The sequence below is a fragment of the Streptacidiphilus alkalitolerans genome (genome assembly GCF_042511045.1).
Lineage (GTDB): Bacteria > Actinomycetota > Actinomycetes > Streptomycetales > Streptomycetaceae > Streptacidiphilus > Streptacidiphilus alkalitolerans.
This window is the reverse complement of record NZ_JBHEZX010000008.1, coordinates 225,825-388,068: the sequence shown is the minus strand read 5'-3', so window position 1 is coordinate 388,068 and position 162,244 is coordinate 225,825. Positions and strand designations below refer to the sequence as shown.

The window sequence follows — 162,244 nt, the reverse complement described above, 5'->3', positions numbered from 1 at the left end:
CACGTGTTACTCACCCGTTCGCCACTGATCCACCCCGAAGGGCTTCACCGTTCGACTTGCATGTGTTAAGCACGCCGCCAGCGTTCGTCCTGAGCCAGGATCAAACTCTCCGTGAATGTCATCCGGATATCCGGAATACACCCGCGCAGAGCGGCACGACGACCGGCGGAATAGCCAGCCCCGTGCACTGCGTCCTCGCTAGTGTTTACTACTCTATTTTTTCCCAAAGGAACCACGACCACCCACATGATGCGGGCGGACGGGGTATCAACATTTGGCGTTGACTTTTGGCACGCTGTTGAGTTCTCAAGGAACGGACACTTCCTTCAGGCGGCTTTCACACCGACCCTCCGGGCGCTTCGTTCTGTTCCAAACCTTAGCGGATTCTTGCTGCACAAGCCAATTCCGCTAATTCCCTGAAAAGCGGCAAAGCAAAACAGAGCCATGTTGTCTCATCAGGGGGTTTGCCGCCTCCGCAGGTCTGCAGGGCAACTCGAAGGACACTACGGCAGTGGATCTGCTCCGTGCAAATCGTCCCGCCGCAACCCGCGCCCGCTGTCTCCTCAGCCCTCCCCCACCCTCAGCGGCCGGCCAGGGCGTCGAGCTGGCGGCGGTCGAGGCTGGTGGCCTTCTCGATCTCCTCGGGGTCGACGGCGCCGCAGTCGAGGCCGCGGAGGAGGTAGCTGCTGAGGGCCTTGGCGGTGGCGGGCTCGTCCATGACGTCGCCGGCGGAGCGGGAGACGTAGGCCGTGAGCCGCGCGGCGGCCTGGGCCAGGCCCTCGCGGTAGAAGGAGTAGACGGCGGCGTAGCGGGTGGGCAAGTGGCCCGGGTGCATGTCCCAGCCCTGGTAGTAGGCGCGTTCGAGGGAGCGGCGGACCAGGCGGTGGTGCAGCTGCCACGCACCGCGGACCTGCGCCGCGTCCCCGGTGGGGATGACGTTGGTCGAGCCGTCGGAGAGTCGGACGCCGGTTCCCGCGGCGGCGACCTGCATGACGGCCTTCGCGTGGTCCGCGGCCGGGTGCTCCATGCTCTGGTAGGCCGCGCCCACGCCGCAGGAGGCGCTGTAGTCGAAGGTGCCGTAGTGGAGTGCGGTCGCTCGGCCCTCGGCGGCGTCGATCATGCGGGCCACTGTGGCGCGCCCGTCGGCGCCGAGGATGGACTGGGTGGTCTCGATCTGGATCTCGAAGCCGATCCGGCCCTCGGGCAGGCCCGCCGCGCGTTCGAAGTCCTCGACCAGCCGCACCATCGCGCCGACCTGCGCGGTGTAGGTGACCTTGGGCAGGGTCAGCACCAGCCCGTCCGGGAGCCGTCCCTGACCTGCCGACAGGAGTTCGGTGAGGAAGAGGTCCAGGGTGCGGATGCCGCGATCGCGGACGGCGGCCTCCATGCACTTCATCCGGATGCCGATGTACGGGGGCGCCGTGCCGTCGGCCACCGCCTCCGCCACCAGCCGCGCGGCGCGTACGGCGGCGGCGTCCTCCTCAGCGTCGGGACGGGGGCCGTAGCCGTCCTCGAAGTCGATCCGGAGGTCCTCGACGGGTTCCCGGAGCAGCTTGGCGCGCACCCGGTCGTACACCTCCTCCGCGAGCTGGTCCGCGGGGCGGCCGACGATGTCCGCGAGCGTGGCGGCGTCCGGGGCGTGCTGGTCGAGCAGCGCGGTGGCCCGGGCGCCCCAGTCGCGGACCAGTTCGCCCACCGAGACCGAGGCGAGGGCGTCGGCGGGCACGTAGACGGTGTGGACGGGCTGGCGGGTGCTGGGCTCTCCGGGGTAGCGCGCGGCGAGCTCCGCGTCGACAGCGGCGAGGGCGTCGTCGACTCCGGCCCGTACCGTGCTGGACAGGGTGGTGCCGTAGCCCGCACTGTCCACCGAGCCCGAGCCCGAGTACGTGTCGGAGCCCGAGTGCGTGTCCGAGTCCGAGTCGCCGTGACGCGCCATCGCGTAGCCCTCCAAGTTTTCAACAGATTGTTGACGTGACCGTATCCGCGGTGACCGGAAGCGTCAATGGCCACCCGGACCTGGGCTACCCACAGCAGGTGCCAGGCCCGAAACCTCGTTGACTCCTGTCGCGGGCTCGCGCGAGAGTGCCCGGATGCCTCCTGCCGACCATCGCTCCGCCCTCGCTCCCCTGCGCCATCCGGCCTTCCGCTTCCTGGCCGCCGGGCGCGGGGTGAGCACGCTCGGCAACGGGGTGGCCCCGATCGCACTGGCCTTCGCCGTGCTGGACCTGACCGGGTCCTTGAACGACCTCGGCCTTGTCGTCGGCGCGCGGACGCTGTTCAACGTGATCTTCCTGCTCTTCGGCGGGGTGATCGCCGACCGGCTGCCGCGACACCTGGTGATGGTCGGCTCGGGGGTGCTGAGCGGCTGCAGCCAGGCGGTAGTCGCGACGCTGGTGCTCAGCCATTCCGCGAGCATCCCGGCGCTGATGGTGCTGTCCGCCGCGAACGGGACGTTCGCAGCCTTCGCGCTCCCCGCGTCCTCGGCGCTGATGCCGCAGACCGTGCCGGAGGAGCTGCGGCAGTCCGCGAACGCGCTCAACCGCATGATCGGCAACACCACGCAGATCCTCGGGGCGTCGCTCGGCGGCGTGCTGGTGGCCACGGTCGGCTCCGGCTGGGGACTCGCCGCGGACTCGGCCAGCTTCCTGCTGTCCGCGCTGCTGTTCCTCCGCGTCCGGGTTCCCATCGCACCCGCCCCAGCACCCGCCTCGACCGACGCTGACGTCCAGGACGCCGACGCCAGCACCGACACCGAGGACACAGCCACACCCTCGCCCACCCCCCAGGCCGCTGCCGGCAAGCGCGCCGGGCTGATCAGCGAACTGCGCGAGGGCTGGCAGGAGTTCGCCTCCCGCACCTGGGTGTGGGTGGTCGTGGTCGCTTTCGGCTTCATCAACGCCGCGCTGGCCGGCTGCGCCTCGGTGCTCGGCCCGGCCGTCGCCGACGCGACCTTCGGGCGCTCGTGGTGGGGCGGCGTCCTGGCCGCGGAGACCGCAGGGGCGGTGCTCGGCGGGCTGGTGGCCCTGCGCTGGCGTCCGCAGCGGCTGCTGCTGGTCGGAGTGGCCTGCGTCGGCGCCGGGGTGGCGCTGCCGCTGGGACTGGCGCTGCACATCCAGGTGTACGTACTGGCCGCGGCCGGCTTCCTCTGCGGGATGTGCCTGGAGCAGTTCGGCGTGGCCTGGGAGACCTCGCTGCAGCAGGAGGTGCCTGGGGACCGGCTGGCCCGGGTCTACTCCTACGACATGGTCGGCTCCTTCGTCGCCATCCCCGTCGCCCAGGTCGCGATCGGGCCGTTGGCCTCGGCATTCGGGGTCCGCGACACGCTGCTGGGCGCGGCGGTCGTGATCCTGCTCGGCACACTCGCCATGCTTGCGGTACGGGACGTCCGCACCCTGCGGGTCCGGCGCGCGGACGGAGCACCGGACCGAGCACCGGACGGGGCCCCGGGCGGGCCGCTGCCAGACACCGCGGCCGGCGGGGAACTGCCGGACCCGGTGACGGGGTAGTCCTCCGAGCGGGACCCGCACGAGCCGGTCGGCGCGGGCGGGTGGTTTTGCCGCGCGGTTCGCGATACATGAAGGATTCTTCATGTATTCCCGGTAGGGTGGCGACCGACGATGTGCTGAACGATGTCCCGAACGAGGAGGATCTGGTGGGCTCGACCCGCGAGCATGCGCACGCAGGACCGGAACACGGCGGTCCGACGCATGCCGACAGCGAGCACAGCAGCCCCGACGACCACACCAGCCACTCCACCCACGATGACCACACCGACCACGCCAGTCACGGCAATCACGGGCATGCCGGCCACAGCCACGGCGTCTCCGCCGACGCCGACCGGCGCTATCTGCGGGCCGCGCTCGCGCTGATCGCGGTGTTCATGGTCGGCGAGGTGAGCGTCGGCATCGCCGCCCGCTCGCTGGCCCTGATCTCCGACGCCGGTCACATGCTGACCGACGCGGCCTCGCTGGCCCTGGCCCTGCTGGCGATGCGGCTGGCGGCCCGTCCGGCGAAGGGGGCGCTGACCTTCGGGCTGAAGCGGGCCGAGATCCTCTCCGCCCAGGCGAACGGGATCACTCTGCTCGGACTGGGCGGCATCTTCACCTACGAGGCGATCCGGCGGCTGGTCTCCCCGCCCGACGTCGAGGGCGGCATCGTCCTGGCGACGGCGCTGGTCGGGATCGTGGCCAATGTCTGCGCGGCCTGGCTGATCTCCCGGGCGAACCGCAGCAGCCTCAACGTCGAGGGCGCCTACCAGCACATCCTCAATGACGCCTGGGCCTTCATCGCCACCGCCGTCTCCGGCCTGGTCGTGCTGCTGACCGGGTTCAACCGGGCGGACGCGATCGCGACGCTGGTGGTGGCCGCGCTGATGTTCCATGCCGGTTACGGGCTGGTCCGCGAGTCGGGGCGGATCTTCCTGGAGGCGGCTCCGGCCGGTCTGGACCCCGATGCCATCGGCGCCGAGCTGGCGGCGGAGCGCGGCGTGGTCGAGGTGCACGACCTGCATGTGTGGACCATCACCTCGGGCTATCCGGCCCTCTCGGCGCACATCCTGGTGCGCGAGGGGATGGACTGCCACGCGGTGCGCGGCCGGCTGGAGGACTCGCTGCGCTCACGGCAGGGGATCGAGCACACCACCTTGCAGGTGGACCATGCCACGCCCGAGTTGTACCAGCTGGGGAGCGGTGACGGCGGCCGAAGCGACGATCAGCACTGCACCGATCCGCACGGCAGCTCGCACCGCGGCGCGGCGTCCCAGGACTGCTGAGGGACCACGACTCAAGAGTCTTCCCGCCCCCCTTCCCGCGCATCCCGCCCCCCTTCCCGCGCATCCCTCCCCGCCCCTCCCGCCCCTTCCCGCGTCCCGCGGACGGCGGTTGGAACACACAGGAAGCCCTCAGACTTGGGGCGTTATCAACCTGTTACCTCTTTATATCGGTCATATCATCACAAAATAAGATCATCGACCCTGCTTCTCCCTGCACACTTACGAGACGCTAAGCAGTGCAGCTACTAACGTGACCGCCGCGGGGACGTACACCCGTTCCAGTGGTCGGACCAGGCCCGGCCGGAAGCAACTGAGGACCGATGACACAGAACAAGCCGTCGAACGCCGACCGGCGCCGCATAGCCCAGCAGCGCATCGCCGAGCAGCGGCAGGCCGAGGCGCGACGACAGCGCAAGGTCATGATCGCCTGGGTTGTGGCGGGTGTGGTCGTCATCGGTGGAGCGGGCACGGCCGCCGCCTTCGGGATCAGCAGCATGAACCACTCCAACGCCGAGGCCAAGGTCTCCAAGCAGGCGTCGGACCCGTCGATCGACAAGAGCGCCACCCTCCTCGCCACCACTGCCAAGCAGTCGACCGGCGGGCCGGTGGACGGTGTGGTCAAGAGCGACTCGATGGAGAAGACGGTCTACCACATCCACGCCCACCTGCAGATCTTCGTCGACGGCAAGCAGAAGAACATCCCCTACGGCGTCGGCATCGTCCCGCCGTACAGCCTGGACACTTCCGGCGGCAGCCCGTTCGTGAGCGGCGGCTCCAAGTTCTACTACCTGCACACCCACGACGAGACCGGCGTCATCCACGTCGAGTCGCCCAGCAAGCTGCAGTACACGCTGGGCAACTTCTTCGACGTGTGGAAGCAGCCGCTGAGCAGCACCCAGGTCGGCCCCAACAAGGGCACGGTCATCGTCTACGTGGACGGCAAGAAGTTCACCGGTGACCCCCGGTCGATCGAGCTGACCGAGTTCAAGAAGATCCAGCTCGACGTGGGCACGGACACCGCCTACAAGGACTTCACCTGGCCGTCGGGGTACTAGGCCGCATGAACCCGGAACCGGACGCAGCGCCGCAGACCGCGCAGCCGCAGACCGCGGAGGAGCGGGAGCTGGCCGCGCTGGAGCAGGAGGCCGACCTCCTGGAGGCGCGGGCGCAGCGCCGCGGCGGGCTGCCGCGGCTGCGGCGGGCGCTGCAGGTGCAGGCGCCGGTCCTGGTCGCGCTGGCCGTGGTGATGCTGCTGTGGGGCCGTAGCACCCCGCAGCAGGCCACGGCGGCGACGCCCTCGCCGCCGCTGATCGGGATGACGGACGCCCATCTGGACCCGCCGTCGAGCAGCGGCGGTCCGGTCTACGCCTATGTGACGGTGCGCAACAACGGCGGGACGGCCGACAAGCTGGTCGGCGCGTCCAGCCCGTGGGCCGGGAAGATCACCGTGGTGAACGGCGCCTCCGCCGCGGCGGTGCCGTGGATCACCGTGCCCGCGCACGGTTCGGTGACGCTGAAGGCCGATGCGCAGCGACTGGCGCTGTCGGACCTGAAGCGGGTCCCCAAGCTCGGCGACACCATCCAGCTCGACCTGAACTTCGCGACCTCGGGGACGGTGTACGTGTTCGCGCCGGTCGGCCCGGTGGGCAGCCTGACCGTCCTGGACGTGGTGAACGCCATGAAGCACATGGACCAGCTGCCACCGGAGTAGCCCAAGGTCCGCAGGGGCGTGCCGTGGCGACGGAGCCACCCGGAAATTCAGGGGCGACGAGGCCCGCTCCGCGGTTACGCTGCGGCCAGTTGTCCGCTTTCCGCTGCCCGCCCCGGGGGTTTTCATGGTGTCCGCCGATCGTCTGGCCGCGTTCGCGGGGATGTCGCTGCTGCTGATCGTCATCCCCGGTCCGAGCGTGCTGTTCGTGGTCGGCCGGGCGCTGGCGCACGGTCGCCGGACCGCGCTGCTGTCGGTGTTCGGCAATACCGTCGGCGCGTATGCGCTGGTTCTCGCGGTGTCGTTCGGGATCGGCCCGGTGGTGCAGCGGTCGGTGCTGGTGTTCACCGCGCTGAAGCTGGCCGGCGCCGCCTATCTGGTGCTGCTCGGAGTGAAGGCACTGCGGCACCGGGGCGCGCTGCAGGAGTCGTTCGCCGGGGAGGCGCCGGTGCGCGGCGTCCCGCGGACGATGTGGGAGGGGTTCGTGGTCGGTGTCGCCAACCCCAAGACGATGGTCTTCTTCGCGGCGGTGCTGCCGCAGTTCGTCGACCGCGCGGCCGGGGACGTGACGGGGCAGCTGATGCTGCTCGGCGTGGTGTTCACGGTCATCGCGCTGGTCTCGGACAGTGTCTGGGGCCTGGCCGCCTCGCAGGCGAGGTCCTGGTTCGCACGGTCGCCGAAGCGGCTCTCCATGGTCGGCGGGGCCGGCGGCCTGGCGATGATCGGCCTCGGTGTGACGGTCGCAGTGACGGGACGTCGGGACTGACCGCCCAGGACTGGCCCCCGGGCCTGACCGCCCAAGCCTGACCTTCCGTCAAACCGTGCTTGCCCGGGGCGGATTGTTCGGGCACCGTTCTTCACAATCACGCAACCATCCGGGTCCTTCGGGAAGTCTGCGCTGTCGGGAGCCGCACCGGCTCCAGACTGAACGTCAGTTCCCATCAGAGAGGACCACAGATGGCTCCACCTCGCAGGCCCCGCTCTCGACGGCTGGTCTCCGGCCTGCTCGGCAGTGTTGCCCTGGCGGCACTGCTGCCGCTGGGGACGGCCGTCCCCGCGCACGCGGCGGCGGCACCGCTCTGCGCGTCGAAGTCGCATCCGGCACTCGCCGCCAAGACGGCCCGCGACCTCAAGAAGGCCCTGTCCGGACGGTCGTCCACGGTGGGCGTCTACGTCTGGGACCAGAAGAACTCGGTCTACTGCTCCAGCAACATATACCGCCACTTCGACTCGGCGAGTGCGGTGAAGGCGACCATCATGGCCGCCGTGCTGCGGCGGGCCCAGGAGAAGCACCGCGGTCTCACCAGCTGGGAGTCGTCCAACCTTCGGCTGATGATCACCCACTCCGACAACAACGCGGCGACCAGGCTCTGGAACAGTCTCGGGCGCACCCGCTTCAAGGCGTACCTCAAGCTGGCCGGGATGACCGGCACGGTGCCGGGCTCGGGCGGCTACTGGGGGCTCACCCAGATCGACGCGCACGACGAGGTGAAGCTGCTCAGCACGTTCACCAGCAACCACACCGTGCTCAACGCCACCTGGCGGGCCGACGCGCTGAAGCTGATGTCGCAGGTCACGCCGTCGCAGCGGTGGGGCGTGCCGTACGGGGCGCCGAAGGGCTCGCTGGTGTCCAACAAGAACGGCTGGCTGCCGCGGGCGACCCGGGGTTGGCGGGTGCACAGCATCGGCGCCATCACCGGCGGCGGCCGGAGCTATGTGATGGCGGTCCTGACCGACAACAACAGGACCATGCAGTACGGCGTCGACACCATCCAGCGGATCACCCTCGCCCTGAACCGGGACCTGGGCGGCGCCGCGGTGACCGCGAAGCGGTCCGGGGTCGTGGCACCACTGGCCACGCCGCAGGCGCTCGGCACATCCGTGTCGGGGATCTCCGACGGCTCGGCCCCGTTCCGCACCGTGAAGTAGTCCGCACCGTGAAGTAGCAGGTCGCGGCAGCGCCCCGTCCGGGCAGTCCGGATGGGGCGTGCTGCTGTGCGACGCGCCCGGCGCGGTCGCGACACCCCGTCGCGCATCCCCCGTTCGGGCCGCCGACTGCCGCAGGCTTGGCGGGTGACGCCGCTGCCCCCGCCCCGCAAGCACCGACCGGCCCGCCAGGCGCTCAAGGAGCTCCCCGCCACCGCGCAGCGCCTGCGCGTCACCGCCGAGCAGCGGCTCCCGGTGATCACCCGGCTCACCGCCCAGCTGCTGGTGATCAACATCCTGGACGTGGCGACCAGGCTCGCCGCCCAGCTGTTCCTGACCTCGGTGCCGCTGCTCTTCGCCATCGCCGCGTTCGCTCCGCAGTTCGTGCGGGACCAGCTGGTGGAGTCGGTGCGCACCGTCTTCGGGCTGACCGGCCAGCCGCTGGACCAGCTCACCGACCTCTACCGGAACACCGACGACGCGTTCGTCAATACGACCGGGGTGATCGGGGCGCTGATGGCGCTGATGTCGGCGACCGCCTGCTCCCGGGTGGTGCAGCGGCTCTGCGAGAAGTCCTGGGGGCTGCCCAAGGCGGGGGCGCGGATCGCGGTCTGGCGCTGGTTCGCCTGGATCTGCTCCTGGCTGGTGATCCTGATCGCCCAGCAGCCGCTGCGCACCGGGTTCGGGGCCGGCCTGTGGCTCGGGATCCCGCTGTCCTTCCTGGCCAGCGCGCTGGTCTGGTGGTGGACCCAGCACCTGCTGCTCGGCCCGCGCTCGCGCTGGCGGCCACTGCTCCCCGGCGCGGTGCTCACCGCCGTGGCGATGACCGCGCTGAGCATGACCGCGCTGATCTACATGCCGCTCGCGATCAACAACAGCCAGCAGAAGTTCGGCAGCCTCGGCCCGGTCTTCACCATGCTGTCCTGGCTGATCGTGCTCTGCGTGGGGATCGTCGGCGGGATCGCGCTGGGCCAGGTGCTGGCCACCGAACCGCCGCTGTCGCACTGGGCCGGCCCGGTCCTGCACCAGCCCGAGCCCGGACCCGAGGCCGAGCCCGCAGCCACGGCCGGACCCGAGGCCGAGCCCGGGACCGAGTCCGGCTGACCCCGCCGCCGGACCCGGCCTCAGACGGGGAGCGGTGCGGCCCCGGCCTGCTGCGGCTCGGCCTTCGGGCCGGCCGGCAGGGCACGGAGCGCACGGTGGTAAAGCACCATGCGGAAGGCCCCGTTCACGGTCGTCAGCAGGACCGTCACCAGGACGCCCCAGCCGACCGCCAGGCCGAGGGAGAGCAGCAGCACCGCGGTGCTGCCGGACTCCGCGCCGTAGATGAGGGCGACGATCCCGGGCAGCACCACCAGGACCAGGGTGAGCAGCTGGAGCAGGAAGGCCCCCGCCACCCGCTCCCCCAGCGCGGGCAGGCTCAGCCGGATCGAGCGGCGGCCGGCGGCGACCGGGCCGAGGCCCTCGACGACCAGGACCGGCAGCATGAAGTAGCTGATGGTCCACCAGCTGAAGTCGAGCAGGGCCTCCAGCACCAGTCCCACCCCCTGGGCGCCGAGCAGGCCCTCCAGCAGGTCGACGGCCGGTGCCACCAGGCCCCACAGCGCGTACACCGGCAGCCGCCGCGCGGTCGCCGCGAACACGGCCCGGAGCGGGAGCGGCTCGCGGCGCAGGACGCCGTCGACGGCCTTGAGCAGCGCGGCGCGGAAGCAGACGGAAACCGTGGTGAACAGCGGGTAGAAGGCCGCGGCCGGCCAGAGCTGACGGACCGACAGGCCGTGCCCGTCCGCCACGGTGCGGCAGATCCCCTGCGCCGCGAGCAGCAGGACGCCGACCGCGGCCAGCAGGCACAGCAGTCCGACCGCCGGGACCACCGCCAGTGACGGCCGCAGCCGGTACACCTTCCAGGCCACCCGTATCGCGCCCTTGCGCCGCGCCATCTCCCCCACCCGAACCCGTTGCCGAACCCGCGCAGGGTAGCCGGTGGCGGCGGGCGGCGGGCGAAGTTCCGGATACCCTCCGCGCCCGATCGGTCACCTGGGGTACTCATGGGGCGGGAGGGAACCTACTTGCTATTTCAACGGACCGCTATCGCCCGCCGCCGGCCGCCCGCGCTGGTCGACAAGCTGTCGGCGGCAGAATCGTTCATCCGCCAGTTCGCCGCGGAGAACCCGGAGTCGGCCGGGAATCCGGAGCAGCGCTGGCGGCAGGTGCGCCGGGCCGTGGAGTCGTCCGGGACCTACGAGCACACGCCGGAGGAGCTGACCTTCGGGGCCAGGGTCGCCTGGCGGAACGCCGCGCGCTGCATCGGCCGGCTGTACTGGCGCAGCCTGGTGGTGCGGGACCTGCGGCAGCTTCGGCATCCGGACGAGATCGCCGAGCAGTGCTTCGAGCATCTGCGGCAGGCCACCAACGGCGGCCGGATCCGTCCGGTGGTCAGCGTGTTCGCCCCGGACCGGCCGGGCCGGCCGGCCGCGCGACTGCTGGGCGAGCAGCTGGTGCGCTACGCGGACGACCCGCTGAGCCGGCGGCGGCTGGCGCTGGCCCGGGAGCTGGGCTGGAAGGGCGGCAAGGAGGAGTTCGACGTGCTGCCGCTGCTGGTGCAGTCCGCGCCGGAACGCGCCCCGAGCTGGTACGAACTGCCCGAGGACACCGTGCTCGAGGTGCCGCTGCGGCACCCGGAGCACGCGGGCTTCGCCGGCCTCGGCCTGCGCTGGTACGCGGTGCCCGCCGTCTCCGACATGACCCTGGAGATCGGCGGTGTCAGCTATCCGGCCGCGCCCTTCAACGGCTGGTACATGGGGACGGAGATAGGGTCGCGCAACCTCGGCGACGCCGACCGCTACGACCTGCTGCCCTCGGTCGCGGCGCTGTTCGAGCTGGACACCGCCAGCGACCGCAGCCTGTGGCGGGACCGGGCGCTGGTGGAGCTGAACCGCGCGGTGCTGCACTCCTTCCAGGAGGCGGGGGTGACCATGGCCGACCACCACACCGAGTCGACCCGCTTCCTGTCGCACATCGAGCGCGAGCGGCGCAGCGGCCGTCCGGTCCCCGCGGACTGGAGCTGGATCGTGCCGCCGCTGTCGGGGTCGGCGACCGCGGTGTTCCACCGCTCCTACGATCCGCCGGACGAGAAGCTGCGCCCGGCGTTCCTGCGGCGGCCATCCGAGGACCCCTGGGCAACGGGCTCCTGAACAGGGCGCGGCGCTGGTGGGGCGCTGGTTGGGCGCTGTGCATCCTTCCTGGTGCTTCTTGAGGCAACGCGTTCGATCTTGTTGAGGATTCGGCGAAACGGACACGGACGGCCACAGACCGGAACGGTGGGCAGATCACGGTCTCGCAACGCATCCGGATCAGGTCGTTGACGCCCCCTTTCTTCCGGCGTAGAACTACCCGTGCGATCGAGACCACGTTTCATCCTGGTGAGTTCTGTTGGAAACAGATGGATGCTTCCGGGGCTGCCAGGCAACTCCACACCCACCCGCGCACGGAGGAACCAACATGTCGGACGCCGGAATGTCACCGAGCCGCCGGACTCTGCTCAGAGGTATCGCCGGTGGGGCCGGGCTGGTCGCGGCCGGCGGCCTGCTGACCGCCTGCGGCAGTTCAAGCAGCAGCAAGCCGAGTACGGGCGGCTCCTCGGGTTCCTCCGGGGGCGGCACGGTGACCTTCGGATCGAACTACTCGGACCCCGGCGTGAAGGCCGCCTTCGCGGCGCTCACCGCCGGTGCCACCGCGGCGACCAAGAGCCAGATCAAGATCAACACGGTCGACCACAACACCTTCCAGAACAACATCACCAGCTACCTCCAGGGCACCCCGGACGACCTGTTCACCTGGTTCGCCGGCTACCGGATGCAGTACTTCGCCGCGCAGGGCCTGGCGCTGCCGATCGACGACGTGTGGGAGAAGATCGGCGGCAACTTCGGCCCCGCGGCCAAGCAGTTGTCGACCGGCCTGGACGGCCACCAGTACCTGGTGCCGCTGTACAACTACCCCTGGGTGGTCTTCTACAACAAGAGCGTCTTCGCGGCCAAGGGCTACACCGTCCCCACCGACTGGGACTCCTACGTCGCGCTGGCCAAGAAGATGAAGGCCGACGGGATCATCCCGATCGCCTTCGCCGACAAGGACGGCTGGCCGGCGCTGGGGACCTTCGACATCCTCAACATGCGCATCAACGGCTACGACTACCACATCAAGCTGATGAAGCATGAGATCCCGTGGACCGACCAGGGCGTGACCCAGGTCTTCCAGCACTGGGCCGAGATCATGCCCTACATGCAGACCGGCGCCAACGGCCGGATCTGGCAGGACGCGGCGAAGGACCTGGAGTCCAAGAAGGCCGGAATGATGTTCCAGGGCACCAACCAGGTCGCCGCCCAGTACGTCAGCGACAAGGCGGACCTGGCCGACCTGGACTTCTTCGTCTTCCCGGCGATCAACCCCACGTACGGCCAGGACTACATGGACGCCCCGACCGACGGCTTCATGCTCAGCAAGAAGGCCAAGAACGTCGACGCCGCCAAGGCCATCCTGGAGTACATCGGCACCGGCGCGGCCGAGGCCGCGTACCTGAAGACCGACCAGTGGGACGTCGGCCTGGCCACCGGCCTGTCCGTGCCCAGCTACAACGCCATCCAGACCAAGTCGGTCACCGAGATCGGCAAGTGCAAGGCGGTGGCCCAGTTCATGGACCGCGACGCCGACCCGGCGATGGCCACCGCGATGATCGCCATCATCCAGAAGTTCATCGACAACCCCTCGACCAGCAACATCGCTGCGCTGCAGAAGAGCGCCGAGGACCAGGCGAAGGCGATCTACACTTCATGAGCTCCACCACCACCGAAGCAGGCACCCCGGCGACGGCGGAGGCGGCCCCGGCCCGCCGCCGTCGCCGGGGCCTGCGCAGGCTCTCCGGCCGGGACCGGGTGGTCGTCGCCCTGCTGCTCGGCATCCCGCTGCTGCTGGACCTGGCCTTCGTCTGGGTCCCGGCGCTGGCGACAGTGCTGCTGTCGTTCACCAAGTGGAACGGCGTCGGCGGCCTGCACAGCAAGGCGTGCCTGCCCAACGTCCCCTCCATCGTCAACAACGGCTGCCTGTACGGGGTGCAGAACTACCACCAGGCCGCCACGATCTACCCGGAGTTCTGGCCCGCCGTCAGGCACAACCTGATCTGGCTGGCCGTCTTCATCTTCATCGCCACCCCGCTGGGAATGCTGTTCGCGGTGCTGATCGACCGCGGCATCAAGGGCAGCCGGATGTACCAGAGCATCCTGTTCCTGCCGGTGATGCTGTCGCTCGCGCTGATCGGGATCATCTGGGAGTTCATGTACTCGCAGAACCTGGGCCTGATCAACACCGTGATCGGGCGCAACGGCAATACCAACGCCATCGACTGGCTCGGCAATCCGCACCTCAACCTCTGGGCGGTGCTGGTCGAGGCCACCTGGCGGCAGGCCGGCTACGTGATGGTGCTCTACCTGGCCGGGCTGAAGGCGGTCGACCCCACCCTGCGCGAGGCCGCCCTGGTCGACGGGGCCAACGCCTGGCAGACCTTCTGGCGGGTGATCTTCCCGGTGATGAAGCCGATCAACATCGTCATCATGGTGGTCACCGTCATCGAGTCGCTGCGCGCCTTCGACCTGGTCTACATCACCAACAAGGGGGTCAACGGGCTGGAACTGCTGTCGGTGCTGGTGACCTCCAACATCGTCGGCGAGACCCAGCGGGTCGGCTTCGGCTCCGCGCTCGGCGTGGTGCTGCTGGTGATCTCCCTGGTGCCGATCAGCATCTTCCTGTTCCAGACGTTCCGCCGTGAGGCCGCCAAATGACCGCTCCCGCGATGACCACCGAGACCGCGCCGCGCAGCCCGCGGCCCAAGCCGCGGCCCTGGGGCCAGATCGCCTCCCAGCTGTTCCTGGTCAGCGCCTCGGTGCTGTGGCTGCTGCCGATCGCCTTCGCCCTCTACGTGGCGCTGCGGCCGTACTCGGAGACCAGCAAGTACGGCTATGTCTCGCTCCCGCACAGCCTGACCCTGAAGAACTTCAGCGACGCCTGGACCCAGTCCGGCATGCTGCACTTCCTCTGGAACTCGGTGCTGATCACCGTTCCCGCGGTGATCATCGTGCTGGTGCTGGCCTCCGGCGTGGCCTTCGTACTGACCCGGGTGGACGTGAAGGTCAACATCGCCCTGCTGATCGTCTTCACGGCCGGCAACCTGCTGCCGCAGCAGGTCATCATCACCCCGCTGTACCGGATCTTCCTGCTGATCCCGCTGCCGGACTGGCTCAGCGGCGGCAGCGGGCTGATGTACAACTCGGCCTTCGGCCTGATCACCATCAACGTCGCCTTCCAACTCGGCTTCTGCGTCTTTGTGCTGAGCAACTACATGAAGTCCATCCCCGACGACATGTACGAGGCGGCGCTGGTCGACGGGGCCGGCCTGTGGACCCGGTTCTGGCGGCTCACCCTGCCGCTCTGCCGCCCCGCGCTGGCGGCCCTGGCCACCCTGCTGACGACCTGGATCTACAACGACTTCTTCTGGGCGATCACGCTGATGTCCTCGGGCGACAAACGACCGGTGACCTCGGCCCTGGCCAATCTGCAGGGCCAGTTCGTCAGCAACCAGAACCTGATCGCGGCGGGTGCGCTGATCGCCGCCGTGCCCACCCTGGTCGTCTATGTGCTGCTGCAGAAGCAGTTCATCGCCGGCCTGTCGCTCGGTTCGAGCAAGGGCTGACGTGTCAGCAGCGGACACCCCATCCCAGCGACCGCCCGTGCCCGCCCCGGTGCCCGCGCACCCGTCCGAACAGGAGGCCATTGCCGCAGCCGCCGCCCGTACCGCGCAGGGGCAGCGGATCATCGGCCTGTCCGGCGGTCCGACCATCCACAAGCTCGCGGTGCACCTGCGGGAGCTGCCGGGGCTGACCGTGGTCACCAACTCGCTGCTCACCGCCTCGGTGCTGGGCCGCTCCAGCCGGTCCAGGGAGCGGCCCACGGTGATCCTCACCGGCGGCTACCACAGCGTCAGGGACGACATGCTGCACGGCCCGATCAGTGCCATGGTGATCCGCAGCATGCGCCTGGAGCTGGCCTTCTTCGACTGCTCCGGGCTGCAGGGGCCGCACGGCGCCTCCACCGACTCGCTCGCCGACGGCGAGACCAGACGGGCCCTGGTCCAGTCGGCCGCCCGCACCTGCGTACTGGCCACGGCCGCGCAGTGCGGCCGTACCTCGCTCAGCGCGTTCGCCGCGCCGGACGAGATCGACTGCGTGGTCACCGCCGCCGTCGGCGCGCCCACCGAGGCGCAGCGGACGGTGCTGCGCTGGGCCCGGGAGTCCGTCTGCGTGGATCTGACCGCGGACTGACGTGACGTCAGGCTCCCGCCCTGGCCGAACGGGCCCGCTGGTACTGCAGCGCCAGCCCCTCGACCAGGGCGGTCAGCCCGGTGTCGAACGCGCCCTGGTCCACGCTGCGGCTGTGTTCCGCCAGCAGGTGCGCCTGGCCCAGGTGCGGGTACTCGGCGGCGTAGATCTCCTGGTCGTCGACGAAGCCGCCGGCGAAGGAGCCCAGCGCGGAGCCGTAGACGAAGTAGCGCATCAGCGCGCCGATCCGGGTGGCGTCCCCCCGGGGCCAGCCGGCGTCGACCAGGCCGCCGAACACGGCGTCCGCCAGCCGCAGTGAGTTCGCCCTGCGGCCGGGCCCCTGGGCCAGCACCGGCACGAGATTGGGGTGCGCCACCAGGGCGGCCCGGTAGGAGCGGGCCCAGGCCGTGACCGGCCCGGCCCAGGCTCCCAGGTCGACTGATTCCCACATCGACAGGTCGACTTCGCCGACCACCTCGTCCACCACCGCGTCCAGCAGCTGGTCCTTGGTGGCGAAGTGGTTGTAGAGCGAGGGCCCGCTGACGCCGAGCACGGCCGCGAGCCGCCGCGTCGACAGCGCGGCCAGGCCCTCGGTGTCCACCAGCTCCAGGGCCGCCGCGACGATGCGCTCGCGGCTCAGCAGTGGGTTGCGCGGTCGGGCCACGGCACACCTCCGTTCGAGATCCGGTTTTCGAGATCTGCGGCACAGCGTGACGCAGTGCACTTCACATCACACCTGGAACCGGGTTAGAGTCCAAAAACTTGCAGCGCTAGTTTATTGGCTGCACCGACACCGCACCACCCGCCTCACGCCTCCCGAGGACCACCGTGAACCTGGAGCTCAGCGAAGAGCAGGCAGCCGTCCGCGAACTGGCGGCCGACTTCGTCAACCGTGAGATCATCCCCCATTCCACCGCATGGGACCGGGCGGAGCAGGTCGATCGCGGGATTGTGAAGAAGCTCGGCGCGCTGGGCTTCCTCGGGCTGACCATTCCGGAGGAGTACGGCGGCTCCGGCGGCGACCACCTCGCTTACGTCCTGGTCACCGAGGAGCTGGGCCGCGGCGACTCCTCGGTGCGCGGGCTGGTCTCGGTCTCGCTTGGCCTGGTCGCCAAGACCATCAACCACTTCGGCACCGAGCAGCAGAAGCAGCAGTGGCTGCCCCGGCTCACCGCCGGCGACGCCCTGGGCTGCTTCGCACTGACCGAGCCCGGCACCGGCTCCGACGCCGGCAACCTCACCACCCGGGCGGTTCGGGACGGCGACGAGTGGGTGGTCAACGGCGCCAAGATGTTCATCACCAACGGCACCTGGGCCGAGGTCGCCCTGGTCTTCGTCCGCACCGGCGGCGACGACCCGGCGCAGGCCGGGCACCGCGGCGTCAGCGCCTTCCTGGTCCCCACCGACACCCCCGGGCTGACCCGGACCACCGTCCACGGCAAGCTCGGCCTGCGCGGCCAGCCCACCGCCGAGCTGGTCTTCGAGGACGTCCGGATCCCGCACAGCGCCATGCTCGGCGAGGAGGGCAGGGGCTTCGGCGTCGCCATGGCCGCGCTGGCCAAGGGCCGGATGTCGGTCGGCGCGGGCTGCGTCGGCCTGATCCAGGCCTCGCTGGACGCGGCCGTCGCCTACTCCACCCAGCGCGAGCAGTTCGGCAAGCCGATCGCCTCGCACCAGCTGGTGCAGGAGATGCTCGCCGACATCAAGGTCGAGCTGGACGCCGCCCGGATGCTGGTCTGGCGGGTCGCCGACCTGATCGACCGCGGGCAGCCGTTCGCCACCGAGGCGTCGGTGGCCAAGCTGTTCGCCTCCGAGGCGGCGGTGAAGGCCTCCAACACCGCGCTGCAGGTGTTCGGCGGCTACGGCTTCATCGACGAGTACCCGGTCGGCAAGTACGTCCGCGACGCGCGGGTGCTGACCCTCTACGAAGGCACCAGCCAGATCCAGAAGCTGCTCATCGGCCGGGCGCTGACCGGCATCAACGCCTTCTGAACCACCCGCCAACGATCCGTCACAAGGAGCCCGACGATGCGCCCCGTGTACTTCGCAGCGGCCCGCCGCACCCCCATCGGCCGACTGCGCGGCGCGCTGTCCACGGTCAGGCCCGACGACCTCGCCGCGGCGGCGGTCCGGGCCGTACTGGACAGCGTGCCGAGCCTGGACCCGGCCAGGATCGACGACGTCTACTGGGGCGCCGCCAACCAGTCCGGCGAGGACAACCGCAATGTCGCGCGGATGGCGCTGCTGCTCGCCGGCATCCCGGACACGGTGCCCGGCGCCACCCTCAACCGGCTCTGCGCCTCCGGGCTCGAGGCGGTCACCACCGCCGCCCGCGCCATCGGCTCCGGCGAGGCCGACATCGTGCTGGCGGGCGGGTCCGAGTCGATGAGCCGCGCCCCGTTCGTGCTGCCGCGGGCCGAGGTCGCCCTGCCGCACGGCGCCGAGATCTTCGACACCAAGCTCGGCTGGCGGATGACCAACCCGAAGATGCGCGAACTGCACGGCGTGCTCTCCATGGGCGAGACCGCCGAGGAGGTCGCCGAGCGGTACGGGGTCGGCCGGGAGCAGCAGGACGCCTTCGCCCTGCGCAGCCACCAGCGGGCCGCGGCGGCCCGCAAGGACGGGCTCTTCGACGCCGAGATCGTGCCGGTGGTGCTGGCCGACGGCAGCACCGTCACCGAGGACGAGTCGATCCGGCCCGACACCACGCTGGAGAAGCTGGCCGCGCTCAAGCCGGTGTTCCGCGAGGGCGGGACGGTCACGGCCGGGAACGCCTCGCCGATGAACGACGGCGCGGCGGGCCTGCTGCTGGTCAGCGAGGACGCCCTGGCCGAGCTGGGTCTTGAGCCGCTGGGACGGTACGTGGCGGGCGCGAGCGCCGGGGTGAATCCGGACGTGATGGGAATCGGGCCGGTGCCGGCGGTACGGCGGGTCCTGGCGCGGACCGGCCGCGGGATCGACGACATCGACACCGCGGAGTTCAACGAGGCGTTCGCGGCGCAGGCACTGGCGTGCGTGCGGGAGTTGGGCGTGGACCCGGAGCGGGTGAACCCGCAGGGCGGGGCGATCGCGCTGGGGCATCCGCTGGGCGGGTCGGGGGCACGGATCCTCACCACGCTGCTGCATCGGATGTCCCGGACGGGGGCAGGACGGGGGCTGGCGACGATGTGCGTGGGGGTGGGGCAGGGCACGGCCGTGCTTGTTGACCGTGGGTAGGTGCGGGTTTGTGGGTGGTTGTTCGCGCAGTTCCCCGCGCCCCTGAGGGAGCTGCAACTTGAGGTCGTCGCTTGTCTGATCCGGGAGAAGAAGTTATGACGCGTTTTACTGGGAAGGTCGCTGTCGTCACTGGGGCGGCGCAGGGGATCGGGGCGGCTACCGCCCTGCGGTTGGCCGAGGAGGGCGCCGCCGTGGCCGTCGTGGATCTGACGGCGGAGCGCGCGCAGGGGACGGTGGACGCGATCACCGCGAAGGGCGGGACCGCGCGTGCCTACGGCTGCGACGTGGCCGACTACGACGCGGTGGCGTCGGCGTTCGCGCAGGTCGTGGCGGATCTCGGCGGGATCCACATCCTGGTCAACAACGCCGGGATCACCCGTGACAACCTCTTCTTCCGGATGGCGAAGCCGGACTGGGACGCCGTCATCACGGTCAACCTGACCAGCGCCTACAACTGCTCCCACGTCGCGCAGACGTACATGTGCAAGCAGAAGTACGGCAAGATCGTCTCGCTGAGCTCGCGTTCCGCGCTGGGCAACCGGGGCCAGGCCAACTACGCCGCCGCCAAGGCCGGGATCCAGGGGCTGACCGCCACCCTGGCGATCGAGCTCGGCCCGTTCAACATCAACGTCAACGCCGTGGCGCCCGGCTACATCGCCACCGGGATGACCGCCGCCACCGCCGAGCGGGTCGGGGCGACCGCCGAGGAGCACCAGGAGCAGGCCGCCGAGCGTACGCCGCTGCGGCGGGTGGGACAGCCGGAGGAGGTCGCCGCCGTGGTCGCGTTCCTGGCCTCCGAGGACTCGTCCTACGTCAGCGGCCAGACCCTGTACGTCAACGGCGGAGCCCGCTGACTCCCCGTCACTTCCGGCACACAACCAGCGGAACCGGAGCCATCACAGTTATGACGCTTTCCCTTGCCTCCATCCTGGCCGAGAACGCCCGCCGCCGTCCGCACGCCCTGGCCCTGGTCGAGGGCGACCGGCGCTACACCTTCGGCGAGCTCTGGCAGCAGTCGCTGGCCCAGGCCGCCGCGCTGGTCGAGCTGGGCGTGCGGCCCGGCGACCGGGTCGCGCTGATGGCGCCCAACGTGGCCGAGTTCCCCCGGGCGTACTACGCGATCCTGGCCGCGGGCGGGGTGGTGGTGCCGGTGCACCTGCTGCTCACCGCGGAGGAGGTGTCCTACGTGCTGCGGGACAGCGGTGCGTCGGTGCTGGTCAGCCATGCCGCGACGGCGGCTGTCGCGGCGGGCGCGGCCGAACTGGCGAACGTGCCGCTGGTGACGGTGGGTCCGGCGGTGCCGGTGCCCGGGGCGCTGGGGCGGCTGGAGGAACTGGCCGAGCGGGTGCCGCCGCTGACCCACTTCACCGCGCGGCAGCCGGAGGACCCGGCCGTGGTCTTCTACACCAGCGGCACCACCGGCCAGCCCAAGGGCGCGATCCTGAGCCATCTGAACCTGATCATGAACGCCACCGTCAACGCCTTCGACGCCAACCATGTGCAGCAGACGGACGTGGCGCTGGGCGCGCTGCCGCTGTTCCACACCTTCGGACAGACCGTCAGCATGAACTCCACCTGGCGCGCCGGCGCGGCGCTGGTGCTGCTGCCGCGCTTCGACGCCGCCGCCGCGCTGGAACTGATGGTCCGTGAGGGCGTCAACACCTTCCACGGGGTGCCGACCATGTACATCGCGCTGCTGGAGGCGTCGCGGACCGCCGCCGCGCTGCCCAGCCTCAGGCTGTGCATCTCCGGCGGCGCCTCGCTGCCCGTCCCGGTGCTGGAGAAGTTCGACGCCGTGTTCGGCACCAATATCTGGGAGGGCTACGGCCTGTCCGAGACCTCCCCCACCGCCTCGGTGAACCAGCCCGACTTCGGCACCAGGGCCGGCACGGTCGGCCACCCGGTGTGGGGCGTGGACGTGGAGATCGCCCGTGCCGAGGTCGAGGACCGGATCGAGCTGCTGCCGGCCGGCGAGCTGGGCGAGATCGTGGTGCGCGGCCACAATGTCTTCCTCGGCTACCTGGGCCGCCCGGAGGCGACCGCCGAGGCCCTGGTCGACAACTGGTTCCGCACCGGCGACCTGGGCACCAAGGACGAGGCCGGCTTCATCACCATCGTCGACCGCAAGAAGGACATCGTGATCCGCGGCGGCTACAACGTCTACCCGCGCGAGGTCGAGGAGGCGCTGCTGCGGCACCCGGCCGTGGCCGAGGCCGCGGTGATCGGCCTGCCCGACCCGCTGCACGGCGAGGAGGTCTGCGCCGTCCTCGTGCTGGCCAAGGACGCGGCCGAGCCGCCGACCGCGCAGCAGCTCATCGACTGGTCCAAGCAGCACCTCGCCAAGCACAAGTACCCGCGCCGGGTGGAGTTCGTCGACTCCTACCCGCTGGGCCCCAGCCACAAGGTCCTCAAACGCGAACTCCGCACCCGCTACAGCGCCTGACCTCCCCGCCCGGCCCCCGCCGGTTGCGGCGGTTCGTCAGCCCCGGGCGTCGAGGGCGGCGAGGATGGCGGTCTCCTTTTCCGGGGTGAGGCCGCGGGGGCCGGTGCCGCGGTGGTCGCCGAAGGCGATGTCCATACCGCCGGGGGCGAACAGCCAGGCGGCGGTGTCGCGGACGGACTCGGCGATCGGGCGGCAGCGCAGCCCCGCCGCGATCGCCTTGGCCGAGGAGGGCTTCCAGACCGCGGCGAAGTCCTCCTGCAGCGGCGACCAGAGCGGAAGCTCGGTCCAGGGCTCGACCCCGTGCTCGAACAGCAGCTGGTCGTCGACCCAGACCAGCTCGGCCTTGTTCCCGGTGGCCTCGACGCAGGTGCCCAGGTACTCGCCCCAGCTGGTGTTGGCCGGGGTGCCGCTGGTCAGGTAGCGCCCGCTGTCGCCGGCGGCGATCCGGTCCAGGCCGAAGATAGCGATGTCGCGGGCGTCGATCATCTGCATCTCCCGGTCCGGCGCCCCGGGGGCGACCATCCGGCCGCCCTCCGCGGCGCGGCGCAGCCACCAGGCGGTGCGCCGGGCCCGGTCGCCGGGGCCCAGGATCAGCCCGGGCTGGATGATCAGCGCCCGGCCCGGGAACCCCTCCTCGACCGCGCGCTGGCAGCCGACCTTGAGGGTGCCGTAGTCGCCGTCCTCGGGCCCGGCGTCCGGGGCGCACTCGTGCTGCGGGGAGTCCTCGTCCACCGGGACCTCGGGGAAGCCCGGGTAGGCGTTGATGCTGGACACATAGAGGTAGGTCGCGGCGGACTTCGCCAGGGCCGCGACCGAGGCGCCGATCACCCGCGGGACGTAGCCGGTGTCGACCACCGCGTCCCAGGGGCCGGAGCCGACCAGCCGGGCCAGGTCCTCGGGCCGCTCGCGGTCGCCGTGGACGGCCTCGACGCCGGGTTCGTCCCGGTCGGACTGGCCGCGGTTGAAGGTGGTCACCTCCCACCCGCGCGCGAGCGCCTCACGGACGAAGGCCTGACCGAGGAACACCGAACCACCCAGCACGAGAAGTCTCATGTGAGTGAGTGTCAGCGCTCCGGGCGGACCGGCGAAAGGCCGTTCCGCCGTCGGCGGAAGAACTCCGCCAACGGCGAAACCGGCCGTTCCGGGGAACTCCCCCGGGCCGCCGCAGGCTACTGGGCCTGGGAGCGCCAGGCGTCCGCGCCTGCCTGGGAGGCGGCCTGGGAGGCCGCCCTCGCCTGGCGCAGGGCCCGGGTCGCCAGCTCGGAGGGAGGGGTCTCCAGGTTCTGCACCCAGCCGCGCCCGGCCGTGGCCAGCGCGGTGCCCGCGATCGCGGTGCCGACCAGGGCCAGCAGCGCCCCCGAACCGGTGAGTACCGCTCCGGCGGCCAGCAGCCGCTTGTTGACCTGGAATGTCGCCGTGTTGTTAGTCGCCATGCCATCACTCTCCGTGATTCGCGACCGGGACGCCCGGCGGGTGGGCCATCGGGGGCACGGCGGCTGTTTTGGATTGTCCCGCGCGGTTGCGTAAGGTGTCTCAGTTGGCGTATCCCAACACCCCTCCCGGAACCCCCTGATCTGATCGACGGAACGGCAGCGGCATGAGCGCAGGACCCGACGGCGGCACGACCCTCACCGAGGTCCCGGCCGAGGACTACGCGGACGTCCCCGGTATCGACCCGGAGCGGCTGAAGCTGGCGCTCGCGGTCCTCGCCGAGCTGGACACCATCCCGATCGACCACCCCGACGCCATCGCCGTCCGGCTCGCCACCGCGGGCCTCTACCGGACCGTGAAGCAGCGCCGCCGGCAGGAGCGCCGGGCCGCGAAGACCGCCAACGACAAGGCCGTCACCGAGGCCACCGCCACCGGCGCGGCGGACCGGATCGACGACGAGACCCAGGGCCTGCAGCTCACCGCGGTCACCACCGGGCCGATCGCGGGCGTGCTGGAGCGGCCCCGCTCCTGCTACATCTGCAAGACCCGCTACACCGAGGTCGACGCCTTCTACCACCAGCTCTGCCAGCCCTGCGCGCACGAGAACCGGGCCCGCCGCGACGCCCGTACCGACCTGAGCGGACGCCGCGCGCTGCTCACCGGCGGCCGGGCCAAGATCGGGATGTACATCGCGCTGCGACTGCTGCGCGACGGCGCCCACACCACGATCACCACCCGCTTCCCCAACGACGCGATCCGCCGCTTCACCGCGATGCCGGACAGCGCCGAGTGGCTGCACCGGCTGCACATCGTCGGCATCGACCTGCGGGACCCCTCGCAGGTCATCGCGCTGGCCGAGTCGGTGGCCGCGGCCGGACCGCTGGACATCCTGATCAACAACGCCGCGCAGACGGTCCGCCGCAGCGCCGGGGCCTACGCCGAGCTGATCACCGCCGAGGACGCGCCGCTGCCGGCCGGGGAGCTGCCGGAGGCGACCGTGCTGGGCCGCTTCGACCTCAGCCGCCAGCCGGCCCTGCCGAGCCAGTCCCGCGGCGAGCGCGGGGCGCTCAGCGCGCAGACCCTGACCGCGCTCGCGCTGACCAGCGGCTCGGCCTCGGCCGCGCTGGTCGAGGCCGGAACCGCGATCGACGCGGGCGGACTGGTCCCGGACCTGGACCCGGTGAACAGCTGGAGCCAGAAGATCGACGAGGTCGACCCGATCGAGCTGCTCGAAGTGCAGCTGTGCAATGTCACCGCGCCGTTCATCCTGGTCAGCAAGCTGCGCCCGGCGATGGCGGCCTCGCCGGCCCGGCGCAAGTACGTGGTCAACGTCTCCGCGATGGAGGGCCAGTTCAGTCGCGGCTACAAGGGCCCTGGCCACCCGCACACCAATATGGCCAAGGCCGCGCTGAACATGCTGACCCGCACCAGCGCGCAGGAGATGCTGGACAACGACGGCATCCTGATGACCGCGGTCGACACCGGCTGGATCACCGACGAGCGCCCGCACCCGGACAAGATGCGGCTCGCCGACGAGGGCTTCCACGCCCCGCTGGACCTGGTCGACGGCGCGGCCCGGGTCTACGACCCGATCGTCCGCGGTGAGCAGGGCGAGGACCTGCTCGGGGTGTTCCTCAAGGACTACGCCCCCTCCCCGTGGTGACCGAAGGCGGCGGACCCGACACCCTGATGTGGGAGGTCCGCTCCGCGCCGGGGCGGCTCGCCGAGCTGCTCGCCTGGGTGCAGCTCCTCCCGCCGCCGCCCGGCGGCAGCGCCGACGTCTACACCGCGGCCGACGACCGCGTCGTCGTCATCCTGCACACCCCCGGCCACCGCCCGCCCCCACTCCCCGCTCCCCCGCCGGACCTCCTCTCCCGCCCACCCCACCAGTGGCCCTTCACCCACCGCAGCACGCTCTGACCTACCCGGGCACCGACGACGGGCGCGGGTCAGCGGGCCGGGGTGGTGGAGTCGTCGAGGCGGGCGAGGTGTTTTTCTACGGCGCGGAGGCGGCGGGGGTCGGGGACGTCGCGGCGTAGGGCGAGGAGGTCGCGGCCGAGGCGGTGGGCTTCGGCGTCGTCCTCGATGGCGCGCCAGCAGGCTTCGGCGTTGGCGGTGGCCTGGCGGGTCTCCTGGTCGTCGGCGCCGCGGGTGCGGAGCAGGCTGAGGGCGACCTCGCGGTAGAGCTGGGCGGCCTCGGCCTGCTCACCGGCCAGTCGGGACACATGGGCGCGGACCTGACGCACCCTCAGCGACGGTTCGGCGTCCGGGCCGTGGGCGGCGAACGCCTCGCGTTCCAGCTCGCGGGCGAAGGAGGCGGCGCGGGCGTGCTCCCCCGCGTCGGCAGCGGCGACGATCACGCCGATGGCCTGCTGGTAGTCGTCGTCGGCAGCGGCCTCGGCAGCCGCGTCGGCGGTGTCGTCCACCGGGGCGACCTCGGCGCCCTCGGCGACCGCGAGGTGGACCGTGGGCGGGTCCGCGGGCAGCGGCGGGGTGTCGAACGGAGGGATGTCGGGGCCGGAGCCGGAGCCGACACCCGGGGCCGGGTCGAGGCGGCGGGCGGTGTTGCGGAAGATCTGCTGTCCCGCGCTGTGCGAGGCGACCAGCAGCACCTCGGGCCGCAGCACCGAGTGCACCTGCTGGTGCAGCTGTTCCGGCGTCAGCGCGCCGTCCGCGCCCGGGCGTCCGCCGTGCAGGGTCTCCACCAGGGCCCGGGTGAAGGTGCCGACCTGCTGCGGGTCCGGGCTGACCGCCGCCCACAGCGGCAGCCCGTTGCCCAGCGGCGAGGGGACCACCCGCAGCGGCGGCAGCACGTCCTCGTCGGCGCTGAGGTCCGCGATGACCAGTGAGGCGGTCTCGACGGGACGCAGCCGCAGTTCGTCGACCAGGGTCTGCCAGGGCAGCCGGGTGCTGCCGAGGTCGAGTTCGGCGCTGCCGGTGCGGCGGTTCCTGACCAGGTGTCCGCCGAGGTGCACCAGCACCGGGCCGGGGTGCCGCACCGTGGCGCGCAGGTGCGCCAGCACCCCGGCGGCGTCGGTGGCAGCGGGGAGGTGGACCGTGTCCACCGCTTCCGCGGCCAGCAGCACCTGCGGCGAGATGGCGGCCAGGATCACCGAGAGGGCGGGCGCGGGGCGTCCGCTGCGGGGCGGAAAGCGCCGGGGGCTGCGCCCGGCACCGCCCTCGACCACCAGTATCCGTCCGCGCGGGCCGGCCCCCAGGGCCGCCGTCTCGCTCGTCACCACTAGCGTGTCACCTCGTCATAACCGTATGGCCATTGCCTGGCCTGTCACCCTACCGTCGCGGTCAGGCCGCGCCACCCGTCCCCCGGAGTTCGGCGATCAAGGCGTCGGTTTCCGGCTCCAGCGGACGGCCCTTGCGGGCGGAGAGGCGTTCGAGCCGGGTCACCGCCTTGTGGAGCTGGTCGATGGCCCCGGCGTCGGCGTAGACGCAGAGCAGGTCGCGGTGCAGCAGTTCGGTCTCGGGGGCGGGGGTGAGCCCCGCGAACGCCGCCGCCTCGGCGCCCTGGTGGTCGCCGGCCCGGAGCCGACGCAGGGTCAGCTCATGGGCGGCCTCGACGGACTCGTACGCGTCCTGGACCTCGGCGGAGGGCGGGTCGGGCCAGGGGCTGCGGACGGCCCAGGGGTCCAGCGCGGGCGCGAGGTCGAGCCGGGGCTCCTCCCTCGGCTCGACGCGGGGCTCCGGACGCGGCTCGAAGCCCGAGCCCGGCTCGGGCCGCGGCTCCGGCCAGGGCTGCGGCCGGGTCCCGTGGCGGGGGGCCGCGTGCGGGTCGTCCTGCTCGCCGGCCAGCTCGGCCAGGTCCGCGAGATCGTGCAGGTCGGGCATCTCCGGCAGGTCCGGCTCGCTCGCCGGGGTGCCCAGCAGGCCGAGCCACTGCAGGTACTGATGGTCGCTCAGATGCTGCAGCTCCACGCTCATCCCGAGCCCGGGCAGCGCCGCCGAACCGGTCACCGGCAGGGTCCACCTGGCCATCGGGCCCGCGCCGGGCGGCGGCGCGGAGGCGACCACGGCGACGCTGCCGCGCGGGCTGGCGTCCAGCATCCTGCCCAGCTCCTCGGGCATCGTCCCGTCCGGGACGGTCGCGCAGAGCACGATCTCCGGGGCCCAGGCACCACCCGCCGCACCGCGGCTCCTGGCCTCGCGCGGGGTGGACGCACCGGCGTCCGCCAGTGCCCGGCGCACCTCCTGGTCGCGGGAGGAGACGGCCGCCACCGCGTCCTCCAGGCTCTCGTGCACCCGCAGCCGCCCCTCGGCGACCGGCTCCAACTCCTCGGCCACGCCCACGGTGTGGATGGTGACCTGGTCGGCGAGCGGGGTGAAGGCGAGCTCCAGGGCGAGAGTGCGCAGCACCTCGGTGACCGCCCGGGGGGCGCCGGACAGGTGCACCAGGCGCACCGCCTCCAGGTCGACCAGGATGATGCTGCCCTCGGCCGCCGTGCCCAGGCTGACCAGCGCGGGATAGGGCGCGGGGACGGTCGCGGCCTCCTCCGCCGAGAGCAGGTCCTCGGCGTCCGGGGTGCACCACCACACGGTGGAGGCGTGCGCGGCGCGGAACGGCGGGATCGGCGGGGCCGGGGTGGAGAGGTGCAGCTCCAGGGTGTGGGCCGGGGTGATCCGGACCACGGTCAGCGCGGGCAGGCGGCGGCCCTCGGCGGTCGCGGTGCGGGCGAGGCTGCGCAGCGCGCGGTCGAGCAGGTCGAGGCCGGTGGCGTCCTGCCGGGCGGACATGGCGGCGAGGAAGGCGAGACCGCTCTCGCCGGTCCTGAAGCCGTTCTCGGCGGGTGCCTCCGGGGCCGGGAGGGCCGACGGGTGCACTCCGGCGAACGGCGGCGGCACCGGCTCCAGCAGCGAGGCGGGGAGCACCGGCGCGGCCGGGTCGGTCCGCGGCGGCCGGTTGCGGGTGTGCTGGCCGGTGGTGGGGCCGCCGGGGCGGCGACGGCGCAGGGCGACCGCGCCGAGGACGACGGCGGCGAGCAGCGCGGTGCCGCCGATCAGGCCGCCCTCGGCCAGCGAGGACGAGGAGGACGCGGAGCTGGGGTGGGTCGGCGCGGCGGCCTGGGTGGGCGGCGGCGAGGGGGCCGGCACCGAGGGGGCGACCGAGGCGTGCTGGGTGGGCGCGGCCTGGGTCGGCCGCGCCGAGCGGGTGGGCGCGGGAGCGGCCGTCGCGGGCGGGTTGTGGGTCGCGGGCGGGGTGTGCGTCGGCGCTGCGGTGACGGGCGGGGTGGTCACCGGCGGGGTGGTCGCCGGAGGCGGCGTGACCGGCGGGGTCGCGACGGGCGGGGTGGCGCCGCCGGCCTGAGGGACCGTCAGCACCATGCCGGGCTCGATCAGGTCGGGGTCCTCGAGCCGCACCCCGTCCGGGGCCCGTACGCCCTTGTTGGCCGCGAACAGCTCCGGCCACTTCGCCCCGTTGCCGAGTTCCTCCTGCGCCAGCGCGGAGAGGGTGTCCCCCGGACGCACCACGACCTCCGTCCGGTCCTTCGCGCCCTGAGCGCCCTGGGCAGGCGCCGCCGCGCTGTGCCCGGCAGCAGCGGAGGACGCCGCGTCGGCGGGCATCAGCAGCACCCAGCCCGGGTGGATCGGACGGTCCGCGTCGAAGCGGCGCCCGCCCCCGTCCATGGTGCGGCCCTGGTTCAGCCGGGCGATCTCCTTCCAGCGCTCGCCCGAGCCGAGTTCCTTCTCGGCGATGCTCCACAGGCTCTCCGCCGGTCGCTCCTCCCGCACCCGGTAGGTGGGTTGGGCCGGGTGCTGCACCGCGCTGTGCTCCGTCCCGGCCGCGGCGGGCACCCCGGCGGGCGCGCTCGTGACCGGGGCCAGCACCGGTGCGTGCGCGCCCACCGTCGTGGTCGCGGCGGCCGGCGTCGCGGCGAGCGAGGCGCCCGCGGTCGGCAGCAGCGCGAGCACCGCGCCGACCAGGCCGCCCGCCATCCGCTGGCTCCAGCCGAGGGCGAACACCCGGCGGGCGCGGCGACCGCGCAGCTGGGCCGGGATCTCGACGAGCACGGACGCGGCGAAGCAGAGCCAGCCGATCCAGCCGACGACCACCAGCGCCCAGAGGAACAGGTTGCCGTTGTCGGGCCGGGTCAGCAGGTGGACCAGGTCGGACTGCTGCGGGTCCGCCTGCTTGGTGACCGCGAGCGTGCCCACGGCCAACAGCGCGGGCAGGCCGACCAGCAGCAGCGCCAGGGCGACCAGGGCCGCGAGTCCGCGGCAGAGGTTACGGAGCATCAGGACCATTCCAGGGAAAAGGGGTCGGGGGAGAGGTGCTGTGCGGGGTCGGGGTGCTGTTGCGGGGTCGGGGTGCTGAGCGGTCGTCAGGGGCCGCCGGTCGGTGCGGGGTCGGCCGTGGAGACGCCGGGGACCAGGCGGGACTGGCCCGAGCCCTGCACCGAGATCTCGTCCAGGCCGACCAGGCCGAGCAGTGCGGTGTGGTACTTGGTGGTGAAGGTGATCTTGACGATGGTGTTGTCGACCAGCTGGAAGGTGCTGCCGGTGATGCCGTTGGCGGCCAGGTAGCTGCTGGCCGCCGCCTCCGCGGGTCCGACGTCCAGCCGCAGGCCCTGGCCCTGGAGCAGCGCGGCCTGGTCGATCTGCTGGCCCGCGGCCCGGGCCGCCTCCTGGGCCAGGGCGTCGGCGCGCTCGATCGCCCGCAGCCGTCCGCCGCCGTCCAGGACCAGGCCGGTGAGCATCAGCAGCATGGTGGCGGTGATCGCCACGAAGATGGACAGGGTGCCCGCCTCGGCGTCCCCGCGGCCCCATAGCCCCCGGCGGCTGCTCATCGGGCCCGGTAGGCGTCGACGACCGAGGTGAAGGTGCTGGTCATGGTGATGCTGCCGGGCAGCCCCGGAACAGCGAGGTCGGCCAGCGAGACGGTGCAGCGCACGGTCACGGTGACCCGCCCGGTCTGGCCGACCGGCGGTGCGAAGTCCCTGGTGTCGACCTCGGCGAGCTGCTGGTTCCGACACGAGACCCCCTCCTGGTTCAGCGTGGTCGCGGCCGAGTCCTGGGCGGCCTGGATCGCGGCGTCGGTGGTGCGGGTGAGCGAGGCGCTGCGGGCCCCCTCGCGGGCGGCGGCGTCCACCACTCCCCCGGCGGTCTCGACCCGTCCTGCGGCGATCACCATCAGCAGGAACAGCAGCAGCGCGGGCACCAGGATCGCGGCCTCGATCGCGAAGCTGCCCTGCTCCGCGGACGTGTCCACGGTCCCCGCGGACGGCTCCTCGGCCCGGTTCACGGCGTCGCCGGGACGAAGCGCTCGACCGGGGCCTCGATCGTCTGGGTGATCAGGATCCCGGGCAGGAACGGCAGCAGCGACTGGGTCCGGACGGTCACCGTGGTGGTGACCGTCCGGACCCCCGCCGTCACCGGCGACACCGTGACATGACGTTCGGTCAGGCCGTCGCCGACCTGGTCGAGGAAGGTGTTCGCCGCGGTCTCCCCGGCGTCCGGGTCGGCCTGGAAGCTGCGCGCCGCCTCGCTGCCCTGGCGGGCAGCGCTGAGCGCGATCTGGCGGTCGTACCACCAGAGCGCGCCCTGCACGGTGAGCAGGATCAAGGTGAGGACGAGCGGGAAGACCATCGCCAGACTGATCGACATGACCCCGCTGTCCTCCGCTCGGGGAGCCTTGGGGTTCACTGGCCGCTGGTGTCCGTGGTGCCGATCTTGGTGGCCTTCGTTTGGACCAGCGCCCAGATCGCCCCGACCACCAGCACCGCGCCGGCGATCAGGACGATGACCAGCATCGCCATCTCGATGCTGAGCGCCCCCTTGTCGCGGTCGGCGCGGGCCGCGCTGACCCGCATCGCCCGGTAGCGGACGTGGTGCACGGCCATCACCGCGGGCAGGGCGATGTCGGGGAGCAGGGCGGTGACCGCCCTGCTGTCGAACGTGGCGGGGATGTGCTTCATATCAGCCTCCTTGGAAGATCTGGTACACGGCCGGAAAGCCGATGAGTACCGTCATCAGGGTCACCAGGGCGGTTCCCGGGGCGACCATGCGCTCACTGTCGACGTTGGCTTTGGCGAGCTCCTCGGCGAGGAGTTCGGAACGTAGGTTGCGGGCGCGGGCCCGCAGGGTCCGGTAGACGGCGGCGCCGTCGGTCCCGGAGATCCGCATGATGTCGGCGACGTCCTGGAGCGGCGTCAGCGCGAGCTCATCGGCGAGGGAGTCGAGCCCGTCCCAGGGCGGCCGCCGGTCCAGCGTCGCGCGGTCCAGGGCGTCGGCGATCCGGCGGAACACGGTGCCGCGGCCGACCGTCGCGGCCCGGCTCAGCGCCTCGGCGGGCCCGCAGTCGGCGGCCCGCTCCAGGGCCACCAGCTCCAGGTAGGCGGCGATGCCGTGCAGGTACTCGACCCGCGCCTCCTTGGCCTCGCCGCGGACGATGCCGTCCGGGACGAACCACAGCGCGCCAGCCAGCAGCACCGATCCGACCACCGGCAGGGTCACCGGCAGCGACTCCCCCATCAGGGAGCAGGCCGCCGTCAGCGCCGGCGGGATCACCAGGCCGACCAGGGCGAACATCAGCTTGTGCGCCATGAACCTGGTCGGAGTGCGTCCGATCAGGGCCAGTTCGGGCAGCGGGATCCACTTGCCCTGCACCCCGACCAGCCGGGCGCCGAACCGGTCCAGCGGCCCGGGCGGTTCGAGCGGGCGGCCGTGGTGCGGGCGCACCGGCTCGCGGTGCAGCCGCTCCAGCACGGTGTCCAGGTCGGGCGGTGCGGGCCGCAGCTCGGCGGCGAGCAGGGCGATGCCGAGGCCGACCACGACCCCCGCGACGATCAGCCAGGTCATCGGCGCGGCCCGCCCTTCATGGTGTCGAACTCCAGGGCCGGGTCGGCCAGGTCGGGCTCGTGGACCGGTTCGGGGGAGCGCCCGGTGCGGCTGCGCCGGTCCCGTTCCAAGAAGCGCGGGGTCGGGGTGTGGCTGGCCAGACTGCGCATCCAGGCCACCACGCCGACGAAGGCCATCCCCACCGCGAGCAGCACGATCAGCCCCAGCAGGCTGTTGTAGGGGGCGACATAGGAGGTGTCGAAGGAGCCGACCACCACCACGGCGAGGATGATCACGACCAGCCAGCGCACGGTCGCCCGGTGCTTGGCCCGGTCGGCCTCGATCGCCCGGCGCTGCCGCACCTCCTCGCGGACCGCCTCGGCCAGGTCGGCCAGCGCGCCCGCCAGGCCAGGACCGCGGTCGGCGGCCCTGAGCAGCAGCGCGGCCAGCACCTTGTCCGCGGTGGAGTCGTTGAGCTGGTCGGCGAAGGCGCGCAGGGCGTCGCCGGGGGCCCAGCGCGACTGCAGTCGGCCGACCAGGTCGTCGATCGGCCGCTCCAGCGCGGCGGGCGCGGTCCGGCGGCTGCTGATGATCGCCTGTTCCAGTCCGACGCCGAGCAGCAGCACGTCGGCGAGCCGCTGGGTCCACTCGGCGAGGGCCTCCATCCGCTCGACCCGGCCGGTGTGCGAGCTGGTGGAGTCCAGCAGCCAGGGCACCAGGAACACCACCGCGACCACCAGCAGCGGGGTCAGCAGGATGCCGGTGAACAGCCAGGCGGCGGCGCCGCCGACGACGGCGATGCCGAGCTGGAGCCGGCGCCGGGCCAGGTCGAGGACGAACTGCTCGACCCGCCCCGGCTGATGGAACGTCAGCTCCGGGTCGGGAACGGCGTAGCTGCCGCGCAGGAACAGCACCACCGCGACGAAGCCGCCGACGAACACGGCCCCGGTCAGCATGAAGAGCAGGGTCACCAGGCACCTCCCGCCTGGATCCGCAGGTCCAGCGGCTTGCTCCAGGAGCCGGTCGGCGAGCCCAGCGCCCGGGCGTCGAAGCCGACCCGGCGCAGGTCGTCCAGGCAGGCGGGCGGGGTCTGCGGGACGGCCCGCAGCTCGGGGCCGACCGGGCCGAAGACGGTGTTGAGGGCCGGGCGCCCGCTCTCGCCCATGCCGACCACCTCCAGCACGTGCGAGACGAAGCGGTGCCGCCGACCGCCGATCGGGGTCTCGTCCAGCATGGTGACGTGGACCACGAAGTCCAGGGCGTTGGCGGTGAGCCGGTAGGCGAGGGTGTCGGTCATCTGCGAGCCGTACTCCAGGCAGAGTTCGGCGATCCGGTCGATCACCATGTGCGGGGTGCGGGCGTGCAGGGTGCACATGGAGCCGCCCTCGCCGTTGGTCATCACCCGCAGCATCGGCACCACCTCGGCCGAGCGGACCTCGCCGACGATGATCCGGGTGAGCGTCATCCGCAGCGCGGCCGGGATCAGCTCACCGATCGTCAGCTCGCCCGCGGAGCGGCCGTCGACCCGTTCGCCGTTGCCCTCGCGGGCCTCCATCGGGACCACCTGGCGCAGGTGGCCCAGGGTGTGCAGCCAGAGCTCGTACTCGGACTCCAGGGTGCCGACCCGCTCGTCCCTGGGGATCTCGCCGGCCATGGCGCGCAGCAGGCTGGTCTTGCCGACCCCCTGGGTGCCGGTGATCATCACATTCTTCCTGGCCCGGATCGCGGCGGCGAGGAAGGCGGCGAGGGTGCTGTCGATGGTGCCCAGGGCGACCATGTCGCCGAGGGTGGCGCTGGCCACCCGGTGCCGCCGGATCGCCACGTAGGGGCGGGGGGTGACCCCGGTCATCGCCTGCAGCCGCATCCCGTCCTCGAGCCGCAGCGCCAGGGTGGGGCTGGAGGTGGACAGGCTGCGCTCGCCGCCGCCGTGCCGCCGGGCCAGGTCCTGCAGCAGCTCGATCAGTTCCTCGTCGCTGTCGGCCACCGGCGGGACCTGGCGCATCGGCTGGTGCACCCGGGAGATCCAGACGTCGTCGCAGCCGTTGATCAGGATGTTCTCGATGTCGGGGTCGTCCAGGTAGGGCTGCAGCCGTCCGGCCCGGAACAGCAGGTTGTAGACGGCCTCGGCCAGGGCCCGGTCCTGGGCCCGGGTCGGCGCCATGCCGTGGGTCAGCGCATAGGCGTCGGACCAGCGGGCGACGGCGTCCTCGATCAGCGCCCGGCCGCGCTGGCGCCGGGTGGCCGGGTCGGCGGCGGTGCCGCGCTGGTCGTCGAGCAGCGCCAGCTGCTCGTGCAGTTCGGCGGCGACCTGGCGCTTGAGCACCCGGGCCACCTCGGGGTCGGCGACCGGGGTCACCCCGTTCGCCGGAGCGCCGCCGTTGGTTCCGCGGGGCGGTGCCCCGTTCGGGCCGTGGCCGTCGCGGCCGGGGGCGTTGGCGGGTGCGGCGGTCGGCTGCAGCAGCGGGTGCCGCAGCGCGGTCGGGGACCAGTCGGGGCGCGCGTCGGCGGCCCCCAGCACCACCCTGGCCTCGCCGTTCACCGGCTCGCCGGTGGAGTTCGGTGCCGCATGCCTAGAAGACACGGGCCACCTCCTGCCCGGGTCCGGTCGGACCGTTCGGGCCGTGCGGCCCGTCCGGGGACGGCGGCGCGAACGCCTGCGGCACCGGCGGACGCGGCGCGTAGCCGGCCAGCGGCGCGGGCTGCGGGCCGTGCTGCGGGCCCTGCTGCGGCGCCGGGGGCGGCGGCGGTACGAACTGCGGCTGCTGGTGCGGCTGCTGGTGCGGTCCCGGTTGCTGCGGGGCCTGCGGGTGCTGCGGTTGCTGGGGCTGCTGCGGGTACATGGCCGGCTGGGGCTGCGCCGGGGCCTGCGGCACCGGGCTGAGCCGGAGCCGCCGACGATCCGTCAGCAGCCGGATCTCGTCCGCCGTCGACCGCACCGAGCGCATCAGCCCGGAGCGCAGGAACCGCCGGTCGGCGCTGTTGCCGCCGTCGGAGAGCACCGTGGCGCTGCGCGGCTCGTACGGCAGCAGGCCGAGCACCGGCGCGCCCAGCGCCCGTCCCACCTCGGCCGGGGCGTAGGGGCCCTCCTGGACCAGGACCAGCGCGAGCGCGTCCGCGCCGGTGCCCTCGGTGTCCAGGTCGGCCGCCAGCGCGGCGACCCGGGGCTTGGCCGAGCTGAGCCCGCGCAGCGTGGAGCGGACGGTGACCAGCACCGCGTCGGCGCGCCTGGCCAGCACGCCCGAGGGGCCGTGGGCGCCGGAGCGGCCGAGGTCGATCAGCACGTCGCAGCCGCCCCGGTCCAGGTCCTGGCAGGCCGTCACCATCGGCTCCCAGGTGTAGGCGAGACCGGCCGCCTGGGCCGGATCGGTGAGCCCCGGCAGCAGCAGCCGTCGGCCGCCGCCGTCCGGGGAGATGTCCACGAGCTGCTCCCAGAGCGTCTCGGCCAGCCGTCCGCGCCGGTCGGCCACCGCCAGGTGGCGCAGCCCGTAGCCGGACTCGACCCGCCCCTGGAGCGCGCCCGCCAGGATCGCGCCGCCGTCCGGGTCGCATTCGAGCAGCGCCACCCGCCGGCCCTCGGCGAGCGGCCAGGCGAGCAGCAGGGCCAGGGCGGTGGTGGTCGCGCCGGGGGCGCCCGGGCCGCCGCTGATGGTGACGACCGGCATCAGCCACTCCCCTGCGCGGCGATCAGCAGGGCGAACTTGCCGCTCGCCGCCAGGTCGGCGACCGCCGCGCCCTGGGCCGAGGGGACGGCGAGGTCGACCACGACGGTGCCGTCGGAGTCGGCCGGGCCCACGTCCACCACCCGGACGGTGATCGCGGTCAGCGCGGCCCCGGAGGAGCCGGCCGAACCCGAGCCGCTGCTCGACCCGCTGACGCCGGGCCCGGACGGGGTGGCCACCAGCACCACCCTGGTCCCCGGCTGCAGCCGGACCGCGGGCAGCTGGGTGTGCTTGGCGGGGATGCCGACGACCTGCTGGCCGGCCAGCACCAGCGGGTCGTTGGTGAGGTCGGCGCCGGTGAGCAGGCTGCCCGCCTTGAGGTCGGCGGTGGCCCGCATCCCCACCACCTTGCTGTGCACCGAGAGCGGGTGCAGCGCCGGGTCGAGCGAGATCCTCGCCTCGGAGAGGTCGTCGCTGGTGAGGGTGTGCCCGGCCGGGACGTTGCGGGCCAGGGCGATCACCGCGACCCGCTTGCCGGTCGCGGTGTAGAGGGCGGCGCCGCCGAGGCCGCCGGCCGCGACCAGGGCGACGGCCAGCGCGAGCACGGCCGGCCGCCTTCGCCTGGCGTTGCCGAGCCGGTACGGGGTGCTGGGCGGGGCGATCGGCCGGCGTGTGTCCGTCAGCGGCCCGTTGGGGGTGTCCACCGTTCGGTCGCCTCTCAGTCGAGTGGTCAACAATGTTTCCGGACAATGCAGTTGATGGTGAATCAGTTCAGGACTTGCAGCTCCGATACCCGGAGCGTGGTGGCAGGGGTGGCGATCGGGTCCAGCGCGAAGGTGTCGCCGGCCCCGTTGGTCGCCACCCAGGTGACGGACCAGTGCACGGTGGCGGTGATGGCGTAGCGCTCGTCGGGCTGGCCGATCGAGGGCTGGGTGTAGGAGTAGCCGCAGTCCGGTGAGGGCTTGGCGCCGTCCGAGTCCCGGTAGGGCGTGCCGGCCCCGCACTTCGGCGCGGCGCCCTGGTCGCCCATGTCCCAGTCGACCTCGGTGACATAGACGTTCGCGGTCACCGACAGCCCGGGGACGGCCGCGGTCGCGCTCAGCGGATCGGCCTTGGTGGCGTAGTCGGTGCCGTCCTTGTTGATCCAGAGCCAGATCGGCGAACCGACCAGCGCGGTCCGCTTGCCGTCGTTGCTGGGCGCGGTGCCGACGCCGGCGGCGGTGCGGTGGATCATGGCCAGGGCCCGCTGGGCGAGCTCGGCCGGGGTCACCACCGGCGGGACGGCAGGGGCCGCCGCCATCCAGACGTTGGCCGATCCGCCGCCGGGAGTGTAGGGGCAGGTCTTCAGGTAGACCCCGCCGTCGCCGGGCGCGTGCCCGTGCCAGTCCGGGTCGCCGGCCGGGGGCTGCGGCTCGACCTGCTCGTAGTAGCAGCCGTCGTCGGGGTCGAAGGTGCCGAAGTCGGTGCTGCACGGGTACGTGGTGCCCTGGTACTCGCACACCCGCACCCCGCCGCCGCCCCCACCGCCCCCGCCACTGCCGCCCGAGCCGTCGGTGGGCGGGGTGCTCGCCCCCACGCACACATTGGTGTTCTCGCACGGGCCCACCGGGCCGTCCGCCCGGGCGCTGGCGCCGCTCAGCCAGAGCGCCGATCCCAGCGCCGCCAACAGCGCTAAGACCGTCAGCACCGGCAGCAGCCGGCCGGCCCTCAGCACGACTGCCCCGTCTTGTTCTGCACTGCGGAGATCATCCAGACCCCTCCCACCGTTCGCGCCGAGACGACCGTCCGGTAGCGGGTCAACCGCTGGGCCGGGTCCCGGAGCTGACCTGTCGTCGCATCGATCTGGTGCCAGGCGGTCACGTCCAGGCAGTCCGTGATGGTGGCGGTCTGCACACCGGAGCCCGGCGCCACCGGACCGAGCGCGGTGACGGACGGGTTGCGGCTCGGCTGCCCGGACATCCGCAGTCCGGCCTGGGTCAGCCGGAAGGCGTTGGCGTTGACGGCGCTCAGCGCCGCGCCGGTGGTGTAGGTCTGCAGACCGCTGCCGGAGACCTTGCCGCTGTCCAACGCCTTGACCTGGGCGGTCCAGTAGCCCTGGTAGGCGCGCAGCACCAGCACCTTGGTGGTCCCCGACGGCAGTGCGGCCGACGCGGGGCCGGTGGAGATCCCGGCCGAGGGGGCGTCGGGGGCCCGGGTGCCGGGGGCTCCGTCGAGAGTCTCCACGCCGCCCCCGTTGGAACAGCCGGCCACACCGGCCAGACCGAGCCCACTAAGCGCGAACACGACAACAGCGATCACGCACCTCCGCGCTGTGCTCTTGCGTCGCATTGATGCCTCCTCGCCGCGTTCTCCCCAACTGGCGGTGAATATGCACACTATTCCTCGTACGGCGTAGTGTCCCGGATGTGGCCGATTTTGTGGTTACGAAATGTCCACAACAACCTCGGGGTCATCACCGTTCACCAGAAACATCCCCAGTCGTCCTTCCCAGTGCCCCGCGCAGCACCGCGCGGTTGCGCAACAGCAGTCTTGAAGCCGCGGGCGGCCCCAGCCAGCGCGAACCCGGGGTGTCCCGGGCCTCCAGGGTGGGATGCAGCGCCGCCGGGTCGAGCACGGCCGGCAGCCCCGGCAGCCCCTCCCGCAACGCCTGTGCCAGCAGCGCCGCGAATCCACCGGCGGTCGCGGTGACCGCGCCGACCCCGACCACCTGGCCAGGACCGGAACCTGACGAACCGGAACCGGAACTGCCGCGTCCCCAACGCGACGGGGCATAGGGCTGGAGCCGCCCCCAGAGCCGCACCCCGACCGCGTCGAAGGTGGCGCTGGCCCAGGCCTCCGCCCCCACCACCGCGTCCACCACCAGCAGCGACTCCCCCCGGGCGGCGCCCGCGCCATGGGCCAGCGCGCTGACCACCCAGTCCCAGGCCAGGCCGCGCCCGTGCGCGTTGTCCCGCCCGCTGCCCGCGGTGACCAGCACCGGACGCCGCCGGCGCACGTCCCAGGTGAACTGCCCCGCGAGGTAGACCACCAGCAGTCTGCTGTCCCGCTCCACCGCCTCCTTGACGACGGTGAGCAGCGTGTTCGCGTCCGCGTCCGGCGGGACCGCGGTGACCCTGCACCGTCCGGCCCCGGCGTCGAACAGCGCGCCGCTCACTACCCGCGCGAACAGCTCCCCGCCGGCCGCCGCCCCCAGCGAACCCGTGAAGGCCCGCTCCTGGGGGCACTCGGCCCCCAGCAGCACCAGCTCCACCACCATGCCCGTCTCCCCCTCCTCGACTCGTGCCCCTTTCCCCACTTGAGACAGGACTATGTGCCCTGGTCCCAAGAACTATTCGCGGACAGACTCGAACACATGGACCCGAACCATCTGACCGCTGACACCCTGACCCCGGACGCCTGTCTACGACTACTCGGACGTACCACCATCGGACGGGTCGTCTACACCCGGCATGCGCTGCCGGTGGTACTGCCCGTGCGCTTCCGGCTGGACTACTCCGGCGCGGTGGTGCTCGCCGCGCCGCCCGGCACCCAGCTGGCCGAACGGGTCGACGGCAGCATCGTCGCCTTCCAGGCCGAGGAGCTGGACCCGGCCACCCTGCGCGGCCACTCGGTCATGCTGCACGGACGGGCCGAGGCCCTCGACGACGGCGAGGAGCTGCGGCTGGTGCCGCAGATGCTCTGCGGCACGGTGCTGGTCGGCGCATAGCCGGTAGCCTCCTGGGCACAGCACCGCACGTGAACAGGAGCGTCCGTATGGCGACCTTCGCCTCCCTCGCCGACTTCACCGCCGCCGTCGGCACCGAACTGGGCACCAGCGAGTGGCACACGATCGACCAGCAGCAGGTGAACCTCTTCGCCGAGGCCACCGGCGACCACCAGTGGATCCATGTGGACCCCGAGCGCGCCAAGGACGGCCCGTTCGGCACCACCATCGCGCACGGCTATCTGACGCTGTCGCTGATCCCGGTGCTCGCCAAGGAGTGCTACAGCGTCGGCGGCGACATCCGGATGGCCGTCAACTACGGCTCGGACAAGGTCCGCTTCCCCTCCCCGGTGCCGGTCGGCTCGGCCGTCCGGGCGACGGCCGAACTGGTGTTGGTGAGCGAGGTCCCCGGCGGCGTCCAGGCCGTGGTCCGGTTCACCATCAGCGGCAAGGACGGCGGCAAGCCGCACTGCGTCGCCGACACCATCACCCGCCTCTACACCTGACGCTGACGCGCCGTCGTCCGCCGGCCGCGGGTACGCTGCCCAGGAACCCGAGGATTCCCGTCTGAGGAGGCGCCGTGCCCGGCCCCCGCCCGTGGTACTCCCGCATCACCGACCTGCGACCGGCCGATCTGCGGCCGACCGCCTTCGGCGCCGAACCCACCGGCGAACGGCTGGCCCGGATCGAACGCTCTCCGCACTTCGTCGACGGCGCCTTCCGCAACCCGGTGCGCACCCGCCGACTGGTCCCCGGATCGGTCCCCGGGGCACTGCGGGCGGGACTCACCAAGAAGCGCAGCCGACCGGTCGCGGCCGTCCCGGTGCACCGGGTCACCGCCGAGGAACTGGCCGTCGCCCCGGCCGACGGACTGCGGCTGACCTGGATGGGCCACGCCACCGTGCTGGCCGAGATCCAGGGCCGCCGGGTGCTGTTCGACCCGGTCTGGGGCGAGCGCTGCTCCCCGTTCCCCGCCTTCGGGCCGCGCCGGCTGCACCCCAATCCGATCCCGCTGGCCGAACTCGGACCGGTGGACCTGGTCGTGGTGTCCCACGACCACTACGACCACCTGGACATGAACGCCGTGATCGAGCTGATCAGGTCCGGCGCGGACTTCGCCGTGCCGCTGGGCGTGGGCGCGCACCTGGAGCACTGGGGCGTGCCGGCCGACCGGATCGTCGAACTGGACTGGAACGAGTCCGCCCGGGTCGCCGGGCTCACCCTGACCGCGACCCCGGCCCGGCACTACTGCGCCCGGGGCCTGCGCACCGGCACCCACCAGCTCTGGGCGTCCTGGGTGGTGGCCGGGAACGAGCACCGGCTGTTCCACAGCGGGGACACCGGCTACTTCCCCGGCTTCGCCGAGATCGGCGCCCAGCACGGCCCGTTCGACGCCACCATGATGCAGATCGGCGCCTACAGCGAGTTCTGGCCCGAGGTGCACATGACCCCCGAGGAGGGCGTCCGCGCCCACGGCGACCTGGGCGGCGGCGCGGTCCTGCTGCCGATCCACTGGGCCACCTTCGACCTGGCCCCGCACCCGTGGGACGAGCCGATCGAACGCACCCTGGCCGCCGCGGCGGCGGAGGGCGTTAGGGTCGCCACCCCGCGGCCCGGCGAGCCCTTCGAACCGTCCGCGCTGCCCGAGTTCCGCCCCTGGTGGCGCGCGGTCGCCGCCCCTGCGGCCGACACGGAGCCGCCGACCACCGAGGAGACCACCGGGACGCCCACCACCGAGCCGGAGGGCGCCGCGGTCTGACGTCAGATCTTCCAGGCCCGGATGCGTTCGGCGACCTGGAAGACCCCGGCGAGCTTGTCGTCGATCTCCTTCGCCAGCTCGACGATGGCCCCGTAGGGCGGGTTGATGCCCTCGCCGGACTGGTGCATGTACTGCCCGACGACCATGCAGGCGAACACCGGGTTCATGGTGGGCAGGGGTTCAAGACGGAGGATGGTGTGCATCAGGGCCGCCGCCCGCCATGCGGCGTCGGGTTCGTGGCCGAGGGTCACCGGCGCGAAGCGATGGCGTTCCACCGCCGCGCCGAGGGCCGAGAAGTCGCTGACGGTGATGTGGTCGGGGAGGAAGCGCTCCTGGACGTCGAGCAGCCAGGGCAGATCGATGTGCAGGATCATCAGGCGGCGGCCTGCTCACCTTCGGGCTTCCGCAACTCGGGTGGCAGACTCTCGGGCCACAGGTCCTGGAACTCCGGCAGCAGCCGTTCGTACCACTCCCCTGCCCCGGCGACGAACGCGCGGCGCTGCTGCTCCCGCACCGAGAGGTCATGGACGTAGGACTTGACGGACTTGCCGGCAGCGGCGGCCTCCTCGCGGACGGCGGCGAGCTCCTCGGCGGTGAATTCGATATTGAGCGCTGGCATGCCCTCACGGTACCAGACCGGTACCCGACAGCAGGCCGGTCACCAGATCGCGGGGCAGGCCGTGGGTGTCGTGCAGATAGCGGTACTCCTGCTCGGTGAGGTCGCCGCCGAGGCCGAGCCGGCCCAGCACCACCCGGCCGCGTTCGAGCAGCGAGGAGAACCGCCGCTCCTCGTCCAGCAGCACCCGGCGGATCCGGTCGACCTGGTCCGACGGCTGCCGGAACCGGTCCAGCGTGTGCTCCAGCAGCTCCGGCGGCAGGTCGGACAGGGTGCGGGACGGGTCCTCGCGCCACAGCGTGGTCAGCACCCGCCGGATCAGCCGCCGCAGCACATAGCCGCGCCCGGTGTTGGACGGCAGCACGCCGTCGCCGACGACCACGACGCCGGAGCGCAGATGATCGCAGACCAGGCGCAGCGAGGGCTCGTCCGCCAGGCCCCAGAGCCCGGGAAGAATGCGCATCCAGGGTTCGAACAGGTCGGTCCCGAACACCGAGCGCTGCCCCTGAAGCACCGTCACCAGCCGCTCCAGGCCCATGCCGGTGTCGACATTGACCTGGCCCAGCGGCTCCAGACTGCCGTCCTGGTGGCGGCGGTAGCGCATCATCACGTGGTTCCACACCTCCACCCAGCGCGGGTCGCTGCCCGGGGTGCCCTGCGGCGGGGTGCCGTCCCCGCCGGTCCAGACGAAGATCTCCGAGTCAGGTCCGCAGGGGCCGGTGGGACCGTTGGACCACCAGTTGTCCTCGCGGGTCAGCTCGACCGGCACCCCCAGTTCCTCCCAGGTCCGCAGCGACCCGGTGTCGGGGCCCACCTGCCCGTCCCCGCCGAAGACGGTGACGTACAGCCGGTCGTGCGGGATGCCGAAGCCGTCGCGCAGCAGCTCGTACCCCCAGCGCAGGCTCTGCGGGCCGCCGTAGTCGCCGAGCGACCAGGAGCCCAGCATCTCGAACACGGTCAGATGGGTCCGGTCGCCGACCTCGTCCAGGTCGGTGGTGCGCAGACAGCGCTGGACGTTGAGCAGCCGCCGCCCGAGCGGGTGCGGGCGGCCCTCCAGATAGGGGGTGAGCGGGTGCATCCCCGAGGTGGTGAACAGCACCGGGTCGCCGGGCGGCGGGAGCAGGGTGCTGCCGGTGACGGGCCGGTGCCCGCGCTCACGGAAGAAGTCGAGAAAGGTGCTGACGGTCTGTTCGGTGTTCACAGCGGAGGCCCTTCGGGTCATGGACGACCGGAAGGGCCTGCGGCTGGCGTCGTGTTTCCTCACACCGGCGGACCGTTTCCGGTCACCGGGAGACTGAACGTACGGAGTCAGGCGGCGGCAACCGACGAGCGGATAGCTCGTGCGGCTGCGGCGAAGCTGCGCGTACTGACGTCCATACCCCCGAGGCTAACAGCCCGCCGACCCGATCTCCCTCGAGTTTCTACCGGATCGGCAGACCGGAGAGGGTGCGGGCGATGACGAGGCGCTGGATCTCGCTGGTGCCCTCGAAGATCGTGTAGATCGCGGCGTCGCGGTGCATCCGCTCCACCGGGTACTCGCGGGTGTAGCCGTTGCCGCCGAGGATCTGGATGGCCTGGGCGGTGACCCACTTGGCGGTCTCGCCGGCGTAGAGCTTGGACATGGAGCCCTCGGCCGCGGTGAAGGGCTTGTTGTTGTTCGCCATCCAGGAGGCCCGCCAGACCAGCAGCCGGGCCGCGTCGATCCGGGTGCGCATGTCGGCGAGGGTGAAGGCGATGCCCTGGTTGTCGATGATCGGGCGGCCGAACTGCTCCCGGGTCTTGGCGTAGTCGAGCGCCACCTCGTACGCGGCCCTGGCCACGCCCACCGCCTGGGCGCCGACGGCCGGGCGGGAGGCCTCGAAGGTCGCCATCGCCGCGTTCTTGACCTGCTCGGCGCGCTCGCCGCGGGCCGCCGCCGCTGCCCGCTCGCGGGCCCGGGCCAGCCGCTCGTCCAGCTTGTCCTTGCCGCCGAGCAGGCAGTCCCCCGGCACCCGGACGTTGTCGAGCACGACCTCGGCGGTGTGCGAGGCGCGGATGCCGTGCTTCTTGAACTTCTGACCCTGGCTCAGCCCCGGCGTCGCGGGCGGGACGATGAAGGAGGCCTGGCCGCGCGCCCCCAGCGCCGGGTCCACCGAGGCGACCACCACATGGACGTGGGCGATGCCGCCGTTGGTGGCCCAGGTCTTGGTGCCGTTGAGCACCCACTCGTCGGTGGCCTCGTCGTAGACGGCGCGGGTGCGCATCGCGGCGACGTCCGACCCCGCGTCCGGCTCGGAGGAGCAGAAGGCGGCGACCTTGACGTCGTCCGGGGTGCCGAACATCTGCGGGGCCCACAGGCCGACCTGCTCGGGCGTCCCGTTGGCGACCACGCCGACCGCGGCGAGCGCGCTGCCGACGATCGCCAGGCCGATGCCGGCGTCGCCCCAGAACAACTCCTCCATGGCGATCGGGATGCCGAGGCCGGTGGGGTCGAACTGCTGGGCGGCGAAGAAGTCCAGGGAGTAGATGCCGACCTTGGCGGCCTCCTGGATCACCGGCCAGGGCGTCTCCTCGCGCTCGTCCCACTCCGCCGCGGCCGGGCGGATCACGTCGGCCGCGAAGCCGTGCAGCCAGTCGCGAACGGCGATCTGGTCCTCGCTGAGGTCGAGGCTGAAGGCAGTCATGGTCGGTATGTCTCCCGGGCTGGTCGCACGTGGTGTGGGGCTGGCTTGCTGTTACCTTGGGTAACTGAGTACTCATCTTGTTACCCAGGAGTAAGGAATGTCAATGCCCGACCGCCGCAGCGAGCTGCTGGACGCCGCCGACCGCGTCGTGCGCCGCGACGGGCCCCGGGCCAGCATGAACACCATCGCGGCGGAGGCGGGCATCACCAAGCCGATCCTCTACCGCCACTTCGGCGACAAGCACGGCCTCTACCGCGCCCTCGCCGAGCGCCACACCGCCGTACTGCTGGACGCGGTGCGCGCCGCGCTGGCGCTGCCGCTGGAGCGCCGGGACCGGGTGGAGGCGGTGCTCGACACCTATCTCGCGGCGATCGAGGCCCGGCCGCAGGTCTACCGCTTCCTGGCGCACCCCGACCCGGCCGCGGACGGCCTCTCCCCGGCCGGCCCGCTGGCGCCGGCGCTGCGGCTGATCGCGGACGAGCTGAGCGGCGCGATGAACGCGCAGGTGGACCTGGGCCCGGACAGCGCCGTGGTGGCCGAGGCCTGGGGCCAGGCGATCACCGGGATGGTGCTCGCGGCCGGCGACTGGTGGCTGGAGCAGCGGCCCTTCCCGCGCGAGCGGATGGTGCAGACGCTGGCCGAACTGCTCTGGGGCCGGCTCGCCGCGGCGGCCGAGCGGCCTCCGGCGGCAGCGCCGGGACCTGCGCCGGAACCAGAACCTCAGCCCGAGATCAACCCCGACTCTCACCCTAAACCTGAGGTTCAGGCCTGAGGCCGGTACCAGCTCGCGCGGCGCACCTCGCGCTCGGCCCGGAGCCGCCGCAGGCCGCCCAGGTGGTCCAGGAACACCCCGCCGTCCAGGTGCCCGGTCTCGTGCTGCAGGCAGCGGGCGAAGAAGCCGGTCCCCTCCACCTCGACCTCCGCGCCGTCCAGGTCCTGACCCCGCACCAGGGCCCGGTCCCAGCGCGGGGTCTGCGCCCGCAGCCCCGGCAGTGAGAGGCAGCCCTCCTCGCCGCGCACCCGCACCCCGTCGGCCTCGACCAGCACCGGATTGACCAGGTGTCCCAGATGGCGGACATCCTCGTCGTCGGGGCAGTCGTAGACGAACACCCGCAGCCCGACCCCGATCTGATTGGCCGCCAGTCCGACCCCGTCCTCCGCGTACATGGTCGCGAAGAGGTCCTCGACCAGGCGTCCGAGCTGGTCGTCGAAGCTGGTGACGGTCCCGCAAGCCGTACGGAGTACCGGCTCCGCCCAGGGTGTGACCGGGTGGACGGTGCCGCTGCTGCCTGGGATCCGGGGACGGTTGCGTGCCATGCCGCAGAGCCTATTCGCGGTGCTGCCGCTTGGCGGAATCGCCGGTGCCGGTAGGCTGACCCCGTCTGATCCGAGGAGGAGAGCCACCACGATGCCAGCGAACCCCGAGCCGGGCTTCCGCACCGCCGCCCCTTCGGCCACGCTGCCCCCGCGCGCCAAACTCGCCGTCACGGCGGGCAAGGTCGCGGCCGCGGTCTCGCGGACCGCCGGACGCGGCAGCGGCTCCGTGATCGGCGGCAAGGTCGCGCTGCGGCTCGACCCGGACCTGCTGCGCAGCCTGGCCGAGAACCTGGACGTGGTGCTGGTCTCGGCGACCAACGGCAAGACCACCACCACCCGGCTGATCGCCGAGGCGCTGAAGGCGGCGGGCCCGGTGGTCTCCAACGCGCTGGGCGCCAACATGCCCGCCGGGATCACCTCCGCCCTGGCCGACGGCTCCGAGGCCCGCTTCGGCGTGATCGAGGTGGACGAGAAGTACCTGGTCGGCGTCGCCAGGGACACCGCCCCCAAGGCGATCGCGCTGCTCAACCTCTCCCGGGACCAGCTGGACCGCTCCTCGGAGACCCGGATGCTGGCCGAGCACTGGCGCGAGGGCCTGCAGGGCAGCGACGCCGTGATCATCGCCAACGCCGACGACCCGCTGGTCACCTGGGCTGCCTCCTCCAGCCGCAAGGTGGTCTGGGTGGCGGCCGGGCAGGCCTACCGCGAGGACGCCTGGTCCTGCCCCAGCTGCGGCGGGGTGATGCAGCGTCCGGGCGAGGACTGGTTCTGCGCCTCCTGCGGCTTCCGCCGCCCGCAGCCGCACTGGGCGCTGCAGAACGACCAGGTGCTGGACCCGCAGGGCTCGTCCTGGCCGATCCGGCTGCAGCTCCCCGGCCGGGCCAACCTCTCCAACGCCACCAGCTCGGCCGCCGTGGCCGCCGTCTTCGGGGTGCACCCGCAGGTGGCGCTGCAGCGGATGGAGTCGGTCCAGGCCGTCGCCGGGCGCTACGAGTCGGTGAACGTCGGCGGTCGCGAGGTGCGGCTGCTGCTGGCGAAGAACCCGGCCGGCTGGCTGGAGACCTTCACCCTGATCGACCCGGCCCCGGCCCCGGTGATCCTGTCGGTGAACGCGCTGTCCGCCGACGGCACCGACACCTCCTGGCTGTGGGACGTCGACTACGAGCGCCTGGTCGGCCACCCCGTCTTCGTGATGGGCCAGCGCAAGCTGGACCTGGCCGTACGGCTGGAGGTGGCCGGGGTCCACTTCCAGGTGGTGGACTCGCTGGCGCAGGCGGTGGCCTCGGCCCCGCCCGGGCGGATCGAGGCCATCGCCAACTACACGGCGTTCCAGCAGCTGCGCCGCGACGTGCGCGGCTGACGAAGAGGACTCACTGACATGAGCGAGAGCGCACTGCGACTGGTCTGGGTGTACCCGGACCTGCTGAGCACCTACGGCGACCGGGGCAACGTCCTGGTCGTGGAGCGCCGGGCGCGCCAGCGCGGGCTGGACGTGGCCAGGATCGACGTCCGGTCCGACCAGCCGGTGCCGACCAGCGGCGACATCTACCTGATCGGCGGCGGCGAGGACCGGCCGCAGCGGCTGGCCGGCGAGCGGCTGCGGGCCGACCCGGGCCTGCACCGCGCGGTCGAGAACGGCGCGATCGTGCTCGGCGTCTGCGCCGGCTACCAGATCATGGGCCACGAGTTCATCGACGACCGGGGCCAGCGCACACCGGGCCTCGGCCTGCTGGACGTCTGGAGCACCCGCGGCGAGGGCGTCCGCAATGTCGGCGACATCCTGGCCGAGCCCGACCCGCGACTCGGTCTGCCCACCCTGACCGGGTTCGAGAACCACCAGGGCATCACCCACCTGGGCCAGGGGGTGTCCCCGCTGGCGCGGGTCACCGTCGGCGGCGGCAACGGTACCGGGGACGGTACCGAGGGCGCCTGGCGGGACACCGTCTTCGGCACCTATCTGCACGGTCCGATCCTCGCCCGCAACCCGGCCGTGGCGGATCTGCTGATCAAGCTCGCACTGGACGTCAGCGCACTGCCCCCGGCCGACAACACCTGGTACGACGCGCTGCGCGCCGAGCGCATCGCCGCGGTGCAGCTGCCGGTCCAGTAGTCCCACCCAGTAGGTCAGTGCTCCGGCGAGTAGTCCGGCACAATGGCTGTGCACCGCCCGTCAGGGAGCAGGGCCGCTCCCGTCAGGGGCGTGCGGACGCGCAGAGCAGGGAAGAACCCCCGCGTGGATGGCGAAGGAGCCGTTCCACGTGCGCCCGAGCCCGACCGGAGGCCGCGGCGTTATCATCACGATGGGGCAAATGTCCGGTTTTCCGGTTCTGCTCGGGAGTTGTAAAGCGATGCGTATTGGTGTGCTGACCAGCGGCGGGGACTGCCCGGGTCTGAACGCCGTGATCCGTTCCGTGGTCCACCGCGGCGTGGTCGACCACGGCGACGAGATCATCGGGTTCGAGGACGGGTGGAAGGGCCTGCTCGAAGGCCAGTACCGCGAGCTCACCCTGGACTCGGTGAGCGGCATCCTGGCCCAGGGCGGGACCATCCTCGGCTCGACCCGGGTCCAGCCGAGCCACCTCAGGGACGGGGTGGCCCGGGCCAGGGACTACTGCAAGGAGCTCGGCCTCGACGGGATCATCCCGATCGGCGGCGAGGGCACCCTCAAGGCCGCCCGACTGCTGTCGGACGGCGGGCTGCCCATCGTGGGCGTACCCAAGACCATCGACAACGACATCGCCTGCACCGATGTCACCTTCGGCTTCGACACCGCGGTCTCGGTGGCCACCGAGGCCCTGGACCGGCTGAAGACCACCGCCGAGTCGCACCAGCGGGTCATGGTGGTCGAGCTGATGGGCCGCCACACCGGCTGGATCGCGCTGCACGCCGGCATGGCCGCCGGGGCGCACGCGATCATCGTGCCGGAGCGTCCCTTCAACATCGACCGGGTCACCGAGGTGGTCCGGGAGCGGTTCGAGCGCGGCAAGAAGTTCGCCATCGTGGTCTGCGCCGAGGGCGCCAAGCCCGAGCCCGGCACCATGCACTGGGAGGAGGGCACCGTGGACATCTACGGCCACGAGCGCTTCACCGGTGTCGCCACCCAGCTGTCCATGGAGCTGGAGCACCGGCTGGGCAAGGAGGCCAAGCCGGTCATCCTCGGCCACGTCCAGCGCGGCGGCACCCCCACCGCGTACGACAGGGTGCTCGCCACCCGCTTCGGCTGGCACGCCGTCGAGGCGGTGCACAAGGGCGCCTTCGGGCACATCACCGCGCTGCAGGGCACCCAGATCAACCTGGTGCCGCTGGCCGAGGCGGTGGCCGACCTGAAGACCGTCCCGGCCGAGCGCTACGCCGAGGCCGAGACCGTCATCTGACGCACCGCCGACTGCGCGGAGGCCCCCCGTCCGGAATGCCGGACGGGGGGCCTCCGCTTAGCGTGGCCCCATGGAGATCCTCGCCTACGGCGTACAGGCCGATGAGAAGCCCCTGATCGAGAAGGCCTTCGCGGGGCGGCACGACGTGCACTGCCTGGAGGTGTTCCTCAATACCGACACCGCGCCGCTGGCGGCCGGACACGAGGTGATCAGCACCAGCGTCAACGCCAGCCTGGACGCCTCCGCGCTGCGGATCCTGGCCGCGGGCGGGACCAGGATGATCGCCCAGCGCTCCACCGGCTTCAACAACATCGACCTCGCGGTGGCCGAGGAGCTGGGCCTGACCGTCGCCCGGGTCTCCTACTACTCCCCCTACGCCGTCGCCGAGTTCGCCTGGACCCTGGCGCTGGCGGTGAACCGGCGGATCACCCGGGCGGCCCTGCGTACCCGGGAGTTCGACTTCCGCCTGGACGGGCTGATGGGCCGGGACATCCACGGGATGACGGTCGGGGTGATCGGCACCGGCAAGATCGGCGAGTGCTTCACCCGGATCGCCCACGGCTTCGGCACCAGACTGCTGGGCTGGGACGTGGCGCAGAACCCGGCCTGCCTGGAGCTGGGTATGGAGTACACCCCGCTGGAGCAGCTGCTGGCCGAGTCCGACCTGGTCAGCCTGCACGTCCCGCTGCTGCCCGACACCCACCACCTGGTGGACGGCAGCGCGCTGGGACGGATGAAGCGGGACGCGATCCTGGTCAACTCCAGCCGCGGCGGCCTGGTCGACACCGCCGCCCTGGTCGAGGCGCTGCGCTCGGGCCACCTGGGCGGGGTCGGCCTGGACGTCTACGAGGAGGAGACCGGGCTGTTCTTCTTCGACCGCTCGCTGGAGGTGGTCACCGACGACACCCTGGCCCGGCTGATGACCTTCCCCCAGGTCCTGGTGACCTCGCACCAGGCGTACTTCACCAGCACCGCGGTGGGCCAGATCATCGACACCACCCTGGCCAACGTCGACGACTTCCTGGCCGGACGGACGAGCGAGAACACGCTGATCCCACGCAAGTAGAGGGGTGCGTACAGGGAGCAAAGCGGACAGTCCTACCCTGGTTCAGGACAGTGGCACGACCAGGGAAGCAGGGACAGCTGATGGGTGACATGCCGGGCATGGGACACGACCTCCCCCCGCTGACCCTCGGCCGGGCGCTGGCCCTGGACCCGTCGGCGGACTGGCCGTTCCTGGTCGGCTGCGTGCTGATGCTGGTGCTGTACCTCGGCGGGGTGCTGCGGCTGCGGCGGCGCGGCGACTCCTGGCCGGCCGGCCGCACCGTGGCCTGGGTCCTCGGCACGGTCACCGTCGCCCTGGTCACCTGCACCCGGCTGGACGAGTACGGGATGCAGCTGCTCAGCGCGCACATGATGCAGCACATGGTGCTGTCGATGCTGTCGCCGATCATCCTGCTGCTGGGCGCGCCGATCACCCTGGCACTGCGGGCGCTGCCGGCCGCGAAGGGCCGGTTCAGCCCGCGCGACCTGCTGGTGAAGCTGCTGCACTCGCGCTACGTGAAGGTGGTCTCGCACCCGGCCTTCACCATCCCGCTGTTCATCGCCAGCCTCTACGGCCTCTACTTCACCCCGCTGTTCGACTTCCTGATGCGCTCGACCGCAGGGCACACCCTGATGATGGCCCACTTCCTGGGCGTGGGACTGCTGTTCTTCTGGCCGATCATGGGCGTGGACCCGGGCCCGCACCGTCCCGGGCACCTGATGCGGATGCTGGAGCTGTTCATCGGGATGCCGTTCCACGCCTTCTTCGGCATCGCGGTGATGATGGCCTCCGGGCTGATGGTGACCTCGTTCGCGCACCCGATGGCCTCGCTGCACGTGGACCCGATCACCGACCAGCACCTGGCCGGCGGCCTGGCCTGGGCCTTCAGCGAGATCCCGACCTTCATCGTGCTGATCTCGCTGACCTTCCAGTGGGCCAGGTCGGAGGAGCGGGTCTCCCGGCGCAAGGACCGCACCGCGGACCGGGACGGCGACAGCGAGCTGAACGCCTACAACGCCTACCTGGCCTCGCTGGAGCGGCGCTCGGCCTGAGCGGCACCTCCGGACCGGGCGGCCTGCTCGAGTCCGGCGAGGATGACGTCGACGCCGAACTCCCAGCGCTCGTCGCCCACGTTGCGGGTCAGCGGCCCGATCATCGACAGCAGCGCGGGGTAGCGCTCCGGCGGGAGTGAGCCGAAGTAGGAGCGGACGCCGTCCAGATAGGCCTCGGTCTGCTCCTGATCCGCCGGGGCGTTGTCGTGGCCGCGCCGCTGGCTCACCTCATGGGCCGAGGCGACGAGGTAGAGGGCGAGCAGGTCGACCCCGTAGGCGACCACCTGTTCCGGCAGCCCGCCGGTCCTGAGCAGCACGATCAGCGTCTCGGCCGCGTCCAGCTGGTGCGGCAGGGTCGGGATGTTGGAGACCAGGGCCGCCCTGGCCAGGTCGTTGTGGGAGATCAGGTTGTCCCGGGCCTGGCTCAGGAACTCCTTCACCTGCTCGCGCCACTGCCCGGGGTCGGCCACGGGGTGCACCAGGTCGGCGTGGGCCAGGTCGAGCACCAGCTCGACCAGTTGGTCCTTGCTGCCGACATGCGCGTACAGGGACGCGGGGCCGGTGTTCAGCTCCTGCGAGACCCGGCGCATGCTCAGCGCGTCCAGGCCCTCGGCGTCGACGATGGCCAGCGCCGTCTCCACGATCAGCTCACGGCTGAGGGTGCGGCGCTTGGGGTTCCGGGGTTCCGGCGCGGCCCACGGGCTGGGCCAGGTGGGCCTGGCGGTTGCGTTCACACGGGCTCCTCGCGCTGCGCGGATCTGGTTGATCGGCTCCCACCCTAGTTGACACGAACGGCGTTCGCCAGTAGAACGGTGTTCGTAAGTGAACACCGTTCGTTACTACGAACAGCGTTCGCCCTCTCACTGTCCGTCCACCGGGGGTACCCATGTCCACCAACCAGACCGAAACGGCCGCACCTGCCACCGCACCGATAGCCGGCTCCGCTCCGGAGCCCGATCCGCCGGGCCCCAGCTACCGCTGGCGGTGGTGGATCCTCGGAACCATCCTGGTCGCCGAGGTCATGGACCTGCTCGACACCACCATCGTCAGCATCGCCTCCCCCGCCATCCACGAGGACTTCGGCGGCGGCACCTCGCAACTCCAGTGGATCGGCGCCGCCTACACGCTGACCTTCGCCGTGCTGCTGATCACCGGGGCCAGGCTCGGCGACCTGGTCGGCCGCCGCCGGATGTTCCTGATCGGCACCTTCGGCTTCACCCTCTTCTCCGCGCTCTGCGCGGTCTCGGTGGACTCCGGGATGCTGATCGGCTCCCGCGCCGTCCAGGGCGCCTTCGCCGCGCTGATGATCCCGCAGGGCCTCGGCATCATGCGCGAGGTCTTCCCGCCCAAGGAGGTCGGCGGGGCGTTCGCCGCCTTCGGCCCGGTGATGGGCCTGTCCTCGGTGCTCGGCCCGGTCCTCGGCGGCTTCCTGGTCACCGCGGACATCCTCGGGACCGGCTGGCGCATGGTCTTCCTGATCAACATCCCGCTGGGCCTCGCCGGAGTCGTGCTGGCCTGGAAGCTGTTCCCGAAGAACACCCGCACCCCCGGTGCGACCAGGCTCGACCTGGTCGGCATGGTGCTGCTCAGCGCGGCCGTGCTGCTGCTGATCTACCCGCTGGTGCAGGGCCGCGACCTCGGCTGGCCGATCTGGACCTACCTGTCCATGGCCGGCTCCGTGCCGCTGTTCGGAGTCTTCGGGTGGTACCAGCGCCGGCTGCGGACCTCGGGCGGCTCGCCGCTGGTCGAGCCCAGCCTGTTCCGCAACCGCGCCTTCACCTCGGCGCTCGGCGTCGGCATCTTCTTCTTCGCCGCGATGTCCGGCCTGATGTTCGGCCTCACCCTGATGATGCAGCTCGGCTCCGGCTGGACCGCGATGCACGCCGGATCGACCATGATCCCGATGTCGCTCGGCATCGCGGTCGGCGCGGGCCTGTCCGGCGCCGTGCTCGGCCCGAAGTACGGACGCAAGGTGCTGCACGTCGGCATGCTGGTGATGACCGCAGGGGTGCTCGGGCTCTGGGCCTCCTACTCCCACTGGGGCCTGCACATCACCAGTTGGGACCTGATCGCCGGGCTCGCCGTCACCGGCCTCGGCATGGGCCTGCTGATCGCCCCGTTCTTCGACATCGCCCTGGCCGGGGTCACCGACCAGGAGTCCGGCTCGGCGGCCGGCGTGCTCAACGCCGTGCAGCAGCTCGGCGGTTCCATCGGCATCGCGGCGCTCGGCACCGGCTTCTTCAGCTGGGCCTCCAGCCGCGGCTTCGTCCAGGCCACCGGCTGGACCATGGGCTGCACCGCCGCCGCCCTGCTGGTCGCGGCAGCGGTCGGCTTCGGCCTCCCCCGGATGGCCCGGCCGGAACCCGCGCCCGTCGAGGAGTAGCCGCAGGCACAGCAACGGCCCCTGCCGGATGGCGGGGGCCGTGTGCGCTGACGCGGGAACGCTACGGCAGGAAGTACATCGGGTTGGGGATCTTGTACGTCTGGTCGGCGTAGCCGCCGGACAGGTCGCTGTACTGGTCGCCGAAGTTGCCGACGATGTCGTAGCCCTGGCTCTCGATGTACGCGCGGGTCTGCGACTTGTACTGGATCGTGGTGCAGGTGTACGTCGGGGTCGCGCAGGTCAGGTACGACGGCGGGGCCGCGCTGTTCTTCAGGAACAGGTGCGACACGTCGGCGGTCGGGAAGCCCACGGCGGCCAGGTTGGCGGCGGTGTAGGAGCGCTGCGACTCCGGGCGGCCGGTGATGTAGAAGACCGTGTAGCCCTGCTTCTGCGCCCAGCTGGCCAGGGTGTTCATGCCGAACACGGCCGGCATGGTCTTGGTCGCGATGTAGTTGGCGTTGCTGGTCGGGTTGTAGACGAAGGTCGTCTCGATCTCGTAGTTGTAGGTCGACAGCGAGGTGTCGTCGACATCGAGGACGATGGCCTTCTTGCCGGTCCTGTCGTGCTTGATCTTGCTGGCCAGGTACTTCTCGGCCTTGGCCTCGATCCCGTTGACCTGGATCGCGTAGTTGCTGTCCGCGGAGGCGAAGTGCTCGCCGCCGGCGTCCACGGTGTCGCCGTAGTACGCCTTGATCTGCGAGACCTCGTCGGTCATGTTGGTGATCTGCTTGTCGGACCGGGGCGCTGAGGTGTCGGCCATGGCGAAGCTGCCACCTGCGACCACAGCGCCGGCGACGACGCCGATCGCAAGGATGCCGAACTTCTGCGAGTGCTTGCCGAGGGTGCGTGTGCTCATGCTCATGGAGTGCTGGCTCCTTCGGAGGGTCGAGATCTGACAGACCGTAGGGGTCCAGGTGAGAGCCGGTCAAGAGCTGTCTATGCGCGTTGTCTACGCGCGAAGCAGGAAGGCAGTGTCCGCACACCGGCTGAGCTGGGCGGAAATCTCCCGGCAACGCCATTGAACACGCTTGGCCAACGATTGCGACCCGGTGGACACCACCGCGCCCGCGCAAACGATGATGGTGCGATGACGACGCAGTCCGACGACACCCAGCCAAGCGCACCGCGCACCAGCCCGCCCGGCCCCGGCTCGGCCGCCCTCGGACGGCCGACCCTGCAGCAGGTCGCGGCGCTCGCCGGGGTGTCCAGGGCGACCGCCTCACGGGTGGTCAACGGTGGGGCCGGGGTGCGGCTGCACGTCCAGGCGAAGGTCCGCAAAGCGGTGGAGGAACTGGGGTACGTCCCCAACCCGGCGGCCCGGACGCTGATGACCCGTCGGCACGACGCGGTGGCCGTGGTGGTGGCCGAACCGGAGAGCCGGGTCTTCTCCGACCCGTTCTTCGCCCAGCAGCTGCGCGGCATCGGCCGTGAGCTGTCCGCCGCAGCGGTCCAGCTGGTGCTGCTGCTGGTGACCGACGCCGGGGACTACGCGCAGGTCGGACGCTATCTGGCGGCCGGGCACGTGGACGGCGCGCTGATCTTCTCGCTGCACCGGGACAACCCGCTGCCGGTCATGGTGGACCGGCTCGGCCTGCCCGTGGTCTACGGCGGTCGGCCCGAGTGGGGCGAGCCCGGGTCGATTCCGCTCTATGTCGACACCGACAACCGGGGCGGGGCCAGGGCCGCCGCCGAGCACCTGGTCGCCCGGGGCCGCCGCCGGATCGCGGTGATCACCGGACCGCTGGACCAGACCTCGTCGGTGGACCGGCTCGACGGCTTCCGCGACGTCTTCCCGAACTTCCCGGACAGCGACCCCGACCTGCTGGTGGAGGGCGACTTCACCGCACCCGGCGGGCGCCGGGCCATGGAGCGGCTGCTCGACCGCAGCCCGGACCTGGACGCGGTCTTCGCCTGCTCGGACCTGATGGCCGCGGGCGCGCTCGCGGTGCTGGCCGAGCGCGGCCTGCGGGTGCCGGAGGACGTCGCCGTGGTCGGCTACGACGACAGCGACACCGCCGCCCAGTGGGCCAGCCCCCCGTTGACGACGGTGCGTCAGGACATCGAGGAGATGGGCCGGTTGATGGCCCGGCTGCTGCTGAACCGGCTCCAGCTGGAGTTCGACGGCCGCCCGGACGAGGCCGCGGCGCTGACCTCCGTGGTCACCCCGGCCGAGCTGATCGTCCGCCGCTCCAGCTGACGCCCGGCGGGAGTCCCGCTACTCGGCCGGGCGGCGGAACATTCCATTCAGACCCGACGCGTCCAGCACCTTCTGCAGCACCGCCCGTACCTGCACCAGGTACAACGGGACCTGCCGCTGCTCGGCCCGGTGCCGCGCGCCGAGCAGCGCGCTGAGGCCGCCCGCGTCGCAGAACAGCACCAGGGCGACGTCGACCTCGATCTGGCGGACCCGGGGGCTCTCCAGGATGGTCGCCACGCTCTGCTCCAGCAGTCCGGCGGCGTCCAGGTCGAGTTCGCCCGCGAGCAGGATCTGCGCCCTCCGCCGCTCGTCCAGGACGAGGACCGCGAGGCGGCCGTTGTCGGCCATGCTGCCCACCTCCCCCTACGGAGCAAGTTCTCAATGTAGATGCCGATCCCACCGGATGAATATGCCGTGGTCATTTCCTGGACCGACCCTTTGCCATGACGTGCCGTTGCCCGCCATTGCGCGGACCGACCTGAAAGGGCGTCACCAGCCCTACACTGGTGGGACAGGACCGCTTGACAGGGGCCGTCGGCCGTGAACAGCGGGGGATTCCATGGCCGTCCGTCAACTTCCACCCATTCCGCCGACCGTCGTCGCACCGGCCGTCGGGCAGCGCGATCGCAGCGCGCTCGTCCTGCTGCAGCTGTCCCGGTACGGTCCGCTCGCGGCGGCGTACACGGTCTTCCAGTCGCTGGTCGGTGTGCTGCCCGACTCGCTGTCCGGCGACGCGGCCCGCTACGGGCTGGCCGGCACCGCCGGACTCTCGGCCGGCGCCCTGGTACTGCTGAGCGCCCTGCTGGCCAGGAGCCGGGCCGAGCAGCGGAACACGGCGCAGCCGGCGCCGGCGACCGGCGCCGACCGGTCGCCCGGCTCGCTCGCTCCGCTGCTGCGGGGTACCACGGAGGCCCTGCTGCGAAGCCGGTCGACCGTGGACGATCCGCAGCAGGGGCGGCTCACCGGGTGGGCGCACTTCATCGAGGAGAGCGAGTCGGGGCAGCGCCCGACCGCCATCGGCACCGCCTACGGCCTGCACACCGTGCTCACCCTCGGGGGTGCCGACGGCCTGCTCGAGACCTCGGGCCTGGTGGACACGCTGTGGCGGCTCCGGCTGCCGGACGGCGGCTGGGCCGCACGCACCGGCACCGGGGTCGGCCGTCCGGAGGTCACCGCGCTGGTGCTCGGCGCGCTCAGCCGGGCCGGCGCCGACAGCGCCGGGATCGCCGACGGCGTTGCCGCGCTGGAGCGGATGACCGCCCCGGGGGAGGATCCGGAGGGGCTGTCCCGGACCTATGTGGTGACGGCGGTGATGCGCGGCCTGCTCAGGGCCATGCCGCGGTCCCCGCTGCTCGGACGGCTGCGCACCGAGCTGGTGGCCGGGGCCGTGCCCGATCCGGAGCACGGCGGACTGCTCTGCTGGGGCCACTCGCTGCGCACCGGTACGAGCTCCCACTACCAGTCGCTGCCCTCTCCCGCCCACACCGCCCACGCCGTCCTCGCCCTGTCCAGGACGGCCCGGGTGCTCGGCGAGGAGGGGCGTTCCCGCCATGCCCTCGACCAGGCGGTCGCCTGGCTGGTGGAGAACGACCGGTTCACCCCGCAGACCGAGCACCTGCGCCGGCCGGCGATACCCCCGGCGGTGGGAGTGGACCACGCCATGATCAGCCACTTCACCGCCGCCTGGGTGGCCAAGGCGCTGATGAGCGCGGGACCTGAGACGGTACGAGGCACACCGGACCTCGCCGGGCCCCTGCGCTCCCGCCTGGAACAGGCCGTCGCCGAGGTGTACGCCCAGCAGCGCGACGGGGTCTGGGAGTGGCGCAACGACCGGGAGGCCCAGCCGCTCTGGATGACCTACCAGGGCCTCGCGGTGCTCCAGGCCTGGGCGCTGAACGGCCTGGGAACCACCCGGTGACGGCCGGTCAGTTGCGGGTGGTCAGCTGGAACATCCGCGAGGGGGTACCGGTCCGCGACCCGGGGGGCACCGTGGCCGACGCACTCACCGAGGCCGTCCACCGGCACGGTCCGGACGTGCTCGCCGTACAGGAGGCCCCGTTCGACCCCGATGGCGGGTCGCCGCTGCTGGACGCGGTGGCTGTGGCCGCCGGGCTGCCGCACCGGCTGTACTTTCCCTACTCCCCGGCGATGCACCTGGCCGGCGGCCGGGCCGGGCTGGCCCTGCTGGGCCGGGAGCCGTGGAGCGAGGGGGTGCGGTCGCTGCTGCCCAATCCGGGGCTGCGCCGGACCACCCCCGACCGGGAACTGGTCACCTGGGAGAAGGGGATGCTGTTCGGCCGCCAGTCGCTCGGCGGCCGGCAGGTCTGGGTCGGCTGCGTCCACCTGCCGCCGTTCCATCTCTTCCGGACCGCACCGGACGACCCTTCGGTGCGCGGGGTCTGGACCGGGCTCGCCTCGTTCATCAACGCGCTGCCGGCCGGGCCGCTGGTGGTCTGCGCCGACCTCAACAGCGAACGGAGGAGTCTGCTCATGGACCGGCTGCCGGAACGCCCGTTGCGGAGCGCCGTCACGGCCGGGACGTCACCGATCGGCATGGCGGTGGACGACGTCCTGTTCGGACCCGAGTTCCTGCTGCGGAGCAGTTCGGTGCGGTTCGGGTTCTCCGACCACGCCCTGTGCGCGGTGACCCTGGAGCTCAAGCCGTGACCGGGGCGGGAGCGATCGGCGCGGTTCGCCGGATCGTCGAGGGCGCGGATTCGGCCCAGGCCGCGCTCGGCGCGCTCGGGGCCCTGGTCGGCAGCGGACTGACCGCCCCGCTGCTGGACGCCCTGGTGGAGGACGCCCCGAGCCCGGAGACCGCCGCGCGGGCGGCCTTCTCCTATCGCCACGCGCTGGGCTTCGAGAAGCTGATGCTGCTGGTCGGCGAGCCGCACTACATGCTGCGCGCCCACATCTGGCCGAGGACCGGGCCGACCGCGGAGCCCGGGACCACCGAGCACATCCACAACCACCGCTTCGGCTTCGCCTCGGCCGTCCTGCTGGGCGACCTCGGGATGCGGCTCTACGAACCCGATCCCGCCGGCGAGGTGTTCGCGGCACACGAGGAGCGCATCACCACCGGGGAGTGGTTGATCCGCCCGCGCGGCCCGGCCCGGCTGCGGCTCCGGGCCGATCTGCGGCTGGCCCGAGGGACCCGGTACTGCCTGGAAGCCGAGGCACGGCACCGGATCGTCCGGAATCCCGACGTGCGCACGGTCACCCTGTTCCTGGAGACGGCGACCGAGCGGGCCCACACCGACGTCTACACCGCCGTCGGCACGCCGGTGCCGCCGACGGCGCCGAAGCGTCCACTGGACCCGGCCGACTACGTCGAGGCGCTCAGATCGCTGAGGTCACTGCTCGGCTGAGCCGCGCGCAGGGCCTGGCGGATCGTCCCCAGATTGTGGGCGTCCAGGCCGCGCGACTCCAACGCGCGCAGCGGCAGCCACTCGTAGGCCTGATCGCTCGCGGGAAGCACGATGTCGAAGGTCAGCGGACGCACCAGGAAGTTGGACTGGATGTTGTGCACGGTCCGGCCGTTCCACTGGCTGGCGAAACTCCGCTCGCCGGCTGCCGCCAGCACTTCCCCCGCGAGGCCCGCCTCCTCCCGCAGCTCGCGCAGAGCGCCGTGTTCGGGGAGTTCCCCCTGCTCCACCTTGCCGCAGGGGACCCCCCACACCCTGGGCAGGAACAGCTCCCGCTCACTGCGGCGCACCAGCAGGACGGTGTCCCGGTGAAGGACGACGGCCGCCGCCAGGCGGTTGTGGTCCTTCACCGGTTCCACTCTGATCGTCCGCATCTCACTCCACAGTCCGCAGTCGGGGCCGGCCGTCGGTGCTCCCGACGGCGCGGGGCGCCAGGATAAGGGTGCCCAGTCTGCATGAAAACGGCATGTCCAGGAGCGGAACACTCCAAGCCGGGAGCCCCGGTGCTGGATTCTCACCCGATCGGGTTGCACCCGGGCCGAAGGGTGGATCGCCCGGTCCTGGGTAGACGGTGTGCGGGGCGGGAGATCGATCGGTGCCGCGCGGGAGTTCGAACTGGGGAAGGCACAGGGATGAGACGCAGGACGGCAGTGGCAGGGAGTGCTCCCGTCGCGGCAGCGAAGGCAGCGCCGGCGCCCGAGCGGCGGCGCCCCGTGCGCAGTCTGGGGACGCAGATCCTGCGGGCCCTGGTCGGTACGGTCGCGCTGCTGGCCTTCGCGGTGTGCGCCGCGGTGGTGGTGAAGCTGACGCTGACCCCGTCCCCCGCCTCGGTGGGGATCGCGCACACCAATCTGCATCCGGGGAAGTCGATCCGGCTGTACCTGAACCAGCCCTCGGTCCATCAGGCGATCCTGCAGATCGGCGGGAACATCCTGATCGGGGTGCCCTTCGGCCTGCTGCTGCCGATGATCACCCCGCGCGCCCGGGGCCTGCTGCGGGTGCTGCTGACCACCCTCTTCGTGGTGCTGGTCCTGGAGTTGGCGCAGCACTACTTCATCGAGGGCCGGTCCTTCGACGTGGACGACCTGATCCTGGCCGCGATCGGCGCGGTGATCGGGTACGTCCCGGTCGGCCGCTACCTGTCGCTGCGGGTCCACCCGGGGCACCGGCACTGGTGGCAGCGGCTGCTGGGGCGGCGACCGCCGCGGCGACGACTGCCGAAACCGCGGCGGCGCAGCCCGGCCTGACGGCGGGTCACCCGCGCGGGCGGGGGACCCCGGTGGAGTTGCGGACGATCAGCTCCGGCTCGAACAGCAGCGGTTCGGTCGGTACCGGGCGGCCGTTGATCTGCGACATCAGCGAGGCCATCACCGCCGCCGCCATGGCCCGTACCGGCTGCCGGGCGGTGGTGAGCGGGGGCTCGGTGACGACCATGTGCGGGGAGTCGTCGAAGCCGACCACCGAGAGGTCCTCGGGGATCTCCAGCCCGCGCCTGCGGGCGGCCCGGATCGCGCCGAGGCCGAGCGCGTCGCTGCCGCACACCACCGCGGTGACCCCCTCGGCCAGCAGCCGGTTGACCGCGGTGCTGCCGCCCTCCATCGAGAACACGGTGTGGGCGACCAGCCGGCGCCAGTCGACGTCGACGCCGCGCCGCTCCCAGTAGCCGACGTAGGCGGCCAGCTTGCGCATGGACGGCATGTGGCCGGCCGGGCCGAGGATCAGGCCGATCCGCTCGTGGCCGAGGGCGGTGAGGTGGTCCAGCGACTGGTCCACGGCGATGGCGTCGTCCACCCAGACCTGGCAGACGTCGGTGTTCTCGTCCGCCGCGTTGATCAGCACGGTGGGCAGGCCGATCTCGCGGAGCCTGGCGCACTGCTCCGGGCCCGCGTCGGCGTAGCTGCCGCCGACGAAGACGATGCCGGCCGTGTCCTGCTTGAGCAGCATGTCGATGTAGGTGCTCTCGGAGACCCCGTCGGCGGTGCGGGTGCACAGCACGGGCAGCAGCTCGCGCTTGTTGAGCGCGGCGCAGAGCACCTCGATGAAGGCGGGGAAGATCGGGTTCTGCAGGTCGGGGACGACCAGGCCGACCAGGCGGGACTTCTTGGAGCGCATCGGGGTCGGCCGGGTGTAGCCGAGCACGTCGATCGCGGTCAGTACCGAGTTCCGGGTCGCCTCCGTGGTCCCTGGCCTCTCGTTGAGTACCCGGCGGACGGATGCCTCGCTCACGCCGGCGAACTTGGCAACTTCGGAGAGTCTCGTCATGGGTCTTAATCTACCCGATTCAACGCAAGACTTGAAATGTTTCTTGCAAGTTATAGACAGAATCACGGGCACGCCAAAGCCCGCCCCGGCCGGAGCCGGGGCGGGTTCTGACGTCGCCTCAGAAGCCGCTGTCACCTGCCCCGCGGACGATGGTGTAGCCGCCCGGGTTGTTCAGGCCGCCCGACTTCGCCCCGGTGACGGTGACGCCGGTGGCGGTCAGGCTGCCGGTGACGTTGTTGATGTCGATGCCGTAGGTGCCGGCCCCGTTGATGGTGTCGTCGGTCAGCGCCAGGTTGCTGATCTGCTTGCCGAAGCTCAGCAGCAGCCCCTGGTAGCCGCTGTTCAGCAGGGTGTTGCCGGTGACGTTCACCGGCTGGGTGATGTCCGAGTTGACCGCGTAGATCCAGATCGCGCCCAGCGCTGAGCCCCAGTTGGAGTTGTAGGAGCCGGCCCGGGTCAGCGTGTTGTCCAGCACCGTGGTCGGGCCGGTGAAGCCGCCGCCGAAGTCGGTGCCGAGCTTGATGCCGCCGCCGAAGGCGACGATGTCGAGGACCTGGTTGTCGCGGACCGTGTTGTCGCCTCCGCCGTAGACCCCGATGCCGTTGCCCTGGATCGGGCTGGCGACGGTGTTGAAGGCGACCACCGAGCCGGTGACATTGCCGCCCTCGGTGTCCAGGGCCACGCCGTCGTCGCCGCTGTTGCGCACCACCGACTGCTCGACCCGGGTGTTGCTGCTGCCGCCGTGGACGTGGATGCCGTCGGCGAAGACGTCCCGGATCCGGGTGCCGGAGATGTCGAGGCCGTTGCCGGGCACGGCCCAGATGCCGACCTTGACGTGCTCGATCCACACGTCGGAGATCAGCGAGCCGTTGGCGAAGGTGCCCTCGATGCCGGCCGCGCCGCTGTCGTTGTTGCGGAAGGTCTGGTCGCCCAGGAAGGACAGGTCGGCGATCTGGTTGGTGCCGCCGGTGGCGTAGAAGCCGCCCGCGCCGTTGACGGCGGTGGACTGGATCGTGGTGTACCACTCCCCCGCGCCGCGCACGGCCAGGTTGCTGAGGCTGATCCGGCCCGAGATGTCATAGGTCCCGGCCGGGAACCAGAGGCCCTTGCCGGTGCCGGACAGCGCCGACATGGCGTTGTTGATGGCGGCGGTGTCGTCGGCCCCGCTGTTGGGGGTGACCCCGTAGCCGGTGATGGACACGTAGTTGGCCGGCATGGTCAGCGCCGGGTCGACCTGCTCGGCGTCCACCGCGTCCAGGGTGTAGCTCGCGGCGGTGTCGCCGGCGTCCCGCTGGAACTTGAGCACCGTGCCGACCGGCCAGTTGCCGATCAGCGCGCGGGTCTCGTCGTAGAAGTGGTGCGCCACCCCGGTGCTCGGCGTGCGGGTGTCGTAGTAGCCGGGCCCGTACAGCCAGGAGTACTGGGTGGTCAGGTTGAGGTCCTGGACCTTGCTGTTATTGGCGTAGAGCGAGAGCTTGGCGGTGGCGGTGGAGCCGTCGCTGTTGGCCGGGATCGAGTAGCGCAGCACGATCGAGTTGGCCGGCTTGGTGAGCGTGAGCTGCTCGTACTGGCCGGTGGCGGTCAGCTGGACGGCCTGCCGGGCGGTCGCCTCGGACTGCAGGCTCGGGTAGGAGATGCTGGCCGGCAGCACGGTGCCGTTGGTCTGCACGGTGGTGGCGGTGTACTCGGTGTAGGGGACGGTCGCCCCCTGGGCGGCCAGCGCCAGGCCGCCGGCGATGCTGACGTTGTCCACGGCGATATTGCCGCTGTCGCCCGAGTTGGTCTGCAGTCCGACCAGGTTGAGGCCGGAGCGCAGGGTCACATTGAAGGTGGCGGTCAGCCAGCCGCTGCCGGCCGGCAGGCTGCGCTGGCTGTCGCGGATGCCGTTGAGGTTCAGCGAGATGGTCTGCGCGGTGCCCGTGCTGTTGCCGTAGCGCAGCACCACCGGGTAGCTGCCGGCCGCGGGGGTGTCCACGTCGATGACGACCTGGGAGCCCTGGGCGGTGAACCCGGTGAGGTAGCCGCTGCCGGTGTAGCCGCTGGTCGCGGTGGCGGTGCTGGGTCCGCCGGAGAAGAAGGCCGTCTCGGCCTCGTAGACCTGGCCGGAGCCGGGCGGCGGGGTGGTGGTCGCCGTGGGCGTCGGCGTCGGCGTGGGGGTGGGGGTCGAGACGGCGCCCAGGGTGAGGTTGTCCAGGTTGACGTTGCCGGAGTCGGCGCTGTCGAACCGGTAGGCCACCGTGTTGCTGCCCGCGTTCAGCGTGACGCTCTCGGCCTCGGTGCCCCAGGTGTTCCAGTCCGCCGTGGCCGGCAGGCTGACCTGGCGCAGCTTGGTTCCGTTCACGTACAGCGACAGCGTCTTGGCCGACCCGTTGCCGTTGGCGTAGCGGAGGGTCGCCGTCGCGGTGCCCGCCGAGGACGCGCTGACGGTGAAGGTGGTGGCCGCCGCGCCCTTGTTGCCGTCGGTGTAGCCGCCGACGAAGCCGGTCCCGGTGAAGCCGGAGTGGTCGGTGGCGATGGCCGCGCCGCCGGACAGGGCGGCCGACTCGGCCTCGTACTGGCCGCTGGGCGGCGGCGACGCGGCGGCGACGGTGAGGTTGTCCAGGTTGACGTTGCCGGAGTCGGCGCTGTCGAACCGGTAGGCCACCGTGTTGCTGCCGGCGTTCAGCGTGACGCTCTCGGCCTCGGTGCCCCAGGTGTTCCAGTCCGCCGTGGCCGGCAGGCCGATCTGGCGCAGCTTGGTTCCGTTGACGTAGAGGGACAGCGTCATGGCGGCGCCGGTGCCGTTGGCGTAGCGCAGCGTGGTCGTGGTGCTGCCGGCCGCGCCGGCGGTGACCGTGAAGGTGGTCGCCGCAGCGCCCTTGTTGCCGTCGGTGTAGCCGCCGACGAAGCCGGAGCCGGTGTAACCGGTGTGGTCGGTGCCGACCGTCGCGCCGCCCGAGAGGGCGGCCGACTCGGCCTCGTAGGTGGTGGACGCGGCCGTGGCCGGCAGTGCGGCCCAGGCGGCCAGGCCGACCAGGAGCGCCATCAGGGCGAGCAGTGCGCTCAGCCTGGGGGACGTGCGACGGGGGGATCGCAGAGGCATGACTCGACTCTCTGTGTGAGCGGGCTTGAAGGGTGGGACGGCTCGATGAGTCGTGGGGACGGTAATAACGAGACCGCCCTGGCGCAAGGGTTCCGGCATGGTTCAGGAAGAACGAGACGGATGTGTTGCCGTACTTGCGTGATCGATGGCGGCCCTCGGCCTCCGAAAAGGGCCCCATGAGCTTGAGCGATGAAATTATTGCCCCAGCGAGTTCATCTTTTGCAGATCAAGAGGTTCCCGCGATTCAGACCCCCGTGCAGGTGAGCGCCTCGCACTGAGCACAACCCGGGGTCACCCAGTCCGCCCGGGGCAGGCTCGGGCTTCCATGGGCCGTGACAGGCCTTCACGGCCCGCTCGATGCAATTCGTCGTCTTCTTTCAGATCTCAAGCAGGCTCTTGCAAGATGTGTGACGCGTCTGTACGTTGAGGCCACGCCGGATGACAGCGGGGTCTCCCCCGGATGTCCTGATCGTTTCCGACGGTGCGTCACCACCCCACCCTGCCTCCCCTCACACACTCGGGAACCCACAGATGATGACCAACGGGACTGGCGTCAGAGTCCGCAAGGCGCTCGCAATGGCCCTCGCAGCAGGTTGCTGTCTCACCGCCGCGGCCTGCGGCAGCTCCAAGTCGGGCACGGCCTCCACCTCTGCCGACGGGATCACCACGATCACCGTGAACGACGAGCCGGCCAGCACCGACGCGGTCAACCGCAAGAACTTCCTCGCCGACATCGCGGCCTTCGAAGCGAAGAACCCGAAGATCAAGGTCATACCGCACGAGGGCCAGATGGACCCGAAGACCTTCTCCGCGAAGATCGCCGGCGGCCAGCTGGAGAACGTCTTCTACACCTACTTCACCGACCCGGCCGGGCTGATCGCCAAGCACCAGGCGCTCGACATCACCAGCTACCTCTCCGCCTTCCCGCTGGTGAAGACGGTCAAGCCGCAGCTGATGAAGGTCTACTCCGACAGCGCCGGCAAGGTCTACGGCATCCCCCAGGGCAACTACTCGATGGGCCTGGTCTACAACCGCACCCTGTTCACCAAGGCCGGTCTGGACCCGAACTCACCGCCCACCACCTGGGCCGAGGTCCGCGCCGACGCCAAGAAGATCGCGGCCCTGGGCAACGGCATCGCCGGCTACGGCGACTACAGCAAGTCCAACACCGGCGGCTGGCACTTCACCGCCGAGATGTACTCGCTCGGCGGCGACGTGGCCAAGCAGGGCAGCGACGGCAAGTGGACCGCCGACTTCAACAACGACAAGGGAAGGCAGGTCCTGCAGCAGCTGCACGACATGCGCTGGGTCGACGACTCGATGGGCCAGAAGCAACTGCTCGAGTGGGCCGACCTGCTGCAGATGATGGGCGCGGGCAAGCTCGGGATGTACGTCGCCACCTCCGACAACATCCCCACCATCTCCAACCAGTACAAGGGCAACGCGGCGGACTACGGGCTCGGCCCGATCCCCGGCGGTGGCGGCACCCTGGCCGGCGGCGGCGGCTTCATGTTCAACCCCAAGGACACCCCGGCCCAGGTCAAGGCCGGTATCGCCTGGCTCAGCTACAAGTACCTGACCCCGGGTCAGGGCGAGTACGACTACGCCCGCGCCTCCGCCGCCAAGCAGCCGGTCGGCCTGCCGGAGCCGGACCTGTGGACCGGCGCCGCCGAGGCCACCCGGACCAGCCTGGTCGCGGCCAACGCCAACGTCCCGGTGCAGAACTACCAGCCCTTCGTCACCGGCAACGCCAATGTCCCGCTGGACGTCGAGCCGCCGAACGCGCAGCAGATCTACGCCGTCCTGGACACCGCGATGGCGCAGGTGCTGACGAACAAGAACGCGGACGTCAACAAGCTGCTGTCGGACGCGGAGAAGCAGGTCAACTCGATCCTCTCCACCGTCCAGTAGGTCCGTCGGCACACCGGGCGGGCCGCCCTCCCCATGGCACCGCGGCCCGCCCGCCCCCGCAGAAAGGCACTCCCCCATGGCGACCACCACCGCGGGTCCGTCCCGCGACCTGCGCGCACAGCGCCGGGACCGACTGCGGCGCCGGCTCGCCGACAACGCCCTCGCCTACAGCTTCATGGCCGCGGGCATCCTCTGCTTCGCCGTGTTCTCCTGGTATCCGCTGGTCCGCGGGCTGATGCTGAGCTTCCAGCAGGACAACCTGGTCACCCCGCCGACCTGGATCGGTCTGGAGAACTTCCGGCACCTCTTCGCCGACCCGCTGTTCCTCACCGCCTGGAAGAACACCTTCGAGTTCACCGGCCTCGCGCTGGTCTTCGGCTACCTGGTGCCCTTCGGCATCGCGGTGCTGCTGAACGAACTGCGGCACTTCAAGGCCTACTTCCGGGTGGTCGTCTACCTGCCGGTGATGCTGCCGCCGATCGTCAGCGTGATGGTCTGGCAGTTCTTCTACGACCCCGGCAACGGCCTGTTCAACACCCTGCTCCGGGGCGCGCACCTGCCGACCTCGCAGTGGGTGCAGTCCCCGCACATGGCGATGATCTCGCTGGTGCTGGTCTCCACCTGGGCCAACATGGGCGGCGCGACCATCATGTACCTGGCCGCGCTGCAGACCATCCCCGGCGAGCTGTACGAGGCCGCCGAGCTGGACGGCGCCGGGGTCTGGAAGCGGCTGCGGCATGTGACGCTGCCTCAGATGCGGTTCATCATGCTGGTGCTGCTGCTCCTGCAGATCGTCTCCACCATGCAGGTGTTCATCGAGCCGTTCCAGCTGACCGGGTTCACCGACCCGTCCACCATCACCGTGATGACGCTGATCTACCGCTACGCCTTCGCCGTCAACAACGACTTCGGCCTGGCCGCGTCGATGAGCGTGATCCTGTTCGCGGTGCTCGCCGTCTTCTCCGCCTTCTACATGCGGCTCACCCGCGAAACCGCCTGAGGGGCACGCCACCATGACTCTGCTGACCGAGCCCGAGCGCGCCCTGCCGGGCTCCGGGCCCACCACCGCCGCCACCGGAACACCCCGGTCGGGCCGCCGGCGCGGACGCCGCACCGCTGAGAGCGGCACCGCCACCCGCAGCCTGATCTCCGACCTGGAGCTGGCCCGCCCGCGTGCCCGGGTGCTCTACTTCCTCACCCTGACCGGCACCGTCGTGGTCTTCGCCGCGGCCTTCCTGTTCCCGCTCTACTGGATGGTCACCGCCGCGCTGAAGACCCCGGCGCAGATGGCGGACAACACCGTCGGCAGCCTGGTGCCGACCTCGTTCCAGCTGTCCAACTACGCGGACGCCTGGAACGAGATGCACATCGCGCACTTCTTCCTCAACACCGTCTACTACGCGGCCGGCGGCTGGTTCATCCAGATCGTCGTGGACGTCACCACCGCCTACGCGCTGTCCAAGCTGCGGCCGGTGTTCGGCCGGGCGGTCTTCGGGATGATGCTGGCCAGCCTGATGCTGCCGGCCACGGCCCTGCTGGTCCCCGCCTACCTGAACATCACCAGCCTGCCGTTCATCCACCTCAACCTGCTGAACTCGCCCTGGGGGCTCTGGCTCCCGGGCGCCGCCAACGCCTTCAACGTCTATGTGCTGAAGCGCTTCTTCGACCAGATCCCGGACGAGCTGCTGGACGCCGCGTCCATCGACGGCGCCTCCCGGCTGCAGATCCTGGGGCGGATCATCCTGCCGCTCTCCCGGCCGGTCCTCGCCGTGATCTCGATCCTCTCGGTGATCGGGATCTGGAAGGACTTCCTCTGGCCGATGCTCGTGCTGCAGGACCCCGAGGCGCAGACCCTGTCCGTGGCCCTGCAGCGGCTCTCCGCCACCACCCAGGTCCCGCCGACCGAGATGATCGCCGGGCTGGCCATCGCCTCGGTGCCGATGGTGGTCGTCTTCCTGGTGTTCCAGCGACACATCCTGGCCGGCCTCTCCGCCGGCGCGGTCAAGGGCTGACCTCCCCCCGCCGGCACCGCCCGTCCCACCGCACGCCCTCCGCTCACGTCACGTTCCCCGCAAGGAGATCCCCCGCCATGTCCGACGCTCCCCGCTCCGACGACGAGCACGCCGACCCCGTGCACACCGACGCCGCGACGGCATGGTGGCGCAACGCCGTGATCTACCAGGTCTACGTCCGCTCCTTCGCGGACGGCAACGGCGACGGGGTCGGCGACCTGGCCGGCGTCCGGGCCAAGCTGCCCTACCTGGCCGACCTCGGCGTGGATGCGCTGTGGTTCAACCCCTGGTACGCCTCCCCGCTGGCCGACGCCGGCTACGACGTCGCCGACTACCGCGCCATCGACCCGCGCTTCGGCACCCTGGCCGAGGCCGAGGCGCTGATCGGCGAGGCCCACCGCCTCGGCCTGCGGATCATCGTGGACATCGTCCCCAACCACAGCTCGGACCAGCACGAATGGTTCCTGGAGGCACTGGCGGCCGGCCCCGGCGCCGAGGCCAGGGAGCTGTTCTGGTTCCGCCCCGGACGCGGCGAGAACGGCGAACTGCCGCCCAACAACTGGAAGTCCGTGTTCGGCGGCGACGCCTGGACCAGGACCGACAACCCGGACGGCACCCCCGGCGAGTGGTACCTGCACCTCTTCGCCTCCGAGCAGCCCGACCTCAACTGGGAGAACCCCAAGGTCCGCGAGGACTTCGAGGACGTGCTCCGGTTCTGGTTCGACCGGGGTGTGGACGGGGTGCGGATCGACTCGGCGACCATGCCCGCCAAGGACGCCGGACTGCCCGACTTCGACGAGGCCGCGCCCCCGTTCCCGCACCCCTTCGTGGACCGCGACGAGGTGCACGACATCTACCGCGCCTGGCGCGCCGTCGCCGACAGCTACCCCGACCCCCGGGCGCTGATCGGCGAGGTGTGGCTGGACCAGCCCGAGCGGCTGGCCGCCTACCTGCGCCCCGACGAGATGCACACGGCCTTCAACTTCGACTACCTCAACTGCGCCTGGGACGCCGACGACCTGCGCCGCGTCATCACCGCGACCCTGGCCGCGCACGCCCCGGTGGACGCGCCCGCCACCTGGGTGCTGTCCAACCACGACGTCACCCGGCACGTCTCCCGCTACGGCCGCGAGGACTCCTCCTTCGGCAACAACGGACGGCAGTACCACGTCGCCACCGACCTGGACCTCGGCACGCAGCGGGCCCGGGCGGCCACCCTGCTCAGCCTGGCGCTGCCCGGCTCCGCGTACCTCTACCAGGGCGAGGAGCTCGGCCTCTGGGAGGTCGACGACATCCCGGACGCGCTGCGCGACGACCCCTACTTCCACCGCACCGACGGCGAGGTACTCGGCCGCGACGGCTGCCGGGTCCCGCTGCCCTGGTCCGGCAGCGAGGCACCGTTCGGCTTCAGCCCGGACGGCGCGACGGCCGCGCCGTGGCTGCCGCAGCCGGCCGAGTGGGCCGCGCTGACGGCGGAGGCGGAGGACGGGGTGGCCGGCTCCACCCTGGAGCTCTACCGCACCGCCCTGCGGATCCGTCGCGCACAGCCCGCGCTCGGCGACGGGACGCTGGAGTGGCTGGACTCCCCGGCCGGGACGCTGGTGTTCCGCCGGGAGGAGGACCTGGTCTGCGCCGTCAACCTGACCGGACAGTCCGTCAGCATCGCCGTGCCTGGCGAGCTGCTGCTGTCCAGCGGTGGTGAGGTCGACGGCGCAGGCTGGAGCGGCGAGCTCACGGCCGAGTCGGCGGTGTGGCTGCGTACGTCCCGCTGAACCGGGGCGGGCGGGGACGGGTACGGTGGGGGCATCGTCATGATCACGAGTCACGAGGAGTTGACGCCGTGCCCGCCGTACCCGCTCCTGTTGCAGCTGCTCCTGCCGCTCCTGCTGTCCGGGCTCTGCTGCGGCCGAGGCGGCTGGTCGCCGGGGACAGGGTGGCCGTGGTCGCGCCCAGTGGAACCGTGCGGCCGGACCGGCTGGAGCACGGGGTCGGGATCCTCGAATCCTGGGGGCTGCGGGTCGAGGTCATGCCGCACGTGCTGTCCGAGCACCCGGACCTGCCCTACCTCGCCGCCCAGGACCAGCACCGCGCCGCCGACCTGCAACAGGCCTGGCAGGACCCCGACGTCGCCGCCGTGATCTGCGCCCGGGGCGGCTACGGCGCCCAACGCGTGGTCGACCTGCTCGACTGGACCGCGATGGCTGCCGCCACACCCAAGCCACTGGTCGGCTACAGCGACGTGACCACCCTGCACGAGGCCCTGGCCGTCCGGCTCGGGCTCTCCTCCCTGCACGGGCCAATGGCGGCGGCGGCCGTGTTCGGCAGCGACCCGGCGACGGCCGAACACCTGCGGCTCACCCTCTTCGAACCGGAGCGCGCGCAGCGGCTCTCCTCCGCGACCGCCGAGGGCCTGGTCCCCGGCCGGGCGCACGGCATCACCGCAGGCGGCTGCCTCAGCCTGCTCGCCGCCGACCGGGGCACCCCGTTCGCCCGACCCGGCTTCGCCGGCGCGATCCTGCTGATCGAGGACGTCGACGAGGACCTGTACGCCCTGGACCGGCTGCTCACCCAACTGCTGCGCTCCGGCGCGCTGGACGGCGTCGCGGGCATCGCCCTCGGCTCCTGGCAGGACTGCCGTCCCTCGCCCGACCGGATCCGCAGTCTGATGCTGGAACGGCTGGGCCCGCTGGGCGTCCCGCTGCTCTGGGAGCTCGGCTTCGGACACGGCCCGAGCAGCCTCACCGTCCCCCTGGGCATCCCGGCCGTCCTGGACGCGGACGCGGGCACGGTCACCCTGGACCTGCCGGCGCTCGTCTGAGACCGGGTCGGCGATGCGTAGTCATGGGTTGCTCCCCTACCGTTCACCGGTATGAGCAGCAGAATGCGCAACATCGCGGCGGAGAACGAGGACATCGCAGCCGCGGGCGGGTATGGATTGCCTGACGGTACGTCAGTCAGCGTGCGGGGCATGCTCGCCGCGGCGGCCGATGGGACCCGGTGCCACCAGCCGGACGAGCAGCTCGCGCCCGTGCGCTCCGCCGTCGGCCGGCCCCTCGAGGTCGAGGTGACCGCCGAGGGCAGTCTGCAGGCGGCGCGGCGGCTCTGCGACAGCGGGCCCGGCGACGTGGCCGTGCTCAACTTCGCCTCGGCTCGCAACGCGGGCGGCGGCTACCTGCGCGGGGCGAAGGCACAGGAGGAGGATCTCTGCCGTCAGTCGCTGCTCTACAGCTGCCTGGTCCGGGCGCCCGAGTACTACGCGGCACACCGCGCGTCTGACGACCTGCACTACAGCGACCGGGTGATCTGGTCCCCACGGGTGCCGGTGCACCGGGGCGACGACGAGGCGCTGCTGGCCGAACCGTACCCGGTGTCCTTCCTGACCAGCCCCGCCCCGAACGCGACGCAGTTGCTGCGCCGGGACCCGGACGCGGGCCCGGGCATTCAGGCCGCGCTGCACCGCCGGGCCGGACGCGTGCTCACGGTCGCCGCGCACCACGGCGTACGGCGGCTGGTGCTGGGAGCCTGGGGCTGCGGGGTCTTCGGCAACAACCCGGCGACCGTGGCGCAGGCCTTCCACCAGCACCTTTACGCCGAGGACGGCGACCTGCACGGAGCCTTCGACCAGGTCGTCTTCGCCGTGTGGGACCGGGCCGACCCCTCCGCCAACCGGGACGCCTTCACCCGCCGGTTCGCGGCGTGAGCGCGGTGCGCGAACTGCGCCTGGACAGCAGCGGCCTCACCGCACTCGACCCGGCGATCTTCCGTTCCGAGGGGCTGGAACTGCTCTCCGCCTATCAGAACCGGATCGGCTTCCTGCCCCCACACGTCGCCCGGCTCGCACCCACCCTGCACACCCTCAATCTGGCCGACAACCGACTGACGGCGGTCCCGTCCGAACTGGGCCTGTTGCGGACGTTGCACACGCTCGATCTGGCACACAATCAGATCACCGAACTGCCAGAGGAGATGGGCGATCTCAGTGGTCTCACCCGCTACCTCTATGTCGCCGACAACCAGCTCAGCGCACTGCCGTCCGCGCTCTGCCGTCTCGTTCGTCTCCGCTACCTGGGTGCAACGGACAACCGCCTCACCACACTGCCGTCCGAGCTCGGCGCGATGGCCGGGCTGTGCGAGTTGCGGCTCTACCGGAACCGGATCGCCACGTTGCCGGCCTCCCTGGGACGGCTGCCCTCCTTGCGCGAGTTGCATCTGATGGAGAACCAGCTGGAGTTCCTGCCGGATGAGTTGGGCGGGCTGACTGATCTGCGGGAGCTGCGGTTGATGGACAACCGCTTGCGCGCCCTCCCCCGCTCCCTCGGCGACCTGCACCGGCTCACCCGCCTCGACCTGCGCAACAACCAACTCCCGGAACTGCCCGGCACGGTGGCCGGCCTTCGCGCGCTCACCCATCTCGACCTGCGCAACAACCGGCTGCAGCACCTCCCGGAAGACGCCTTGGCGGCGTTGCCACTGCTGGAGAAACTCGACCTCCGTTGGAACCCCCTGGAGTTGGGACGGGAGACCGAAGCGTGGGTGTGCGGATTGGAACAACGGGGCTGCGTGGTCCTGCTATGAGCCGGTGGGGTCGGCCTTCGCCGTCGCCCAGTCCCGCGCCGTCTCGCGTCTCCGACGCAAAGCAGCCAACTACGCGGAGGCGGCGCCAGGTTGGGCGCCGTTGCCGGGCGGCGGCGTGGAGGACTGGGACGGCACGGGGACGGCACGGAAGACAGAAGAGGCCCCACGGCCCCGCAGGAGAGAAACGGCGCCCGGGCCACCGCCCCGCTCCCGCGTAGTTGGCCGTCGAGCGGCAGCGAGACCGACAGCGTCCATGGCCCGGAGCATGGGCCGGGAACGCACGCCGCCGCCCCACTACCGCCGGGGCCACTGCGGCAGGTTGTCCACCGTGGGCGGCGAAGGGCGCCCCCGCCTACCCGGCCCGCTACTCCTCCCGCTCCTCCCGCTTCACCAACTCCAGCAACGCCGCCTCCACTGCCCCGTGGCCGAAGTGCCGGGCCCAGTCCAGCGCCGTCCCGTCGAAGCGCCGGTCGCGAATGGCCGGGTCGGCTCCCAGTTCCAGCAGCAGCCGAACTGACGCCACGTCACCATCGCCCGCCGCCCGATGCAGTGCGGTCTCCCAGGGCTGGTCGGACGGGATGTCGCTCCGGCCCAGCGCGTTGACGTCAAAGCCGAGCTCGGCGAGGATCCGCATTGCACCCGGGCCGTCGTGAGCCGCTGCCCAGACCATCGCGGACGGACGGGCCGCCCGTGCCCCCGCCGCGGCGGTCGGGTGCGCGGCGCACAGGGCGGCGACCTCCGTGGCGTCGCCGGCCAGAGCCGCGCCGAGCAGGGCTTCCACCGGGTCCGGGGCAGGTGTCTCGGCACCGTGCGCCACCAGGTAGGCGACCAGTTCCGGGTCCCCGTTGCGGCGGGCCCGCTCCGCCGGGGTGCGACCGTCCGCCAGGGGGGTGCGGACGTCGACGCCGTGCTCGGTCAGCAGCCGCACCCGCGCCCCGAGGCGGTGATTGACGGCCCAGCCGAGCTGGCCGCGCAGCATCTCCTGCGGGGTGTCCAGGGCGTCGCCGAGGCGGGCCTTCCAGACTCCGCCGTCGCCCTGGCCGAGCCCGTACTCGAACAGCAGCCGCAGGTGGCTGTCGTCCGAGCCGAACATCCGGTTGTAGAGGGTCTGCCCGTCGGACGGGTCCGCGCCCGCGTCGAGCAGCAGCCGGGCCAGGGCGAGCGAGTCGGGGTGGCCCGGTTGCCGTTCGGGGCCCAGCTCGCCCGCGCCGAACGCGCCGGTGAGCAGGGTGAACGGGGTCGGCAGGCCGTGCCAGAGGTATCCCTCGTGGGGGTCGGCGCCGGCGCCGAGCAGCAGCCGGGCGCAGCCGAGCGGATCGCCCTGTCCGGGCCAGTCGGTCCGCTGCAGCCGCGAGTAGACCAGGTGGAACAGCGGTGTCCAGCCGTTCGGGCCGCCGCGGCGGGTCGCGGTGGCCGGATCCGCGGCGAGGTGGCGCCGCAGGGCGTCCAGGTCCGCGGCGGCTGCGGCGGCCCAGGGGCTGCGGTCGACGAGGGCCGAGTGCTCGGCGAGCAGCCGGGCGGCCTCGTCCCAGCGGTCCGGGCCGTCCGCGTCGGTGTAGCTGAGGCAGGCGAGCCGGGCGAAGCGGTCGGCCGGGGGTTCAGCCGAAGTGTCGGCCTTGGCGTCGGCCGGATCCCAGCGGTAGCGGGTGATGGTGTCCAGGTGGTGCTTGAGCTTGGGCCAGCTCGGGAAGCCGTGCTCCCGGGCCACGACCAACTGGGCCGAACTGAGCGTCAACGCCTCGGTGGCCAGCCCGTGGGCGAGGACCCGACGCGCGGCGTCGGCATCGCCGCCGCGCACCGCGCGTTGGAGCGTGCGGGCCTGGCCGCGCAGATGGTCCAGGTCCGGGTTCTGCGGCAGCAGCGGGCGTGCGGAGGGTGAATCGGTCGGCACAACGGCCTCCTCTCGTTTTGCCTGGTGTCCGCATGGTCAGGCCGAAAGGAGTGCAGGGGTCGTACGCACAGGTGCTTCCGGATGGGCTGTGCCCTTCCCGCGGACCGGGGGCGCTCCGACGCGCCTGCCTCGACCATAACGCCCGCACGGCCGCCGCGAGAAGTACCGGCCCCGACCAGCGTGGCGCGCCCCAGGGTTCCGGAACCCGTCCAGCTGCTTGACATGGTGTTAACAGGTACGCAACCTTCAAGGAATCCGAGAGAGCGCTCTCAGAGATACTGCAACCACCGAACAGGAGACCGCCATGTCTGGCGATCACCCCGCTCCCGCACCGGTGCTGACCCGCCATCAGCACCGACGCATGGGCAGACCGATGCTCGCGCTGGCCCTCGCGGCCACGCTTGTCGTCAGCCTGCTGCTGGCCCTGGCCGGCTCCCCCGCGCACGCAGCAGGCACGCTGTTGTCGCAGGGCAAGCCCGCCACCGCGTCATCCGCCGAGGCCGTGGGCACACCCGCCTCGGCCGCCGTCGACGGCGACACCACCAGCCGCTGGTCGTCCGCGTTCAGCGACCCGCAATGGCTCCAGGTCGACCTGGGCGCGACCGCCACCATCAGCCAGGTCGTGCTGCAGTGGGAGGCCGCCTACGGCTCGGCGTTCCAGATCCAGACCTCCCCCGACGGGACCACTTGGACCTCGATCTACAGCACCACCACCGGCACCGGCGGCACCCAGACCCTGAACGTCAGCGGCACCGGCCGCTACGTCCGGATGTACGGCACTGCCCGGGCCACCCAGTACGGCTACTCGCTCTACGAGTTCCAGGTCTACGGCAGCACCGGCGGCAGCACGCCGCCCACCAGCCCGCCGCCGAGCACCGCCTGCGGCACCGCCAACGCGGCCCAGGGCAAGACCGCCACCGCCTCCTCCACCGAGAACGGCGGCACCCCCGCCTCCGCGGCCGTGGACGGCGACACCGGCACCCGCTGGTCCAGCGCCGCCAGCGACCCGCAGTGGCTGCAGGTCGACCTCGGCTCGGTGCAGAACGTCTGCGGGGTCCAGCTCGCCTGGGAGACCGCCTACGCCAAGGCCTACCAGATCCAGGTCTCGACCGACGGGACCAACTGGACCACGGTCTACTCCACCGCCAACGGGCCCGGCGCGACCGAGCTGATCTCGCTGCTCGGCACCGGACGCTACATCCGGGTGTACGGGACGGTCCGGGCCACCCAGTACGGCTACTCGCTCTGGGAGTTCCAGGTCTTCACCGGCGGAACCGGCACACCTCCGCCGACCACGCCCCCGCCGACCACACCCCCGCCGCCCGCCGGTGGCGCCACCCTGCTGTCGTACAACAAGCCCGCCACCGCCTCCTCCTACCAGGACGACGCCAACTGCGGCGGCTGCACCCCGGCCAAGGCCGTCGACGAGGATCCGGCCACCCGTTGGGCCACCAGCGACACCACCGGCTGGTCCGACCCCGCCTGGTTCCAGATCGACCTGGGCGCGACCGCGACCATCAGCCAGGTCGTGCTGCAGTGGGACCCGGCCTACGCCAGCGCCTACCAGATCCAGGTCTCCAACGACGGCGCCAACTGGACCCCGATCTACTCCACCACCACCGGCAAGGGCTTCAAGGAGACCCTGAACGTCTCCGGCACCGGCCGCTACATCCGGATGTACGGGACGGCCCGCGCCACCGCCTACGGCTACTCGCTCTGGACCTTCGACGTCTACGGCACCGGCGGCAACCCGGTCGCCCCGCCCGCGCTGCCGCCGAACCCGGGCAACCCGGAGCACCTGGTGTGGAGCGACGAGTTCAACGGCGCCGCGGGCACCCTGCCGGACGCCTCCAAGTGGACCGCCGACGCCGGCTCCGGCCAGAACGGCGAGCTCGAGTACTACACCGACAACAAGAACGCCTACCAGGACGGCACCGGCAACCTGGTGCTGGAGGCCCGCAAGGAGGTCACGGCCGGAAGCGCCTGCCCGGGCGGCCCGTGCCAGTACACCTCGGCCAGGCTGAACACCGCCGCGCACTTCAACTTCACCTACGGACACGTCGAGGCCCGGATCAAGGTGTCCGGCACCCAGGGCCTGTGGCCCGCCTTCTGGCTGCTGGGCTCCAACTTCACCACCGGCACGCCGTGGCCCAACTCCGGTGAGATCGACATCATGGAGCACGTCGGCAAGGTCGCGGACTCGGTGTACTCGACCCTGCACGCCCCCGCCTACTTCGGCGGCAACGGCTTCGGCTCGCCGTACACGGTGGCCGGGAGCGACTTCGCCAACGCGTTCCACACCTACGCCGTGGACTGGGACTCCTCGCACATGACCTTCTCGGTCGACGGCAACGCCTTCTTCACCGTGGACCGCACCCAACTGGAGCTGACGAAGGGCCCGTGGGTCTACGACCACCCCTTCTACATCATCCTCAACAACGCGGTGGGCGGTGACTGGCCCGGATCCCCCGACGCCACCTCCGTCTTCCCGCAGAAGATGCTCGTCGACTACGTACGGGTGTCCCAGTGACCAGCGCGACCCGGCACATCCATTGACCCACCCGTGAAATGAGTACCCGTCAGGGAGAGGCAGTTCCGATGACGCACCTACCCCACGATGTCCCCGTGCCACCCGGAACCAGCCGACCCTGGCGGGCGCTCGCCGTGCTCGTCGGCGTGCTGCTGCTCGCCGCGCTGGTCGTCGTCCCGCGAGGGGCGGCGGCCGCCGCGCCGGTGCTGCTCTCGCAGGGGAAGCCGGCCACGGCCTCCTCCACCGAGAACGCCGGCACCCCGGCCTCGGCCGCCGTGGACGGCAACACCGGCACCCGCTGGTCGTCCGCCTTCAGCGACCCGCAGTGGCTGGAGGTCGACCTCGGCTCCAGTCAGAGCATCAGCCAGGTCGTACTGACCTGGGAGACCGCCGCCGGCAAGGCGTACCAGATCCAGACCTCGACCGACGGCACCACCTGGACCCCGATCTACTCCACCACCACCGGGGCCGGCGGCACCGAGACCCTGAACGTCACCGGCACCGGGCGCTACGTCCGGATGTACGGAACCGCGCGGACCACCGGCTACGGCTACTCGCTGTGGGAGTTCCAGGTCTACGGCGGCGGCACCGTGCCCACCACCTGCGGCAACGCCGACATCGCGCAGGGGCACCCGGCGACCGCCTCGTCCGCCGAGAAGGACACCACCCCGGCCGCCGCGGCCGTCGACGGCGACGGCGGCACCCGCTGGTCCTCGGCCTTCAGCGACCCGCAGTGGCTCCAGGTCGACCTCGGCTCCAGCCAGACCGTGTGCGGGGTGCAACTCGCCTGGGAGGCCGCCTACGCCAAGGCCTACCAGGTGCAGATCTCGACCGACGGAACCAACTGGACCTCGCTCTACTCCACCACCAACGGGCCCGGCGGGACCGAGAACCTCACCGTCAGCGGCACCGGCCGCTACCTCCGGATGTACGGGACGCAGCGCGGCACCGCCTACGGCTACTCGCTGTGGACGTTGGCCGTGTTCACCCCGGGCAACAACACCACCCCGTCCAGCTGCCCCTGGGTGGGCTCCACCGCTCCGGTGGCCGACCGGGTGGCGCAACTACTCGGGCAGATGACGCAGGCTCAGAAGGTCTCCATGCTGCACGGGGGCGGCAGTTCGCCCTACGTCGGCAACGTCAGCGCCATCCCCTCGCTCTGCATCCCCCAACTGACCCTGCACGACGGCCCGGAGGGCGTCGGCGACGGCTTCAACGGGGTCACCCAGCTGCCGGCCCCGGTGGCCGCGGCGGCGACCTGGGACACCTCGCTGGAGAAGCAGTACGGCGCGGTGGCCGGCAATGAGTTCGCCGGCAAGGGCGTGAACGTGGGCCTCGGCCCGACCCTCAACATCGACCGCGATCCGCGCTGGGGCCGGGCCTTCGAGACCTTCAGCGAGGACCCCTACCTGACCGCGCAGATGGCCACCGCCGACATCCAGGGCATCCAGAGCCAGGGCGTGATGGCGCAGGCCAAGCATGTCGCCGTCTACAACCAGGAGACCAACCGCAACACCCCGGCCGACAACGCCGTGATCGACACCCGCACCCTGCAGGAGATCTACCTGCCCGGGTTCCAGGCCGCCGTCAGCAAGGGCGCCACGGCGTCGGTGATGTGCGCCTACAGCAGCATCAACGGCGTCTACGCCTGCCAGAACCCCTACCTGCTCAACACCGCCCTCTACCAGCAGGCCGGCTTCGGCGGCTTCGTCACCTCGGACTGGGGCGCCACCCACGCCACCGCCGCCTCCATCAACGCGGGGATGACGATGGAGATGCCGGGCAGCGACTACTTCGGCGCGGCGCTCACCAGCGCGCTGTCGGCCGGCACCGTCACCCAGGCCACCCTGAACACCATGGTCGGCAGGGTGCTGACGCAGATGTTCGCCTTCGGCCTGTTCGACAAGGCGCCCAGCGGCTCGTCCGGCGCGACGGTCACCACCGCCGCGCACCAGGCGACCGGCACCCAGGTCGCCCAGCAGGGCACGGTGCTGCTGAAGAACTCCGGCGTGCTGCCGCTGTCGACCAGCACCACCCACTCCATCGCGGTCATCGGCAGCGACGCCAGTACCGGGGTGCTGAGCGTGGGCGGCGGCAGCGCCGGGGTCAACAGCTCCGGCACGGTCACCCCGCTGACGGGCATTCAGAATCGGGCCGGCAGCGGAGTCAGCGTCCAGTACAACGACGGCAGCAACGCCACCACGGCGGCCACCCTGGCCAGGTCCTCGGACGTGGCCATCGTCTTCGCCAGCTACGGCGAGAGCGAGGGCAGCGACATCGGCAGCATCGACCTGCCGAGCAGCCTCAACACCCTGATCACCCAGGTCGCGGCGGCCAACCCGAAGACGATCGTGGTGCTCAACACCGGCTCCGCGGTCACCATGCCCTGGGTCAACCAGGTCTCGGCGGTCATGGAGAACTGGTACGCGGGACAGGGCGTCGGCACCGCGCTGGCGCAGCTGATCTTCGGTGACGCCGACTTCTCCGGCAAGCTGCCGATCACCTTCCCGCAGAGCCTGGCCGACGTGCCGGCCGCCTCCGCCGCGCAGTTCCCCGGCACCGGCGGAACGGTCCAGTACTCGGAGGGCCTGGACGTCGGCTACCGCTGGTACGACGCCAAGAACAAGACCCCGCTGTTCCCGTTCGGCTTCGGCCTCTCCTACACCAGCTTCGGGTTCTCCGGCCTCCAGGTCGGCACCCCCGACGCGGCCGGGAACGTCACGGTCAAGGCCACCGTCACCAACACCGGCACCCGGGAGGGCGCCGAGATCGCCCAGCTCTACCTGGGCGACCCGGCCTCCACCGGCGAGCCCGCGAGGCAGCTCAAGGGCTTCCAGCGGGTGGACCTGCAGCCGGGCGCCAGCCAGCAGGTGAGCTTCGCGCTCACCGCGCACGACCTGGCGTACTGGAACACCACCAGCAACGGCTGGACCGCGGCGAGCGGCGCCTACCAGGTCTCGGTCGGCGACTCCTCCCGCAGCCTGCCGCTGACCGGGTCGTTCACGCTGGGGAGCACGATCAGCCCGGCTCTGACGGCGTCGGTGTCGGCGTCGGTGTCGGGCTCGGTGTCGGGCTCGGCGGGCCTCGCGGCGGCGGCGAAGGGCGTCGCCGTCAACAACCCGCACGGGATGAGCAGCAGGGCGCACACCGCCGCCCGACTGCCCATCAGCGCCACCGGCAACGGGGTCACCTTCACCGCCACCGGGCTTCCGGCCGGACTGTCCATCAGCGCGGCCGGGGTCATCTCCGGCACCGCCACCACTCCCGGGACCAGCACCGTCGCGGTCACCGGCACCGACTCCTCCGGCGCCCGCGACACGGCCTCCTTCGTCTGGACGGTGGTCGGCTGACGGACATCTGCCAGGTGAGCTGAGCCGCGTCCCGGGTACGGGATGATGTTCGGTATGAGCATGGGGAACGGGGGCGGTAGCGACCGGCTTGTCGCCGGTCGCTACCGCCTGCTGTCGCGCCTGGGGCGCGGCGGTATGGGGACGGTCTGGCGCGCCGAGGACGAACTGCTGAACCGTCAGGTCGCGGTGAAGGAGGTGCACCTGCGCGGCGAGAGCTCCGCCGTGGAGCGGGAGCAGCAGCGCGGGCGCACCCTGCGCGAGGCCCGCGCCGTCGCCCAGGTCCGGCACCCCTCGGTGGTCGGCATCCACGACGTGGTGGAGCAGGACGGCGAGCCCTGGATCGTGATGGAGCTGGTCGACGGTACCAGTCTGGGCGGCCGGCTCGCGGCCGAGGGCCCGCTGCCGCCGCGGGAGGCGGCAGCCCTCGGCCTGGCCGTCCTGTCGGCGCTGGAGGCGGCGCACAGCCGCGGAGTGCTGCACCGTGACGTCAAGCCGGACAACGTCCTGCTGGAGCGGGACAGCGGACGGGTCGTCCTCACCGACTTCGGCATCGCCCGGCTGGACGGCAGCGCCACCCTGACCGAGGCCGGGGCCTTCCTCGGCTCCCCCGAGTTCACCGCCCCGGAGCGGACCGCGGGCGGCGAGGCAGGGCCGGAGTCCGACCTGTGGTCGGTGGGCGTGCTGCTGTGCACGGCGCTGGAGGGCCGCTCGCCGTTCCGCCGCGACTCCATGTCGGGGGTGCTGTACGCGGTGCTGTACGAGGACATCGTCCTCCCGGCGAGCGCGGAACCGCTGGCCGATGTGGTGCGGGGGCTGCTGCAGCGGGACCCGGCCCAGCGGATGACGGCGGTTCAGGCGTCCTGGCTGCTCAGCGACTATCTGGAGCGGGAGTCCGGCGGCGTGTCGCCGACGGCTGACACGCTGAGGACCGCGGCGGGGACGGCCGCGGCACCTGCGGTGGCGTCGGCAGGGCGGGAGCCCGGGCCGGAGCCCGTTCGGGACCGGACGCTGCCGGAGCTGGGTGGGGCCGGGGCGGAGCGGGAGCGCGGGGTGTGGAGATCCGTGCTGGTGGGAGCGGGGGTGGTGGTCGCCGCGGCGGCGCTGGCGGCGGGCGGCGTCCTGCTGTTCCAGCACGGCTCGGGCAACGGTGCCAACACGGCAGGAGGCCCGGCGGGAGGCGCGGCAAGTTCTTCCGCGTCGGCTTCCGTATCCGCCTCGCCGACTGCCTCGCCGACTGCCACGGCCACGCCCTCGGCAACGTCCACGACCGCTGCTCCGACGACCCCGGCCGCTGTCGCCGTCCCGGCGGGGTACACCTTCCGGCACGATCCGAAGGGCTTCTCGCTCGCGGTGCCGGACGGCTGGGGCCGCAGCATCGGTGCCGGCGGGCGCATCTTCTACATCTCCCCCGACCAGAAGTACCGGATCGGCATCCATCCGCCCCAGGCGGTGTCCCCGAAGGGTGTGCTGGCGACCCTTGAGGGCCAGGACGCCGCCGGTCCGAAGAACTACCCCGGCTACAAGAAGTCGACCGTCCAGCCGACGTCGTTCCACAACACCGACGACGCCGCGATCATGCAGTGGACCTGGAACGGCTACCCCGCCGATGTCGATCCCTGGGGCTCGCGCCGGGTGCAGGACCTGAGCTGGACCGAGGGTGGCCGGACCTACGACTTCTGGGTCTCGGCGCCGACCGGCGACATCGACCAGGCCGACCGCTATTACCAGATCGTCTCCTCAACCTTCCGGGCCGGATGACCAACTTGCCTGATTTTCGCAGTAACTGACTGGTAGTCATTCAGTATCTGACGCACCGTCATTGACTTCTCGCGGTGCCGGTTGGATTCTCGGGTTCCACCACGGTCCAGCACGGTGCGGCCCCGCCGCCGCTGTACGGAACCGTCCGGCACAGGCCCGCGCCCCTGTGCGGCTCCACTGTCACCTTCACCCGGCCCGCCGTCCTCCCACGGCCCGTGCCTGGGGCACCGCCATGCCCGCCCCCACCCGGTCGCGCATGCCCACCTCTCTGCGGAGGTCACTCATGGGATCATCCAACCTTTCCCGGCGCACGTTTCTCGGCGCGGCCGGGGCCACTGCCGCTCTCACCACCCTGACCTGGACGCCCGCGTTCACAGTGTCGCCGGCGGAGGCGGACACCCCCGCCCCACCGAGCTTCCCCAGTGGGATCAGCGTCTACCAGCAGGCCTGGTCCAACTGGTCCGGCGAAATCGCCGTCAGCCCCACCTGGACCTGCGCCCCCTCCACGCCCGCCGATGTGGTCACCCTCGCCAACTGGGCCAACGCCCAGGGCTGGAAGCTCCGGGCGCGCGGCATGGGCCACGGCTGGTCGCCGCTGCTGGAACCCAACGGCGCCACCGGCAACATCCTGCTGGTCGACACCACCCAGCACCTCACCGCCGTCACCGTGAACGGCGGCAGCAGCCCCAGCGTCACCGCCCAGGCCGGCATCACCATGCTGAACCTGATGACAGCCCTGGAGAACGCCGGCTACGGGATGACCAACACTCCCGCCCCCGGCGACCTCAGCCTCGGCGGGGTGCTCGCCATCGACGGCCACGGCAGCTCCGTCCCGGCGAGCGGCGAGAGCAACACCGCCGGACACACCTTCGGGTCCGTGAGCAACCTGGTCATCTCGCTCACCGCCGTGGTCTGGGACTCGGGCGCGGGCGCGTACGTGCTGAAGACCTTCCAGCGCAACAACCCCGACATCGGAGCGTTCCTGGTCCACGTGGGCCGTGCCTTCATCACCGAGGCAACGCTGCGGGTCGGCGCCAACGTACGGCTCCGCTGCCAGAGCACCTACACCACCAACGTCAACACCCTCTTCGCGCCGCCGGCCTCGGCCGGGTCCAACTCCTTCGCCGCGCTGGTCAACCAGAGCGGACGGGTGGAGACCATCTGGTTCCCGTTCACCACCGTGCCCTGGCTGAAGGTCTGGTCGGTCACACCGAGGAAGCCGCTGTTCTCCAAGGAGGTGGACAGCCCCTTCCCGTTCAGCTTCGCCGACTCGGTCACCCCGGACGAGTCCTCGCTGATCTCGCAGATCGTCTCCGGCGACGTCTCGGTCACCCCCACGTTCGAGAACCTCGAGATGAGCATCGTCGGCTCCGGACTCATCGTCACCGGCACCTGGGACATCTGGGGCTGGGCCAAGAACACCCAGCTCTACGTCAAGCCCACCACGCTGCGGGTGACCGCCAACGGCTACGCCATCCTCTGCGCCAGGTCCGACGTGCAGCGGGTGGTCAGCGAGTTCTACAGCTACCTCAACGGCGCGCTCAACACCTACAAGGCCCGCGGCCAGTACCCGATGAACGGGCCCTGGGAGGTCCGGGTCACCGGCCTCGACAACCCCGCCGACAGCGGAGTCGCCGGCGCGGTACAGCCGCTGCTCAGCGCGCTGCGCCCGCGGCCCGACCACCCCAACTGGGACACCGCGGTGTGGATGGACCTGCTCACCATCCCGGGAACGCCGCAGTCCCAGCAGTTCTACCGGGAGACCGAGCAGTGGGTGCTCGGCAACTACACCGGCAGCTACGCGGCCGTCCGCCCCGAGTGGTCCAAGGGCTGGGCCTACTCCGGCACCGCCGCCTGGGCCGACCCGACCATCCTCGGCAGCACCATCCCTGCGGCGTACCGGGCCGGGCAGCCGTCCGGCAGCAACTGGGACACCGCGCTGTCCATCCTGGACCGCTACGACCCCAACCGGGTCTACAGCAACTCCTTCCTGGACGGCCTGCTGCCCTGACGGCTCGGCCGCTGGGGCGCTTGGGCGGTGGCCGGTCGGTCGGTGGCCGGTCGGTCGGTCGGTGGCCGGTCGGTCGGTGGCCGGAACGGGCCGGACCCGCTGCTGCGTTGCTATGACCATTGCGCTCAGCTGCGGGTCCGGTCCTCCGGCGTCAGGACCACAACCGGCAACCGGCGGCCCGCCAGGGCCTCGTGCCGGTCGTAGCCGCCGTAGACCTCCAGCAGCAGCGGCCAGAGCCGGGCCCGTTCCGGGCCCTGCGCCTCGACGGCGGCGACTCGGAAGACCTCGTGGCGGTAGCGGACCGTGCCACTGCCCGTGGCGAGCAGGTTGTAGTACCAGCCGGGGTTGCGGCGGGCCCCGTTGTCGGAGGCGACAACGACATAGCGGTCACCGTCGCGGAGGAAGACCAGGCCGCTGACGCGCAGTCGACCGCTCTTCCGGCCGACGGTGGTGAGCAGCAGGATCGGCTGGCCGAACCAGTTCGCCCCGAGCAGGCCGCCGCTGGCCCGGTAGACGACATTGCAGGTGCTCAGCAGCGCGCGGTTCACCGCGCGGGGCAGGGTCAACGCCATGGGTGGTTCGGCTCCTCGGTTGCGGGTTCCCTAAGCCCCAGCATGCACCGTGCCGACCTCCGAGGTTCGCTGCCCTCCGCAGTGACCCGTACCGCACCACGCAGTAACCCGCACCACGCAGTGAGCCGCACCACGCAGTGGGCTGCCCCACGCAGTGGGTGAGCGGCACCGCGCCGCGCAGGCTCCTGCCGCGCAAGCTCCCGCCGCGCAAGGTTCGCGGAGCGTTCCCCTCCGCGCCGTCCCGAGGTCGCGGTCGGTTCCACCTGCCCCGGTGACACTGTGCCGTCCGCCCTCCGTCGACATCCCCGGTCGACACACCCCCCGGTCGCGGACGAGAGCCCAGGAGCGCGCCACCCATGAGCGACATCAACCGCCGCAGGTTCATCCAACTCGCGGGCGGCACCGCCGCCGCGACCGCGCTGTCCACCAGCATCGCCCGCGCCGCGTCGATTCCGGCGAACCGCAGGACCGGCACCCTCGACGACGTCGAGCACATCGTCGTCCTCATGCAGGAGAACCGCTCCTTCGACCACTACTTCGGCAGCCTGCGCGGCGTCCGGGGCTTCGGGGACCCGCATCCGGTCACCCTCCCCAGCGGCAAGCCGGTCTGGTACCAGTCGGACGGGAAGAGCGTCGGCGCCAAGGACATCCTGCCGTTCCACCCGGACGCCAAGAACCTCGGGCTGCAGTTCCTGGAGGACCTGAACCACGACTGGAACGGCGGCCACGACGCCTGGAACCAGGGGAAGTACGACCGCTGGGTGCCCGCCAAGACCTCCAGCACCATGGCGTACCTGACCCGGGACGACATCCCGTTCCACTACGCGCTCGCCGACGCGTTCACCGTCTGCGACGCGTACCACTGCTCGCTGATCGGCCCGACCGACCCCAACCGCTACTACATGTGGACCGGCTACACCGGCAACGACGGCAAGGGTGGCGGCCCGGTCATCACCAATGCCGAGGCCGGCTACAACTGGACCACCTACCCGGAGCGGCTGGAGCAGGCGGCGGTCAGCTGGAAGATCTACCAGGACATCGGCGACGGCCTGGACGGCGACGGGTCCTGGGGCTGGACCAACGACGCCTACATCGGCAACTACGGGGACAACTCGCTGCTCTACTTCGACAACTACCGCAACGCGCAGCCCGGCGACCCGCTCTACGAGAAGGCCCGCACCGGCACCGACAACAAGAACGGCGACGGCTACTTCGACATCCTCAAGGCCGACGTCAAGGCCGGGAAACTGCCGAAGGTCTCCTGGATCGTCGCGCCCGAGGCGTTCACCGAGCACCCGAACTGGCCGGTCAACTACGGTGCCTGGTACATCTCCCAGGTGCTGGACGCGCTCACCGCCGACCCCGAGGTGTGGTCGAAGACGGCGCTGTTCATCACCTACGACGAGAACGACGGCTTCTTCGACCACGTCGTTCCGGCCTTCCCCCCGGCGTCCGCCGCGCAGGGCGGCTCCACCGTGGACACCACCGGCGAGCTGCTCGCCCCGCCGGCCTCCACCGGCTTCGCGACAGGCCCGTACGGGCTCGGGCAGCGGGTACCGATGCTGGTGGTGTCGCCCTGGAGCAAGGGCGGCTACGCCTGCTCGCAGGTGTTCGACCACACCTCGATCGTGCGGTTCATCGAGCAGCGCTTCGGCGTGCACGAGCCCAACATCTCGCCCTGGCGCCGGGCCGTCTGCGGCGACCTGACCACCGCCTTCGACTTCTCGCGCAAGGACGTCAAGGTCCCCAGCCTGCCCGGGACCAGCGGCTACTTCCCGCCGGACCGGGACCGGCACGCCGACTACGTGCCCGCCGTGCCCGTCCACCCGGAACTGCCCCGGCAGGAGCCCGGCGGCCGTCCGGCCCGCGCGCTGCCGTACGACCTCGCGGCGGACGCCCGTACCAGTGCGGCGAACGGCAGCCTGACGGTGGAGTTCGCCGCCCACGGCACCGCCGGGGCGAACTTCTTCGTCACCTCCACCACCCACGCGGGTGGCCCCTGGACCTACACGGTCGGCGCGGGTGCGAAGCTGACCGGGACCTGGGCGGTCGGTGCGGACGCGTCGGGAGCGGTTGCGGCCGGGGCGTACGACTTCACCGTTCACGGGCCGAACGGCTTCCTGCGCGTGTTCAAGGGCAAGGTCGGGACGGCGGGCGCCGAGGTGACAGTTCGCCACAGCGGCGACAGCGGGAACGACGGTGTGGTGTACCTGGACCTGGTCAACCACGGCGACACCACCGTCCACCTCAGCGTCAAGGACGGCTACGGCGGCCGGACCATCAGCCACCAGCTCCGTCCCGGCGCGCAGGTCACCCACACGGCACACCCCAACGACACCCACGGCTGGTACGACCTGACGGTCGTCTCCGACCAGGACGCCCACTTCTCGCGCCGTGCGGCCGGGCACGTGGAGACGGGACGCGAGAGCGTCACCGACCCGGCGATAGCCGCCCGTTGAGCTGACGGTTCGGGGTTCGGAGTTCTGGCTTCGGGGTTTCGACTGAGGCGCCTACCGGTTCATGGACCGGAAGGCACCTCAGTTCTCTCCGCCCGGGGCCCGGGCGGGGTCCTCGTCGGGGCCCGGGTCGGGAACGGACACACTGACAGTGCGGTAGGTGGACCGTCCCTCGTCCGTCCATTCCTCGTCCTCCGGCCAAAGCTCCACCGCGTCAGCCGCCGCAAGTCGGACCACCGCTGCGTCGATCACCGCGCTGACCTCGTCCACGCCCTGATCGGGCCAAGTGGCGAAGAAGGCCAACGGACCCTCGGGCGGCAGCGGATGGACCCAGAAGCCACCGTCCCAACTGTTCTCGCTGGCACCGCCTCCCTGACCGATGAAGTGGACGGAGTCGCCAACCTCGCCCCAACCAGCGTGCGGGAAACCATCGTTGGTGGCCCGGCGGCCGTCGGCGAAGAGCAGGCCGAGGCGCAGGCCGCCGCGACCTCCCTCCAGCCCCCGGGACCAGGCGAGCCGGTCGCGGCCGTGCGTCGGTGCCGCGGAAGGGCGCCGCCGCGCATGCACCGTGAACTCGAAGCCGGTCGGGTAGGCACGGATACTGCCGAGGGAGACGGCGGCGGTATCCGTCCGGAGCAGCAGGATGTGCTGCGCAACCGTCCCCGGCAGGACGAAGTCCGGCTGCTCCCACGGCTCCCGGGCCCGCCTCGGGGACGGCTCGAACTCGGACTCCGGCGGTAGCGGCTCAAAGAATTCCATCGTCTGTCTCCCCGAAACTGTGACTTACGTCGTGACTGTGACCGACGTCCCTCGGCACGGCGCGGCCCGGTTGGGGCGCGCCGCTCGTCCCACCCCAGTCTGCACCGGCACACTGTTCGAATGACGCCCGATGCACTGAAGACCGCCTGCCTGGAGCTCAACGGAGCGGAGGAGACCTTCCCATTCAACCCGGAGACCTCGGTCTTCAAAGTCGGCGGCAAGATCTTCGCGCTGACCGCGCTGGAGGGCAAGCCACTGCAGATCAGCCTGAAGTGCGACCCCGAGGTGGCCGTGCAGCTGCGTGAGGCGCACCCGGCGATCACTGGTGGGTGGCACCTCAACAAGCGGCACTGGAACACGGTGACGCTCGACGGATCGATCTCGGACCAACTGCTGCTTGAGATGCTGGAGGACTCCTACGACCTGATCGTCGCCAAGTTCCCGCGCAAGCAGCAGCTTGTCCTGGACTGGCCGGGGGTCAAGCCGTCCCCCTCACACTGAGGTTCAGTGGTCGAACGGCCGCCGGCCCCGCCCCGGCGAGGCCGATCCGGTCGTGCAGCCACCGCAGCGGGCTCGGCGTGGAGCCGTGCGGTGAGCACGCGACCGGCCGAGCTCGCGGCGGGCGCGTCGATCCGGCCCCGTTGGCCAGGCGGACCAGCAGCACCAGGTCGGCAGACCCGCCGAAGCGCGAGCCGAGCAGCTTCGCGGCCCGCCTGGACGCGGAGGCAGGATCCTCGAGCCTGCCGTTCCAAAGCTTCCCGAAAGCCCCCGGCGCCAAGCGCCGCCGAGTCCATGGCCTGGCCACCCTGCTGATCGACGGCCCCATCCGCGGCCTAGCAGCCAGCTCCTGAGCCATCCTCAGCAGTAGTGGCATTCTCTCCCCCTACGCCCGCGACCTACGACGCCGCCGCGAGACACCCACCGCCATTGCCGCCACCAGCGCAAGCAGAACCACGCCCCCAACAGCGGCCGCCCCCGCACCAATCCCGCTGCTGCCGCCCTGCTTGACCGCAGCGCTGTTCCCCTTCACCCCGCCGGCAAGCGGATCACTAACCTGCGGCAACGGCCCAGCCGCCGGGCCTGCCGCCATAGTCGTATTCAACGCCGCATCAGGCCGCAGGATCCCGTACCCATAGTGCGGATCAGGCGTGGTCTGACCCGCCACGGCGTTCGGGTCCCTAGCCGTCTTAACAAGACGGTTGATGACCTGCCCAGCCGTAAGCCCAGGAAACTTCGCCCGAACAAGCGCCGCCGCCGCAGAGACGTACGCAGTTGCGTAGCTCGTACCGTTGCCAAGGGAGTATTGGCTGTCTGTCCCGCTGTCGTCACCCAGAATGCCAGTCGAGGGAGCCACAAGTACCAACCCGGGCCCGCGATTGGACTCAGCCCAAATGCTACCGTCCTCCGCAGCTCCGCCCACCGCAACCACTCCAGGGAAGGCTGCTGGGTAACAGATCGCATCAGCGCCATCATTTCCTGACCCCGCGACAACAACTACGTTGTTTGATTCGGCATAGGCCACCGCTGACTGCTCAGCAATATCCTTACCTACACCACCCAATGAGATATTGATGACACCTGCTCCGTGATCAACGGCAAAGCGAATTGCATCACTGATCTGCTGATAGATCCCTGCTGCCTTGACATTGACAGTGAGGGGCAGAATCTTGGCACTCGGCGCCAGCCCCATGATGCCGTCCGCCTGGTTGGGCCCGTGTCCCCGCCCAGCGATGAGGCTAGCAACCATCGTGCCGTGCCCATCGCTCGCGACAGCAGGCGCGGAGCTGCTCGCGAAATCCTTTCCGACGAGCAACTGCCCTGTGAGATCCAGGTGCGTGACTCGAATCGGGCTGTCGATCACCGCTACAACGACGCCCTTGCCAGTCGATAGCGGCCAAATCCTCTGCTGAGCCTTAAACGCTTGAAGCGCCCACTGCTTGTTGCGAGCCGCGTCAGCATGGGCAGTAAGGGCAGTTGTCAACAGCAGGACCCCGACTGCAGTAACAGCACCCAGGGTCCGCAGCGAACGCTTCAATGCCATGCTCTAGTCCTCGTTCCTAGCAAACCCCGTCACGATATACCTGACGTGAAGGACAATACACACTGACCCACAGTCAGGTGATGACCGGAGGGTTCGCATGAATGCCGGATCCCCACAGCTCGTCGTCCTCAACAAGGTAGTGCGGACGTGGACGACGCCTGCGCTTCCTGCCTTGCTTCTCCGCGTTTCCAACTCCACCCATCATCCCTATGTTTCCCTGCCCGGCGCCACCACCCGCTGCACCGCCATTCCTAAGGTCGGCACTCTCCTCGTTGACTCCCTGGCCCGTACCAAGGCCACTAGATTCATTTACACCCATAGCACTGCCCTGAGCCGGCCCGTCGGACTCACCCAACCTGCCTTGGACATCCGCTCCGGTCCGTGCGAATTCCTCCTCAATCGCCCCGCCGGACTCCGTGACCTCTCTGTGCCCAATCACTGAAGTCCCCGCGGGTACACCCCCAGACCTACTGGGCGAACCGAACCAACTCATTTTGTCGGGTTCAATTCCCTGATGTCCTGCCACAGTATCGATGGACGCGCCACCTGAAACGCCCTTCGAACTGCTATCGCCAAAGAGACCACCGTGGGCGCCGCTGCCAGCCTCATGCACAAGTCCACCGCTGGACACATCGTCAACGGGGCCATTCGTCCCTGTGTCATCGATGCCAGCCGTAACATCCTGGATCGTGGTCCCCGAACTAGGCGAGGCCGGAATGTGCTCACCACCCAATACGCCATCTCCGTTACTGCTGTCGCCAACTGCAGTAACAGATGATGGCCCTGACGGATCAGGCGACTGAGCAAGGCCCGCAGTCGACGTGCCCTTGTCATCGATCGCACGGATGCCACCCTCCGCCTTAGGGCCCCCGACCCCAGCAGAGTCCCTCCTGGTCACCGGACGGCCCTTAGTCGTCGTAGGCGGCGGGGGCCAGACCGTTTGACCACCGATGTCCGCCATAGGTTCGGTGCCGATCATCTGTGCGGCGGTGTTGTAGGAGGCTTCTAGGGTTTCTATGACGGCGACGGCCTGTTGGTGGCGCTCTTCCAGGAGCGACAGTTCTCCGCCGTCCTGTTTGATTGCGTCGGTGCGCGACATGCCGCTGTCCAGGTCCTGCTTGAACGCGTGGTCGTTCGTCTCGCTGGTGAGCTTGCGGGTGAAGCGGTCCCACCCGCTGGGCATGGACGGCATCTGCTGCTTCGCCTGGCGCAGGGCCGCCGCCGCGGTGGAGACGCCCGAGCTGGCGTTGGACGCGTAGGACGCGCCGTTGCTCAGGGCCTGGGAGAGTTGCTTGGCGCGGGTGGCGAAGCCGTCAGCGGCGTCGCCCTCCCAGTGGCCGAGCGCAGCGGTGGTGTGGGCCTCCAGATCGGCCTGGGCGGCCAACAAAGCCTGGTTGATGGCTGTCCACCGGGAGGAGACGCCGTCCAGCGTTTCCGGCTCCGCGCCCTCGATCATCGCGCGCAGGCCGACCAGCCCGCCGCCGTCACCCCCGGCGAAGTCCGTCTTGAACTGGGCGGGACCGTTCCCGCCGCCGCTGCCCGAGGCCACTGCTGCTGCCGACATCCGCGCCCCCGTTCCCCGTTCCCCGTCCGCGTTCTGCTAGCTGTTGCTGTAGAAGTCCTGCTTGGTCTGGGCCTCCTGCTGGGTGTAGTTGGCGGCGACTTGCTTGGTCTGGCCGCCGTACTCGTCGATGAAGGACTGCAGCTTGCTGATCATGGAGGCGATCCAGGTCTGCATCGAGTCGTGCGTCGACAGCAGGCCGTTCGCGGCGGCGAAGTTCTGGCCGAGTACACCCTCGGCGATGGTGGTGTCATATGTGGCACTGCCCTTGGTGCCTGACAGTTCGTCGGCGATGGCGTGCAGCTTTGCGACCGTCTGCTCCAGGGAACTCACATCTACCCTGTATCCAGCTCCCACTGCGGCCCCCTGTCCACCCATGTGATTACTTCGCGTGACCATCATAGGGAACCCGCCCGCGCCGCCCGCAACTGCTCGCGAGCCCTGCGGGCACCCTCACGCGCCGTTGGAATCCACCACCGCAGACGGGGCAACATGCCTGTTCAGCATGGGTTCTGTGGCCAATCCTGGCATGTGCCGACTACCGGGAATCGGACACTCCATCAATTCCCTCGAACGAGCGAATCATCGGGGGGATCCCGAAGCGCCGGCGTTGATGTCACTGTCCGTTGCTATCGACGCCTCAGTTGAGGCCGGTGGCGGTCATCACTCCGTAGAGGGCGCCGGCGGCGGCCAGGGCCAGGGGCCAGACGGCGAGTTGTCCGAGGAGGCGGTCGCGGGCGGTGCGGCCCAGCAGGAGTGGGAGCAGGGCGGCGATGGCGAGGAGGACGACGCCGTCAGCGATGTAGTGGAGCAGCAGCAGGTGCCAGAAGCCCTCCATGGCGAAGACACCGCCGATCACGCCGAGCGAGGCCACGCGGCGCCACTGTGCTGCGGCCCGCCACCAGGCCCCTGCCGTGCCGAACAGGGGACCGGCGACCAGGGCGAAGGCCAGCCATACGGCCGGGGCGTGCAGGGCGCCCATGCCGTCGCGGGCGAACTGCGCGTAGCCGTAGTAGCCGACCACCGCCCCGACCTGGGTCGCCGCCCCGGCCGCGAAGGTCCGCCAGTCCGGGCCGCACCGGACCAGCAGGCCTGCGACGTAGGCGGCGACGACCCAGACCGCGCCCGAGTTGGCGAACATCTGCAGGCTGTCGGGGAGGACACCCTGCAGGATGTTGGTGACCGCGCCGAGGGCGAGTCCGCCGAGCGCGGCCAAGGTCAGGACCGGTGGGGTACGCCACTGACGCCACTGACGCCACGGGGTGCACGCCGAAGCACCGGCACCGGCTCCGGCAGTGCAACCGGCAGCGGCACCTGCCGGACTACCTGCCGCGCCACCGGCCTCGGCACGCATCCGGGAGGGTCGCTCGGTGCGCAGCTGTGGGTCGTCGGGCATGTCGCCATGATTGCATACTCAGTATGCAGCAACGGCAGCCCCGTGCCCCCGCCCCCGCCCTAGTTGAACGGGTCCAGCGTGATGTACGCCTGCTGCGGGTTGCTGTCGTTGACCAGCGACTCGAAGTTGCCGACGTCGTCGAAGGCGAAGGCGTAGGCCTTGCCGTCGACCATCTGCGCGTGGATCTTGCGGGCGTACTGGTTGCTCACCACGTCCTGGTAGAAGTCCGCCGCGTTGTTGTCGGGCTGGTTGGAGCTGGTCAGCAGCGTCGCCCGGTTGTAGCCGGCGCAGAGCGTGCGCGAGATCGGGCCGCGGACCAGGTCGTTGGGCGCGTCCAGCAGCTTGTAGCAGCCGAAGATGCTGTCGGAGTCGGGCTTCTGGAAGCTGGTGACGACCGCGCCCGCGCTGTTGGTGAAGTTCATGGTGTTGCCGGAGACCCGGCCGTAGTACTTGGTGTTCGGCTGGTCCGCGAACGGGGTGACCGTCAGCGTCGAGCTGCTGTACTTCGTCCAGACCCGGTTGACGTAGTCGTTCATGACCGTCGCCGGGAGGGCGCCGTTCTCGATGCCGTGGCCCGGGGCGAGGGCGCGGAGGATCGTGCCGTCGGAGCGGGTCTGGATCAGTTTCGCCCAGCCGCCGGGCTGGCCCTTGAGGGCGTTGAAGAATCCGGTGTAGCCGCCCGGCTTGAGGTGCCCGGTGCTCTTGGTCGTCCCGTCGGGGAGCTTGACGCCGACCGCGTACGGCGCGGAGAACATGTCGACCTGGGTGCTGTTGATCCACAGGCCCGAGCCGTTGAGCGTGTACTCGGTCCAGTTGAACAGGATGTTCTCGTTGGGGTCGGTCGGGTTCTGCACCGCGGGCTGGACCAGGCCGCCGGTGGTCAGCTTGAAGACCAGCTTCTGCCCGTAGGAGAAGTAGACCCGGCCGGAGAACTGCGGCATCCGCAGGGTGATCGAGTGGCCGTTGGCCGGACCGGCGATGGACGCGTCGGGCGCGGCTATCGGCGGCTGCGCCCCGGCCGGCCAGGCGTGGAACGTGCCGTTGGCGTCGGCCCAGCCCTGCTGGCCGGTCGAGAGCAGGGTACCGATGTCGTAGACGTACACCTGGTCGCTGCGGCCGGAGTTGTTGGTGAAGGTTAGCGGGATGGTCGCCGGCACCGCGGCGTCCGCGCTCGAACCGACCCCGAAGGCCGCGAGCCCCGAGGCGATCAGCGCTGCGGCAACAGCCGGGACCAGCACTTTCTTCTTTCTGGCGTGCATGTGCGTCCTCCTGGGTGGGTGGGTACCCGGGTGGCTACCTGGGTTGAATGTGACCTATCGACACTCTTGTCTCCCCTTGATGGGGTTCTTGAGAGCGCTCTCAGAATTGACCGATGAAACGAACCTGTCAATGAAACCTGCGCAAATGGCGTCGATCCACGACGTGAGGGTTGTGTGGGGGTTGTGTGACGCATGCGACTTCTCGCTGGTGACAGGGGTTCCGGCACGAAGGACCGTTGCGGCGGCACGGGCCATGCGCAGGGCTGACGGCGCGTCAAACGATCGCGGGGAGGTATTTCCTCAAAACGTCAGTCAGCGGACATCCATGGCCCTACGGTATGTGTGTACGGTCTGTGTCGGGGACGGCGACGGACCTGTATGCAGGGGGACGCGGTGGGGGTACCGGCGGGCGACGACGAGTCGGAGCGAGAATCGCTTCGACAGTTGCCGCCTGTTCAGGCGTACCCGGTCCGCGACACAGAACCAGAGGACCGACCCGAGGGGGGTGGGTGTGCCGAAGCCACGTTGCTTTGACGTGCACAGCTTGCACAGCAACTGCAGTACCAGCAGGAACAGCAGGAACAGCAGAGACAACAGGACTGCCAACGCGCCCGTAGTGATGCCCGCGGCCCTGGCCCTGCGGAGTGCCCGATGACCGAGAGCCGCAAGAGCCGTCTGCAGGCCCTGGCCGACGAGGACCCCGCGCTGCACGCGCTCGCCGAGCGGCTGCTCGGCGTGGCCGAGGCCGGGCTGCCCGCGATGTACCTCGCCGAGGCCGACACCTTCGCCTTCACCCGCGCCCAGGCCGCCGCCGACAGCGCCGCCGCCGGCAGTGCAGCCGTCGGCAACAACGCCTCCGGCGGCCTCGAGCTGCGCGGGACGAGCACCCGCTACGCGGCCATCACCGCGCTGGGCGCCCGGTTCCTGCCGCTGGAGCGGCAGCGGGCCGTGCTCGGCGGGCACACCGCCGAGGAGTTCACCGGCCTGCTGGTGCAGCGGCTGCCCGAGGTGGTCAACCTCGGTGACGCGGCGCTGATCGCCTGGGCCGCCGCCGAGACCGCGCACCCCAAGCTGTCGGACGCCCTGGACCGGGTCGCCGCTCTGGACGCGGACGGCCGCCCCCGGTACACGGTGGAGGCGGCCTGGGTGCTCTCGGCCCTCGCCGCCGCCCGCGGCAGCCAGGACGTCGAGCAGCGCTTCGCCGCGGCCCGGGACCGGCTGCTGGCGGCCCGGCTGGGCGACAGCCCGCTGTTCCCGCACGCCACCGGCCCGGGGCTGGTGCCCTGGTACCGCTCGCACATCGGCTGCTTCGCCGACCAGACCTACCCCCTGCAGGCGCTGGCCCGGGCCCACGCCAGCGGCGACCGCGCCGGTGGCGCGAGCGGCGCCGGCGATCCCGAGGCACTGGCCGCGGCCGAGGCCTGCGCGCAGCGGATCTGCGCGTTGCAGGGCGACGGCGGACAGTGGTGGTGGCACTACGACGCGCGCAAGGGCACGGTCGTGGAGGGCTACCCGGTCTACAGCGTGCACCAGCACGCGATGGCGCCGACCGCCCTGTTCGACGTCACCGACGCGGGCGGCAGCGACTTCGGCCCGGCGATCCGGCGCGGCCTGGGCTGGATGACCGAGGTGCCGGAGCTGGCCGCCGCGCCGGCCGGTGCGCAGGAGCCGATGATCCTGGACGAGTTGGGCGTGACCTGGCGCAAGGTCTACCGCGGCGATCCCAAGAAGGCCGTCAGGGCCGCGCGCGGGGTGACCACCCGGGTGGCTCCGGGGCTGCGGCTCTCGCCGCTGGACCGGGTGTTCCGCCCGGCCGCAGTGGACCGGGAGTGCCGCCCCTACGAGTTCGGCTGGATGCTGCACGCCTGGCTCGGCGGGGAACAGGGGTGACCGACATGACGGACACGACGACAACTCCCCCGGTGCCGGCCCTGCCCCGGCGGAGCCTGTTCGGGGTCGGGCTCGACCCGCTGACCATGGACCAGACCGTGCGGCGCTGCGTCGACGCGGTGCGGGACGGCGAGCAGTTGGAGATCGGCGTGGTGAACGCCGCCAAGCTGGTCAACATGCGCCGCGACCCCGCCCTCGCGGCGGCGGTGACCGGCTGCGACCTGGTGCTGGCGGACGGGCAGGCCGTGGTCTGGGCCGCCCGGATCCTGCGGTCCCCGCTGCCGGAGCGGGTGGCCGGCATCGACCTGTTCACCCGGCTGCTGGCCGAGGCCGAGACGGCGGGCCTGTCGGTCTACTTCCTCGGCGCCAAGCAGCCGGTGCTCGACCTGATGCTGCTGCACATCGCCGAGAGGTTCCCGAAGCTGAAGGTGGCAGGCAGCCGGAACGGCTACTTCGAGGACGCCCAGCAGGGCGAGGTCGCCGACGCGATAGCCGCCGGCCGGGCCCAGCTGCTGTTCCTCGGGATGACCTCGCCCAAGAAGGAGATCTTCACGGCCGGCTACGGCGCCAGGACCGGCGTCAACGTGGTGCACGGGGTCGGCGGCTCCTTCGACATCCTGGCCGGGGTCACCAAGCGGGCCCCGGTGCTCTGGCAGCGGCTGGGCGTGGAGTGGCTGTACCGGGCGCTGCAGGAGCCGCGCCGTCTCGGCCGCCGCTACCTGACCACCAATGTGCTGTTTCTGCTGATGACCGTCCGCGAGCTGGTGCACCGTACACCGACTGCCGATCCCCGTTCCGCCACCAGGAGGTAGAGATGCGCGTCGTTGTCGTCGGACAGGGATATGTGGGGCTGCCGCTGGCCGTCCGCGCCGCGGAGGTCGGGCACGAGGTCATCGGGTACGACGTGGACGCCCCGCGGGTGAAGAGCCTCGCCGCGGGTGAGTCCTACGTCGAGGACGTCTCGGCCGAGCGGCTGCAGGCCGTGCTGGCCAACGGCACCTACCGGGCCAGCGAACTGGCCAGGGACTGCGGCGGCTTCGACGTCGCCGTGGTGACCGTGCCGACGCCGCTGCGCGAGGGCGTGCCGGACCTCAGCTACATCGAGGAGTCGGCCCGTACCCTGGCCCGGTTCCTGCGGCCCGGGGCGACCGTGGTGCTGGAGTCGACCACCTACCCCGGCACCACCCAGGAGCTGTTCGGCCCGCTGCTGGAGAGCGGTTCGGGCCTGGCCGCCGGGGTGGACTTCCACCTCGGCTACAGCCCGGAGCGGATCGACCCGGGCAACCCGGTCTGGGGCTTCCAGCAGACCCCGAAGGTGGTCTCCGGGGTGGACCCGGCCTCGCTGAAGGCGGTGCAGGGCTTCTACGACCAGCTGGTCGACACCACCGTCCCGGTCGGTTCGCCGAAGGAGGCGGAGCTGGCCAAGCTGCTGGAGAACACCTTCCGGCATGTCAACATCGCCCTGGTCAACGAGATAGCGATGTTCGCGCGCCACCTCGACATCGACGTCTGGCAGGCCATCGACGCGGCGTCCAGCAAGCCGTTCGGCTTCATGAAGTTCACGCCCGGGCCCGGCGTCGGCGGGCACTGCCTGCCGATCGACCCCTCGTACCTGTCCTGGCGGGTGCAGCGCGAGCTGGGGCAGAACTTCCGCTTCGTGGAGCTGGCCAACGACATCAACAGCCATATGCCGGAGTATGTGACCCGGCGTCTGATCGACGCCTTCAACACCCGCCGCCGCTCGGTGAACGGTTCGCGGGTGCTGCTGCTCGGCCTGGCCTACAAGAAGAACACCGGCGACGCCCGGGAGTCGCCGGCCCTGCGGATCTCGCAGCTGCTGCTGGACATGGGGGCCGAGGTCAGGGCCGCCGACCCGCACGTGGTGGAGAGCACGAAGATCGACGCGCGGCTGGTCCGGGTCGAGCTGACCGAGCAGGAGTTGGCCGAGGCCGACGCGGTGGTGCTGCTCACCGACCACGACTCCTACGACTACGACCTGGTCACCGCGCACGCGCGGCTGGTGCTGGACACCCGGCACCGGCTGACGGGCCCGAATGTCGAGGTGCTCTGAGCCGTGGGAGCTCCGATGAGGATCGTCTGCGTCGCGGGTGCGCGACCGAACTACATGAAGATCAAACCGGTGATGGACGCCCTGGAGCGCCGCGGCGCCGAGGTGGTCCTGGTCCACACCGGGCAGCACTACGACGAGTCCATGAACGACGTGTTCTTCCGCGACCTCGGGATCCGCCCGCCGGACCGCTTCCTCGGGGTGGGCTCCGGCAGCCACGCCGAGCAGACCGGACGGGTGATGGCGGCCTTCGAGCCGCTGCTGGACGAGGTGGCCCCGGACGCGGTGGTCGTGGTCGGGGACATCAACTCCACCCTGGCCTGCGCCCTGGTCACCGCGAAGGCCGGGCCGCTGCTGGCCCATGTCGAGGCCGGGCTGCGCAGCCGCGACTGGAGCATGCCGGAGGAGGTCAATCGGGTCGCCACCGACCGGGTCAGCGACTACCTGCTGGCCAGCTCCCCCGACGCCGCGGACAACCTGCGCGCGGAGGGCTACCGCGAGGACCAGATCCACCTGGTCGGCAATGTCATGATCGACACCCTGTTCAGCAATCTCGAACGGGCCCGGCAGTCCGACGTGCTGGAGCGGTACGGGCTGAGCAAGGGCGAGTACGGCCTGGTCACCCTGCACCGTCCGGCCAACGTGGACGACCCGGAGGTCCTCACCGCGCTGCTCAAGGCGCTGGGCGAGGTGGCCGGCCGCTGCCCGCTGCTGCTGCCGGTGCATCCGCGCGCGGCCGGACGGCTGGCCGAGCTCGGCGTCCCCGGCGGCATCCGGCTGGTCCCCCCGGCCGGGTACCTGGACTTCATCGCGCTGCAGGACTCGGCCCGGGTGGTGCTCACCGACTCCGGCGGGGTGCAGGAGGAGACCACCGCGCTGGGCGTGCCGTGCGTGACCCTGCGGGACAACACCGAGCGGCCGATCACCGTCGAGCAGGGCACCAATGTGCTGGCCGGACGGGATCCCGAGCGCATCGTCTCCACCGTCAACCGGGTGCTGGACAACCCGCCCGCGCCGCGCCGCCCGGCGCTGTGGGACGGCCGTGCCAGCGACCGGATCGCCGAGGTCCTGCTGGGGGGCGGCAGCGCGGATTCCCGGCTGCGGCCGACCGACCTGCTGGTTCCGTCACCGGCCGGTGAAGGGGAGGCCGAAACGGTTCTCAGCTGATCGCCCTGGACCATATGCTTGATCGTCGCACTTTTGTTTGAGTCTGATCCAGAGTCAGTCAGGGTTCTGGGCAGTGAGGGGGCACACCATGGATCTCGCCGAGATCTTTCGGGTCATGCGCAGGCGCTGGTATGTGCTGTTTCCCGGGCTGCTGGTCACCGTGGCGCTGGTGGTCGCGGTCCTTGTGGTCGTTCCGACCAAGTACCAGTCCCAGAGCACGGTCGAGATGCTGAACTCGCAGAAGGCGACCGAGGCTTTCGACGGCAACCCGTTCCTCAGCACCCAGACCTCGCTCACCGGCATGGCCGACAGCCTGGCCCGCAACCTGAACTCCGACGCCTCGATCGCCGACCTCAAGGCCCAGGGTCTCACCGGAACCTATGTGGCCATGATCGCGGACAACGCCCAGGGGCCGCTGCTCTGGCTCACCGCCACCGGCACCGACCCGGCCGCGGTGCTGCACTCGGACACCCTGCTCACCGCCTACGCCGCGCAGCGGCTGCAGCAGTTCCAGGCGCAGAAGTCGGTCCCCACCAGCGCCATGATCCAGATGACCACCATCGTGCCCCCGCAGAACCCCGTGGCGCAGCTGAAGACCAAGATCGAGTATGTGATCATGGCCGGTCTGGTCGGCCTGGTGGCCAGCCTCTTCGGCTGCTTCTACATCGAGGCCCGCCGACGTCCGCGGACGGTCGACCCGGAGGCGGAGGAGGAACTCGCCCCCGTGGTCGACGGGGAGGACGAGGACGACGACCAGGACGACAAGCCGGACAGCCGCCCGGACAACCGCAGGAACAACAACCGGAGCAGCGACCGGAACGGCGACCGGAGCGACGAGCACCAGTCGGGCGGGGACGGGGACGACCTGGCCTACGGCCCGGCCCCCCGGCAGCGCCGGCGCCAGGACGAGGACGTCGAGCAGCCGACCGTACAGCTGTCGGTGCTCCAACTCCAGCAGGACCGGGCCAAGAAGCAGAGCAGCAATGACACCGAAGCACCGTGGTTCGCGCCGTGACCCTCGCCTCCGACGAGCCGATCGACCAGGCACAGGAGCCGCCCGAGCGGCCCGGTGAGCCCGGTCCCGCCCCGGCCTCGCTGGGGAAGCAGGTCCGCTCCGCCGCCCGGTGGAGCCTGATCAACACCATGGTCATGCGGCTGGGCAACTTCGCCACCGGAATCATCCTGGCCCGCTACGTGCTGGACCCGGCGACCTGGGGTGTCTACGGGATCGCCCAGACCGTGCTGCTGGTGCTCCTGTCGGCGAACGAACTCGGTGTCGGCCTGGCCATCGTCCGCTGGGACGGCGACGTCCGGCGGTTCGCGCCGACCGTGCTCAGCCTCAGCACCATCTCCAGCAGCCTGCTGTACCTGGTGCTGTTCGTGGCGGCGCCGACGGTGGGCGGGATGCTCGGCTCGCCGCAGGCGTCCGGGGTGCTCCGGGTGATGTGCCTCTGCCTGATCCTGGACGGGCTCTCGCAGGTGCCCGCCGGCTTCCTCACCCGCGAGTTCGCGCAGCGCCAGCGGATGGTCATCGACGCCCTCAACTTCGTGCTGAGCACCGCGACGACCCTGGTCCTGGCCTTCGCCGGGATGGGCGCGATGGCCTTCGCCTGGGGGGCCGTGGTCGGCAACGTGGCCGCGCTGATCGGCTTCTGGATCGCCGCGCCGCACATGATGCGCTTCGGCTGGAACCCGGACCAGGCCCGCGCGCTGCTGCGGTTCGGGCTGCCGCTGGCCGGGGCCAGCCTGCTGGCGCTCGGCGTGGTCAATGTGGACACCCTGGTCGTCGGCTCGACGCTGGGCAATGTCTCGCTCGGTTTCTACGTCCTGGCCTTCAACATGTCCGGCTGGCCGGTGCGGATCATCTCCGAGGCGGCCCGCCGGGTGTCCTTCGCCGGCTTCTCCCGGCTGGCCGAGTCACCGGAGGCGCTGGCCAAGGGCTTCAGCCGGGCCCTGGGGGTGCTGGTCACCGGCACGGTCCCGCTGTGTGTGCTGCTGGCGGTGCTCGCCGGTCCGGTCATCGACCTGGTCTACGGGGACAAGTGGTCCCCGGCCGCGGCGGCACTGCCCTGGCTGATGGTGCTCGGGCTGGCCCGGATCGGCTGCGAACTCGCCTACGACTGCCTGGTGGCGATCGGCCGCCGACGGCTGCTGATCATGGTTCAGGGGCTCTGGCTGGTCGCACTTGTCCCGGTTCTCATCGTCGCGGCGCGGGTGCACGGTATCGTCGGCGTTTCCGAGGGCCATGTGCTGGTGGCCGGGGGGCTGGTGGTGCCGGTGTTCGTGCTGGCGCTCCGGCGCGGCGGCATCAGCATCGGCTCGATCGTCCGGGCCTGCTCCTGGCCGTTCTTCGGCGGGGCGGTGATGGCCCTGAGCATCCTGCTGCTGGAGCACGCGTTGGGCCACGGAAAGATCGCGCTGGTGGTCATCGGAGCGGCGGCCATGGTCGTCTACGCCGTGTGCGTGCTGCCCAGCCTGGGCTTTCTCCGCGGCACCACGGCCGCGCGGAAGGGCGGCAGGCACGGCGGAAAGCACCGAAAATCCCGATAGCCCTACGAGAGCCCAAGGTTGGCACATGTTAAGAGCACGAGGAAGGGTCCTGCTCATCGGGACCCTGCTGGCTGTCGTACTTGTGGCCATCGCTGTGTTCCTGTCCCGCGGCGCCGCGGACACCGGGGCCGGACGTACCGTGGCGGGCCCGACCGGGGCGTCCGGTTCCGCGGGATCCTCCTCGTCGGCCGGGGCGACTCCCTCACCCGGCAGCAGCACCCCCTCCCCCGCGATCGGCAACGCCACCTCCAGCCCCTCGCCCACCAAGAAGCCGGCCGACCGCGGCGCCGCCACCCCCGGCGGGTCCAGCGGCGGCGGTGACGCCACCGGGCAGATCCAGGCGGGCGGCTTCCCCAACGCGGGCAACACCGGTCCCCGGATCGCCCTCAAGCCGCACAACACCGGGGCGCTGAGCATCAACACCAACGGCACGGTGATCAGCGGCTGGGACATCACCGGCTCGCTCGACATCTACGCCAACAACGTCACCGTCATCGACAGCCGGATCAGGTCCGACAACTGGTGGGGCATCAACCTCCGGCCCGGGTTCAGCGGCCTGCGGGTGCTGCACACCACCATCACCGGGCTGCCCGGCAAGGGTCCGGACAACGGCGGCGAGGACTACGCGGTCTCCAACATGGGCGGCAGCTCGATCGAGGTCGGCTGGACCAACATCTCCGAGTTCGGCAACATGCTGTCGATGGGCCAGGGCGATCTGCACGACAACTACCTGCACGACGTCTCCGAGTTCATCAACCAGAGCGGCGGCTGGCAGCACGCCGACGCGATCATCAGCGACGGCGGCAACTCCGGCTCGCTGGTCATCCGGCACAACACCCTGCTCAACCCGGTCGGCGTGGACCACGGCGCCAGCGGCAGCGTCGGCCTGTTCGCGGACACCGGCACCGTCTCCAACGCCGTGGTGGACGGCAACTGGATCGCCGGCGGCTCCTACGCCCTGTACGGGGGCGGCGCGGGCGCGACCGGGATCAAGGTCACCAACAACATCTTCTCGACCCAGTACCACCCCAACTGCGGGGAGTACGGTGCGGTGGCGGCCTGGAACGCGGGCGGCGCCGGAAACGTGTGGAGCAACAACAGGATGTCGGACGGCCGGGTCGTCACCCCCGGCTCCTCCTGAACCATCACGAATCGTCCCGAACCACCCTGAACCACCCTGAAAGGCAGTCATGCGCCGGATCGCCCGGGCCCCCTGGGAGCTGCTCAAGCTGCTCTTCGGCTGGCTGGTCCTCTTCGAGGCCAGGAACAAGGTGCTGCTGGCGCCCTCCGCCGTCCGGCTGCGCCGCTTCGAGGACGCCGAGGTGCTGCGGCTCGCCCCGGCCACCGCGCAGGTCCCGTCCGCCCTGGTCGCGACGGTGATCGCCACCCACCGCCGCCCGGAGGCCCTGGCCGCCGCGGTCCGCTCGGCGCTGGCGCAGACCGAGCCGGACCAGGTCGTGGTGGTGGTGGACGACGGGGCCGGGCTGCCGCCGGCCGGCGCACTCCCGGACGACCCGCGGCTGTTCGCGGTCTCGCTGTCCCGCAACATCGGCACCGCCGGCGTGGTCCGCAATGTCGGGATCCGGCTGACCCGGTCCCGCTACGTGGCCTTCCTGGACGACGACAACCTCTGGGAGCCGGACCACCTGGCGCAGGCCCTGGCCGTGCTGCAGGCGCCCGGCGGCCCCGACGCCGTCTACACCGCGCTGCGCCGGCTCCGGGCCGACGGCACCGAGCAGGACGTGCTCTCGGTCCCCTTCAGCCGCCGCCGCTCGGCCCGCGAGTCCTTCCTCGACACCAACGCCTTCGTCGCCCGCCGGGTCCCGGCGCTGCACTTCAGCCGGCTGCGGCGGACCCCCGAGGTGCTCCCCCGCGAGGACTGGGAACTGATCCGCCGCTACAGCCGCCGCCGGCGGGTCCAGCACCTGCCGTCGCCGACGGTTCGCTATCTGATGAACCCGCAGAGCTACTACACCGAGTGGGACGGCGCCGCCGCTACGGCCCCGGGGTCGCCCGCAGGGCCGCTGAGCTGACCAGGGCGGCAGCCGCCGCGCGGTTGGGGGCGCGGCCGAGCAGGGCGCGGGAGGACTCGCGGAGCAGCACCGCCGCGCGGAAGGCGGCGGAGGCGGCCCGGCCGTGGCGGCGGCGGTACAGCCGCACCCGGTTGAGCACCAGCAGGGTCCACAGCCGGGGCGACACCCGGGATTCGCCGCCGAGGTGGTACGCCTCGGCCTCGGGCCGGAGCTGGGTGGCGTAGCCGTGGTCGCCCGCGCGCAGGCAGAACTCGGTCTCCTCGGAGTAGAGGAAGAAGGACTCGTCCCAGGGTCCGCAGGCGTCCAGGCAGGCCGTGGACAGCGCCATCAGCGCGCCGGTGGCCCAGTCCGCCCTGGTCGGCCGCGCGTAGGCGGCGGGGTCGGTGACCAGTTCGCTCCAGCGCGGGAAGCGCCCGGCCCTGCGGTTGCCGATGACCGCTTCACCGAGCGCCCTGGTCACGCTGGACTCGCGGCGCAGCGAGTACTGCGGGGCCGGGTCGCCGTCCTCGAAGAGCAGCGGGACGGTGATGCCGACCGTGGAGCCGTCCGGCAGCGGCGCGCCGAGGGCGTTGACGAGCGCCGCGGCGCAGCCGGGGCGCAGCCGGATGTCGGGGTTGCAGACCATGGCCGCCCCGTAGCCGCCGTCCCACTCGGCGGCGGCGCCGAGCGCGGCGTTGACCGCGGCCGCGTAGCCGGCGTTGCGGCCGGTCTGGACGATGACGGTCTCCGGGGCCAGCTCGCGGATCACGGCGACGGTGTCGTCGGCCGAGTCGTTGTCGGCGACCACCAGTCGCCAGGGGACCCCGGCCATGCCCTCGGGGAGCGCGGCGATGAAGTCGGGGATCACCGCGGCGCTGTTCCAGGTGACGACGAGGACGGCGACGGGGGCACTCTGAGCGGACATCAGGACTCCACCAGCTGGGGTTCGGAAGCGCGTGCGGCAGGGAGCGGGTCGGACGGGGCCGCTTCGGTTCCGGCGGCGGGCCTGTCGGCCCCGTCGGTTTCGGCGGCCTCGCGGGCCTCGCGGCGGATGAAGCCGAGGTAGCTGCCGCCCGCGCCGAGGATCAGGAAGAACAGGCCCGCGAACATCGCGAAGCCCAGGGCGTCGAAGGTGGCCGCGATGACCAGGGAGACCAGGGCGGAGGCGAAGAACGCCTGGCCCAGCTCCCGGTCGGAGTCGGTCCTGGCCAGTCGGCGGATCGCGCCGCCCTGGTGGATCCCGGTGGCGAACAGCACCAGCAGCGCCAGCACGCCGAGCCCGCCCATCTCGGCCATGGTCAGCATGTACTGGTTGTCGGTGAAGAAGTACAGGTCGGGCATGAAGGTGCCGAAGCCGCGCCCGAACAGCGGGCGCTCCAGGATGTAGGGGACGATCTCGGCGTACTTCACGGTACGGGCCTGGGTGCTGCTGTCGGTGTTCGACAGGAAGCTGGAGAACAGGCCGGTGATGGTGCCGATCAGGCCGGGGATGATCACCTTGAAGCCGGCCAGCGATCCGAGCAGCAGGCCGATCGCGGTCCAGCGCCGGGCCGGCTTCCAGCGCGGCAGCATCACCAGGGCGACGATCACCGCGCCGATGATGGAGGTCCTGGAGACGGTCAGCGGCAGCGCCCCCGCCATCGCCGCGACCGGCCCCCAGCGCCGGATCAGGCTGGTGTGCCGGCGTACCGGGTCCAGCGCCTGGTGGATCGCGAACGGCACCAGGATGGCGAGCATCCCGCCGAACTCCAGCGGCTGCGCCGTGGTGGAGCGCGGCCGGGTGAACGAGCCCCGGTCCATCGCCGAGATGCCGGTGACGCTGGAGTGCAGGCCGGGGATGGAGATGGAGTCGGCGATATTGGTCGCCGAGAAGAAGTCGTAGTAGCCGAGCAGGGCGACGACGGTCCCCATCACCACCATCCTGCGCATCATGGTGTCCAGCCGCTCCCGGGTCTGGATCCCGGCGGAGACCAGCACCACCAGCGACACCCAGACCATCAGCCCGATCAGCCCGCGGTCCGCCGCCAGCACCTCGCTGTGCGAGCTGTTGCGGGTGGCGTCGGCCAGGTAGGCGAGCAGCACGGCGGCGGACAGCAGGCACATCGCCAGCCGGGGGGTCCTGGTCCCGGGCGCGGGCACGATCCGGTCGCAGAGCCAGTTGGCGACGTACCAGAGCAGGGCGAGCAGGGCGAAGACGTTGGCCGGGGTGCCGACCCCGCCGAGCGCGGGCAGGGCCAGGTCGGAGGGGATGAAGAAGGCCAGCGCCATGTAGACGGTGAGGATCGCGGTGGCGTCGCGCGGTTTGCCGAAGAAGCCGCGCGGTGCGCGCTTGAGCGGCCAGGGGTTGATCCTGGCCCCGAAGAACGGCCTGCGGCGGCGGGCCAGCATCAGGGCCTCGAAGCCGAAGCAGAGCAGGAAGCCACCGGTGATCCCGGCCACCACGACGCCCACCACGTCCTGGATCCTGGTCTTGGACTGGGACACCGGGATCTGCGGCAGCACGATGGGCGCGGTCTGCACCAGGTACGCGGGCGGGATGCCGGCCGCCGTCTGCAGGGCCTTCATCTGGTCCCCGGCGAAGGTGGTGAAGATGCTGGTCTCCTTGAGCACCTTCGCCTGGTCGTGGCCGGTGACGGTCAGGGTGAGCAGCGGCCCGGAGGTGTCGGTGGCGAAGTCGACGGTGTACACGTCGGTGACGCCGAGGCCCTGCAGGTCCTTGGCCGCGTCGCTCGACTCCAGGGTCCTGATCAGCACGTCCGCGGTGACCACCAGTGAGCCGCCGGCGTTGGAGATGGGGTTGCCGTAGGTGGGGGCGACCTTGGCGACGGCCGTGGAGTCCAGCAGCGCGACGGAGCTCTGCGACTCGTAGGACAGCGGCACGGTGCGGAACAGGTAGACGCCCGCGACCAGGCTGACCAGGGTGATCGGTACCATGAAGTACCAGCGCCTGCGCAGCACGGCGAAGATCTCACTGAGGCTCATGCGCCCTCCCCCGGTGTCGGTGTGCGGGGCGCCGATGTACCGGACCGCTCCCCCTGGAACCCCGGGCCAGCATAGGCTGCGACCAGGCAGTACCGGTACCGAGGGAAGGAAACCCAGTGTCGCCCGACGAGCTGGTCCGTGCACTGCTCCGACGCTGGTACGTGCTGGCGCTCGCGATGCTGCTGACCCTGGCCGGCTGCTACCACGTGCTGCGCCCCACCCAGCTGTACCTGAGCTCGGCGGTGATCGTGCTGAAGCCGCCGGTGACCGGCAACCAGCCGAACCAGTTCGCCAATCTGCAGCCGACCCTGGCCGCGGTCTCCTACGCGGTGATCCAGCAGATGGAGTCGCCGGCCGGGGTGCGCGAGCTGACCGCCGCGGGGGTGCACGGGACGTACCACCTGGTGCCGCGCAACAGCGGTACCAGTGCGACCCCGAAGTACCTGATCCCCACCGTCCAGGTGCAGTCGGAGCTGACCGACCCGGCCGAGGCGGACCGCATCGTGCAGAAGATCATCGGCGTCTACGGCGTCCATGTGCAGAGCCTGCAGGCGGAGCACCGGATCACCGCGGCCTCGGCGATGAGCGTGGACCTGCTGGTGCCGCCGAACGCCGTCGCGGTACACGGCACCAAGAGCCGCGGCCTGGTCGGGACGCTGCTGCTGGGCGGGCTCTGCGGGGTGCTGGCGGCGCTGTGGACGGACCGCTACGCGCTGCGGCGGCGCCGGCGGCGGCAGGACGCGGCTGACGGTACGGAGCATCAGATGCCGCGCCGGTCCCAGGACTTCCACCAGAACCACTCCCGCACCCGTTCCACCACCGCCGAGAGCACCAGCGGCTGAAGGTACGGCATGGTCCGGGCGCCGATCCGCTGCCGCAGCCGCAGCGCCCGGTACTCGGGCAGTGCGGTGAAGCCCTCCGGCAGGCAGTCCCGGGCGAAGTCCAGCAGTTCCTGCACCGGGACCACATCGGTGCGGCCCCGGTCGTAGGCGCGGTAGGCGCGGCGCAGCGCGAAGCGGGCCAGTCTGGTGTGCACGGCGGCCGACAGCTGCTCGGCCCGGGGCAGCCGGTCGCCGCACTTGGCGAGCACCGACTCGAAGGCGATCCGGCGCTGCCGCAGGTCGTCCAGCTGCCCGCCGAAGTCGGTGGTGGACATGTTGTTGCCGTGCACCCGGTAGTACGCCTGGTCGGCGCCCTGGATGTAGCCGACGTCGGCGTGGGCGGCGAGTCGCATCCACATCTCGATGTCGCCGGCGTGCGGCAGCGCGGGGTCGTAGCCGCCGACGGTGCGCTGCAGGCTGGTCCTGACCACCACCTCGGGCGAGGTGATGCAGCCGGTGGCCTCGCCGAACCGGCGCTCCAGCCACCACTGGCCGGGGTAGACCACGGTGCCGGTGCTGCTGGTGCGGGCGGCGGGCAGCGGGCCGCCGTGCTGGAACCGCAGCGGCCTGCCGTAGGCGAAGCCGACCTCGGGGTGCGCGTCCAGCAGTGCGGCGGCCCGCACCAGCGCGCCGGGGACCAGCCGGTCGTCGGCCGAGAGCAGCGCGACGTAGTCGGTCTCGGCCCATTCCAGCAGGCCCTCGTTGTAGGTGGCGATATGGCCCTTGTTGGTCTCGTGGACCCGGACCTCGATCCGGGGGTCGCCGTCCGCGAGTTTGCGGGCGACGGCCGCCGAGTCGTCGGGGGAGGCGTCGTCGATGATCAGCACTCTGACGTCGAGGCCCTCCTGTTCGTCCAGGACGCTGCGTACGCAGTCCTCCAGGAAGTGGCCGTACTTGTAGCAGGGAATCACGACGCCGAGGGTGCTCATCGCAGGTCAGCCAATCCCCGGGCGGCCTCGGGGGAGGCGGCCCGGTGCTGCGCTGGGCCGCCTCCCCCGTGCCGCACCGGTGGGTGCGGGTGCAAACAGGGTGGTGCGGGTATTGCGGGTGGTGCTACTTCAGCGGGAGCCCGACCGGGGTCCACACCGAGGTCGGCTTCACCAGCGGGCCGAGATCGGCCCGTCCCGCCGGGTTCAGCTCGGAGCTGCTCTTCAGCGTCCAGGTGTGGGCCTTCACCGCGTGGCCGTGGGTGTCCTTGGCCGTGACGGTGATCTTGTACTTCGCCCCGTAGGGCATCGGGGCGGACAGCCGGAACGTCGCCTTGTGGGTCTTCTTGTTGTAGGAGATGACGGCCGGCACGGGTGCGCCGACCCCCGACTCGGTGCTGACGTGGCCCACCAGGGTGGTGACCGTCGCCTTGACCGTCAGCGGGTTGGTGTCGCTGGGCAGCGTCACCGTAAACGGCTGGGCCTCGGCCAGCGACTGCATGGCGGTCGCTCCCTCGGTCATCGGCTGCGACTGCGGGCTCGGGGCGGTCGTGGTGATGATCGGGGCGACCCAGTAGTTCGCGGAGCCGGCCGAGCTGTTCGGGAAGGCGGAGGTGGACCCGTACGCGTACAGGCCGTTCGATCCTCCGCTCCCGTCGGCGGGCGCGGTCAGCGGGTACGACTGGTGCGCTCCGGCGAAGTACCCGCCGTCGACGGCGTAGTTGCCGTTCGGCGCGTGGTACGAGGCCACGTAGGAGGTGCCGGCGGTGATCGCCACCGGGGTGTCGAAGGTGAGCGTCTGCCACCCGCTCGCGCTCTCGCCGCTGAAGGTGCCGGTGGCGAGCAGCGCGCCGCTGGCGGACCAGAGGTTGCCGGAGTGGGTGCCGGTGTTGCCGGTGCCCTTGTAGAAGGTGACTCCGGTGACCCAGCCGTCCACGGCCGACTGGAACCTGACGCCGAGTTCGAGCGAGTTGGCGTCATTGGTCACGTCGGGGGTGCTCGGCACGGTGCTGCCGGGCCACAGGGTGCACGGGCAGGTGACCGCCGGCGGGGTGGCGCTGGTGGTGAACGACCAGGTGGTCGGCGCCGCCATCGCGTTGCCCCACAGGTCGGAGGTCTGCACCGACGCCGTGTAGGTGCTGTTCAGCGCCAGCTCGGTGGACGGTGTGAAGGTCACCGTCTTGCCGGCGCTGACCACCGTGCTGCCGGGGACGTTGGCGCCGCTCGCGTCCTTCAGGCTGAAGGTCAGCGTGCTGCTGTCGATGCCCTCGTTGAAGGTCGCCGACACCGGCGAGGTGATCGACACCCCGGTCGCCCCGGAGGCCGGGGTCCTGGTGGTCACCGACGGCGGGGTGGTGCTGGCCCCCGAGTTGTCGAAGACCGCGTCCACCCAGTAGTTGCTGCCCGACGACTGCGAGGACGGGAAGCCGCCGCCCGAGCCGTAGTGGTAGACGCCGTTGCCGCCGTCGGTACCGGACTGCAGCGCCGTCAGCGGGGCCAGTCCGGCCGCGCTGCTGTTGAAGTAGCCGCCGTCGTAGGAGTAGCCGCCGTTGGGGGCGTAGTACGAGGCGACATAGGTGGTGTTGGGCTTGATCGGCACCGGCGAGTCGAAGTTCAGCTGCTGCCAGCCGGACGCGGTCTCGTTGGTGAAGGTGCCGGTGGCCAGCAGCGTGCCGGTGCTGGTCCACAGGCTGCCGGTGTGCGTGCCGGTGTTGGCCGGGGACTTGTAGAAGCGGACGCCGGTGATGGAGCCGGCCACGCTGCTGCGGATCTTGACGCCGAGTTCGATCTGGCTGCCGTCACCGCCGTTGATGGTGCCGGGCACGATCGAGGGCGCCCAGACCGAGCACGGGCACTGCTGGCCGCCGACGGTCACCGGGATCGTGGTGACGGCGCCGATGTTGACGCTGTCGTCCACGGCCCGCACCTTGATCTGCGCGGGTCCGGTGGTGGTGGGCGTCCAGGTGTAGGACCAGGTGTTCAGTCCGGTGGCGGGGGACCAGACGGTGCCGCCGTCGGTGGACACCTCCACCCGGGCCACCACGCCGCCGCCGGTGTCGGCCGCGGTACCGCTGATGGTCAGCTGGTGCGCCGCGGCCACGGTGGTGTTGGCGGCCGGGGTGCTGACGGTGACCGTCGGCCCGGTGGTGTCGGTCGAGGCCGTCGCGGCGACCAGGCCCGACTGCAGGGTCTTCGGCTGGATGCCCATGTCGGCGAGGATGTTGACGGTCGCCTGCTGCATCCGCTTGTCCACGGTGACCACGGCGTCGGCCGGGTCACTGGTGGGGACGTTGGTCAGGCCCCAGGACCACTGCACCGTGCCGGTGCCGAAGACCAGGGCGTGCGAGGTCTGGTCCCGGAACTCGACCAGGTTGTGGGTCGCGGTGCCGGAGCCGTAGATGTTGCCGTAGTCCATCCGGTAGAGGCCGTTGGGGACGGTCACCGTGGTGGACGACAGGTCGATCTCGCCGGCCGGTCTGGTGGCGTCGGCGAAGTCGCTGTCCCACTCGTAGCCGAGCGTCCCGGTCGGGAAGGTCGCGGTCTGACTGGAGGTCAGGTTGGCGATGGTGGTGTTGCGCCAGAGCCGGTTCTTGCCGTAGGAGCCAGGCACGGTGATCGCGTCGGCGCGGTAGCCGTTGATCTGGAACAGCGACCCGGTGAGGATGTTCTGCGGTTGGAACACCCCGGTCTTGGCCTGGCTGCCCGGGTCGAGGAAGGCCCCGGTCCAGACGTTGCTGGGGTCGGGAATGCCGTCCGGCGACGGGAGTTCGAGCTTGGTCTCCTTGTAGCTGACCAGGGTGCGGTTGGCGGTGTTGGTGCCGTCGATGCTCGGCGCGAACCGGGTCTCCCAGGAGACCTCGTTGCCGCTGAAGAAGGTCTCGTTGACCCCGGCCTGCCTGGCCGCCAGCGCGTTGTGGAACTGGTCCGCGGTCCAGTACTCGTCGTGTCCCGAGGACATGAACATCTTGTGGTTCAGCAGGTCGGCGCCTCTGGTGGAGGTGTCGAGCCCGGACAGGTAGCTGACGTCGTAGCCGTTCTGCTCCAGCCAGGAGATCATCTCGAACTCGGAGCCGTAGACGCCGTTGTCGCCGCCGATGTCCAGCGGGCGGTTGTAGCTGACCTGGTAGGCGCGGCCGTCGGGGGCGGGACCGGCGCCCTGGTAGAGGTTCTGGCCGCCCCACATGTTGTAGGCCTGCCAGGTCTCGTCGTCGGTCTGCACCACGATGTCGGAGTGGCTGGAGTCGTCACGGACCACGAACGGGTAGGGCATCACGCCGTTGCCGTCGGACTGGTCGAAGTTCGCGATGTACAGACCGGAGACGGCGTCGCTCGGCACGGTCCAGGTCGCGGTGACCGGCCAGCTGCCGCAGTCCACCAGGCCGGTGGCGTTGCTGGCGCAGTTCAGCGGCTTGCCGTCGGGGACGCCGTCGTTGACGACGGTGTCGATCGGGCTGCCGGCCGTGCCGTTCTTGGTGAAGTTGGCCGGGTAGGTCGCGGACGCCTGCGCGGCGGTCGACATCTCGCGCCCGCCGTCACCCCCGTAGTAGCCGAGCCGGTAGATCTCGACGTGGTACGGGGTCGGCGACTGCACCTTGAACTGGACCGTGTCGCCCGCCTGGACGCTCTCCTGGGTGGAGAAGCCCTGGACGTTGCCGTAGGCGTTGGGCGAGAACCAGTCCGACATCGGCGAACCGGTCTTGGAGTTCTCGCAGACGATGGGATTGCTGCCGGTCCCGCAGGGGTCGGCAGCGGCGTTGGACGCCCAGGTCATCGGGAGAACCGCCGTCAACAAAGCCACGACCAGGGCGAACAAGCCGCCCTGGAGGAGTCTGTTCCGTCTGTGCATGATCGTCTATACCTCTCAGTGGTGCGACGCCGTCCCGGTGAGGCGGGGCGGCAATGGTGCCGTTCGTCAGCCGAGGGCGGTGGTGAACGCTTCCACCACGCGCTGCTGCTGGTCTGCGGTGATCTGCGGGAAGAGCGGCAGCGAGAGCATCCGGTCCGCCGCTTCCTCGGCCTGGGGGAAGTCGCCGCGCCGATGGCCGAGGTGCGCGAACGCCGGAGTGAGGTGGACCGCCGCCGGGTAGTGCACGCCCGCGCCGATCCCGGCCGCGTTGAGGGCGGCGACCACGCGGTCCCGCTCGGCGGCGCCGATCCGCACCACATAGAGGTGCCAGACGTGGACGTTGCCCTCGGCCGTCACCGGCAGCACCGCCCGGCCGTCCGCCGCGAGGTCGGCCAGCAGGGCGTCGTAGCGGGCGGCGGCGGCGCGGCGGGCGGCGTTGCCCTCCGCGAGCCGGGCCAGCTTGGCCCGCAGCACCACGGCCTGCAGCCCGTCCAGCCGGCTGTTGAAACCGGCCACGTCGTGTCGGTACTTGGCGACGCCGCCGTGGTTGGCGAGCGCCCGGAGCAGGCCGGCCTGCTCCTCGTCGTCGGTCAGCACCGCGCCCGCGTCGCCGTAGGCGCCGAGGTTCTTGCCGGGGTAGAAGCTGGTGGCGGCGATGCCGCCGCTGCCGGCGGTGCGCCCGTTCCGGGTCGCGCCCTGGCTCTGCGCACCGTCCTCGACCACGGCCACTCCCGCCGGGAGCTCCGCGAGCAGTTCCTCCACCGCGGCCGACTGGCCGTAGAGGTGGACCGGGACGACCGCGCGGGTGGCCGGGCCGACCGCCTTGAGCGCCTGCCGCGGGTCGATCAGCAGGCTGTCCCGCAGGCAGTCGACCAGGACCGGGCGTGCGCCGATCCTGGCCACCGCGCCGGCCGTGGCGATGAAGGTGTTGGCGGGCAGCACCACCTCGTCGCCCACCCCGACCCCGCTGGCGCGCAGCGCCAGCTCCAGCGCGTCGGTGCCGTTGGCGACCCCGACGCAGTGCGCGACGCCGGCGAACTCCGCGTACTCGCGCTCGAACTCCCGGACCTCCTCGCCGCCGATGAACGCGGTGTTGGCGAGGACCCGGTCGAAGCCGGCCCTGACCTCATCGGCGACCTCGGCGTGCGCGGCCTTGAGGTCCACCAGCGGAATCTGGCTCATCGGGCTATGTCCCCCATCGGTTCGAATGTCTCTGCGATCTCGGCCAGGGCCGTGGCCCCCGCCGCGCGCAGCAGGCGGGCCGGGCTGCCGACCCAGACCTCCCCCTGCGGCACGTCCCCCAGCACCAGGCTGCCGGTGCCGATCAGCGACCAGGCACCGACCTCGGTGCCCTCCCGGACCAGCGCCCCCGCGCCCAGGTAGGCGCCCCGCCGGACCCGCACTCCGCCGCCGAGCCTGACCCCCGAGGCGACGGTGGCGAAGTCCTCCACCACGTCGTCGTGGGTCAGCACCACCTGCGGCATCACCGCGACATGCGCGCCGACCCGGACCGCGGCGGTGAGCACGGTGTGCGCGAGCAGCACCGAGCCGGGCCCGACGGTCGAACTGGCCGACACCACCGCGGTCGGATGGACCACGGTCGCGTAGCGCTCCCCCGGCAGGCCGAGCCGGCGGGCCAGCCGGGCCCGGACCGCGTAGTCCCGGGGGCTGCCCACGCAGATCACGGCCCTGGTGGCGGCGGGCAGTTCACGCACCAGGTCGCAGCCGCCGAGCACGGCGGTGCCGTCGACCTTGCCGCCGTGCAGCCCGGGGTCGTCGTCCAGGTGGCCGAGCAGCTCCCAGCGCTCGGGACGGCCGTGGGCCGCGTCCGAGGCATTGGCGTCCCGGACCGCCTGGGCGGTCTCCCGGGCGAAGCCGCCGGCGCCGACGATCACCAGAGGGGTGCTCATGGCCGGTCCGCCGCCCTGCGCAGCACCGCGACCACCCGGTCCTGCTGAGCGTCCGTCATGGTGTGGAACAGCGGCAGGATCAGCGAGTCGCGGCTGATCCGCTCGGTGACCGGCAGCGCCGCCGCCGGGTGGCCCTGGTACGCGGGCTCCAGGTGCGAGGCCATGATCCCGCGCCGGGCCGAGATCCCGGCGTCGGCGAGTTCGGCCAGCAGCTCGTCCCGGCCGAGCGGGAAGTCCTGGTCGGGCAGCACCCAGTAGGACTGGAAGTTGCCCTGCCCGTGCTCGGGGTCGCGGACCGGGGTGAGCCCGGGGACGTCCTGCAGCAGGGCGTCGTAGCGGGCGGCCAGGGCCCGGCGCCGGCCGACGATCTGGTCCAGCTTGCCGAGCTGCACCAGGCCGACCGCGGCCTGGATGTCCGTCATCCGGTAGTTGTAGCCGACCTCGAGGTAGCTCTCCAGGATCGGGGTGCTGCTCGCGTGCCGCTGCGCGGCGGAGGCGTTCATGCCGTGCTCGCGCAGTCGGCGCAGCCGGGCCGCCCACTCCGCGTCGTCGGTGGTGATCATGCCGCCCTCGCCGGTGGTGATCACCTTGCGGGGGTGGAAGGACCAGGCCGCGAGCAGCGCGCCGTGGCCGACCGACTTGCCGCCCACGGTGGAGCCGATGGCGCAGGCCGCGTCCTCGACCAGGGCCAGGTCCCAGTCCGCGCAGGCGGCCCGGAGCGCGTCCGTGTCGGCGGGGACGCCGCCCTGGTGGACCACCAGGACCGCCTTGGTCCTGGGCGTCCTGACCGCGTCCACGGTGGCGGCGGTCAGATTGCCGGTGGCGGCCTCGACGTCCGCGAACACCGGCTCGGCGCCGACGTAGCGGACCGCGTTGGCGGTGGCGATGAAGGACAGCGAGGGGACCACGACCTCGTCGCCCGGGCCGAGGCCCAGCACGACCAGGGCCAGGTGCAGCGCGGTGGTGCAGGAGCTGACCGCGATGCCGTGCTCGGCGCCCACCCGCTCGGCGAAGGCGCGCTCGAACTCGGCGACCCGGGGGCCCTGGGCCACCCAGCCGGACAGCACGGCGTCGGAGGCGGCCTTCGCCTCCTCCTCCCCCAGCCAGGGGATCATCACCGGGACCCGGTTGAGCTGTTCGGCGCTCATGCCCCGGCCTCCGGGCCCGCGGCGGCGGCAGCGGCGGCGTCGGCCTCGCGCTCGGCGCGCCACCAGGACACCAGGTCCCGCAGCCCGGTGCGCAGGTCGATCTCGGCGGTGAAGCCGAGCCGGTCGGCCGCCTGCGAGGTGTCGGCCAGCCGCCGGGTCACCCCGTTCACCGCGCGGGCCGGGCCGTGCACCGGCTCCAGGTCCGAGTCCATCGCCTCCAGCAGGCCGTCGGCCAGCTGGCGCAGGCTGGTCTCGCTGCCGCTGGCGACGTTGAACACGGTGTCGGTCAGGTCGGACTCGGCGGCCAGCAGGTTGGCCCTGGCGATGTCCCTGACGTCGACGAAGTCCATGGTCTGGGTGCCGTCGCCGAGGATCAGCGGCGGCTCGCCGGAGGCGATCCGCTCCATCCAGCGGATCAGCACCTCGGTGTAGAGGCCGTGGATGTCCATCCGCGGCCCGTAGACGTTGAAGTAGCGCAGCGCCACGTAGTCGAGCCCGTACATGGCGTGGAAGCTGCGCAGCAGGCCCTCGTTGAAGGCCTTCGCGGCGCCGTAGAAGGTGTCGTTGTTGTACGGGTGGTGCCGCTCGGTGGTCGGGAACTCCTCGGCCAGCCCGTAGACCGAGGCCGAGGAGGAGGCGACCAGCTTGCCGACCCCGGCCTGGGCCGCGGCCTCCACCACGTTGAAGGTGCCGTCGACCATGACCTCGTTGGCCAGCCGGGGCTCCTCGGCGCACTGGGTGATCCGGATCGCGGCCAGGTGGAACACCAGGTCCGCGCCCTCGGTGACCTTGCGGACGGTGCCGGCGTCGCGGATGTCGCCCTCGACCACCTCCACCAGGCCGCTCGGCATCGCGGTGGCCAGGTTGGCCATCCGCCCCCGGACGAAGTTGTCGAGCACGACGATCTCGCGCGCCCCGTTGTCGACCAGCAGGTCCACCAGGTTGGAGCCGATGGTGCCGGCCCCACCCGTGACCAGGATCCTCTTGCCTCGTACGCTGCTCAACTTCGTTCCCCTACTTGATCGTTCATGATTTCTACGTACTCAGGGGCGGTCAGTGCCCGGCCCGCAGGCCGACCACCGCGCCCTTGAACTCCAGGCTCCGGGAAGCCGCCTCCAGGATGTCCAGCACCCGCAGCCCGGCCCGGCCGTCGGTGAGCGCGGGGCGGCCCTCGCGGATCGCCCCGGCGAACTCGTCGACCATGCTGCGCAGCGCCTCCTTCTCGCCGATCGCCGGGGCGACCATGTCGCCGGTGCGGTAGGACACCAGCATGTCGCGGCGCTCGTCCGCGCCTATCTCCTGCGGGGCGGACAGGTCGACCCCGCGGTCGAAGACCGCGACCCGCTGGGCCGGGTTGAGGTCGTCCCAGATCAGGGTGCGCTTGGCGCCGCCGACCATGGTGGTGCGCACCTTGGTCGGCGACAGCCAGTTGACGTGGACGTGGGCGATCGCCCCGGTGTTCAGCTGCAGCGTCAGATAGGCCACGCAGGCCTGCCCGGCGCCGATCGGGTCGGCCCCGTGCGCGGCCACGGCGACCGGGACCACGTGCTCGGGCAGGATGAAGTCCAGGATCGACAGGTCGTGCGGGGCCAGGTCCCACATCACGTCGATGTCCTTCTGGACCAGGCCGAGGTTGATCCGGACCGAGTCCACGAAGTGGATCTCGCCCAGCTCGCCGGAGCGGACCATACCGCGGATGGCGCTCACCGCCGGGGTGTAGCAGTAGGTGTGGTCGCACATCAGGGTGAGGCCGCGCTCCTCGGCCTCGGCGACCAGCCTGACCCCGTCCGCGTACGTCGCCGCCAGCGGCTTCTCCACCAGGACGTGCTTGCCCGCGCGCAGCGCGGCCAGCGCGACGTCCAGGTGCGTCCCGGCGGGGGTGGCCACGGCCACGGCCTGCACCGAGGGGTCGGCCAGCACCGCCGCGTAGTCGGCGGTCGCCTGGACCGTGGAGTAGCGGCCGAGCACCCGCTGGGCCCGCTCCACGTCCAGGTCGCAGAGCCAGCGCAGCCGGAACTCGGGGCTGGACTGGAAGTTGCGGACGAGGTTGGGCCCCCAGTAGCCGGCGCCGACGACGGCAACGCCCAGGGGTTCCGCGCTGTTTTCCGTCACGGTGGTGGTGTTCCTTTCACTCTTGCTTGATGACGTCGCGTCGGGCTGACGGGGTCAGTACGCGCCGGTGCCGCGCATCACGGCGGGGGCGGTCCGCAGCAGGATCGCCACGTCCATGCCCATGGACCAGTTCTCCACATAGCCGAGGTCCAGCCGGACCGCCTCGTCCCAGGGCAGGTCGGAGCGTCCGCTCACCTGCCACAGGCCGGTGAGCCCCGGTTTGACCAGGAGCCTGCGCCGCACCTCGGAGGTGTAGGCGCTGACCTCCTCGGGCAGCGGGGGGCGCGGGCCCACCAGCGACATGTCGCCGTTGAGCACATTGATCAGCTGCGGCAGCTCGTCCAGCGAGTAGCGGCGCAGCGTGGAGCCCGCCCTGGTGATCCGGGGGTCCTCCTTCATCTTGAACAGCAGGCCGTCGCTGTTCTCGTTGAGGTGGGCCAGTTCCTCCCGGTAGTCCTCCGCGTCCTCCCGCATGGTGCGGAACTTGAACATGGTGAACTGGTTGCCGTTGCGGCCCACCCGCAGCTGGCGGAACAGCACCGGCCCCGGGCTGTCCAGCCGCACCCGCAGCGCGACCACCGCCAGCAGCGGTGCGAGCAGCAGCAGCAGGGATCCGGCGACGACGCGGTCCAGGACCTCCTTGGGCAGCCGCCGGGTCTTCGACAGCGCCGGGGCGCGCAGGTGCAGCAGCGGCACCGCGTTGTAGGGCCTGGTCACCAGCCGGGCGGAGGCGATGTCCGCGACCACCGGGGCGAGCAGGAAGTCCGCGCCCTCGGCGGCGGCGATCCAGGACAGCCGGCGCAGCACGGTGGAGTCGATCTCGGCGGCGGGCAGCACCAGCACGGTGTTGCTGCCGGTGGTGTGGATCACTGCGGGTACGTCGTCGAGGCCGCCGCGGACCGGGATGCCCAGGCTGCTGACCGCCGCGGAGTTCACCGGGTCGGTCAGGCAGACGCCGGTGACCTGCAGTTCCTGGGTGCCGCCGCGGCGCAGCGCGGCGACCAGCTCGACCACGCTGTGCGAGGGCCCGACCAGCAGCGCGCTGCTGCGGTCACGGTCCCTGGACCAGCGCCGGTGCAGCCGTATTCGGAGCACGAAGCGGCAGGCCAGGCACAGCACGGCGGCCGGGAGCACCGCGATCATCATGTCGTGGAAGAGCTCGTGGTCGTGCGCGAACCACCAGTAGGCGCAGGCGGCCATGGCCGGCAGCGCGACGGCGCCGCGCAGCACCCGCCGGTACTCCTCGGTCCCGAGGCCCAGGGCACTGCGGTCGTAGGCGCGGTAGGCGCACATCGCCAGGATCCAGGCGGGCGGCATCGCCAGCGCGACGGACCAGCGGCCGTACGCGCCGTGGATGACAAAGGCGGCGACCGCGGCCGCCACGGCGTCCGCGACCAGCAGGACTACACGGTACTTCCGCTCCCAACGTCGTCTGCGGACCCCTAGGGTCCGGTGTCGTGCTACGTAGCGCTCATGCGTGACCGGCTCAATGGTCATGGGAACCCCCCCACAACGGTGCTTGGCGCACCCACGCGCGGTCCCTCGGAGTCACCGCGTCTGCCCGACCGGCGGATGGACCGCGGCAGTCGGACGGTGCGGGTGGACACCGGCTTTCCCACGTGAGTACTTGGCTCTTACACCTGGCCGGACGGGCTGACGGCCGACTGCTTGTGTTCCCCCTGCAGTCGGCAACCTGCTCCGTCCGTTCCGCGCTGTTCCTGACCCGTCCCAAAGAGTGCTGGCATACGAACAACGCTCCACACCGTACCGATGACCAATCAGTACGTTCGGGCTAACTCTCCAAATCGGCTGAAACCGCATCCCTGGGAGGACGCCGCTCCGGAGCACCCCATGTTGTGTTGGATCCGTGTCGGTCGAGTGAATGTGCTCGCCCAAACCGGCCCACCGGCGTTCAATCTAGAGCACAGAAGGAACCGTCGGGAACATTTGGGCGAAACAGTCGGCATCATCCCTGCCTCTGACGTCATACTGGCGCAGGTGACGAGCATTGTGATCCCTGCCCACAACGAGGGGCAAGTGATCGGCCGGCTCCTTGACTCCCTCTTGGTAGAAGCAGCCCCCGACGAGATCGACATCGTGGTGGTCTGCAACGGCTGCACGGACGACACCGCGCAGGTGGCAGCCCTGCGCGGGTCCGCGGTCAGGGTCCTGGAGAGCCCGGTCCCCTCCAAGCACGCGGCGCTCCGCCTCGGCGACGAGCACGCCCGCGGCTTCCCCCGGGTCTATGTGGACGCGGATGTGGTTCTCGCCACATCGGACGTACGGGCCCTCACCGCGGCCCTCGGCGACCCCGCCGGCGTTCTCGCCACCGCACCGGAACGGGAGCTTCCGCTGACCGGCTGCGCCTGGCGGGTCCGCGCCTACTACCGGGTCTGGCAAAGACTTCCAGCCGTACGCGAAGGACTCTTCGGCCGCGGCGTGATCGCCGTGTCGGAGGCCGGATACCGACGGTTGGCCGCGCTGCCGCCGCTGATGGCGGACGACCTCGCCGCCTCGCTGGCCTTCGCCCCGGACGAGCGCCGGGTGGTCCGCGAGGCCCGAGTCGTGGTCCACCCGCCGCGCACCTGGCCGGATCTGATCCGCCGACGGGTCCGGGCTGCTACGTCCACGACCCAACTGGAGCAGCAGCAACAGCAGACCCCCGGGGACGCACCCGCACCGACGGCCCGGACCAGCAAGGCCGACCTCGGCAAGCTGCTGCGGGCCGATCCCAGGCTCATTCCGGCCGTCCTGGTCTTCCTCGCCGCCGCGGTGACCGCCCGCCGGCAGTCCAGGAAGGCGGTCACCGCCCAGGACTTCGGCACCTGGCTGCGGGACGAGAGCAGCCGTCAGGGCTGACAGCGGCAGATCAGGCCCTACAGTGTTCCATCGGACGCGCGTCACCATCCGCGTCCGCAGCAAGGTGAGAAGGGGGGCCACTCACGATGTACCTCACGGAACGCTCCGCTCCGGAGAAGACCGGGACCACGCCGACCAGGACCGCAAGGAGCCCCTTCGGCCTGGGCCGTGCGGTCGGCTCGACCGTGCTCGCGCTCGGCGCCGTCAGCCTGATCACCGACATCTCCTCGGAGATGGTCACCGCGGTGCTGCCGCTCTACCTGGTGGTCGGCCTCGGCCTGAGCCCGCTCGGCTTCGGCGTGCTGGACGGCGTCTACAACGGCGTCAGCGCCCTGGTCCAGCTGCTCGGCGGGCACCTCGCCGACCGGGTCAGGAACCACAAGCTGATCGCCGGGATCGGCTACGGCCTGTCCGCGCTCTGCAAGCCGCTGCTGATGCTGGTGCACAGCCTCGGACCGCTCGGCGCGGTGCTCGCCCTGGAACGCACCGGCAAGGGCCTGCGCACCTCCCCCCGCGACGCGCTGATCTCGCTGTCGACCACCCCGGAGCACCGGGGCCGGGCCTTCGGCGTGCACCGGGCGATGGACACCACCGGCGCGGTGCTCGGCCCGATCTCCGCCTTCCTGATCCTGCGCGCGGCGACGGACGGCTACGACGCGGTGTTCGGCGTCAGCGCCTGCGTAGCCGTGCTGGGCGTCCTGGTGCTGGTGCTGTTCGTACCGGGCAAGCAGCCCGCCGCGGCGACCACCCCGGTCAAGAAGGTCGACCTGCGCGAGGCGCTCACCCTGCTCCGGCTGCCGCGGCTGCGCGCGCTCACCGGCTGCGCCGCGCTGCTCGGCCTCACCACCGTCAGCGACGCCTTCGTCTACCTGCTGCTGCAGCACCGGATCGGCATCGGCGAGCAGTGGTTCCCGCTGCTGCCGCTGGGCACCGCCAGCGTGTTCCTGCTGCTGGCCGTGCCGCTCGGGGTGCTCGCCGACAAGATCGGACGCCGGGTGGTCTTCCTGGCCGGCCACGCCGGACTGCTGCTCGCGTACGGGCTGCTGCTGTGGACCCCGCACACCCCCGTGCTGCCCTACCTGGTGCTCGGGCTGCACGGCGCCTTCTACGCCGCCACCGACGGGGTGCTGCCGGCGGCGGTCGCCGACGTGGTCCCCGAGCAACTGCGCGGCAGCGGCCTGGCCCTGGTCGGCACCGGCCAGGCGCTGGCCCGCTTCCTCTGCTCACTGGCCTTCGGCGCGGCCTGGACGGTCTGGGGGGACGGCCCGGCGCTGGCCGGCTCCGCGGCCGGGCTGCTCTGCTGCGCGGCGATCGCGGGCTTCGTCCTGCGGCCCACCAACCGGCTGCGGCCCACCGGCCGGACGCCCACCGACCGGACCGAGAACGGAACCACCCCATGACACCGCTCCGCCGCCTGCTGATCCTCGCCGTGGCGGTCCTGCTGCTCGCCGGCCTCGGCACCGGGCTGGTCCTGCACGCCGCCTCCCGCGCCGCCGAGAAGACCCGCCCGCAGGCGGGCGGACCCGCCATCACCGCGGGCCGGGTGACGCTGGATCAGCCGGGCAGGCTGCTCTTCGTCAACGCGGCCAAGGGCCCGCACCTGGACGAGGTGGTCTCGGTGCCGGCCGGCAGCGCCACCACCACCGCCTCCGGGACCGGCACGACCGCGCAGCGGACCGCCTCGGGGCTGAAGTGCCTGCGCTTCTACACCGCCGCCGGCACCGGCGTCTGCCTGCAGTCCGTGCCCGGCGCGCTCACCCCGAGCAACCGGGCCCTGATCGTGGACTCCGACCTGCACACCCTGCACACCTTCCCGCTGGCCGGCACCCCCAGCCGGGCCCGGGTCTCCCCCAGCGGCCACTTCGCCGCCTGGACCGTCTTCGTCGGCGGGGAGTCCTACGGCGCGGCCTTCTTCTCCACCCGCACCTCGATCGTGGACACCCGCACCTGGCGGCTGATCCCCAGCCTGGAGTCCTTCGCCATCACCCTGGACGGCAAGGCGTACCACAACATCGACGTCAACTTCTGGGGCGTCACCTTCGCCGCCGACGACGACACCTTCTACGCCACCCTGGGCACCGGCGGCCACACCTACCTGGTGCGCGGCTCCATCTCCCGGCAGACCGTCACCACCCTGGTCCAGAACGTCGAGTGCCCCTCGCTCTCCCCCGACGGCACCCGGATCGCCTACAAGAAGCGCATCCTGGCCAAGGCCTCGCTGTGGCACGAGTACGTCCTCGACCTCAGCACCCTCAAGGAGACCCCGCTCGCCGAGCACCACAGCGTGGACGACCAGGCCACCTGGCTGGACGACGACACCGTCGCCTACGCCCTGCCCACCCCGGGCGACAGCGGCAGCAGCGACCTCTGGTCCGTCCCGGCCGACGGCACCGGCAGCCCGCACCTGCTGCTCTCCGGGGCCTTCTCCCCGGCCGCGCCGCTGAAGTAGCACCTAGCCGGGGGTGGAGTGGGTCAGACCGGCTCGACGTAGCGGGCGTACTGCGTGCCGTCGCTGGTCCCGAACTCGATCCGGCGGGGGAACATCGTTCCCCCGCCGGACGCCCGCAGTTCGAGCTCCTCCTCGACCACACCGCGGGCCCAGGCCCGCAGGCCCTCGGGCAGCAGCTTCACCGAGCCGTCGGCGAGCCGGACGTAGGCCGGCCGCTCCCCGGTGGCGAACCCGTCGCCGGGGAAGCCGACCGCGGCCACCTCCACGACCAGGCCGCCGCCCGAGCCGTCCGCGATGCTCGCCGGGAGGTCGAGCATCGCGGCGATGTCCAGCATCCGCCGCCGCTTCGACCCCGCGGCCTGCCCGCCCTCCGCGCCGGGCTGACGCCCGCGGCGCGGCTTGTTCTGCTTCTGACGACCCATCCCCGCAGCTTAGGCCAGCCGCTCGGGGGTATCCTCGCCGCGGTGGCAGCCGCTGTCACTTCACCTGTGCGAGGGGGCAGTTGTGCAGATCGCAGCACCGGCCGTACCACCCCGGGTGGCTGCCGCCGAGCGGACGGCCGCCGAGCTGGGGTTCACCATGAGCTGCACGCCCGAGGTCGGGCGGCTGCTCGGCCTGCTCGCCGCCGCCAAGCCCCGCGGGGTCGTCGCCGAGAGCGGCACCGGCACCGGTGTGGGGACCGCCTGGCTGCACAGCGGCCTCGGCGCCGCCGCCCGGCTGGTCACCGTGGAGCGGGACCGGGAGCTGGCCCACCGGGTCGCCGCGGACTTCGCCGACGACCAGCGGGTGCGGGTCCTCACCGGGGACTGGCGGATGCTGGAGCAGCACGCCCCGTTCGACCTGTTCTTCTGCGACGGCGGCGGCAAGCGGGACCACCCGCAGCTGGTCGTCGACCTGCTCGCCCCGGGCGGCGTCCTGGTCCTCGACGACTTCACGCCGTCCCCCGGCTGGCCGCCGCGCTTCGACGGCGACGTGGACCAGCTCCGGGTCTTCTACCTCACCCACCCCGACCTGCAGGCCACCGAGGTACTGACCACGCCGACCAGCTCGGCGGTCATCGCGGTGCGCCGGTCGTAACCGCTCGACCGGCGTCACCGATTCGGCCGATAACCCGCGCGAGCGTCCGTACACTCCCTACGCTGAGTATGATCACTGCTGAAACCGTCTCCATGGATGGGAAGTTGTCGATGACCAGTGACACAGCGCCGGAGCCTCTGGAGCCTGCGCCCCTGGAGCCGGAGCCCTGGGAGCCTGTCCGCATCGACACCAGCGTGGCCCACCCGGCCCGGATGTACGACTACTACCTGGGCGGCAAGGACAACTTCCCGGCCGACCGCGAGGCCGCCGAGAAGATCATCAGCACCGGCGCCGACGTCCGCGAGGGCGCCAGGACCAACCGGGCGTTCCTGGGCCGCGCCGTGCGCTACCTGTCCGAGCAGGGCGTCACCCAGTTCCTGGACATCGGCACCGGCATCCCCAGCGCCGGCAACACCCATGAGGTCGCCCAGGGCATCAACCCGGCCGCCAGGGTGGTGTACGTCGACAACGACCCGATCGTGCTGACCCACGCCCGGGCGCTGATGGCCGGCCACGGCAAGGGCGCGACCACGGTGGTCCAGGCGGACCTGCGCGACCCGGCCGAGCTGCTGGCGAACCGCCGGGTCAGGGCCGCCCTGGACTTCACCCGCCCGATCGCGCTGATGCTGGTCTCGGTGCTGCACTTCATCACCGAGGAGGACGGCCCGGACGGGATCCTGAAGACCCTCGGCGACGCGCTGCCCTCCGGCAGCCACCTGGTGATCTCGCACGGCACCGCCGACGCCGTCGTGGCGCGCCGCCGCGCGAACCTGGACCAGGCCGTGGACGTCTACCGGTCCAAGTCCACCGCGGCGCTGACCCTCCGTTCGAAGGCCAGGGTCACCGAGTTCTTCGACGGCTTCCCCCTGGTGGAACCCGGCCTGGTGCCGGGGCAGGACTGGCGCCCCGACGACGACACACCCCCCGGAACCACCGTGACCGTGTACGCGGGAGTCGGCCGCAAGCCGTAGGGGGTGTCTGACGGGGGGGGGAGCACAGCATGGGGATCTTCCGGCGGGGGCTCAAGCGGGACGGCCCCGAGGCGCCGCGCGACCAGGAACTGACCATGCTCTCCGAGGCGGAGGCCGCGCTGCTGCGGGTCCAGGTCCGCGCCGCCTTCGCGGAGAGCGGGCTCGAGGTGACGGTGTTCGCCGCGCATGTCACCGACAGCGCCGGACGCGCGTTCGGGCTGAACAACCTCGCCGCGGTGTGCCACAACGACGACCGGGGCCTGCGGGCCTGGCCCGGCTTGGCCCGCGAGCACGTCACCAAGCTGCTGCGCTCGCTGGACGGACCCGACGTGCTGCAGACCCTGCCCCGGGAGCAGCTGCTGGCCCAGCTCTACCCGAGGCTGGTGCCCAGCGACTCCCTCGCCAACCCGCTCTCCTACTGCTACGGACCGCCGCTGACGGAGGGTCTGGTCGAGGTCCTGGCCCTGGACCTGCCGGAGACCGTGCAGATCCTGCCGGAGCACGTCGTGGAGACCATCGGCAGCCCGGCCGGGCTGCGGGCCCGGGCGCTGCAGAACCTGCGGGAGATGCCGGTGGAACGGCATGAGGTGATCAAGGAGCAGGACGGCGCCCGGATCGACGTGCTGATGGGCGACTCCTACTTCGTCGCCAGCCTGGTGCTGATCCTGGACACCGCCGTCCAGCAGTTCGCCGGCGCCCGGCTCGGCCCGGACGGTGCGCTGGTCGCCATGCCCTTCCGGCACCAGCTGGCCTTCCACGCCATCAGCGACATGACGGTGATTCCGAGCCTCAACTCCATGGCCCGCTTCGCCGCCACCGGCTTCGAGGAGGCGCCCGGCGCGGTCAGCCCGTCCGTCTACTGGTGGCGCCCGGGCGCCCCGCTGGTCCGCCTCAGCGAGAAGGACGGCCAGGGCGGCCTGCGGGTCGTGGTCGAGAGCGAGTTCCAGGAACTCCTGGAACGCCTCGCCGCCGAATAGCAGTGGCGTCAGCCGAGCGGCGGGCCGGTGTAGTTCTCCGCGAGTTCGGCCGACGCGGAGCGGGAGTCGGCGATGCGTGCCAGCTGGGAGAGCTGCAGCCGGGCCTCGAACGGGCTGTGTCCGGGGTCGGTGTGCAGGGTGGTGGTCATGAAGCAGGAGAAGTGCTCGGCCCGCCAGACCCGGCGCAGGCAGGTGTCGGAGTAGGCGTCCAGCAGCTCGGTCGTCCCGGTCTCGCTGAGCTGGATGAACGCCCTGGCCAGGATGATGACGTCGGAGGCCGCGAGGTTGAGGCCCTTGGCGCCGGCCGGCGGGACGATGTGGGCGGCGTCGCCGGCCAGGAACAGCCGGCCGTGCCGCATCGGCTCGGTGACATGGCTGCGCATCGGCAGCACCGCCTTGGCGGTGATCGCCCCGCGCCGCAGCCGCCAGTCCGGGTCGGCGCGCAGCGCGAAGCGGGCGTCGAGCTCGCCCCAGATCCGCTCGTCCGGCCAGTCCGCCGGGTCGGTGCCGTTGGGCACCTGCAGATAGAGGCGGCTGACGGTGGGTGAGCGCATGCTGCCGAGGGCGAAGCCGCGCGGCGAGTGCGCGTAGACCAGCTCCGGGTAGGACGGCGGGGCGTCGGCCAGGATGCCGAGCCAGGAGTACGGGTAGCTGCGCTGGTAGGTCCGGCGCACCGGCTCCGGCAGCGCGTCCCTGGCCACCCCGTGCGAGCCGTCGCAGCCGACCACGTAGTCGCAGCTCAGGGTCTGCTCACGGCCCCGGTGGGTGTAGCGGATCAGCGGACGTTCGGTGTCGGCGCCCTCCACCGCGTGGACCTCGGCCTCGAACAGCAGCGGTCCGCCCTGGTCGAGCTGAAGCGCGATCAGGTCCTTGACCACCTCGGTCTGCGCGTAGACCAGCACACTGCGGCCCCCGGTCAGCGAGGGGAAGTCGATCCGGTGGGCCCGGCCGTCGAAGCGCAGCTCTATGCCGTCGTGGACCAGCCCCAGGGTGTCCATCCGCTCCCCCGCGCCGCAGGCCCGCAGCGCGTCGACGGTGGTCTGCTCCAGGATGCCCGCGCGCTGGCGCTGCTCCACATAGGCCCGGCTCCGGCTCTCCAGGACCACGCTGTCGATTCCGGCCCGGTGCAGCAGCCGGGCCAGCAGCAGCCCGGCCGGTCCGCCGCCGATGATGCCGACCGTGGTATGACGCAGCATCAGTTCTCGTCCCCCTCACGCAGGATGCGGTCCGCGATGGCGAAGGCCGCGTTGGCTGCGGGCACCCCGCAGTAGATCGCCGACTGGAGCAGCACCTCCTGGATCTCCTCGCCGGTCAGCCCGTTGCGCCGGGCCGCCCGCAGGTGCATGGCCAGTTCCTCCTGGTGGCCGCCGGCCACCAGCGCGGTGAGGGTGATGCAGCTGCGGGTGCGGCGGTCCAGGCCCGGCCTGGTCCAGATCTCGCCCCAGGCGTAGCGGGTGATGAAGTCCTGGAAGGGGGCGGTGAACGCGGTGGTGCGGGCGGTGGCCCGGTCCACATGGTCCGCGCCGAGCACCGCCCTGCGCACGGCGGTCCCGGCAACGTGGCGGGCGTCGTCGTTGAGGGACGGCGGCGTGAGCTGGGCCCGCAGCGCGGTGAGGACCGCCGCGGGCTGCTCCACCCCGGCCAGGTGCGCGGCTCCGGCGAGCTCGGTCAGGGTCGCGCCGGGGATGCCGTCGGCCAGCTCGCGGGCGTGGACGGGCGGGGTGGCCCGGTCCTCGCGTCCGGCCAGCACCAGGGTGGGCGCGGTGACCCGGTGCAGCTCCGAGCGCAGGTCGTAGGCGGCCAGCGCGTCGCAACAGGCCGCGTACCCGGCCGGGTCGGCCGCTCGCAGGTCGTCCACCAGCGCGTCCGCGGCCGGGCTGCGGTGGCCCGGGGTGAACCAGCGGTCCGGGGCGGTGGCCGCCAACGGCGCGGTGCCCTGCTTGCGGACCAGGGCGGCCCGCTCCAACCAGGGCCCCGGGTCGCCGAACTGGGCCGAGGAGCAGACCAGCGCCAGCGAGGCCACCCGCTCGGGGTGGTGCACCGCGAGCCACAGGCCGACCGCGCCGCCGAGCGAGACACCGGCGTAGCCGAAGCGGCCGATGCCGAGTGAGTCGGCCAGGTCGAGCACCAGTCGGCCCAGGTCGGCGACGGTGGCGATGGCGGCGGCCCCCGCGCCCGGCAGCAGGTCGGCGGGGGAGCCGCCGTGCCCAGGTAGGTCCCAGCGCACCACCCGGTGGTTCCTGGCCAGCGCCGGGACCTGCGGATCCCACACCGCCAGCGAGGTTCCCAGCGAGGGGCCGAGCAGCAGCGGCGGCGCGGCGGCGGGTCCTGCACTGCGGTGGTGCAGCAGGGGGCTGGTCACAGGGTCTCCTGGAGAGCACGGTCCACCAGGGCCCCGGCGGAGCCCAGACAGCGTGCCGGGTCGGTGAGTTCACGGAGGCGCTGCTCGGAGAGCAGGCCGGTCAGGGCGGGGTCGGCGCGCAGCGCCCGGGCCAGGTCGGTCCGCTCGGCGACGACGCGCCGGGCGGCCCGGGCCAGCGCGGCCCTGGCCTCGCCGCGGCCGATCAGCGGAGCCAGCGCGGCGGCCAGCCGCTCGGCGGCGATCAGGCCGCCGCCGCGGTCGAGGTTCTCCCGCATCCGCTCCGGATGGACCCGCAGCCCCTCGACGAGTTCGGCCGCGTCCCCGGCCGCCCCGCCGGCCAGCCGCAGCGCCTCCCGCAGCGGCTGCCACTCCGCGTGCCAGGCACCGGCCGGGCGCTCGTCCTCGGCGGTCATCGAGCCGAACAGGATCCCTGCCAGCGCCGGTAGTTGACGGGCCGTCGCCGCGATCAGCGCGGCCCGTACCGGGTTGGACTTGTGCGGCATCGCCGAGGACTCACCGCCGCTGCCCTCACTGAGCTCGCCGATCTCGGTGCGGGCGAGGGTGAGCACATCGGCGGCGAGCTTGCCCAGCGCGCCCCCGGTGAAGGCCAGCGCCGCGCCCAGGTCCGCGATGGGGGTGCGCAGGGTGTGCCAGGGGAGCAGCGGTTCGGCGAGCCCGGTCTGCCGGGCGTAGGCGGTGACCAGCCGCAGGCCGAGGGATTCATCAACCGCGTCGGACTGGAACGCCGCCAGTGTCCCGGCCGCGCCGCCGAGTTGGGCCGGCAGCCCGGCCCGGACGGCGGCCAGGCGGTCGCGGGCCGCCAGCAGCAGGCTGCGCCAGCCCACCGCCTTGAGCCCCAACGTGGTCGGCACCGCGTGCTGGGTCAGCGTGCGGCCCGCCAGCACCGTGTCCCGGTGCTCGGCGGCCAATGTGGCCAGCGCGGTCGCGGCGCGGTCCAGATCGGCGACGGTGAGGTCGAGCGCCCTGGCGGTGACCAGCATCATCGCGGTGTCCAGGATGTCCTGGCTGGTGGCTCCCCGGTGCACATGGTCCGCCGCGCCGGCCCGTGGGGTGCGCGCGGCGACGGCCGCGGTCAGGTCGGCGACCAGCGGGATCACCGGGTTGCCGCCGGAGCGGGCCCGCAGCGCGAGCGAGCGCGGGTCGGCCCACTCCGCGCTCGCCGCCACCGCCTCCGTCACCGCGACGGCGGCCCCGGCGGGCGCGAGCCCCAACTCGGCCTGGGCCCGTACCAGCGCGGCTTCGGCCTCCAGCATCGCCCGCAGCAGCGCGGCGTCCCCGGTCGCCGCCGCGACGGCCGATCCGGCCCAGGCCGGGGAGAGCAGGCCGACGTCGTCCACGGCCCAGGGCTCATTCGAAGACAAGGAAGGTCGTCTCCTTCTCCCCCTGCAGGCGGATGTCGAAGCGGTAGCGGCGTCCATCCTCGCGGTCCGCCTGCAACGAGGTCCGCCGTTCCGCTGCCAGCGTGGCCAGCAGCGGGTCGGCGGCGTACAGCGGATGGTCCGTCAGATAGGCGCGGGTGAACAGGTGGTGGGTCAGTCCGCGGGCGAAGACGCAGACCGCCAGGTACGGGACGCCCCCGGGCGGGAGGGTGTGCAGGGCGTAGCGGCCGTCCCGGTCGGTGGCGATCCGGGCGAAGCCGGTGAAGTCGACCCCGTCGCGGCCCAGGAAGCCGCCGGTGACCTGGTTCCGCCGCATCGATCCTGGGCGGCCCGCGCGCGAGCCGTCCGGGCCCGGCTGCCAGAACTCCAGCAGCGCGTCCGGCACCGGCTGCCCCGCACCGTCCAGGACCAGGCCGTGGACGGTGATCGCGGCCGGATCCCCGGCCGGGGCCGGGCTGTCGCCGCCGGGGAAGGGCAGGGCGTAGCCGTAGAAGGGGCCGACCGTCTGCGAAGGGGTGGGGAGTGTCATCGGCCCTCCTCGATCCAGGTGGCGGCCGGACCGTCCAGCACGATGTCCCAGCGGTAGCCGAGCGAGGTCTCGGGGACGGAGAGGCCGTGGTCGTAGCGGGCGACCAGGCGCTCGCGGGCGGCGTCGTCGGTGACCGACTGCAGGATCGGGTCGTGCCGGAACAGCGGGTCGCCGGGGAAGTACATCTGGGTGACCAGGCGCTGGGCGAAGGCGGCGCCGAACAGCGAGAAGTGGATGTGCGCCGGCCGCCAGGCGTTCTCGTGGTTGCGCCACGGATACGCGCCGGGCTTGACCGTGGTGAAGGAGTAGCCGCCCTGATCGTCGGTCAGGCAGCGGCCGACCCCGCCGAAGTGCGGGTCCAGCGGCGCCGGGTGCTGGTCCCGCTGGTGGGCGTAGCGGCCGGAGGCATTGGCCTGCCAGATCTCCACCAGCTGCCCGCGGACCGGACGCCCGGCCCGGTCCAGCACCCGGCCGCTGACGGTGATCCGCTCGCCGAGCGGCTCCCCGGCGTACTGCCGGGTCAGGTCGGCGTCCAGCTCGGTGACGTCGGTGAGGCCGAAGACGGGGCCGCCGAGTTCGACCGCTTCCGGATCCCGGACCGGCACCAGCGGTTGCCGGGGGTGCCGCAGCACACTGCTGCGGTAGGGGGCGTAGTTCCGGGCCGGGTGCGGCCCCACCGTCCCGGACGCGACCTGGGCGGCGTGCGCCTCGGCCATCTCGCGGTCGATGTCGGCCTGGGTGGGCACCGTTGTTGTCATCGGGGGCTGACCTGCCGTTCCAGGACGGGCGCGGCGGTCCGCGCGACGAGGGTGTCGGGGCTGACGCCGGGGGCGGTCTCCACCAGCACCAGCCCTTCCGGGGTGACATCGAGGACGCCGAGGTCGGTGATGATCCGGTGGACGCAGCGCATGCCGGTGAGCGGCAGGGTGCAGTCCTGGACGATCTTCGGGGTGCCGTCCTTGGCGGTGTGCTCCATCAGCACCAGTACCCTGCGGGCGCCGTGGACCAGGTCCATCGCGCCGCCCATGCCCCTGATCATCTTGCCCGGGACGGTCCAGTTCGCCAGGTCGCCCCTGGCCGACACCTGCATCGCACCGAGGATCGCCACGTCGATGTGGCCGCCGCGGATCATGCCGAAGGAGAGCGCGGAGTCGAAGAAGGAGGCGCCGGGACGGACGGTCACCGTCTCCTTGCCCGCGTTGATCAGATCCGGGTCCACCTCGTGCTCGCCCGGGTAGGGGCCGACGCCGAGGATGCCGTTCTCCGAGTGCAGCACCACGTCCACCCCTGGCGGCAGGAAGTTCGGCACCCGGGTGGGCAGCCCGATCCCGAGGTTGGCGTAGCTGCCGTCGCGGAGCTCGGCCGCGGCCCGGGCCGCCATCTGGTCCCTGGTCCAGCCCATCAGCCGTGCCTCGCTTCCAGCGCGGGAGCCGCCGGGGCGGCCACGGCGAGCGTGCGCCGTTCGATGCCCTTGTCGGCGGCCTGCTCGGCGGTCAGCGGCACCACCCGCTGGACGAAGACGCCCGGCAGGTGGATCTCGTCCGGGTCCAGCACACCGGGCTCCACCAGTTCCTCGACCTCGGCGACGGTGAGGCGGCCGGCCATGGCGGCCAGCGGGTTGAAGTTCCGCGCGGCGCGGCGGAACACCAGGTTGCCGTGCCGGTCGCCACGGGCCGCCCGGACCAGGGCGACATCGGTGGTGATCCCGCGCTCCAGCACGTGGGCCCGTCCGTCGAACTCCCTGACCTCCTTGGCCGGCGAGGCCACCGCCACGCCCCCGTCGGCGGCATAGCGCCAGGGCAGCCCGCCGTCGGCAATCTGGGTGCCGACACCGGCCGGGGTGAAGAACCCCGGGATTCCGCAGCCGCCCGCCCGCAGCCGCTCGGCCAGCGTGCCCTGCGGGACGAGTTCCAGTTCCAGTTCCCCGCCGAGGTACTGCCGGGCGAACTCCTTGTTGTCGCCGACATAACTGCCGGTCACCCGGGCGATCCGGCCCGCCGCGAGGAGTAGCCCGAGCCCGGCGCCGTCCACACCGCAGTTGTTCGACACCACCCGGAGCGCGCTCGCACCCTGTGCGAACAGGGCCTGGATCAGCACGTTCGGCACACCGCTCAGCCCGAAGCCGCCGACGGCCAGCGACGACCCGTCGCCGATATCGGCGACCGCCTCGGCGGCGGTCGGTATGACCTTGTCCATGGAGAGCTGCACCCCTTGCACGATGTTCGCCTGGTGAACTACAGTTCAGTTCTGACTCGCCCTGGAGTCTGCTCTTCGCGGTCCGCGCCTGTCAACGGTCCAACCAGGAGTTACCCATGCCGTCGCCGCCCTCGAACAGCGCCTCCGCCGTGCCCGAGGAGGCCGTGGGACCGCTGATCCGCGGGATCACCGTGCTGCGGCGGCTCACCGAGGCGGGCGGGCGGCGGAGCCCGGGCGAACTCGTCCGGGCCACCGGGCTGGCCCGCTCCACCGTCGACCGGATCCTCAGCACGCTGCAGCGAATGGGCTATCTGCGCCTGGACGGCCGGGACGCGGTGCTCGCCCCCCGGCTGATGGAGCTCGGCAACGCCTACCTGGCCGCCACCCGTCTGCCCGACCAACTGGGCCCGCACGCCGACCGGCTCGCCGATCTGCTGGACGAGTCGGTCTCGATCGCCGTGCCGGACCGGGACGGCGTCCGCTTCGTCCACCAGGCCACCCGCAGGCGGGCGCTGTCGCTCAGCTTCCGGATCGGCGACCTGCTCCCGGCCGAGCGCACCGCCCCCGGCCCGCTCTTCGCCGCCGACTGGTCCCCGCAGGACTGGAGCCGCTGGCGGCGGCGCCGCGCCGCCGACCCGGAGGGCCTCGGCTTCCCGGCCGCGCCCCCGCGGATCCTCGCCGGCCGGCCGAGCTTCGAGGAGCGCACGGCCGGGGCCGGCGAACAGGGCTGGTCACTCGACGACCAGTTGATCGAGCCGGGACTCGTCGCGGTCGCGCTGCCGGTAAGGGATCTGAGCGGTCGTCAACTGGCCGCCGTCAGCGTGGTCAGCCACACCAGCCGGCACAGCGCTGCCGAACTGCGCGACACCGTCCTGCCCCGACTCCGGAACACCGTCACGGCGATGGAGCAGGAGCTGCACCACTCCCCCTCCCGGCAACCGGCACCGCCCGAACCCGCCCCCGGGCTCGCCGACTGGACGGCCGCGTCCAAGCAGGAACTCGGCCCCGAGTTCGTCGAGTCCCTGGCCCGGGGCCTGACCGTGCTCACCGCCTTCGGCAGCGGACGGGCCGAACTGCCGCTGACCGCCGTCGCCGCAGCGCTCGGACTCCCCCGGGCCACCGCCCGCCGGGCGCTGATCACCCTGGAGCACCTGGGCTGCGTCAGCACGGACGGGCGGAGCTTCCGGCCCACCCCCGCGGTGCTGGGCCTCGGCTTCGCCCCGCTGTCCCGGCTGTCCCTGCCGCAGCTCGCCCAGCCCCATCTGGCCGCACTGGCGGCCCAGGTGCATGATTCCGCCTCGCTGGCGGTGCTGACCGGCGCGGACATCCAGTACACCGCTCGTGCGGCGACCGGCCGGGTGATGAGCGTCGACATCGCCGTCGGCGTCCGACTGCCGGCCTACGCGACCTCCATGGGCCGGGTGCTGCTGGCCGGGCTGCCCGCCGCCGAACAGGCCGAGCGGCTGGCCGGCACTCCGGCGCAGCCGCTGACCCGCCGCACCGTCACCGGCCACGCCGAACTGGCCGACCTGCTGAAGCAGGTGGCAGGGGCCGGACACGCCCTGGTCGACCAGGAGTTGGAGGAGGGCCTGCGCTCGATCGCGGTGCCGGTCCGCGACCGGACCGGGCGGCTGGTCGCCGCCGCCGGGCTCTCCACCCACGCCGGACGGCACACCCTCGCCGAGTGCCGCGACCAGCTGCTGCCCGCCCTGCGGCAGGCCGCCGCCCGGATCGAGGCCGACCTGGCCACAGCGGGACGCTACGCCCGCGTCCCGCCGCAGTAGCCGACCAACCTGCCTCCCCCGCGCGCTACTTGACCGACCCGGCGGTCAACCCGGCCACCAGGTAGCGCTGCAGCAGCAGGAACCCGGCCACCACCGGGACGCTGACCACCAGCGAGGCCGCCATGATCTGGTTCCAGTAGACGTCGTTCTGCGAGGCGTAGTTGCGCAGCCCGACCGCCAGCGTCCTGGTGGAGTCGTCGGTCATCACCGAGGCGAACAGCACCTCGCCCCAGGCGGTCATGAACGAGTACACCGCCACGGTGACGATGCCGGGCACCGCCGCCGGGACGACCACTCGCAGCAGTGCGCCGATCGGCCCGTTGCCGTCCATCTCGGCGGCCTCGTCCAACTCCCTCGGGATCGAGTCGAAGTAGCCGACCAGCATCCAGATCGAGAACGGCAGGGTGAAGGTCAGATAGGTGATGATCAGTCCGAGCCGGGTCCCCGACAGTTCGATGCCGGTGCTGTTGCCGATGTTGACGTAGATCAGGAACAGCGGCAGCAGGAACAGGATCCCGGGGAACATCTGGGTGGAGAGCACGGTCACGCTGAAGACCCGCCGCCCGGGGAAGCGGAAGCGGCTGACCGCGTAGGCGGCGAAGACCGCGATCACCACCGACACCGCGGTCGAACAGGTGGCGACCAGCAGGCTGTTCAGGAAGTAGTGCCCGAGCGGCACCGTGCTCCACATGTCGACATAGGGACGAATGGTCAATCGGGACGGCCACCACTGGAACGCCGACTGCACGTCCTGCAGCGGCTTCAGCGAGCTGCTGACCATCACGTACAGCGGGACCGCGGTGAACACCCCGAGCAGGGTCAGCACGATCCGCCGCACCCAGAGGAACGAGCGCGGCGGCGCCATCGGCGAGCGGGGGCGGCGGCTCCGGAGCGTGCCGTCAGACATCAGCGGTCTTCCTTCCACGGCCGGTGACCAGCAGGTAGATCGCGGTCACCACCAGCAGGAACAGCAGCAGCAGCACCGACATCGCCGAACCCGAGCCGAAGTTCCAGCTCTGGAAGGAGGTGTCGTAGATCTGCAGCGACAACAGGTTCGCCTGCGGCGGCGCGACGTTGCCGAACAGCACATAGGGGGTGTTGAAGTCGTTGAAGTTCCACAGGAACAGCACCAGCACCAGCACCTGGTTCACCGGCCGCAGCGACGGCATGGTGATCCGGCGGATCCGCTGCCAGACGCCGGCCCCGTCGATGGCCGCCGCCTCGTAGAGGTCGCCGGGGATGTTCTGCAGCCCGGCGGTGACCACCAGGAAGGCGAACGGCCAGGTCCGCCAGACCGCGGTGATCACCAGCGCGGCGAAGCTGTTGTTGCCGATCAGCCAGAACGGCGCGTGCGCGGTCAGGTGCAACTGGTGCACCAGCACGTGGTTCACCAGCCCGTCGTCGCGCTGGAACATGAACTCCCAGGTGATCGCGGCGGCGTAGGCGGGCAGGGCGTAGGGGACCAGGAAGTAGGTGCGCAGCAGCCCGCGCCCCCGGAACGGGTCCTGCAGCAGCACCGCCGCGCCGGTGCCGAGCAGCCAGGACAGCCCCACCACCAGCACGGTGAAGGCGAGGGTGATCCCGAAGGAGTGCAGCAGGGCCTTGCCGACCGCGTTGTCGAAGTCCAGCGCGAAGCGGTAGTTGCTGAGCCCGGCGCCGGGAGCCGCACCCCAGTCGCCGATGAAGAACTGGGTCAGCCGCTCGAAGCTGATCCAGATCCCGACCAGCATCGGGATCACATGCACCAGCAGTTCGAAGAGGACGGCCGGGAGCAGCAGCAGGTAGGGCAGCCAGGTCCGGCGGGTACGGGCCCACGGCCGTCGCCGGGGTGCGGGCGGCGTCGTGGCGGATCTGCCGATTCGGGTGGCGGTGGCCATCGGCGAACGGATTCCTTCCGGAGCGGAGGCGGGGGGCCGCCCGGGCCGGTGCGGCCGGGGCGGCGGGGCGTGCCGACGGCTCAGCCGCCGGCCTGCATCTTCTGCTCGGCCTGGGTGAGTTCGCCGCTGATCACCTGGTCGGTGACGGCCTTCCCGCTGGCCGCGTCGGCGAAGAGGTCCTTCATCACCGCGCCGATCGCGGTCTCGAACTGGCTCTCCGCCGGGATCGGCGGCATCGCCGCCGCCGAGGTCGCCAGCACGTTCTGCAGCACCTTGTCGTCGGGGATCTGGAACGCCGGGTCGGTGTAGGCGTCGGTGACCGAGGGCAGTGAGCCGTACGCCTTGTTCAGTGCGATCTGGGTCGGCTTGCTGGTCATGAACTTCACGAAGGACAGCGCCGCGTCCTTGTGCTTGGTCTTGGCGAAGACCGACAGGTTGATCCCGGCGACGATGGAGTCCACGTGCTTGCCGCCGGCCGGCGGGGAGGCCGGGAAGGGCACCGGGACGACCCCGTAGTCGGTGGGCTTCATCCCGTACTTGGCCAGCGACGCGCCCGCGGCCTGCCACATCAGCATGGCGGCCTTGCCGTTGGCGAAGTCCTGGACCGCCTCGGTGCCGTTGGAGTACTCGGCGTCGCTGGGGTTGGCGATCTTGTCGGTGGCGATGAAGTCGATGTACTGCTTGATCGCGGCCACGTTCTGCGGGGTGTTGAAGGTCGGCTTGGCGGAGGCGTCGAAGAAGCTGCCGCCCTGCTGCTGGCTCAGCACAAAGGCGTGGTGGGTGTTCTCCGGGGTGCTCGCGCCCTCGACGGTGATGCCCCACTGGTTGCCGTGGGTCAGCTTCTTGCCGTCCGCGACCAGGTCCTCCCAGGTGGCGGGCGGGTTGCTGATCCCGGCGGCGGCGAACATGGCCTTGTTGTAGTAGAGCCCGTAGGCCACCGAGTAGAGCGGCACGCCGACCGGGGGCTTGCCCGGCGCACCGGTGGCGGCGAGCGCGCCGGGCAGGAAGCGGCCGGTGTCGCCGATGGTGCTCATCACGTCGTCGGTGATCGGCAGGAAGGCGTTGGTGACCTGGAGCGAGGCGGACCAGGTGTTGCCGATGTTGAGGACGTCGGGGCCCTGGCCCGACGCGGCGGCGGCCAGCACCCGGTTCTGCAGGTCGGGCCAGCCGATGACCTCCAGCTTCACCTTGATGCCGGTCTGCTTGGTGAACGCGTCGAGCTGCGGAGTCAGGACCTTGACGTCGTCGGCGATGGAGCTGCCCTGGTCGCTGGCCCAGTAGGTGATGGTCTGCGGACTGCTGCTGCCGCCGGACCCGCTACCGCTACTGCCGCCGCTGCTGCCGCACGCGGTGGCGACGAAGGCGGTGGCGGTGGCCAGAGCGACCAGCGCGTTCCTGCGGTGGTTCGAAGATCTGCCCATGGACGAACCTTTCGAAAGCGCACACCCCGGTTCCGGAACCGCGCCGGGGAGGTGGGAGGGTGGAGTGGCCTCGTGCATCCGGCGGGACATTTCCCGCTGGTTTTCTTTCGCCTTAGTTCGAGCTGTGATTTAACTTGTGGGGGAGTTGTCAGTCAAGGGGTTCAGCAGGCTGCGCTGCCCCGGGCGATAGGGTGCAGCGCGGTCCCGTGCCGCTGTCGATAAGGAGACACATGGCAGAGCAGGCCGGCAGAAACGTCCGCGACCTGCGGCGGTCCAACAGATCGCTGCTGCTGCGCCACCTCTACTTCCACGAGCGGGTGAGCCGTCAGGAGTTGAGCCGGGCCACCGGCCTCAGCACGGCCTCGGTGAGCAACGTGGTCACCGAGCTGATCGACGAGGGGCTGGTGGTCGAGGCCGGCGCGGTGGAGTCCGAGGGCGGGCGCCCGCGCATCCTGCTGGAGATCGACGCCTCCCGGTTCCAGGTGGTCGGCGTCGACGTCGGGGAGACCCATGTCCGGGTGGAGCGCTTCGACCTGGCCCTGAACGAGCTGGCGCGCTGCGACATCCCGGTCACCGCCGGACGCTACGCGCCGGAGACGGTGGTGGCCGGCATCGCCGCCGGGCTGACCGCCGTCGGCGCGGACCAGGACGGGCCCGGCGCCGAGCAGATCCTCGGCGTCGGCATCGGCGTGCCCGGGATCGTGCACGGCGGGCCCGACTCGGTGGTGCACTGCCAGACCTTCAACTGGGACGGGGTCCCGCTGGCGGCGCTGCTGCGCGGCGTGACCGCGCTGCCGCTGTTCATCGACAACGGCGCCACCACCATGGGCCAGGCCGAGATGTGGTTCGGCGCCGGGCGACAGGCCTCGGACAGTGTGTTCCTGCTGGTCGGCTCGGGGGTCGGCGCCGCGGTGATGGTCGGCGGGGTGCCCTACCGCGGGTCCACCACCAGCGCGGGCGAGTGGGGCCACATCACCGCCGTGATCGGCGGACGGCGCTGCCGCTGCGGCGCCCGGGGCTGCCTGGAGGCGTACACCAGCGCCGAGTCCGTCATCGCCCGCTACCGGGAGGCCGGCGGCAGCGCCCTCACCGAGGGTGCCGGCCAGGAGGCGGCGCTCCGTCAGATCCTCGCCGACGCCCACTCACCCGCGGCGGCCGAGGTGCTGGACACCACCGCGCTGCACCTCGGGGTCGGCATCGGCAACCTGGTCAACCTGTTCAACCCGGAGCGGGTGATCATCGGCGGCTGGGCCGGACTACTACTCGGCCACCGGCTGCTGCCGCGGATCCGCGCCGTCGCCCGGGACCACGCGCTGCACTACCCCTTCTCCCGCACCACGATCGAGCTCTGCCAGCTCGGCCCGGACGCGGTGGCCCGCGGCGCGGCGACGCTGCCGGTGGCCCGCTTCCTCGGCTCCGGCGGCACGGTCCGCCGATCGGCGGCGCTGCCCGACCCGCCGGCCCGGGCCCGCACCGAGCTCGGCCCGGCGGCCTGGGCCGGCTCGGACTGGAGCCGCTGAAGGTGTGACGATCCGTCAGGCCAGCAGGGTCGCCCAGTCGGTGACCGCCTCGTCCCGGCCGCTGCCGCGCACGGCGACCGGGCCGCCGAGGTCCCCCTGGTGCAGCACGTAGTGGTGCGGGGCCATCGCCGTGTCCCGCCCGGGGAGCGCGGCCACCACCGCACGGTGGACGGCGACCGGGTCGAGCGCCGCGGCGTCGCCCACCAGGTGCGCGGTCAGCCGGCCGCCGGCGGTCTCCAGCCGCAGGTCCACCGCCGGGCCCAGCACCGAGGCGAGCAGGTCGCGCACCGCGTCCAGATCGATCCAGGAGCCGTCGAGCACCTGCCAGTCGCCCTTTCTGACGCCCGGTTCGATCCCGGTCAGCGCACCGATCCCGGCCAGCGGGACGGGCCCGTCGGCCGCGGCCCGGACCACGGTCAGCAGCCCCCGGGCGAACTGCTCGGTCTCGGCCCGGTCGAACACCTGCGGGCAGGTCAGCATGGCGATCTCCAGGCTGCCGCCGACCCGCAGGATGTTGAACATCAGCCGGGTCGGCACCCGCTCGTCCGGGAACCAGGTGATCTCCGGGTCGGACTGGGCCGGCGGCCTGGCCTCCGCGGCGGACTCGGGGATGGTGAGGCTGAGGTCGTTCACCACCACGTGGCGGGCGTAGCGGGAGCCGCGCAGATGCGCGATGTCGTCGATCATCCGCCAGACCTGCTCGGCGTCGAAGGTGCTGTGCCAGTACCCGGCGAGCGAGGCGGCCTTGGCCCGGCCGATCAGCTCGTCCAGGTCGGTCGCCCCGGCGTCCACGGAGAGGAAGGCGTCCTGGGCCAGGGTGCCGATGTAGTCGGCCATCCCCGGCCGGTGCCGGTTCGCGGACAGCGCGGCGATCACCAGGTCGGGCTGGTCCGCGCGGTGCGCCACCAGGGCGGCGAACGCGGCGAGCAGCACCGTGGACGGGGTGGCCCCGGTCCGCCGGGAGGCGGCCTCCAGGTCGCGGGCGGCGGCCCGGGAGCGCAGGATCAGCGTGGAGACCGTGTCCGGCGGGCCGCTGATCCTGGAGTCGGCGAACACCGCCTGCGGGCTGGTGCGCAGCACCCGCTCCCAGTGCCGCAGCGAGGCCTTGGCCCGGCGGCGGCCGAGCGCGCTCCCCTCGGCGGCGGCCACCTCCAGCGGAGTCCTGGCCGTGGACGGGGGCAGTTCCTTGCCCGCGGCCAGCGCCAGCCACTCCTGCACCAGCAGCGCGGTGGAGGCCCCGTCGGCGCCGGAGTGGCAGACCACCACGGCCATCCGGACCGGCAGTTCCTCCCTGGTGACCAGGGTGAAGCGCAGCGGGAAGTCCTCGGCCAGGTCGAACGCCCCGGCGATGTCCACCCGGGCCAGCTCGTCCGCGAAGGCGTCGAGCGCCAGGTCGTCCAGCGGCCCCGCCTCGACCACGGTGACGGTGAACTCGCCCTCGGCGCGCACCTCCTGCCAGCCCGGGAAGCCCCCGGGGCCGGGCGGGAACACGGTGCGCAGCGACTCGTGCCGCTCGGCCAGGGTGCGCAGCGCGGCCAGCGCGGCGGCGAGGTCGGCTCCCTCCGGGACCGGCCACACCGCCTGCTTGTTGATCTGCTCCGGATCGTCCCTGCGGATGCAGCGGATCATATTGTCCTGGCCGAGCGTCAGCGGCCCCGAACCACTGGTCCCGCCGTTGTAGCGGACAGTGATGCGCCTGCTCCGTGTCACGTCGCGCGCCCTTCGGCTCGGCCGGGGTACCCGGGATGATGGGTCGGGACGCTATCAGCGCCCTGTGCCAGTGGTCTATACCAAGCAGGGAGATTTCCGACGAAGCCTCAGTTGCCGCCGCTGATCGCCGAGATGACCGAATCCGGCCACTCGGCCGGACGCGGACCGTGGGCGTGCAGCAGGGCCAGCACGATCCGCTCGATGCCGAAGGCCGTGCAGGCGGTGTTGCCGGTGGCGCCGCCGCTGGTGAAGCCGAACACCTCGCCGAAGTGGTCCTTGTGGAAGTTGGCCGAGGCGATCGCCTGGACCAGCCCGTCCGCCACCGGGACCCGCAGCTCGTACTTCAACTCCTGCACCCGCTGAGCCGCCTGGAAGATCCGCCGGGCCGGGCCGAAGAACGGGTCGTCGGCCACCTCGATCTCCGGCTTGAGCGACATCCGCTCCAGCCATCCGGCCACCCGCTCCAGCCAGGTCCCGCGCCAGGCCAGGCAGTGCTGCTCGGTGCCGGCCGTGACCAGCTCCACCATCCGGAAGCTGCGCAGCCGCCCGATCTCACTGGTGGCCTCCTGCCGGAAGCACTGCCCCTCCACCGCGAACCGGGCCGGCTCGGCCAACTCCGCTCCGGCCAGCCCCGCGTAGACCGGGTAGCAGGCGGCGGGCAGCAGCACCAGATCGCTCAACCGCTGGGCGGAGAACCAGTCGCCGCCCTGCACCGCCAGCGGGGACAGCGCCTTCCACTCGGCCGGCGTCCCGGCGAAGCTGTGCACCGTGCCCAGCAGTTGCGGGAACGCCTGGACGTAGCCGGCCCGCTCGACCAGGCTGCGGGCGACCACCGGCGGGATGGCCACCTTGGGGAAGTCCTCCACCGAGGCGAGGGCGTCGATGCCCTGGCGGAGCAGTCCGACCACCGCCTCGAACGGCGCGGGGTGCAGGAACACCCCGGCGGCGTCGGTGGGGATCGGGGTCGCGTCGCCCGCGGGGAGGGCAGCAGGTCGGTTGGGCGTCATGGCTGGTGGTCCGTCCTCAGGTCGAAGAGTGCTGGAGTGGTTGGTGCGGTTCGAGCAGGCTCGCCGGGGCGGTCCAGAGCCTGTGACGCACCGCCAGGTCGGCGGCGCCCTCGGCGGCGACAGCGGCGCGGAAGGCACCCGGCACCGGGACGTCCTGGACCCGGCAGGGTCCCTGGTCCAGCGGAGTCGCGGTCGGCAGCAGCAGCGGGCCGGTCCCGGCCAGCGGCAGGCCGAGGCCCTGGGCCAGTCGGCCGCCGTAGACCTTGACCACGGCCTCGCGGCGGCACCACAGCCGGGTGAAGCGGTCGGAGACGGCCGAGGGTGTTCCGTCGCACACAAAGCGCTGGTCGGACCGGGGGAAGTAGCGACCGGCCAGCCGGGTGGCCACCCGTTCGTCGCGCAGTTCCTCCACGTCCGCGCCGACCCGCCGGCCCTCGGCCAGGGCCAGTACGGCCAGCGTCCCGGAGGCCGAGTAGCTGAGCTGGAGCCGGTCGTCGGCGGCGGTGACCGGCTCGGGTTTGCCGTGCGGGCCGTACGACCAGACCAGCTCTGCGGGCGCGATGCCCAGCCGCTCGGCGGTGAGCAGCCGGACCACGCCGTGCACGGTGCTGAACCGGTCGGCGCGGACCGGGTCCGTCGCCGCGGCGGCCCGGTCCAGCTCGGTACGGTCCAGCAGTAGCCGGAGCCGGGCCACGACCGGGGCGGGCTGGTCCGCCGGGATCACCCAGAAGTCGATCCGGTCACCGCGGTCGACGTGGTCGGTCGGCGGGCTCATGGCGGTGCCGGGAGGGCGAGCAGGCTGAGCCGGCCCCGCCCGGGGTCGAGCTGGGCGACCAGCGCCGGACGGCCGTCCCGCTGCCAGACCGGCAGCCGTGCGGCCAGCTCGGTCCAGACCCCGGTGAGCGGCTGCCCCGGGCCGAGGTCCGAGGCCAGCAGCAGTTCCGCGTCCGGCCCCAGTTCCTTGAGCCCGGACGGGATCAGCTCGCGGTCGACATCCGGCCCGGAGTGCTGGCGCACCGTCAACTCCGCTCCCCCCTCCTCGGACTGTTCGCAGACCAGGACCACCGCGCGGTGGCGTTCCGGCAGCTGCACCGGCTGCTCGGGCCGGTGGTGCAGGGCGGTCTGCTCCATGGCCAGGACCACCGCCCGGCGGCAGCCCCCGGTCCTGCTGTAGTCGGAGGCGATCCGCAGCGCGGTGAAGGCCGCGGCCGGCCCCTGGTCGCAGACGGCGAAGGCCAGCGGCGCTCCGGGGCAGAACCGGCTGAGGTGCACGGAGGCCGAGCGCCCGGGTTGGACGTCCGGGATGTCGAAGGCCAGGATCAGCAGGTCCACCTGTTCGTCCGGCGCCAGTGCCTCGCGCAGCAGGGCCTCGCCCATCTCGCCGTAGGCGTGCCCGACCCCGGCCCGGAGCAGGTCCTCGCGCAGCGGAAGCCCGTACGGGCGGACCAGGTCGGAGACGAAGACCCGCAGGTCGGGGTCGAGCGAGGTCTCCGACCTGCCGTCGAAGTCCCGGCTCAGCACCCTGGCGACGCGGAGGCCGGCCCCTCCCCCGGCCGTCGGCACCGGGTCAGTCCTCGGTGATGACGTGCCCGGCGACGAAGTCGGCCAGGCTGGCGACCGAGCGCAGGTCGTCCTCGCCGATCTCCTCGACGTCGACCTGGATGTCGAGGGACTCCTCGAGTTCCAGGATCAGTTCCAGGGTCCCGGCCGAGGTCAGCCCCAGGTCGTCGAAGAGGCAGGCGTTCTCGGGCACATCGGTGAGCTCGCGCTTCAGCACGCGCGGCAGCAGTGCGCCGATGCTGCGGAGAACGTCTCCGCGCAGCTCGGGGTCGGTGTGGGCGGCGGTGTCGACTGCGGTTTTTTCCATGGGTATCCCGTCCCGTCGTGCTCAAGGAGTGGAAGGGCGTTGCAGCAGGGCTGATGGTGCGTCAGTGTTCGACGACCATGGCCGAGAAGGTGGCTCCGATGCCGGATGCGGCGATCAGGAAGCGGTCGCCCTGGTGGAGCAGACCCCGCGTGGTCGCGGTGTGAAGATTGATGAAGGCGTCCGCTGCGAAACTGTGCCCGACTGATGGCACGTTGTCCAGCACTACCTTTTCGAGCGGGTATCCGAGGCGGCGGCAGAGCGCCTTCCAGGAGACCTGGTTGACGTTGTGCGGCAGCAGCAGGGCCAGGTCGTCGAGGGCGACTCCGGCCTGGTCCAGGGCCGCTCCGATCGTCTCGGCCATGGTGTCCGGGTATTCCCGCTGGTAGCGGGCGAGCAGCTCGGCGTCCTCGGCGAGCCGTCCGTCGAAGTCGGCCCGCTGGCGCACCGCGTAGGCGAGCACCCGGTTGCGCGGACCCGCCGCCCGAACCAGGCAGGCCGCCGCACCCTCGCCGAAGATCGCGGTCTCCGGCACCAGTTGGGCGTCCCTGGTGAAGGTCTTCTCCCCGGCCAGCACCAGCGCGAGCGCGTCCGGGTCGGGTTCGGAGGCCAGCAGCCTGCCGGCCAGGTCGATCGCCAGCAGGCCCACCGCGCAGGCCTGCTGGGTCACCGTGAAGGCGTTGGCCCTGGTCAGGCCGCGTTGTTCGAGCAGTTGCGAGAGCGGGTCGATCGGGTAGGGCGAGGCCACCGGCATGCTGCGCGCGTGCAGCACGAAGCGCACCTGGTGCTCGCGGCCCAGCAGTTCGGGCAGCGCGTCCAGGGCTCCGGAGAGCAGGTCGAGCAGCGTCCCGTCCGGGTCCAGGCGCACCTGGTCCAGGCCGTGGAAGCGGCGGAAGAGTCGAAGTTGACGCGGGGTCAGGCCGATTCTGGCCCCCGCCGTCTCGATGGGCTCGGAGTGGCGGGGCAGGTGGACGGCCACTGCCTCCAGTGCGGTCACCCGGGCTAGTATTCCCACCTCCCGGCCGGACGCACAAGATCCCCCAGACCCCGGCCCCGTTGTGTCCCGCCCCCGCGCCGTCGAGCAGGTGGAGCCTCATGGAACCCCCCGAAACCCCCGCTGACCTGGTCCGTCCCGTGCTGGTCGAGCTGCTGCTCGAAGCCGCGGAAGCGCCCCAGGAATGGGTCGAACTGGTCACCCCGCAGGCCCGGCTGGACGCCGACCTGCTGCTGGACGAGTACGAACTCGACCGGCTCGGCGGGCTGTTGCTGGCCCGGTTCGGCCCGGCCGCCGACCTGGCCGGGCTGCGGGCCGGGCTCGACCTGGACGCGTTGGAAGCGCTGACCGTCGGCGACCTGCAGCGCGCGTTGCTGCCGCAGGCGGCGGCCGGGGCAACGGCGGGGGTCGCGCGATGAGCCGGTTCCTGATCGTGGTGCCGCCGTTGGCCGGGCATGTGCTGCCGACCGTGGGCATCGGCCGCGAACTGGCCGCACGCGGGCACCGGGTGGCCTGGTCCGGCTCCGAGCCGGTGCTGCGTCCGCTGCTCGGCCCGGACGCCGAGGTGCTGCCCACCGGCAGCCGGCTGTTCCGGGCCCAGGGCGGCCACGGCCTGGCGGCGCTGCGCTCGCTGTGGGAGGGATTCATCCTGCCGTACGCGCGCTTCACCGCGAAGGCGCTGGACCGGGCGGTGCTGGACTACCGGCCCGATCTGGTCCTGGTCGACCAGCACACCCCGGCCGGGGCGCTGACCGCCCACCGGCACGGGCTGCGCTGGGCCAGCCTGGCCCCCGGAGCGATGGAACTGGGACGGCCGTTCCGGGCCCTGCCGCAGGTCGAGGCCTGGATGCTGGCCCGGCTGCGCGAGTTGTGGCAGCGGGCCGGGCTGCCGGCCGAGGAGTTCGTCGACCCCCGGTTCTCGCCGGACCTGGTGCTGGCGCTGACCGGGCCCGCGCTCACCGGACCGCTGGCGCTGCCGCCGCAGTACGCGCTGGTGGGACCGGTCCTGGCCGAGCGTGCCGAGGATCCCGGCTTTCCCTGGCAGCGGCTGGAGCCGGGCCGCCGCCGGGTCCTGGTGACCATGGGCACGTTGGCCGCCGACGTCAGCGCGGACTTCCACGCCCGCGCGGTCCGGGCGCTGCACCTGCTGGCCGAGGACGGCGCGGGCGGCGCGGACGGCGGGAGCGGCGGAGGCGTGCAGGCGGTGATCGCGGCGCCGCCGGGGCTGCTGCCCGCGCTCCCGGCCGACGCGGTCGCCGCCGAGCGGGTCCCGCTGCTGGAACTGCTGCGCCGGGGGCTGATCGACGCGGTGCTCTGCCACGGTGGGATGAACACCGTGAGCGAGGCGCTCAGCCACGGCGTTCCGCTGGTCACTGCCCCGATCCGGCACGACCAGCCGTTTGTCGCGGCGCAGTTGGCCGCCTCCGGAGCAGGGCTGCGGGTGCCGTTCCCGAGGGTCACCGCACCCGCGCTGGCCTCGGCCGTCCGCGGCGTGCTGGACGATCCCGGCTACCGCGCCGCCGCCGTCCGGGTGGGCGCGTCGCTGCGCGGTTGCGGCGGGGCGGGTGCGGCGGCGGACCGGCTGGAGCAGGTGGCGGCGCGGAACCGGCCGCCTCGAAATCAATTGGTCTAGGCCATTGTTTCCGGACCGTGGGAGACCCTAGGGTGGCGCGCAGCACCAGTTTCAGGTGCGGCCCGGCAGCCCCATCCCCGTACGGGAGTTCTGGTTGATCGAGACCCAGGGACTGCGCAAGTCCTTCCAGTCCCGGAAGCGCCGCAGAGCCGAATCCGACACCACCGTCGACGCCGTCCGCGGCATCGACCTGAGTGTCGGAGCAGGCGAGATCTTCGGCTTCCTCGGCCCCAACGGGGCCGGCAAGACCACCACACTGCGCATGCTCGCCACGCTGATCCGCCCCGACGGCGGCGAGGCCCGGATCGCCGGCGCCGACCTGCTGGCCGACCCGGCCGAGGTGCGCCGCCGGATCGGCTACGTCGCCCAGGGCGGCGGCACCACCGACAACGCCAGCGCCCGCGAGGAACTGGTGCTGCAGGCCCGGATGTACGGCATCGGCAAGGCCCAGGCCCTGCAACGGGCCTCGGACGCGCTGAAGTCCTTCGACCTCACCGACTACGCCGACCGGCACTGCAGCACGTACTCCGGCGGACAGCGCCGCCGGGTGGACATCGCCCTCGGCGTGATCCACGAACCCAAGGTGCTCTTCCTGGACGAACCCACGGTCGGCCTGGACCCGCCCAGCCGCAGCCAGGTCTGGGAGGAGATCCGCAGGCTCCGCACCGAGGGCATGACCGTCTTCGTCACCACGCACTACCTGGACGAGGCCGACGCGTTGTGCGACCGGGTCGCCATCATCGACCATGGCGGGATCGTCGCCGAGGGCACCCCGGAGTCGCTCAAGCGCGAAATCGCCGGGGACGTGGTCCTCGTCGGCCTGCCGACCGGGACCTCGGCAGCCGCGGCCGAGGCGCTGCGCGGCGAACCGTACCTGCACCGGCTGGAACTCCGCAGCCCCACCGGCGCCGAGGGCGAGGACGGCCTGCGGCTGTACGTGGAGAACGGCGCGGCAGCCATCCCGCAGTTGCTGCGCACGCTGGAGGGCGCGGACATCCTGCCGGACACCGTGCAGTTGCAGCGCCCCAGTCTGGACGACGTCTTCCTGGCCCGCACCGGCCGCTCGATCGCTGGGAGTCCCTGATGAAGCTCGCCCGCGACACCTGGCTGGTCTTCCACCGGCAGCTGCTGCTGATGGCCCGCACGCCCGTCTGGATCGCGGTCGGGGTGATCCAGCCGCTGTTCTACCTGCTGCTGTTCGCCCCGCTGCTGAAGCCGGTGCTGGCCCCGATGGGAGCCACCACCTACGCCCAGACCTACCAGATCTACGTGCCCGGGCTGCTCGCCGTGCTGGTCATCTTCGGCGGGCTGTTCACCGGGTTCACGCTGCTCGGCGAGTTGCGCTCGGGCATCATCGAGCGGTCCCGGGTCACCCCGGTCAGCCGGCTCGCCCTGCTGCTCGGCCGGGCCCTGCGCGAGGTGGTGGCGCTGCTGGTGCAGGCCGTCATCATCACCCTGCTGGCACTGCCGTTCGGGCTGCGGGTGCGACCGCTGAACCTGCTGCTGGCCTACCTGCTGCTGGCCCTGCTGGCGCTGATGACCTCGGCCCTCTCGTACGGGATCGCGCTGCTGCTGCGCAACGACTCGGCGCTGGCCCCGGTGGTCAACACCATCGCCCAGCCGATCGCGCTGCTCTCCGGGGTGCTGCTGCCGCTGGCGCTGGCACCCGAGTGGCTGAAGGGCGCGGCCCGGTGGAACCCCTTCTACTGGGCGGTGGAGGGCATGCGTGCCCTGTTCTCCGGCCACCTCGGCGACAACGCGGTCTGGCAGAGCCTGCTGATCGTCGCCGTACTGACCGTCGCCGCCGTCTTCTGGTCCGCCCGCCTCTTCTCCACGCGGGTGCGCTGAACGCACGCTTGGCCGTGGAGGGTGGTTGGCGGCAGGGGCGTGCCGCCTGCGGCTCCGCCGCGGTGCCCGTTGTGCAAGGTGGCCCCGCGCAGCGAACTTCGCGGCGAAGCACCGATACCCACGCGCCTGAGCCGTCGTCGCGCAGCGCCGACGCGGCGCAACCCCTGCCTGTTGGCGGCGGCGGCCACCCCGCCGGGCGGCGGAGGCGTGCCGCCCGGCCACCGGGCCAGGAGCAGCCACGCGCAGCGTCAGCGCGGCGCAGCCGCCCGCTGGCTGCGGCGAGCACAGCCGCGCCCCGGGCTACCCCGCCGCTGCCTGGTCCTTGATGAAGTGGGCCAGTGCGGCTACCCCGTCCTTGATCTGATCGACCGTCAGGGAGCTGCAGGAGAGCCGTAGGCGTCGTTCGCCCCCGCCCCCCGGGTAGAAGGGGGCCATCGGGGTCCACAGCACGCCCCGCTCGCGGGCGCAGCGCTCCATCGCGCGTTCGTCGGCGTCGAAGGGGACGGTGAGGACGGCGAAGAAGCCGCCCTCGGGGCGGTTCCAGCTGACCCCCAGCTCCCTCCGGAGCGGAGCGGGGAAGTGGCGTTCCAGCTCGTCCAGCATCGTCCCCAGGTTCGCCGCGTAGAACGCCGTGGCGGCGGCGTTGGCCTTGCGGAGCCGGAAGTCGTGCCGGATCAGCATCCCGCCGATCACCGCCTGGCTCAACGCCGGGGTGTTGACCGTGGTCATGCTCTTGAGCTTGGCCAGTTCGTCGGCCAGCAGCGTCCGCCGGCCACCCGCCGACTCCACCTCCTGGTCGGCCACGACATAACCGAGCCGGGCCCCAGGGAAGCAGGTCTTGGCGAAGGAGCCCAGGTAGACGACCTGCCGACGGCGGTCCAACGCCTTCAGCGTGGGCCGCTCGCCCGGCGACCGGGCGAAGAACCCGTACGGGTTGTCCTCGACGACCAGCAGCCCCTCCGCCGCCGCGACGTCCAGCAGCCGCGCCCTCGCCGCCAGCGGCATGCTGGTGCCGGACGGGTTGGCGAAGTCGGGCACCACGTACAGCGCACGGGGCCGCTGCCCCCGCTCCCGGACCGCCCGGGCGACCGCCGCGACCGCCTCCGGGTCCGGCCCGCCCTGCGGCCCCTCCGGGACCGGCACGGTGGTGAGGTCGAGCAGCCGGGCCGCCCCGGTGACCCCCACGTAGCAGGGGGAGCTGACCAGCAGCACGTCATCCGCGGTGGCGCACAGCGCCCGCAGGACCAGCAGCATGCCCTCCTGCGCGCCGACCGTGAGCACCAGTGCCTCGGGGGCGACGTCCAGGCCCTCGTCGTTGGCCAGGGTGCGGGCGACCAGGTCCGGGATGATGCCCTTGGTGGGCCCGTACTGGAACAGCGTGCTGCGGACCGCCTCCGGGCCGAGGCCGCGCTCGCGCAGGTGGTCCAGGTAGGCGTCCAGGTAGTCCTGGATGTGCTCGGGTTCGAAGAAGCCCTCGTAGGGCCGGCCCGGGGCGAAGGAGATCGCGTCCGGGTAGCGCGTGGTGACTTCGTTGAGGAAGGTCATCGCGTCCAGCAGCGGGTCGGCGAGCGAGCCGTGCAGCTCGCCGAGGGCCAGCGGCCGGATCTCCGGTCCGCCGGTCACCGCAGCGCCTCGCGCAACTGCTCGGCCGCGTACTGCTGGGCGTCGAGCGCGCTGTCCAGCTGCCCGGTCATGGCGAAGAAGCCGTGCGGCATGCCGTCGTAGCGGCGGCCTGCGACGCTGACGCCCGCCGCCCGCAGCGCGGCGGCGTACTGTTCGCCCTCGTCCCGCAGCGGGTCGTACTCGGCGGTGATCACCGTGGCCGGAGGGAGTCCTGACAGGTCGTCGGCGCGCAGCGGGGAGGCCAGCGGGTTGTCCCCGTCCCCGGCGGCGGCCAGGTAGTGCCCCCAGTACCAGGCCACCGAGCGGCGGTTGAACAGCAGCGGGTCGTCGTTGTCGCGCAGTGAGTCGGTGTCCGCGCGGTGGTCGGTGTTGGGGTAGACCAGCAGCTGGTGCCGCAGCGCGGGGCCGCCCCGCTCGCGGAGCAGCAGGGTGAGCGCGGCGGCCAGGTTGCCGCCGGCGCTGTCGCCGCCGACCGCCAGCCGGTCCGGGTCCAGGCCGAGGCCGTCCGCCTGGGCGGTGATCCAGTGCAGCGCCGCGGCGCAGTCCTCCAGCGCGGCCGGGAAGGGGTGTTCGGGGGCCAGCCGGTAGCCGACCGAGACGGTGACGCAGCCGGCGCTGTTGGCGAGTCGGCGGCAGATCGCGTCGGAGGTGTCCGGTGAGCCGAGGGTCCAGCCGCCGCCGAAGAGGTAGAGCAGGGCCGGCAGCGGTCGGCCGTGAGCCTCCGGCCGGTACAGCCGGAGCAGCAGCGGGCCGCCGGGGCCGGGGATGCGGCGTTCCTCGACCACCGCGACCGGCTCGGGGGTGCCGGCGGCGGCCTGGATGTCGGCGAGGTCGGCGGCCCGGGCCTGGGCCAGGGTGAGCGCGTAGAGGGGCGGTGCTCCGGAACGAGAGCGGTGCTCTCGCAGGGCCAGCGCCTGCGGATGGAGTGGCATGTGGGTTCCGGTCAGCCTGTCGTCGTCGGTACGTCGGCCTCGACGTAGATGGTTTCGTCGGTGCGGAAGGGGGTGTCCAGGTCGGCGACGTCCGGGCGGACGCCCTCCCGGTAGCCGCAGGCGCGGATGTCCTCCGCGGCGAACCCGGCCCGGGTGAGCACGTACCGCAGCTCGTCCAGGTCGTAGATCCACTGGTGACCGTAGTAGCGGAAGATCTGGTTGACCAGGAAGGCCCTGCGCTCGGGCATCGGCGGGCCGAAGCCCATGGTGCTCAGCCGCCGCCGGTGCCGGGTCAGGAAGCCGTCCCGGTTGACATAGCCGTTGAGGTAGCGGGCCAGGTCGGGGGTGGTGATCCGGAGCACGCCGCCGGGCCGCAGCACCCGCCGGGCCTCGCTCAGCCAGTCCACCGCCACCGGCATGGTCACATGCTCGATCAGGTGCTCGGCGTAGACCCAGTCCACACTGGCGTCGGCGAAGGGCAGCGGCTGCGAGATGTCCAGCTGGGTGAAGCAGCGGTCGCCGTCCACCCGGTAGAGGGTTCCCGGCTCGCTGGCAGCGGTCCGGTCGGTGCTGCGCAGCACCGCCAGGTCGGTGCCGAGACCGGCCGGATGGGCGGTCCTGAAAGCGGCGAACTCGATTCCGGTGAGCCCGAGTTCGAGGAAGTCGTCGCGGTCGTGCGGCAGCTCGGTGGCGATCGGCTCCAGCTTCTCGCAACCGGCCACCTGCTCGCTGAACTCGTCGAGCCGTACCGCGAGGCCGTCCGGGTCGTCCCAGTCCCAGCCGGGGAACGCTGGCCGCTTGGTCATCTCTGCAGTCCTGTTCTTCCGCCGGTCGTGCCGGTCGGATGTCTACTCGTCAGGGGTGGTGCGAAGGCGGCTGCGCCGAGCGCGCCGCGGTCCAGGTCCCGCAGCCGGGGGCGGCCCAACAGGGCCATCGCATGAGTGAGTTCGGTGCCGAGCAGGTCGAGCACCTCGGCCGCGCCGTCCTCCCCGCCGACCGCGAGTCCCCACAGCACCGGCCGTCCGACCAGTACCGCGCGGGCGCCCAGGGCGAGGGCGACCGCGATGTCGGTCCCGGTGCGCACCCCGCCGTCGAACAGCACGGGGAAGTCCGGGGGCAGCGCGTCGACCACCTCGGGCAGGGCGGCCAGGCTGGTCAGCGCGCCGTCCAGCTGCCGTCCGCCGTGGTTGGAGACCACCACGGCGTCGGCCCCGTGCTCGGCCGCGAGCCGGGCGTCCTCGGCGGTGAGGATGCCCTTCAGCACCAGCGGCAGCCGGGTCCTGGCCCGTAGCCAGGCCAGGTCGGACCAGGTCAGCGCGGGGTCGAACTGCTCCCGGGCGTGGTCCTCGATGCCCGAGGCCCCGGCGCCGCCGCGATGGCTGGCCGCCATCAGCTCCGGGTCGAGGTTGACCGCCCGGACCCCGGACGGGACCGCGAAGCCGTTGCGCAGGTCGCGCAGTCGGCGGCCGACCCGGGGAGCGTCCACGGTCAGCACCAGGGCCAGGTAGCCGGCCGCCTCGGCCCGCTCGACCAGTCCGGCCAGGACCTCCCGGCGGCGCAGCCAGTACAGCTGGAGCCAGAGCGGTCCGGTCGCTGCGGCGGCGATCTCCTCAAGTGAACGACTCGCGAAGATCCCGGCCACCAGCAGGGTGCCGGTGCGGCCCGCCGCGCGGGCCGTCGCCGTCTCCCCCTCCGGATCCACCAGCCGGTGGTAGGCCATCGGGGCGACGCCGATCGGCGTCCGCAGCGGCGAACCGAGCAGGGTGACCGAAGGATCGCAGACCGAGACGTCGACCAGCACCCTGGGTCGCAGGGCGTAGTGGCCGAACTGGGTCAGGTTCGCCGCCAGTGTGCGCTCCTCCCCGCTCCCACCTGCGATGAAGTCCCAGATGGGGGCGGGCAGTCGGGCGCGGGCCCCGCGCTCGACCTCCGCCAGCGCGAGCAGTCCCATCGGCTCCCCTTCCGGGTGGCCGCGATCGGAACCAGTCCCGGCTAGGCAGCGTAGGAGGTCTGGACCACATTGGTATAGACCTTGATTTGACGATTCGTCTGTGCCAGTGTCTGCATTCGGAATTGACCGAACAAATTGTGAACCGACGTCCATATTTCCCTCCTCTGCGTGGAGTGGCGTTGACCGGCTTTCCCCTCCCCCAGCCTCTGCCTGCCCGAACGCCGGAAGACTGGGTCGAGCTCTTCCTCCTGGCCGGCCCCGGCGACGAGGAGTGCCTGCGCTTCGGCTCCCCCGTCGACCGCAGCACCCTGCGCCGACTGGTCGCCGCCCAGCGCGAACAACTCGCCGCCGCCGGACTGGAACCCGGCGGAACAGTCGCCCTGCGCCTGCCGCCCTCGCTCGGCTTCGTCGTCGCGCTACTCGCCAGTTGGCAGCAGCAGGCCCAAGTCACGCTCCTGGACCACCGACTGACGGACCATGAGGTCGATCTGGCGCTGGACCGGCTGAGACCGCAGCTGCTGGTCCTGGCGGAGCACCGCCCCGCGGCGGCCCTGCGCGGCTTCAGCGAGGTCACGCCCGTCCTGGTCCCGCTGGCGGACGGACGGCCGGCCGCGACCCCGCACGCCCTGCTGCAGCTCAGCTCCGGGTCCACCGGTCCTTCCAAGGTGATCGCCCGCACCGGGGTCGACCTGATCCGCGAACTGGACTGCTACGCAAGGCTTCCGGACTTCCCCGGCGAGGGCGAGCGAGTGGTGCTGCTGTCCTCGGTGGTGCATGTGCTCGGCCTGGTCGGCGGGCTGCTCAACAGCCTGCACGCCAGGGCTCCGCTGACCGTCCCGGAACGGATGACCGCCGCCGGGATCCTGGCCGCCGTCGCCGCCGACGACCGGCCCACCACCGTGATCGGGGTGCCGTTCCACGCCGAACTGCTGGCGGGCGCGACGGCTCCCCCGCCGCTGCCGCAGCTGCGCCGGATGGTGGTGGCCGGCGAGCTGGTCCGCCCGGGCCTGCCCGCCGCCTTCACCGCCCGCTACGGCGTGCCGCTGGGCACCATGTACGGGATGACCGAGCTCGGCGTCATCGCCACCGACCTCACCGGCGCGCTGCACCCCTGGACCGAACCGGTGCACGGGCTGCGGTTGCGCGAGCAGTCCGGCGAACTGCAGATCGCCATGGACGGCTCGCCCTACCCGGGCCTCGCCGACCCCTCCCGCTGGTCCGACGGCTGGCTCCGTACCAGGGACGCCGCCCGGATCGACCCCGGCACCGGACGGGTCACCGTGCTCGGCCGGCGCGACTCCCAGGTGTCGGTCGGCGGCCTGAAGGTCGATCTCACCGAGGTCGAGCAGACCCTGGCCGCCCTGCCCGAGGTGCGCGAGGCGGTGGTGGTCTTCGAGGCCGGCGCCATCGAGGCGTACCTGGTCGGCGAGGAGGGCGCCGACCCGGCCGGCATCCAGGAGCTGCTGGCGCGTCAACTGGCCCCGTACAAACGCCCGCGCCGGCTCTCCTTCCTCACCGCACTCCCCCGCACCACCACCGGCAAGCTGCTCCGCGACGTGTCCTGCCTCCGTGACGCCGCCTCAGCCGCTGTCTGAACCACCCCGCCCTGCCACCGCTTTGCGCACCAGCAGAACCTGAAGCACCCGCCCAGACCTAGCGAACCCAGTACAAGGAGCACACCATGCAGGACCGGATCCGCGAGTACGTCCTCGCCACGCTGACCGAGATGAACTACGACGTCTCCGAGGTGACCGGCGACACCGACCTCGGCCCGGCCGGGCTCGACCTGGAGTCCCTGGCCCTGGCCGACCTCTCGGTCCAGGTCGAGGACGAGTTCGGGGTCAAGTTCGACCTGGACGAGATGGAGAACACGGCGCTGATGACGCTGGACGAGTTCACCGCCGACGTGGCCGCGCGGATCGCCGCCGCCGCTGCCCCGGCCGTGTCCGGCAGCCCGGCGTGACCGGGATCGAGCCGCCGGGCCGGGCCGAGGTGCTGGTGATGCTCGCCGCCTTCGGCGACCGCGCCCCCGAGGCCGTCCAGGACGCCCTGGGGTCGCTGGAACTCACCTGGCTGATAGCCGAGCTCGAGCAGCGCTACGGGGTCGAACTCGATCTGTCGGACGAGCGCTTCGACGCGATCCGCACCGTGGACGACGCCGTCGCGGTGCTGGGCGAGGCCATGGGCGGGACCAGATCCGTGGCGGCGGCGCAGCCATGAGCAGCGACGCCGCCCCCGCCGCCCGGCCGGTGGTCACCGGGATCGGGGTCCTCAGCGCCTGCGGCCACGGACTCGACCCGCTGGTGACGGCGGTCGGCTACGGCAAGGCCGGGTTCAGCACGGTGTCCCGCTTCGACGTCGCCCGGCGCCGGGTGCGACGGGCCGCGCTGCTGCCCGACCCGCCACCGCTCGCGGAGGCCCTGCTGACCGTCCTCGGCGATGCCTGCCGCCAGGCGGACCCGTCCGGAGCCGGCTCCGGCACGAACCTGGGGACGACCCCGCTGCTGCTGGCCCTGCACAGCGACCTGCGCACCGCCGGGGTCGCCGCGCGGGTCGGCGCAGGGGCGGCCGAGCAGTGGGGCCTGCCCGGGGTGACCCGGGTCTACACCGGCGCCTGCGTCGCGGCCGGCACCGCCGTGGCGGACGCCGCCGCACTGGTCCGGGCCGGCCGGCACCCCCGGGTGCTGGTCGCGGCCGGACACCTGGTCGAGCCGGGGGTCTTCGCGGCCTTCGACGCCGGACGGGCGCTGGCCCGGGACGGTGAGCTGCGCCCGTTCAGCTCCGGGCGCAGCGGCATGCTGCTGGGCGACGCGGCGGTGGCGGTCCTGGTCGAGGCCGAGTCCGCCGCCGAGGCCCGCGGCGCCCAGGTGCTGGCCCGGCTGGCCGGCTGGGGCAGGTCGGGCGACGCGCACCATGTCTGCCGTCCGGTCCCGGACGGCGGCGGGATGGCGCGGGCCGCCGAAGCCGCACTGGCCAGGGCCGGGGTGGACGCCGCCGAGGTCGGTTACGTCAACGCCAACGGCACCGGCTCGCCGCTGGCCGACCGGGCCGAGGCGGCGGCGCTGCGGCGGGTCTTCGGCGACCGCACCGACACGCTGCCGGTCAGCTCCACCAAGGCCGTGCACGGCCACGCCCTGGAGGCGTCGGCCCTGCTCGAACTCGTGGTCACCATCGGCGCGCTGCGCCGCGGGCTGCTCCCGGTCAACGCCGGATACCTCGGACCGGACCCGGACTGCCGGCTCGACCTGGTGCTGGACGGGCCGCGCGAGGCCGCGCCCCGCTATGCGCTGAGCCTCAACTCCGCCTTCGGCGGCGCCAACACCGCGCTCCTGGTGGCTGCCTGATGGCTGCTCAGCTGAAGATCCTGGCCGAGGGCCGCTGGCCGGACCCGGACGACCCCGACGGCCTGCAGCTCCCTCCGCTGCCCGGCTTCACCGCTTCCAGCTTCAATCCGCTGGTCGCCGAGACCGCCGAGCGCTGCCTGCGGGCCCACCACGGCGACCGGGTGGAACCGAGCCGGACCGCGCTGCTGCTCGCCAGCCACGGCGGGGACCGGGCGACCGCGCTGGCCATCGACACCGCGGCGGCTGCCGACCGGCAGATGCCGCCGCTGCTGTTCTTCCAGTCCAATCCCAACGCCGTGCTCGGCCATGTCGCCGCCCGCCACCGGCTCACCGGCCCGGTGGTCGCGATCAGTCCGACCGGCACCGGCACACCGGGCGAAGTCCCCTCCGACGCATTGGAGTTGGCCGAGCTACTGCTCCTTGACGGTGACGCCGACCAGGTCCTCGTCATCGCCGCCGAGCCGGCCGAGCACTCGGAACACCCCGAGCACCCGCACCGCACAGACCGGGCCGTCGCCGTCCTGGTCACCACCGCCTGAGGGCAGCGCCGCCCCCGGCCCCGTCACTCCCCCATCTCGCACCGGTATGGCCGCAGGGCCATCGGAGGGATCCCGCCATGAGCACCCGCAATATCCGCGCGCTCCTCGCAGCCGATCCGCAGGTCGGCGCCGGAAACGTGCTGACCAGCAGAATCGCCCTCGGCATCGACCTGGACGAACCGCTGCTGACCTTTGACACCGCCGTGGACGACCACGCCGGCTGGCAGCCGTTCACCCTGCGCGAGCTGGACCGCTCGGTCCGGGCCAGGGCCGCCGCGCTGCACGCCCTCGGCATCCGCCCGCGCGACCCGGTGGTGGTCTATGCGAGCGACGCCGCCGACCATGTGCTGGCCTTCCTGGCGCTGGCCCGGCTCGGGGCGATCCCGGCGCTGCTCAACCCGCATCTGGACGGCGACCGGGCGTCCCGCTACATCCAGCGGCTGGGCGCGGTCGGCATCCTGACCGACCCCGCGCACACGGCCGTGCTGGACGGGTACGACCCGGGCGCGCCGCTGCTGCCGGAGATCGGCTCGCTGGCCGTGGGCGCCGACCCGGAGCAGGCGCCGGAGCCGTACCGGCACTGGCACGACGACCCAGTGGCGATCACCCACTCCTCCGGCACCACCGGCCTGCCCAAGGCGGTGCTGCACTCGCACGACAGCCTCTACGCGGCGATCCGGCACCGCCTCGCGCTGCCCCGGCCGCAGGGCTCGGACCGGATGCTGAGCGCGCTGCCGGCGCCGCACGCCGCGACCCTGATCGCGGTCAACCTCGCCCTCAGCTCGCAGGCCGAGATCGCGCTGCTGTCCGCCCAGTCCGGCGCCGGGGTGCTGGACGCGATCGAGAGCTGGCAGCCGCGCGGGGTGATCGGATTCGCCGCCACCTGGGCCGATCTGGCGCACCATGACCTGAGCACCCGTCAACTCGACTCGGTCGCCCTGTGGTGGAACACCGGCGACTGCGCCCACGAGGCGCACATCCGGCGGCTGATCGCGGCCGGCTCGCGGGAGACCTCCACCCGGGCCGGACGGGCCCGGGTCCCCGGTTCGCTCTTCGTGGACGGGCTCGGCTCGACCGAGATGGGCCACTCGCACTTCTTCATCACCCACGGCCCCGGCACCGAGCGCTACGGCCGCTGCGTCGGCAAGCCGCACGCCTTCGTGGACTGCGCCGTGCTCGCCCCCGACGGCTCGGCCCTCGGCCCCGGCGAGGTCGGCGAACTGGGCACCCGCTCCCCCACCCTGGCCCTCGGCTACTGGAACGACTCGCTGACCACCCACCGCACCCGGGTCCGCGGCTACTTCCTCACCGGCGACCTGATGTACCGGGACGAGGAGGGCTACTACTACCACGTCGACCGCGCCGTGGACTCGGTGGACCTCGGCGGCGGGCAGCGGCTGTTCACCGCGATGTCGGAGGAACGGGTGCTGGCGGCCTGCCCCGACATCCTGGACTGCACCGTGGTCGCGGTGCGCAGCGGCGGCGAGGTGGTCACCGACGTGCTGCTGCAGCTCGACGGGGCCGCCGACCCGGACGCCGACCGTACCAAGGAGGTGACGGCCGCGCTGGACCCGCACACCGCCGCCACCGTCCGGCAGGTGCTGGTGGTGTCGGACGACCGGATCCCGCTCGGGCCGACCGGCAAGGTCCGCAAGGTGCTGCTCCGGGAGCGCCACCTCGCCTCGGTGGCCGCCCGGTGAACGCCGGACCGCGAAGCGCCGGACCGGTGAACGCCGACGCCGCCGTGGTGACCGGGATCGGCCTGGTCACCCCGGTCGGCCGCAAGCCCTCGGAGGTCTTCGACGCCCTCACCGACGGCCGCTCCGGCATCCGGGCGCTGCCGGAGGGCCACGCCGCGCACGGCTGGCTGGAGGCCGCCGGGCTCGCCCCGGCCATCGACGGACGCGAGGTGCTGCCGCCGACCGAGACCCGCTGCGTGGACCGCTTCGTGCTGCTGGCCATCGCCGCGGCCGACGACGCCCTCGCCGACGCCGGGATCGTGGTCGGCCGGGACGTCGACCCGCGCCGGGTGGCGGTGGTGCTGGCCACCGGGGGCGGCGGCCTGGAGACCTTCGAGCAGCAGTCGCACCGCAGGCTGAACCGCGGCCGACCCGGCGTCAGCCCCTATCTGCTGCCCGGCATGCTGTCCAACATGGCCACCGCCAGGGTGGCCATCAAGCACGGCATCCGCGGCTACAGCTCGGCCGTCATCACCGCCTGCGCGGCCGGCGCCCAGGCCGTCGCCGAGGGGCTGCGGCTGATCCGCGCGGGCGACGCCGATGTGGTGGTCTGCGGCGGCAGCGAGTCCTCGCTGCACCCGACCATCGCCGCCGCCTTCACCAACGCCCATGCGCTGGCCCACGGCTGGAGCGATCCGGAGCAGTCCAGCCGGCCCTTCGACTCCCGCAGGAACGGCTTTGTGCTCGGCGAGGGAAGCGCCGTCCTGGTCCTGGAGCGCGGCGCCCACGCCGATGCGCGCGGGGCCGCGGGCTACGCCGACCTGACCGGCTGGGGCGGCTCCACCGACGCCCACCACCCGACCATGCCGCGTCCGGACGGCGAGGGGGCGGCCGACTCCATGCGGTCCGCGCTGGCCTCGGCCGGACTGGCCCCCGCCGACATCGGCTACGTCAACGCCCACGGCACCGGCACCAAGCTCGGCGACGCCGCCGAAGCGGCGGCCCTGCACACGGTGTTCGGCACGGACCAGCCCGCGGTCAGCTCCACCAAGGGGTCGACCGGGCACCTGCTCGGCGCGGCCGGGGCGGTCGAGGCGGCGGTGTCCGTGCTCGCGGTCGCCCGCGGGGTGCTGCCGCCGACGGTGAACCTGGACGACCCCGACCCGTCCTGCCCGCTCGACCACATCAGGGGCGCGGCCAGGACCACGCCGATCCGCGCCGCCCTGAGCAACTCCTTCGCCTTCGGCGGCCACAACATCAGCCTCGTCTTCGAGCCGCCGTCCACCCGCGCCACGCGCTAGCGGACCGTACGACGCACATCGCACACCACACGTCCGGGGAGCTCCGTTGACCATCCACACCATCAGCCATATCGAGTACCACTGCGCCGATGCCGCGCAGTCCGCGGCCGACCTGGTCACGGGCTTCGGCTTCGCGCCGGACGCCCGGCAGCCCGACCGGCGCCCCGGCGTGCACGCCGTCCATCTGCACCAGGGCGCCATCCGGCTGCGGCTCAGCTCGGCCGACGCCGCCGACCACCCGGTTGCCCGGTTCGTGGAGCAGCACGGCGACGGGGTCGCCGTGATCGCCCTCGGCTGCGCCGATCCCGAGGCCTCGCTGGAACGCGCCGTGCGCCACGGCGGCCGGGTGCTGGACCGGGACGGCGGCCTGGTGGCCGGCTTCGGCGACGTGGCGCTGCGCTTCGTCGCCGACGTGCCCGCCCCGGCCGAGGCGCCGCGGCCCGAAGCCCTGCTGGACCTGCTGGACCACGCTGCGATCTGCGTGCCGGCCGGGGAACTCGCCGCCGCCGTGCGCTTCTGCGAGGCGGCGCTGGGCTTCCACCGGATCTTCGGCGAGCGGGTCGAGATCGGCGCCCAGGCGATGGACTCCAGCGTGGTGCAGAGCGCCTCGGGCGCGGTGACCTTCACCCTGATCGAGCCGGACACCGACCGGCAGCCGGGCCAGATCGACGCCTTCCTGGACGCGCACCAGGGGCCGGGCGTGCAGCACCTGGCCTTCCGCACCCATGACATCGCCGCCGCCCTGCGCCGCTTCCGGGCCGACGGGGTGGAGTTCCTGACCACGCCGTCCGCCTACTACGACGGCCTGGCCGAGCGGCTCGGCGGCACCGCGATCCCGGTGCCGGTGCTGCGCGAGCTGGACGTCCTGGTGGACCAGGACCACGGCGGCCAGCTGTTCCAGATCTTCACCCGCTCGGTGCACTCGCGCAGGACCTTCTTCCTGGAGCTGATCGAGCGTCAGGGCGCCGGCACCTTCGGCACCGCCAACATCAAGGCCCTCTACGAGGCCGTCGAACGCCAGAACGCCACCGCGTCCCTCTGAGAGGCCCCGCACCATGACCACCCTGACGACTCCGCAGGACTTCACCCTCACCGACGCCGAGCGCGCCCTGCTGCCGACCCCCGAGGAGGCGGCCGGCTACGCCGAGCACGGCTGGTACCTCTCCCGCCGGCTGTTCAGCGACGAGGAGTTGGACACCCTCCAGGACGCCACCGAGAAGTACTACGAGGGCCACCGCGACCGCACCCTCCCGGTCCGGCCGCCGAACCTGGCCGCCTGGGAACCCGCGGACGGCGACGTCCAGCGGCACAACGACTACGTCCACTACGAGAGCGACGCCATCGCCGCGATCCTGCGCAAGCCGCTGCTCGGCGCGGTCGCCGCGGTGCTGGCCGAGGCCGAGGAGGTCCGGATCTGGCAGTCGACGCTGATCTACAAGCCGCCGGTCCCGGAGGAGCCCAGCAACCAGGTGCCCTGGCACTTCGACCGGCACTACTGGGGGACCTGCAGTTCGGAGCGGATGCTCACCGCCTTCATCCCGTTCCACGACTGCGGCGAGGAGAACGGCACCATCACCATGGTGGACGGCAGCCACCACTGGAAGGAACTGCCCACCGGCGAGGACTCCAGCCGCCACTTCGCCCAGCGCGACCGCTCCGAGCTGGAGCAGTTGCTCGCCGACAACGCCCGCTACAACGGGCAGGAGGTGCGCAAGGTCCCGGTGGTGATCCCACGCGGCCACGTCAGCTTCCACCACTGCCGGACCTACCACGGCAGCGGCGCCAACCGCGCCCCCGAACCCCGCCGCGCGGTCTCGCTGCACCTGCAGGACGCCGGGAACCACTACCGCCGGCACACCCGCCCGGACGGCAGCGCCGTGGCCTACAACCACGATGTGGTGGTCCGGCGCACCCCGGCCGACCTGCCGGACTACGCCGACCCGGAGATCTGCCCGACCCTGTGGCGCGGTGCGGTGTGACGGAGCATCAACTTCCGTCCCTGGAGACGCTGGAGGGCCGCTACCGGATGCTGCGGCTGATCCGCGGCTTCGAGCAGCGGGCACTGGCGCTGGTGAAGTCCGGCGAGATCGTCGGCGGCATCCACCCGTACATCGGGCAGGAGGCGGTGGCGGTCGGCGTCTGCGCGGCGCTGCGTCCGGACGACCGGATCACCAGCACCCACCGGGGCCACGGCCACGTCCTGGCCAAGGGCGCGGACCCGCGCCGGCTGATGGCCGAACTGGCGGGCCGCGAGAGCGGGTTGAACCAGGGCCGGGGCGGCTCGATGCACGCGGCCGACCTGTCCCTCGGCATCCTCGGCGCCAACGGCATCGTCGGCGCCGGGGCCCCGATCGCGGTCGGCGCCGCCTGGGCCGCGCAGCAGGCGGGCGAGGACCGGGTGGTGGTCAGCTTCTTCGGCGACGGCGCGCTCAACCAGGGCGTGCTGCTGGAGTCGTTGAACCTGGCCGCGATGTGGCGGCTCCCGGTGCTCTTCGTCTGCGAGAACAACGGCTACGCCACCACCCTGCCCGCCGCCACCGCGGTGGCCGGCAGCGCGCTGGGCCGGGCGCAGGCCTTCGGCATCCCGGCCGTCCCGGTCGACGGCATGGACACCGAGGCGGTACGGGAGGCGGCGG

Annotated in this window: 146 protein-coding genes and 1 rRNA gene (1 of these 147 running past the window's edge); 77 read left to right on the top strand and 70 right to left on the bottom strand. The window is 71.8% G+C overall.

Annotated features, from left to right (window positions below; translation table 11 throughout):
* Nucleotides 1–116 (bottom strand): 16S ribosomal RNA (locus tag ACEZDG_RS21065); the annotation flags it as partial.
* 464 nt (nt 117–580) lie between these two features.
* Complete coding sequence (locus tag ACEZDG_RS21060) at nt 581–1,936, bottom strand: DUF6986 family protein (RefSeq protein ID WP_380511862.1); 1,356 nt, start codon at nt 1,934–1,936, stop codon at nt 581–583.
* Nucleotides 1,937–2,090: 154 nt separating this feature from the next.
* Here ACEZDG_RS21060 and ACEZDG_RS21055 point away from each other — a divergent pair, with 154 nt between their 5' ends.
* The 7 genes from ACEZDG_RS21055 (at nt 2,091) to ACEZDG_RS21025 (ending at nt 9,509) form a co-directional block, all read left to right on the top strand.
* Nucleotides 2,091–3,506: an MFS transporter gene (locus tag ACEZDG_RS21055; protein ID WP_380511860.1), complete on the top strand. Its 1,416-nt coding sequence runs from the start codon at nt 2,091–2,093 to the stop codon at nt 3,504–3,506.
* Between the two features lie 146 nt (nt 3,507–3,652).
* Nucleotides 3,653–4,771, top strand: coding sequence for a cation diffusion facilitator family transporter (locus ACEZDG_RS21050; protein WP_380511889.1), 1,119 nt, complete (start codon nt 3,653–3,655; stop codon nt 4,769–4,771).
* A 320-nt stretch (nt 4,772–5,091) separates the two neighbouring features.
* Nucleotides 5,092–5,826, top strand: a complete 735-nt coding sequence (locus ACEZDG_RS21045) for a hypothetical protein (RefSeq protein WP_380511858.1) — start codon at nt 5,092–5,094, stop codon at nt 5,824–5,826.
* A gap of 5 nt (nt 5,827–5,831) precedes the next feature.
* The gene (locus tag ACEZDG_RS21040) at nt 5,832–6,482 is read left to right on the top strand and encodes a copper chaperone PCu(A)C (RefSeq protein ID WP_380511857.1); all 651 of its coding nucleotides are present in this window, start codon (nt 5,832–5,834) and stop codon (nt 6,480–6,482) included.
* 124 nt (nt 6,483–6,606) lie between these two features.
* Nucleotides 6,607–7,245: a LysE family translocator gene (locus ACEZDG_RS21035; protein ID WP_380511855.1), complete on the top strand. Its 639-nt coding sequence runs from the start codon at nt 6,607–6,609 to the stop codon at nt 7,243–7,245.
* A 191-nt stretch (nt 7,246–7,436) separates the two neighbouring features.
* On the top strand, nt 7,437–8,408 hold the full coding sequence (locus tag ACEZDG_RS21030) for a serine hydrolase (protein WP_380511853.1): 972 nt from the start codon (nt 7,437–7,439) through the stop codon (nt 8,406–8,408).
* Between the two features lie 144 nt (nt 8,409–8,552).
* Nucleotides 8,553–9,509 (top strand): YhjD/YihY/BrkB family envelope integrity protein, encoded by a 957-nt coding sequence (locus ACEZDG_RS21025; protein WP_380511851.1) that lies wholly within the window; start codon nt 8,553–8,555, stop codon nt 9,507–9,509.
* 20 nt (nt 9,510–9,529) lie between these two features.
* Here the strand turns inward: ACEZDG_RS21025 and ACEZDG_RS21020 are convergent, their stop codons facing one another.
* Nucleotides 9,530–10,345, bottom strand: coding sequence for a DUF6159 family protein (locus ACEZDG_RS21020; RefSeq protein ID WP_380511849.1), 816 nt, complete (start codon nt 10,343–10,345; stop codon nt 9,530–9,532).
* Between the two features lie 150 nt (nt 10,346–10,495).
* On the opposite strand from ACEZDG_RS21020, the gene ACEZDG_RS21015 reads away from it, so the two are divergent.
* The 5 genes from ACEZDG_RS21015 to ACEZDG_RS20995 all read left to right on the top strand — a co-directional run bounded on the left by ACEZDG_RS21015 (nt 10,496) and on the right by ACEZDG_RS20995 (nt 15,775).
* On the top strand, nt 10,496–11,599 hold the full coding sequence (locus ACEZDG_RS21015; protein WP_380511887.1) for a nitric oxide synthase oxygenase: 1,104 nt from the start codon (nt 10,496–10,498) through the stop codon (nt 11,597–11,599).
* Between the two features lie 322 nt (nt 11,600–11,921).
* Nucleotides 11,922–13,238 (top strand): ABC transporter substrate-binding protein, encoded by a 1,317-nt coding sequence (locus ACEZDG_RS21010; RefSeq protein WP_380511886.1) that lies wholly within the window; start codon nt 11,922–11,924, stop codon nt 13,236–13,238.
* Entirely contained in the window at nt 13,235–14,239 is a 1,005-nt protein-coding gene (locus ACEZDG_RS21005) for a carbohydrate ABC transporter permease (RefSeq protein ID WP_380511847.1), read from the top strand. Before ACEZDG_RS21010 ends, ACEZDG_RS21005 begins: the two co-directional genes overlap by 4 nt.
* Nucleotides 14,240–14,250: 11 nt before the next feature.
* Nucleotides 14,251–15,147, top strand: a complete 897-nt coding sequence (locus ACEZDG_RS21000; protein ID WP_380511845.1) for a carbohydrate ABC transporter permease — start codon at nt 14,251–14,253, stop codon at nt 15,145–15,147.
* Nucleotides 15,148–15,184: 37 nt separating this feature from the next.
* On the top strand, nt 15,185–15,775 hold the full coding sequence (locus tag ACEZDG_RS20995) for a hypothetical protein (RefSeq protein WP_380511843.1): 591 nt from the start codon (nt 15,185–15,187) through the stop codon (nt 15,773–15,775).
* A 7-nt stretch (nt 15,776–15,782) separates the two neighbouring features.
* On the opposite strand, the gene ACEZDG_RS20990 is transcribed toward ACEZDG_RS20995, so the two are convergent.
* A complete protein-coding gene (locus ACEZDG_RS20990) occupies nt 15,783–16,436 on the bottom strand; it encodes a TetR/AcrR family transcriptional regulator (protein WP_380511841.1) in 654 nt (217 codons plus the stop codon).
* A gap of 164 nt (nt 16,437–16,600) precedes the next feature.
* On the opposite strand from ACEZDG_RS20990, the gene ACEZDG_RS20985 reads away from it, so the two are divergent.
* The 4 genes from ACEZDG_RS20985 (at nt 16,601) to ACEZDG_RS20970 (ending at nt 21,431) form a co-directional block, all read left to right on the top strand.
* Complete coding sequence (locus tag ACEZDG_RS20985; RefSeq protein WP_380511839.1) at nt 16,601–17,764, top strand: acyl-CoA dehydrogenase family protein; 1,164 nt, start codon at nt 16,601–16,603, stop codon at nt 17,762–17,764.
* 36 nt (nt 17,765–17,800) lie between these two features.
* The gene (locus ACEZDG_RS20980) at nt 17,801–18,988 is read left to right on the top strand and encodes a thiolase family protein (RefSeq protein ID WP_380511838.1); all 1,188 of its coding nucleotides are present in this window, start codon (nt 17,801–17,803) and stop codon (nt 18,986–18,988) included.
* Nucleotides 18,989–19,083: 95 nt separating this feature from the next.
* On the top strand, nt 19,084–19,842 hold the full coding sequence (fabG, locus tag ACEZDG_RS20975; protein WP_380511836.1) for a 3-oxoacyl-ACP reductase FabG: 759 nt from the start codon (nt 19,084–19,086) through the stop codon (nt 19,840–19,842).
* 50 nt (nt 19,843–19,892) lie between these two features.
* The gene (locus ACEZDG_RS20970) at nt 19,893–21,431 is read left to right on the top strand and encodes a long-chain-fatty-acid--CoA ligase (RefSeq protein WP_380511834.1); all 1,539 of its coding nucleotides are present in this window, start codon (nt 19,893–19,895) and stop codon (nt 21,429–21,431) included.
* A gap of 36 nt (nt 21,432–21,467) precedes the next feature.
* Here the strand turns inward: ACEZDG_RS20970 and ACEZDG_RS20965 are convergent, their stop codons facing one another.
* Nucleotides 21,468–22,484 (bottom strand): NAD-dependent epimerase/dehydratase family protein, encoded by a 1,017-nt coding sequence (locus ACEZDG_RS20965; protein WP_380511832.1) that lies wholly within the window; start codon nt 22,482–22,484, stop codon nt 21,468–21,470.
* Between the two features lie 116 nt (nt 22,485–22,600).
* Nucleotides 22,601–22,864, bottom strand: coding sequence for a hypothetical protein (locus ACEZDG_RS20960; protein ID WP_380511830.1), 264 nt, complete (start codon nt 22,862–22,864; stop codon nt 22,601–22,603).
* A gap of 164 nt (nt 22,865–23,028) precedes the next feature.
* Between ACEZDG_RS20960 and ACEZDG_RS20955 the strand changes: the two genes are divergently transcribed.
* Both ACEZDG_RS20955 and ACEZDG_RS20950 read left to right on the top strand, forming a co-directional pair.
* The gene (locus ACEZDG_RS20955; RefSeq protein WP_380511828.1) at nt 23,029–24,525 is read left to right on the top strand and encodes an SDR family NAD(P)-dependent oxidoreductase; all 1,497 of its coding nucleotides are present in this window, start codon (nt 23,029–23,031) and stop codon (nt 24,523–24,525) included.
* A complete protein-coding gene (locus ACEZDG_RS20950; RefSeq protein ID WP_380511826.1) occupies nt 24,519–24,782 on the top strand; it encodes a hypothetical protein in 264 nt (87 codons plus the stop codon). Before ACEZDG_RS20955 ends, ACEZDG_RS20950 begins: the two co-directional genes overlap by 7 nt.
* Before the next feature lie 29 nt (nt 24,783–24,811).
* On the opposite strand, the gene ACEZDG_RS20945 is transcribed toward ACEZDG_RS20950, so the two are convergent.
* The 14 genes from ACEZDG_RS20945 to ACEZDG_RS20880 all read right to left on the bottom strand — a co-directional run bounded on the left by ACEZDG_RS20945 (nt 24,812) and on the right by ACEZDG_RS20880 (nt 38,564).
* Complete coding sequence (locus ACEZDG_RS20945) at nt 24,812–26,101, bottom strand: hypothetical protein (protein ID WP_380511824.1); 1,290 nt, start codon at nt 26,099–26,101, stop codon at nt 24,812–24,814.
* A gap of 64 nt (nt 26,102–26,165) precedes the next feature.
* On the bottom strand, nt 26,166–29,108 hold the full coding sequence (locus ACEZDG_RS20940; RefSeq protein ID WP_380511822.1) for a LysM peptidoglycan-binding domain-containing protein: 2,943 nt from the start codon (nt 29,106–29,108) through the stop codon (nt 26,166–26,168).
* A gap of 86 nt (nt 29,109–29,194) precedes the next feature.
* Nucleotides 29,195–29,659, bottom strand: coding sequence for a hypothetical protein (locus ACEZDG_RS20935; protein WP_380511820.1), 465 nt, complete (start codon nt 29,657–29,659; stop codon nt 29,195–29,197).
* A complete protein-coding gene (locus ACEZDG_RS20930; RefSeq protein ID WP_380511818.1) occupies nt 29,656–30,081 on the bottom strand; it encodes a TadE/TadG family type IV pilus assembly protein in 426 nt (141 codons plus the stop codon). Before ACEZDG_RS20930 ends, ACEZDG_RS20935 begins: the two co-directional genes overlap by 4 nt.
* A 29-nt stretch (nt 30,082–30,110) precedes the next feature.
* Entirely contained in the window at nt 30,111–30,476 is a 366-nt protein-coding gene (locus tag ACEZDG_RS20925) for a TadE/TadG family type IV pilus assembly protein (RefSeq protein ID WP_380511816.1), read from the bottom strand.
* Nucleotides 30,477–30,511: 35 nt separating this feature from the next.
* Complete coding sequence (locus ACEZDG_RS20920) at nt 30,512–30,787, bottom strand: hypothetical protein (protein WP_380511814.1); 276 nt, start codon at nt 30,785–30,787, stop codon at nt 30,512–30,514.
* Between the two features lies 1 nt (nt 30,788).
* The gene (locus tag ACEZDG_RS20915; RefSeq protein WP_380511812.1) at nt 30,789–31,670 is read right to left on the bottom strand and encodes a hypothetical protein; all 882 of its coding nucleotides are present in this window, start codon (nt 31,668–31,670) and stop codon (nt 30,789–30,791) included.
* Nucleotides 31,667–32,620: a type II secretion system F family protein gene (locus tag ACEZDG_RS20910; protein ID WP_380511810.1), complete on the bottom strand. Its 954-nt coding sequence runs from the start codon at nt 32,618–32,620 to the stop codon at nt 31,667–31,669. Before ACEZDG_RS20910 ends, ACEZDG_RS20915 begins: the two co-directional genes overlap by 4 nt.
* Nucleotides 32,617–34,230 (bottom strand): CpaF family protein, encoded by a 1,614-nt coding sequence (locus tag ACEZDG_RS20905; RefSeq protein WP_380511808.1) that lies wholly within the window; start codon nt 34,228–34,230, stop codon nt 32,617–32,619. The genes ACEZDG_RS20910 and ACEZDG_RS20905 overlap by 4 nt, the downstream gene beginning before the upstream one ends.
* Entirely contained in the window at nt 34,220–35,311 is a 1,092-nt protein-coding gene (locus ACEZDG_RS20900; RefSeq protein WP_380511806.1) for a hypothetical protein, read from the bottom strand. The genes ACEZDG_RS20905 and ACEZDG_RS20900 overlap by 11 nt, the downstream gene beginning before the upstream one ends.
* Nucleotides 35,311–36,012 (bottom strand): SAF domain-containing protein, encoded by a 702-nt coding sequence (locus ACEZDG_RS20895; protein WP_380511804.1) that lies wholly within the window; start codon nt 36,010–36,012, stop codon nt 35,311–35,313. The genes ACEZDG_RS20900 and ACEZDG_RS20895 overlap by 1 nt, the downstream gene beginning before the upstream one ends.
* Nucleotides 36,013–36,074: 62 nt before the next feature.
* Complete coding sequence (locus ACEZDG_RS20890) at nt 36,075–37,022, bottom strand: hypothetical protein (RefSeq protein WP_380511803.1); 948 nt, start codon at nt 37,020–37,022, stop codon at nt 36,075–36,077.
* Nucleotides 37,016–37,531, bottom strand: coding sequence for a hypothetical protein (locus ACEZDG_RS20885; RefSeq protein WP_380511801.1), 516 nt, complete (start codon nt 37,529–37,531; stop codon nt 37,016–37,018). Before ACEZDG_RS20885 ends, ACEZDG_RS20890 begins: the two co-directional genes overlap by 7 nt.
* 229 nt (nt 37,532–37,760) lie before the next feature.
* Nucleotides 37,761–38,564 carry a hypothetical protein gene (locus tag ACEZDG_RS20880; protein WP_380511799.1) on the bottom strand — a complete coding sequence of 268 codons (804 nt, stop codon included), beginning with the start codon at nt 38,562–38,564 and terminating at the stop codon, nt 37,761–37,763.
* Between the two features lie 96 nt (nt 38,565–38,660).
* On the opposite strand from ACEZDG_RS20880, the gene ACEZDG_RS20875 reads away from it, so the two are divergent.
* The 3 genes from ACEZDG_RS20875 (at nt 38,661) to ACEZDG_RS20865 (ending at nt 40,770) form a co-directional block, all read left to right on the top strand.
* A complete protein-coding gene (locus tag ACEZDG_RS20875; RefSeq protein ID WP_380511797.1) occupies nt 38,661–39,014 on the top strand; it encodes a pyridoxamine 5'-phosphate oxidase family protein in 354 nt (117 codons plus the stop codon).
* Nucleotides 39,015–39,061: 47 nt separating this feature from the next.
* Nucleotides 39,062–39,517, top strand: a complete 456-nt coding sequence (locus tag ACEZDG_RS20870) for a MaoC family dehydratase (protein ID WP_380511795.1) — start codon at nt 39,062–39,064, stop codon at nt 39,515–39,517.
* A 74-nt stretch (nt 39,518–39,591) separates the two neighbouring features.
* Nucleotides 39,592–40,770 carry an MBL fold metallo-hydrolase gene (locus tag ACEZDG_RS20865; protein ID WP_380511794.1) on the top strand — a complete coding sequence of 393 codons (1,179 nt, stop codon included), beginning with the start codon at nt 39,592–39,594 and terminating at the stop codon, nt 40,768–40,770.
* A gap of 2 nt (nt 40,771–40,772) precedes the next feature.
* Here ACEZDG_RS20865 and ACEZDG_RS20860 read toward each other — a convergent pair whose 3' ends face one another.
* From ACEZDG_RS20860 to ACEZDG_RS20845, 4 genes are all read right to left on the bottom strand, one after another.
* Nucleotides 40,773–41,144, bottom strand: coding sequence for a toxin Doc (locus ACEZDG_RS20860; protein WP_380511792.1), 372 nt, complete (start codon nt 41,142–41,144; stop codon nt 40,773–40,775).
* Nucleotides 41,144–41,389: a hypothetical protein gene (locus tag ACEZDG_RS20855; RefSeq protein ID WP_380511790.1), complete on the bottom strand. Its 246-nt coding sequence runs from the start codon at nt 41,387–41,389 to the stop codon at nt 41,144–41,146. The genes ACEZDG_RS20860 and ACEZDG_RS20855 overlap by 1 nt, the downstream gene beginning before the upstream one ends.
* Before the next feature lie 4 nt (nt 41,390–41,393).
* Entirely contained in the window at nt 41,394–42,587 is a 1,194-nt protein-coding gene (locus ACEZDG_RS20850; RefSeq protein ID WP_380511789.1) for an alanine--tRNA ligase-related protein, read from the bottom strand.
* Nucleotides 42,588–42,807: 220 nt separating this feature from the next.
* Nucleotides 42,808–44,049 (bottom strand): acyl-CoA dehydrogenase family protein, encoded by a 1,242-nt coding sequence (locus ACEZDG_RS20845; protein WP_380511787.1) that lies wholly within the window; start codon nt 44,047–44,049, stop codon nt 42,808–42,810.
* A gap of 97 nt (nt 44,050–44,146) precedes the next feature.
* Between ACEZDG_RS20845 and ACEZDG_RS20840 the strand changes: the two genes are divergently transcribed.
* Complete coding sequence (locus ACEZDG_RS20840; protein WP_380511785.1) at nt 44,147–44,821, top strand: TetR family transcriptional regulator; 675 nt, start codon at nt 44,147–44,149, stop codon at nt 44,819–44,821.
* Here the strand turns inward: ACEZDG_RS20840 and def are convergent.
* Nucleotides 44,812–45,366 (bottom strand): peptide deformylase, encoded by a 555-nt coding sequence (def, locus tag ACEZDG_RS20835; protein ID WP_380511783.1) that lies wholly within the window; start codon nt 45,364–45,366, stop codon nt 44,812–44,814. The genes ACEZDG_RS20840 and def overlap by 10 nt on opposite strands.
* A 91-nt stretch (nt 45,367–45,457) precedes the next feature.
* Here def and ACEZDG_RS20830 point away from each other — a divergent pair, with 91 nt between their 5' ends.
* The 5 genes from ACEZDG_RS20830 to ACEZDG_RS20810 all read left to right on the top strand — a co-directional run bounded on the left by ACEZDG_RS20830 (nt 45,458) and on the right by ACEZDG_RS20810 (nt 50,837).
* Complete coding sequence (locus tag ACEZDG_RS20830) at nt 45,458–46,726, top strand: MurT ligase domain-containing protein (protein ID WP_380511781.1); 1,269 nt, start codon at nt 45,458–45,460, stop codon at nt 46,724–46,726.
* A gap of 18 nt (nt 46,727–46,744) precedes the next feature.
* Entirely contained in the window at nt 46,745–47,476 is a 732-nt protein-coding gene (locus ACEZDG_RS20825; protein ID WP_380511779.1) for a type 1 glutamine amidotransferase, read from the top strand.
* A 238-nt stretch (nt 47,477–47,714) separates the two neighbouring features.
* Nucleotides 47,715–48,740, top strand: a complete 1,026-nt coding sequence (locus tag ACEZDG_RS20820) for a 6-phosphofructokinase (protein ID WP_380511777.1) — start codon at nt 47,715–47,717, stop codon at nt 48,738–48,740.
* A gap of 70 nt (nt 48,741–48,810) precedes the next feature.
* Nucleotides 48,811–49,806, top strand: coding sequence for a 2-hydroxyacid dehydrogenase (locus ACEZDG_RS20815; RefSeq protein WP_380511775.1), 996 nt, complete (start codon nt 48,811–48,813; stop codon nt 49,804–49,806).
* Between the two features lie 80 nt (nt 49,807–49,886).
* On the top strand, nt 49,887–50,837 hold the full coding sequence (locus ACEZDG_RS20810) for a cytochrome c oxidase assembly protein (RefSeq protein WP_380511773.1): 951 nt from the start codon (nt 49,887–49,889) through the stop codon (nt 50,835–50,837).
* Here ACEZDG_RS20810 and ACEZDG_RS20805 read toward each other — a convergent pair.
* Nucleotides 50,804–51,571, bottom strand: coding sequence for a TetR/AcrR family transcriptional regulator (locus tag ACEZDG_RS20805; RefSeq protein ID WP_380511771.1), 768 nt, complete (start codon nt 51,569–51,571; stop codon nt 50,804–50,806). The two genes, ACEZDG_RS20810 and ACEZDG_RS20805, sit on opposite strands and share 34 nt — an antisense overlap.
* A gap of 152 nt (nt 51,572–51,723) precedes the next feature.
* Here ACEZDG_RS20805 and ACEZDG_RS20800 point away from each other — a divergent pair, with 152 nt between their 5' ends.
* The gene (locus tag ACEZDG_RS20800; protein ID WP_380511769.1) at nt 51,724–53,220 is read left to right on the top strand and encodes an MFS transporter; all 1,497 of its coding nucleotides are present in this window, start codon (nt 51,724–51,726) and stop codon (nt 53,218–53,220) included.
* Nucleotides 53,221–53,281: 61 nt separating this feature from the next.
* Here ACEZDG_RS20800 and ACEZDG_RS20795 read toward each other — a convergent pair whose 3' ends face one another.
* On the bottom strand, nt 53,282–54,082 hold the full coding sequence (locus tag ACEZDG_RS20795) for an HAD family acid phosphatase (RefSeq protein WP_380511767.1): 801 nt from the start codon (nt 54,080–54,082) through the stop codon (nt 53,282–53,284).
* A 225-nt stretch (nt 54,083–54,307) separates the two neighbouring features.
* Between ACEZDG_RS20795 and ACEZDG_RS20790 the strand changes: the two genes are divergently transcribed.
* Entirely contained in the window at nt 54,308–55,417 is a 1,110-nt protein-coding gene (locus tag ACEZDG_RS20790) for a LacI family DNA-binding transcriptional regulator (protein ID WP_380511765.1), read from the top strand.
* An 18-nt stretch (nt 55,418–55,435) separates the two neighbouring features.
* On the opposite strand, the gene ACEZDG_RS20785 is transcribed toward ACEZDG_RS20790, so the two are convergent.
* Nucleotides 55,436–55,765, bottom strand: coding sequence for an STAS domain-containing protein (locus ACEZDG_RS20785; protein WP_380511763.1), 330 nt, complete (start codon nt 55,763–55,765; stop codon nt 55,436–55,438).
* A 211-nt stretch (nt 55,766–55,976) separates the two neighbouring features.
* Between ACEZDG_RS20785 and ACEZDG_RS20780 the strand changes: the two genes are divergently transcribed.
* Genes ACEZDG_RS20780 through ACEZDG_RS20770 form a run of 3 tightly spaced genes read left to right on the top strand, consistent with a single transcriptional unit; the run spans nt 55,977 to nt 58,785 of the window.
* Entirely contained in the window at nt 55,977–57,335 is a 1,359-nt protein-coding gene (locus tag ACEZDG_RS20780; protein WP_380511761.1) for a hypothetical protein, read from the top strand.
* Nucleotides 57,332–58,084: an endonuclease/exonuclease/phosphatase family protein gene (locus ACEZDG_RS20775; RefSeq protein WP_380511759.1), complete on the top strand. Its 753-nt coding sequence runs from the start codon at nt 57,332–57,334 to the stop codon at nt 58,082–58,084. The genes ACEZDG_RS20780 and ACEZDG_RS20775 overlap by 4 nt, the downstream gene beginning before the upstream one ends.
* Nucleotides 58,081–58,785, top strand: coding sequence for a hypothetical protein (locus tag ACEZDG_RS20770; protein ID WP_380511757.1), 705 nt, complete (start codon nt 58,081–58,083; stop codon nt 58,783–58,785). The genes ACEZDG_RS20775 and ACEZDG_RS20770 overlap by 4 nt, the downstream gene beginning before the upstream one ends.
* Here ACEZDG_RS20770 and ACEZDG_RS20765 read toward each other — a convergent pair.
* Nucleotides 58,743–59,216 (bottom strand): NUDIX hydrolase, encoded by a 474-nt coding sequence (locus ACEZDG_RS20765; RefSeq protein ID WP_380511755.1) that lies wholly within the window; start codon nt 59,214–59,216, stop codon nt 58,743–58,745. The two genes, ACEZDG_RS20770 and ACEZDG_RS20765, sit on opposite strands and share 43 nt — an antisense overlap.
* 339 nt (nt 59,217–59,555) lie before the next feature.
* Between ACEZDG_RS20765 and ACEZDG_RS20760 the strand changes: the two genes are divergently transcribed.
* Nucleotides 59,556–60,089 (top strand): VanZ family protein, encoded by a 534-nt coding sequence (locus tag ACEZDG_RS20760; RefSeq protein WP_380511753.1) that lies wholly within the window; start codon nt 59,556–59,558, stop codon nt 60,087–60,089.
* A gap of 7 nt (nt 60,090–60,096) precedes the next feature.
* On the opposite strand, the gene ACEZDG_RS20755 is transcribed toward ACEZDG_RS20760, so the two are convergent.
* Both ACEZDG_RS20755 and ACEZDG_RS20750 read right to left on the bottom strand, forming a co-directional pair.
* Nucleotides 60,097–61,104, bottom strand: coding sequence for a LacI family DNA-binding transcriptional regulator (locus ACEZDG_RS20755; RefSeq protein WP_380511751.1), 1,008 nt, complete (start codon nt 61,102–61,104; stop codon nt 60,097–60,099).
* A gap of 118 nt (nt 61,105–61,222) precedes the next feature.
* The gene (locus ACEZDG_RS20750; protein ID WP_380511749.1) at nt 61,223–64,186 is read right to left on the bottom strand and encodes a carbohydrate-binding protein; all 2,964 of its coding nucleotides are present in this window, start codon (nt 64,184–64,186) and stop codon (nt 61,223–61,225) included.
* A 576-nt stretch (nt 64,187–64,762) separates the two neighbouring features.
* Between ACEZDG_RS20750 and ACEZDG_RS20745 the strand changes: the two genes are divergently transcribed.
* The 7 genes from ACEZDG_RS20745 (at nt 64,763) to ACEZDG_RS20715 (ending at nt 72,684) form a co-directional block, all read left to right on the top strand.
* Nucleotides 64,763–66,097 (top strand): ABC transporter substrate-binding protein, encoded by a 1,335-nt coding sequence (locus tag ACEZDG_RS20745; RefSeq protein ID WP_380511747.1) that lies wholly within the window; start codon nt 64,763–64,765, stop codon nt 66,095–66,097.
* A gap of 76 nt (nt 66,098–66,173) precedes the next feature.
* Nucleotides 66,174–67,097, top strand: coding sequence for a carbohydrate ABC transporter permease (locus tag ACEZDG_RS20740; RefSeq protein ID WP_380511745.1), 924 nt, complete (start codon nt 66,174–66,176; stop codon nt 67,095–67,097).
* Nucleotides 67,098–67,110: 13 nt separating this feature from the next.
* A complete protein-coding gene (locus tag ACEZDG_RS20735; protein ID WP_380511743.1) occupies nt 67,111–68,109 on the top strand; it encodes a carbohydrate ABC transporter permease in 999 nt (332 codons plus the stop codon).
* Between the two features lie 77 nt (nt 68,110–68,186).
* The gene (locus ACEZDG_RS20730) at nt 68,187–69,881 is read left to right on the top strand and encodes a glycoside hydrolase family 13 protein (protein ID WP_380511741.1); all 1,695 of its coding nucleotides are present in this window, start codon (nt 68,187–68,189) and stop codon (nt 69,879–69,881) included.
* A gap of 161 nt (nt 69,882–70,042) precedes the next feature.
* Nucleotides 70,043–70,927, top strand: coding sequence for a S66 peptidase family protein (locus ACEZDG_RS20725; RefSeq protein ID WP_380511884.1), 885 nt, complete (start codon nt 70,043–70,045; stop codon nt 70,925–70,927).
* Nucleotides 70,928–70,978: 51 nt separating this feature from the next.
* Entirely contained in the window at nt 70,979–71,809 is an 831-nt protein-coding gene (locus tag ACEZDG_RS20720; protein WP_380511739.1) for a TIGR02452 family protein, read from the top strand.
* On the top strand, nt 71,806–72,684 hold the full coding sequence (locus ACEZDG_RS20715; RefSeq protein ID WP_380511737.1) for a leucine-rich repeat domain-containing protein: 879 nt from the start codon (nt 71,806–71,808) through the stop codon (nt 72,682–72,684). The genes ACEZDG_RS20720 and ACEZDG_RS20715 overlap by 4 nt, the downstream gene beginning before the upstream one ends.
* A 364-nt stretch (nt 72,685–73,048) precedes the next feature.
* Here the strand turns inward: ACEZDG_RS20715 and ACEZDG_RS20710 are convergent, their stop codons facing one another.
* Nucleotides 73,049–74,575 carry an ankyrin repeat domain-containing protein gene (locus tag ACEZDG_RS20710; RefSeq protein ID WP_380511735.1) on the bottom strand — a complete coding sequence of 509 codons (1,527 nt, stop codon included), beginning with the start codon at nt 74,573–74,575 and terminating at the stop codon, nt 73,049–73,051.
* Nucleotides 74,576–74,936: 361 nt separating this feature from the next.
* Between ACEZDG_RS20710 and ACEZDG_RS20705 the strand changes: the two genes are divergently transcribed.
* The 4 genes from ACEZDG_RS20705 (at nt 74,937) to ACEZDG_RS20690 (ending at nt 84,224) form a co-directional block, all read left to right on the top strand.
* Nucleotides 74,937–77,105 carry a discoidin domain-containing protein gene (locus tag ACEZDG_RS20705; protein WP_380511882.1) on the top strand — a complete coding sequence of 723 codons (2,169 nt, stop codon included), beginning with the start codon at nt 74,937–74,939 and terminating at the stop codon, nt 77,103–77,105.
* 95 nt (nt 77,106–77,200) lie between these two features.
* Nucleotides 77,201–80,455 (top strand): glycoside hydrolase family 3 C-terminal domain-containing protein, encoded by a 3,255-nt coding sequence (locus ACEZDG_RS20700; protein ID WP_380511733.1) that lies wholly within the window; start codon nt 77,201–77,203, stop codon nt 80,453–80,455.
* 54 nt (nt 80,456–80,509) lie between these two features.
* Nucleotides 80,510–82,213 (top strand): serine/threonine-protein kinase, encoded by a 1,704-nt coding sequence (locus ACEZDG_RS20695; RefSeq protein WP_380511732.1) that lies wholly within the window; start codon nt 80,510–80,512, stop codon nt 82,211–82,213.
* Between the two features lie 283 nt (nt 82,214–82,496).
* Nucleotides 82,497–84,224, top strand: coding sequence for a cholesterol oxidase substrate-binding domain-containing protein (locus ACEZDG_RS20690; RefSeq protein ID WP_380511730.1), 1,728 nt, complete (start codon nt 82,497–82,499; stop codon nt 84,222–84,224).
* 125 nt (nt 84,225–84,349) lie between these two features.
* Here the strand turns inward: ACEZDG_RS20690 and ACEZDG_RS20685 are convergent, their stop codons facing one another.
* Complete coding sequence (locus ACEZDG_RS20685; RefSeq protein WP_380511728.1) at nt 84,350–84,796, bottom strand: nitroreductase family deazaflavin-dependent oxidoreductase; 447 nt, start codon at nt 84,794–84,796, stop codon at nt 84,350–84,352.
* Nucleotides 84,797–85,152: 356 nt separating this feature from the next.
* On the opposite strand from ACEZDG_RS20685, the gene ACEZDG_RS20680 reads away from it, so the two are divergent.
* Nucleotides 85,153–87,255, top strand: a complete 2,103-nt coding sequence (locus ACEZDG_RS20680; RefSeq protein ID WP_380511726.1) for a phosphocholine-specific phospholipase C — start codon at nt 85,153–85,155, stop codon at nt 87,253–87,255.
* A 78-nt stretch (nt 87,256–87,333) separates the two neighbouring features.
* Here the strand turns inward: ACEZDG_RS20680 and ACEZDG_RS20675 are convergent, their stop codons facing one another.
* Entirely contained in the window at nt 87,334–88,011 is a 678-nt protein-coding gene (locus ACEZDG_RS20675) for a hypothetical protein (protein WP_380511724.1), read from the bottom strand.
* A gap of 120 nt (nt 88,012–88,131) precedes the next feature.
* Here ACEZDG_RS20675 and ACEZDG_RS20670 point away from each other — a divergent pair, with 120 nt between their 5' ends.
* Nucleotides 88,132–88,512 (top strand): MmcQ/YjbR family DNA-binding protein, encoded by a 381-nt coding sequence (locus ACEZDG_RS20670; protein WP_380511722.1) that lies wholly within the window; start codon nt 88,132–88,134, stop codon nt 88,510–88,512.
* A 382-nt stretch (nt 88,513–88,894) separates the two neighbouring features.
* Here ACEZDG_RS20670 and ACEZDG_RS20665 read toward each other — a convergent pair whose 3' ends face one another.
* The 5 genes from ACEZDG_RS20665 to ACEZDG_RS20645 all read right to left on the bottom strand — a co-directional run bounded on the left by ACEZDG_RS20665 (nt 88,895) and on the right by ACEZDG_RS20645 (nt 94,268).
* On the bottom strand, nt 88,895–90,052 hold the full coding sequence (locus ACEZDG_RS20665) for a S8 family serine peptidase (protein WP_380511720.1): 1,158 nt from the start codon (nt 90,050–90,052) through the stop codon (nt 88,895–88,897).
* A 73-nt stretch (nt 90,053–90,125) separates the two neighbouring features.
* Nucleotides 90,126–91,616: a WXG100 family type VII secretion target gene (locus ACEZDG_RS20660; RefSeq protein WP_380511718.1), complete on the bottom strand. Its 1,491-nt coding sequence runs from the start codon at nt 91,614–91,616 to the stop codon at nt 90,126–90,128.
* Nucleotides 91,617–91,652: 36 nt separating this feature from the next.
* The gene (locus ACEZDG_RS20655) at nt 91,653–91,946 is read right to left on the bottom strand and encodes a hypothetical protein (protein ID WP_380511716.1); all 294 of its coding nucleotides are present in this window, start codon (nt 91,944–91,946) and stop codon (nt 91,653–91,655) included.
* A gap of 307 nt (nt 91,947–92,253) precedes the next feature.
* Nucleotides 92,254–92,829, bottom strand: a complete 576-nt coding sequence (locus ACEZDG_RS20650; protein WP_380511714.1) for a DUF6518 family protein — start codon at nt 92,827–92,829, stop codon at nt 92,254–92,256.
* A 239-nt stretch (nt 92,830–93,068) separates the two neighbouring features.
* Nucleotides 93,069–94,268 carry a glycoside hydrolase family 64 protein gene (locus ACEZDG_RS20645; RefSeq protein ID WP_380511712.1) on the bottom strand — a complete coding sequence of 400 codons (1,200 nt, stop codon included), beginning with the start codon at nt 94,266–94,268 and terminating at the stop codon, nt 93,069–93,071.
* Nucleotides 94,269–94,919: 651 nt separating this feature from the next.
* On the opposite strand from ACEZDG_RS20645, the gene ACEZDG_RS20640 reads away from it, so the two are divergent.
* The 8 genes from ACEZDG_RS20640 (at nt 94,920) to ACEZDG_RS20605 (ending at nt 103,976) form a co-directional block, all read left to right on the top strand.
* The gene (locus tag ACEZDG_RS20640) at nt 94,920–96,158 is read left to right on the top strand and encodes a hypothetical protein (RefSeq protein ID WP_380511711.1); all 1,239 of its coding nucleotides are present in this window, start codon (nt 94,920–94,922) and stop codon (nt 96,156–96,158) included.
* 5 nt (nt 96,159–96,163) lie between these two features.
* A complete protein-coding gene (locus ACEZDG_RS20635) occupies nt 96,164–96,970 on the top strand; it encodes a WecB/TagA/CpsF family glycosyltransferase (protein ID WP_380511709.1) in 807 nt (268 codons plus the stop codon).
* 2 nt (nt 96,971–96,972) lie between these two features.
* Nucleotides 96,973–98,229 carry a nucleotide sugar dehydrogenase gene (locus ACEZDG_RS20630; RefSeq protein WP_380511707.1) on the top strand — a complete coding sequence of 419 codons (1,257 nt, stop codon included), beginning with the start codon at nt 96,973–96,975 and terminating at the stop codon, nt 98,227–98,229.
* 3 nt (nt 98,230–98,232) lie between these two features.
* On the top strand, nt 98,233–99,393 hold the full coding sequence (gene wecB / locus ACEZDG_RS20625; protein ID WP_380511705.1) for a non-hydrolyzing UDP-N-acetylglucosamine 2-epimerase: 1,161 nt from the start codon (nt 98,233–98,235) through the stop codon (nt 99,391–99,393).
* Between the two features lie 88 nt (nt 99,394–99,481).
* Nucleotides 99,482–100,408 carry a chain length determinant protein gene (locus ACEZDG_RS20620; protein ID WP_380511703.1) on the top strand — a complete coding sequence of 309 codons (927 nt, stop codon included), beginning with the start codon at nt 99,482–99,484 and terminating at the stop codon, nt 100,406–100,408.
* Nucleotides 100,405–101,943, top strand: a complete 1,539-nt coding sequence (locus tag ACEZDG_RS20615) for an oligosaccharide flippase family protein (protein WP_380511701.1) — start codon at nt 100,405–100,407, stop codon at nt 101,941–101,943. Before ACEZDG_RS20620 ends, ACEZDG_RS20615 begins: the two co-directional genes overlap by 4 nt.
* A 25-nt stretch (nt 101,944–101,968) precedes the next feature.
* Nucleotides 101,969–103,084 carry a hypothetical protein gene (locus ACEZDG_RS20610; RefSeq protein ID WP_380511699.1) on the top strand — a complete coding sequence of 372 codons (1,116 nt, stop codon included), beginning with the start codon at nt 101,969–101,971 and terminating at the stop codon, nt 103,082–103,084.
* Between the two features lie 49 nt (nt 103,085–103,133).
* Complete coding sequence (locus ACEZDG_RS20605) at nt 103,134–103,976, top strand: glycosyltransferase family 2 protein (protein ID WP_380511697.1); 843 nt, start codon at nt 103,134–103,136, stop codon at nt 103,974–103,976.
* Here ACEZDG_RS20605 and ACEZDG_RS20600 read toward each other — a convergent pair.
* Both ACEZDG_RS20600 and ACEZDG_RS20595 read right to left on the bottom strand, forming a co-directional pair.
* Nucleotides 103,939–104,880 (bottom strand): glycosyltransferase family 2 protein, encoded by a 942-nt coding sequence (locus ACEZDG_RS20600; RefSeq protein WP_380511695.1) that lies wholly within the window; start codon nt 104,878–104,880, stop codon nt 103,939–103,941. The two genes, ACEZDG_RS20605 and ACEZDG_RS20600, sit on opposite strands and share 38 nt — an antisense overlap.
* Entirely contained in the window at nt 104,880–106,937 is a 2,058-nt protein-coding gene (locus ACEZDG_RS20595; protein WP_380511693.1) for an O-antigen ligase family protein, read from the bottom strand. Before ACEZDG_RS20595 ends, ACEZDG_RS20600 begins: the two co-directional genes overlap by 1 nt.
* 116 nt (nt 106,938–107,053) lie before the next feature.
* On the opposite strand from ACEZDG_RS20595, the gene ACEZDG_RS20590 reads away from it, so the two are divergent.
* Nucleotides 107,054–107,779: a hypothetical protein gene (locus ACEZDG_RS20590; protein WP_380511691.1), complete on the top strand. Its 726-nt coding sequence runs from the start codon at nt 107,054–107,056 to the stop codon at nt 107,777–107,779.
* Here ACEZDG_RS20590 and ACEZDG_RS20585 read toward each other — a convergent pair.
* From ACEZDG_RS20585 to ACEZDG_RS20550, 8 genes are all read right to left on the bottom strand, one after another.
* Entirely contained in the window at nt 107,698–108,747 is a 1,050-nt protein-coding gene (locus ACEZDG_RS20585; protein WP_380511689.1) for a glycosyltransferase family 2 protein, read from the bottom strand. The two genes, ACEZDG_RS20590 and ACEZDG_RS20585, sit on opposite strands and share 82 nt — an antisense overlap.
* A gap of 124 nt (nt 108,748–108,871) precedes the next feature.
* Nucleotides 108,872–112,516 (bottom strand): DUF4082 domain-containing protein, encoded by a 3,645-nt coding sequence (locus tag ACEZDG_RS20580; protein ID WP_380511687.1) that lies wholly within the window; start codon nt 112,514–112,516, stop codon nt 108,872–108,874.
* A gap of 141 nt (nt 112,517–112,657) precedes the next feature.
* Nucleotides 112,658–113,773 (bottom strand): DegT/DnrJ/EryC1/StrS family aminotransferase, encoded by a 1,116-nt coding sequence (locus tag ACEZDG_RS20575; protein WP_380511685.1) that lies wholly within the window; start codon nt 113,771–113,773, stop codon nt 112,658–112,660.
* Nucleotides 113,770–114,501: an acetyltransferase gene (locus tag ACEZDG_RS20570; RefSeq protein ID WP_380511683.1), complete on the bottom strand. Its 732-nt coding sequence runs from the start codon at nt 114,499–114,501 to the stop codon at nt 113,770–113,772. The genes ACEZDG_RS20575 and ACEZDG_RS20570 overlap by 4 nt, the downstream gene beginning before the upstream one ends.
* Complete coding sequence (locus ACEZDG_RS20565; RefSeq protein ID WP_380511681.1) at nt 114,498–115,649, bottom strand: DegT/DnrJ/EryC1/StrS family aminotransferase; 1,152 nt, start codon at nt 115,647–115,649, stop codon at nt 114,498–114,500. The genes ACEZDG_RS20570 and ACEZDG_RS20565 overlap by 4 nt, the downstream gene beginning before the upstream one ends.
* Nucleotides 115,646–116,653: an NAD-dependent epimerase/dehydratase family protein gene (locus ACEZDG_RS20560; RefSeq protein WP_380511679.1), complete on the bottom strand. Its 1,008-nt coding sequence runs from the start codon at nt 116,651–116,653 to the stop codon at nt 115,646–115,648. Before ACEZDG_RS20560 ends, ACEZDG_RS20565 begins: the two co-directional genes overlap by 4 nt.
* A gap of 49 nt (nt 116,654–116,702) precedes the next feature.
* Nucleotides 116,703–117,761 (bottom strand): Gfo/Idh/MocA family protein, encoded by a 1,059-nt coding sequence (locus ACEZDG_RS20555; RefSeq protein WP_380511677.1) that lies wholly within the window; start codon nt 117,759–117,761, stop codon nt 116,703–116,705.
* A gap of 54 nt (nt 117,762–117,815) precedes the next feature.
* Complete coding sequence (locus ACEZDG_RS20550; protein WP_380511675.1) at nt 117,816–119,258, bottom strand: sugar transferase; 1,443 nt, start codon at nt 119,256–119,258, stop codon at nt 117,816–117,818.
* A gap of 501 nt (nt 119,259–119,759) precedes the next feature.
* Here ACEZDG_RS20550 and ACEZDG_RS20545 point away from each other — a divergent pair.
* The 3 genes from ACEZDG_RS20545 to ACEZDG_RS20535 all read left to right on the top strand — a co-directional run bounded on the left by ACEZDG_RS20545 (nt 119,760) and on the right by ACEZDG_RS20535 (nt 123,069).
* A complete protein-coding gene (locus tag ACEZDG_RS20545; RefSeq protein WP_380511673.1) occupies nt 119,760–120,620 on the top strand; it encodes a glycosyltransferase family 2 protein in 861 nt (286 codons plus the stop codon).
* A gap of 86 nt (nt 120,621–120,706) precedes the next feature.
* On the top strand, nt 120,707–122,020 hold the full coding sequence (locus ACEZDG_RS20540) for an MFS transporter (RefSeq protein ID WP_380511671.1): 1,314 nt from the start codon (nt 120,707–120,709) through the stop codon (nt 122,018–122,020).
* The gene (locus ACEZDG_RS20535) at nt 122,017–123,069 is read left to right on the top strand and encodes a TolB-like translocation protein (protein ID WP_380511669.1); all 1,053 of its coding nucleotides are present in this window, start codon (nt 122,017–122,019) and stop codon (nt 123,067–123,069) included. Before ACEZDG_RS20540 ends, ACEZDG_RS20535 begins: the two co-directional genes overlap by 4 nt.
* Before the next feature lie 23 nt (nt 123,070–123,092).
* On the opposite strand, the gene ACEZDG_RS20530 is transcribed toward ACEZDG_RS20535, so the two are convergent.
* Nucleotides 123,093–123,491, bottom strand: a complete 399-nt coding sequence (locus tag ACEZDG_RS20530; RefSeq protein ID WP_380511667.1) for a hypothetical protein — start codon at nt 123,489–123,491, stop codon at nt 123,093–123,095.
* A gap of 157 nt (nt 123,492–123,648) precedes the next feature.
* On the opposite strand from ACEZDG_RS20530, the gene ACEZDG_RS20525 reads away from it, so the two are divergent.
* The 3 genes from ACEZDG_RS20525 to ACEZDG_RS20515 all read left to right on the top strand — a co-directional run bounded on the left by ACEZDG_RS20525 (nt 123,649) and on the right by ACEZDG_RS20515 (nt 126,094).
* Entirely contained in the window at nt 123,649–124,146 is a 498-nt protein-coding gene (locus ACEZDG_RS20525) for an O-methyltransferase (RefSeq protein WP_380511881.1), read from the top strand.
* 110 nt (nt 124,147–124,256) lie between these two features.
* On the top strand, nt 124,257–125,117 hold the full coding sequence (locus ACEZDG_RS20520) for an SAM-dependent methyltransferase (protein ID WP_380511665.1): 861 nt from the start codon (nt 124,257–124,259) through the stop codon (nt 125,115–125,117).
* A gap of 29 nt (nt 125,118–125,146) precedes the next feature.
* Nucleotides 125,147–126,094, top strand: a complete 948-nt coding sequence (locus ACEZDG_RS20515) for a hypothetical protein (RefSeq protein WP_380511663.1) — start codon at nt 125,147–125,149, stop codon at nt 126,092–126,094.
* Between the two features lie 8 nt (nt 126,095–126,102).
* Here the strand turns inward: ACEZDG_RS20515 and ACEZDG_RS20510 are convergent, their stop codons facing one another.
* The 7 genes from ACEZDG_RS20510 to ACEZDG_RS20480 are packed head-to-tail and all read right to left on the bottom strand — an operon-like array spanning nt 126,103 to nt 132,581.
* The gene (locus tag ACEZDG_RS20510) at nt 126,103–127,290 is read right to left on the bottom strand and encodes a 4-hydroxybenzoate 3-monooxygenase (RefSeq protein WP_380511661.1); all 1,188 of its coding nucleotides are present in this window, start codon (nt 127,288–127,290) and stop codon (nt 126,103–126,105) included.
* Nucleotides 127,290–128,456, bottom strand: coding sequence for a bifunctional 3-oxoadipate enol-lactonase/4-carboxymuconolactone decarboxylase PcaDC (gene pcaDC, locus ACEZDG_RS20505; protein WP_380511659.1), 1,167 nt, complete (start codon nt 128,454–128,456; stop codon nt 127,290–127,292). Before pcaDC ends, ACEZDG_RS20510 begins: the two co-directional genes overlap by 1 nt.
* Nucleotides 128,453–129,838, bottom strand: coding sequence for a 3-carboxy-cis,cis-muconate cycloisomerase (gene pcaB, locus ACEZDG_RS20500; protein WP_380511657.1), 1,386 nt, complete (start codon nt 129,836–129,838; stop codon nt 128,453–128,455). Before pcaB ends, pcaDC begins: the two co-directional genes overlap by 4 nt.
* Entirely contained in the window at nt 129,825–130,385 is a 561-nt protein-coding gene (gene pcaG, locus ACEZDG_RS20495; protein ID WP_380511655.1) for a protocatechuate 3,4-dioxygenase subunit alpha, read from the bottom strand. The genes pcaB and pcaG overlap by 14 nt, the downstream gene beginning before the upstream one ends.
* Nucleotides 130,382–131,143 carry a protocatechuate 3,4-dioxygenase subunit beta gene (gene pcaH, locus ACEZDG_RS20490; protein WP_380511653.1) on the bottom strand — a complete coding sequence of 254 codons (762 nt, stop codon included), beginning with the start codon at nt 131,141–131,143 and terminating at the stop codon, nt 130,382–130,384. The genes pcaG and pcaH overlap by 4 nt, the downstream gene beginning before the upstream one ends.
* Nucleotides 131,140–131,787: a CoA transferase subunit B gene (locus tag ACEZDG_RS20485; protein ID WP_380511651.1), complete on the bottom strand. Its 648-nt coding sequence runs from the start codon at nt 131,785–131,787 to the stop codon at nt 131,140–131,142. Before ACEZDG_RS20485 ends, pcaH begins: the two co-directional genes overlap by 4 nt.
* Complete coding sequence (locus ACEZDG_RS20480) at nt 131,787–132,581, bottom strand: CoA transferase subunit A (RefSeq protein WP_380511649.1); 795 nt, start codon at nt 132,579–132,581, stop codon at nt 131,787–131,789. The genes ACEZDG_RS20485 and ACEZDG_RS20480 overlap by 1 nt, the downstream gene beginning before the upstream one ends.
* A 116-nt stretch (nt 132,582–132,697) precedes the next feature.
* On the opposite strand from ACEZDG_RS20480, the gene ACEZDG_RS20475 reads away from it, so the two are divergent.
* Entirely contained in the window at nt 132,698–134,365 is a 1,668-nt protein-coding gene (locus ACEZDG_RS20475; RefSeq protein ID WP_380511647.1) for an IclR family transcriptional regulator domain-containing protein, read from the top strand.
* 25 nt (nt 134,366–134,390) lie between these two features.
* Here ACEZDG_RS20475 and ACEZDG_RS20470 read toward each other — a convergent pair whose 3' ends face one another.
* The 3 genes from ACEZDG_RS20470 to ACEZDG_RS20460 all read right to left on the bottom strand — a co-directional run bounded on the left by ACEZDG_RS20470 (nt 134,391) and on the right by ACEZDG_RS20460 (nt 137,663).
* Nucleotides 134,391–135,272: a carbohydrate ABC transporter permease gene (locus ACEZDG_RS20470; protein WP_380511645.1), complete on the bottom strand. Its 882-nt coding sequence runs from the start codon at nt 135,270–135,272 to the stop codon at nt 134,391–134,393.
* Nucleotides 135,265–136,242 carry a carbohydrate ABC transporter permease gene (locus tag ACEZDG_RS20465; protein WP_380511643.1) on the bottom strand — a complete coding sequence of 326 codons (978 nt, stop codon included), beginning with the start codon at nt 136,240–136,242 and terminating at the stop codon, nt 135,265–135,267. Before ACEZDG_RS20465 ends, ACEZDG_RS20470 begins: the two co-directional genes overlap by 8 nt.
* Before the next feature lie 80 nt (nt 136,243–136,322).
* Nucleotides 136,323–137,663 (bottom strand): ABC transporter substrate-binding protein, encoded by a 1,341-nt coding sequence (locus ACEZDG_RS20460; protein ID WP_380511641.1) that lies wholly within the window; start codon nt 137,661–137,663, stop codon nt 136,323–136,325.
* Nucleotides 137,664–137,893: 230 nt separating this feature from the next.
* Here ACEZDG_RS20460 and ACEZDG_RS20455 point away from each other — a divergent pair, with 230 nt between their 5' ends.
* Entirely contained in the window at nt 137,894–139,183 is a 1,290-nt protein-coding gene (locus ACEZDG_RS20455; RefSeq protein WP_380511639.1) for an ROK family transcriptional regulator, read from the top strand.
* A gap of 15 nt (nt 139,184–139,198) precedes the next feature.
* On the opposite strand, the gene ACEZDG_RS20450 is transcribed toward ACEZDG_RS20455, so the two are convergent.
* The 6 genes from ACEZDG_RS20450 to ACEZDG_RS20425 form a co-directional block, all read right to left on the bottom strand.
* Nucleotides 139,199–140,893 carry a condensation domain-containing protein gene (locus ACEZDG_RS20450; RefSeq protein ID WP_380511637.1) on the bottom strand — a complete coding sequence of 565 codons (1,695 nt, stop codon included), beginning with the start codon at nt 140,891–140,893 and terminating at the stop codon, nt 139,199–139,201.
* A gap of 107 nt (nt 140,894–141,000) precedes the next feature.
* Nucleotides 141,001–141,900, bottom strand: a complete 900-nt coding sequence (locus ACEZDG_RS20445) for a hypothetical protein (protein WP_380511635.1) — start codon at nt 141,898–141,900, stop codon at nt 141,001–141,003.
* A 16-nt stretch (nt 141,901–141,916) separates the two neighbouring features.
* A complete protein-coding gene (locus ACEZDG_RS20440) occupies nt 141,917–142,675 on the bottom strand; it encodes a 4'-phosphopantetheinyl transferase family protein (RefSeq protein ID WP_380511633.1) in 759 nt (252 codons plus the stop codon).
* On the bottom strand, nt 142,672–143,463 hold the full coding sequence (locus ACEZDG_RS20435; protein ID WP_380511631.1) for a hypothetical protein: 792 nt from the start codon (nt 143,461–143,463) through the stop codon (nt 142,672–142,674). The genes ACEZDG_RS20440 and ACEZDG_RS20435 overlap by 4 nt, the downstream gene beginning before the upstream one ends.
* A gap of 4 nt (nt 143,464–143,467) precedes the next feature.
* On the bottom strand, nt 143,468–143,767 hold the full coding sequence (locus tag ACEZDG_RS20430) for a phosphopantetheine-binding protein (protein ID WP_380511629.1): 300 nt from the start codon (nt 143,765–143,767) through the stop codon (nt 143,468–143,470).
* Between the two features lie 61 nt (nt 143,768–143,828).
* Nucleotides 143,829–144,761: a 3-oxoacyl-[acyl-carrier-protein] synthase III C-terminal domain-containing protein gene (locus tag ACEZDG_RS20425; protein ID WP_380511626.1), complete on the bottom strand. Its 933-nt coding sequence runs from the start codon at nt 144,759–144,761 to the stop codon at nt 143,829–143,831.
* Nucleotides 144,762–144,859: 98 nt separating this feature from the next.
* Between ACEZDG_RS20425 and ACEZDG_RS20420 the strand changes: the two genes are divergently transcribed.
* The 4 genes from ACEZDG_RS20420 to ACEZDG_RS20405 all read left to right on the top strand — a co-directional run bounded on the left by ACEZDG_RS20420 (nt 144,860) and on the right by ACEZDG_RS20405 (nt 148,239).
* Nucleotides 144,860–145,177 (top strand): hypothetical protein, encoded by a 318-nt coding sequence (locus tag ACEZDG_RS20420; protein WP_380511624.1) that lies wholly within the window; start codon nt 144,860–144,862, stop codon nt 145,175–145,177.
* The gene (locus ACEZDG_RS20415) at nt 145,174–146,391 is read left to right on the top strand and encodes a glycosyltransferase (protein WP_380511621.1); all 1,218 of its coding nucleotides are present in this window, start codon (nt 145,174–145,176) and stop codon (nt 146,389–146,391) included. Before ACEZDG_RS20420 ends, ACEZDG_RS20415 begins: the two co-directional genes overlap by 4 nt.
* Nucleotides 146,392–146,485: 94 nt before the next feature.
* Complete coding sequence (locus tag ACEZDG_RS20410) at nt 146,486–147,475, top strand: ATP-binding cassette domain-containing protein (RefSeq protein WP_380511618.1); 990 nt, start codon at nt 146,486–146,488, stop codon at nt 147,473–147,475.
* Complete coding sequence (locus ACEZDG_RS20405; protein ID WP_380511616.1) at nt 147,475–148,239, top strand: ABC transporter permease; 765 nt, start codon at nt 147,475–147,477, stop codon at nt 148,237–148,239. Before ACEZDG_RS20410 ends, ACEZDG_RS20405 begins: the two co-directional genes overlap by 1 nt.
* Nucleotides 148,240–148,539: 300 nt before the next feature.
* Here the strand turns inward: ACEZDG_RS20405 and ACEZDG_RS20400 are convergent, their stop codons facing one another.
* Genes ACEZDG_RS20400 through ACEZDG_RS20385 form a run of 4 tightly spaced genes read right to left on the bottom strand, consistent with a single transcriptional unit; the run spans nt 148,540 to nt 152,745 of the window.
* Complete coding sequence (locus tag ACEZDG_RS20400) at nt 148,540–149,862, bottom strand: aminotransferase-like domain-containing protein (RefSeq protein ID WP_380511613.1); 1,323 nt, start codon at nt 149,860–149,862, stop codon at nt 148,540–148,542.
* Nucleotides 149,859–150,794, bottom strand: coding sequence for an alpha/beta hydrolase (locus ACEZDG_RS20395; RefSeq protein ID WP_380511610.1), 936 nt, complete (start codon nt 150,792–150,794; stop codon nt 149,859–149,861). Before ACEZDG_RS20395 ends, ACEZDG_RS20400 begins: the two co-directional genes overlap by 4 nt.
* A gap of 11 nt (nt 150,795–150,805) precedes the next feature.
* A complete protein-coding gene (locus tag ACEZDG_RS20390) occupies nt 150,806–151,600 on the bottom strand; it encodes a methyltransferase domain-containing protein (RefSeq protein WP_380511607.1) in 795 nt (264 codons plus the stop codon).
* Nucleotides 151,597–152,745, bottom strand: a complete 1,149-nt coding sequence (locus ACEZDG_RS20385; RefSeq protein ID WP_380511604.1) for an alpha-hydroxy acid oxidase — start codon at nt 152,743–152,745, stop codon at nt 151,597–151,599. The genes ACEZDG_RS20390 and ACEZDG_RS20385 overlap by 4 nt, the downstream gene beginning before the upstream one ends.
* Before the next feature lie 173 nt (nt 152,746–152,918).
* Here ACEZDG_RS20385 and ACEZDG_RS20380 point away from each other — a divergent pair, with 173 nt between their 5' ends.
* From ACEZDG_RS20380 to ACEZDG_RS20335, 10 genes are all read left to right on the top strand, one after another.
* Nucleotides 152,919–154,340 (top strand): class I adenylate-forming enzyme family protein, encoded by a 1,422-nt coding sequence (locus tag ACEZDG_RS20380; RefSeq protein ID WP_380511601.1) that lies wholly within the window; start codon nt 152,919–152,921, stop codon nt 154,338–154,340.
* An 86-nt stretch (nt 154,341–154,426) separates the two neighbouring features.
* Nucleotides 154,427–154,708, top strand: a complete 282-nt coding sequence (locus ACEZDG_RS20375; RefSeq protein ID WP_380511598.1) for an acyl carrier protein — start codon at nt 154,427–154,429, stop codon at nt 154,706–154,708.
* Entirely contained in the window at nt 154,705–154,965 is a 261-nt protein-coding gene (locus ACEZDG_RS20370) for an acyl carrier protein (RefSeq protein WP_380511595.1), read from the top strand. The genes ACEZDG_RS20375 and ACEZDG_RS20370 overlap by 4 nt, the downstream gene beginning before the upstream one ends.
* Complete coding sequence (locus ACEZDG_RS20365; RefSeq protein WP_380511592.1) at nt 154,962–156,089, top strand: beta-ketoacyl-[acyl-carrier-protein] synthase family protein; 1,128 nt, start codon at nt 154,962–154,964, stop codon at nt 156,087–156,089. The genes ACEZDG_RS20370 and ACEZDG_RS20365 overlap by 4 nt, the downstream gene beginning before the upstream one ends.
* Nucleotides 156,089–156,628 (top strand): hypothetical protein, encoded by a 540-nt coding sequence (locus tag ACEZDG_RS20360; RefSeq protein ID WP_380511589.1) that lies wholly within the window; start codon nt 156,089–156,091, stop codon nt 156,626–156,628. Before ACEZDG_RS20365 ends, ACEZDG_RS20360 begins: the two co-directional genes overlap by 1 nt.
* 77 nt (nt 156,629–156,705) lie before the next feature.
* A complete protein-coding gene (locus ACEZDG_RS20355) occupies nt 156,706–158,328 on the top strand; it encodes a class I adenylate-forming enzyme family protein (RefSeq protein WP_380511586.1) in 1,623 nt (540 codons plus the stop codon).
* A gap of 26 nt (nt 158,329–158,354) precedes the next feature.
* On the top strand, nt 158,355–159,608 hold the full coding sequence (locus ACEZDG_RS20350; RefSeq protein ID WP_380511583.1) for a beta-ketoacyl-[acyl-carrier-protein] synthase family protein: 1,254 nt from the start codon (nt 158,355–158,357) through the stop codon (nt 159,606–159,608).
* A gap of 46 nt (nt 159,609–159,654) precedes the next feature.
* Nucleotides 159,655–160,650, top strand: coding sequence for a 4-hydroxyphenylpyruvate dioxygenase (gene hppD / locus ACEZDG_RS20345; protein WP_380511581.1), 996 nt, complete (start codon nt 159,655–159,657; stop codon nt 160,648–160,650).
* A 13-nt stretch (nt 160,651–160,663) separates the two neighbouring features.
* Nucleotides 160,664–161,587 carry a phytanoyl-CoA dioxygenase family protein gene (locus tag ACEZDG_RS20340; RefSeq protein ID WP_380511578.1) on the top strand — a complete coding sequence of 308 codons (924 nt, stop codon included), beginning with the start codon at nt 160,664–160,666 and terminating at the stop codon, nt 161,585–161,587.
* On the top strand, nt 161,584–162,244 hold the 5' portion of the coding sequence (locus ACEZDG_RS20335; protein WP_380511575.1) for a thiamine pyrophosphate-dependent dehydrogenase E1 component subunit alpha. Its footprint extends 332 nt past the window's final position; the window shows 661 of its 993 coding nt (coding positions 1–661); the start codon lies at nt 161,584–161,586; its stop codon lies beyond the right edge, outside the window. The genes ACEZDG_RS20340 and ACEZDG_RS20335 overlap by 4 nt, the downstream gene beginning before the upstream one ends.

Bases quoted from the DNA above. Each gene is read 5' to 3' on its own strand.
- ACEZDG_RS21060 (WP_380511862.1), bottom strand. From the start codon at position 1,936: ATGGCGCGTCACGGCGACTCGGACTCGGACACGCACTCGGGCTCCGAC.
- ACEZDG_RS21055 (WP_380511860.1), top strand. From the start codon at position 2,091: ATGCCTCCTGCCGACCATCGCTCCGCCCTCGCTCCCCTGCGCCATCCG.
- ACEZDG_RS21045 (WP_380511858.1), top strand. From the start codon at position 5,092: ATGACACAGAACAAGCCGTCGAACGCCGACCGGCGCCGCATAGCCCAG.
- ACEZDG_RS21040 (WP_380511857.1), top strand. From the start codon at position 5,832: ATGAACCCGGAACCGGACGCAGCGCCGCAGACCGCGCAGCCGCAGACC.
- ACEZDG_RS21035 (WP_380511855.1), top strand. From the start codon at position 6,607: ATGGTGTCCGCCGATCGTCTGGCCGCGTTCGCGGGGATGTCGCTGCTG.
- ACEZDG_RS21030 (WP_380511853.1), top strand. From the start codon at position 7,437: ATGGCTCCACCTCGCAGGCCCCGCTCTCGACGGCTGGTCTCCGGCCTG.
- ACEZDG_RS21020 (WP_380511849.1), bottom strand. From the start codon at position 10,345: ATGGCGCGGCGCAAGGGCGCGATACGGGTGGCCTGGAAGGTGTACCGG.
- ACEZDG_RS21010 (WP_380511886.1), top strand. From the start codon at position 11,922: ATGTCACCGAGCCGCCGGACTCTGCTCAGAGGTATCGCCGGTGGGGCC.
- ACEZDG_RS21005 (WP_380511847.1), top strand. From the start codon at position 13,235: ATGAGCTCCACCACCACCGAAGCAGGCACCCCGGCGACGGCGGAGGCG.
- ACEZDG_RS21000 (WP_380511845.1), top strand. From the start codon at position 14,251: ATGACCACCGAGACCGCGCCGCGCAGCCCGCGGCCCAAGCCGCGGCCC.
- ACEZDG_RS20980 (WP_380511838.1), top strand. From the start codon at position 17,801: ATGCGCCCCGTGTACTTCGCAGCGGCCCGCCGCACCCCCATCGGCCGA.
- fabG (WP_380511836.1), top strand. From the start codon at position 19,084: ATGACGCGTTTTACTGGGAAGGTCGCTGTCGTCACTGGGGCGGCGCAG.
- ACEZDG_RS20970 (WP_380511834.1), top strand. From the start codon at position 19,893: ATGACGCTTTCCCTTGCCTCCATCCTGGCCGAGAACGCCCGCCGCCGT.
- ACEZDG_RS20965 (WP_380511832.1), bottom strand. From the start codon at position 22,484: ATGAGACTTCTCGTGCTGGGTGGTTCGGTGTTCCTCGGTCAGGCCTTC.
- ACEZDG_RS20960 (WP_380511830.1), bottom strand. From the start codon at position 22,864: ATGGCGACTAACAACACGGCGACATTCCAGGTCAACAAGCGGCTGCTG.
- ACEZDG_RS20955 (WP_380511828.1), top strand. From the start codon at position 23,029: ATGAGCGCAGGACCCGACGGCGGCACGACCCTCACCGAGGTCCCGGCC.
- ACEZDG_RS20940 (WP_380511822.1), bottom strand. From the start codon at position 29,108: ATGCTCCGTAACCTCTGCCGCGGACTCGCGGCCCTGGTCGCCCTGGCG.
- ACEZDG_RS20935 (WP_380511820.1), bottom strand. From the start codon at position 29,659: ATGAGCAGCCGCCGGGGGCTATGGGGCCGCGGGGACGCCGAGGCGGGC.
- ACEZDG_RS20925 (WP_380511816.1), bottom strand. From the start codon at position 30,476: ATGTCGATCAGTCTGGCGATGGTCTTCCCGCTCGTCCTCACCTTGATC.
- ACEZDG_RS20920 (WP_380511814.1), bottom strand. From the start codon at position 30,787: ATGAAGCACATCCCCGCCACGTTCGACAGCAGGGCGGTCACCGCCCTG.
- ACEZDG_RS20915 (WP_380511812.1), bottom strand. From the start codon at position 31,670: ATGACCTGGCTGATCGTCGCGGGGGTCGTGGTCGGCCTCGGCATCGCC.
- ACEZDG_RS20900 (WP_380511806.1), bottom strand. From the start codon at position 35,311: ATGCCGGTCGTCACCATCAGCGGCGGCCCGGGCGCCCCCGGCGCGACC.
- ACEZDG_RS20880 (WP_380511799.1), bottom strand. From the start codon at position 38,564: ATGGTGGTGGAGCTGGTGCTGCTGGGGGCCGAGTGCCCCCAGGAGCGG.
- ACEZDG_RS20875 (WP_380511797.1), top strand. From the start codon at position 38,661: ATGGACCCGAACCATCTGACCGCTGACACCCTGACCCCGGACGCCTGT.
- ACEZDG_RS20870 (WP_380511795.1), top strand. From the start codon at position 39,062: ATGGCGACCTTCGCCTCCCTCGCCGACTTCACCGCCGCCGTCGGCACC.
- ACEZDG_RS20860 (WP_380511792.1), bottom strand. From the start codon at position 41,144: ATGATCCTGCACATCGATCTGCCCTGGCTGCTCGACGTCCAGGAGCGC.
- ACEZDG_RS20855 (WP_380511790.1), bottom strand. From the start codon at position 41,389: ATGCCAGCGCTCAATATCGAATTCACCGCCGAGGAGCTCGCCGCCGTC.
- ACEZDG_RS20845 (WP_380511787.1), bottom strand. From the start codon at position 44,049: ATGACTGCCTTCAGCCTCGACCTCAGCGAGGACCAGATCGCCGTTCGC.
- ACEZDG_RS20840 (WP_380511785.1), top strand. From the start codon at position 44,147: ATGTCAATGCCCGACCGCCGCAGCGAGCTGCTGGACGCCGCCGACCGC.
- def (WP_380511783.1), bottom strand. From the start codon at position 45,366: ATGGCACGCAACCGTCCCCGGATCCCAGGCAGCAGCGGCACCGTCCAC.
- ACEZDG_RS20830 (WP_380511781.1), top strand. From the start codon at position 45,458: ATGCCAGCGAACCCCGAGCCGGGCTTCCGCACCGCCGCCCCTTCGGCC.
- ACEZDG_RS20825 (WP_380511779.1), top strand. From the start codon at position 46,745: ATGAGCGAGAGCGCACTGCGACTGGTCTGGGTGTACCCGGACCTGCTG.
- ACEZDG_RS20820 (WP_380511777.1), top strand. From the start codon at position 47,715: ATGCGTATTGGTGTGCTGACCAGCGGCGGGGACTGCCCGGGTCTGAAC.
- ACEZDG_RS20815 (WP_380511775.1), top strand. From the start codon at position 48,811: ATGGAGATCCTCGCCTACGGCGTACAGGCCGATGAGAAGCCCCTGATC.
- ACEZDG_RS20810 (WP_380511773.1), top strand. From the start codon at position 49,887: ATGGGTGACATGCCGGGCATGGGACACGACCTCCCCCCGCTGACCCTC.
- ACEZDG_RS20800 (WP_380511769.1), top strand. From the start codon at position 51,724: ATGTCCACCAACCAGACCGAAACGGCCGCACCTGCCACCGCACCGATA.
- ACEZDG_RS20795 (WP_380511767.1), bottom strand. From the start codon at position 54,082: ATGAGCATGAGCACACGCACCCTCGGCAAGCACTCGCAGAAGTTCGGC.
- ACEZDG_RS20790 (WP_380511765.1), top strand. From the start codon at position 54,308: ATGACGACGCAGTCCGACGACACCCAGCCAAGCGCACCGCGCACCAGC.
- ACEZDG_RS20785 (WP_380511763.1), bottom strand. From the start codon at position 55,765: ATGGCCGACAACGGCCGCCTCGCGGTCCTCGTCCTGGACGAGCGGCGG.
- ACEZDG_RS20780 (WP_380511761.1), top strand. From the start codon at position 55,977: ATGGCCGTCCGTCAACTTCCACCCATTCCGCCGACCGTCGTCGCACCG.
- ACEZDG_RS20765 (WP_380511755.1), bottom strand. From the start codon at position 59,216: ATGCGGACGATCAGAGTGGAACCGGTGAAGGACCACAACCGCCTGGCG.
- ACEZDG_RS20755 (WP_380511751.1), bottom strand. From the start codon at position 61,104: ATGACGAGACTCTCCGAAGTTGCCAAGTTCGCCGGCGTGAGCGAGGCA.
- ACEZDG_RS20750 (WP_380511749.1), bottom strand. From the start codon at position 64,186: ATGCCTCTGCGATCCCCCCGTCGCACGTCCCCCAGGCTGAGCGCACTG.
- ACEZDG_RS20745 (WP_380511747.1), top strand. From the start codon at position 64,763: ATGGCCCTCGCAGCAGGTTGCTGTCTCACCGCCGCGGCCTGCGGCAGC.
- ACEZDG_RS20740 (WP_380511745.1), top strand. From the start codon at position 66,174: ATGGCGACCACCACCGCGGGTCCGTCCCGCGACCTGCGCGCACAGCGC.
- ACEZDG_RS20735 (WP_380511743.1), top strand. From the start codon at position 67,111: ATGACTCTGCTGACCGAGCCCGAGCGCGCCCTGCCGGGCTCCGGGCCC.
- ACEZDG_RS20730 (WP_380511741.1), top strand. From the start codon at position 68,187: ATGTCCGACGCTCCCCGCTCCGACGACGAGCACGCCGACCCCGTGCAC.
- ACEZDG_RS20720 (WP_380511739.1), top strand. From the start codon at position 70,979: ATGAGCAGCAGAATGCGCAACATCGCGGCGGAGAACGAGGACATCGCA.
- ACEZDG_RS20705 (WP_380511882.1), top strand. From the start codon at position 74,937: ATGGGCAGACCGATGCTCGCGCTGGCCCTCGCGGCCACGCTTGTCGTC.
- ACEZDG_RS20695 (WP_380511732.1), top strand. From the start codon at position 80,510: ATGAGCATGGGGAACGGGGGCGGTAGCGACCGGCTTGTCGCCGGTCGC.
- ACEZDG_RS20690 (WP_380511730.1), top strand. From the start codon at position 82,497: ATGGGATCATCCAACCTTTCCCGGCGCACGTTTCTCGGCGCGGCCGGG.
- ACEZDG_RS20685 (WP_380511728.1), bottom strand. From the start codon at position 84,796: ATGGCGTTGACCCTGCCCCGCGCGGTGAACCGCGCGCTGCTGAGCACC.
- ACEZDG_RS20680 (WP_380511726.1), top strand. From the start codon at position 85,153: ATGAGCGACATCAACCGCCGCAGGTTCATCCAACTCGCGGGCGGCACC.
- ACEZDG_RS20675 (WP_380511724.1), bottom strand. From the start codon at position 88,011: ATGGAATTCTTTGAGCCGCTACCGCCGGAGTCCGAGTTCGAGCCGTCC.
- ACEZDG_RS20670 (WP_380511722.1), top strand. From the start codon at position 88,132: ATGACGCCCGATGCACTGAAGACCGCCTGCCTGGAGCTCAACGGAGCG.
- ACEZDG_RS20665 (WP_380511720.1), bottom strand. From the start codon at position 90,052: ATGGCATTGAAGCGTTCGCTGCGGACCCTGGGTGCTGTTACTGCAGTC.
- ACEZDG_RS20660 (WP_380511718.1), bottom strand. From the start codon at position 91,616: ATGTCGGCAGCAGCAGTGGCCTCGGGCAGCGGCGGCGGGAACGGTCCC.
- ACEZDG_RS20645 (WP_380511712.1), bottom strand. From the start codon at position 94,268: ATGCACGCCAGAAAGAAGAAAGTGCTGGTCCCGGCTGTTGCCGCAGCG.
- ACEZDG_RS20640 (WP_380511711.1), top strand. From the start codon at position 94,920: ATGACCGAGAGCCGCAAGAGCCGTCTGCAGGCCCTGGCCGACGAGGAC.
- ACEZDG_RS20635 (WP_380511709.1), top strand. From the start codon at position 96,164: ATGACGGACACGACGACAACTCCCCCGGTGCCGGCCCTGCCCCGGCGG.
- ACEZDG_RS20630 (WP_380511707.1), top strand. From the start codon at position 96,973: ATGCGCGTCGTTGTCGTCGGACAGGGATATGTGGGGCTGCCGCTGGCC.
- ACEZDG_RS20620 (WP_380511703.1), top strand. From the start codon at position 99,482: ATGGATCTCGCCGAGATCTTTCGGGTCATGCGCAGGCGCTGGTATGTG.
- ACEZDG_RS20610 (WP_380511699.1), top strand. From the start codon at position 101,969: ATGTTAAGAGCACGAGGAAGGGTCCTGCTCATCGGGACCCTGCTGGCT.
- ACEZDG_RS20605 (WP_380511697.1), top strand. From the start codon at position 103,134: ATGCGCCGGATCGCCCGGGCCCCCTGGGAGCTGCTCAAGCTGCTCTTC.
- ACEZDG_RS20600 (WP_380511695.1), bottom strand. From the start codon at position 104,880: ATGTCCGCTCAGAGTGCCCCCGTCGCCGTCCTCGTCGTCACCTGGAAC.
- ACEZDG_RS20595 (WP_380511693.1), bottom strand. From the start codon at position 106,937: ATGAGCCTCAGTGAGATCTTCGCCGTGCTGCGCAGGCGCTGGTACTTC.
- ACEZDG_RS20585 (WP_380511689.1), bottom strand. From the start codon at position 108,747: ATGAGCACCCTCGGCGTCGTGATTCCCTGCTACAAGTACGGCCACTTC.
- ACEZDG_RS20580 (WP_380511687.1), bottom strand. From the start codon at position 112,516: ATGACCTGGGCGTCCAACGCCGCTGCCGACCCCTGCGGGACCGGCAGC.
- ACEZDG_RS20575 (WP_380511685.1), bottom strand. From the start codon at position 113,773: ATGAGCCAGATTCCGCTGGTGGACCTCAAGGCCGCGCACGCCGAGGTC.
- ACEZDG_RS20570 (WP_380511683.1), bottom strand. From the start codon at position 114,501: ATGAGCACCCCTCTGGTGATCGTCGGCGCCGGCGGCTTCGCCCGGGAG.
- ACEZDG_RS20565 (WP_380511681.1), bottom strand. From the start codon at position 115,649: ATGAGCGCCGAACAGCTCAACCGGGTCCCGGTGATGATCCCCTGGCTG.
- ACEZDG_RS20550 (WP_380511675.1), bottom strand. From the start codon at position 119,258: ATGACCATTGAGCCGGTCACGCATGAGCGCTACGTAGCACGACACCGG.
- ACEZDG_RS20540 (WP_380511671.1), top strand. From the start codon at position 120,707: ATGTACCTCACGGAACGCTCCGCTCCGGAGAAGACCGGGACCACGCCG.
- ACEZDG_RS20535 (WP_380511669.1), top strand. From the start codon at position 122,017: ATGACACCGCTCCGCCGCCTGCTGATCCTCGCCGTGGCGGTCCTGCTG.
- ACEZDG_RS20530 (WP_380511667.1), bottom strand. From the start codon at position 123,491: ATGGGTCGTCAGAAGCAGAACAAGCCGCGCCGCGGGCGTCAGCCCGGC.
- ACEZDG_RS20525 (WP_380511881.1), top strand. From the start codon at position 123,649: ATGAGCTGCACGCCCGAGGTCGGGCGGCTGCTCGGCCTGCTCGCCGCC.
- ACEZDG_RS20520 (WP_380511665.1), top strand. From the start codon at position 124,257: ATGACCAGTGACACAGCGCCGGAGCCTCTGGAGCCTGCGCCCCTGGAG.
- ACEZDG_RS20515 (WP_380511663.1), top strand. From the start codon at position 125,147: ATGGGGATCTTCCGGCGGGGGCTCAAGCGGGACGGCCCCGAGGCGCCG.
- ACEZDG_RS20510 (WP_380511661.1), bottom strand. From the start codon at position 127,290: ATGCTGCGTCATACCACGGTCGGCATCATCGGCGGCGGACCGGCCGGG.
- pcaG (WP_380511655.1), bottom strand. From the start codon at position 130,385: ATGACACTCCCCACCCCTTCGCAGACGGTCGGCCCCTTCTACGGCTAC.
- pcaH (WP_380511653.1), bottom strand. From the start codon at position 131,143: ATGACAACAACGGTGCCCACCCAGGCCGACATCGACCGCGAGATGGCC.
- ACEZDG_RS20485 (WP_380511651.1), bottom strand. From the start codon at position 131,787: ATGGGCTGGACCAGGGACCAGATGGCGGCCCGGGCCGCGGCCGAGCTC.
- ACEZDG_RS20480 (WP_380511649.1), bottom strand. From the start codon at position 132,581: ATGGACAAGGTCATACCGACCGCCGCCGAGGCGGTCGCCGATATCGGC.
- ACEZDG_RS20475 (WP_380511647.1), top strand. From the start codon at position 132,698: ATGCCGTCGCCGCCCTCGAACAGCGCCTCCGCCGTGCCCGAGGAGGCC.
- ACEZDG_RS20470 (WP_380511645.1), bottom strand. From the start codon at position 135,272: ATGTCTGACGGCACGCTCCGGAGCCGCCGCCCCCGCTCGCCGATGGCG.
- ACEZDG_RS20465 (WP_380511643.1), bottom strand. From the start codon at position 136,242: ATGGCCACCGCCACCCGAATCGGCAGATCCGCCACGACGCCGCCCGCA.
- ACEZDG_RS20460 (WP_380511641.1), bottom strand. From the start codon at position 137,663: ATGGGCAGATCTTCGAACCACCGCAGGAACGCGCTGGTCGCTCTGGCC.
- ACEZDG_RS20455 (WP_380511639.1), top strand. From the start codon at position 137,894: ATGGCAGAGCAGGCCGGCAGAAACGTCCGCGACCTGCGGCGGTCCAAC.
- ACEZDG_RS20445 (WP_380511635.1), bottom strand. From the start codon at position 141,900: ATGACGCCCAACCGACCTGCTGCCCTCCCCGCGGGCGACGCGACCCCG.
- ACEZDG_RS20440 (WP_380511633.1), bottom strand. From the start codon at position 142,675: ATGAGCCCGCCGACCGACCACGTCGACCGCGGTGACCGGATCGACTTC.
- ACEZDG_RS20430 (WP_380511629.1), bottom strand. From the start codon at position 143,767: ATGGAAAAAACCGCAGTCGACACCGCCGCCCACACCGACCCCGAGCTG.
- ACEZDG_RS20420 (WP_380511624.1), top strand. From the start codon at position 144,860: ATGGAACCCCCCGAAACCCCCGCTGACCTGGTCCGTCCCGTGCTGGTC.
- ACEZDG_RS20415 (WP_380511621.1), top strand. From the start codon at position 145,174: ATGAGCCGGTTCCTGATCGTGGTGCCGCCGTTGGCCGGGCATGTGCTG.
- ACEZDG_RS20405 (WP_380511616.1), top strand. From the start codon at position 147,475: ATGAAGCTCGCCCGCGACACCTGGCTGGTCTTCCACCGGCAGCTGCTG.
- ACEZDG_RS20395 (WP_380511610.1), bottom strand. From the start codon at position 150,794: ATGCCACTCCATCCGCAGGCGCTGGCCCTGCGAGAGCACCGCTCTCGT.
- ACEZDG_RS20390 (WP_380511607.1), bottom strand. From the start codon at position 151,600: ATGACCAAGCGGCCAGCGTTCCCCGGCTGGGACTGGGACGACCCGGAC.
- ACEZDG_RS20385 (WP_380511604.1), bottom strand. From the start codon at position 152,745: ATGGGACTGCTCGCGCTGGCGGAGGTCGAGCGCGGGGCCCGCGCCCGA.
- ACEZDG_RS20375 (WP_380511598.1), top strand. From the start codon at position 154,427: ATGCAGGACCGGATCCGCGAGTACGTCCTCGCCACGCTGACCGAGATG.
- ACEZDG_RS20365 (WP_380511592.1), top strand. From the start codon at position 154,962: ATGAGCAGCGACGCCGCCCCCGCCGCCCGGCCGGTGGTCACCGGGATC.
- ACEZDG_RS20360 (WP_380511589.1), top strand. From the start codon at position 156,089: ATGGCTGCTCAGCTGAAGATCCTGGCCGAGGGCCGCTGGCCGGACCCG.
- ACEZDG_RS20355 (WP_380511586.1), top strand. From the start codon at position 156,706: ATGAGCACCCGCAATATCCGCGCGCTCCTCGCAGCCGATCCGCAGGTC.
- ACEZDG_RS20340 (WP_380511578.1), top strand. From the start codon at position 160,664: ATGACCACCCTGACGACTCCGCAGGACTTCACCCTCACCGACGCCGAG.